Annotated in this window: 212 protein-coding genes, 2 pseudogenes and 1 riboswitch (1 of these 215 running past the window's edge); of the genes and pseudogenes, 89 read left to right on the top strand and 125 right to left on the bottom strand. The window is 63.4% G+C overall.

Annotated features, from left to right (window positions below):
* On the top strand, positions 1-1298 hold the 3' portion of the coding sequence (locus tag VC352_RS13500; RefSeq protein WP_322980065.1) for an MFS transporter. Its footprint begins 10 nt before the window's first position; only the last 1298 of its 1308 coding nucleotides appear in the window; its start codon lies off the left edge, out of view; its stop codon occupies positions 1296-1298.
* Between the two features lie 7 nt (positions 1299-1305).
* Here the strand turns inward: VC352_RS13500 and VC352_RS13495 are convergent, their stop codons facing one another.
* Genes VC352_RS13495 through VC352_RS13485 form a run of 3 tightly spaced genes read right to left on the bottom strand, consistent with a single transcriptional unit; the run spans position 1306 to position 5189 of the window.
* On the bottom strand, positions 1306-3564 hold the full coding sequence (locus VC352_RS13495) for a TonB-dependent receptor (RefSeq protein WP_322980064.1): 2259 nt from the start codon (positions 3562-3564) through the stop codon (positions 1306-1308).
* 22 nt (positions 3565-3586) lie between these two features.
* Positions 3587-4816 carry an MFS transporter gene (locus tag VC352_RS13490; RefSeq protein ID WP_322980063.1) on the bottom strand — a complete coding sequence of 410 codons (1230 nt, stop codon included), beginning with the start codon at positions 4814-4816 and terminating at the stop codon, positions 3587-3589.
* Complete coding sequence (locus tag VC352_RS13485; protein WP_322980062.1) at positions 4800-5189, bottom strand: hypothetical protein; 390 nt, start codon at positions 5187-5189, stop codon at positions 4800-4802. The genes VC352_RS13490 and VC352_RS13485 overlap by 17 nt, the downstream gene beginning before the upstream one ends.
* A 146-nt stretch (positions 5190-5335) precedes the next feature.
* Between VC352_RS13485 and VC352_RS13480 the strand changes: the two genes are divergently transcribed.
* Positions 5336-6289 carry an AraC family transcriptional regulator gene (locus VC352_RS13480; RefSeq protein ID WP_322980061.1) on the top strand — a complete coding sequence of 318 codons (954 nt, stop codon included), beginning with the start codon at positions 5336-5338 and terminating at the stop codon, positions 6287-6289.
* 50 nt (positions 6290-6339) lie between these two features.
* Here the strand turns inward: VC352_RS13480 and VC352_RS13475 are convergent, their stop codons facing one another.
* Positions 6340-6780, bottom strand: a complete 441-nt coding sequence (locus VC352_RS13475; RefSeq protein WP_322980060.1) for a helix-turn-helix domain-containing protein — start codon at positions 6778-6780, stop codon at positions 6340-6342.
* A 69-nt stretch (positions 6781-6849) separates the two neighbouring features.
* Between VC352_RS13475 and VC352_RS13470 the strand changes: the two genes are divergently transcribed.
* The 3 genes from VC352_RS13470 to VC352_RS13460 all read left to right on the top strand — a co-directional run bounded on the left by VC352_RS13470 (position 6850) and on the right by VC352_RS13460 (position 11066).
* Positions 6850-8088, top strand: coding sequence for an MFS transporter (locus VC352_RS13470; RefSeq protein WP_322980059.1), 1239 nt, complete (start codon positions 6850-6852; stop codon positions 8086-8088).
* A gap of 220 nt (positions 8089-8308) precedes the next feature.
* The gene (locus VC352_RS13465; RefSeq protein WP_322980058.1) at positions 8309-10468 is read left to right on the top strand and encodes a TonB-dependent receptor family protein; all 2160 of its coding nucleotides are present in this window, start codon (positions 8309-8311) and stop codon (positions 10466-10468) included.
* 16 nt (positions 10469-10484) lie between these two features.
* Complete coding sequence (locus VC352_RS13460; RefSeq protein WP_322980057.1) at positions 10485-11066, top strand: hypothetical protein; 582 nt, start codon at positions 10485-10487, stop codon at positions 11064-11066.
* A gap of 40 nt (positions 11067-11106) precedes the next feature.
* Here the strand turns inward: VC352_RS13460 and cobF are convergent, their stop codons facing one another.
* The 5 genes from cobF to cobW form a co-directional block, all read right to left on the bottom strand.
* A complete protein-coding gene (gene cobF, locus VC352_RS13455) occupies positions 11107-11874 on the bottom strand; it encodes a precorrin-6A synthase (deacetylating) (protein WP_322980056.1) in 768 nt (255 codons plus the stop codon).
* Positions 11871-12581 (bottom strand): vWA domain-containing protein, encoded by a 711-nt coding sequence (locus tag VC352_RS13450; protein ID WP_322980126.1) that lies wholly within the window; start codon positions 12579-12581, stop codon positions 11871-11873. The genes cobF and VC352_RS13450 overlap by 4 nt, the downstream gene beginning before the upstream one ends.
* Complete coding sequence (locus tag VC352_RS13445) at positions 12563-13564, bottom strand: ATP-binding protein (RefSeq protein ID WP_322980055.1); 1002 nt, start codon at positions 13562-13564, stop codon at positions 12563-12565. Before VC352_RS13445 ends, VC352_RS13450 begins: the two co-directional genes overlap by 19 nt.
* Positions 13565-13799: 235 nt before the next feature.
* Complete coding sequence (gene cobN / locus VC352_RS13440) at positions 13800-17546, bottom strand: cobaltochelatase subunit CobN (RefSeq protein WP_322980054.1); 3747 nt, start codon at positions 17544-17546, stop codon at positions 13800-13802.
* Between the two features lie 127 nt (positions 17547-17673).
* The gene (cobW, locus tag VC352_RS13435) at positions 17674-18723 is read right to left on the bottom strand and encodes a cobalamin biosynthesis protein CobW (RefSeq protein ID WP_322980053.1); all 1050 of its coding nucleotides are present in this window, start codon (positions 18721-18723) and stop codon (positions 17674-17676) included.
* A 94-nt stretch (positions 18724-18817) separates the two neighbouring features.
* Positions 18818-19013: riboswitch (cobalamin riboswitch) on the bottom strand.
* 86 nt (positions 19014-19099) lie between these two features.
* Here cobW and VC352_RS13430 point away from each other — a divergent pair.
* Positions 19100-19537, top strand: coding sequence for a cobalamin biosynthesis protein (locus tag VC352_RS13430; RefSeq protein WP_322980052.1), 438 nt, complete (start codon positions 19100-19102; stop codon positions 19535-19537).
* Entirely contained in the window at positions 19534-20289 is a 756-nt protein-coding gene (gene cobM, locus VC352_RS13425; RefSeq protein WP_322980051.1) for a precorrin-4 C(11)-methyltransferase, read from the top strand. Before VC352_RS13430 ends, cobM begins: the two co-directional genes overlap by 4 nt.
* A gap of 222 nt (positions 20290-20511) precedes the next feature.
* Here cobM and VC352_RS13420 read toward each other — a convergent pair whose 3' ends face one another.
* From VC352_RS13420 to VC352_RS13320, 21 genes are all read right to left on the bottom strand, one after another.
* The gene (locus VC352_RS13420; RefSeq protein WP_119692619.1) at positions 20512-20742 is read right to left on the bottom strand and encodes a hypothetical protein; all 231 of its coding nucleotides are present in this window, start codon (positions 20740-20742) and stop codon (positions 20512-20514) included.
* Positions 20739-22589: a glutamine--fructose-6-phosphate transaminase (isomerizing) gene (gene glmS, locus VC352_RS13415; RefSeq protein WP_322980050.1), complete on the bottom strand. Its 1851-nt coding sequence runs from the start codon at positions 22587-22589 to the stop codon at positions 20739-20741. The genes VC352_RS13420 and glmS overlap by 4 nt, the downstream gene beginning before the upstream one ends.
* An 11-nt stretch (positions 22590-22600) precedes the next feature.
* Complete coding sequence (locus VC352_RS13410; protein ID WP_322980049.1) at positions 22601-23371, bottom strand: DeoR/GlpR family DNA-binding transcription regulator; 771 nt, start codon at positions 23369-23371, stop codon at positions 22601-22603.
* A gap of 73 nt (positions 23372-23444) precedes the next feature.
* A complete protein-coding gene (locus VC352_RS13405) occupies positions 23445-24056 on the bottom strand; it encodes a LysE family transporter (protein ID WP_322980048.1) in 612 nt (203 codons plus the stop codon).
* Between the two features lie 50 nt (positions 24057-24106).
* Positions 24107-24616, bottom strand: coding sequence for a M23 family metallopeptidase (locus tag VC352_RS13400; protein ID WP_322980047.1), 510 nt, complete (start codon positions 24614-24616; stop codon positions 24107-24109).
* A 14-nt stretch (positions 24617-24630) separates the two neighbouring features.
* The gene (gene glmU / locus VC352_RS13395) at positions 24631-25992 is read right to left on the bottom strand and encodes a bifunctional UDP-N-acetylglucosamine diphosphorylase/glucosamine-1-phosphate N-acetyltransferase GlmU (protein WP_322980046.1); all 1362 of its coding nucleotides are present in this window, start codon (positions 25990-25992) and stop codon (positions 24631-24633) included.
* Between the two features lie 117 nt (positions 25993-26109).
* Positions 26110-26535 (bottom strand): F0F1 ATP synthase subunit epsilon, encoded by a 426-nt coding sequence (locus tag VC352_RS13390; protein WP_322980045.1) that lies wholly within the window; start codon positions 26533-26535, stop codon positions 26110-26112.
* An 80-nt stretch (positions 26536-26615) separates the two neighbouring features.
* A complete protein-coding gene (gene atpD, locus VC352_RS13385; protein ID WP_268180114.1) occupies positions 26616-27992 on the bottom strand; it encodes a F0F1 ATP synthase subunit beta in 1377 nt (458 codons plus the stop codon).
* Positions 27993-28022: 30 nt separating this feature from the next.
* Positions 28023-28883, bottom strand: coding sequence for a F0F1 ATP synthase subunit gamma (gene atpG, locus VC352_RS13380; RefSeq protein ID WP_013717978.1), 861 nt, complete (start codon positions 28881-28883; stop codon positions 28023-28025).
* Positions 28884-28933: 50 nt separating this feature from the next.
* Positions 28934-30478 (bottom strand): F0F1 ATP synthase subunit alpha, encoded by a 1545-nt coding sequence (gene atpA, locus VC352_RS13375; protein WP_322980044.1) that lies wholly within the window; start codon positions 30476-30478, stop codon positions 28934-28936.
* Between the two features lie 21 nt (positions 30479-30499).
* Positions 30500-31036, bottom strand: a complete 537-nt coding sequence (locus VC352_RS13370; protein ID WP_013717980.1) for a F0F1 ATP synthase subunit delta — start codon at positions 31034-31036, stop codon at positions 30500-30502.
* A gap of 14 nt (positions 31037-31050) precedes the next feature.
* On the bottom strand, positions 31051-31521 hold the full coding sequence (locus VC352_RS13365; RefSeq protein ID WP_322980043.1) for a F0F1 ATP synthase subunit B: 471 nt from the start codon (positions 31519-31521) through the stop codon (positions 31051-31053).
* A gap of 56 nt (positions 31522-31577) precedes the next feature.
* A complete protein-coding gene (atpE, locus tag VC352_RS13360) occupies positions 31578-31835 on the bottom strand; it encodes a F0F1 ATP synthase subunit C (protein WP_003097235.1) in 258 nt (85 codons plus the stop codon).
* Positions 31836-31986: 151 nt separating this feature from the next.
* Positions 31987-32853 carry a F0F1 ATP synthase subunit A gene (gene atpB / locus VC352_RS13355; RefSeq protein ID WP_322980042.1) on the bottom strand — a complete coding sequence of 289 codons (867 nt, stop codon included), beginning with the start codon at positions 32851-32853 and terminating at the stop codon, positions 31987-31989.
* A gap of 17 nt (positions 32854-32870) precedes the next feature.
* Positions 32871-33275: a F0F1 ATP synthase subunit I gene (locus VC352_RS13350; protein WP_416340171.1), complete on the bottom strand. Its 405-nt coding sequence runs from the start codon at positions 33273-33275 to the stop codon at positions 32871-32873.
* A 159-nt stretch (positions 33276-33434) separates the two neighbouring features.
* On the bottom strand, positions 33435-34304 hold the full coding sequence (locus VC352_RS13345) for a ParB/RepB/Spo0J family partition protein (protein ID WP_322980040.1): 870 nt from the start codon (positions 34302-34304) through the stop codon (positions 33435-33437).
* 10 nt (positions 34305-34314) lie between these two features.
* Entirely contained in the window at positions 34315-35103 is a 789-nt protein-coding gene (locus VC352_RS13340) for a ParA family protein (RefSeq protein WP_322980039.1), read from the bottom strand.
* Between the two features lie 12 nt (positions 35104-35115).
* Positions 35116-35763, bottom strand: a complete 648-nt coding sequence (rsmG, locus tag VC352_RS13335; RefSeq protein ID WP_322980125.1) for a 16S rRNA (guanine(527)-N(7))-methyltransferase RsmG — start codon at positions 35761-35763, stop codon at positions 35116-35118.
* Positions 35760-37652, bottom strand: coding sequence for a tRNA uridine-5-carboxymethylaminomethyl(34) synthesis enzyme MnmG (gene mnmG / locus VC352_RS13330; protein WP_322980038.1), 1893 nt, complete (start codon positions 37650-37652; stop codon positions 35760-35762). Before mnmG ends, rsmG begins: the two co-directional genes overlap by 4 nt.
* 761 nt (positions 37653-38413) lie before the next feature.
* Entirely contained in the window at positions 38414-39448 is a 1035-nt protein-coding gene (locus VC352_RS13325; protein WP_322980037.1) for a proline racemase family protein, read from the bottom strand.
* A 68-nt stretch (positions 39449-39516) separates the two neighbouring features.
* Positions 39517-41001 (bottom strand): aldehyde dehydrogenase family protein, encoded by a 1485-nt coding sequence (locus VC352_RS13320; protein ID WP_322980036.1) that lies wholly within the window; start codon positions 40999-41001, stop codon positions 39517-39519.
* A 433-nt stretch (positions 41002-41434) separates the two neighbouring features.
* Between VC352_RS13320 and VC352_RS13315 the strand changes: the two genes are divergently transcribed.
* A complete protein-coding gene (locus VC352_RS13315; RefSeq protein ID WP_322980035.1) occupies positions 41435-42484 on the top strand; it encodes a LacI family DNA-binding transcriptional regulator in 1050 nt (349 codons plus the stop codon).
* Positions 42485-42547: 63 nt separating this feature from the next.
* Here VC352_RS13315 and VC352_RS13310 read toward each other — a convergent pair whose 3' ends face one another.
* From VC352_RS13310 to VC352_RS13250, 13 genes are all read right to left on the bottom strand, one after another.
* Complete coding sequence (locus VC352_RS13310) at positions 42548-43918, bottom strand: purine-cytosine permease family protein (RefSeq protein ID WP_322980034.1); 1371 nt, start codon at positions 43916-43918, stop codon at positions 42548-42550.
* An 877-nt stretch (positions 43919-44795) separates the two neighbouring features.
* The gene (locus tag VC352_RS13305; protein ID WP_322980124.1) at positions 44796-45326 is read right to left on the bottom strand and encodes an amino acid permease; all 531 of its coding nucleotides are present in this window, start codon (positions 45324-45326) and stop codon (positions 44796-44798) included.
* Positions 45327-45381: 55 nt separating this feature from the next.
* A complete protein-coding gene (locus VC352_RS13300; protein ID WP_322980033.1) occupies positions 45382-45936 on the bottom strand; it encodes an NIPSNAP family protein in 555 nt (184 codons plus the stop codon).
* A 6-nt stretch (positions 45937-45942) separates the two neighbouring features.
* On the bottom strand, positions 45943-46695 hold the full coding sequence (locus VC352_RS13295) for an SDR family oxidoreductase (RefSeq protein WP_322980032.1): 753 nt from the start codon (positions 46693-46695) through the stop codon (positions 45943-45945).
* Between the two features lie 11 nt (positions 46696-46706).
* On the bottom strand, positions 46707-47519 hold the full coding sequence (locus VC352_RS13290) for an aspartate dehydrogenase (RefSeq protein WP_322980031.1): 813 nt from the start codon (positions 47517-47519) through the stop codon (positions 46707-46709).
* Positions 47516-48283, bottom strand: a complete 768-nt coding sequence (locus VC352_RS13285) for an alpha/beta hydrolase (protein WP_322980030.1) — start codon at positions 48281-48283, stop codon at positions 47516-47518. The genes VC352_RS13290 and VC352_RS13285 overlap by 4 nt, the downstream gene beginning before the upstream one ends.
* 12 nt (positions 48284-48295) lie before the next feature.
* Positions 48296-48820 (bottom strand): cupin domain-containing protein, encoded by a 525-nt coding sequence (locus VC352_RS13280; protein WP_322980029.1) that lies wholly within the window; start codon positions 48818-48820, stop codon positions 48296-48298.
* Positions 48821-48902: 82 nt separating this feature from the next.
* Positions 48903-49883: an MFS transporter gene (locus VC352_RS13275; RefSeq protein WP_322980028.1), complete on the bottom strand. Its 981-nt coding sequence runs from the start codon at positions 49881-49883 to the stop codon at positions 48903-48905.
* A 71-nt stretch (positions 49884-49954) separates the two neighbouring features.
* Entirely contained in the window at positions 49955-51610 is a 1656-nt protein-coding gene (locus VC352_RS13270; protein WP_322980027.1) for a choline dehydrogenase, read from the bottom strand.
* 160 nt (positions 51611-51770) lie between these two features.
* Positions 51771-52487, bottom strand: coding sequence for an LrgB family protein (locus tag VC352_RS13265; RefSeq protein ID WP_322980026.1), 717 nt, complete (start codon positions 52485-52487; stop codon positions 51771-51773).
* Entirely contained in the window at positions 52484-52843 is a 360-nt protein-coding gene (locus VC352_RS13260; RefSeq protein WP_322980025.1) for a CidA/LrgA family protein, read from the bottom strand. The genes VC352_RS13265 and VC352_RS13260 overlap by 4 nt, the downstream gene beginning before the upstream one ends.
* Before the next feature lie 13 nt (positions 52844-52856).
* Complete coding sequence (locus VC352_RS13255) at positions 52857-53765, bottom strand: DMT family transporter (protein WP_322980024.1); 909 nt, start codon at positions 53763-53765, stop codon at positions 52857-52859.
* On the bottom strand, positions 53762-54454 hold the full coding sequence (locus VC352_RS13250) for a dienelactone hydrolase family protein (protein WP_322980023.1): 693 nt from the start codon (positions 54452-54454) through the stop codon (positions 53762-53764). The genes VC352_RS13255 and VC352_RS13250 overlap by 4 nt, the downstream gene beginning before the upstream one ends.
* Before the next feature lie 605 nt (positions 54455-55059).
* Here VC352_RS13250 and VC352_RS25445 point away from each other — a divergent pair.
* Together VC352_RS25445 and VC352_RS25440 are read left to right on the top strand one after the other, a co-directional pair.
* Positions 55060-56316, top strand: a pseudogene (locus tag VC352_RS25445) (HAMP domain-containing protein); the annotation flags it as partial.
* 102 nt (positions 56317-56418) lie between these two features.
* Positions 56419-57174: a methyl-accepting chemotaxis protein gene (locus VC352_RS25440; protein WP_416340178.1), complete on the top strand. Its 756-nt coding sequence runs from the start codon at positions 56419-56421 to the stop codon at positions 57172-57174.
* Positions 57175-57340: 166 nt separating this feature from the next.
* Here the strand turns inward: VC352_RS25440 and VC352_RS13240 are convergent, their stop codons facing one another.
* From VC352_RS13240 to rpmH, 7 genes are all read right to left on the bottom strand, one after another.
* Entirely contained in the window at positions 57341-57523 is a 183-nt protein-coding gene (locus tag VC352_RS13240; protein ID WP_416340170.1) for a type I restriction-modification system subunit M N-terminal domain-containing protein, read from the bottom strand.
* A 281-nt stretch (positions 57524-57804) separates the two neighbouring features.
* A complete protein-coding gene (locus VC352_RS13235) occupies positions 57805-58797 on the bottom strand; it encodes a restriction endonuclease (RefSeq protein WP_322980021.1) in 993 nt (330 codons plus the stop codon).
* Between the two features lie 75 nt (positions 58798-58872).
* Positions 58873-60240 carry a tRNA uridine-5-carboxymethylaminomethyl(34) synthesis GTPase MnmE gene (mnmE, locus tag VC352_RS13230; protein ID WP_322980020.1) on the bottom strand — a complete coding sequence of 456 codons (1368 nt, stop codon included), beginning with the start codon at positions 60238-60240 and terminating at the stop codon, positions 58873-58875.
* 148 nt (positions 60241-60388) lie between these two features.
* Positions 60389-62131 carry a membrane protein insertase YidC gene (gene yidC / locus VC352_RS13225; protein ID WP_322980019.1) on the bottom strand — a complete coding sequence of 581 codons (1743 nt, stop codon included), beginning with the start codon at positions 62129-62131 and terminating at the stop codon, positions 60389-60391.
* Positions 62132-62133: 2 nt separating this feature from the next.
* Positions 62134-62379 carry a membrane protein insertion efficiency factor YidD gene (gene yidD, locus VC352_RS13220; protein ID WP_322980018.1) on the bottom strand — a complete coding sequence of 82 codons (246 nt, stop codon included), beginning with the start codon at positions 62377-62379 and terminating at the stop codon, positions 62134-62136.
* A complete protein-coding gene (gene rnpA / locus VC352_RS13215) occupies positions 62372-62776 on the bottom strand; it encodes a ribonuclease P protein component (protein ID WP_322980017.1) in 405 nt (134 codons plus the stop codon). Before rnpA ends, yidD begins: the two co-directional genes overlap by 8 nt.
* A gap of 13 nt (positions 62777-62789) precedes the next feature.
* Entirely contained in the window at positions 62790-62924 is a 135-nt protein-coding gene (gene rpmH, locus VC352_RS13210; RefSeq protein WP_003246698.1) for a 50S ribosomal protein L34, read from the bottom strand.
* A gap of 518 nt (positions 62925-63442) precedes the next feature.
* Between rpmH and dnaA the strand changes: the two genes are divergently transcribed.
* Genes dnaA through gyrB form a run of 4 tightly spaced genes read left to right on the top strand, consistent with a single transcriptional unit; the run spans position 63443 to position 69599 of the window.
* Complete coding sequence (gene dnaA / locus VC352_RS13205; protein ID WP_322980016.1) at positions 63443-64936, top strand: chromosomal replication initiator protein DnaA; 1494 nt, start codon at positions 63443-63445, stop codon at positions 64934-64936.
* A gap of 31 nt (positions 64937-64967) precedes the next feature.
* Complete coding sequence (dnaN, locus tag VC352_RS13200) at positions 64968-66071, top strand: DNA polymerase III subunit beta (protein ID WP_322980015.1); 1104 nt, start codon at positions 64968-64970, stop codon at positions 66069-66071.
* The gene (recF, locus tag VC352_RS13195; protein WP_322980014.1) at positions 66071-67174 is read left to right on the top strand and encodes a DNA replication/repair protein RecF; all 1104 of its coding nucleotides are present in this window, start codon (positions 66071-66073) and stop codon (positions 67172-67174) included. Before dnaN ends, recF begins: the two co-directional genes overlap by 1 nt.
* Positions 67175-67178: 4 nt before the next feature.
* Positions 67179-69599, top strand: a complete 2421-nt coding sequence (gyrB, locus tag VC352_RS13190) for a DNA topoisomerase (ATP-hydrolyzing) subunit B (protein ID WP_322980013.1) — start codon at positions 67179-67181, stop codon at positions 69597-69599.
* Between the two features lie 277 nt (positions 69600-69876).
* Here gyrB and VC352_RS13185 read toward each other — a convergent pair whose 3' ends face one another.
* The 11 genes from VC352_RS13185 to glyQ all read right to left on the bottom strand — a co-directional run bounded on the left by VC352_RS13185 (position 69877) and on the right by glyQ (position 82698).
* Positions 69877-71523 (bottom strand): phosphoethanolamine transferase, encoded by a 1647-nt coding sequence (locus tag VC352_RS13185; RefSeq protein WP_416340169.1) that lies wholly within the window; start codon positions 71521-71523, stop codon positions 69877-69879.
* A gap of 749 nt (positions 71524-72272) precedes the next feature.
* Positions 72273-73205, bottom strand: coding sequence for a phosphatidate cytidylyltransferase (locus VC352_RS13180; protein ID WP_322980011.1), 933 nt, complete (start codon positions 73203-73205; stop codon positions 72273-72275).
* A 1-nt stretch (position 73206) separates the two neighbouring features.
* Complete coding sequence (locus VC352_RS13175) at positions 73207-73830, bottom strand: lysophospholipid acyltransferase family protein (RefSeq protein ID WP_322980010.1); 624 nt, start codon at positions 73828-73830, stop codon at positions 73207-73209.
* Positions 73831-73840: 10 nt separating this feature from the next.
* Positions 73841-74275, bottom strand: coding sequence for a hypothetical protein (locus tag VC352_RS13170; RefSeq protein ID WP_106737940.1), 435 nt, complete (start codon positions 74273-74275; stop codon positions 73841-73843).
* Positions 74265-75602 (bottom strand): phosphatase PAP2/dual specificity phosphatase family protein, encoded by a 1338-nt coding sequence (locus VC352_RS13165; protein WP_322980009.1) that lies wholly within the window; start codon positions 75600-75602, stop codon positions 74265-74267. Before VC352_RS13165 ends, VC352_RS13170 begins: the two co-directional genes overlap by 11 nt.
* A complete protein-coding gene (locus VC352_RS13160; RefSeq protein ID WP_322980008.1) occupies positions 75602-77356 on the bottom strand; it encodes a bifunctional alpha/beta hydrolase/class I SAM-dependent methyltransferase in 1755 nt (584 codons plus the stop codon). The genes VC352_RS13165 and VC352_RS13160 overlap by 1 nt, the downstream gene beginning before the upstream one ends.
* A gap of 28 nt (positions 77357-77384) precedes the next feature.
* A complete protein-coding gene (locus tag VC352_RS13155; protein WP_322980007.1) occupies positions 77385-77990 on the bottom strand; it encodes a CDP-alcohol phosphatidyltransferase family protein in 606 nt (201 codons plus the stop codon).
* A gap of 271 nt (positions 77991-78261) precedes the next feature.
* Entirely contained in the window at positions 78262-79029 is a 768-nt protein-coding gene (locus tag VC352_RS13150; RefSeq protein ID WP_322980006.1) for a lysophospholipid acyltransferase family protein, read from the bottom strand.
* 13 nt (positions 79030-79042) lie between these two features.
* On the bottom strand, positions 79043-79573 hold the full coding sequence (gmhB, locus tag VC352_RS13145; RefSeq protein WP_322980005.1) for a D-glycero-beta-D-manno-heptose 1,7-bisphosphate 7-phosphatase: 531 nt from the start codon (positions 79571-79573) through the stop codon (positions 79043-79045).
* A gap of 81 nt (positions 79574-79654) precedes the next feature.
* Positions 79655-81709: a glycine--tRNA ligase subunit beta gene (gene glyS, locus VC352_RS13140; RefSeq protein ID WP_322980004.1), complete on the bottom strand. Its 2055-nt coding sequence runs from the start codon at positions 81707-81709 to the stop codon at positions 79655-79657.
* Entirely contained in the window at positions 81706-82698 is a 993-nt protein-coding gene (glyQ, locus tag VC352_RS13135) for a glycine--tRNA ligase subunit alpha (protein ID WP_322980003.1), read from the bottom strand. The genes glyS and glyQ overlap by 4 nt, the downstream gene beginning before the upstream one ends.
* 173 nt (positions 82699-82871) lie before the next feature.
* On the opposite strand from glyQ, the gene VC352_RS13130 reads away from it, so the two are divergent.
* From VC352_RS13130 to VC352_RS13095, 8 genes are all read left to right on the top strand, one after another.
* The gene (locus VC352_RS13130) at positions 82872-83426 is read left to right on the top strand and encodes a DNA-3-methyladenine glycosylase I (RefSeq protein ID WP_322980002.1); all 555 of its coding nucleotides are present in this window, start codon (positions 82872-82874) and stop codon (positions 83424-83426) included.
* Positions 83423-84031 (top strand): pyridoxamine 5'-phosphate oxidase family protein, encoded by a 609-nt coding sequence (locus tag VC352_RS13125; RefSeq protein WP_322980001.1) that lies wholly within the window; start codon positions 83423-83425, stop codon positions 84029-84031. The genes VC352_RS13130 and VC352_RS13125 overlap by 4 nt, the downstream gene beginning before the upstream one ends.
* Before the next feature lie 54 nt (positions 84032-84085).
* Positions 84086-84973, top strand: coding sequence for a lysophospholipid acyltransferase (locus VC352_RS13120; protein ID WP_322980000.1), 888 nt, complete (start codon positions 84086-84088; stop codon positions 84971-84973).
* A 130-nt stretch (positions 84974-85103) separates the two neighbouring features.
* Positions 85104-85370 carry a PilZ domain-containing protein gene (locus tag VC352_RS13115; RefSeq protein ID WP_322979999.1) on the top strand — a complete coding sequence of 89 codons (267 nt, stop codon included), beginning with the start codon at positions 85104-85106 and terminating at the stop codon, positions 85368-85370.
* A gap of 140 nt (positions 85371-85510) precedes the next feature.
* A complete protein-coding gene (gene mprF / locus VC352_RS13110; protein WP_322979998.1) occupies positions 85511-88153 on the top strand; it encodes a bifunctional lysylphosphatidylglycerol flippase/synthetase MprF in 2643 nt (880 codons plus the stop codon).
* A gap of 1 nt (position 88154) precedes the next feature.
* Entirely contained in the window at positions 88155-89408 is a 1254-nt protein-coding gene (locus VC352_RS13105; protein WP_416340167.1) for a virulence factor family protein, read from the top strand.
* Between the two features lie 310 nt (positions 89409-89718).
* Positions 89719-90090 (top strand): C40 family peptidase, encoded by a 372-nt coding sequence (locus VC352_RS13100; RefSeq protein ID WP_416340166.1) that lies wholly within the window; start codon positions 89719-89721, stop codon positions 90088-90090.
* A gap of 139 nt (positions 90091-90229) precedes the next feature.
* Positions 90230-90880: a 7-cyano-7-deazaguanine/7-aminomethyl-7-deazaguanine transporter gene (locus VC352_RS13095; RefSeq protein WP_322979996.1), complete on the top strand. Its 651-nt coding sequence runs from the start codon at positions 90230-90232 to the stop codon at positions 90878-90880.
* Positions 90881-90997: 117 nt separating this feature from the next.
* Here VC352_RS13095 and VC352_RS13090 read toward each other — a convergent pair whose 3' ends face one another.
* The 5 genes from VC352_RS13090 to def form a co-directional block, all read right to left on the bottom strand.
* Complete coding sequence (locus VC352_RS13090; protein WP_322979995.1) at positions 90998-91324, bottom strand: tetratricopeptide repeat protein; 327 nt, start codon at positions 91322-91324, stop codon at positions 90998-91000.
* Between the two features lie 75 nt (positions 91325-91399).
* Positions 91400-92773 (bottom strand): Trk system potassium transporter TrkA, encoded by a 1374-nt coding sequence (trkA, locus tag VC352_RS13085; protein WP_322979994.1) that lies wholly within the window; start codon positions 92771-92773, stop codon positions 91400-91402.
* Between the two features lie 11 nt (positions 92774-92784).
* Positions 92785-94098, bottom strand: coding sequence for a 16S rRNA (cytosine(967)-C(5))-methyltransferase RsmB (gene rsmB, locus VC352_RS13080; RefSeq protein WP_322979993.1), 1314 nt, complete (start codon positions 94096-94098; stop codon positions 92785-92787).
* Positions 94095-95027, bottom strand: coding sequence for a methionyl-tRNA formyltransferase (fmt, locus tag VC352_RS13075; protein WP_322979992.1), 933 nt, complete (start codon positions 95025-95027; stop codon positions 94095-94097). Before fmt ends, rsmB begins: the two co-directional genes overlap by 4 nt.
* 56 nt (positions 95028-95083) lie before the next feature.
* On the bottom strand, positions 95084-95590 hold the full coding sequence (def, locus tag VC352_RS13070) for a peptide deformylase (protein WP_322979991.1): 507 nt from the start codon (positions 95588-95590) through the stop codon (positions 95084-95086).
* A 152-nt stretch (positions 95591-95742) separates the two neighbouring features.
* Here def and VC352_RS13065 point away from each other — a divergent pair, with 152 nt between their 5' ends.
* The 3 genes from VC352_RS13065 to VC352_RS13055 all read left to right on the top strand — a co-directional run bounded on the left by VC352_RS13065 (position 95743) and on the right by VC352_RS13055 (position 98598).
* Positions 95743-96780 carry a LysM peptidoglycan-binding domain-containing protein gene (locus tag VC352_RS13065; protein ID WP_322979990.1) on the top strand — a complete coding sequence of 346 codons (1038 nt, stop codon included), beginning with the start codon at positions 95743-95745 and terminating at the stop codon, positions 96778-96780.
* Positions 96781-96862: 82 nt separating this feature from the next.
* Complete coding sequence (dprA, locus tag VC352_RS13060) at positions 96863-97966, top strand: DNA-processing protein DprA (protein ID WP_322979989.1); 1104 nt, start codon at positions 96863-96865, stop codon at positions 97964-97966.
* A 74-nt stretch (positions 97967-98040) separates the two neighbouring features.
* Positions 98041-98598 (top strand): L-threonylcarbamoyladenylate synthase, encoded by a 558-nt coding sequence (locus VC352_RS13055; RefSeq protein WP_322979988.1) that lies wholly within the window; start codon positions 98041-98043, stop codon positions 98596-98598.
* A 79-nt stretch (positions 98599-98677) separates the two neighbouring features.
* Here VC352_RS13055 and VC352_RS13050 read toward each other — a convergent pair whose 3' ends face one another.
* Positions 98678-99655 carry an NADPH:quinone reductase gene (locus tag VC352_RS13050; RefSeq protein WP_322979987.1) on the bottom strand — a complete coding sequence of 326 codons (978 nt, stop codon included), beginning with the start codon at positions 99653-99655 and terminating at the stop codon, positions 98678-98680.
* A 148-nt stretch (positions 99656-99803) separates the two neighbouring features.
* Here VC352_RS13050 and hemF point away from each other — a divergent pair, with 148 nt between their 5' ends.
* The 4 genes from hemF to VC352_RS13030 all read left to right on the top strand — a co-directional run bounded on the left by hemF (position 99804) and on the right by VC352_RS13030 (position 103601).
* Positions 99804-100718 (top strand): oxygen-dependent coproporphyrinogen oxidase, encoded by a 915-nt coding sequence (hemF, locus tag VC352_RS13045; protein ID WP_322979986.1) that lies wholly within the window; start codon positions 99804-99806, stop codon positions 100716-100718.
* Positions 100719-100810: 92 nt separating this feature from the next.
* A complete protein-coding gene (gene aroE, locus VC352_RS13040; protein WP_322979985.1) occupies positions 100811-101632 on the top strand; it encodes a shikimate dehydrogenase in 822 nt (273 codons plus the stop codon).
* Positions 101633-101641: 9 nt separating this feature from the next.
* Positions 101642-101998, top strand: coding sequence for a DOPA 4,5-dioxygenase family protein (locus VC352_RS13035; protein WP_322979984.1), 357 nt, complete (start codon positions 101642-101644; stop codon positions 101996-101998).
* A 184-nt stretch (positions 101999-102182) separates the two neighbouring features.
* Complete coding sequence (locus tag VC352_RS13030) at positions 102183-103601, top strand: DASH family cryptochrome (RefSeq protein WP_322979983.1); 1419 nt, start codon at positions 102183-102185, stop codon at positions 103599-103601.
* Here VC352_RS13030 and VC352_RS13025 read toward each other — a convergent pair.
* From VC352_RS13025 to VC352_RS13005, 5 genes are all read right to left on the bottom strand, one after another.
* Positions 103598-105436: a diguanylate cyclase gene (locus VC352_RS13025; RefSeq protein WP_322979982.1), complete on the bottom strand. Its 1839-nt coding sequence runs from the start codon at positions 105434-105436 to the stop codon at positions 103598-103600. The two genes, VC352_RS13030 and VC352_RS13025, sit on opposite strands and share 4 nt — an antisense overlap.
* A 5-nt stretch (positions 105437-105441) precedes the next feature.
* Complete coding sequence (locus tag VC352_RS13020; RefSeq protein ID WP_322979981.1) at positions 105442-106317, bottom strand: endonuclease/exonuclease/phosphatase family protein; 876 nt, start codon at positions 106315-106317, stop codon at positions 105442-105444.
* A gap of 19 nt (positions 106318-106336) precedes the next feature.
* Entirely contained in the window at positions 106337-106963 is a 627-nt protein-coding gene (locus tag VC352_RS13015; protein ID WP_322979980.1) for a thiol:disulfide interchange protein DsbA/DsbL, read from the bottom strand.
* Between the two features lie 153 nt (positions 106964-107116).
* Entirely contained in the window at positions 107117-107722 is a 606-nt protein-coding gene (locus VC352_RS13010) for a c-type cytochrome (protein WP_322979979.1), read from the bottom strand.
* A 50-nt stretch (positions 107723-107772) separates the two neighbouring features.
* On the bottom strand, positions 107773-108063 hold the full coding sequence (locus VC352_RS13005; protein ID WP_322979978.1) for a c-type cytochrome: 291 nt from the start codon (positions 108061-108063) through the stop codon (positions 107773-107775).
* A gap of 242 nt (positions 108064-108305) precedes the next feature.
* Between VC352_RS13005 and yihA the strand changes: the two genes are divergently transcribed.
* Entirely contained in the window at positions 108306-108956 is a 651-nt protein-coding gene (gene yihA / locus VC352_RS13000; RefSeq protein WP_322979977.1) for a ribosome biogenesis GTP-binding protein YihA/YsxC, read from the top strand.
* Positions 108957-109273: 317 nt separating this feature from the next.
* On the opposite strand, the gene polA is transcribed toward yihA, so the two are convergent.
* Entirely contained in the window at positions 109274-112069 is a 2796-nt protein-coding gene (gene polA / locus VC352_RS12995; protein ID WP_322979976.1) for a DNA polymerase I, read from the bottom strand.
* 216 nt (positions 112070-112285) lie between these two features.
* On the opposite strand from polA, the gene VC352_RS12990 reads away from it, so the two are divergent.
* Together VC352_RS12990 and VC352_RS12985 are read left to right on the top strand one after the other, a co-directional pair.
* Entirely contained in the window at positions 112286-112570 is a 285-nt protein-coding gene (locus tag VC352_RS12990) for a DUF2782 domain-containing protein (protein WP_322979975.1), read from the top strand.
* Positions 112571-112582: 12 nt separating this feature from the next.
* Positions 112583-113533 carry a homoserine kinase gene (locus VC352_RS12985; RefSeq protein ID WP_322979974.1) on the top strand — a complete coding sequence of 317 codons (951 nt, stop codon included), beginning with the start codon at positions 112583-112585 and terminating at the stop codon, positions 113531-113533.
* Between the two features lie 134 nt (positions 113534-113667).
* Here the strand turns inward: VC352_RS12985 and VC352_RS12980 are convergent, their stop codons facing one another.
* The 5 genes from VC352_RS12980 to VC352_RS12960 are packed head-to-tail and all read right to left on the bottom strand — an operon-like array spanning position 113668 to position 117611.
* On the bottom strand, positions 113668-114300 hold the full coding sequence (locus VC352_RS12980; protein ID WP_322979973.1) for an SCO family protein: 633 nt from the start codon (positions 114298-114300) through the stop codon (positions 113668-113670).
* An 8-nt stretch (positions 114301-114308) separates the two neighbouring features.
* Positions 114309-115208 (bottom strand): heme o synthase, encoded by a 900-nt coding sequence (gene cyoE / locus VC352_RS12975; protein ID WP_322979972.1) that lies wholly within the window; start codon positions 115206-115208, stop codon positions 114309-114311.
* A gap of 20 nt (positions 115209-115228) precedes the next feature.
* Entirely contained in the window at positions 115229-116287 is a 1059-nt protein-coding gene (locus VC352_RS12970) for a COX15/CtaA family protein (protein ID WP_322979971.1), read from the bottom strand.
* Positions 116288-116323: 36 nt separating this feature from the next.
* On the bottom strand, positions 116324-116902 hold the full coding sequence (locus VC352_RS12965; RefSeq protein WP_322979970.1) for a hypothetical protein: 579 nt from the start codon (positions 116900-116902) through the stop codon (positions 116324-116326).
* On the bottom strand, positions 116877-117611 hold the full coding sequence (locus VC352_RS12960) for an SURF1 family protein (RefSeq protein WP_322979969.1): 735 nt from the start codon (positions 117609-117611) through the stop codon (positions 116877-116879). The genes VC352_RS12965 and VC352_RS12960 overlap by 26 nt, the downstream gene beginning before the upstream one ends.
* Positions 117612-117682: 71 nt before the next feature.
* Between VC352_RS12960 and VC352_RS12955 the strand changes: the two genes are divergently transcribed.
* Positions 117683-117886, top strand: coding sequence for a twin transmembrane helix small protein (locus VC352_RS12955; RefSeq protein WP_322979968.1), 204 nt, complete (start codon positions 117683-117685; stop codon positions 117884-117886).
* A 9-nt stretch (positions 117887-117895) separates the two neighbouring features.
* Here VC352_RS12955 and VC352_RS12950 read toward each other — a convergent pair whose 3' ends face one another.
* The 5 genes from VC352_RS12950 to VC352_RS12930 are packed head-to-tail and all read right to left on the bottom strand — an operon-like array spanning position 117896 to position 122349.
* Positions 117896-118783 carry a cytochrome c oxidase subunit 3 gene (locus VC352_RS12950; protein ID WP_322979967.1) on the bottom strand — a complete coding sequence of 296 codons (888 nt, stop codon included), beginning with the start codon at positions 118781-118783 and terminating at the stop codon, positions 117896-117898.
* 11 nt (positions 118784-118794) lie between these two features.
* Positions 118795-119343 (bottom strand): cytochrome c oxidase assembly protein, encoded by a 549-nt coding sequence (locus VC352_RS12945; protein ID WP_322979966.1) that lies wholly within the window; start codon positions 119341-119343, stop codon positions 118795-118797.
* A gap of 55 nt (positions 119344-119398) precedes the next feature.
* Positions 119399-120982 carry a cytochrome c oxidase subunit I gene (ctaD, locus tag VC352_RS12940; RefSeq protein WP_322979965.1) on the bottom strand — a complete coding sequence of 528 codons (1584 nt, stop codon included), beginning with the start codon at positions 120980-120982 and terminating at the stop codon, positions 119399-119401.
* Between the two features lie 4 nt (positions 120983-120986).
* On the bottom strand, positions 120987-122111 hold the full coding sequence (coxB, locus tag VC352_RS12935; protein ID WP_322979964.1) for a cytochrome c oxidase subunit II: 1125 nt from the start codon (positions 122109-122111) through the stop codon (positions 120987-120989).
* 31 nt (positions 122112-122142) lie between these two features.
* Positions 122143-122349: a hypothetical protein gene (locus VC352_RS12930; protein ID WP_322979963.1), complete on the bottom strand. Its 207-nt coding sequence runs from the start codon at positions 122347-122349 to the stop codon at positions 122143-122145.
* A gap of 312 nt (positions 122350-122661) precedes the next feature.
* Between VC352_RS12930 and VC352_RS12925 the strand changes: the two genes are divergently transcribed.
* Positions 122662-123303 (top strand): hypothetical protein, encoded by a 642-nt coding sequence (locus VC352_RS12925; protein WP_322979962.1) that lies wholly within the window; start codon positions 122662-122664, stop codon positions 123301-123303.
* Here VC352_RS12925 and VC352_RS12920 read toward each other — a convergent pair.
* A complete protein-coding gene (locus VC352_RS12920; protein ID WP_322979961.1) occupies positions 123293-124222 on the bottom strand; it encodes an AEC family transporter in 930 nt (309 codons plus the stop codon). The two genes, VC352_RS12925 and VC352_RS12920, sit on opposite strands and share 11 nt — an antisense overlap.
* 138 nt (positions 124223-124360) lie before the next feature.
* On the opposite strand from VC352_RS12920, the gene glsB reads away from it, so the two are divergent.
* Positions 124361-125269 (top strand): glutaminase B, encoded by a 909-nt coding sequence (gene glsB, locus VC352_RS12915; RefSeq protein WP_322979960.1) that lies wholly within the window; start codon positions 124361-124363, stop codon positions 125267-125269.
* A gap of 33 nt (positions 125270-125302) precedes the next feature.
* Here glsB and VC352_RS12910 read toward each other — a convergent pair whose 3' ends face one another.
* Together VC352_RS12910 and VC352_RS12905 are read right to left on the bottom strand one after the other, a co-directional pair.
* Positions 125303-126295 carry an asparaginase gene (locus tag VC352_RS12910; protein ID WP_322979959.1) on the bottom strand — a complete coding sequence of 331 codons (993 nt, stop codon included), beginning with the start codon at positions 126293-126295 and terminating at the stop codon, positions 125303-125305.
* 66 nt (positions 126296-126361) lie between these two features.
* Positions 126362-127801 carry an alanine/glycine:cation symporter family protein gene (locus tag VC352_RS12905; protein WP_322979958.1) on the bottom strand — a complete coding sequence of 480 codons (1440 nt, stop codon included), beginning with the start codon at positions 127799-127801 and terminating at the stop codon, positions 126362-126364.
* 162 nt (positions 127802-127963) lie between these two features.
* Here VC352_RS12905 and VC352_RS12900 point away from each other — a divergent pair, with 162 nt between their 5' ends.
* From VC352_RS12900 to zapA, 3 genes are all read left to right on the top strand, one after another.
* Entirely contained in the window at positions 127964-128785 is an 822-nt protein-coding gene (locus tag VC352_RS12900) for a helix-turn-helix transcriptional regulator (RefSeq protein ID WP_322979957.1), read from the top strand.
* 169 nt (positions 128786-128954) lie between these two features.
* Positions 128955-129185, top strand: a complete 231-nt coding sequence (locus VC352_RS12895) for a hypothetical protein (protein WP_322979956.1) — start codon at positions 128955-128957, stop codon at positions 129183-129185.
* Positions 129182-129466 (top strand): cell division protein ZapA, encoded by a 285-nt coding sequence (gene zapA / locus VC352_RS12890; protein WP_322979955.1) that lies wholly within the window; start codon positions 129182-129184, stop codon positions 129464-129466. Before VC352_RS12895 ends, zapA begins: the two co-directional genes overlap by 4 nt.
* Here the strand turns inward: zapA and VC352_RS12885 are convergent.
* From VC352_RS12885 to VC352_RS12875, 3 genes and pseudogenes are all read right to left on the bottom strand, one after another.
* Positions 129463-130140: a GNAT family protein gene (locus VC352_RS12885; protein WP_322979954.1), complete on the bottom strand. Its 678-nt coding sequence runs from the start codon at positions 130138-130140 to the stop codon at positions 129463-129465. The genes zapA and VC352_RS12885 overlap by 4 nt on opposite strands.
* Positions 130140-130579: pseudogene (locus VC352_RS12880) on the bottom strand (GNAT family N-acetyltransferase). Before VC352_RS12880 ends, VC352_RS12885 begins: the two are co-directional and overlap by 1 nt.
* A gap of 19 nt (positions 130580-130598) precedes the next feature.
* Entirely contained in the window at positions 130599-131231 is a 633-nt protein-coding gene (locus VC352_RS12875; RefSeq protein WP_322979953.1) for an FMN-binding negative transcriptional regulator, read from the bottom strand.
* 97 nt (positions 131232-131328) lie between these two features.
* Between VC352_RS12875 and VC352_RS12870 the strand changes: the two genes are divergently transcribed.
* Entirely contained in the window at positions 131329-132795 is a 1467-nt protein-coding gene (locus VC352_RS12870) for a PLP-dependent aminotransferase family protein (RefSeq protein ID WP_322979952.1), read from the top strand.
* Positions 132796-132917: 122 nt separating this feature from the next.
* On the opposite strand, the gene VC352_RS12865 is transcribed toward VC352_RS12870, so the two are convergent.
* Entirely contained in the window at positions 132918-134171 is a 1254-nt protein-coding gene (locus VC352_RS12865; protein ID WP_322979951.1) for a dicarboxylate/amino acid:cation symporter, read from the bottom strand.
* A 132-nt stretch (positions 134172-134303) separates the two neighbouring features.
* Positions 134304-135728, bottom strand: coding sequence for an aspartate ammonia-lyase (locus VC352_RS12860; RefSeq protein WP_322979950.1), 1425 nt, complete (start codon positions 135726-135728; stop codon positions 134304-134306).
* 230 nt (positions 135729-135958) lie between these two features.
* On the opposite strand from VC352_RS12860, the gene VC352_RS12855 reads away from it, so the two are divergent.
* Positions 135959-136864, top strand: a complete 906-nt coding sequence (locus tag VC352_RS12855; RefSeq protein ID WP_322979949.1) for a LysR substrate-binding domain-containing protein — start codon at positions 135959-135961, stop codon at positions 136862-136864.
* A gap of 251 nt (positions 136865-137115) precedes the next feature.
* Positions 137116-137634: a hypothetical protein gene (locus VC352_RS12850; RefSeq protein ID WP_322979948.1), complete on the top strand. Its 519-nt coding sequence runs from the start codon at positions 137116-137118 to the stop codon at positions 137632-137634.
* A gap of 1621 nt (positions 137635-139255) precedes the next feature.
* Here the strand turns inward: VC352_RS12850 and VC352_RS12845 are convergent.
* Together VC352_RS12845 and VC352_RS12840 are read right to left on the bottom strand one after the other, a co-directional pair.
* Positions 139256-139690 (bottom strand): PA2169 family four-helix-bundle protein, encoded by a 435-nt coding sequence (locus tag VC352_RS12845; RefSeq protein WP_322979947.1) that lies wholly within the window; start codon positions 139688-139690, stop codon positions 139256-139258.
* 67 nt (positions 139691-139757) lie between these two features.
* On the bottom strand, positions 139758-140588 hold the full coding sequence (locus tag VC352_RS12840; RefSeq protein ID WP_322979946.1) for a BON domain-containing protein: 831 nt from the start codon (positions 140586-140588) through the stop codon (positions 139758-139760).
* Between the two features lie 211 nt (positions 140589-140799).
* Between VC352_RS12840 and algB the strand changes: the two genes are divergently transcribed.
* Positions 140800-142152 carry a sigma-54-dependent response regulator transcription factor AlgB gene (algB, locus tag VC352_RS12835; protein WP_322979945.1) on the top strand — a complete coding sequence of 451 codons (1353 nt, stop codon included), beginning with the start codon at positions 140800-140802 and terminating at the stop codon, positions 142150-142152.
* Between the two features lie 13 nt (positions 142153-142165).
* Positions 142166-143962 carry an ATP-binding protein gene (locus VC352_RS12830; protein WP_322979944.1) on the top strand — a complete coding sequence of 599 codons (1797 nt, stop codon included), beginning with the start codon at positions 142166-142168 and terminating at the stop codon, positions 143960-143962.
* Positions 143963-144029: 67 nt separating this feature from the next.
* Here VC352_RS12830 and VC352_RS12825 read toward each other — a convergent pair whose 3' ends face one another.
* The 6 genes from VC352_RS12825 to VC352_RS12800 form a co-directional block, all read right to left on the bottom strand.
* Positions 144030-144215 (bottom strand): PA3371 family protein, encoded by a 186-nt coding sequence (locus VC352_RS12825; protein WP_322979943.1) that lies wholly within the window; start codon positions 144213-144215, stop codon positions 144030-144032.
* Positions 144216-144233: 18 nt separating this feature from the next.
* Entirely contained in the window at positions 144234-144527 is a 294-nt protein-coding gene (locus VC352_RS12820; protein ID WP_322979942.1) for a hypothetical protein, read from the bottom strand.
* A 173-nt stretch (positions 144528-144700) separates the two neighbouring features.
* A complete protein-coding gene (locus VC352_RS12815) occupies positions 144701-145888 on the bottom strand; it encodes an ATP-binding protein (RefSeq protein ID WP_322979941.1) in 1188 nt (395 codons plus the stop codon).
* On the bottom strand, positions 145882-146493 hold the full coding sequence (locus VC352_RS12810) for a chemotaxis protein CheB (protein ID WP_322979940.1): 612 nt from the start codon (positions 146491-146493) through the stop codon (positions 145882-145884). Before VC352_RS12810 ends, VC352_RS12815 begins: the two co-directional genes overlap by 7 nt.
* On the bottom strand, positions 146490-147299 hold the full coding sequence (locus VC352_RS12805; RefSeq protein ID WP_322979939.1) for a protein-glutamate O-methyltransferase CheR: 810 nt from the start codon (positions 147297-147299) through the stop codon (positions 146490-146492). Before VC352_RS12805 ends, VC352_RS12810 begins: the two co-directional genes overlap by 4 nt.
* A complete protein-coding gene (locus tag VC352_RS12800; protein WP_322980122.1) occupies positions 147299-150775 on the bottom strand; it encodes a response regulator in 3477 nt (1158 codons plus the stop codon). Before VC352_RS12800 ends, VC352_RS12805 begins: the two co-directional genes overlap by 1 nt.
* 145 nt (positions 150776-150920) lie before the next feature.
* Between VC352_RS12800 and VC352_RS12795 the strand changes: the two genes are divergently transcribed.
* Entirely contained in the window at positions 150921-151313 is a 393-nt protein-coding gene (locus tag VC352_RS12795; protein WP_322979938.1) for a response regulator, read from the top strand.
* Here VC352_RS12795 and VC352_RS12790 read toward each other — a convergent pair.
* The 5 genes from VC352_RS12790 to betC all read right to left on the bottom strand — a co-directional run bounded on the left by VC352_RS12790 (position 151310) and on the right by betC (position 156963).
* Positions 151310-152089, bottom strand: a complete 780-nt coding sequence (locus VC352_RS12790; RefSeq protein ID WP_322979937.1) for an N-acetylmuramoyl-L-alanine amidase — start codon at positions 152087-152089, stop codon at positions 151310-151312. The two genes, VC352_RS12795 and VC352_RS12790, sit on opposite strands and share 4 nt — an antisense overlap.
* A complete protein-coding gene (locus VC352_RS12785) occupies positions 152086-152676 on the bottom strand; it encodes a MarC family protein (protein ID WP_322979936.1) in 591 nt (196 codons plus the stop codon). The genes VC352_RS12790 and VC352_RS12785 overlap by 4 nt, the downstream gene beginning before the upstream one ends.
* Before the next feature lie 61 nt (positions 152677-152737).
* A complete protein-coding gene (locus tag VC352_RS12780; protein ID WP_322979935.1) occupies positions 152738-154309 on the bottom strand; it encodes a SulP family inorganic anion transporter in 1572 nt (523 codons plus the stop codon).
* Between the two features lie 178 nt (positions 154310-154487).
* Positions 154488-155408 (bottom strand): choline ABC transporter substrate-binding protein, encoded by a 921-nt coding sequence (choX, locus tag VC352_RS12775; RefSeq protein WP_322979934.1) that lies wholly within the window; start codon positions 155406-155408, stop codon positions 154488-154490.
* A 46-nt stretch (positions 155409-155454) separates the two neighbouring features.
* Positions 155455-156963 (bottom strand): choline-sulfatase, encoded by a 1509-nt coding sequence (gene betC / locus VC352_RS12770; RefSeq protein ID WP_322979933.1) that lies wholly within the window; start codon positions 156961-156963, stop codon positions 155455-155457.
* A 113-nt stretch (positions 156964-157076) separates the two neighbouring features.
* Here betC and VC352_RS12765 point away from each other — a divergent pair, with 113 nt between their 5' ends.
* Both VC352_RS12765 and pbpG read left to right on the top strand, forming a co-directional pair.
* A complete protein-coding gene (locus VC352_RS12765) occupies positions 157077-157997 on the top strand; it encodes a choline sulfate utilization transcriptional regulator (RefSeq protein WP_322979932.1) in 921 nt (306 codons plus the stop codon).
* Between the two features lie 111 nt (positions 157998-158108).
* Entirely contained in the window at positions 158109-159011 is a 903-nt protein-coding gene (gene pbpG, locus VC352_RS12760) for a D-alanyl-D-alanine endopeptidase (RefSeq protein WP_322979931.1), read from the top strand.
* A 122-nt stretch (positions 159012-159133) separates the two neighbouring features.
* On the opposite strand, the gene VC352_RS12755 is transcribed toward pbpG, so the two are convergent.
* The 3 genes from VC352_RS12755 to VC352_RS12745 all read right to left on the bottom strand — a co-directional run bounded on the left by VC352_RS12755 (position 159134) and on the right by VC352_RS12745 (position 162377).
* Positions 159134-160027: a LysR substrate-binding domain-containing protein gene (locus tag VC352_RS12755; RefSeq protein ID WP_322979930.1), complete on the bottom strand. Its 894-nt coding sequence runs from the start codon at positions 160025-160027 to the stop codon at positions 159134-159136.
* Positions 160028-160112: 85 nt separating this feature from the next.
* On the bottom strand, positions 160113-160856 hold the full coding sequence (locus tag VC352_RS12750; RefSeq protein WP_322979929.1) for an SDR family oxidoreductase: 744 nt from the start codon (positions 160854-160856) through the stop codon (positions 160113-160115).
* 42 nt (positions 160857-160898) lie between these two features.
* Complete coding sequence (locus VC352_RS12745; RefSeq protein ID WP_322979928.1) at positions 160899-162377, bottom strand: DASS family sodium-coupled anion symporter; 1479 nt, start codon at positions 162375-162377, stop codon at positions 160899-160901.
* 299 nt (positions 162378-162676) lie between these two features.
* On the opposite strand from VC352_RS12745, the gene VC352_RS12740 reads away from it, so the two are divergent.
* A complete protein-coding gene (locus tag VC352_RS12740) occupies positions 162677-164134 on the top strand; it encodes a SulP family inorganic anion transporter (protein WP_322979927.1) in 1458 nt (485 codons plus the stop codon).
* Between the two features lie 35 nt (positions 164135-164169).
* Here VC352_RS12740 and VC352_RS12735 read toward each other — a convergent pair whose 3' ends face one another.
* From VC352_RS12735 to trpB, 3 genes are all read right to left on the bottom strand, one after another.
* Positions 164170-165540 carry a diguanylate cyclase gene (locus tag VC352_RS12735; protein WP_322979926.1) on the bottom strand — a complete coding sequence of 457 codons (1371 nt, stop codon included), beginning with the start codon at positions 165538-165540 and terminating at the stop codon, positions 164170-164172.
* A 250-nt stretch (positions 165541-165790) separates the two neighbouring features.
* A complete protein-coding gene (gene trpA / locus VC352_RS12730) occupies positions 165791-166600 on the bottom strand; it encodes a tryptophan synthase subunit alpha (protein ID WP_322979925.1) in 810 nt (269 codons plus the stop codon).
* A complete protein-coding gene (trpB, locus tag VC352_RS12725) occupies positions 166597-167808 on the bottom strand; it encodes a tryptophan synthase subunit beta (protein WP_322979924.1) in 1212 nt (403 codons plus the stop codon). Before trpB ends, trpA begins: the two co-directional genes overlap by 4 nt.
* 240 nt (positions 167809-168048) lie before the next feature.
* Between trpB and VC352_RS12720 the strand changes: the two genes are divergently transcribed.
* From VC352_RS12720 to VC352_RS12690, 7 genes are all read left to right on the top strand, one after another.
* Positions 168049-168546 (top strand): DUF3060 domain-containing protein, encoded by a 498-nt coding sequence (locus VC352_RS12720; RefSeq protein WP_322979923.1) that lies wholly within the window; start codon positions 168049-168051, stop codon positions 168544-168546.
* A gap of 75 nt (positions 168547-168621) precedes the next feature.
* Entirely contained in the window at positions 168622-169515 is an 894-nt protein-coding gene (locus tag VC352_RS12715; RefSeq protein ID WP_322979922.1) for a LysR family transcriptional regulator, read from the top strand.
* Positions 169516-169633: 118 nt separating this feature from the next.
* Positions 169634-170500, top strand: a complete 867-nt coding sequence (locus VC352_RS12710) for a methylenetetrahydrofolate reductase (protein WP_322979921.1) — start codon at positions 169634-169636, stop codon at positions 170498-170500.
* A gap of 102 nt (positions 170501-170602) precedes the next feature.
* Positions 170603-171109, top strand: coding sequence for a sigma-70 family RNA polymerase sigma factor (locus tag VC352_RS12705; RefSeq protein WP_322979920.1), 507 nt, complete (start codon positions 170603-170605; stop codon positions 171107-171109).
* On the top strand, positions 171106-172047 hold the full coding sequence (locus VC352_RS12700) for a FecR domain-containing protein (RefSeq protein WP_322979919.1): 942 nt from the start codon (positions 171106-171108) through the stop codon (positions 172045-172047). Before VC352_RS12705 ends, VC352_RS12700 begins: the two co-directional genes overlap by 4 nt.
* A 284-nt stretch (positions 172048-172331) precedes the next feature.
* A complete protein-coding gene (locus VC352_RS12695; RefSeq protein WP_322979918.1) occupies positions 172332-174746 on the top strand; it encodes a TonB-dependent receptor in 2415 nt (804 codons plus the stop codon).
* A 77-nt stretch (positions 174747-174823) separates the two neighbouring features.
* A complete protein-coding gene (locus tag VC352_RS12690) occupies positions 174824-175039 on the top strand; it encodes a dodecin (protein WP_322979917.1) in 216 nt (71 codons plus the stop codon).
* An 89-nt stretch (positions 175040-175128) separates the two neighbouring features.
* Here the strand turns inward: VC352_RS12690 and VC352_RS12685 are convergent, their stop codons facing one another.
* From VC352_RS12685 to VC352_RS12675, 3 genes are all read right to left on the bottom strand, one after another.
* Positions 175129-176358, bottom strand: coding sequence for a nucleoside recognition domain-containing protein (locus tag VC352_RS12685; protein ID WP_322979916.1), 1230 nt, complete (start codon positions 176356-176358; stop codon positions 175129-175131).
* A gap of 97 nt (positions 176359-176455) precedes the next feature.
* Positions 176456-176917: an inhibitor of vertebrate lysozyme family protein gene (locus VC352_RS12680; protein ID WP_322979915.1), complete on the bottom strand. Its 462-nt coding sequence runs from the start codon at positions 176915-176917 to the stop codon at positions 176456-176458.
* An 11-nt stretch (positions 176918-176928) separates the two neighbouring features.
* The gene (locus tag VC352_RS12675) at positions 176929-177093 is read right to left on the bottom strand and encodes a DUF1328 domain-containing protein (RefSeq protein WP_322979914.1); all 165 of its coding nucleotides are present in this window, start codon (positions 177091-177093) and stop codon (positions 176929-176931) included.
* 383 nt (positions 177094-177476) lie between these two features.
* Between VC352_RS12675 and VC352_RS12670 the strand changes: the two genes are divergently transcribed.
* The gene (locus tag VC352_RS12670) at positions 177477-177881 is read left to right on the top strand and encodes an acyl-CoA thioesterase (RefSeq protein WP_268180327.1); all 405 of its coding nucleotides are present in this window, start codon (positions 177477-177479) and stop codon (positions 177879-177881) included.
* A 66-nt stretch (positions 177882-177947) separates the two neighbouring features.
* Here VC352_RS12670 and VC352_RS12665 read toward each other — a convergent pair whose 3' ends face one another.
* Entirely contained in the window at positions 177948-179048 is a 1101-nt protein-coding gene (locus tag VC352_RS12665) for a TRAP transporter substrate-binding protein (protein WP_322979913.1), read from the bottom strand.
* 242 nt (positions 179049-179290) lie between these two features.
* Between VC352_RS12665 and VC352_RS12660 the strand changes: the two genes are divergently transcribed.
* The 29 genes from VC352_RS12660 (at position 179291) to VC352_RS12520 (ending at position 212799) form a co-directional block, all read left to right on the top strand.
* A complete protein-coding gene (locus VC352_RS12660; RefSeq protein ID WP_322979912.1) occupies positions 179291-179836 on the top strand; it encodes a TRAP transporter small permease subunit in 546 nt (181 codons plus the stop codon).
* A complete protein-coding gene (locus VC352_RS12655; RefSeq protein ID WP_322979911.1) occupies positions 179829-181205 on the top strand; it encodes a TRAP transporter large permease subunit in 1377 nt (458 codons plus the stop codon). The genes VC352_RS12660 and VC352_RS12655 overlap by 8 nt, the downstream gene beginning before the upstream one ends.
* Before the next feature lie 92 nt (positions 181206-181297).
* Entirely contained in the window at positions 181298-182197 is a 900-nt protein-coding gene (locus VC352_RS12650) for a D-hexose-6-phosphate mutarotase (protein WP_322979910.1), read from the top strand.
* A gap of 436 nt (positions 182198-182633) precedes the next feature.
* Positions 182634-184196, top strand: coding sequence for a type VI secretion system protein TssA (tssA, locus tag VC352_RS12645; protein ID WP_322979909.1), 1563 nt, complete (start codon positions 182634-182636; stop codon positions 184194-184196).
* Positions 184197-184251: 55 nt separating this feature from the next.
* Positions 184252-184758 (top strand): type VI secretion system contractile sheath small subunit, encoded by a 507-nt coding sequence (gene tssB / locus VC352_RS12640; RefSeq protein WP_322979908.1) that lies wholly within the window; start codon positions 184252-184254, stop codon positions 184756-184758.
* A gap of 25 nt (positions 184759-184783) precedes the next feature.
* Positions 184784-186262: a type VI secretion system contractile sheath large subunit gene (tssC, locus tag VC352_RS12635; RefSeq protein ID WP_159971586.1), complete on the top strand. Its 1479-nt coding sequence runs from the start codon at positions 184784-184786 to the stop codon at positions 186260-186262.
* 6 nt (positions 186263-186268) lie between these two features.
* A complete protein-coding gene (gene tssE, locus VC352_RS12630; protein ID WP_099524980.1) occupies positions 186269-186694 on the top strand; it encodes a type VI secretion system baseplate subunit TssE in 426 nt (141 codons plus the stop codon).
* Entirely contained in the window at positions 186684-187208 is a 525-nt protein-coding gene (locus VC352_RS12625; RefSeq protein WP_322979907.1) for a PAAR domain-containing protein, read from the top strand. Before tssE ends, VC352_RS12625 begins: the two co-directional genes overlap by 11 nt.
* A 1-nt stretch (position 187209) precedes the next feature.
* On the top strand, positions 187210-187893 hold the full coding sequence (locus tag VC352_RS12620; RefSeq protein ID WP_322979906.1) for a DUF6695 family protein: 684 nt from the start codon (positions 187210-187212) through the stop codon (positions 187891-187893).
* Complete coding sequence (locus VC352_RS12615) at positions 187890-188261, top strand: hypothetical protein (RefSeq protein WP_322979905.1); 372 nt, start codon at positions 187890-187892, stop codon at positions 188259-188261. The genes VC352_RS12620 and VC352_RS12615 overlap by 4 nt, the downstream gene beginning before the upstream one ends.
* Positions 188236-189288, top strand: a complete 1053-nt coding sequence (locus VC352_RS12610; protein ID WP_322979904.1) for a hypothetical protein — start codon at positions 188236-188238, stop codon at positions 189286-189288. The genes VC352_RS12615 and VC352_RS12610 overlap by 26 nt, the downstream gene beginning before the upstream one ends.
* Positions 189289-189302: 14 nt before the next feature.
* Positions 189303-191093 (top strand): type VI secretion system baseplate subunit TssF, encoded by a 1791-nt coding sequence (gene tssF / locus VC352_RS12605; protein ID WP_322979903.1) that lies wholly within the window; start codon positions 189303-189305, stop codon positions 191091-191093.
* 76 nt (positions 191094-191169) lie between these two features.
* Positions 191170-192207 carry a type VI secretion system baseplate subunit TssG gene (gene tssG, locus VC352_RS12600; RefSeq protein ID WP_322979902.1) on the top strand — a complete coding sequence of 346 codons (1038 nt, stop codon included), beginning with the start codon at positions 191170-191172 and terminating at the stop codon, positions 192205-192207.
* Positions 192208-192218: 11 nt separating this feature from the next.
* Positions 192219-194819, top strand: a complete 2601-nt coding sequence (gene tssH, locus VC352_RS12595) for a type VI secretion system ATPase TssH (RefSeq protein ID WP_322979901.1) — start codon at positions 192219-192221, stop codon at positions 194817-194819.
* Positions 194820-194829: 10 nt separating this feature from the next.
* Complete coding sequence (locus VC352_RS12590; protein WP_322979900.1) at positions 194830-196359, top strand: sigma 54-interacting transcriptional regulator; 1530 nt, start codon at positions 194830-194832, stop codon at positions 196357-196359.
* Between the two features lie 11 nt (positions 196360-196370).
* A complete protein-coding gene (locus VC352_RS12585) occupies positions 196371-196760 on the top strand; it encodes a DUF805 domain-containing protein (RefSeq protein WP_322979899.1) in 390 nt (129 codons plus the stop codon).
* Between the two features lie 37 nt (positions 196761-196797).
* A complete protein-coding gene (locus VC352_RS12580; protein ID WP_264146962.1) occupies positions 196798-196932 on the top strand; it encodes a type VI secretion protein in 135 nt (44 codons plus the stop codon).
* A 20-nt stretch (positions 196933-196952) separates the two neighbouring features.
* Entirely contained in the window at positions 196953-198149 is a 1197-nt protein-coding gene (gene tagH / locus VC352_RS12575; protein ID WP_322979898.1) for a type VI secretion system-associated FHA domain protein TagH, read from the top strand.
* Positions 198150-198154: 5 nt separating this feature from the next.
* On the top strand, positions 198155-198637 hold the full coding sequence (gene tssJ / locus VC352_RS12570; RefSeq protein WP_322979897.1) for a type VI secretion system lipoprotein TssJ: 483 nt from the start codon (positions 198155-198157) through the stop codon (positions 198635-198637).
* The gene (tssK, locus tag VC352_RS12565; protein ID WP_322979896.1) at positions 198634-199965 is read left to right on the top strand and encodes a type VI secretion system baseplate subunit TssK; all 1332 of its coding nucleotides are present in this window, start codon (positions 198634-198636) and stop codon (positions 199963-199965) included. Before tssJ ends, tssK begins: the two co-directional genes overlap by 4 nt.
* A 2-nt stretch (positions 199966-199967) precedes the next feature.
* Positions 199968-200849, top strand: a complete 882-nt coding sequence (gene icmH, locus VC352_RS12560) for a type IVB secretion system protein IcmH/DotU (protein ID WP_322979895.1) — start codon at positions 199968-199970, stop codon at positions 200847-200849.
* Complete coding sequence (gene tssM / locus VC352_RS12555; protein ID WP_322979894.1) at positions 200846-204385, top strand: type VI secretion system membrane subunit TssM; 3540 nt, start codon at positions 200846-200848, stop codon at positions 204383-204385. Before icmH ends, tssM begins: the two co-directional genes overlap by 4 nt.
* The gene (locus tag VC352_RS12550) at positions 204385-205113 is read left to right on the top strand and encodes a PP2C family serine/threonine-protein phosphatase (RefSeq protein ID WP_322979893.1); all 729 of its coding nucleotides are present in this window, start codon (positions 204385-204387) and stop codon (positions 205111-205113) included. Before tssM ends, VC352_RS12550 begins: the two co-directional genes overlap by 1 nt.
* Positions 205110-206081 carry a serine/threonine-protein kinase gene (locus VC352_RS12545; protein WP_322979892.1) on the top strand — a complete coding sequence of 324 codons (972 nt, stop codon included), beginning with the start codon at positions 205110-205112 and terminating at the stop codon, positions 206079-206081. Before VC352_RS12550 ends, VC352_RS12545 begins: the two co-directional genes overlap by 4 nt.
* A 39-nt stretch (positions 206082-206120) precedes the next feature.
* A complete protein-coding gene (gene tssI, locus VC352_RS12540) occupies positions 206121-208304 on the top strand; it encodes a type VI secretion system tip protein TssI/VgrG (protein WP_322979891.1) in 2184 nt (727 codons plus the stop codon).
* A 16-nt stretch (positions 208305-208320) separates the two neighbouring features.
* Positions 208321-209139: a DUF4123 domain-containing protein gene (locus VC352_RS12535; RefSeq protein WP_322979890.1), complete on the top strand. Its 819-nt coding sequence runs from the start codon at positions 208321-208323 to the stop codon at positions 209137-209139.
* On the top strand, positions 209136-209654 hold the full coding sequence (locus tag VC352_RS12530; protein ID WP_416340161.1) for a DUF3304 domain-containing protein: 519 nt from the start codon (positions 209136-209138) through the stop codon (positions 209652-209654). The genes VC352_RS12535 and VC352_RS12530 overlap by 4 nt, the downstream gene beginning before the upstream one ends.
* Before the next feature lie 98 nt (positions 209655-209752).
* Positions 209753-210196, top strand: a complete 444-nt coding sequence (locus VC352_RS12525; protein ID WP_416340160.1) for a DUF3304 domain-containing protein — start codon at positions 209753-209755, stop codon at positions 210194-210196.
* Entirely contained in the window at positions 210181-212799 is a 2619-nt protein-coding gene (locus VC352_RS12520) for a DUF2235 domain-containing protein (protein WP_322979888.1), read from the top strand. Before VC352_RS12525 ends, VC352_RS12520 begins: the two co-directional genes overlap by 16 nt.
* Before the next feature lie 45 nt (positions 212800-212844).
* On the opposite strand, the gene VC352_RS12515 is transcribed toward VC352_RS12520, so the two are convergent.
* The 6 genes from VC352_RS12515 to purE form a co-directional block, all read right to left on the bottom strand.
* Positions 212845-213312, bottom strand: coding sequence for an FAD/FMN-containing dehydrogenase (locus tag VC352_RS12515; RefSeq protein ID WP_322979887.1), 468 nt, complete (start codon positions 213310-213312; stop codon positions 212845-212847).
* A 217-nt stretch (positions 213313-213529) separates the two neighbouring features.
* Positions 213530-214063 (bottom strand): DUF3299 domain-containing protein, encoded by a 534-nt coding sequence (locus VC352_RS12510; protein ID WP_322979886.1) that lies wholly within the window; start codon positions 214061-214063, stop codon positions 213530-213532.
* A 65-nt stretch (positions 214064-214128) separates the two neighbouring features.
* Positions 214129-214374 carry a GlsB/YeaQ/YmgE family stress response membrane protein gene (locus VC352_RS12505; protein ID WP_322979885.1) on the bottom strand — a complete coding sequence of 82 codons (246 nt, stop codon included), beginning with the start codon at positions 214372-214374 and terminating at the stop codon, positions 214129-214131.
* Positions 214375-214439: 65 nt separating this feature from the next.
* On the bottom strand, positions 214440-215204 hold the full coding sequence (locus tag VC352_RS12500) for a substrate-binding periplasmic protein (protein WP_322979884.1): 765 nt from the start codon (positions 215202-215204) through the stop codon (positions 214440-214442).
* 56 nt (positions 215205-215260) lie between these two features.
* Positions 215261-216346, bottom strand: coding sequence for a 5-(carboxyamino)imidazole ribonucleotide synthase (locus VC352_RS12495; RefSeq protein WP_322979883.1), 1086 nt, complete (start codon positions 216344-216346; stop codon positions 215261-215263).
* Positions 216347-216350: 4 nt separating this feature from the next.
* Positions 216351-216842, bottom strand: a complete 492-nt coding sequence (gene purE / locus VC352_RS12490; RefSeq protein ID WP_179623333.1) for a 5-(carboxyamino)imidazole ribonucleotide mutase — start codon at positions 216840-216842, stop codon at positions 216351-216353.
* 302 nt (positions 216843-217144) lie between these two features.
* Here purE and adhP point away from each other — a divergent pair, with 302 nt between their 5' ends.
* The 3 genes from adhP (at position 217145) to VC352_RS12475 (ending at position 220152) form a co-directional block, all read left to right on the top strand.
* Entirely contained in the window at positions 217145-218167 is a 1023-nt protein-coding gene (adhP, locus tag VC352_RS12485; protein WP_322979882.1) for an alcohol dehydrogenase AdhP, read from the top strand.
* Between the two features lie 117 nt (positions 218168-218284).
* A complete protein-coding gene (locus VC352_RS12480) occupies positions 218285-219079 on the top strand; it encodes a hypothetical protein (RefSeq protein WP_322979881.1) in 795 nt (264 codons plus the stop codon).
* Between the two features lie 80 nt (positions 219080-219159).
* Positions 219160-220152: an AraC family transcriptional regulator gene (locus tag VC352_RS12475; protein WP_322979880.1), complete on the top strand. Its 993-nt coding sequence runs from the start codon at positions 219160-219162 to the stop codon at positions 220150-220152.
* Between the two features lie 304 nt (positions 220153-220456).
* Here the strand turns inward: VC352_RS12475 and VC352_RS12470 are convergent, their stop codons facing one another.
* The 5 genes from VC352_RS12470 to VC352_RS12450 are packed head-to-tail and all read right to left on the bottom strand — an operon-like array spanning position 220457 to position 224998.
* Positions 220457-222493 carry an LTA synthase family protein gene (locus VC352_RS12470; RefSeq protein WP_322979879.1) on the bottom strand — a complete coding sequence of 679 codons (2037 nt, stop codon included), beginning with the start codon at positions 222491-222493 and terminating at the stop codon, positions 220457-220459.
* Positions 222490-223089, bottom strand: a complete 600-nt coding sequence (locus VC352_RS12465; protein ID WP_322979878.1) for a hypothetical protein — start codon at positions 223087-223089, stop codon at positions 222490-222492. Before VC352_RS12465 ends, VC352_RS12470 begins: the two co-directional genes overlap by 4 nt.
* Positions 223082-224362, bottom strand: a complete 1281-nt coding sequence (locus tag VC352_RS12460) for a sialidase family protein (RefSeq protein ID WP_322979877.1) — start codon at positions 224360-224362, stop codon at positions 223082-223084. The genes VC352_RS12465 and VC352_RS12460 overlap by 8 nt, the downstream gene beginning before the upstream one ends.
* Before the next feature lie 10 nt (positions 224363-224372).
* Positions 224373-224675, bottom strand: a complete 303-nt coding sequence (locus VC352_RS12455; RefSeq protein ID WP_322979876.1) for a PepSY domain-containing protein — start codon at positions 224673-224675, stop codon at positions 224373-224375.
* Positions 224676-224728: 53 nt separating this feature from the next.
* Positions 224729-224998: a PepSY domain-containing protein gene (locus tag VC352_RS12450; RefSeq protein WP_322979875.1), complete on the bottom strand. Its 270-nt coding sequence runs from the start codon at positions 224996-224998 to the stop codon at positions 224729-224731.
* 212 nt (positions 224999-225210) lie between these two features.
* Between VC352_RS12450 and VC352_RS12445 the strand changes: the two genes are divergently transcribed.
* Together VC352_RS12445 and VC352_RS12440 are read left to right on the top strand one after the other, a co-directional pair.
* A complete protein-coding gene (locus tag VC352_RS12445; RefSeq protein ID WP_322979874.1) occupies positions 225211-226239 on the top strand; it encodes a histone deacetylase family protein in 1029 nt (342 codons plus the stop codon).
* 64 nt (positions 226240-226303) lie between these two features.
* Positions 226304-227398: a polyamine ABC transporter substrate-binding protein gene (locus tag VC352_RS12440; protein WP_322979873.1), complete on the top strand. Its 1095-nt coding sequence runs from the start codon at positions 226304-226306 to the stop codon at positions 227396-227398.
* The last annotated feature ends 235 nt before the right edge of the window (positions 227399-227633 follow it).

Here is a 227633-nt window from a genome sequence, read left to right as displayed (position 1 = left end):
CACACAGCAGTCAGCAGGTCAGCCCGGCCACCTTGCGCAAGGTGATCGCCGCCTCGGCCATCGGTAATTTCGTCGAGTGGTTCGACTTCGCCGTCTACGGTTTCCTCGCCGTGACCATCGCTTCGCTGTTCTTCCCACCGGGCAATCCGACCCTGGCGCTGCTGCAGACCTTCGCGGTGTTCGCGGTGTCGTTCGCCCTGCGCCCGCTGGGCGGCATCGTCTTCGGCATTCTCGGCGACCGCATCGGGCGCAAGCGTGTGCTGTCGATCACCGTGCTGATGATGGCTGGCGCCACCACGCTGATCGGCCTGCTGCCGACCTACGCCAGCATCGGCCTGCTCGCGCCGCTGCTGCTGGCGCTGGCGCGCTGTCTGCAAGGGTTCTCCGCCGGGGGCGAATACGCCGGCGCCTGCGCTTTCGTCATGGAGCACGCACCGACCGAACAGAAGGCCCGTTACGGCAGCTTCGTACCGGTGTCGACCTTCCTCGCCTTCGCCTCGGCAGCCGGCCTGGTATTCGGTCTCGATCAGCTGATCAGCAGCGAGCAGATGCAGGCCTGGGGCTGGCGCCTGCCGTTCCTGATCGCCGCACCGCTGGGGCTGGTGGGCCTGTACATGCGCCTGCGCCTGGATGAATCGCCGGCATTCAAGGCCATGGCGTCCGAACCAGCGCCGGAACATTCGCCATTGAAGGAAACCCTGCGCCTGCACGGCGCGACCATCGCCTGCCTGGGTGCCTTCATCTCGGCCACGGCGCTGTCGTTCTACATGTTCACCACGTACCTCACCACCTACATGCAGGTGGTCGGCGGCGCCACACGGCCGACCGCCTTGCTGGCCAGCCTGATGGCGCTGATCTTCGCCGGTTTGCTATGCCCCTTCATCGGCCGTTATTCAGACTACGTCGGCCGTCGGCGTACCATTCTCACTGCCGGGGTGGCGCTGATCGTCGCGGTGTACCCGGCCTTTACCCTGGCCACCTCCGGTGCGCTGCTTCCGTCGGCGCTGGGCGCCATGCTGCTGGCCGTGGGTGCGGTGATCTGCGGCGTGGTCACGGCGGTGCTGCTGTCCGAGCAGTTCCCTACCCGGGTGCGCTACACCGCCTCGGCCTTCACCTACAACCTGGCCTATACGCTCTTCGGTGGCACCGCGCCGCTGGTGGCCACCTGGCTGATCGAGCAAACCGGCGACCGCATGGCGCCGGCCTACTACCTGATCGTCATCGCCCTGATCGCCCTGGCGGGCGGCCTGGCGCTGCCGGAATCGTCGAAACGGCCGCTGAACTACCGCGCGGACTGAAAGCCGATCAGTACGCCACCGAGTAGCTGAGACCAAAGGTGCGTCCGGCTGCCGGCAGGCTGGAGATGGCGCCGTAGGTGGCCTCGGCCTGCTGGCCGTAGACGGTCTTGTAGTCGCGGTCGGCCAGGTTGTAGACGCCGAAGCCGACCTCGCCACCGAACCAGGGCGCATGGGCGATCAGGTCGACCACGGTGTAACCCTGGATCTTGCTCGCCGGGGTGGCACGGATGCTCGGGCTGATCGCCGCCTTCTGGGCGTCGTCGTAGGCACGGTCGCTGCCACCCACGGTCAGCGCCTGCAGGCGCACGCCATAGCCTTCCTGGAATTTCCAGTCGCTGTAGACGGTGGCCTTCAGAGGCGAGACGCGGAAGGCATTCAGCTCGCGCCAGTTGCCGGCGGCGTCCTTGTACTGGCCACGGGTGTAGGCCAGGGTGCCGCCCAGCGTCCAGCCCTCGGCGACCGGCACCTGCAGGTTGCCCTCGGCGCCCCACACGCGCTCGTCGGTATCGGCCACCGAGACGCTGAAATCGCGATTGAACTGCACCACCTTGTCGGAGGTGTTGTAGAAGGCGGTCACCCCGGCGTTGAGGCCGCTGGCCTCGCCCAGACGCCAGCCCAGTTCGTAGTTGTTGACCTTGATCGAATCGATACTGCTGCTATCGATGACGAAGCTGGCCGGCACATCACGCAGCATGCGCTGGGTATCGGGCAGGCTGAAGCCCTGGGAGAAGTTGGCGAACAGCTGTTGGCTGTCGGTCAGCTTGTATACCGCGCCGAGGTTGAACAGGGTTTCGCTGTGGCGCACGTTGCCGCCTTCCAGCGTGCGCGCCTGGTAGCCGGCAACGGTGGCGGCGGTGACTGCCTCGCCATAGGGGATGGAATCGTCCACCTCGTTGCGAATGGTTTCGCGGCGTACCCCGGCCTGCAGGCTGAGGCGCTCGGTGAGCTGGTAGTCGCCCTGCAGGAACGCGCCGGTCTTGCTCACTTCAACGTCCGGGCCCATCGAGGAGCTGTAGGTCTCGCGGTAGTTAAGGCCCTTGCTGGTGAAGAACGTGGTGAAGTCATAGAACTGACCGTCCTGACGATCCTGTTCGCGCTCGTAATCGAGGCCATAGCTCAGTTGCAGGTCGCGCCCGGCCAGATCGAAGCCTTTCTGCAAAGCGGTGCGTACACCCCAGACGTCGATGTCGGTGCTCGACTGCATCACCACGTTGGCCACGCCACCGGGTAACGCGGCATTGGCCGCACGGCTGGCGAAGGGGAACCAGCGCGACTTTTCCTTGCGGTAGTAGGCTTCGGCGGTCAGTTGCTGACCACCCAGCAAATCGCGGTTGAGGTACTGCACATTGGCGCCGTAATGACGGGTGCGCGGCTGGTCGTCGAGTTGCAGGCCATCCACGGCCTTGTGGCTGGGGGCAGCGCTGTTGAGCAGGACATTGAGATTGGGGCCGTAATCCGGGCCGTAGTCGCTGTCCTGCTCGTCGTCGTAGTAGCGCACGCCGCCGCTCAGTTGCTGGTCGTCGTCCAGATGCCAGGTCAGGCGGCCATTGAAGTCGAAGCTGGTGGTGTCCTGGCGGTCGGTCTGGGAGATTTCCGGGCCAATGCGATCACCATGGGCGTCGCGAATCTCGCCCTGCTTGGTGTAGCTCAGGCCGGCGAAACCACTGACCGCGCCCTGGTGGAAGGCAGCGGTCTGCGAGGCCTCGTAGGCCATGGCGTCACGCGCGGCCTTGCCGGGGGTGCGCAGGCCGATGCGGCTGCTGAAGTCGCTGGTCTCGTCGTCGGCATTGCGCGTGATGATGTTGATCAGGCCGCCGGTGGCACCGGCGCCGTAGATGCTGGTGGCACCGGAGATCACCTCGATGCGCTCGATCATCGCCGGGTTGATGCTGTTGAGCTGGCGCGCACCGTCGCGCGAGCCGGTCAACGGCACGCCGTCGATCATCACCTGCACGGTGCGCCCGCGCATGGTCATGCCGTAGTTACTGGTGGTGCCGCTGCTCGGCGCCAAGGAAGGCACGAGCTGGCCGAGGATGTCCGCCGTGGAGCGCCCGGCCGTGGCCTGCTCGGCAACCTGTTCGTGCTCGATGCTGTACACCGTGCCGGCGATCTCGGCGACGCTCTTGGCCGAACGGGTGGCGGTGACCACCACCGGGCCGAGCTCTTGAACCTGGCTGGTCGATGTGTCGTCGGCCTGCGCGTGGAGCGCGCCGCTCACCGCCAGGCTGAGCAAGGTGACCTGCATGGATGCCGAAAGATGCCTCATGGTTTCCCCCAGAGAAAGCGCGTCAATGATTGTCGGTGCCGGCCTGAATGCGCCGGACGATGGGTTTGCAGAGCAGGACGCTGAGCACGGAAAGCGCGCCCAGCAGCAGGTAATAGGTTTCGTAACCCAGGCCCTTGGCGAGGAAGCCCGACAGCGAACCGCCAACGAAGAACACCAGCAGCTCGAAGCACACCAGCACGGTGAAGTCGGTGCCGGCCTGCTGCCGCGAACAGAGCTGCATGAAAAGGGCGTAGAGGCTGGTCATCGCCAGGTAGCGGATGGCCAGGAGCACCAGCACCATGGCGCCGAGCCACAAGGGCGAGCCGTCGGCCAGGCCGCTGAGCAGCAGCCCGGCGACCGCCAGGTAGGCCAGGCTGCGCAGCCAGCCGGCGCGCAGCAGCAGGGTCGCCGCACGCTGGCGCTGCAACAGGCGCGCAGCCGCCACGGCGGCGAGCAGCCCGACGCTGGCGCCAGCCACCGACATCAGCAGGCCGATCTGTGTCAGCGACCACAGACGATCCACCAGCATCGGCGTGAGCATGGCCATGGCCGGCGCCTCGACCAGGCGATAGACCAGGATCAGCAGCAGTGCCCAGCGGATCTCCGGGCGCTTGAAGGTGGCGATGAAGCCCGGCCTGGCCGCCTCGGCTTGCGCCGGCAGGCGGTCATCGACCCGCACCACCGCCAGCATGGTCAAGGCACTCAGGCCGGCCAGGGTCAGCAGCGCGCTCTGCCAGCCGACCACCTGGTACAACCACAGCACGCCGGCACCGCCGAACATACTGCCCAGCGCCACGCCAATGCTCTGCGCCATGCTGCCGAGACGATGATCCTCGCTGGCCAGCGATTCCACGGTATAGCCGTCGATGGCGATGTCCTGGGTGGCGGCAAAAGTGGATATCCACAGGCTCACCAGCACGAACAGCAGCAGGCCGTGCTCCAGGCCGGTCAGCGCCAGCAGCAGGATGCCGACCACCAGCGCCGCCTGGGTCAGCCACAGCCAGGTACGACGCCGGCCGAGGCTGTGCAAGTAATGGCGGTCGACCAGCGGCGCCCAGAGAAACTTGAACGCCCAGGGGATGTACAGCAGCGAGAGCATGCCGATCCAGCGCAGGTCGACACCCTGGCTACGCAGAATGGCCGGCATCGCCACGTTGAAGAAGTACAGCGGCAGCGCGTGGGCCAGGTACAGCACCACGATCACCGCCAGCGCCAGCCGGGTCACCGGCACCTGCTCAGACGGACGCTGCATGATTCACCATGCGCTCGGCGATCCAGCGATAGCCGTGCGTCCTGTCCAGGGTGACGAAATAAGGCACGCCCCAGGCGGCATGCAGCGCCGGGGTGTCGAGCCGGGCCTGCTCGTCGGCGTCAGCGGCGATGCGCACCAGCCCCTGGCAAATCTCGCGGAACGCCACCTTGTGCTGCTTGTACCAGACGCCCTGGATGGCCCGGTAATCCTCGGCGAAGGTGCTGCCCTCGCGGGTGCTGGAAATGAAGAAGAACGGCTGACGGCCCTCGATCAGACGCTCGATTCCGTCCAGCCACTGGCGTATCTGCGCCGCGTCGACATGGTCGTGGAAGACCGCCTCGACCACCGCCGTTTGCGTGAGGAGCAAACCCATCGCTGTGTGATTCCCATGATCGTTGGTGACGCAACCAGGACGATTGCGACCTCATTGCACATGAGAATAATTCTGAACAATGTTGCGCGCTTAGGCGAAAAGAAGGAAAAATTAGCCGCAACGAAACTTCCATCGGTCACGCCACCATGACGGTCTTCACCTGCGGTCAGCTCAGCGATGTCGCCCACACCCTCGGCGGCAACCTGCGTTTCCAGCGCGAGCTGCCGGGCGAACAGCCGGTGCTCGACGGTGAACAACAGGTGCAGGTGCTGAGCGAAGGCCTGGTGCTGTACTTCAGCCACAGCCGCGATCTGGTCGACGCCAGTAGCGACAACCGCTTGGCACCAGGCATCACCGCCGCCTTCCTGCTGCAAGGCGAAGCCGAAGTCAGCCTGCCGCGCCAGCGCCTGCACTTCGACGCGCGCCCAGGTGGCCAGCGCGCCATGCTGGTCAACCTGACCGATAGCGATCAGTTCCAGCGTCACTGGCGCCGCGACCGCGAAGAAACCAAGGTGTGCCTGAGCATCACCCCGGACTGGCTGCAACAGGTCGCCCTCGGCAGCCAACTGCGCAGCGACGCCCTGCTGCGCTTCAGCCGCAGCCACTGGCACAACCTGCCCTGGCAACCCTCGCTGGACATCCTCCAGCGCGCCCACCAGTTGCTCGAACGTGACGCGACGCTGCCGCCGTTGTTGCAGCGCCTGCAACGCGAGAGCTTCGCCCTGGATCTGGCCTGCGACATCCTGCGCGGCATCGACACGCCCCAGGAGAAACGCCTCGGCAGCCACCTCGAACGCTGCCTGGCGCGCCTCAAGGAGTGGCTCGACAGCGGCGAGGCCGACACCCTGAGCATCGCCGACATGGCGCGCCAGCTCGGCACCAACCCGGTCGACCTGCAGAACGCCTTTCGCCACCGTAACGGCACCACCATTGCCGCCTACCTACGCCGCCAGCGCCTGGCCCGGGCTTATCACGCCATACGCCAGCAGGGTCTGTCGGTGGAGGACGCCGCCAGCCTGGCCGGTTATGAACACCTCAGCAGCTTCAGCGCCGCCTTCAAGCGCCAGTATGGATTTCCGCCGTCGCAGGCCCGGCGCTGATCTCGATAGCCGAGAGCGCACCCTGAACCCCACCGAGGGAATGAAGCACCTCAACCGACGCCAGGGTTGGTGTCACGCTTGCCGCTTTTGCGCTTGGCACCACGCCTGCCAGCCACCTCGACCAGACGGCGAAAGGTCGGGCATTCCAGGTGCGAGGGCGCCGGGCAGTCGGCGACATGCCGCAGCGTGTCGCGCAGCGCACTCAGCTCACGGATCTGCCGGTCGATGGCATCGGCCTGCGTGCGGATCAACTCGCGCGGCAGCTCCGGTACGCCGTTCGCGCCAAACATGCCGGCGATCTCTTCCAGCGAGAACCCCGCCGATTTGCCCATGGCGATCAGCTTGAGTTGCAGCAGCACTTCGGCTGGGAACTGGCGGCGCAAGCCGATGCGGGTCACCGAGGCGATCAGCCCGGCTTCCTCGTAGTAACGCAGGGTCGAGGGTTTGAGACCACTGCGTTGCGCGACCTCTCCGATATCCAGAAATTTCATGCTTGACCTCAAGTCGACTTGAAGTTGCAAGCTTCTCACGACCATCAATTTCGGCAAGAGGGCACAGCAATGAACGCGATCGACTCACCATCTTCGAGGCGGGCTCAGACAGGCATCACAGTGACTCTGGCGCTGTCGATGCTGCTCGCCTCGCTCGGCACCAGCATCGCCAATATCGCGCTACCGGAACTGGCAGCCGCCTTCCCAGCCCCCTTCGCCCAGGTGCAGGCCGTGGTGGTGGCCTATCTCGCCGCGCTGACGCTATCGGTCGTCAGTGCTGGCCGGCTCGCTGATCGATATGGCGCGAAGAACATCCTGGTGGCCGGCCTTGCCCTCTTCGCCAGCGCTTCATTGCTCTGCGCCCTGGCCCCGGGCCTCTGGCTACTGATCGCCTCACGGGCGCTGCAGGGCATCGGCGCCGCCTTTCTGATGACGCTCGCCATGACGTTGATGCGGCAAACCGCCAGCGCAGCGCGTATCGGGCGAGCCATGGGCCTGCTCGGCACCGTATCGGCACTCGGCACCGCACTCGGCCCGACGCTGGGCGGCCTGCTGATCCCGCTGTCCGGTTGGCGCGCCGTCTTCTGGGTACTGGTGCCACTGGCAGTGCTGGCGCTGATCCTCGCCGTCTCGCTGCTGCCGAACGGCAGCCAGCGCAAGTCGACCCAGCCCTCACGCCTCTGGACAGTGATGGATCGCGAGTTGCTGCCCAATCTCCTGATCAACTTGCTGGTGGCTGCCGTGATGATGACGACGCTGGTGGTCGGCCCCTTTTACCTCGGTGCCGCCCTCGGCCTGACGGCGACGCAGGCAGGGCTCGTCATGTCGGTCGGGCCGCTGATCTCCATTGTCAGTGGCGTGCCCAGCGGGCATTTGGTCGATACCTGGGGCAGCAGCCGCGTACTCGTCATGGGGCTCCTTCTGCTGGCTGCAGGTTCGGGGTTGCTGGCCCTGCTGCCCAATGCGATCGGCATGGCCGGCTATGTCCTGGCGATCATCGTCCTGACGCCGGGCTACCAGCTCTTCCAGGCGGCCAACAACACCGCAGCGCTCACCCAAACGCCGTCGCAACAGCAGGGTACGGTGTCCGGCCTGCTTGGCCTGTCACGCAACCTCGGCCTGATCGTTGGCGCATCGGCGATGGGCGCCGTATTCGCTGCCGCAGTGGGCACGGATGCATTCGCGCTTGCACCGGCCTCGGCCATCGCAGCAGGGATGCGACAGACCTTTCTCCTGGCCGGCGTACTGATGCTCGCGGCGCTTGCCATTGCCTCACGGCAGCAGGCAGCGGACGCACAGCCTCTGTAACGGATAAGGCGAGCGCCTTGATGGGCTCAGCCTGGCCTGGCGGCTGGGCATGTTTGTCACGTCGGCCGGGGTGTCTCGCCAGAACGGGTCGACCTGGCAAGCCCAGAGTGCAAGACTCGCCGCGCCGGTTTGCCATCCGCCCGATGCCGCCCCTGCTTCGTGACCAATCCCCCGTCGCCTCCATCAGACTCACTCGCCGCCCGCTCAATGGAGCCCTTGCATGCTGCCCCTGCCGCTTCCCCGCCACCCTGCTCGTCTTACCCTGCTGACGCTCGCCTGCCTGAGCGCTCACAGCGCCTTCGCCGAAGAGCCCGTGCAGCTCGATGCCCTGCAAGTCAGTGGCGTACGGATGAGTGAAGAGGACGCCGCACGCGAAGACCTCGAGCAGGTGCCCGGCGCCAGCAATCTGGTGGACATGAGCAAGGTCGAACAGGGCCGTGTAGCCGGCGTCGCCGACGTACTGGCTTACCAGCCCGGCGTCTACGCCCAGTCCCCGGGCAACGAAGGGGTGAAGATCAGCGTGCGTGGCTCGGGTATCAACCGCGGGCCCGGCTCGCATGCTTCCGGCACCCATATCCTGCTCGACGGCCTGCCGCTGACCGGCTCCGGTGGCACGCCCTACGAACTGCTGGAACCGCTGTGGATAAGTCGCGCCGAAGTGCTGCGCGGCGCCAATGGCTTCGAGCGGGGCTCGCTGGCCCTCGGCGGCGCCATCGACTACATCACCCACACCGGCTACACCGCGCCCAAGCTGCAACTGCGCTATGAAACCGGCAGCCATGGCTACCAGAAACGCAACATCGCCTCCGGTCAGGTGCTGGGCGATTTCGACTACTACATGGCGCTGACCGACAGCCACACCGACGGCTATCAGGATCAGGCCTCCGGCAAGGGCAAAGGCATCGCCGCCAACTTCGGTTATCGGCTCAACGAGAACCTGGAAACGCGCTTCTACCTGCGCTACCGCGAAACCGAGCACGAAACGCCCGGCCGCCTGACCAAGGCCCAGCTCAAGGACGATCCGCGCCAGGCCGCTGCCAACAACCTGCTTATCGACGCCCACCGCGACCAACCCGGCAGTACCTGGCTGGCGAACAAGACCACCTGGCAGATCGACGACGACTCGACCCTGGTGGCGGGCCTGGCTTATCACCATTACCCGATGGATATCACCGAAACCTTCTATCGAAGCGGCGCCTATCGCATCCGCGTGGACTACAGCGATATCAGCGGTACCCTGAACTACACCCGTCGGCACAGCTTGTTCGGCCTGAACAGCGTGACCACCCTTGGACTGCGCAGCACCACAAATCTGCCGAGCAGCACATCCAGGGAAACCGCAGCGCTGCCGATCAATGTGGAGTCCGGCGGCACAACTATCACCTATCCCGCCGGCACCTTGATGCGCGACTACGAACACCTGGGTTCGGACAACGTGCTGCACTTCAGCAACGACACGGAGCTGATGCCCGATCTGTGGCTGACCAGCGGCCTGGCGCTGATCTACACCCGCCGTGAAGCCGAAGTGACCTGGCCGGCCACCGACGACAGGCTCAGCGAGCACACCTGGGACTACGCCCCGCGCCTCGGCCTGCGCTATCAGCTCAACCCCGATGTGCAACTGTTCGGCAATATCAGCCGCTCGGTGGAACCGCCGCATGCCTGGTCGATGCTCTGGAGTTCGCCGCTGCGCTTCTCCAGCACCATCACAGAGCCCTATGCCGCTCGCCAACGCGCCGCCATCAGCCTGGATAACCAGACCGCCACCACCTTCGAGGTCGGCGGGCGAGGCGACTCCGCACTGGGCCAGTGGGAACTGACCTACTACTACTCGCAGGTGCGCCACGAACTGCTCACCGTGGAAATCATCCCCGGCGTAACGCCGTCTGAATCCAACGCCAGCCCCACCGTGCACCAGGGCATCGAAGCCGGCCTGAGCAGCCCGCTGTGGCAAGGCGGCGCAGCTGGCGCCCTGAGCCTGCGCCAGGCCTATACCTTCAGCGACTTCCACTACCGCGACGACGACGTATTCGGCGACAACCGCCTGCCTGGCCTGCCGCGCCATTACTACCAGGCCGAAGTCCGCTACGACCACCCGAGCGGCTTCTACGCCGGCCTCAACACCCAGTACGCCTCAAAAGTCGCCGTGGACTACGCCAACTCCTACTACGCCGATGCCTACGCCACCTTCGGCGCCACCCTCGGCTACGCCTCACCGAAAGACGACTGGCAAGCCTGGCTCGACCTGCGCAACCTGACCGACAAACGCTATGCCGCCACCGTGACGCCGGGCTATAACGACAACGGCGCTGATGTAGCGCGCTCCACGCCTGGGGAAGGGTTTGGGGTATATACGGGGGTTTCTTGGAGTTGGTTGTAAGACAGGGAGAAAAACGGTGAAGAAGCTCCTGTACGCAGCACTGGCCTTTTCTTCATTTGCGGCTGGCAATGAACTGCCAGCGGGGATTATCGAGCAGATTCCTGCCGGCTATTCGATGTGGCTTTATGAGTCTGGCGAGCTGGATGGTGACACGCTGACCGATTACCTCGTCGTTGTGCATAACCCCGAAGAAGCGACATTGGCCAAAGAACAGGAGGCACCACCCAGGCCTCTGCTGCTCTTTACCCAAACTGTGGATGGCACTTACGAGCTACGTGCTCGCAATGACCAAGTGGTGCTCAAGATCAATGAGGGTGGCCAATGCGATCCATTTGATGGCGATGCTCAAGGACTAGCCATCAAAGATCGATACTTCACCGTCGAAAACGGTGTTGCCTGCGGTCAGCACTGGACGGACTACATTACCTTCCGCTACGACCCGACCGTGAAGGACTGGGTATTTCACAAGCGAATCTTCGAGAACTGGGTTCTCAATGACAGCCAAGACCCCGATGCCGAAGCGCTGGTTCTCGACGTATACAAAGTCACGACCGCAAAACGCGAAGCGCCTGTTCGATTCGAGGCTTATCGTCCGTAGCGCGTAGGGTGGACAACGCTCTTCTTGTCCACACCCCAGCTCAGCCCTGCGCCGTACCTTCCTTGCGCAGCAAGTAACTATCCATGATCCACCCATTACGCTCACGCGCTTCGGCGCGGGTCGTGACGATGCGTTCGGCCACCTCATCCAGCGGGCCAGCGATAAGGATTTCATCGGCAGTACCGACGTAGGCGCCCCAGTAGATATGCAGCCCCTGGCCGACGTAGCGGCGGTAGGTGTCCTTGGCGTCGAGCATCACCGCCACGCTGTCCACGCCTTGCGGCCAGCCTTCGGCGAGCAGGCGGCCGGTAGTGATTTCCACGGCGCGGCCGATGCTGTTGAGCGGGATGCGATGCCGTGCGGTCAGCGCCTGCAGGCTGGTGATGCCGGGAATCACGTCATAGACGAAATCGCTACGCCGCGCGGCGATGGCCTCGATGATGCGGATGCTGCTGTCGTATAGCGATGGGTCGCCCCAGACCATAAAGGCCGCCGTCTCGCCATCGGCCATCTGCTCGTCGATCAGTTGCTCGAACACCGCCTGCTTGTCGCGGTTGAGTTCGTCGACGCTGGCGCGGTAGTCCGCCGCCTCGCGTTCGCGCTCCGGTTGCAGGCCTTCGGCGAAGCGCGGCGTGTGGCCGTCCAAAAAGCGCGCGCAGATCTCGCGGCGCAGGGCGTTGAGCTTGTGCTTGGCCGCGCCCTTGTCCATCAGGAAGATCACGTCGCTACGGCGCAGCGCCTTGATCGCCTGGTAGGTGATGTAGTCCGGGTCGCCGGCGCCGATGCCGACCAGCAGCAGGGTTTTCATGGGGTTCTCCAGGTGCGCCCCGGCACGCCGGGCGCCAGGTCGTCGATATGGTGGTAGTCGGCCTGCAGCGCCTGCGCCAACTGGCGGGCACGACCCAGGCGAATAGGCGCGCGCTCAGTGTCGAGCAGCAGGGTTGGGCACGGCAGCGGCGCCAGATTTGGCAGATCACGCAGACGGCCGTCGGTGAGGATCAGCAGGCGCTGGCGTTCGCTCGGTTTCGCCCGTTGCCGACGCGACAGCCAGTCACTCGCCTGATTGAGCGCATCGAGCAGCGGCGTGCCGCCTCCGGCGCCCAATTCTTGAAGCCATCGATGCAACTCCGCGCTGGCCTTGCGCCCCTGCCACAACCACTGCGCCTCACGACCACCGGCCTGTAGCACGGCCAGGCGTGCACGCTGGCGATAGGCGCTGTCGAACACTTCGGCGAGCACGCCTTTCGCTCGGCTCAAGGCACCGTGGCGACGGGTCGAGGCGGAGGCATCCACCAGCACCAGCCATAGCTCGTCGGCCTGCTGGCTGCGCGGGCGCAGCACCAGTTGTTCGCGGCGTTGCGGGCGGCCCTGGCGCAGGGTCGCCGGCCAATCGATACGACCAGCCACACCGCTACGTGCGGCACCACGCAGGCCGCCGCCGAGTCGTCCGGGCCGGTTACGGGCATCCGCGCCTGTGGCTGTGCGCGGGCGGATGCTCAGGACTTTTTTGGCCAGCGTGGCGGCACGCGCCGTTCGCCCATGGCCTGCGGCTGCGCCGGCAGTTCGCCCCACTGGCCTTCGCCCTGGCTCTGCTCCTGCGCCTGTTGCGGCGCCTGGCTCTGCTCGGGCGGCGTGGCAGCCGGCGGTTGTGGCTGACGGCGACGGTGACGCAGGACGAAGTCTTCCACCGCCTCGATATCCACAGGCTCGATGCCCGCCGCACCACGCCAGGCGGCATGGGCACGGGCGGCGCGCAGCCAGACCAGATCGGCACGCAGGCCATCGACGCCGGCAGCGAAACAGCGCTGGCTGATCTCGCCCAGGGCGGCGTCATCCAAAGGGATATCGGCCAGGCGCTGGCGGGCGTTCTGGCAACGGGCCGCGAGGGCAGCCTGCTCGACCTGCCAACGTTGCAGGAAGGCGGCGGGGTCAGCATCGAAGGCCAAACGGCGACGGACGATCTCGGCACGTTCGGCCGGCTGCGGCTGGCCATCGAGAGCCAGGTTGAGGCCGAAGCGGTCGAGCAGTTGCGGGCGCAGCTCGCCTTCCTCGGCGTTCATGGTGCCGATCAGCACGAAGCGCGCGGCATGCCGATGGGAGATGCCGTCGCGCTCGACATGGTTGACCCCGCTGGCAGCGGCGTCGAGCAGCAGGTCGACCAGATGATCCGGCAGCAGGTTGACCTCATCGACATACAGCACGCCGCCATCGGCACGGGCCAGCAGGCCAGGGGAAAACTGCGCCCGGCCCTCGCCAAGCGCGGCGTCCAGATCCAGGGTGCCGACGATACGCTCCTCGCTCGCCCCCAGCGGCAGGGTGACGAAGCGCCCGCCATCGAGCAGATCGGCCAGGCCACGGGCCAGGGTCGATTTGGCCATACCGCGCGGGCCTTCGATCAGCACACCGCCGATGGCCGGATCGATGGCCGCAAGGCACAGCGCCAGCTTGAGGGAGTCGGCACCGACTACTGCTGCGAGGGGGAAGTGATGTTCGGTCATGGCTCTGGCCTGTGGATAAACATGGTTCCGACGGTAGCCCGGATGAAATCCGGGAATGGCGGTGCGGGCAATTGGCGATTGCAGCGGATCAGAGGGATTCCTCCCCTCTCCCATTTATGGGAGAGGGGCCGGGGGAGAGGGTTTATCCAGCGACACCGAGCGACCTGAACCACCCTCTCCCCAGCCCTCTCCCGCAAGCGGGAGAGGGAGCACAACACCGCCGCACTCAAGCGCTTCATGACTCCTCACTATCGAGCAGCAGGTTTTCCAGCGCTTCGCGGTACTCGCCGGGATTCTCCCACAGGCCGCGCTGCTGGGCTTCCAGCAGGCGTTCAAGGATGTCGTTGAGCGCGCCAGGGTTGTGTTGCTGGATAAAGTCGCGGGTGTCCTTGTCCAGCAAATAGGCATCGGTCAGCAGCGCGTATTGATGGTCGTCGACCAGCTCGCTGGTGGCGTCGAAGGCGAACAGGTAGTCGATGGTTGCGGCCAGCTCGAAGGCGCCCTTGTAGCCGTGGCGCTTCATGCCTTCGATCCACTTGGGGTTGGCAGCACGGGCACGTACCACGCGGTTCAGCTCTTCCTTCAAGGTACGGATACGCGGCGTATCCGGCTGGCTGTTGTCGCCAAAGTAGCTGGCCACCTTGAGCCCGCGCAGGGTTTCCACCGCCGCCAGCATGCCGCCCTGGAACTGGTAGTAGTCGTTGGAGTCGAGGATGTCGTGCTCACGGTTGTCCTGGTTATGCAGCACCGCCTGCATCTGCTCCAGGCGCTCGACGAAGCGCTGCCGCGCAGGCAGCCCCTCGGCGCCGCTGCCGTAGGCGTAGCCGCCCCAGTTCAGATACACCTCGGCCAGATCCGCACGGCTTTGCCACAGGCGTTCCTCGATGGCGTTCTGCACCCCGGCGCCATAGGCGCCCGGTTTGGCGCCGAACACCCGCCAGCCGGCCTGCCGCCGCGCTTCGGCTTCGTCCAGGCCACCGTCCTTGAGCGCCAGCGACTCGCGCCAGACCCGCGCGGACAGCGGGTTCATGTCTTCCGGTTCGTCCAGCTCGATCACCGCCTGCACGGCCTCGTCGAACAGGCGAATCAGATTGCTGAAGGCATCGCGGAAAAAGCCCGACACACGCAGGGTTACGTCCACCCGGGGCCGGCCAAGCTGTTCCAGCGATAAGACCTCGAAGCGCTCGACGCGCTGGCTGCCCGGCTGCCAGACCGGGCGCACGCCAAGCAGCGCCATGGCCTGGGCGATATCGTCGCCACCGGTGCGCATGGTCGCCGTGCCCCACACCGACAGACCGAGTTGGCGCAGGTGGTCACCTTCGTCCTGCAGATGGCGCTCCAGCAGACGATCCGCGGCCTGCACGCCGAGGCGCCAGGCGGTCGGCGTGGGCAGATGGCGCACGTCGACGGTGAAGAAGTTACGCCCGGTGGGCAGCACGTCGAGGCGCCCGCGACTCGGCGCGCCGCTCGGCCCGGCAGGGACGAAACGCCCCTCAAGCGCCGCCAGCAAGCCGCCCATCTCGGCGTCGCCGCAGGCATCCAGCAGCGGTGCGATATGCTCGGCCAGGCCGTCTAGGATCAGCCCCACCCCGGCGCCGAAAGCGTCGATTTGCTCTCCGTTCAGGCGCCGTACGATCAACTCCAGTGCTAACAGCTCCAGGCGCTCACGGGTATCACCGACGGTACGCCACAGGCTGTTATCCACAGCCTGCAACGCCTGTGGACGTAGCCCTTGCCAGAGCTGGCCCATATCACAGTCCAGCGGATCGAGGCTCAGCTCCAGGCCACGGGCCAGCGCGCGCAGCAGGCTGGCATTGGCGCCCTGGCCATCGCCACGGGGGATACGCAGCAGCGCCAGCAAGGTGTCGCGACGCAGTTGTCCACTGGGCGACTCGCCAAATACGTGCAGGCCATCGCGAATCTGCGATTCCTTGAGGTCGCACAGGTAGGCGTCGAGCTGCGGCAACCAGCTATCACCGTCGTCGTTGAGTTGTAGGCCCAGTTCGCGGTCGAGGCTGGCCTCGCGCACCTTGGCCAGAATCTCGCCGCGTAGCTCGACAGCGCGGCGCTGGTCGAGCTGGCTGGCGTCGTAGTACTCGTCGGCCAGGCGCTCCAGATCGCGCAGCGGGCCGTAGCTCTCGGCGCGGGTCAACGGCGGCATCAGGTGGTCGATGATCACCGCCTGGGTGCGCCGCTTGGCCTGCGCGCCTTCGCCCGGGTCGTTGACGATAAAGGGATAGACGTTGGGTAGCGGGCCGATCAGCGCCTGCGGCCAGCAGCCTTCGGAAAGACCGACGCTCTTGCCCGGCAGCCACTCCAGGTTGCCGTGCTTGCCGACATGGATCAGCGCGTCGGCGGCGAAGGCCGTGCGCAGCCAGGCGTAGAAGGCGATATAGCCGTGCGGCGGCACCAGATCGGGGTCGTGGTACACCGCCGCCGCGTCCAGTTGATAACCGCGCGCCGGCTGGATGCCAACGAAGGTCAGGCCGAAGCGCAGGCCGGCGACCATCATCCGCCCACTGCGGAACATCGGGTCATCCTGCGGCTCGCCCCAGCGTTCGCGCACTGCCTGCTGGTTGGCAGCGGGTAGGCTGTGGAAAAACGCCAGGTAATCGTCCAGCGCCAGGCTTTGCGCACAGGGCCGCGTATCCAGGCCATCGAGATCGTTGGTGACGCCACCGAGCAGGCTGTGGACAAGTGCGGTACCGCTGTCCGGCAGGTTATCCACTGGATAACCGTGCTGCTGTAGCGCCAGCAGAATATTGAGCGCGGCGGCGGGCGTATCCAGGCCAACGCCGTTGCCAATGCGGCCATCGCGGGTCGGGTAGTTGGCCATGATCAAGCCGATTCGCTTCTGATCGTTGCTTTTGATCGCCAACTGGCACCAGTTCCTCGCCAGTTCCGCGACATAAGCCATACCCGGTTCATGCGCCTGGTAGCACACCACATCGCTCTGGCTACGCTCGCTGCGCCAGGCCAGGCCCTTGAAGCTGATAGCGGTACCGATCAGCCGGCCATCCAGCTCGGGCAGCACTACGTGCATGGCCAGGTCGCGCGAACCCAGGCCCTGGGCGCTGGCGTGCCACTGCGCCTGGTTGTCCAGCGAGCAGATGGCCTGCAGCACCGGAATATCACGACGGAACACCCGCGTCTGCGGCGCCTCGGGGTTGGACAGGGCGAAGCCGGTGGTATTGATGATCAGCGCAGCGTTGGTTTCGTCCAGCCAGGTCTGCACCTGATCCAGGCAGGCCGCCTCCTTGAGGCTGGCCACGGCAATCGGCAGTGGGTTGAGCCCCTGCGCGATAAGGTGCTGGCAGAAGGTATCGACGAAGGCGGTGTTCGCCGATTGCACATGGTTGCGGTAAAACAGCAGCGCCACCACGGGCGCCTCCGGTTGCCACTGCGCCTGCCAGTCAGCCAGCGCCGCCGGGCTGCGCTGCGGGTGATAGAGGCCGACGCGCGGCAGCGGTTGCGGCTCCTGCCACGTGTCGTCCCGGCTCAGCCAGCGGTTGCCGATGCAGCGGAACAACTGGCGGGCATTCTCCAAGCCGCCCTGGCGCAGGTACTGCCAGAGGCGCTGGCTGTCTTCTTCACCGACATTGCCGAGGGCATTCAACTCCGGGTCGGGCTTGTCGTCGCCCGGCACCATGATCACCGTGGCGCCGCGCGCGCCCAGCTCAACCAGGCGCTCCACACCGTAGCGCCAGTAGCTGACCCCTCCATGCACCGAGATCAGGATGACCTTGGCGTGCTGCAGCACCTGCTCGACGTAGTAGTCCACCGAGGCGTTGTTGCTCAGCTGCGCCGGGCTGGCCAGGCGCAGGCTGGGGTAGTCCTCAGGCAGTTGCCGGGCGGCTTCAGCCAGCAACGACAGATGCGAATCGCCCGTGCACAGGATCACCAGCTCGGCAGGCGTCTGGCCAAGGTCGGCGATGCTGTCAGCCGGCAGTTGGGCGCCGGGTTGGGTGCGCAGTAAGTGCATATTCGCTCTGTGGGAGGGGCTTTAGCCGCGATTGGTCTTAGCGCCGTAGGGTGTACTCAGTTATCCGGCGGACTGTTCGCTTCGCTCCTGAGTCCGCCCTACGATCGAGTACGCCCTACGCTCTGTATCAGGCCAGCGCCGCTTTCAGCTCGGCCTCGATGGCCGAGCGGTCAAGCTGCTGGCCGATCACCACCAGGCGGCTGACACGCGGCTCGTCAGCCAGCCAGGCGCGGTCGAAGTGACGGTCAAAGCGCTGGCCCACACCCTGCACCAGCAGGCGCATGGGTTTGCCAGGGATCGCTGCGAAACCTTTCACCCGCAGGATGCCGTACTTGGCCACAGCGTCTTTCAGTGCGGCGAGCAGGCGCGGCTCCTCTGTTTCCGGTAGTTCCACGTGGAACGAGTCGAATTCCTCGTGATCGTGGTCGTCGTCTTCATCGTCGTGATGGGTGCGGCGATTTTCGATATGCAGCTCGGTTTCGCTGTTCAGGCCCAGCAGCACGTCCAGCGGCAGCTCACCACCGTGCGCCTCGATCACCTTGACCGCTGGCGGCAACTCCTCGGCCACCTCGGCGCGCACGGCAGCGAGCGCCTCGGCGTCGAGCAGGTCGGCCTTGTTGAGGATCACCAGGTCGGCGCTGGCCAGTTGGTCGGCGAACAGCTCGTGCAGCGGCGACTCGTGGTCGAGGTTGGGGTCGAGCTTGCGCTGCTCGTCCACCTGGTCGGGGAAGGCAGCGAAGGTGCCGGCGATCACTGCAGGGCTGTCGACCACGGTAATTACCGCGTCGACCGTGCAGGCGTTGCGGATTTCCGGCCAGTTGAAGGCCTGCACCAGCGGCTTGGGCAATGCCAGACCACTGGTCTCGATGAGGATATGGTCGAGATCGCCGCGGCGCGCCACCAGCTCACGCATCACCGGGAAGAACTCTTCCTGCACGGTGCAGCACAGGCAGCCGTTGGCCAGTTCGAAAACTCGGCCATTGGCCTCCTCCTCGCTGCAGCCGATGGAGCACTGCTTGAGGATCTCGCCATCGATGCCCAGTTCACCGAACTCGTTGACGATCACCGCGATACGGCGGCCGCCGGCATTGGCCAGCAGGTGGCGCAGCAGGGTGGTTTTGCCGGCACCGAGAAAACCGGTGACGATGGTGACAGGCAGTTTGGCGAGGGTTTTCATCAAGGGCCCCGTGGCGTCGGTAGGTTCGGCGGACGGGTACGCGCAGGCGGGCACACAAGGGCGTGCTGGCCGCGTCGGATCACCCCGTCCGAGCAAATGGCTGGTCTGTCGAGGCAGGTCTCCTGGCTCACGGCGTGCGCGTTGCGCATCCTTCACCTTCCCGCCTGAGGCAGTGGTGTATCGAAGGGTTTACGACCGTTCACAGTTGCGGGGGCAGCCAGGGCATCGACCCTGTTCCCTCTTAGCTCCTCGGCGCCATGCCGGGAAGAACCTCGAAAGCGAGAAGGCTACGCAGGCCACGGCGGCCGGTCAATCGCGGTTGACCGCTGGCAGGTGCCATGATGAGCTACGCCACCGCTCAGTCCGAATGTCACTCATGTTGCCGACCACCTCCGATCATCCTTCTGCCTCATCGATCCAGGTCGTTGCCGGGCTGGGATGTCGCCGTGGCTGCAGCCTGGACGAGTTGATCGACCTGCTTATCCACAGCCTGGCCCAGCATGAGCTGACGGTGGACAACATAGTCGGCCTGGCCAGCATCGCCCACAAGCGCGACGAAGCCAGCCTGCATGAACTGGCTGAGCACCTGGCCCTTGAGTTGGTGTTTTTCGCCCCCGAGCAACTGAGCCCCTATCAGGCCTTGACCGCCGGCAATGCATTGACCCAGGCAGCCACAGGCAGTCCCGCCGTAGCGGAGCCTTGTGCCCTCGCACTGGCAGCGCGCATGGGCGCATCGCCCTGCCTGCTCGGCGAGAAAAACCGTAGTGCCAGCGCCACCTGTGCACTGGCCACCTTCGATAGAGAACCTGCATGACCGTCTACTTTATCGGTGCTGGCCCCGGCGACCCCGAACTGATCACCGTCAAGGGGCAACGCCTGATCCGCTCGTGCCCGGTGATTCTCTACGCCGGCTCGCTGGTGCCCGAGGCGGTGCTGCAGGGCCACAGCGCCGAACAGGTGGTGAACACTGCCGAGCTGAACCTGGGCGAGATCATCACGCTGCTGCACCAGGCCCATAAGCGCGGCCTGGACGTGGCCCGCGTGCACTCGGGCGACCCGTCGCTGTACGGCGCCATTGGCGAACAGATTCGCGAGCTGCGCGCGCTCGGCATCCCCTTCGAGATCATTCCCGGCGTTACCGCCACCGCTGCCTGTGCGGCGTTGCTGGAATCCGAGCTGACTCTGCCGGGCATCGCCCAGACGGTGATTCTTACCCGCTACGGCACCACTTCGCCGATGCCTGAGGGCGAGCAACTGCATGACCTGGCGCGGCACCGCGCAACCCTGGCCATCCACCTCGGTGTACGCCATCTGCCGGCCATCGTCGACAAACTGCTGCCGCACTATGGCGCCGACTGCCCCATCGCGGTTATCCACAGAGCGAGCTGGCCGGATCAGGACTGGGTGCTGGGCACACTGACCGATATCGAAGAGAGGGTCGCCGCCAAGGACTTCCGCCGCACGGCGCTGATCCTGGTCGGTCGCGTACTCGATCCAGGTGCCTTCGCGGAATCTGCGCTGTATGACGCAGCGCATCGGCACCTCTACCGTCCCGGCACTGATTGAACTCTGGCGAGAAACCGTACAAAGCGCTGAAAGCCTTGCTATGTATGGCTTTCAGCGCTTTATCAACAGGATAGGAAGCGACTTATCCAATCACCCTGTGGATAGTGGGCAAGCTGGCGAGCACTTTCTGTACAACTGGCTGTAAGGCCCTATTCGCAATGGCTTCAGCCAACTGTCACGAGGATATCCACAGCTTGATCCACGCCAACTGTGAGCAACTATTCAGAGCTGTACTTCCACCCGTTTGATGCCCAAGCCGCGCAGCTCGACCATCAACGCATCCAGACTGGTAAAGGTCTGCACCTGCTCAGCATCGTCCACCAGAAAGAAGCTGCGGCCCGCATCCTTGTTGAAGAACACGATCCATTCGCTGGTATTGGCCGGGTTGACCATGACCTGGGTGTGGAAAACCACGCCATCGGCCAACCGCTCGATCACGTCCTGGCGCTTCATTCGACTGTCACGCTCTTGGCCAGGTTACGCGGCTGGTCGACGTCGGTGCCCTTGAGCACGGCAACGTAATACGACAGCAACTGCAGCGGCACGGTGTAGAGGATGGGCGCGAGCAGGTCGTGGATATGCGGCATGGCCACCACATGGGTGCCCTCGCCGTTGCTCATGCCAGCCTGCTGGTCAGCGAAGACGATCAGCTCGCCGCCCCGGGCGCGCACTTCCTGCAGGTTGGACTTGAGCTTTTCCAGCAGCTCGTTGTTCGGCGCCACGGTAACCACCGGCATGTCGGCGTCGACCAGGGCCAGCGGGCCGTGCTTGAGCTCGCCAGCGGGATAGGCTTCGGCGTGGATATAGGAGATTTCCTTGAGCTTAAGCGCCCCTTCCATGGCTACCGGGTACTGCGCACCACGACCCAGGAACAGGCTGTGGTGCTTCTCGGCGAACAATTCGGAGATTTTCTCCACGGTCTTGTCCATGGCCAGCGCTTCGCCCAGGCGGGTCGGCAGGCGGCGCAGTTCTTCGACCACCTGTGCTTCCAGCGCTTTGTCCAGCGTACCGTGCACCTGACCGAGGGCCAGGGTCAGCAGCATCAGGCCGACCAGTTGGGTGGTGAAGGCCTTGGTCGAGGCCACGCCGATTTCCGGGCCAGCCTGGGTCAGCAGGCACAGGTCGGATTCACGCACCAGTGAGCTGGTGCCGACGTTGCAGATCACCAGGCTGGCCAGGTAGCCGCCCTGCCCCGGTGCCTTCTCCTTGGCATTACGCAGCGCGGCCAGGGTGTCGGCGGTCTCGCCTGACTGCGAGACGCTGACGAACAGGGTATCCGGCTGTACCACCACCTTGCGGTAGCGGAACTCGCTGGCCACTTCGACCTGACAGGGAATGCCAGCCAGCTCTTCCAGCCAGTAACGGGCGACCATGCCGGCGTGGTAGCTGGTGCCGCAGGCGACGATCTGCACGTTCTTGACCTTGGCGAACAGCTCGGCGGCCTGTGGGCCGAAGGCCTGCACCAGTACGTGATCACTGCCCAGGCGGCCTTCCAGGGTGCGCTGTACCACCTTGGGCTGCTCGTGGATCTCCTTGAGCATGAAGTGGCGGTACTCGCCCTTGTCGGCGGCCTCGGCGCCTTCGTGGTACTGCACGGCTTCGCGCTGCACCGGCTGGCCAGCGGCGTCCCAGATCTGCACGCTGTCGCGACAGATTTCGGCGATATCGCCTTCTTCCAGGTACATGAAGCGGTCGGTGACCTGGCGCAGAGCCAGTTGATCGGAAGCGAGGAAGTTTTCGCCCAGACCCAGACCGATCACCAGCGGGCTGCCACTGCGCGCGGCGAGCAGACGATCCGGCTGTTTGGCGCTGATCACCGCCAGGCCATAGGCGCCATGCAACTCGGGAATCGCGGCCTTGAGCGCGGCGGTCAGGTCGCCGAGCTGCTGCAACTTGTGATCGAGCAGGTGGACGATGGTTTCGGTATCGGTGTCCGAGGTGAAGACGTAGCCCAGGCCCTTGAGGCGCTCGCGCAGCTCTTCGTGGTTCTCGATGATGCCGTTGTGCACCACGGCCAGCTCGTGCCCGGAGAAATGTGGGTGGGCGTTACGCTCGCTCGGCGCGCCATGAGTGGCCCAGCGGGTATGGGCGATGCCCAGACGCCCAGCCAGCGGTTCGGCCTGCAGGGCGGCCTGCAGTTCGCTGACCTTGCCGACCCGGCGGCGACGATCCAGCGCGCCCTGTTCGGTCAGTAACGCCACGCCGGCGCTGTCATAGCCGCGATACTCCAGGCGCTTGAGCCCTTCGACCAATACCGGGGTGATGTTGCGCTCGGCGATGGCGCCTACGATTCCGCACATGGTGCTCTCCTTCAGTTTTCCAGCGGCGCGAGGATCAGCTGGATGCCGCGCGCGCGTATCTGTTCGGCGGCCTGGGCATCCAGGCGCTCGTCGGTGATCAGGGTATGGACGCTGCTCCAGGGCAGCTCCAGGTTGGGAATGCGCCGGCCGATCTTGTCGCTTTCGACCATGACGATGACTTCGCGTGCCACTTCGGCCATGACCCGCGACAAGCCCAGCAGCTCATTGAAAGTGGTGGTGCCACGCGCCAGGTCGATGCCGTCGGCGCCGATGAACAGTTGGTCGAAGTCGTAGGAGCGCAGCACCTGTTCGGCGACCTGGCCCTGGAACGACTCGGAATGCGGATCCCAGGTGCCGCCGGTCATCAGCAGCACCGGCTCGTGCTCAAGTTCGCGTAGGGCGTTGGCCACGTTGAGCGAGTTGGTCATTACCACCAGGCCGGGCTTGTGGCCAAGCTGCGGAATCATCGCTGCCGTGGTGGTGCCGCTGTCGATGATGATGCGCGCATGCTCGCGGATACGCGCCACACCGGTGCGGGCGATGGCCTGCTTATGCGGGGAAATGGGCTGCGTCGGCTCGCCGATCAGTTCCTGTGGTACGGGCACAGCGCCGCCGTAACGACGCAACAGCAGGCCGTTCTTTTCCAGGGCGGCGAGATCCTTGCGAATGGTCACTTCGCTGGTGGCAAAGTGCTGCGCCAGGGCGTCCACGGACACTTCGCCCTGCTCGGCGAGCAAGGCGAGAATGGTGTGGCGACGTTGCGGCGTGTTGCGCTTCGACATGCTTAAGTTTCGATTCGAAAGATAATGGCGCGAATCAAAACATATGATCGAAAAGCCCGCAAGCGTCCGTCGCTCAGTTCAGCGTCAGTTTGACCCCGAAACCGACCAGACAAAGCCCTGCCAGTTTCTCCAGACCTCTGGCAATTCGCGGATTGGCGCGCATGCGCTCGGCGAGAAAGTGCGTCAGCAGCACGATCAGCAGGCCATAGAGGAAGGTCAGCGCCATGATGGTCACGGCCATGAAAGCGAACGTCACCAGCCCCTGATGTCGCTCGGGGTCGATGAACAGTGGGAAGAAGGCCATGTAGAAGATGATGGCCTTGGGATTGAACACGGTGATCACCAGGGTTTGCCACAGGTAACGGCGTGGCTTGATCTCCAGCGTCGGCGCTGCACCGGGTTTGGCCAGGATCATGCGTAACCCCAGATAGACCAGGTAGGCCGCACCGAGCCACTGCACCAGATGAAAGGCCGCAGGATAGGCTTTGAGCAGGGCGGCAACGCCGGCCACCGCCAGCCACAACAGCACCTGGTCGCCGAAGATGATGCCGAAGGTCGAGGCCAGCCCACCGCGAATACCGCCCTTGCCGGTGGACAGAATCAACGCCAGGTTACCCGGCCCGGGAATCGCCAGCAGAATGATGAAGGCCACCACGAAGGCGGCGTAATCCGTCACACCGAACATGCCAAAGCTCCTGGCTACGCGAAGTTATCAACAAGCAGGCCTCGGACTCCTCAACGAATCGGCAGAATCGCGTTGGGATCGAGGTAGAACATTTTCTTCCAGCCCTGGGTCGAGTCGTCCGCGCGCCAAGGCAATGGCAGCAAGCTGACGAGCGAGTAGTGTAGATGGGCCGGTTTGCCGCGTGCGTTCCCCGTGTCGCCAACGCTACCGAGCAGACTGCCAGTCAGCAGTGGCTGGCCTGGATAGACGTCGATGCTGTGCAAATGGGCGTAATAGTGCAGACGCCACTTAGGGCCCAGCACCAGCACAACCTTGCCACCTTGCTGGATTTCTCCGCGGAACAGCACCACACCGTAGCTGGTAGCACGCACGGGTGTACCCAGCTTGGCGAATATATCGATGCCCTTGTGCACACCGGAACGGCCCCAGGGCTCGAACCAGAAGGTCTGCGGATTCCAATCTCGGGCACTGGCACCTTCCACCGGAATTCGCGGCCATTCAGGTAGCACGCCCCAGGTCAGCAACAATACGAGCACGATCCAACGTTTACGCAGTGGCATCCTTGCCGGCTCCTTCAGGCCTTCTTGGTCGGCCGCTTCCAGCCTTCGATATTGCGCTGCTTGGCGCGGCCGACGGCCAGCGTGTCGGCCGGTACATCGCTGGTCACCACCGAGCCGGCGCCCGTGGTGGCGCGGTCACCTAGCGTTACCGGAGCCACCAGCGCACTGTTGGAACCAATGAAGACGTCCTCGCCCATGACAGTGCGGAATTTGTTGGCACCGTCATAGTTGCAGGTGATGGTGCCGGCGCCGATGTTGGTGCGCGCACCGATCTCGGCATCGCCCAGGTAGCTCAGATGGCCAGCCTTGGCGCCCTCGCCCATGACCGCGTTCTTCAGTTCGACGAAGTTACCCACATGGGCCTTGGCGCCCAACTTGGTACCGGGGCGCAGACGGGCGAACGGGCCGCAATCAGCGCCCTCGCCCATCTCCGCACCTTCCAGATGGCTGTTGGCCTTAACGATGGCGCCCTTGCGCAGCACCGAGTCCTTGATCACGCAGTTCGGGCCGATCTGCACATCGTCCTCGATGATCACCTTGCCTTCGAGGATGACGTTGATGTCGATGGTCACGTCGCGGCCCACCGTCACCTCACCGCGTACATCGAAGCGCTGTGGATCGCGCAGGGTCACGCCCTGCGCCATCAGGCGACGGGCCATGCGCTGCTGGTAGTGAGATTCGAGCTGCGCGAGCTGAATACGGTCATTGGCGCCCAGCACCTCCATCTCGTCTGCGGCACGCTCGGTGGCGACGGTCAGGCCATCGGCCACGGCCATGGCGATCACGTCGGTCAGGTAGTACTCGCCCTGGGCATTGCTGTTGGACAGACGCCCCAGCCAGTCGGCCAGGCGCTTGCCCGGCACGGCGAGGATGCCGGTGTTGCCTTCGCGGATCTGTCGCTGCGCTTCGCTGGCGTCCTTGTGCTCGACGATGGCCTGCACCACACCGCTGCCATCCCGGACGATACGCCCGTAACCCGTCGGGTCAGCCAGCTCGACGGTGAGCAGGCCCAGTTGATCGTCGCTGACCAGTGCCAGCAGACGCTGCAGGGTCACGGGTTCGATCAGCGGGACATCGCCATAGAGAATCAGCACGGTCTCAGCACTGAGCTGCGGCAGGGCCTGGGCCACGGCATGGCCGGTACCGAGTTGTTCGGCCTGGATGACGAAATTCAGGTCGTCGGCCGCCAGTCGCTCGCGCACCTTGTCGGCGCCATGGCCGATCACCACCTGAATGCTGCTCGGCTGCAGGCTGCGCGCGGTGTGGATGACATGACCGAGCATGGGCTTGTCAGCCACCGGGTGCAGCACCTTGGGCAAAGCGGAACGCATGCGGGTGCCTTGGCCGGCAGCGAGGATGACGATATCGAGCGACATGAACGAAGATTCCTTGGCGACCACCGGCACGCGAGGTGCCAGCAGAATCAAACGGCAGAAAAAGAAAAAGGGTAGCCAAGGCTACCCTTTCTCAAACAGCGATTGAAGCCGGTGGTATCAACCGCCGAACTTCTTGCGCAGCTGCTGGACGGTACGCAGCTGAGCTGCGACTTCGGCCAGGTGAGCGGCGGCGGAACTGTAGTTGAACTCAGAACCCTGCTCGCTCAGCGCCTTCTCAGCGGCCTTGAGGGCCTCCTGAGCAGCGGCTTCGTCGATGTCGGCGGCGCGCTGCACGGTGTCGGCGAGAACCTTGACCATGTTCGGCTGCACTTCGAGGAAACCACCGGAGATGTAGAACACCTCGTCCTCGCCACCTTGCTTGATCAGGCGGATCGGACCCGGTTTCAGGTCAGTGATCAGCGGCGCGTGGCCCGGAGCGATACCCAGATCACCCAGGTTGCCGTGCGCAATCACCATCTCCACCAGGCCGGAGAAGATCTCCGCTTCCGCGCTGACGATATCGCAATGGACTGTCATAGCCATACGCTTGCCTCAGGTTACAGGCTGTGGACAACCTGAGTTATCCACAAACCTGACGCGCCCGTTGCCAGGCGCGTGGGTGATTACAGTTTCTTCGCTTTCTCGATGGCTTCGTCGATGCTGCCGACCATGTAGAAAGCCTGCTCCGGCAGGTGGTCGTAGTCGCCCTTGAGGATGCCGCTGAAGCCAGCGATGGTGTCCTTGAGGGAAACGTACTTGCCTGGCGAACCGGTGAAGACTTCGGCCACGAAGAACGGCTGGGACAGGAAGCGCTGGATCTTACGAGCGCGCGATACCAGCTGCTTGTCCGCTTCGGACAGCTCGTCCATACCCAGGATGGCGATGATGTCCTTCAGTTCCTTGTAACGCTGCAGCACGTACTGAACACCACGAGCGGTTTCGTAGTGCTCGTTACCGATGACGTTCGGATCCAGCTGACGGCTGGTGGAGTCCAGCGGGTCAACGGCCGGGTAGATACCCAGGGAAGCGATGTCACGGGACAGTACGACGGTGGCGTCCAAGTGGGCGAAGGTGGTCGCCGGGCTCGGGTCGGTCAGGTCGTCCGCAGGTACGTATACGGCCTGGATCGAAGTAATGGAGCCTTTCTTGGTGGAGGTAATACGCTCCTGCAGAACGCCCATCTCTTCGGCCAGAGTCGGCTGGTAACCTACTGCCGACGGCATACGGCCGAGCAGTGCGGATACTTCGGTACCGGCGAGGGTGTAACGATAGATGTTGTCGACGAACAGCAAAACGTCACGGCCTTCGTCACGGAACTTCTCGGCCATGGTCAGGCCAGTCAGTGCTACGCGCAGACGGTTGCCTGGTGGCTCGTTCATCTGACCGTAGACCAGGGCTACCTTGTCGAGAACGTTGGAGTCCTTCATCTCGTGGTAGAAGTCGTTACCCTCACGAGTACGCTCACCCACACCGGCGAACACGGAATAACCGCTGTGCTCGATGGCGATGTTACGGATCAGTTCCATCATGTTTACGGTCTTGCCGACACCGGCACCACCGAACAGACCCACTTTACCGCCCTTGGCGAACGGGCAGACCAGGTCGATAACCTTGATGCCGGTTTCCAGCAGGTCGTTACCGCCGGCTTGCTCGGCATAGCTCGGTGCAGCGCGGTGGATTTCCCACTGCTCTTCTTCACCGATGGGGCCGGCTTCGTCGATCGGGTTGCCCAGTACGTCCATGATACGGCCCAGGGTCGCTTTACCGACCGGTACCGAGATGGCCTTGTGGGTACGGGTGATGTCCAGACCGCGCTTGAGGCCTTCGGTCGAACCCATCGCAATGGTACGTACCACGCCGTCGCCCAGCTGCTGCTGAACTTCCAGGGTGGTTTCGGCGCCGACTACTTTCAGCGCCTCGTATACGGCTGGCACCTGATCACGCGGGAATTCCACGTCGATAACGGCGCCGATGATTTGAACGATACGTCCGCTACTCATCTTTGGTTCCTCTGAATATTTGAACCGTTCTTAAACCGCGGCAGCGCCGCCGACGATTTCCGAAATCTCTTGGGTGATCGCTGCCTGACGCGCCTTGTTGTAGATCAGCTGCAGGTCTTTGATGAGCTGGCCAGCGTTGTCGGTGGCGTTCTTCATCGCGATCATCCGCGCAGCCTGCTCGGCCGCACTGTTCTCGACCACTGCCTGGTAAACCTGCGATTCGACATAGCGAACCATCAGGCCATCGAGCAGTTCCTTGGCATCGGGCTCGTACAGATAGTCCCAGTGATGCTTGAGGTCTTGATCCGGATCGGCCACCAGGGGAACCAACTGCTCCACTGTAGGCTTCTGCGTCATGGTATTGATGAACTTGTTCGAGACCACGGACAGACGGTCGATACGCCCCTCGAGGTAAGCGTCGAGCATGACCTTGACACTACCGATCAGGTCATTGATCGACGGCTCTTCACCGAGGTGGCTGATCGCAGCGACGACATTGCCACCAAAGTTGCGGAAGAATGCCGCGCCTTTGGAGCCAATCACGCAGAGATCGATCTCCACGCCTTGCTCGCGATCTTTCGCCATGTCCTTGACCAGGGCCTTGAACAGGTTGGTGTTCAAGCCACCGCACAGACCACGGTCACTGCTCACCACCACATAACCGGCGCGCTTAACAGGGCGCTCGATCATGAAGGGATGGCGGTACTCCGGGTTGGCGTTGGCCAGATGACCAATCACCTGGCGGATACGCTCCGCGTAGGGACGGCTAGCTGCCATGCGCTGTTGAGCCTTGCGCATTTTGCTGACCGCCACTTTTTCCATGGCGCTGGTGATCTTCTGCGTGCTTTTGATGCTCGCAATCTTGCTGCGAATCTCTTTTGCGCCTGCCATTTCACACCTATCGGGTTAGCAGGCGGGCGTCTTGCGACGCCCGCTGCGGCTTACCAGGTTTGGGTGGCTTTGAACTTCTCGATACCGGCTTTGATGCCCGCGTCGATTTCGTCGTTGAAGTCACCTTTCACGTTGATCTTGGCCATCAGATCGGCCAGCTCACGGTTGAAGTAGCCCAGCAGGGCTGCTTCGAAGGCGCCAACTTTGTTCACTTCCACGTCGGTCAGGAAGCCGCGCTCGGCAGCGTACAGGGACACGGACATGTCGGCGATCGACATGGGCGCGTACTGCTTCTGCTTCATCAGTTCGGTAACACGTTGACCGTGCTCGAGCTGCTTGCGGGTGGCTTCGTCCAGGTCAGAGGCGAACTGAGCGAATGCTGCCAGTTCACGGTACTGAGCCAGAGCGGTACGGATACCACCGGAGAGCTTCTTGATGATCTTGGTCTGGGCTGCACCACCCACACGGGATACCGAGATACCGGCGTTGACGGCCGGACGGATACCCGAGTTGAACATGGCCGATTCCAGGAAGATCTGACCGTCGGTGATCGAGATCACGTTGGTCGGAACGAACGCGGAAACGTCGCCAGCCTGGGTTTCGATGATCGGCAGAGCGGTCAGGGAACCGGTCTTGCCAGTCACGGCGCCATTGGTGAACTTCTCGACGTACTCTTCGGAAACGCGGGAAGCGCGCTCCAGCAGACGGCTGTGGAGATAGAACACGTCGCCCGGGTAGGCTTCACGGCCTGGCGGACGGCGCAGCAGCAGGGAGATCTGGCGGTAAGCCACGGCCTGCTTGGACAGGTCGTCGTACACGATCAGAGCGTCTTCGCCGCGGTCGCGGAAGTATTCGCCCATGGTGCAACCGGCGTAAGGAGCCAGGAACTGCAGTGCAGCGGATTCGGAAGCGGAAGCGGCGACCACGATGGTGTTGGCCAGCGCACCGGATTCTTCCAGCTTGCGCACGACGTTGGCGATGGTCGATTGCTTCTGACCGATTGCCACGTAGACGCAGCGGATGCCGCTGTCTTTCTGGTTGATGATGGCGTCGACGGCCAGAGCCGTCTTACCGATCTGACGGTCACCGATGATCAGCTCACGCTGGCCACGGCCTACCGGGATCATGGCATCGACCGACTTGTAACCGGTCTGTACCGGCTGGTCGACCGACTTACGCCAGATCACGCCCGGTGCAACCTTCTCAACAGCGTCAGTAGCCTGCGCGTTGATCGGGCCTTTGCCGTCGATCGGGTTACCCAGGGCATCGACCACGCGACCCAGCAGTTCCGGACCAACCGGGACTTCCAGGATGCGGCCGGTGCACTTGGCGCTCATGCCTTCTGCAAGGCTGGTGTAAGCACCCAGCACTACAGCACCCACGGAGTCTTGCTCCAGGTTCAGCGCCATACCGTAGACGCCGTCCGGGAACTCGATCATTTCGCCGTACATGACGTCGGCCAGACCGTAGATGCGCACGATGCCGTCGGAAACGGAGACGATGGTGCCTTCGTTGCGGGCTTGGGAGGCGACGTCGAGTTTCTCGATGCGCCCCTTGATGATTTCACTAATTTCGGAAGGATTGAGTTGCTGCATAGCTCTGCTGCCCCTTCAAACTCAAGATTTCAATGCTTCGGCCAGTTTCGCGAGCTTGCCGCGAACAGAGCCATCGATTACCAGGTCGCCGGCGCGGATCAGTACACCACCGATCAGGGTGGCATCTTCCGCGGCGTGCAGACGCACTTCTCGGCCGAGCCGTGCACTGAGAACCTTGGCGAGTTTGTCTTGCTGTTCATCGCTCAATGCGAAGGCACTAGTTACATCCACGTCGATCGACTTCTCCTGCTCGGCCTTGTACAGCTCGAACAGGGCGAAGATGTCCGGCAACAGGGCCAGACGGTCGTTCTCGGCGATAACGCGGATGAAGTTCTGTGCCTGGGCGTCGAACTTGTCACCACACACCTCGTTGAAGGTGGTGGCCTTTTCTGTACTCGTCAGACGCGGGGCCTTGAGCACGCGCTGCATGGTGTCGTCGAGCGACACCGCCGCAGCCAGGCCGAGCATGGCTGACCAATTGGCCAGTTGCTGGTGGGCCTGGGCGTGCTCGAAGGCAGCCTTAGCGTAAGGTCGGGCCAGCGTGGTCAGTTCTGCCATGATCGCGCCCTCGCTTAAATTTCGGCTGCCAGTTTGTTAACCAGCTCCGCATGCGCGTTTTGGTCGATGGATACGCCCAGGATCTTCTCCGCACCGCTGACTGCCAGGCTACCCACTTGGGCACGCAGGGCGTCTTTGATGCCGTTGATTTCCTGTTCGATCTCGGCCTGAGCCTGAGCCTTCACGCGGTCAGCTTCGACACGGGCCTGATCACGGGCTTCGTCGACGATCTGAGCAGCACGCTTATTGGCTTGCTCGATGATTTCGGCAGCCTGCCCTTTGGCTTCGCGCAGTTGCTGGGCCACTTTCTCGTGGGCCAGCTCCAGATCACGAGCCGCGCGGTTGGCAGCGTCCAAGCCGTCTGCGATCTTCTTCTGACGCTCCTGCAAAGCCGTAATGACCGGAGGCCACACGTACTTCATGCAGAACAGCACGAAGATGAAGAAGGCAACGGACTGGCCTATCAGGGTTGCATTAATGTTCACGCCAACACCTCGCTCGTTCGTTGTCCGTCACACCAATTCACTCGAAAACGAGTGAATTAGCCTGCGATTTGACCAACGAAGGGGTTCGCGAAGGTGAAGAACAGTGCGATACCAACACCGATCATGGTCACGGCGTCCAGCAGACCGGCGACGATGAACATTTTGACTTGCAGCATCGGGACCATTTCCGGCTGACGCGCAGCGCCTTCCAGGAATTTGCCACCCAGCAGACCGAAACCAATGGCGGTACCCAGGGCACCCAGGCCGATCAGCAGTGCAACGGCGATAGCGGTCAAACCAACTACAGTTTCCATTTTTCCTCCCGACTTACAGTCGTATTGGTTAGGTTTTTGTTGAAGCGGTAAAGCGAAATCGTTTGTTTACAGCGCCCTCACGCCCGCAGGCAGTGGGGGGTTGTCCTGGCCGGCACCGCCTGGGCGGTGCCGAGGAACCTCACTGACAGCCTTAGTGGCTGTCTTCGTGCGCCATCGACAGATAGACGATGGTCAGCATCATGAAGATGAATGCCTGCAGCACGATGATCAGGATGTGGAAGATGGCCCAGGCCACTTGCAGCACACCACCCAGCGAGCCCAGCAGCATGCCGCCGCTGAACATGATGGCGATCAGGATGAAGATCAGCTCGCCGGCATACAGGTTGCCGAACAGTCGCAGTGCCAGGGAAACCGGCTTGGCGATCAGGGTGACGAACTCGAGCAGGAAGTTGACCGGAATCAGAACGATCTGCACGGCCATGTTCTTGCTGCTGAACGGATGCAGGGTCAGCTCACCGAGGAAGCCGCCGATGCCTTTGACCTTGACGCTGTAGAACAGCAGCAGGGCAAAGACCGACAGGGCCAGGCCCAGGGTGGCGTTCGGGTCGGTGGTCGGTACCACGCGGAAGTACAGGTGCGGGTCGCCAGCGATGGTGGCAGCCAGTTTCGGCAGCCAGTCAACCGGGATCAGGTCCATGAAGTTCATCAGGAAGACCCAGACGAAGATGGTCAGGGCCAGCGGAGCGATGAGCGGGTTACGACCGTGGAAGGTGTCCTTGACGCTGCCGTCGACGAACTCGACCAGAACTTCGACGAAGTTCTGCAGACCGCCAGGCTGATCCGAGGTGGCCTTGCGAGCCGCCAGACGGAACAGAACGATGAAGATCAGGCCGAGAACCACCGACACCGCCAGGGTGTCTACGTGGAAGGCCCAGAAGCCCATTTCTTTGGCTTCCTGTGCGGTGTGGGCGAAACTCCAGCCATTCACCGGGTGCTGACCATAGGTCAGGTTGGTGAGGTGGTGCTGGATGTAACCCGAAGCGGTTTCTGCTGCCATTATTTGCCTCGAACGCTTTAAGGTCTTGAAAATTTCGTTATCAGCAGCGGGGCGAACCAGCTGACCATCAGGGTCAGCAGGTAGACACCGAACAACATCGGTGCCTCCAGGGGTTTCACGCCCGCAAACGCCAGTGCGAAGAGCACGAACGTCAGAATCAGTTTTCCCGCTTCGCCCGCATAAAAAGAACGGACGATTTCCCTAGCAGCCCGCGCCCCGCTGTAACGGAACGCCTTGTGGGCGAAATACATATTCGGCAGCCAGGCGATCATCCCGCCGAGCAGCGCCGAATAACCGGCTACGTTGCCTCGCCATTGCCAGCACAGCGCAGCGGCCAGTAGCAGGACGATGAGTTGGGCCACCAGCACCGGAAAAACCGGTAGACGATGGAAGGGCAAGCGCTTCGGCATGCGGCGTTCCATCAACAGTTGACCTCGACTATCGACCGCTTTAAATCAATGAATTGGCATAAAAAGTGCCAACAAAATTGCGCGCAGAGTATAGGGGGCGTATGCCCCCCATTCAACTGCCAGGTAGTGTTTTCCGACCGTGCGCTACACGGCCAGGTGTGCCGAATTGTTTCAGCGGATATGGGCGAGCACGCCCTGCAATTCGTCGAGGGAGTTGTAACGGATCACCAACTGGCCTTTGCCCTTGGCACCGTGTTTTATCTGCACCGGCGAGCCCAGGCGCTCTGCCAGGCGCTGTTCCAGGCGGCTGATATCCGGATCGGCCTTGGCTTTGACGGGAGCCGGTTTGGCGGAGAGCCACTGGCGCACCAGGGCTTCGGTCTGACGCACGGTGAGGCCACGTGCGACAACGTGTCGCGCAGCTTCGATCTGCTGTTCGAGGGGCAAACCGAGCAGGGCACGGGCATGGCCCATCTCCAGATCACCATGGGCGAGCAGGGTCTTGATCTCTTCCGGCAGGGCGATCAGACGCAGCAAGTTGGTGATGGTGACGCGGGATTTACCGACGGCATCGGCGACCTGTTGCTGGGTCAGCTCGAATTCCTGCTGCAGGCGCTGCAGGGCCACGGCTTCCTCGATCGGATTGAGATCCTCGCGCTGGATGTTCTCGATCAGCGCCATGGCGATGGCGGCCTCGTCGGGCAGCTCGCGCACCATGGCCGGGATCTTGTCCTGGCCGGCCAGTTGGCTGGCTCGCCAACGGCGTTCACCGGCGACGATTTCGAAGCGACCGCCGCCGATGGGGCGCAGCACGATGGGCTGCATGACACCCTGGGCACGGATCGAAGCCGCCAGCTCTTCCAGCGCGGTCTGATCCATGTCACGACGCGGCTGATACTTGCCGCGCTGGATCAGCTCCAGGGGCACGTATTGCAGCTCGCGCGTGTCGACCTGGGCGGCCTCTTCCTGCAGTGCGCTGACGGTGTTGCCGCCAAGCAGGGCGTCCAGACCTCGACCCAGACCTCGTTTCTTCGCAGCCATGCGATATTCCTTAAGCGGTAGCGGTTTTCGCGGCGGCGCGCTGACGGCGCACCAGCTCGCCGGCCAAGGCCAGGTAGGCGATGGCGCCACGGGATTGTTTGTCATAAACCAACGCCGGCATGCCGAAACTCGGCGCCTCGGCCAGGCGCACGTTGCGCGGAATCACGGCGTCGTACAGTTTGTCGCCGAAGTGTTCCTTGAGCTGAGCCGTGACGTCGTTGGTCAGGCTGATGCGCGGGTCGTACATGGTGCGCAGCAGACCTTCGATCTGCAGCTTGGGATTGAGCAGTTCACCGATGCGCTGAATGCTGTTGACCAGATCGGAAAGCCCCTCCAGCGCGTAATACTCGCACTGCATGGGGATGATCACGCCGTCGGCGGCGACCAGGGCGTTGATGGTCAGCATGTTCAGCGACGGCGGGCAGTCGATGAGGATGTAGTCGTAGTTCTCGCGGATCGGCGCCAGGGCATAACGCAGGCGGCTTTCCTTCATCTTCATTTCCAGCAGGGCAACTTCGGCGGCGGTGAGGTCGCGGTTGGCCGGCAGCAACTGGTAGCCGCCGTGCTCGGAAAACTGCATGGCGTCGCTCAGATCGCACTCACCGATCAGCACGTCATAGATCGAATGCTCCAGGGCGTGCTTGTCGACACCACTGCCCATGGTCGCGTTGCCCTGAGGATCGAGGTCGATCAGCAGCACGCGGCGCTTGGTCGCCACCAGAGAAGCAGCCAGGTTGATGCACGTCGTGGTCTTGCCCACGCCGCCTTTCTGATTGGCGATCGCGAATACCTTGGCCATCTTCCTTCCCCCTTAGACCGAGCGACGCAGTATCAACAGATGGCGCTGGCCTTGGCAACCGGGAACCCGCAGCACATGCGTGGCACTGAGACGGAAGTCCGCCGGCAGTGCCTGCAGCTCGTCATCCGGGTGTACGCCCTTCATCGCCAGCCATTGGGTGTCGGCATTGCCGAGGTGACGCGTCCAGTTGCTGAAATCTTCCAGGCTGCTGAAAGCCCGCGAGCTGATGCCATCGAAAGGTTGCTCGGGTCGGTACGCTTCGACCCGGTTGTGGACAACCTCGAGGTTGGCGAGTTTCAGCTCCAGCTTCACCTGGACGAGAAAACGGGTCTTCTTGCCGTTGGAGTCGAGCAGGGTGAAGTGCCGTTCGGGGAACATGATCGCCAGCGGAATACCGGGCATACCGCCGCCACTGCCGACGTCCAGCCAGTTATCCCCACGCTCGGCCACGAACGGCACCACCGACAGGCTGTCGAGCAGATGGCGCGAGACCATTTCGTCGGGGTCGCGCACGGCGGTGAGGTTGTAGGCCTTGTTCCACTTGATCAGCAGCCCCAGGTAGGCGAGCAGTTGTTCCTGCTGCAAGGCGCTGAGCTCGATACCGAGCTCACGGGCGCCCTGGAGCAGTTCTTCGGCGTGACGTTGAGTGACCGACATCAGGCGCTCTGCTCCAGTTTCTGTCCGGCGCTGCGCTTCTTCAGGTGAATCAGCAGCAGGGAAATCGCCGCCGGCGTAACGCCGGGGATCCGCCCAGCCTGGCCAAGGGTGGCCGGGCGAGTGTTGCTCAGCTTGAACTGAATTTCCTTGGACAGCCCGGAAATGGTGCTGTAGTCCAGATATTCCGGCAGCTTGGTGTCCTCACTGGCACGCAGCTTGGCGATCTCATCCTGCTGGCGGTCGATATAACCGGCGTATTTGGTCTTGATCTCGACCTGTTCGGCGACCTGGTTATCCACAGCCGGGGCTTCGGTTACTTCAGCCAGGGCGGCGTAGTCGATTTCCGGGCGGGCCAGCAGGTTGAGCAGGTTGTATTCGTGAGCCAGTGGCGTACCGAAGCGCGCGGCGATGGCATCGCCCTGCGGCGTGCCCGGGCGTACCCAGGTGCTCTTCAGGCGCTGCTCTTCCTGCACGATGCCTTCGCGCTTGGCCTCGAAGGCCGCCCAACGCTCGTCGTCAACCAGACCCAGTTCGCGACCTTTCTCGGTCAGGCGCAAGTCGGCGTTGTCCTCACGCAGAATCAACCGGTATTCGGCACGCGAGGTGAACATGCGGTAGGGCTCCTGGGTGCCGAGGGTGATCAGATCGTCGACCAGCACACCGATGTAGGCCTCGTCACGACGCGGGCACCAGGCCTCTTTGCCCTGTGCACGCAGAGCGGCATTGCAGCCGGCCAGCAAGCCCTGCGCACCCGCCTCTTCATAGCCAGTGGTGCCATTGATCTGGCCGGCGAAGAACAGACCGCCGATGACCTTGGTTTCCAGGCTGTACTTGAGATCACGAGGGTCGAAGTAGTCGTACTCGATGGCGTAACCGGGACGCATGATGTGTGCGTTTTCCATGCCACGGATGCTGCGCACCACCTGCAGCTGCACATCGAACGGCAGCGAGGTGGAGATGCCATTGGGGTACAGCTCATGGGTGGTCAGGCCTTCCGGCTCGATGAACACCTGGTGGCTGTCCTTGTCGGCGAAGCGGTGGATCTTGTCCTCGATCGACGGGCAATAGCGCGGGCCGACGCCTTCGATCACACCGGAATACATCGGCGAACGGTCGAGGTTCGCCGCGATGATCTCGTGGGTACGTGCGTTGGTGTGGGTGATCCAGCAACTGATCTGCTGCGGCTGGTGCTCACGCTTGCCGAGGAAGGACATCAGCGGCGTTGGGGTATCACCTGGCTGCTCGGTCATCACCGAGAAATCCACGGAGCGGCCGTCGATACGCGGCGGCGTGCCGGTCTTCAGGCGGCCGACACGCAGCGGCAGCTCACGCAGGCGATGGGCCAGAGCGATGGAGGGTGGGTCGCCAGCACGGCCACCGGAGTAATTCTGCAGGCCAATGTGGATAAGTCCACCGAGGAAAGTGCCTGTGGTCAACACCACGGAATCCGCATGGAATCTGAGGCCCATCTGGGTAACCACGCCTTTGACCTGAGTGTTTTCCACAATCAGGTCATCGGCTGCCTGTTGAAAAATCCACAGGTTGGCCTGGTTTTCCAGAATCTCGCGTACCGCTGCTTTGTACAGCACGCGATCAGCCTGGGCGCGAGTGGCACGCACGGCTGGGCCCTTGCGGCTGTTGAGGATACGGAACTGGATGCCGCCCTTGTCGGTAGCAGTGGCCATGGCGCCACCGAGCGCATCGATTTCCTTGACCAGATGGCTCTTGCCGATCCCACCGATGGCCGGGTTGCAGCTCATTTGGCCGAGGGTCTCGACATTATGGGTGAGCAGCAGGGTCTTCACGCCCATGCGTGCTGCAGCCAGGGCTGCTTCGGTACCGGCATGACCGCCACCGATCACGATCACGTCAAAACGGGAAGGGAAATCCACCACGCACCTCGTGCCTGTTGAGAAAGGGGGTTTTCAGAAAGGCGGCAAGTATAGGGACTTAAGCCTGCTGAATGAAGCCTTCTGCACAAAAAATAGCCAATCGGTCAGTGCTGGCCTGACTCACGAGCATCACTACCTGATCACCCTCTGCCCGGTGAGAAATACGTTCAGGCTTATAAAGAATATAAAGAGAGAATTTTTATAAAGCTTGTTCTTTATGTTTATGTATAGAGCCATGCCTTTCTGTGGATAAACCGCTGTAAGCCTTACAGATTCTGCTGTACAGAGAATGATAAGCCTGTGTCGTTCCTGCTGGGTTCCACTGAGAAAGCTGCTTAACCATTGTGGATGGAAGTGCTGCTTACCCACAGGCATGGTTACGCCCAGCTTTGTCATAGGGTTATGGGCAGGGTTTATGGGAGGTTTTCCACAGGGTTTATTTGGGCCTGAATAACTCAAAAAATATGTGGTGGGCGTTGATCGACGTGAGCTTGGTACATGCTTGGAGAGCCCGCCGATTGCAGGAAGCGGGTGATCGTCAAGCACATTTGGTGGCTACGTTCGTTAGCGGGGGAAGATCGACGTCAGTCAGCGAATACATTTCGCAGTACTCATACGATCGATGCCGAAGGCGTGACAGGGGGTAGATGTAAGGCGCACCAAGCAGGTGCGTGGAAATCGACGGCAGGACGACTCGCGAGTGGCGATCTGAAAAAGCCCCCACCCAAGGCAGAAGATATGGGCGGGGGAAGATGAGAGTTTTATTGGCTCTTGCGCCAGGTATCGCTCAGTGTGAAACCGGTGGGGAAAGGATCGCTGTGATCTAGGACGTATTGGTGGAAACCCGTGATCCAGGCGTTGCCGGAGATGGTCGGACGGATGCCCGGTTGCCCACCGACAGTCAGTGTCTCGGCGATCTCGCCGGTGAACTCGGTGCCGATGATCGATTCATGCACGAAGCGTTCGCCCGGCTTGATCTGTCCACGGGAATGCATGACCGCCAAGCGAGCGCTCGTACCAGTGCCGCAGGGCGAACGATCCAGGCGGCCCGGGGAAACGATCACTCCATTGCGCGAGCGCTTGCCTTCGGGCGTGTCGCGTAGCGGACCTGCGAACAGCGTCTGGTTGATGGTGTGGATTTCCGGCTGTTCCGGGTGGACGGCCGGAATCTGCTCTGCCGCGGCGGCCTTGATCGTCTCGCCGACGCTCACCAGGGTCGCCGCTTCGTCCGGGGTGATGTCGAAGCCCAGCGCCTGGGCATCGGCCAGCACGTAGATCATACCGCCATAGGCCACGTCGACCTTGAGCGTACCCAGCCCCGGAACCTCGATGTGCTTGTCGAGCGCGAAAACGAAACAGGGGACGTTGCTGAACTTCACGCTGATGCACTTGCCTGCCTTGCAATGGGCCTCGATACGCACCAGCCCGCCGGGAGCCTCTAGGGTCAGCCGGGTTATCGGCTCCTGCATCGGGATCATGCCTGTCTCCAGCAGCGCGGTCACCGTGCAGATGGTGTTGGTGCCGGACATCGGCACGTAGTACTCGGACTCCATGATGACGAAGCCGGCGTCCGCTTCCGGATGGGAAGACGGCAGCACCAGGTTCACGCACTGTGTGACACTGCCGCGGGGCTCCTGGAGGAGAAACTTGCGGATGTCGTCCGCTTCGTTTTCCAGGTACTTCATTTTGTCGAACATGGTCTTGCCGGGAACGTCGAGCACACCGCCGGTGATGACGTCGTTTCGCTCGCCAGCCGCGTGCACGCCGACCACATTGATCATTCGTTTGAAATTCATGGCACTTCTCGCAGGTTTGCCCCACAGGGCACTGGAAGTGACGCCGCCGGAGCGGCGTCGTCCGGACCTCAGTCTACGGTGTTGGGCAGCACCGGCGTGCGCTCGCCCATGCGAATGAAGGTCGACTTCACCTCCATGAACTCCAGCAGGCCATCAACGCCATTTTCACGGCCGTAGCCACTCTGCTTGTAACCACCGAACGGCATTTGCACCGAGGTTTCCAGATAGGTATTCACGAACACGGTGCCGCTCTGCAGGCGCTTGGCCACGCCAAGCGCCTTATCCAGGTCCTTGCTCCAGACACCGTTGCCCAGGCCGTAGTCGGTGTCGTTGGCCAGTGCGACCGCTTCGTCCAGCGTCTTAAAGGTGGTCACTGCCAGCACGGGGGCGAAGATCTCCTCGCGGAAGATGCGGTGTTCCGGCTTCACATTGCAGAAGATGGTTGGGCCCACGAAGTAACCATTGGCCAGCTCCCCTTCGGTCAGGCGCTTGCCGCCGTAGACGAGGGTGGCCCCCTCCTCTTGACCGATGCGGATGTAGTTCAGGACACTGTTGAGGTGATCTTCGTGAATGAGCGCGCCAATCTGAGTCTTGGCTTCCATCGGCAGCCCCACGACGACCTTCTTGGATCGCTCCACCAGGCGAGCCACGAATTCGTCGGCAACCGATTCCTCGATGAGCAGACGGGTGCCAGCGACGCATTCTTCGCCCTGGTTGAGGATGACGCCGAACAGCACGCCATCCAGCGCGGCATCCAGGTCAGCATCGGCGAACACCACGTTGGCAGCCTTGCCACCGAGTTCGAGGGCCACGCGTGTGAGATCTTGCGAGGCGGCAGCTGCAATCTGCTTGCCGACGCGCGTGGACCCGGTGAAGGAAACCATGGAGACATTCGGGTGACGCGTCAGGCGCTCACCCACGACCGAGCCCTTGCCGGTGACCACGTTGATCAGGCCATTGGGCAGGCCGGCTTCAGCCGCTAGGCGAGCCACCTCCAGCGCGGTGCCCGAGGTCAGCTCGGAAGGCTTGATCACCACCGGGCAGCCCGCGGCAATGGCGTAGGGTAGCTTCTGGAACAGGCACACCATGGGGAAGTTCCACGGCACGATCAGCCCCACCACGCCGCGAGCTTCGCGAGTCACCAGGCCCAGGCGGTTTTCACCGACGTGGGAGTGCGCTTCACCAGGAATCTGCCACGCGAGGGAGGCAGCGAAACGGGTCAGTTCCGCTGACCAGAGGACTTCACCTTTGGCATAGACGATGGGTTTGCCGACCTCTTCCGCTTCGATCTCCGCCAGGCGGTCGGCGTCACGCTCGATCAGGTCTGCCCATTTGTTCAGCAGCTTTGCACGTTCGGATGCCGGCACGTTCGACCAACTGCCTGCCACATGCAGGTCGTGGGCGACGGCCACCGCGCGATCCACATCTTGCTCGTTACCAAAGGCGAACTCCGCCAGCAGTCCGCCATGAGCCGGAGACTTGCGCGAAATGAACTGCTCATTGGCTGGGGTCTGCTCGGCGCCGTTGATCCAGTGTTTGTATATTCGAATCATGGGAAGGACCTGCTGTTGGACTTGTTAATGTATACGTTTACAATTTAAGGTTATCGTTTCGGGTGTCAAGCCTCTTCATCACCATGCCGACCATTAGGCTTCCGCGCAGTCAGCACCTTGTCGAGTCGAGACCTTGCCGATTCGAATGAATGGATTATGCATAGTTATGTAATCGTTTACAGTTTTTTCTTCAAGGCTCTCCCTGAAACCACGCACGGAGCCAAACAGACGGCGTGATCGCTAGCGCCTCCGATGGCCCGCGTCGCCCTGCCGGAGCGCCAAGCTTGAGAAATTGATGGTCGAACCTTAGGCTTGAAGCCAGAAACCATGCCTATTTGCGGGCGTATGGCTAATACTTGATTCCGAAAAGGCGCTGCTCCAGGCAGCCTTTCCCCTTCTTCACCGCTCTGACGGCTACAGCGTCCGAGCCAGGATGCTCACCGAGGTCGTAGTGGTCAGAACGCCCAAGCAAACACCCAAGCGCGTAAACGTTATCGACGTAGCCAAGGCTGCGGGCGTGTCCGTTGCGACCGTATCGCGCAGTTTCAACCTGCCCCACCACGTACGCGACGACGTTCGCGCCAAGGTGCTGGAGGTGGCACAGAAGATGGGCTACACGCCGAACTCCGCGGCCAAGGCCCTGCGTTCACGCAAGACCAATGTTATCGGCGCCGTCATCCCGACACTCGACCACGCCATCTACGCCACGATGGTCAACAGCTTCCAGGCGTGGCTGGCCCAGTATGGCTATGTCGTGCACGTGCTTTCCTGCGGCTTCGACTCCAGCTCCATCTACGACAAGGTGCGTCTGCTCGTCGAACGCGGAGCCGAAGGCCTGCTGGTGGTAGGTGAAATCGCCGACGAGGAGCTCGAGGCCTACCTGAAGGAGTACAACATGCCGGTGATCTGCACCTACTCCTATCTGGAGGATCGTGCATTTCCCTTCATCGGCTTCGACAACTACAAGGCCACCCAGCAACTGATTCAGTACCTAATCGGCCTGGGGCATCGCCATATGGCCATGCTCACCGGGCCGATCCAGGGCAATGATCGCCAACAGGCGAGGGTCAGGGCCTTCGAAGACAGCCTCAAGCCGCTCAACGGCGAAGCCAGCCACGTCATCTACGAAAGCACCGAAGGCTACAGCATTGAGTTCGGCGACAAGACCATGCGCCGTATCTTCATGGCGCAGCCTGAAGTTACTGCCGTGATCTGTAACAGCGATGTGATCGCCTTTGGCGTGTTGTCGGCCTGCAAAAGACTTGGCATCGATGTGCCATCGAAGCTCTCAGTGGTGGGATACGACAACCTTGAATTTGCCGAGTACCTAGATCCGCCGCTCACTACCCTGGCAATCCCCGCCGAAGAGATGGGGCAACTGAGTGCCGAGTCGATGATCGCTCACCTCCGCAATGGCTCGGACATCAAGCCTGTCCTTCTCGGAACCGAACTCATCATTCGCCAATCCACTCACTCCACCTGAGCGCTTTCCCGAACATAAAAAACGACCCACTTATGCGGGTCGTTTTTTTCTCGCCTCGTTACTTTAGGCTGCGGCCTGAACTCGTGCTACCGGTGCCAAAAAACGCTTGCGGTTCCAGCAGTAGTAGAGCGTTGCCGGGACGAGCAAGGCCGGGATCCAGCTCTGATCCGAGCCGATGATCTGGGCGAAGTAGCTGTGGTAGAAGGACATGTCCATGAAGGGTACGGTCGACAGCACGCCCAGCAGGTAGATGGCCATAGTCGAGAAGTTGTACTTACTGTACTGACCATCGACGTTGTACATGTCGTCAACTACGTACTTGCCCTTGCGCACCAGGTAGAAGTCGGCCAGGTTGATCGCGCTCCACGGCACCAGGAAGTAGACCTGTGCGATCAGGATGTCGGAGAAGTAGGAGAAGAAGTTGTACTGCGTCTTCACCGCGATCCAGGTTGCCGCGATGGCCGTCAGCGCCATGGCGATGAACTTTGTGCTTCGGCTGATCCGGGTCATCCCGCGCATGCCAGTGAAGATAGTCATGCCCGACATGTAGGCGCTATAGAGATTCAGCGAGTTGATCTCGATGACGCCCAGCACCACCACTATCATCGCTATTTTCGACCACGGGCCGAAGAAGCTGCCGATGGCGCTGCCTGGATCATTGGTCACGTCCTTGAGCAGAGTCGCCAGCAGAGCTCCCAGTAGCATGACCAGGCCAGCGCCCAGCAAGTTGCCGATGTAGCTATACCAGAAGGTTTGCTTGCTCGAGATATTCGCCGGCAGGTAGCGCGAGTAGTCCGCTACATAGGGGCCGAATCCAAGGGTCCAGGAAGCTGCCTGCATCACGGTCATCGCGAAGGCGGTGGCCTTGAATGTGTCGGTCATTTCGATTGCCCCGATGGGCAGCGGCTTTTGCAGCGCCAGGACAGCAACTACCAGGAAGAGGATGCCCGACAGCGCCGACATTATGGCGCCGAAGCGGTGAATCAGCTCGTAGCCGATGAAACCCACCACGAAGGAAATGGCACCGAAGAGGATGATTGCCGTGTTATCGTCGACATCTAGGAATGCCTTGATGGAGTCCCGCATCACCACACCGTTGGCCGCAGTGAACAACACGAAAGCCAGGTAGTTGATCAGCAGCGGGAAGCCCGCACCGAGGACGCCGAACTGCGCACGGCTCTGAATCATCTGGGGGATCCCCAGGTGAGGTCCCTGGGAAGAGTGCGCCGCCATGAATATGGTGCCAATGGCACAGCCCAGGATCAGGGCAAGGCAAGTCCAGGCGAGGTTCAGCCCGGCCACGATGCCCAAGGTACCGACCACCAGAGTGGTCACTTGCATATTCGCGCTGAACCAGATCGTGAAGAGCCGTTTGGGGTGTCCGTAGCGCTCGGAGTGCGGTACGAACTCAATGCTTCTCTTCTCAATATCCATCACTAACCTCGCTTCAGCGGTGCACGTAGGCGCGAGTCCCGCTCTTGTTCTCATATAGCCCTATACCGGGCTGCCCTTTATTAGTCCAGGAATGTAATCCTTTACATTTCATGGCGATAAACTACACAGAATCCAACACCCCTCGGGCAGGCCATCCTCTCCAACCCCGAGGTTGCTACCCAATGGGTAGTATTTTCTATGTAAAGGTTTACAGGCAGATTCCATGCCATCTCCCCAAGCACCGACATCTTCCATAAAGACCTTAAGCGCAGACCAGCAAGATCGCGAATTGGCGATGACCAAAGCCGGACAATTCAAAGAGAGCGAGTAGTTTCGAGCCCTCCAGCCCGTTTAATTAAGTAACACTCGCTAATGGATGCGTTACGAAAGTACGTTTCTAGATGGTGCGTTCGGGAGGAAAACGCCCCATCGGGGAGCATCAAAAAATGACGAAAATAGGTGCCGACGGCCAACATGGTGCTGTAAAAAATGTAAACGTTATCATTGCATGCTCAGCTACGAGGGTCGTCGAATGAGCTTGATAGATGCCGTACTGGCCGTAATGCTTTGTGCACGGATTCACGACGATCCCGATGCCATTCGCAAGACGGCTTTGCGCTGCGCCAAGCGTTTGCCCAGACGCTATCGCCACTTGATGAACTCGATCGCCCCAACCTTTGCTCCAGCAATACCAACGCGATGGCTATCATGATCGGCGTGAAAGCGGCAGACCTTATCCGGCGCGCCATTTGACCTCAGGAGCCCTCACTTTGAGAGCTCCTTTGTCGCACGTACCGCACCCCGCTGAACTACCGACTTGCAGGCCGCGCAAAACGCGACCTGCAGGTTCATTTGGAGCAAACGAGTTTGCTGACTATCACTCCGCCACGGATGTCAGGGAAAGCGAGCTGGCTCCACGGTCGCGATACTGCAGCCAGACGTCCACGAGAACCAGGGCGCTAGTGAGGATCGACGAGACCAGGCTGACGATCACGAAGCTCGACCCGAAGTAAAAGATCAGCATGCGCCATACGATCGAGCGAATCGCCTTGCGAATGTTGCGGCGCGGAACTTCCGACTCGGCTGCGGCGATGGTCACGATCTCCATGCTGGTAAAGCTGAACAGCGCCAGAACCAGCGCCGAGGGGATACTCGGGATACCTGTCGGCGCAAAACCACCGTTGTTCCACAAATGCCGCACGCCGGAAACCAAACTAATGGGCAACACGCCGAAAATGGTGAAGGCGCCCAGCGCGATGAAGGTCAGGATGGTCACCACCTTGACCAGCGAGAACCAATACTCCAGCACTCCGAAGCTCTTCACGCTGAGTATGTTGGTGCAGGTAAGACCGACGATCAGGCCGAAACCCACAAGTATCGAAGAAACACCAAGCCAATGCCCGAGAATGTCGGAAGCAAAAACGCCGAAGGATTACCTTCGGCGTTCTTTATCTGGCAGTATTTCAGAAGGCTAACGGCCTGAGGCGTATTACCTCGATCGATTGCACACTTCGTCTTGCCTCTTCGGAGAACTCGATCTCGGCAGAGGCGGAAAGCGTCAGAACCTGGTTGGGGTCGGGAAACTCCATTGTCCAGAGCGACGTCTCGGCACTGCAAATATCCTCCAGCTCGCCACGCACTGCATTGGCTCGCCCTACATCACAGCCATAGCGCACCAGATGGAGGTCACCCTCCCCTGTCATCAGTTCTTCCGCTATGCGCTGCGGATTGAGTATCCGCAAGTGCTGGCGGTGGATCTGCGGCGCGGCATGGGCGAGGAAGTCCTCGCGCCAGCCTGGCTTTTCCGCCAGCGCCACCCGCAGGCGGGCGCGAGCATCCAGCGACTCGTATTCCCACAGATGAAAGAAGCGCACCTGGCGGCTGTCCTGCTCCAGCCAGGTGCCCCGCAACCGACCGTACTCGTTGCCCCGCAGTGGCATGCAGACCCGTTGGAAAAGGTCAAAGTACACGGGCCACTTTTCGGGCAGGAGTCGATACTCGCGCAGTTCATGGATCATGGCGGATCACCAGGCGGTATAGCCGCCGTCGACGGTGAACATGGCACCGGTGGCGAACTTCGAGTCGTCCGAGGCGAGGAACAGGATCATGTTGGCGATGTCAATCGGGTCACCCATCTTGTTTAGCGGCGAACGGGCCTCCAGGGCCTTGCGGAAGGCTTCCGGGTCCGGCACCTGCTGGAACATCTTGTCGTAGTAGCTGGAGTTGATCACGCCCGGCGCCACGCTGTTCACGCGGATGCCCTCGGCCGAATGGTCCAGTGCCATGGCACGGGTCAATGCAGCAACACCACCTTTAGCGGCGACATATGCGGCGCGATCCTTGATGCCGACCACGGAAATGGTCGAGGCCAGGTTCACCACCGAGCCGCCACCACGCTTAACCAGTTCGGGCAGGGCGTACTTCGAGCACAGGTACACGCCCTTGAGGTTCACGTCGATGACGCTGTCCCAGGCATCTTCCTCGAGGGTCACGACGGTGCCCAGGCAGCCGAAGCCGGCGTTATTGACCAGGATATCGAGGCCGCCGAAGTGCTCCACGGTCTTCTCGACCATCGCCTTGACTTGCTCGGCCTTGGCTACGTCCACTTCCAGCGCGAAGGCGTTGTTGCCGATGCGTTCAGCAACAGCGGCGGCTTGCGCGTAGTTGCGGTCGGCCAGAACCACCTTGGCGCCCTGCTCGGCGAAAAGGATGGCGGTGGCTTCGCCGATGCCGGCGCCGGCGCCGGTGATGAGTGCGACCTTGTTCTGCAGTTTCATGTGTGGGTTCCTCAGAAAACCAGGGATTGCAGTTGCTTGCTGACGGCCTCTTCGATGCTCAGGGCGGCCAGCCAGGAAGTACGGGGGTTGTCGGGCAGCGGGTTATTGGCCAGACGAATGCTCAGGTCGCCGAAGGAGCCGACAGCCTGCACCTCGTGAACGTTGCGATCCACGCCGGGATCGGCGACCAGTTCGACCTGGGTCGCTTCGAAGCCGACACCGGAAAGTGCCACTGCCGCAGTGACGTTGGCGTTCTTCGGAAAACGAATGGACGCCTCAGCCGCTGTGCCGCGGAAAATGGTGGTCGGCTGGCTGATTGCCGCCAGATCGAACTCCTCTTCCGCCGGCGAGCCGGCCCAGGCACGCGGAGGCTTGCGGCCAACGTAGACCACCTTGTCGAGACCGGCGGAGCGAGCCGAGCGCAGTGCGTCCAGGCCACCGATTGCGCCAGAAACGAGGATCAAATGCGCGTTCCCGGCATGGGCCGCTGCATCCAACGCATCTTTGATGGACTTGTCGGCGAGCGCACCGATGGAGGCGATCACCACGTCGATGCCAGCACGCAGCAGAGTCGGAACGGTTTCCACCACGGCCGAGTGACCGGCGCACTCGACGACGAGGTCGGGCTTCCAGGCGATCAGGTGCTGGACGTCGTTGAACACCTCCAGATGGTGTTCACTCACGAACGCTTCTGTATGCACCACATGATCGATGGCCGCATAGGCCGCTGCGGGCAGGTGATCATGCTGCAGGGCATCAAGTACCCGCTTGCCAATGGCGCCCAGGCCAATGATGCCGACACGGGAAATGGGTTGAGTGCTCATGCTTGTGTCTCCCAGAAGTTACGCAGCAGCGATGCGAACTCGGCGGTTCGCGTGACAGGTGTGAAATGACCACCACTGAGTTCCCAAAGCGTCGCGCTGGGAATGAGGCTGGCGAGCTCCTGGGCGTGGTGGTAAGGAATGACGTAGTCGTCGGCGGCGCCGATCACGAAGGTCGGACGCCGGACGTTGGCGAGCTCCGCCTTGCGGTTGTAGCCCAGCAGCATGTCGATACGTGCGGAGACCATCTTCACGTCGACCGACGAGGGTGCCTCGAAGTCCAGTGCTTCGGCGACGGCGAAGTGCTCGCCATACCATTCGGATGGGTAGGCCACCAGGCGGGTCAGCGCCGTGTAGGCCGCTCCACCCAAACGGTCGAGCAGAAGTTTGCGGTAGGCGAAGAAGTCCTCGAAACGCTTGTCCGGCTTTGCCCAGCCGCTGCTCAGCACGATGCTCTTCACCCGCTCCGGATGGTCGAGCGCGAGGCTCTGGGCGACCAGGGATCCCGTGGAATGTCCGACCACATGAACCTGCTCCAGGTCGCGCTCGTCCAGCAGGCGCAGGATCGCTGCGACGATGCCCGGAATGGTCGGCAGTTCGGACAGCGCACTGCCACCGATTCCCGGATGATCGAAGGTGATGACGCGATACCGGCTGCTCAGCTCGGCGACGGTGGGCTGCCAGAAGGTAGCCTGTCCGCCGAGTCCGGATATCAGCAGCACGGCCTCACCCGTGCCCTGATCCAGCGCGAAGACTTCGTTTGCCATTGCCGCGCTCTCTCAGTTCTTGGTGTAGGAGAACACACCGTTCTCCTTGCCTTCGATCTGCTCAATGTTGGTAGGGCGTTCGAAAGGCTCCGGGGCCGGCTCGCCGTTCTTGCGCGGACGACCGATATCGCGGAAGAAGTTCTCCAGGCCGCTAGGGGTCATGAACCAGACCCAGTGCAGGTCGACTTCGCCGTCGTTGATGAAAGTGTGGGAGTTGTGCTTGCCCAGGAAGACCGTGACGCCTGGCTCGAGGGCGTACTCTTCACCGTCGATGATCGCTTTGCCCTTGCCGGAGATGAAATGCAGGATCTCCTCGTTGGCCGGGTGGGCATGCTCGCGAACGCGGCCGCCTGGCGGTAGGGTCTGGGTGCCCATGGAGAGATCGCGCTCCATCTTGGTAAGGCTCGGCGATACGCACACGGAGACGTGGCCATTGGCGGGCTTGGGCTGCCAATAGCTGACCTCGGTATCGCGGTTGAAGTAGTAGACGACGCCCTTGTCTTCAGGGGCTTTCAGGGCATTGTTCGAGTCGGTCATTGCTGTCACCTCATGAAATGGGACTGGTTTTACTCGTAAACGTTTTCATTTCGAGCAGAAAAACAAGGAGATAGAGCTCCCCTTACAGCTGCACAGGCACGAATTTCTCAATTTCTTGTTGTTCGATCCCCTCGCTTGCGCGCCGGGTACAGATCATCAGAACCACGAAGGCGAACATCGGCAACAGCATCGCGAGCTTCAGCCCGACCGCACCCAAGGCACCCGACCCGGAGAGCACCGCCGATTGGCCGAAACGGCGCACCAGAGGATCACCGGTCAGGCGCCCAACCGCCATAGCCAGGCTGAACGCACCAAAGGCGAAGGCCGCGAAGCTGGCCGATGCTCCGGTGACATCGGTGAGATACAGGGAGCTCCAGTCGATGACCGTCCGCTCGATGAACAGGGCCAGGAACGTCAAGCCGGCTATGGCGAGCAGGGCCAGGTTTGGCATGGCGAAGGCGACCCCCTGCCCTTCGGCATCTCTCACCGCGGGCCCGAGCTTGCCCAGCCAACGGCTCGCCATCAGCGAAGTCAGCGCTACCATTGCCGAGGCGAACGAAAGACAGTGGACAGGCCCCAGGCGGTCGGCTAGCAGCGTGGCTACAGCCGAGGCTCCCACCAGGCCGCCGATGCTGAACACGGCATGGAAGGACGACATCAGGGGCTTTTCCCGACGCCCCTCGATGATGGAACCATAGGTGTTCATCGCCACGTCGAACACGCTGTTGGCCACGCCAAGCAGGAATACTGCGACGCTGTACTGCAGCGAGGTAGTTGCCAACGCCGATAACGGCAACACACAGGCCTGCAAGACACCGCCCAAGAGCAAGGTAGTGCGGCTACCCAAGCGAGTGACCAGGCCTCCCACTAGGAATAGCGTGAGCATGGTGCCCGCAGCGAATGCACTGAGCGCCATCCCCAGCTGTTGATCGGAGAGCGCCAGCGCCTCTTTCATGCCTGGAATATTGGTGGCCCAGATCGCCAGCACCATGCCGTTGACGAAGAACATGGCCGAAGTGGCTGCACGCGCCTCACCCAGGTTTTTCGAGTTCTCGTTGCTCATCACTGCATACTCGATCTTGTTCTTGTAGCGGTTACAGGCGCAGCTTCCAGTGCCCGAACACAGGACCTGATTCAGGCGACCTTGTAGTAGTCGGCATCCACGCGTTGGAGCTGCGGGCGCCCGCGCACGTGATCGGCGATCTTCTCGGCCATCATGATCACCGGCGCGTTGAGGTTGCCGCTGACGATCTCCGGCATGATCGAGGCGTCGACTACACGCACGTTGTCGAGCTCGTGTACCTGGCCCCAGGCGTTCACCACGCTCTGGTCATCGTTCCCCATGCGCAGCGAGCAGCATGGGTGGTAGTTGGTTCCAGCCAGTTGACGTAGCATCGCCAGGATCTCGGCGTCGCTCTGGGTGGCTGCACCTGGAGTCACTTCTTCGCCACGGTAGGGATCCCAGGCCGCCTGCGAGACGACATGACGGATCGCTTTTACCGCCGCGATGGCCTCGGCGCGGTCTTCCTCGGTGGAGAGGAAGTTGAAGTTGAACTTCGGCGCCTCCAACGGGTTGGCGCTGCCCAACCAGACCGAGCCGGTGCTGGTCGGACGCATTAGGCTGAAGAAGTACTGGAAGCCGTTTTCCAACTTGACGCTGCCGTGCTGGAACTCGCCGAGCATCGGGATGAACTCGAACTGAACGTTCGGCACCTTGATCGACTCATCAGTACGTATGAAGGCCCCAACCTCGAAGAAGTTGGTCGCACCCATGCCCTTCTTGAACAGCTGCCAGAGCAGGCCGAGCTTGGCCTTGCCGAGCAGGGTCAGGTCCTTGGCGATCGACACATTCTGGGTCGCGCGGTACTGCACCGGCGCGGCGATATGATCCTTCATGCCCTTGCCGACGCCCGGCAGGTCTGCGGCCACCTTGATGCCGAACTGCTCGAGGTGCTTGGCCTCGCCCACCCCGGAAAGCATCAGCAGATGCGGCGAGTGGATGGCGCCGGCGCAGAGGATGATCTCGCGGCCGATCTCGATGACCTGCGGTTCGCCGGCGGCCAGCAAATGTACACGAACCGCGCGTTTGCCGGAAAACTCGATGCGAGTGACCTGAGCACGATCGCACACATGCAGACGCTCACGGTCGTTATTGGCGTGCAGGTATGCCTGGGAAGTGCTCCAGCGAATACCGTTATGGATGTTGCGCTGGGTAATATGCACACCTTCCTGGCGATAGGCGTTGTGGTCGTCGACGTGCTTGTGTCCGGCTTGCACCCCGGCTTCTAGGAATGCGTGGTAAAGCGGGTTCTCGGCCTTGCAGGTCTGGATCTTCATGGGGCCGTCGCCACCGCGGTAGGCGCTCTCCCCTTTGTCGAAGGTTTCGGCCTTGCGGAAGTACGGCAGGCACTCGGCGTAGCTCCAGCCCTCCAGGCCCAAGGCACCCCAGTTGTCGTAGTCCCAGGGATTGCCACGTACCCAGTTCATGCCATTGATCGACGACGAACCGCCCAGGACCCGACCTCGGGCCTCGTAGATCTTGCGGTCGCGCAGGCCGGCTTCAGGCTCGGAATGCAGGTACCAGTTGAACTTGTCGTTCATCAGCGGGAAGCCCAGCGCCGCCGGCATGCGGATATAGAGACTCTGGTCGGAGGGGCCTGCCTCGAGCAGCAGTACCTTGACGCCCTTCTCTTCCGCCAGGCGGGCCGCCATCACACTGCCTGCGGAGCCCGATCCCACCACCACATAATCGTAGGCTTTCAGTGCAGCCCGACCGTAGATATCACGCACGTTTGTTCTCCCGAGAAAATTGTTGTTGGGCGAGAGCCAGCCTGAAGCCGTTGATCTCTTTGTAATCGATTACATTAAACTTTGCAAGAAAACCTTCAGACCGCTCGTCACCGGAAAACCGAGGTGATGGCGGTGCTCAGGAGGCATCCTCCGGATAACGTCAAAGCCGTGGGAACAAGGCAAACACCAGCGGCAGCAAGATCGCCGTAGCAATACCCATCAAGCTCATTGCCAGGGCGGCGAATGCTCCATGCTCACGCCCCTCCTCCAGGGCCCTTGCAGTACCCACCGCGTGGGCGGTGAGCCCGAGAGCCATCCCTACGGCAGCCGGGTGGGTCACGTTCAGGGCTTTCAGCAACGGAGGACCCACGACTGCACCAAGAATTCCGGTAATCAGCACGAACACTGCAGCCAGCGCCGCGACACCGCCAATCTGGTCAGCGACCAGCATGGCTATGGGCGAGGTCACCGACTTCGGCGCCAAGGTCATCAGAAACGCATGATCGATACCGAACAGGTGCCCCAGAACCATCGCAAGGCCGGTTGTGAAGCTTCCGGCGAGGATCAGTGTCAGCAGGATCGGCCAGAACAGTTGCCGGATACGCCTCAGATTCTGGTAGAGCGGAACGGACAGTGCGACAGTCGCAGGCCCCAGCAGCACCGAGATAATCGTCGTCGATTGGCGGTACTCGCCATAATCGATGCCCAGTAGGCTGAGCACCGCGACGATGAGTGCCGCCGAAACCAGGACGGGCTGTAGGAAGACGAGCCCAGTGCGCTGGCTGAGTTTCAGCGCCAGGCGGAAGGCGACTAGGGTCAGCCCCACTCCGAACAGCGGGTGATAAAAGCCCGACTGGAGCGTTTGTATCAGAGTCATTTCTGCTGTCGCTCCTTGCGCCGCACCAGGAACTGCATGAGCCAACCGGCGAAAATCATCGATGGCAGTAGCGACAGCACCAGCGTACCGATCAGACGCCACAGCTCCTGCTCGATGACACTGAAATAAGCCATGACACCCACTGCCGCAGGCACCAGCAGCAAGGGCATGAGCTTGAGCAGGCTGCCAGCGGCCTCTTCGAGAGCCGGCGCGACCTTCCTCCTGCCCGCCAGCATCAGCAGCATCAGCACCAGGCCGACGATGGGCCCGGGTGTGAACGGAACCAGGGCCGCACTCACCATCGTGCCCAAGATCTGAAAGACCACCAGCCAGGCGATCCCCCATAGCAGCGACATTCGAACCTCCGAACTACTTGAATCTGAACAGCGTGATCAAGCCACCCGCGCCGATCATGATCATCCCCAGGACAGCCAATCCATCGGGCATATGGCGGTAGAACAGGTAGCCCAATGCCGCAGCGAACAGGATCTGCGTGTAACTGAAAGGCGCTAGGAAAGCAGGGCTTGTCTTGCGGTACGCATGGGCGAACAGAATGTGGGCCAAGGCCCCCAGGATGCCCATGCCGACGACCCAGTACAGATCCTCGATGCGCGGGCTAGACCAGAAGAACGGCACCAGCAACGAGGAAAACACCAGGCCACTGAGCCCGACCATGAGATTAGAAATGGCCGGGGCATCAGTGCGCCCGGTGATTCGCGTCAGCAGTTGATAGACGCTGAGCAGCGCTGCCGAGCCTATCGGCAACAGAATCGCCGGCGTGAACAACCCGCCGCCCGGTCGCACTATGATAAGTACACCCAGCAGCCCCAGAAGAACAGCGCCCCATTGCAATGGCCGGATCCTCTCGCCAAAGAACACCGCGCAGAGCGCCAGGACGAACAGCGGTGACAGGAAGTTCACTGCGGTCGCCTCGCCCAGCGGAATGAAGCGCAAGCCGAAGATGAAGCAAAGGCTAAGGCCCACGAGGCAGAGCCCCCGAGCGAAGTGCAATGGCAGTACTGGCGAGATGAAGGCGCGATGCCCAGCTATGGGTAGCACGCCCACCGCCATGACCGAGAAGTGCACCAGGTAGCGGAACCAGACGACCATCACCACCGAGTATTCAGCGGAAAGTCGCTTGGCCAGCGCATCGTGTCCCGCCATGAAGAGAACGGCCACCAGAACGCAAGCGATGGCTGCTAGCTCATCGCGCCGACTACTCAACGGCATCTCAGACTCGCCAAGCCGCACCGCCGCAGCATTGCCCTCGGCGCTCATAGGTGCTGCGCCAGGAATTGCAGGGTTCTGCCTTTGGCCAATGCCGCGTCACCTTGCCCATAGGGAGGTCGGTAAGGGCAGTTGAAGCCATGTTCTCGTCCGGCATAGACAAAGTGCTCGACCGGAGTCTGCCGCGGAATCAACGCTAGCCATTCCATGGCCTCAGGCACAGGGATTAGGTGATCCTGCTCTGCGAAGTGGAATAACATCGGGCACTTCAGCGACCGCAGTTGGGTCGCGTGCTGGCCTAGGCCGCTACCGTAATAGGAAACCGCAGCCCGGATCTTCCCGGAGCTGGCGGCAAGAAACGCCAGGCGACCGCCTAAGCAATAGCCCAGCGCGGCTATACCGCCATCGACGAAAGGCAAACCGGACAGGAACGCAATGGACGCCTCTAGGTCGGCGCCTGCCTGAGCGAAATCCAGCGCACGCAGATGCTCATACGCTCGAGCAGTGCCAGCCTCGTCATAGGGCAGCTCCACCCTCGTCTTCTGTCGCCAGAACATGTCAGGCGCAAGAACCACATAACCGTCTGCCGCGTATTGCTCCGCGAGATCACGGATGTGTCCGTTCACGCCCCAGATTTCCTGGAGAAGCAACAGGCCCGGGCCGAAGCCCTTGGGAGGCATCGCCAGATACCCCGAGAAAACCTTCGAGTCTTCCTTCGAGATGCCAACCCAGAGCCCCATCGCCAACCTCCGCCCCAGCGCGCAACCGCAGAATAAAAAACCCGCCAGTGTGGGGCGGGAATGAGGTGAGCGAACGAACAAGTAATGTAAACGTTTACAAAGCTCTGCGCTAATCTCCCAAAAAACCAATGCACTGTCAAGCATTCCTGTGGAGCCTGCCTTTGCTACCCGTTTGTTCAAATTCGAGCATTATCGGGGTCACAGCATCACTAGACGGCCAATTGACTTTCGCGCTGACTGGTTGTAATTGTTGGTAAACGATTACAAATGCTTCATCTTCGTCTAGCCACGACTGCCGCCCCTTTTGTTAGTGAGGAGATCGAACGATGAAAAGACCCACCTCGAGAGCGTCCCTGCACAGGCTCATTCGCTGGATCGGCCATGGGCTGCAGCGAATTCCGGCAGAAGCCTGCACACTATCCGCATCTGTCATGGCAGATCCTGCCGCCGAGCAAAGCCGGGCACGCCTAGAACTGGCTCCGTGCCTGGATCGGAGCCGAATCCCCGCCCACCCAGCCATCAGTTGAACCCCTGATCATTCAGGACGAGCAAGAGCGCATGCGCTGTTGTTCGCCTGCACCTGATCCACGCACAGAGAAATCATCATGAATGCCCTGAGCCTGTCTCTTCGCAGCAAGACGTTGCTCGTCTCCGGCGCTTGCCTGCTGAGCGTGGTCGCAGGTCTGGTGGGTTATGCCGTCAGTAACTCGCACTCGCTTACCGAACACAGCTACGAACTGATCAGCCAGGCGATGCGTGAAGCCGCCTTGGCGCACATGGGAGAAATAGGAGCCAGCCAAGGCAAATCCATCAGCCTGCAGCTAGCAGAGGCCCAGGCATATCTCGCGACTTATGCCCAGCAATTGCTTTCTCTCAAGGCGGAACAGCAACAAGGAGCAACGTCTGCACAGACGAAGCGAAACTACCTCTATCGCACACTGCAGGAGCAAGTCGCAGCGCACCCCGAGACGCTCGGTACAGCGCTGGCCTTCGACCCGGGCCAACTCGATGGCGCCGATGCCAGTTTCGCCGGCTCAGGCCAACCATTCGGCAACGATACCGGCCGCTTCGCCGCCTACGTTTCACCTGCGGAGAGTTTCACCATTCCGGAAAAAGACCTGCTGGATACCCAGGCGTCGTCGAATGCCTGGTTCGTCTGCCCGCACCAGAGCCGCAAAACCTGCCTTATCAATCCGTACAGCTACCGCCTGAATGGCGTGGATACGCTGATGACCACGGTGTCGTACCCGTTGATCGAGCACGACCGGGTGCTTGGCGTGGTGAGCGCAGACCTCACATTGAGCAGCCTCCAAAAGTCAGCAGATGAAGCGGCCAACACCCTCTATGACGGCCTGGCCGTGCTGAGCTTCATCAGTCCAGACGGCGTCGTCGCAGCCCGGAGCCGTGCCCCCGGAGCATTGGGCAAATCCATGGCAAAGGTGGATGCCACGTTCGCCCCCATCGTCAGCGAAGGCCTGGCCAGCGGCAAGCCGAGCAGCGTCGAACGGGACGGAATAACAGCCGTGTTCGTTCCTTTCACACCGCTGACCGGCGCTATGCCCTGGGGCGTATTGATCGAAGCGCCCTCCCCCGTGATCCTCAAATCTGCCTTGCAACTGCGTGATGAGTTGACCGCCAAGGGCCAGGAGGCCGTCGTCCGGCAACTGCTGCTGGGCACCGGTGCCGTAATCTTCGGACTGCTGTTGATGATGCTCCTGGCCAATAGCATCGCCCGGCCGATCCTGTCGGTCGCGAAACGACTTGAAGACATCGCCAGTGGCGATGGTGACCTTACCCGCCGCCTGAACTACCAGCGCAAAGACGAACTGGGAATCCTGACATCCTGGTTCGACCGATTCCTCGACAAACTGCAGCCAGTCATCGCCGATGTCCGTGCCGCGGTCGATACTACCCGTGCCCAGGCTAAGCAGGCAGCAGGCATCGCTGTTACTTCGCGTGACAGCATGCAGCGGCAGTTCCAAGAGGTGGATCAGGTTGCCACTGCAGCCCAGGAGATGAGCGCAACAGCCCATGATGTGGCACGCAACACGGCCCAAGCGGCGGATGCCTCCAGGAGCGCCGACGAAGCCGCTAGTGCCTGTCGCAGGGTCATAGATACTGCAGCGGGCTCTATTCGCTCTCTGTCTGAGGAAATCAACCATGGCAAAGGCCAGGTCGAGACTCTTGCCGCCAATAGCGAGCAGATCGGTCAAGTGCTCGAAGTCATTCGCTCGGTAGCCGAGCAAACGAACCTGCTGGCGCTCAATGCGGCCATTGAAGCAGCTCGCGCTGGTGAGTCAGGTCGGGGCTTCGCAGTGGTAGCCGATGAAGTCCGGCAACTCGCCAGTCGCACCCAGGACTCGGTGCTGCAAATCCAGAGAGTCATCGAAGCGCAACAGCACGCCACTTCCCAAGTTGTACGCGCCATGCAAATCAGCTTCCAGAAGGCAAAAATCTCAGTCTCCGGCATCGAGGAAGCGTCGAATTCGCTGCGACACGTGAACAACGGCATCGAGATCATCAACGAAATGAACCTGCAGGTTGCAAGCGCCGCAGAGGAACAAAGCGCAGTCTGCGAGGAAGTGAGCCGGAATGTCGCCTCGATTCGCAACATGACGGAGTCTCTTACTGCCCGAGCTCAGGAGTCCGCGGTAGTTAGCGAAGCGCTCAACGATCTGGCGGATCAGCAGCAGCGCATGATGAGCGGCTTCAAGGCCTAGTCGCTGAGAGCTGCTAATGGAGGCTGACGATATCCAGCTCCCTCCATCACCGATTTTGAGCAAATTCTGCCGGTCCCGACCGGCAGAGAACGGCCGATTCTGTTGAAAAAGTAGCTTCCCCATGCCTTCGGCAGAATTGCCCTGTCAGCCTGGGACAGACCAGTTTTCAAATATTTATTTTTGGGACTGCTTTGAGGTTACTTCTTAACAGACGCGTCTCGAAGACGTCGGAGATGTACTTGAGGAAGATCAGGTTCAGGGCAACGTGCTTGTAATCGCTGGGCTCCATGTTGCCGCGTAGCTTGTCGGCGGTTTTCCACAGATTGTCGGCGTAGTCCAGTTCCGCCAACGGTGCGGTTTTGGCTTCTGTGCTCTGCGGTGCCGCGGCTTTGGCCGGTGCGCTGGATTTGGGCGTGGCTTCACTCAGGGCGACCGAACTGCCCCGGCCACGGCCCGTGCGGATGCGGCCCTCTTCTAGCAGGTGCTGTTTGATGCGCTGGTAGGTGTTGTCTTGCTAGCCGAGGGCTTCCTGCAGGCGCTGGTTGTCTGCGTTGCCGCCAAGCGAGGCGAGGATGGCCAGAAAGCGTTCGGTCTGTTGTTCGGTGCTGTTCACGGTACAGTTCCTTAGGCTCAAGCAGGCCAGTAGAGGCGCTTGAGCGGCACGAGACGTTTGGTTTCGGCGTCGGTAGCGTCGTAGTGCTCGATCAGGGCGCGCACCACATGTTCGAGTGTCCATAAGGCCAGGGGGATCGAGGCGCGGTCGGCTTCGTACTGGGCGTCCTTGCTGAAACCGCCGGTACTGACGTAGAGGCCGCGGTCATCCTTGTGCCGGCCACCGAGGAAGCTGCGGATTTGCTGGCTGCCCATCTTTCCGCTGCGGTGTTTGACCTCGACGACGATGCGTGGGTGCTCGAAGCCGAAACCATCGGGAGAGGCGACGATATCTTTGCCGCGATCCGGGCCATCGGGCGATACCTGAGTCTTGTAGCCCATGGCGCGGAGGATGCCGGCCACCAGCTCCTGCATTTCCTTGTCGTCGAGCTTGATGATCAGGTCTTTGATCTGTTCGCGTGCGCGTTCTTCGATATCGGCTAGCGGGTCGGCGGCCGCTTCTTCACTGTCATCTTCCATTGGCTCTGCCGGTTTACCCTTGAGTACTGCCAGTACGTCGGCGACCGCCTTTGCAGGCACTTCGAACAAGGTCAGAGTCGAGCCGAGGCTGTTCTTGGTGGTCGTACCGAGGCTGTCACGCGCCAGTTCCTGCGTTTGCCATTGCACCTTGCGTACCAGCGCCATGCCTTGTTCGGCCGTTTGCGGTTGATATTCGGCAGGGCCTGTTACCTTGCCGACGGCGTACAGGCGGTTGGCGGGCGAGTAAGTGATGATCCAGTTACCCGGCTGTATTTCATTGACGAAACGCCAGACCTGGGAGGCGCCAGAGATCACCCGGCCTTGTTTAGCCTGGGGATCCATGGATTGGTACAAAGCAATCAACTGTTTGCGGCTAACGCCAGGCTTGGCCTGTTCAGCCAGCTGGCTCCAGCCGATAGCGGCGACGCCGTGCTCGCGGAAGGCTTCATACAGGCTGCCGCCTTCACCGCGTACCATCCACATCCGTGTCACAGGAACCTCGCAGATTTCACATTCAGAGGGGAATCAGGCGCTCAACTTTACGGGAGTGCGCGGCTGCATCAAGTTTCACTTGCCAATGCAGAAGCTGGAGAAGATGCGCCCGAGCAGATCATCGGAGCTGAACGCGCCGGTAATTTCGCCCAGGGCTTGCTGGGCCATGCGCAGATCCTCGGCGAGCAGTTCGCCGGCCCCCATCAGGGTGAGCTGGTTGCGGCCGTGTTCGAGGTATTGCTCGGCCTGGTGCAACGCCTCCAGATGGCGGCGGCGGGCGCTGAAGCCGCTTTCGGCGGTCTGTTGATAACCCATGCAGGCTTTCAGGTGTTCGCGCAGCAGCTCCAGGCCTTCTGCAGATTTGGCCGAAAGGCTGAGGGTAACGTGGCCATCGGCGCTGGTTTCCAGCGCTACCGCCTCACCGGACAGGTCGGCCTTGTTGCGGATCAGGGTGACCCGCGCTGGGTCGGGGCGCTGTTCGAGAAACTCAGGCCATAGCGCGAAGGGATCGACGGCTTCCGGCGCGGTGGAGTCCACCACCAGCAGCACGCGGTCGGCTTCGCCGATGGCCTTAAGCGCACGCTCTACACCAATGCGCTCGACCTGGTCGTCGGTGTCGCGCAGGCCAGCGGTGTCGACCACATGCAGGGGCATGCCATCGATGTGGATATGTTCGCGTAGTACGTCGCGGGTAGTGCCGGCGATGTCGGTGACGATGGCCGCTTCACGCCCGGCCAGTGCATTGAGCAGGCTGGACTTGCCGGCGTTGGGGCGACCGGCGATGACCACGGTCATGCCATCGCGCAGCAAGGCGCCTTGTCCCGCTTCGCGCAGCACTGTGGATAAGTCGACGCGCACGCTGTCGAGCTGGTTGAGTACGTGGCCATCGGCGAGAAAGTCGATCTCTTCCTCGGGGAAGTCGATGGCGGCTTCGACGTAAATGCGCAACTGGATCAGCGATTCGGTCAGCGCATGCACGCGTCTGGAGAATTCTCCCTGCAGCGAGCGCAGGGCATTGCGCGCGGCCTGTTCGGAGCTGGCCTCGATCAGGTCGGCAATGGCTTCAGCCTGGGCCAGGTCGAGCTTGTCGTTGAGAAACGCACGCTCGCTGAACTCGCCTGGGCGGGCCAGGCGCGCACCCAACTCCAGGCAGCGACGCAGCAGCAGGTCGAGCACCACAGGGCCGCCATGGCCCTGCAGCTCCAGCACATCTTCGCCGGTGAAGGAGTTCGGGCCTGGAAAGTAGATGGCCAGGCCTTCGTCCAGGGTCAGTTTCTGATCGGCGTAGAACGGCCCGTGATGGGCGAAACGCGGCTTGAGTTCACGGCGACAGATGGCCTGAGCCAGTTGTCCCGCCAGTGGGCCGGACACCCGCACGATGCCCACGCCACCCCGACCCTGAGCGGTGGCGACGGCGGCGATGGTGTCTCTGGCTTGGTTCATGGCGGTTTACTCGATCTGTGCGGGGGAATATAGGTGCGCGGGATAGCGGGTCAGATTCGCGAGCAGAGCTCGCTCCTACGATAAATGCATGGATAGCAAAACGCCCCAATCATGGGGCGTTTGCTTGATGCTTGGAAGCCTTGCCGAATCAGGCGTTGGCTGCCTTGGTTGCTGCAGTGATCTTGCGCGTAATGTACCACTGCTGGGCGATGGACAGGCAGTTGTTGACCACCCAGTACAGCACCAGACCGGCAGGGAACCACAGGAAGAAGAAGGTGAAGATGATCGGCATCAGCTTCATCACACGGGCCTGCATGGGATCCGGCGGCGTCGGGTTGAGCTGCTGCTGGATGAACATGGTCGCGCCCATGATGATCGGCAGGATGAAGAACGGATCCTTGATCGACAGGTCTGTGATCCACAGTAGCCAGGGCGCCTGACGCATTTCCACGGATTCCAGCAGTACCCAGTAAAGGGACAGGAATACCGGCATCTGCACCAGGATCGGCAGGCAGCCGCCCAGCGGGTTGATCTTCTCTTTCTTGTACAGCTCCATCATCGCCTGGGACATCTTCTGGCGATCGTCACCGAACTGTTCCTTCAGCGCCTGCAGCTTCGGCGACACGGCGCGCATGCGTGCCATGGAGCGGTAGCTGGCGGCGGACAGCGGGAAGAAGATTGCCTTGATGATGATGGTCAGGAAGATGATCGACCAGCCCCAGTTACCGACCAGGCCGTGGATCACTTCCAGCAGCCAGAAGATTGGCTGGGCGAGGAACCACAGCACACCGTAGTCGACGGTCAGCTCCAGGCCCGGCGACAGGCTGCCGAGGTATTCCTGCAGTTTCGGGCCGGCATAGAGCACGGCGCCGGTTTCACCCTTGCCGCCAGCAGGAATCTGCAAGGCCGAGCTGGTGAAGCCGACGATGTAGTTACCTTGGCTGTCTTTGCGGGTCTGAATCTGGTTGCTGCTGTCTTTGGACGGCACCCAGGCGGTGACGAAGTAGTGCTGCAGCCAGGCCACCCAGCCGCCTTGTACGCTTTCCTTGAAGCTGTGCTTGTCGATGTCCTTCATCGACAGCTTCTTGTACGGCTCGTCCGGGGTCCATACGGCGGCGCCCAGGTAGGTGGCGGTACCAGTGGCGGTAGTCGAGGACGGATCACCGCTGTTGTCGCGCTTGAGCTGGGCGAACAGGTTGCCGCTCCAGGCCTGGTCGCTCTGGTTGTCGATCAGGTAACGCACGTCGACCTGGTAGGAGGACGGGCCGACGCAGCCAGGCTTCTTCAACTGTTGTTCACGCGCCGAGCACTGCGGGTTCAGACCGCGCTTGAAGCTGTAGCGCTTGATGTAGCTGACGCCGTTGTCGCTGTAGGTGAGATCGACCACCAGCTTGTCTTGACCTTCGGCCAGCTCGTAGTTCTTTTTCTCGCTCGACCACAGGGCGCGACGGCTGGAGCTGTCCGGCGCGTTCTGGCCGATCAGGCCGCTCTGCGCCAGGTAGGTGCGCTCGGTGCCGTTATCGAACAGCTGGAAGGGTACGTCTGGGCGATCCTGACGACGCGGATACTGCGGCAGACGCAGTTGCACCACATCACCACCACGCGGATCGATGGCCAGCTCGAGGACATCGGTCTTGACGCGAATCAGCTCGTCACTGCTGGCAGTGGTCGATGCCACGGCTGCAGCGCTGGGATCTGCCACGGTGCTGGGAATGTCGTCGCCGTTGCTGGCGGCTGCGCTGGAGGCATCCGGCAAACCGGGCGTGGCGGCTGGAGCGGACTGAGTCTGCGCCGGCAGAGCGGCCTGGCCGTAGTCCTGGTTCCATTGCAGGACCATCAGATAGGACACGACTGCCAGGGCGACGATCAGGATCGAACGTTGGATATCCATGATTATTCGGCCATCGAAGGGGAACGGGATGTTTTCGCGGGAGGAACCGGGTCGAAGCCGCCGGCATTCCAGGGATGGCAGCGGCCGAGCCGGCGCGCAGCCAGCCAGCCGCCACGCACGAGGCCATGTTGCTCGATGGCTTCGTAGGCATAGCAGGAACAGCTTGGGTAAAAGCGGCAGTGACTGGCCATCAGGGGGCTGATGGCGTAGCGGTAGACCTGAATGCAGGCGAGGGCCACTTTACGCATGAGGATGGTCGCTTGTCCCGGGGGACGCTTCTGCTTCGCGACTGGGGCGGTTCCGGGCCAGGCGTTTCCAGAGTTTGTCGAACTGCTTGGCAAGCTCGGCGTTTTCCAGATCACCTAGACCTTTGCGCGCGACGACCACGATATCCCAGCCGATCAGATTGTCCTGATTCTGGCGGAAGGATTCGCGGATCTGACGCTTGATGCGGTTGCGCTCGACAGCGAGCTTGACACTCTTCTTGCCGATCACCAGACCAAGGCGGGGATGATCGAGCTCGTTGTCGCGCGCCAGCAGCAGGACACTTTTGCCCGGCGCTTTACCGCTTGGGGAGTCGAAGACTGCCTTGAATTGCCGGGGGGTCAGCAGTCGCTTTTCCCGGTCGAAGCCTCGACTCACCACCTGTCCGGATGAATTAGACAGTCAGACGCTTACGGCCTTTGGCGCGACGACGCGACAGGACGGCGCGGCCGTTCTTGGTAGCCATACGGGCACGGAAACCGTGGGTGCGAGCGCGCTTGATGGTGCTGGGTTGGAAAGTGCGTTTCATGGTGCGTTACCTGGGTGATCGACTAGGGCCGGTATGGCCCCCGTTTTAAGAGACCGGCGATTGTAGAGAAAGCCGCTGGGCAGGTCAATTTCCAACCAACCTTTTGTCCGACTATTAAGAAGAAGAGAAGAAGATCTTTTTAAACCCTTTTCTCTTTTTATGATGATTAGCAGCATGCGGCTCTGTGGAAAACTACCCGCGGACGAGTGAAAGTGGCATCTGCAAGGGATGATAAGCCTGTCAACAAGGCGTGCGGGGGCTGTGCGGGTACTGGGTAAAGCTTGGGGGTAAACAGGTGGTTTACCCACAGGACGGTTTTCCCGCGAGTTATCCCTGTGCTTGTCCCGAGGGCTCAAGGGCTGTTATCCACAATGTTCCTGGCGGTTGTATAAGCCTTGTGAATGTTATTTAAGGCTTTGATTTTACTTGGCCATCTCCTCCAGGGGATGTGGATAAGTGAGTCTTTGGCCGCTACAATGGGCGCTTGTTTCGTATCGCCACCTGGTAGGGGATTGTCAGTGTCAGTGGAACTATGGCAGCAGTGCGTCGAGCTCTTGCGCGACGAATTGCCGGCCCAGCAATTCAACACCTGGATCCGTCCTCTGCAGGTAGAAGCCGAAGGCGAAGAGCTGCGCGTGTATGCGCCCAATCGCTTCGTGCTTGACTGGGTCAATGACAAGTACCTCAGTCGCTTGCTCGAGCTGCTTGCCGAGCGAGCCAATGGCCTGGTGCCCGCGCTGTCCTTGTTGATAGGGAGCAAGCGTGCGGCTACCCCACGAGTCGCGCCTACTGCCCCACGTCCGGCTGCGGCGCGTCCAGCGCAGCCCGTGCAGCCGAATCTGGCAGTGAACAAACCCGCTCCTCCACCCGTTCAGGAAGAGCCGTCGCGAGCCAGCTTCGATTCCATGGCCGGTGCTGCGCCGCAACCCCCCACGCCTGCTGTTGCGCCTCGTAGTGAGCGTAACGTCCAGGTCGAGGGCGGCCTCAAGCACACCAGTTATCTCAACCGCACCTTTACCTTCGATAACTTCGTCGAGGGCAAGTCGAACCAGTTGGCTCGCGCTGCCGCTTGGCAGGTTGCCGATAATCCCAAGCATGGTTACAACCCGCTCTTCCTTTATGGGGGCGTTGGCCTGGGTAAGACTCACTTGATGCATGCGGTGGGTAACCATCTGCTGGCGAAGAATCCCAACGCCAAGGTGGTCTATCTGCACTCCGAGCGTTTCGTTGCCGACATGGTGAAAGCGCTGCAGCTGAATGCCATCAATGAGTTCAAGCGTTTCTACCGTTCGGTGGACGCGCTGCTGATCGACGACATTCAGTTCTTTGCCAAGAAGGAGCGCTCCCAGGAGGAGTTCTTCCACACTTTCAATGCGCTGCTGGAAGGGGGTCAGCAGGTGATCCTCACCAGCGACCGCTACCCGAAGGAAATCGAAGGCCTTGAAGAGCGCCTGAAATCGCGTTTCGGCTGGGGGCTGACTGTGGCGGTCGAGCCTCCCGAGCTGGAAACCCGCGTGGCGATCCTGATGAAGAAGGCCGACCAGGCCAAGGTCGATCTGCCGCACGATGCCGCATTTTTCATCGCCCAGCGCATCCGCTCCAACGTGCGTGAGCTGGAAGGTGCGCTGAAACGCGTGATCGCGCACTCGCACTTCATGGGCCGCGACATCACCATCGAGCTGATCCGCGAATCGCTCAAGGATCTGCTGGCTCTGCAGGACAAGCTGGTCAGCATCGACAACATTCAGCGCACCACCGCCGAGTACTACAAGATCAAGATTTCCGATCTGCTGTCCAAGCGCCGTTCGCGTTCGATCGCCCGGCCGCGCCAGGTGGCCATGGCGTTGTCGAAAGAGCTGACCAACCACAGCCTGCCGGAAATCGGTGTGGCCTTCGGCGGGCGTGATCACACCACGGTATTGCACGCTTGCCGTAAGATTGCTGAACTTAGGGAATCCGACGCGGACATCCGCGAGGACTACAAGAACCTGCTGCGTACCCTTACAACCTGATCCGCAGCTCCACGAGGCAAGGGACTAGACCATGCATTTCACCATTCAACGCGAAGCCCTGTTGAAACCCCTGCAACTGGTCGCCGGTGTCGTGGAACGACGCCAGACGCTGCCGGTTCTGTCCAACGTCCTGCTGGTGGTCGAAGGCCAACAGCTGTCGCTGACCGGTACCGACCTCGAGGTCGAACTGGTTGGTCGCGTCACGCTGGAAGACGCCGCCGAGCCGGGTGAAATCACCGTGCCGGCGCGCAAGCTGATGGACATTTGCAAGAGCCTGCCAAGCGATGCAGTGATCGACATTCGGGTCGATGATCAGAAGCTGTTGGTCAAGGCGGGGCGTAGCCGCTTCACGCTGTCGACGCTGCCGGCCAATGATTTCCCCACTGTGGAAGAAGGCCCGGGCTCGCTGACCTTCAACCTGCCGCAAGCCAAGCTGCGCCGCCTGATCGAGCGCACCAGCTTCGCCATGGCTCAGCAGGACGTGCGCTACTACCTCAACGGTATGTTGCTGGAAGTGCAGAGCGGTCTGCTGCGTGCCGTCGCTACCGACGGTCACCGTTTGGCCATGTGCTCGATGGAAGCCGCGATCCAGCAGGACGGCAAGCATCAGGTGATCGTACCGCGTAAAGGTATTCTCGAACTGGCCCGCCTGCTCACCGAGCAGGACGCCGAAGTCGCCATCGTCCTGGGTCAGCACCACATCCGTGCCAACACCGGCGAGTTCACCTTTACCTCCAAGTTGGTGGATGGCAAGTTCCCGGACTATGAGCGCGTACTGCCGCGTGGCGGTGACAAGCTGGTGCTGGCGGATCGTCAGGGTCTGCGTGAGGCATTCAGCCGTACCGCGATTCTGTCCAACGAGAAGTACCGTGGCATTCGTCTGACCCTGGCCGCCGGCCTGCTGAAAATCCAGGCCAACAACCCGGAGCAGGAAGAGGCCGAGGAAGAGATCGTGGTCGACTACAACGGCGGCGGTCTTGAGATTGGCTTCAACGTCAGCTACCTGCTGGACGTGTTGGGCGTGATGGGTACTGAACAGGTGCGCCTGATCCTCTCCGACTCCAACAGCAGCGCCCTGCTGCAGGAAGCCGACAACGACGATTCTGCCTACGTTGTCATGCCGATGCGTCTTTAATGTCCCTGAGCCGTATCATGGTCACCGCGGTGCGTAACCTGCACCCGGTGACCCTCTCCCCCTCCCCCCGCATCAACATCCTTCACGGCGCCAACGGCAGCGGCAAGACCAGCGTGCTGGAGGCGATCCATCTGCTCGGCCTCGCCCGCTCGTTTCGCAGCACACGCCTGCAACCTGTCATTCACTACGAACAACCCGCCTGTACCATTTTTGGCCAGGTGCAGTTGGCCGAGGGCGGCTCTAGCAATCTCGGTATTTCGCGTGATCGCCAAGGCGAGTTGCAGATTCGTATCGATGGGCAGAATGCGCGTAGCGCTGCTCAGCTCGCAGACTTGTTGCCACTGCAGCTGATCAATCCGGACAGTTTTCGCTTGCTGGAAGGCGCTCCGAAGATTCGTCGGCAGTTTCTCGATTGGGGTGTGTTCCACGTGGAACATCGCTTCCTGGGAGCCTGGCAGCGCCTGCAGAAAGCCCTGCGGCAGCGGAACTCGTGGCTGCGCCATGGTACACTTGACGGTGCTTCGCAGGCCGCGTGGGATCGCGAATTGTGCAGTGCAAGCGAAGAAATCGACACCTACCGCAGGGCCTATATCCAGGCGTTGAAACCGGTGTTCGAAAGCACGTTAGCTGAGCTGCTGCAATTGGAAGGGCTGACCCTGAGCTATTACCGTGGCTGGGACAAGGATCGAGAGCTGAGCGAAGTGCTCGCCTCTTCCCTGCTCCGTGACCAGCAGCTCGGGCACACCCAAGCCGGACCGCAGCGCGCGGATTTGCGTCTACGTCTAGCGGGGCATAACGCGGCAGAAATCCTGTCGCGAGGGCAACAGAAACTCGTGGTGTGTGCTTTACGCATCGCCCAGGGCCACTTGGTCAATGAAGCCAAGCGTGGCCAGTGTATCTATCTGGTGGACGACCTACCGTCTGAACTGGATGAGCAGCATCGTCAGGCATTGTGCCGGTTGCTGGAAGATTTGCGCTGCCAGGTGTTCATCACCTGTGTGGATCATGAATTGTTGAGGGAAGGCTGGCAGATGGATACGCCGGTTGCCATGTTCCACGTGGAACATGGTCGTATCACCCAGACCCAAGACCATCGGGAGTGAAGGCATGAGCGAGAACCAAACGTACGACTCCTCCAGCATCAAGGTGCTGAAAGGATTGGATGCCGTACGCAAACGTCCCGGGATGTACATCGGTGACACTGACGATGGTAGTGGTCTGCACCACATGGTGTTCGAGGTGGTCGATAACTCGATCGACGAAGCGCTGGCAGGTTATTGCAGCGAAATCACCATCACCATCCACCCGGATGAGTCGATCAGCGTGCGTGACAACGGCCGTGGTATTCCGGTCGACATGCACAAGGAAGAAGGTGTATCCGCGGCCGAGGTCATCATGACCGTGTTGCACGCCGGCGGTAAGTTCGACGACAACAGTTACAAGGTGTCCGGCGGTCTGCACGGCGTGGGTGTCTCGGTGGTGAACGCCCTCTCCAAGGAGCTGGTGCTGACCATCCGCCGCAGCGGCAAGATCTGGGAACAGACCTATATCCACGGCGTTCCGCAAGCGCCGCTGGCTGCTGTTGGTGACACCGACGGTACCGGTACGCAGATCCACTTCAAACCCTCCGAAGAGACCTTCGCCAACATTCACTTCAGCTGGGACATCCTGGCCAAGCGTCTGCGCGAGCTGTCTTTCCTCAACTCTGGTGTGGGCATCCTGCTGCGTGACGAACGTACCGGCAAGGAAGAACTGTTCAAGTACGAGGGTGGTCTGAAGGCCTTCGTTGAGTATCTGAACACCAACAAGACGGTGGTCAACCAGGTATTCCACTTCAACATCCAGCGCGAAGAAGACGGCGTTGGGGTGGAAGTCGCCTTGCAGTGGAATGACAGCTTCAACGAGAACATCCTCTGCTTCACCAACAACATTCCACAGCGTGACGGTGGTACCCACCTGGCAGGCTTCCGCTCGGCCCTCACCCGCCACCTGAACAACTACATCGAGGCCGAAGGCCTGGCGAAGAAGTTCAAGATCGCCACCACCGGCGATGATGCCCGTGAAGGCCTGACTGCGATCATTTCGGTCAAGGTACCGGATCCGAAGTTCAGCTCGCAGACCAAGGACAAGCTGGTTTCCAGCGAGGTCAAAACGGCTGTCGAGCAGGAAATGGGCAAGTACTTCGCCGACTTCCTGCTGGAAAACCCGAACGAAGCCAAGGCCGTGGTCGGCAAGATGATCGACGCCGCCCGTGCCCGTGAGGCCGCGCGTAAGGCGCGTGAGATGACCCGCCGCAAGGGCGCACTGGATATCGCCGGCCTGCCCGGCAAACTGGCGGACTGCCAGGAAAAAGATCCGGCGCTGTCCGAACTCTACATCGTGGAGGGTGACTCCGCGGGCGGTTCTGCCAAGCAGGGCCGTAACCGCAAGACCCAGGCCATCCTGCCGCTCAAGGGCAAGATCCTCAACGTCGAGAAGGCGCGCTTCGACAAGATGCTCTCCTCCCAGGAAGTGGGCACCCTGATCACCGCGCTGGGCTGCGGCATCGGGCGTGAGGAGTACAACATCGACAAGCTGCGTTACCACAACATCATCATCATGACCGATGCTGACGTCGACGGTTCGCACATCCGTACCCTGCTGCTGACCTTTTTCTTCCGCCAGCTGCCGGAGCTGATCGAGCGTGGCTACGTCTACATCGCCCAGCCGCCGCTGTACAAGGTCAAGAAAGGCAAGCAGGAGCAATACATCAAGGACGACGAGGCCATGGACGAATACATGACCCAGTCGGCCCTGGAAGACGCCAGCCTGCACGTCAACGAGACTGCCCCGGGTCTGTCCGGCGGCGCACTGGAGAAGCTGGTCGGCGACTATCGCCGCGTGATGAAGACCCTGGATCGCCTGTCGCGCGTCTATCCGAAGGAGATCACCGAGCACTTCGTCTACCTGCCGAGCATCGGCCTCGAGCAGCTGGCCGACCACGCCGGCATGCAGGCCTGGCTGGAGCGCTTCAGCGCGCGCCTGAAGGCCACTGAGAAGTCCGGCCAGACCTACACCATCAGCCTGCGTGAAGACCCCGAGCGCCACGTCTGGCTGCCTGAGGTGGAGATCAAGGCGCATGGCCTGTCCAGCTACACCACCTTCAACCGCGATTTCTTCGCCAGCAACGATTACAAGACGGTCACCACCCTCGGCGACCAACTGAATAATCTGCTGGAAGAAGGTGCCTATGTGCAGCGCGGTGAGCGCAAGAAGCCGGTCAATACCTTCAAGGAAGCGCTGGATTGGCTCATGAGCGAAAGCACCAAGCGTCACAGCATCCAGCGATACAAAGGTCTCGGCGAGATGAACCCGGATCAGCTATGGGAAACCACCATGGATCCGGAAGTACGCCGCATGCTCAAGGTGACCATTGAGGACGCCATCGCTGCCGACCAGATCTTCAACACCCTGATGGGCGACGCTGTGGAGCCGCGCCGCGACTTCATCGAGTCCAACGCCCTGGCGGTGTCGAACCTGGACTTCTGATACTCCGGGCCCGGGCGCATATTCATGCGTCCGAGTTTAGAGCCGTGGGCTAAGGATTTGCTTACCAAGAAAACCCCAGCGATTAGCTGGGGTTTTTCTTTGTCTAACTGATGGGCTGCTCTTCAGCTGCACACACTGTGCACCCGTCCTCGCCTGGGCCATCGTGGCGCTACGGATTAGCCCGCCCCTCTGCGTCGCAACACCTCATCACGGCTGCGTGGCTTGTTGGCAACTACAGCTTCAGACCGAGAGCCTTTTTCCGATTCGAGCATCTGTTCTACTTCCCCTCCTTGGCCAACATGCCGCTTGGCTGCCGGCAGTTCGCGAACAGATCGAGACTGCGCTGGTACTCGCGGGTCTCGACCTGTAGCAGGCCGAGCATGGAGTGGAACAGGTTGTCCTGACTGTAGGCTTGGCCACTCGCATCACGCAGGCAGTCCTGGTCGAGACCGAACTCCTGCCTGTAGCCATCGGAGAACCACATCAGCATGGGTATATGCGTCTGTTGTGGCGGGGCCAGGGCGTAAGGCGTGCCGTGCAGGTAGAGGTTGAACTCGCCCAGCGACTCGCCATGATCGGAGAGGTAGATGAGACCGGTGTCGAGCCGATTCGACTGGGTGCGCAGAATGTCGATGGCACTGGAAAGTACATGGTCGGTGTAGCTGATGGTGTTGTCGTAGGCGTTGATGATGTCCTGTTGCGAGCAGTCATTGAGGGCGTTGCTGGCACAGATCGGCGAGAAGCGCTGGAACGCCTGCGGGTAGCGCTTGAAATAGTCGGGGCCGTGGCTGCCCATCTGATGCAGTATCAGGACGTTGTCGCCCTGCAGGTCGTTCAGATAGCGCTGCAAGCCATCGACCAAGATGGCGTCATGGCATTCGCCGTCGGAGCAGAAGCTGGAGTCTTTGGCATCGCGCAGGCTTTGGTGTTCGACGCGGTCGCAGGCGCCCTTGCAGCCGGATTGGTTGTCCAGCCAAGTGACCTTCAGGCCGCTGCGCTGGAGGATATCGAGCAGGCCGTCCTGATGCTCTGCGACAGCGGCTTTGTAATCGCTGCGGTTCATCCGCGAGAACATACAGGGCACCGACACGGCGGTTTCGGTGCCGCATGAGGTCACCTGTGGGAACGTCAGCAGGCCGGCTTCATGGGCCAATTCTGGAGTGGTGTCGCGTGGGTAACCGAGCACGCCGAAGTGGTCGGCACGGGCGCTTTCGCCGATTACCAGTACAGTCAGCGATGGACGCTGATGCTGTTGCCAGGCGCTGCTTCGATGGGCGTCTTCGCCAATCGTCTGCCAGGGTTTGGTATCACTCACCAGGCTGTCGCGTGCAAAGCCGTAAGCTGCCGAGAGGTAGTTGCTGGGCACGGCCAGCAGACGCAGTTCATGGTGGTTACGTAGTAGCGAAGCCAACCCCTGATACTGAGCCAGGGCCACGCCAAGCAGAACACTGAATGCTACGGTGGCTACACCGGCACGGCTAAGCACGGCACGTAGAGCGCTGCCATGGCGTGCCAGCGGCAGTTTGTAGAGCAGAACCGAAGGCAGAACGCCTAACAGCAGCAGGTAGGCGAAGAGTTTCCACGACAACAAATCGCGTACTTCGCTGGCATCGGTCTGTACCACGTTGCGCAGCATGTCCCGGTCGAACAATGTGCCGTATTGCTGCATGAAGTACAGGCTGGCCGCGCTGCAGAGGGACAACCCAACCAGCACAGGTTTGAGCAGTCGCGGTGTGGAGAGGGCGAGCAACACCAGGGAGAAGATTGCCCAGAGCATGGCACCAAAGCCAAGGCGTAGGGCCAAGGCATCGTTACCGCCGCCCAGGATCTCATTCAAATGCCCCCACAACGGCTGGTTGTAGAACAACACCAGGACGATTGCTGCTACTGGAGCGAGAAATTCGGGATGAATTCGAGTACGCACGCCGGACATACTGGCCCTGCCCTTTTGGATTGATCGAAAACGTCGGGGCAGGATATTGAGGTGGTTGTCGAAAAATCGTGAAGCGCCTGGCTCCTGAGATGTTACTGAGCCTTATTTGAAACGCTGTCAGGTATGAGAAAGGTTGAGTCGCTTGCAGAGCAAACCGCTAACCAGGGCATCACCCCTGAGCAAGCACTCGATCGCATAGCTCTCGCTCCCTTTGGATGAGTAGACGGGGCTGGAAAATGCGCGGCTGATCACAATTCAGCTTAGAAGCCTCCGCCTATGGCAAAAGGCTTACACGGCGAAGCGCAACGGGCCTCTGCCCTCGCCTGCGAGCCTTGGCTAATCTACACACACGTACCGGGAAATGGATAACCCGAGTCAAGGAAGACAGACCGCGCCAGGAGGGCAAACGACAGGATGTCGGAAGGTCATTAAAAAACCCGCTTCGGCGGGTTTTTTGTTGCCTGTCATCTGACCGCCACAGGGATGGCGGAAATGCCGGTTTTGCAGGAGTGAAAACCGGCCCTGGTGGCAACCCTTCGGGCCGTCGCAAGCGACGTCAAGAACCCTTCCCGACGGTTTTTTTGTTGGCTCAGAAAAAGGCGGGCCGTCAGGCTAATGCTGCTCAGATAAGGCTGCCAAAGCGGCCTTTCGTAGGAGCCACGGCCTGGGGCGAAGCTGTTCAATTGCGCATCGCCCTTGTTCGCGGCGAGGCGCCGCTCCTACACATTCGCCGCCAGACGTCAGGCCCACCAGTAGCGCACCATATGGAAGAACACCGGTGCGGCGAAGCATACGGAATCCAGGCGGTCGAGCATGCCGCCATGGCCTTCGATCATGTGGCCCCAGTCCTTCACCCCGCGGTCGCGCTTGATCGCCGACATTACCAGGCCGCCGGCGAAGCCAAGGATGCACACCAGCAGCGCGAACAGCGCGGCCTGCCAGAACGCGAACGGCGTGATCCAGCACAGCAGGGCGCCGATCAGCGTGGCCAGGGCCACGCCACCGACGAAGCCCTCCACGGTCTTCGAGGGCGACAGGTTGGGTGCGATCTTGTGTTTGCCGGCCAGCTTGCCGCAGACGTACTGCAGCACGTCGGAGAGCTGCACGACGATGATCAGCCAGGCGATCAGCAGCAGGTTGCGCCCTTCGTAGCCGGGGATATCCAGGGTCAGCAGCGCTGGCACGGAGGAGATGCAGAACACCGCGATCATCAAGCCCCACTGCACCTTGGCCGCACGCTCCAGATAGCGCGTGGTGTCACCGCCCAGTGAGGCGAGGATCGGCAGCAACAGGAACAGGTACACCGGGATGAAAATGGCGAACAGCCCGTACCAATCGAAGGCGATCAGCAGGTACTGCATCGGCAAGGCGAAATAGAAGGCGGCCACCAGCGCCGGATAGTCGCTGCGTCGGGTCGGCGTCAGCGTCATGAATTCGCGCAGCGCATAGAAGGACACGAAGTAGAACAGCAGGATCACGCCGTTGTTACCGAACAGGAAGGCGATGCCGATCACCAGCACCATCACCCACCAGGCGTTGATCCGTGCATTCAGGTTGTCGATCACCGGGTTGGGTTGATCGCCACTGCGCCGCTTGAGGATGAAACCGACCAGACTGGCTAGCAGCAGCAGGGCACCGATACCGGCGAATAACAGCAGGGTATTGCGATCCATTTCAGGCCTCCTCGGGTGCCAGTGCCAGCAGGGCGTTACGCGCGCGTTCCAGGAAGGCGTCCTTACCCTCCCCCTCGATGGGCTCCAGTGCCGCGCCGAAGCTCAGCGTGCACAGCAGTGGCAGCGGCAGCGCCCTGCCCTTGGGCATGACCCGGTTGAGGTTGGCGATCCATACCGGCACCAGCTCTACGTCCGGGCGAGCCTGGGCGAGGTGGTAAAGGCCGCTCTTGAAGGGCAGCAAGGGCTCGTCGCCGAGATTGCGCGTGCCCTCGGGGAAGATGATCAGCGAGTCGCCGCTATCCAGAGCATCGAGCATCGGTTGTAGCGGATTGACGCCCTCCTCTTTGCGCTCGCGGTCGATCAGCACGCCGTTGAATACGCGGTTGATCAAAAAGCTGCGCACACCCGGCTTCTGCCAGTAGTCAGCGCCGGCCACCGGGCGGGTGCGCTTGCGCAACTCGGGCGGTAGCGAGGCCCAGAGCAGGACGAAATCGCCATGGCTGCTGTGGTTGGCATAGTACAGGCGCTGAGTGGCCTGTGCGGTGCTGCCGAGCCACAAGGCGCGGGCACCGGTCAGCAGCCGAGCTGCCGAGGTGATGGCGAAAGCGGTCAATGCGGCGAGCATGGTGACTCCTTTAAGCGAGAACTATGAAAATTCCGAGCAGCACGATCACGGCCTGCAGTAGGAGGCAGAGTACTTGTTTGCGCAGCAGGCCCAATGCGCCCTGGCAGCGCGAGCTCCAGGAGCGATCACCCTGCTCCCCAGACTGCAGGCCCAGACGTTGCAACGCCTGATCCAGGGCCTGGGTTTGTGTCTCCAGTTGTTCCCCTGACTCGGCCAGGTGCTGGAATAACTCTGCATCGAGGGCCACGCGTAATGCCCAGTATTTTTCGGCCAGGCCCGCGATCAGCAGCAGCGCGCAGAGCGGCGCCAGGGTCAGGCTGCCTGGCGCGCCGAGCAATGGCGCCAGGCCGAAGACCACCGCGACCAGGCTAAGTGCGCTGGAGAAATGATCGAGGCTGCGGCCACGTCGTAACAGCGACGCAACCAGCAGCAGATCAGCCTGCATGAACGACCTCCAGTCTCGGTTGTGCATCGAGCATGTTTTGCAGGGCGGCCAGATGCTGCGAACCGAGCACGACCTGAGGGCGCGCCTGGCGAATCAAATCCACGGCCGCTTCCACGGTCTGGCAGCGACCGCTATGCAGCAGCCATGCCGCCACGGCAGTGGCGCTGCGCGAATAGCCGAGTGCACAGCACACCAGTAGCGAACCGTGATGACGCAGGCGCTCGATGGCCTCGGCGGCGTGTTGGCAGGTCAGCGCGTCCAGCGCGACCAGATCCAACGACGGCAGGCTGCAATAGGCTGGTGGCGTGCGTTGCAGAGGCAGTTCGGCGCAGAGGTCGATCAGCGCGGTAAACCCCTCGAGATCCTGCGGCGCAGGGAGTCGAGCCAGGTAGATACCCTCCACCACCTGGTTGGGCGCCGGCTGGCGAAACGTCCACAACCGCGAATTGATCCAGGCGCCAAGCAGATAGGGCGCGAGCAAGACCGTGGCAGCCGGACTGAGACGACCGTCGGCCTGCTTCTGGAAGCCATCAGCGCCGAATAGCAGGTAGTTGAGCGCGACCATGGCCAGGGCAATCGCCGGCCAGAACAGCCATAGCCAGGTACCACCCAGGTTGACGGCTAGCGCAGAGCACAGCAGCGCCCCGAGACTGTAGCGCAGCGCCAGGCGCCAACGCCGTGGATCGCTGCTCAGGTGCATCTGCCGCAGCGGTACATCGCCCTGCAGCGGCAGCAGCCACAGGCAGACAAAGCCGGCCAGCGCCCCGGTGGGCACATCGATGAAGTGATGCTGCCAGGTGGTCAGTACGGAAATACCGATCAATGCCATCCACAGGTGCAGCAGGTCACGCCAGAGCAGCCCGCGGGTGTGATTGGCGAACATCGCCCAGATGATCACCAGCAGGGTGATATGCAGCGACGGCGCCTGGTTGAAGGGTTTGTCGAAGCCCATCAGCACGTCGAACATCAGGCCGAAGGTGCCGTCCAGCGGTGGCCGTTCAAAGGTGAAGCGCAGCGGCCAGAGCAGGAAGCAGGCGACGCAGATGACCTGAGCGGCAAGCAGGCGCAGGGCATGCCGATCCATCTCGCGGCGGCAGGCCGGCAGCAGGAAGGACAGACCATAAAGCAGGTCGATCGACCAGTACGGCACGATGGTCCAGGGCCACAGCGGTATCTGTGGCTCCCAGGCGAAGACCAGGCTGCCGACGTCATCGCGCTGCCCGCTGATCCAGTTGGCGAAACCGTAACTGGCGAAGAACAGCGGGCCCAGCAACAGCAGCCAGAGTACGCCGCGCTTCCACAATCCCTGTTCGCGGGCACTGTCCATCACTTCACTCGCTGCGCCAGGGATACGCTGAAGATGCCCCACTGGTCGATGCGCTGCGCCACCTTGCGAAAACCTGCGGCTTCCACCAGTTGATCCATCTCCGCCTGGCTGCGCCGGCGCATGACCCAGGCCTGGCCGCCACGATGACTGGTCAGGGCGCGGGCGATCAGCTCCAGCTGCGGGTGCCAGGGCTGGCCGGTGTAGACCAGATAACCGCCCTCCTCGACCGCAGCCGCTAGCCCGGCCAACGAGTCGCCGACCATCTGGTTGCTGCCGAACAGTTCGTACAGGCCGGAGACCACCGCCAGGGTCGGCTTGGGATCCAGCGCGGCAAGATCGTCACGGTCGAAGGCATCGCCTTTGACGAAGCGGGCGATGTCACCCAGGCCTTTCTGTTGAATCAGTGCATTGCCGTCGCGCACGTTGATGTCGCTGTAATCGCGCAGCAGGATCGAGTCGGGGCGTTGGGCCTGGCCTTCCAGCGATTCGAGGATGTAGCGGCCATGGCCGGCAGCGATATCGACGATGCGCACGGCGCTGCCCGTTTCACGCAGGCGCGCCATGGCCAGGCGCAGCAGCTCTTCGGCGTGCAGCTTGCGCTGACGGATGCCACGCCAGCCGATGGAGTCCAGATAATTCTGGTCGATCAGGCGGCCCAGTGCGCCCTTGCCGGTAGGCTGATTGCGGTAGACGTAATCGAGGGTGCTGCCGGAGTCGAAACCGGTGTCGAAGCCCAGCTTCACTCCTGCCGACAGCGTGCTGCCAATGCGCATGCCGGCACGGGTGGCGCGCCAGTAAAGGTCGCGCAGCGAGTTTTTCGGCAGCGGTGCGGCCAGTTCTTCGGCTTCGGCGCAGGTGGCGCCCAGGTGGTCGGCATCGAGCAACGAGGGGCGCGATACCGGCTCCTCGAAGTTGCCCAGGATGAAGCGCCGCGCGCGGCTCAGGGCGTGGGCGCGGTCACGTTCACCCAGGGTGTCGTGGAAGAAACCCGGTAGCAGGTGCTTTTCCTTACGCAGGCTGCCAAGGCGCTCGAAGAAGTCTTCCTGCGGTTTGCGATGGACGACAAAGTCGGCGCCGGAGATCAGCAGTTGCGTCGGTACCTGAATCGCGTGGGCGTCGGCGACGACGCGATCGGCTGCTTCGTACAGGCCGAGCAGCATGGTCACCGAAATCGGCCGGGCGATCAGCGAATCATTGTCGAAGGAGGCGATGCGCTCCGGATCGTGGCTGAGGAACTTGGCCTTGACGTAGCTGTTGACGAAGAAGTTGCCACGCCAGGCATGCAGCAGCTTCAGGCCGGGACGGGCGAAGGGCACGTAGAGCTTGACCTTGAAGGCCGGCGAGGCGAGCACCAGGCAGCGCACCTTCGGCGCGTAATCGTGGGCCCAGGTGGAGACGATCACCGCACCGACGCTTTGCGCTACCACGGCCAGATTCTCTTCGGCGATGCCGTGCCGGGTGCCGATGTGCTCGATAAAGGTCTGCACGTCACGCACGCTGCTGGCGAAGCTCGGGCTGTCGCCACGCGCACCGGGCGACAGGCCATGGCCACGGGCATCCCAGGCGAAGAAGTCGCAGTGCGGCAGCTCCAGTTCGTCCACCACATGGGCCATGCGCCCGCCATGTTCGTGGCCGCGATGGAACAGCACCACCGCCTGGCGTGGGCCTTCGGCGGGCGCACTGGCCGGCCAGTGGCGATAGCTCAGGTCGACGCCATCATGGGTGGTGAAGGTGTGCAGGTTTACAGGGCGCATGGAATCTCCTTATTCCGTTGTGGTTGGGTCAGGCCGTTTCGGCCAACCCATGGCGAATGCGGTTGTAGAGGGTGTAGAGCAGCAGCACGAGGATCAGTGCCAGCAATGCATTGATCCATGTGGCCACGAGCAGGCCACTGGCGACGCCGGCACCGAGTACGCCGAAGCAGAAGGCGCGGTCGCTCTTGCCCATCGGCCCGTCGTAGCGCCGTGAGGCCCCGACCATGGGGCCAAGCACGCCGGCGTATTCGCTTATCACGGCCAGCAGCACCACGACGATCACCAACAGCGGCGAGACGCCGGCCAGCAGCGCGAAAGGCAGATACAGGGCGCTGTCGGCGATCACGTCGCACAGCTCGTTGAGGTAGGCGCCGAGCTTGGACTGCTGGCCGAACTCACGGGCGAGCATACCGTCGACGGCATTCAGCGCCATGCGCAGCAGCATCCACACCGGTATCAGCGCGAACAGCCAGGTATTCGAGGGGAACGTAGCGAGCAACGCGCCGAGCAGCAGCGAAGCGATGGCCGCAGCGAGGGTGACCTGATTGGCGGTCACCCCACGCGCGTAAAGGCGCTCGACGCCAGGGCGCAGCAGGTTCTGGAAGGCGGGTTTGAGCTGGTAGATCGATGGCATGGCAGTGAATTCCCTTTACTGGTCGGATGATCGGCCATCGCAGTGAGCGAGACTGTGCGCTTGTCGAGGTAAAAGCGGATTTGTCGACGGTCATACGTAGGGCGGGTGCAACCCGCCAGAGCGCTGATGGCGGGTTGCACCCGCCCTACTGAGGTGACAACTTATACCCCGCTGCAGGATTTTCCTAGCGTTGGCGATTCGCCAGGAAAATCAGGTAGATACAAACAGTGATGGCGCTTTGCTTGTATTTGACGCACAGCTTATCCACAGATCAGGCGGTTTCGCCCAGTCGGCTCAGCTGCGGCTCTTCGCCGCGCATCTCGGTCTGTTGTTGCCGCACCCACTGGAACGCGCGCTCGTTGAGTTCGGCGATGGCGCGCGGGCCTTCGCCCTCGGCATGCATCGGCGCGCCGATGACGACCTGGATGGTGCCGGAGCGTTTGCCCCAGCCGGCCTTGGGCCAGAACTCACCGGCGTTATGGGCAATCGGCAGCACCGGCAGACCGGCATTGACTGCCAGGGCGGCACCGCCACGGGAGAACTTGCCAATCTGGCCAGGCGGGATGCGCGTGCCTTCGGGGAACACCAATACCCAGGCGCCCTGCTTGAGGCGCTCGTCGCCCTGCTTGGCCACTTGCTTGAGCGCCGCCTTGGGGTTGCTGCGGTCGATAGCGATGGGCTTGAGCAGTGCCATGCCCCAGCCGAAGAACGGCACGCGCAGCAGCTCACGCTTGACCACCTGCGACAGTGGCTCGAAGAAACCACAGAGGAAGAAGGTTTCCCAGGTGCTCTGGTGATTGGCGAGGATCACGCAGGGGCGCGCGGGGATGTTCTCCAGGCCGCGCACTTCATAGCGAATGCCGACGATGACCTTGGCCAGCCACACACCGCAGTTGCACCAGGCCTGGACGACGAAGCGATAGCGCTGGCGGAACGGCAGCAAGGGCGCCACTACCAGGCTGATCAGACACCAGAAGAACGAGCTGGACGACAGCAGCAGGTAGAAAAGCGTGACTCTGAGGGCCTGCAGGATCGCCATGTACCTTCACACCTTATGAGAGCAGTTGATCGGCGACAGCCGCCAGATCATCGAAAACCAGGGTTCCTGGCGGCAGGGGCTTGGCCAGGGTTCGTTCGCCCTTGCCGGTTTTCACCAACACGGGCTGACAATCGACGGCGAGCGCCGCCTGCAGGTCACCGCCGGTATCGCCAACGAACCAGGTTCCTGCCAGATCCGTGGCGTAGTGTGCGGCAATCTGTTTGAGCATGCCCGGTTTCGGCTTGCGGCACTCGCAGCCGTCATCCGGCCCGTGCGGGCAATGGACGATCAGGCCGACCTCACCGCCCTGCTCGGCCACCAACTCGCGCAGGCGTGCGTGCATCGACTCCAGGGTCGCCAGGTCATAGTAGCCACGGGCGATGCCGGATTGGTTGGTGGCCACCGCTACCGTCCAGCCGGCTTTCGACAGGCGGGCGATGGCGGCGATCGACGAGGCAATCGGGAGCCACTCGTCGAGCGTCTTGATATAGGCGTCGGAGTCTTCGTTGATGACACCGTCGCGGTCGAGGATCAGTAGTTTCATTCAGTCGTTTCAGAGTCTGCCGTAGGAGCGAGCTCTGCTCGCGAACGCTTTCACGCGCGGAGCTTGCTCCTACAGAAGGGGTCAGCCCAGCACCGAAATATCCGCCACGCCGAGGAACAGCCCGCGCAGGCGGGCCAGCAGGGCGTAACGGTTGGCGCGTACGCGCGCGTCTTCGGCATTGACCAGCACCGCCTCGAAGAAGGCGTCGACCGGCTCACGCAGGCTGGCCAGCTTGGCCAGGGCTTCGTTGTACTGGCGGTCGGCAGCCAGCGGCTGGACGGCCTGGTCGGCTTGCTGGATGGCAGCGTGCAGGGCGAACTCGCTGGGGTTGTCGAAGTAGTGCGCCTCGACCTGGGCGGCGACGCCACCTTCGGCCTTGCTCAGCAGGTTCGACACGCGCTTGTTGGCGGCAGCCAGGGCAGCGGCCTGCGGCAGCTTGCGGAAGGCCTGCACGGCCTGCACACGCTGGTCGAAGTCCAGCGGCGAGGTCGGGTTGACCGCACGCACCGCCTGGTACACCGCCACTTCGATGCCTTCGTCCTCGTAGCGCGCACGCAGGCGGTCGAAGATGAATTCCAGCACCTGGGCGGACAAGCCCGCGGCCTTGATCTTGCCGGCGTACTGGGCGACGGCGAAGTCGACCGCAGCGGCCAGATCCAGATCCAGACCCTTCTCGATCAGGATGCGCAGCACGCCGAGGGCGGCGCGACGCAGGGCGTAGGGATCCTTCGAGCCGGTCGGCAGCATGCCGATGCCGAAGATGCCGACCAGGGTGTCGAGCTTGTCGGCCACGGCCACCGCTGCACCGGTCAGGGTACTCGGCAGTTCGGCGCCGGCACCGCGCGGCATGTATTGCTCGTTCAGGGCCAGGGCGACGTCCTGCGGCTCACCGTCGTTGAGCGCGTAGTAGTAGCCGGCGATGCCCTGCATCTCGGGGAACTCGCCGACCATCTCGGTGGCCAGGTCGCACTTGCTCAGCAGGCCGGCGCGGGCGGCGCGCTTGGCGTCACCACCGACTTCGCGGGCGATGAAGCCGGCCAGGGCAGAAACGCGCTGGGCCTTGTCGAACACCGAACCGAGCTGGGCCTGGAACACCACGTTAGCCAGGCGCTGGTTGAAGCCTTCGAGCTTCTGCTTCTTGTCCTGCTTGAAGAAGAACTCGGCGTCGGTCAGGCGCGGGCGCACCACTTTCTCGTTACCCGAGACGATCTGCGCCGGATCCTTGGACTCGATATTGGCCACGGTGATGAAACGCGGCAGCAGCTTGCCGTTGCCATCGAGCAGGCAGAAGTACTTCTGGTTGTCCTGCATGGTGGTAATCAGGGCTTCCTGCGGCACGTCGAGGAAACGCTCCTCGAACGAGCAGACCAGCGGCACTGGCCATTCGACCAGAGCGGTCACTTCGTCCAGCAGCGCTGGCGGCACGATGGCCTTGCCCTGCTCGGCGGTAGCCAGCTCGTCGACGCGGCGGCTGATGATCTCGCGACGCTCGTCGAAGTCAGCCAGTACGAAGGCGCTGCGCAGGTCTTCGGCGTAGCTCGCCGGGCTGCTGATGCGCACGTCGCGGTTGGCGTGGAAGCGATGACCACGGGAGATGCGCCCGGCTTTCTGGGTGAGGATCTCGCAATCGACCACGCTGTCGCCGAAGAGCATCACCAGCCACTGGGTCGGACGCACGAATTCGTCGCGACGGGCGGCCCAGCGCATGCGTTTGGGGATCGGCAGGTCGTTCAGCGAGTCGGCCACGATGGTCGGCAGCAGGTTCACTGCCGGCTGGCCGGGGATGTGCTGGGCGAAGCGCAGTTTTGCGCCGCTGCGGTCAATTTCCGAGATATCCACACCGCACTTGCGGGCGAAGCCCAGGGCGGCCTGGGTCGGGTTGCCGTCGGCGTCGAAGGCGGCCTGGATGGGCGGGCCGTCGAGGTTCATGCTGCGGTCGGCCTGCTGCTCTTCGAGCTGCCCGACCAGCACCGCCAGGCGGCGCGGCGCGGCGTACACGCGCGTGCTGGTGTAATTCAGGCCGGCGGCCTTGAGGCCTTTTTCGATGCCGGCCAGGAAGGCTTCACCGAGGCTTTTCAGCGCTTTCGGTGGCAGCTCTTCGGTGCCCAGTTCGACCAGGAAATCTTGTGCACTCATGCTTGTGCCTCCGCGTTGTTGCCTTGCCCTTCGTCTTCCAGCAGACCCGACTCCCTGAGCTTGGTCAGCACTTCGTCACGCAGCTCGGGCGTGGCCATCGGGAAGCCGAGGCGGGCACGTGCCTTGAGGTAGCTCTGCGCCACGTCGCGGGCCAGCGTGCGCACACGCAGGATGTACTGCTGACGCGCGGTCACCGAGATGGCGCGGCGGGCATCGAGCAGGTTGAAGGTGTGCGAGGCCTTGAGCACCATTTCGTAGGTTGGCAGCGGCAGGTCGAGTGCGATCAGGCGGTTGGCCTCGCTCTCGTAGAAATCGAACAGCTCGAACAGCTTCTCGACGTTGGCGTGCTCGAAGTTGTAAGTGGACTGCTCCACCTCGTTCTGGTGGAACACGTCGCCGTAGGTCACGGTGCCGAACGGGCCATCGGTCCAGATCAGGTCGTAGACCGAGTCGACGCCCTGCAGGTACATGGCCAGGCGCTCCAGGCCGTAGGTGATCTCGCCGGTTACCGGATAGCACTCGATGCCACCGGCCTGCTGGAAGTAGGTGAACTGGGTGACTTCCATGCCGTTGAGCCAGATTTCCCAGCCCAGGCCCCAGGCGCCGAGTGTGGGCGATTCCCAGTTGTCTTCGACGAAGCGCACGTCATGCACTTCCGGGTCGAGGCCGATGGCTTTCAGCGAGCCCAGGTACAGCTCCTGGAAGTTTTCCGGGTTGGGCTTCAAGACCACCTGGAACTGGTAGTAGTGCTGCAGGCGGTTGGGGTTTTCGCCGTAGCGGCCATCGGTCGGGCGACGCGAAGGCTGCACGTAGGCGGCATTCCAGGTCTCCGGGCCGACGGCACGCAGGAAGGTAGCGGTGTGGAAGGTGCCGGCGCCCACTTCCATGTCATAGGGTTGCAGCACCACGCAGCCCTGCTCGGCCCAGTAGTTCTGCAGGGCCAGGATCAGATCCTGGAAGGTGCGCACGGCAGGCTTGTTCTGGCTCACGAAAAAATCACCTGTGGAGGCTTGCGAGGGAAAGCCGGGGAGTATATCGAAACTCGACGCAGGCCGCAGGGTACGGCACATCGGCATCATTCGCAGTTGGCGCTAACTGTATTTATATCCAGTTATTTTGCCGCTATAGTCAGCGCTTCGACCCCTGACCGAGGCCTACGACCATGCCGCGCTGCTTCTGGTGTACCGACGATCCGTTGTACCAGGCCTACCACGACGAAGAATGGGGCGTGCCGCAGCGCGATGCCCTGCATCTGTTCGAGATGCTGCTGCTCGAAGGGGCGCAGGCCGGCCTGTCATGGATCACCGTGCTGAAGAAGCGCGAGCGCTATCGCCAGGTGCTGCACGGTTTCGATCCCGAGCGCCTGGCCCGTCTCAGTGACGATGAGATCGAGGTGCTGATGCAGGATCCCGGCATCATCCGCAATCGCCTCAAGCTCAAGGCCGTGCGGCAGAACGCTCAGGCCTGGCTGAAGCTGGAAGACCCGGTGACGCTGCTCTGGTCGTTCGTCGGTGGCGTGCCGAAGATCAACCACTTCAGTGATCGCAGCCTGATGCCGGCGGTGACGCCCGAGGCCGAGGCGATGAGCAAGGCGCTGAAGAAGGCCGGCTTCACCTTCGTCGGCCCGACCATCTGCTATGCCTTCATGCAGGCCACGGGTATGGTGATGGATCACACCACCGACTGCGACCGCTACCCGCATTTGAAGGGCTCATGACCACCATCACCACCCTGGACGAACTGCAGGCCCTGTATGGCGACAGCCACGAGCGTTCACGACGCAAGGAGCTGCCGCATCTGATCGAACCCTACCGCGCGTTGATCCAGGCCTCGCCCTTCGTGGTGCTGGCCAGTGCCGGCCCGGATGGGCTGGACTGTTCGCCGCGTGGCGATGCACCGGGCTTCGTGCATATCCTCGACGACCACACCCTGCTGCTGCCGGATCGCCCGGGTAACAACCGCATCGACAGCCTGCGCAACATCGTGCACAACCCGCAGGTGGCGCTGCTGTTCCTGATTCCGGGCGTCGGCGAGAGCCTGCGGGTCAATGGCCGGGCGGAGATTTCCCTCGATCCCGAACTGCTGGAATTGGGCCGCGCGCAGGGCAAATTGCCGCGCAGCGCGCTGCGCATCCAGGTGCAGAGCTGCTACTTCCAGTGCTCCAAGGCCGCAGTGCGCTCGGGCCTATGGGATGCCGCGCGTCAGGTCGAACGCGCCAGCCTGCCCAGTGCTGGCGATATCTTCCGCTGCATCTATGAGGAGTTCGACGTCGAGGCTTATGAGCGCGACCTGCAGCAGCGGCTTCGGACGAGCCTGTACTGACTGCATCGGCCCACGTCGCTACACTTGGCGCTTTTCTGAGCGGTGGAGTCTGTCGTGGATAAACTCAAGGGCGCCCTGGTGGTGGGTTTCCTGCGCCTGTTCGCGCTGCTGCCCTGGCGTGCCGTGCAGGCGGTGGGTAGCGCCATCGGCTGGCTGATGTGGAAATTGCCGAACGGCTCGCGCGATGTGGTGCGCATCAACCTGGCCAAGTGCTTCCCGGAGCTGAGCGAGGCCGAGCGCGAGAAGCTGGTCGGGCAGAGCCTCAGGGACATCGGCAAGACCCTGACCGAAAGCGCCTGCGCCTGGATCTGGCCGGCGCACAAGTCGCTCAAGCTGGTGCGCGAAGTCGAAGGCCTGGACGTGCTGCAGCAGGCGCTGGCCTCGGGTAAGGGCGTGGTCGGCATCACCAGCCACCTGGGCAACTGGGAAGTGCTCAACCACTTCTACTGCAACCAGTGCAAACCGATCATTTTCTACCGCCCGCCCAAGCTCAAGGCAGTCGACGAGCTTTTGCAGAAGCAGCGTGTGCAGATGGGCAACCGCGTTGCGCCCTCGACCAAGGAAGGCATCCTCAGTGTCATCAAGGAAGTGCGCAAGGGGGGCGCGGTGGGCATCCCGGCCGATCCGGAGCCGAGCCGCTCGTCGGGTGTGTTCGTGCCCTTCCTCGGCACCACAGCGCTGACCAGCAAGTTCGTGCCCGGCATGCTCACCGGCGGCAAGGCGGTTGGTGTGTTTCTGCATGCGCTGCGCCTGCCGGATGGCAGTGGCTACAAGGTAATACTCGAAGCCGCCCCCGAGGGCATGTACAGCGACAGCGTGGAGGAAGGCGTGGCGGCCATGAGCGAGGTGGTATCGCGCTACGTACGCAACTATCCGAGCCAGTACATGTGGAGCATGAAACGCTTCAAGAAGCGCCCGGACGGCGAGGCCAAGTGGTACTGATGTACCGCCCGTGTACGCGATGATGAAGGAAGGCGCCTCGATGGCGCCTTTTTTCCGTCACCCGCTGGGCCTCTTCACGGGAATGAGCTATTAAAGGCAAGGTCACCGTTCGCCCATTCTTGGAGCCGTCATGCCGAATCAGCGTCAGCAGGTACGAACCCCGATGAAGTGCCGGATCAAGATCAGCCATCCGAGCTTCGGTGAGTTGCTGGCGCAGACCCGTGACCTGTCCGACAGCGGCGTGTACGTGAAGCACCCCGACATGAGCGTCCTGACGGTGGGCACCGAAGTCACCGGCCAGGTGCAGGATCTGCCCTTCCCCGCTCCGGTTCTGCGCATGGAAGTGATGCGGGTGGATGGTGAAGGCGCCGGCCTGCGCTTTCTCGGTGAAGCCTGACGCCTGCGGGCGCGTCGTGGGGAGCATGCTTTACTGGGAAGGGCATGTACTAATTTTCCGGATTAATGGAACATTTGGTTACATCTGAACTCTGACCAACACCTCAATCCGAGGTTGCGTCCACCCGAGGCGTTTTCGACATGAGTCGAGCGGTACCCGAAGTTCCCCTGGACAGCGCTCAGGCGCAGGCTCCCATTCCCTCCGTTTCTTCCTCTTCCAGCTGGCTGCAACGTAATCGCCAACTTCTTGGCCTCAGTGTGTCGCTGCTGCTGTTCGGTCTGGCGTTGGTGGCCTGCTGGCATCTGGTGCGCGAGATCAACCCGGATCAGGTGCGCGATTCGCTGGCGGCCGTGCCGCCGCAGGCGCTGTTTGGCGCGCTGTTGGCCACGGTTCTTGGCTTCATGGTGATGCTGGCGTATGAGTGGTCGGCCAGTCGCTATGCCAATGTCAGCCTGCCGGCGCCGATGCTGGCGCTCGGCGGCTTCTGCGCCTTCGCCATCGGCAATGCCGTGGGCTTGTCGGCTCTTTCTGGTGGTTCGGTGCGTTATCGCCTTTACGGACGTAATGGCCTGGGCGCCGGTGACGTCGCGCGCATGAGCCTGTTCGCCAGTCTCTCGCTCGGCGTCAGCTTGCCGATCCTGGCCGCGTTGGCGGCGCTGTTCGACCTGCAGGATGCTTCCGCTGCGCTGCGCCTGCCCGAACCGGTGCTCAGGGTGCTGGCGCTTGCCGTGCTGGCTGCGGCACTGGTCGTGGTGGTGCTGGTCAGCCGCAAGCGCCTGCCCGAACGTCCGGCGCCCGGCTGCTGGCAGGTGGATCTGGGGCGTTTCAGCCTGCGTCTGCCTGGCCTGCGCATGAGCCTGACGCAATTGCTGATCAGCAGCCTCGATGTGCTGATCGCGGGCAGCGTGCTCTACCTGCTGCTGCCGGAAGCGCCGCCTTTCTCCAGCTTCATCCTGGTGTACATGCTGGCGCTGGCCGCCGGTGTGCTGAGCCATGTGCCGGGCGGTGTCGGGGTGTTCGAAGCGGTGCTGCTGGCGGCGTTCTCGTCGCGCATCGATCCGGCTGCGCTGGTCGCGGCGATGCTGCTCTACCGGTTGCTGTACGTGCTGTTGCCGCTGGTGGCCGCCGGTTTGCTGCTGTTGGCTGCCGAGGCTCGACGCTTGTGGTTCCCGCGCCAGGTCGCGCGGATGGCCAGTGGCATGGCCGTACCGTTGCTGGCCATGCTGGTATTCGGTGCTGGCGCCGTGCTGCTGTTCTCCGGGGTTACGCCGATCATGGACGAGCGCCTTGAGGCGCTGGGTTTTCTCATGCCGCCGCAGCTGATTGCGGCCTCCCACCTGGCGGCCAGCCTGGTCGGTACCTTGTGCCTGCTGTTGGCGCAGGGGTTGCGGCGGCGCCTGTCGGCAGCCTGGGCGCTGACGCTGGTGCTGCTGTGCCTGGGCGTGGTGCTGGCGCTGCTCAAGGGCTTCGACTGGCCGGAATCGCTGGCTCTGGCGACCATTGCCGGCCTGCTGGCGCTGTTTCGCCGTGAGTTCTACCGTCGCAGTCGGTTGATGGATGTCCCCGCCTCCGGCCTGGGCCTGGCGGCCACGGTCGGGGTGATCGCCGCTTCGGTCTGGCTGCTGCTGTTCGCCTATCAGGACGTCGCCTACAGCCACCAGCTGTGGTGGCAGTTCGAGTTGGATGACAACGCCCCGCGCGGACTGCGTGCGGCATTGGGTAGCGCCCTGGTGCTCCTGGCGGTTGGCCTGACCTGGCTGCTACGTGCGACGCCGCCGAGCATCCTTCTGCCGGACAGCGAGGCACTGCTGCGTGCGCGTGCCATCGTCCAGGCTTCGCGCCAGCCCGAAGGCGGCCTGGCTCTCAGTGGAGACAAGGCGCTGCTGTTCCACCCCGACGGCGAGGCCTTCCTCATGTACGCGCGGCGCGGGCGTAGCCTGGTGGCGCTGTTCGATCCGATCGGGCCGGCAGCCGCGCGTGCCGAGCTGATCTGGCAATTCCGCGACCTGTGCGACCGCCACCATGCGCGGCCGGTGTTCTACCAGGTGCGTGCCGAGAACCTGCCCGGCTACATCGACATCGGCCTGACCGCGCTGAAGCTCGGCGAAGAGGCCCTGGTGGATCTGAAAACCTTCGACCTGGCCAGCAACGGCAAGGAAATGAAAGCCCTGCGCTACACCTGGAACCGTGGCCAGCGCGATGGCCTGAGCCTGGAGTTCCATGCCCCCGGCCAGGTGCCGATGGAGGAGCTGCACGCCATTTCCGATGCCTGGCTACAGGGCAAGAGCGTGCGCGAGAAGGGCTTTTCCCTCGGCCGTTTCAGCCCCGAGTACCTGGCGCATTTTCGCGTCGTGGTGGTGCGCTTCGAGGGTCGCGCGGTCGCTTTCGCCAACCTGCTGGAATGTGAGACGCGCGCGGTGGCCAGCCTCGACCTGATGCGCGTGCTGCCGGATGCGCCGAAGTCGACCATGGAATTCCTCATGCTCGGCCTGATCCAGCAGTTCCAGAGCGAGGGCTATGCGCGCTTCAGCCTGGGCATGGTGCCGCTGGCCGGCCTGCAGACGCGCAAGGGCGCGCCGCTGCCGCTGCGCCTGGGTGCGCTGGTGTTCGACCGTGGTGAAAGCTTCTATAACTTCCAGGGTCTGCGTCGCTTCAAGGACAAGTTCCTGCCACAGTGGGAGCCGCGCTACCTGGCCGTGCCAGCTGGGCTCGATCCCTGGGTGGCATTGGCCGACACCGCGGCGCTGATCGCTGGCGGGTTGGGTGGATTGGTGAGGCGTTGAGATGAGCAGGATGAAAAGAACGCTGGGTGGTGTCGTGCTGGTCGCGGCACTGGCCGGCGGTGCGGCAACCTGGTGGTGGTCGATGCGCGCGGTACCGCATCTGGAAACGGTGCAGGTGCAAGGCGCGCCAGCGCAGTTGCTGAGTCAGGGTGAGGCACGTCAGCGCGTGCTGCTGATCGCCCCGGCCGATCAGGCGCTGGATGGTGCGACGCTGCGGCGCTTGGCCGAGGTGGGCGATCTGCGCCTGCTGCAGGTGCCGTTCATGGCCGGTGACTGCGCCGCTCAGCAACGCCTGATCGACCAGGCGCGCGAGCAGTTGGACGGCGAGCCGACCCTGGTCGCCGGCATCGGCCCGGCGGCTGCAAGCGCCTGGCGCTGGTTGGCGACGCAGACGGACGATCAGGCGCAGGCGCTGTCGGTGGGCTTCGATCTGGCCACCCCCGACTGCCCCAATCCGCTGCCGCAAAAGGCCGCGCATGGTCACTGGGTCGCCCTGTGGAATGACAATCCGGGTGATGACAACGCACGCTTCCTGCGCGAGCAGGCCAATGGCGAGCCGCGCATCGGCACCTTGGAGGCGCCCTTGCAGAGCCTGCTGGCCGATCAGTTGCAGCACATGCTGGCCGGCCAGGGCAGCACCATGCCGGTGATCGAGCATCCGGCGGCGCAACCGGCTGACACCCTGACCCTGTTCTATTCCGGTGACGGCGGCTGGCGCGATCTGGATCGCGCCTCGGCCGAGCACATGGCGACTGCCGGCTATCCGGTGGTGGGCATCGACACCCTGCGCTACTACTGGCAGCACAAGAGCCCGGAGCAGAGCGCCGCCGACCTGTCGCGGCTGATGCAGCAGTACCGCGACAAATGGCATGTGAAGCGTTTCGTGCTGGCCGGCTACTCCTTCGGCGCGGACGTCTTGCCCGCCATCTACAACCGCCTGCCGGCCAGCGACCAGCAACAGGTTGACGCCATCCTGCTGCTGGCCTTCGCTCGCAGTGGCAGCTTCGAAATCGCCGTCAGTGGCTGGCTCGGCAAGGATGGCGCGGAGGCGCCGACCGGCCCGGAAATGCAGCGCCTGCCGCCGGCCAAGGTGCTGTGCATCTACGGCAGCGAAGAGGCGCCAGACAGTGGCTGCACGGCACCGGGCGCCGTGGGCGAGCGCCTGGAAATTACGGGCGGCCATCACTTCGACGAAGACTACGACGCGCTGGCGCAGAAGATGCTGGCGGCGATCAAGGCGCGGCAGACGCCCTGAAATCCACCGCGAACGGCACCAGAGAGGGTGCCGTTCGTCGGTCAAGCGCTACCCAAAATGAACCCTGAGCCTGCATCGGCAGTCCGTGATCCGGATGGGTTGGATGCCATTTTCGATGCAACGCCATGATTTGGAAGGGAATCCGAGCATAGGCCGCTAACCAGGGTTACTGGGTTTGAATAAGATTTTCATGTCATTTTGTCTTGGAGGCGCTCTTTTATTCGGGATTTGTGCCGAAGCCTCCGCCACCTTTCGCATACAGACCATTCCGGCTCCCAGCCAACAGGCTGACCCTGCACCGACCCGTGAGGTGATCAATCGCGCCCTCGCGGCCCTGGGCAAGCCCTATCGCTGGGGCGGTGCCAGCCCCAAGCAGGGGTTCGATTGCAGCGGTCTGGTGCAGTACGCCTTCAAACCCCTCGACGACCTCGATCTGCCGCGCACCTCGCATGAGCTGTCGCGCGTCGATGCGCCCTCGGTCGAGCGGCACGATCTGCAGCCGGGGGATCTGCTGTTCTTCCGTATTCGCAGCCGCTCGGTGGATCACGTCGCCATCTATCTGGGTGAGGGACGTTTCATCCACGCGCCGCGGCGCGGCGCCAACGTGCGCATTGATCGGCTCAACACGCCGTACTGGAAGCGCCACTTCCAACTGGCCAAACGCGTGGTGCCTGAGGCATGAACAACGGATGAGCGGTGCGCCGATGGCCGCCGCAAACCTATCTCCAGGGTCAAGATCGCGTTAGAATGCGCGCCGCTCGCGGCCATGTCGGCTGCGGCAGTGGGTTCCCTCACCCCACTCTACGAAAAAGGACATCGACATGACCCTGATTCCCGCGTCGGTCAGTCGGCCCGTGCTGGCCGGCCTGATCGCCTTCCACATCCTCATCATCATCGCCAGCAACTACCTGGTGCAGCTGCCGATCACCCTGTTCGGCTGGCATACCACCTGGGGCGCGTTCAGCTTTCCATTCATCTTCCTGGCCACCGACCTCACCGTGCGCCTGATCGGCAAGCATTCCGCGCGCGTGGTGATCGCCCGCGTGATGCTGCCGGCGCTGGTCGCTTCCTACGTGGTTTCTGTACTGTTCCACGAGGGCGCGTTCGGCGGCCTGGCGACGCTGGGTGAGTTCAACCTGTTCGTGTTCCGTATCGCCGTGGCCAGCTTCCTTGCCTACGCCTTCGGCCAGTTGCTCGACATTCAGGTGTTCGACCGCCTGCGCAGGATGCGCCAGTGGTGGATTGCGCCGACCGCTTCGACCATTCTCGGTAACCTGCTCGATACCTTCCTGTTCTTCTCGGTGGCCTTCTGGCACAGCGACGATCCCTTCATGGCGGCCAACTGGGTGGAGATCGCCACGGTGGACTACGTGATCAAGCTGAGCATCAGCCTGATGCTGTTCGTGCCGCTTTACGGCATGCTGCTCAGCGCCATCGTGCGTGCCCTGCCGCAGCGTGCCGCTACCGCCTGAGTCGCGTCGCGCCTACCGTAGCCCGGATGTAATCCAGGCTACGCTGCTGAGTCGGCCGTAAAAAACTCGCCGCTAAAGCGCCTCCCACGGGGTATTAGAGCGCTTGTGGGAGGGGCTTTAGCCGCGATTGCTCGCGGACTTGTCCAGCTTGCGCAAAAACACGCCCATTTCCTTCTCGGCCTGTTTGTCGCCCTTGGCCTGGGCGGCGGCGATGCCCTGTTGCCAGGCTTGGCGCGCGCCATCCTCATCGCCTGCGGCCTGCAGCGCCTTACCCAGCAGTTTCCAGGCGGCGGAATAGCTCGGGTCGAAGGCGACGCAGCGCTGCAGGTGCTCGGCGGCCTGGGCGGTATCGCCGGCATCCAGATGGCCTTTACCCAGGCCGAAGCGCAGCAGGGCGTTGTCCATGCCCTTGGCCAGCATCTTTTCCAGTGCTTCGGTGCTCATGAAGCTTCTCCGCTGATGTAGCCCGGATGTAATCCGGGGACGAACCGTGCCGGTGCATCCGGGCGACGGTTTGGCTCAGAAGAACGTCAGGCCCGCCTGGAACAGGCGCTCGACGTCACGGATGTACTTCTTGTCGACCAGGAACAGGATGACGTGGTCGCCGGACTCGATCACCGTGTCGTCGTGAGCGATCAGCACTTCCTCGTCACGGATGATGGCGCCGATGGTGGTGCTGGGCGGCAGAGCGATATCGCCGATCATGCGGCCGATCACCTTGCTCGACTTGGCGTCACCGTGGGCGATCACCTCCAGCGCTTCTGCTGCGCCCCGGCGCAGGCTGTGCACGCTCTCGATATCGCCACGGCGCACATGAGTCAGCAGGGTGCCGATGGTGGCCAGCTGCGGGCTGATGGCGATGTCGATCTCTCCGCCCTGCACCAGGTCGACGTAGGCCGGGTTGTTGATGATGGTCATCACCTTGCGCGCGCCCAGGCGCTTGGCTAGCAACGAGGACATGATGTTGGCCTCGTCATCGTTGGTCAGGGCGAGGAAGATGTCGGCGTCGCTGATGTTCTCTTCCACCAGCAGATCCCGATCCGAGGCGCTGCCTTGCAGCACGATGGTGCTTTCCAGGTGCTCCGACAGGTAGCGGCAGCGCGCCGGGCTCATCTCGATGATCTTCACCTGATAGCGGCTCTCGATGGCTTCGGCCAGGCGTTCGCCGATATGCCCGCCACCGGCGATGACCACGCGCTTGTAGCTGTCCTCGAGGCGTCGCATCTCGCTCATCACCGCGCGGATGTGCGCCTTGGCGGCGATGAAGAAGACTTCGTCGTCCGCTTCGATGATGGTGTCGCCCTGCGGCATGATCGGCCGGTTGCGGCGGAAAATCGCGGCGACGCGGGTGTCCACGGTGGGCATGTGCGCGCGCAGCTGGCGCAGTTGCTGGCCCACCAGCGGGCCGCCGTAGTAGGCCTTGACCGCCACCAGTTGCGCCTTGCCTTCGGCGAAGTCGATCACCTGCAGGGCGCCGGGGTATTCGATCAGGCGCTTGATGTAGTTGGTCACCACCTGCTCGGGGCTGATCAGCACGTCGACCGGGATCGCCTCGTTGTCGAACAGCGCCTCGCGGGTCAGGTAGGCCGACTCGCGCACGCGGGCGATGCGTGTGGGGGTGTGGAACAGGGTGTAGGCGACCTGGCAGGCGATCATGTTGACTTCGTCGCTGTTGGTCACCGCCACCAGCATGTCGGCGTCGTCGGCACCGGCCTGGCGCAGCACGGTGGGGAAGGAACCCTTGCCCTGCACGGTGCGGATGTCCAGGCGGTCGCCGAGGTCGCGCAGGCGGTCGCCGTCGGTGTCGACCACGGTGATGTCGTTGGCTTCGCTGGCCAGGTGTTCGGCCAGGGTGCCGCCTACCTGGCCGGCGCCGAGAATGATGATTTTCACTGATCGCTCCGTTAGCTGTGGTCGGTCACAGCGGTCTTGAACAGCTTGGCATAGTAGAAGCCATCGTGGCCGTCTTGCTGCGGCAGCAGCTGGCGGCCGTGCGCCGGCTGCAAGCCGAACTCACCGGCGATGGGCAGTTCCTGGGCATCCGGGGTGCGGGCGAGGAAGTTGGCGATGCTCTCGCTGTTTTCCGTCGGCAGCACCGAGCAGGTGGCGTAGAGCAGGATGCCGCCGGGGGCCAGGGTCGGCCACAGGGCATCGAGCAGCTCGCCCTGCAATTGCGCCAAGGCGGGAATGTCCTCGGGCTGCCGGGTCAGCTTGATGTCCGGGTGGCGGCGGATCACGCCGGTGGCCGAACAGGGCGCGTCGAGCAGAATGCGCTGGAACGGCTGACCATCCCACCAGGCGGCGGTATCGCGGCCATCGGCGGCGATCAGCACCGCGTCCAGGTGCAGGCGGTCGAGGTTCTCGCGCACGCGCGCCAGGCGCTTGGCCTCCAGATCGACGGCGACCACTTCGGCCAGCGCCGGTTCGACTTCCAGCAGGTGGCAGGTCTTGCCGCCCGGTGCGGCGCAGGCGTCCAGTACGCGTTGGTCCGGCGCCAGTTCGAGCAGGTCGGCGGCCAGTTGCGCAGCTTCGTCCTGCACGCTGACGCGGCCGTCCTTGAAGCCTGGCAGGGTGGTCACGTCGCAGGGTTGCAGCAGGCGCATACCGTCACGGCTGAAGATGCAGGGCTCGGCAGCGATGCCGGCACTGCGCAATTCTTCGAGGTAGGCGTCGCGGCTGCCATGGCGGCGATTGACCCGCAGGATCAGCGGCGGATGCGCGTTGTTGGCGGCGCAGATGGCTTGCCAGTGCTCGGGCCAGTGCGCCTTGAGCGCCTTCTGCAGCCAGCGCGGGTGCGCGGTGTGCAGCACTGGGTCGCGATCGAGTTCGGCGAAAATCGCTTCATGTTCGCGCTGGGCGCGGCGCAGCACGGCGTTGAGCAGGCCCTTGGCCCAGGGCTTTTTCAGCGCGCCGGCGCAGCCGACCGTTTCGCCGATGGCGGCGTGCTCGGGGATGCGGCTGTGCAGCAACTGGTAGAGGCCAATCAGCAGCAGCGCTTCCACATCCTTGTCGGCGGCCTTGAAGGGTTTTTCCAGCAGCTTCTCGGCCAGCAGCTGCAGGCGTGGCTGCCAGCGCGCGGCGCCGAAGGCCAGATCCTGGGCCAGGGCGCGATCATGATGCTCGACCTTGTCCAACTGTGGCGGCAGGCTGCTGCCCAGCGAGGCCTTGCCGGAGAGCACGGCGGTCAGGGCGCGGGCGGCAGCCAGACGCGGGGTCATTGACCGAGCACCAGGCCGGGGGCGAACTGCTCGCGGCGGCTGTTATAGAGGTCGGCGAAAGCCAGCGGCTTGCCGCCGGGCAACTGCAGGCGAGTCAGGCGTAGCGCGCCTTCGCCGCAGGCCACGGTCAGGCCGTATTTATCGGCAGCGAGAATGCTGCCTGGGGTGCCTTTGCCCTCGCCGATTTCGGCGGCATGCACCTTGAGTGCATCACTGCCCAGCGTGGTGTGGCAGATCGGCCAGGGATGGAAGGCGCGCACCAGGCGCTCCAGTTCAACGGCCGGCCGGCTGAAGTCCAGGCGCGCTTCGTCCTTGTTCAGCTTGTGGGCGTAGTTGGCCATGGCATCGTCCTGCACTTCGCCCTTCAGCGTGCCGCTGGCCAGACCATCGATGGCCTGCAGTACGGCCGGCGGGCCGAGCCGGGCGAGGCGGTCGTGCAGGCTGCCGCCCGTGTCGCTGGCGCTGATCGGAGTGCTGACTTTGAGCAGCATCGGCCCGGTGTCGAGGCCGGCTTCCATCTGCATCACGGTGACACCGCTTTCGGCATCGCCAGCCTGCACTGCGCGCTGGATAGGCGCGGCACCACGCCAGCGCGGCAGCAAGGAGGCGTGGCTGTTGATGCAGCCCAGACGCGGAGTGTCGAGCACCACCTGCGGCAGGATCAGGCCATAGGCGACCACCACCATCAGATCCGGCTGCAGTGCGGCCAGCTCGGCCTGAGCCTCTTCGTTGCGCAGGCTGGCCGGTTGGTAGACCGGGATGCCGTGCTCGACGGCGAGCTGCTTGACCGGGCTGGGCATCAGCTTCTGGCCACGGCCGGCCGGACGATCCGGCTGGGTGTAGACGGCGATGATGTCGTGCGGGCTGGCCAGCAGGGCCTTGAGGTGTTCGGCGGCGAATTCCGGAGTGCCGGCAAAGATGATACGCATGGGGCAGTCACCAAAGAAAAAGGCTTGCCGTGGCAAGCCTTTGAATAAAACGAGGGTCAGGCGCGCTGGCGATGCTGTTTTTCCAGCTTCTTCTTGATGCGGTCGCGCTTGAGGCTGGAAAGGTAGTCGACGAACAGCTTGCCGTTGAGGTGATCGCACTCGTGCTGGATGCACACGGCGAGCAGGCCTTCGGCGATCAGCTCATAGGGCTGGCCATCGCGATCCAGCGCCTTGATCTTGACCTTCTGTGGGCGGTCGACGTTCTCGTAGAAGCCGGGCACCGACAGGCAGCCTTCCTGGTACTGATCCATCTCGTCGGTCAACGACTCGAACTCGGGGTTGATGAATACCCGTGGCTCGGACTTGTCCTCGGACAAATCCATGACCACCACGCGCTTGTGCACGTTGACCTGCGTCGCGGCCAGGCCGATACCGGGAGCGTCATACATGGTCTCGAACATGTCGTCGACCAGTTGACGGATGGAGTCGTCCACGACGTCCACCGGTTTGGCGATGGTACGCAGGCGTGGATCAGGAAATTCGAGGATATTCAGGATCGCCATATGCGTTTGTGATGCACTTGTGGAATAAAGTCAAAATCCGCTGCTAAGATGATGAACAGCATTGAAAAACGGCTTCACGCCGCGGATTCAGCGGGTTTGGACGCGGCGCTAGGGCGCTACACGTGAAGGCACATAATAAAGGGATTCACCGTATGAGGAAAACACTACTCGCCCTGCTCCTGGCAGCTGGCGGATTGGCCCTGGCCGGTTTGGCTCAGGCCGCAGTGCAACTCAAGGATGGTCATCCGGATCGTTATACCGTGGTCAAGGGCGATACGCTCTGGGATATTTCCGGCAAGTTCCTCAGCCAACCGTGGAAGTGGCCGGAAATCTGGCACGCCAACCCGCAAGTGGCCAACCCGCACCTGATCTACCCCGGTGATACCCTCAACCTCGTCTATATCGACGGTGAGCCACGGCTGATGCTCAATCGTGGCGAGTCGCGCGGCACCATCAAGCTGTCGCCGCAGGTGCGCACCACGCCGATGGCCGAAGCCATTCCGACCATCCCGCTGCAAGCGATCAACAGCTTCCTGCTGAGCAACCGCATCGTCAACTCGCCGGAAGAGTTCAACGGCAAGCCCTACATCGTCGCCGGTAATGCCGAGCGTGTGGTCAGCGGCGCCGGCGACCGCATCTACGCGCGTGGCAAGTTCGACGAGCAGCATCCGGTGTACGGCATCTTCCGTCAGGGCAAGACCTACCTGGATCCGGAAACCAAGGAATTCCTTGGTATCAACGCCGATGACATCGGTACTGGCGAGATCGTCGCCGAAGAAGGCGATGTCGGCACCCTGTTGCTGAGTCGTTCGACTCAGGAGGTGCGTCTCGGTGATCGCCTGTTCCCTACCGAAGAGCGCGCCATCAACTCGACCTTTATGCCCAGCGAACCGACCAGCGAGATCAATGGCCTGATCCTCGATGTGCCGCGTGGCGTGACGCAGATCGGCCAGTTCGACGTGGTGACCGTGAACAAGGGCGCAAATGACGGCCTGGAAATCGGCAACGTACTGGCAGTGTACAAGACCGGCGAGACCGTACGTGATCGCGTAACCGGCGAAAGCGTGAAGATTCCGGACGAGCGCTCTGGCCTGCTGATGATCTTCCGCACCTACGACAAGCTCAGCTACGGCCTGGTGCTGCAGGCTAGCCGGCAGTTGGCAGTGATGGACAAGATCCGCAACCCGTAATACCCAACGAGCCCCGCCCAGTGCGGGGCTCGTGCTTTCAGGTCGCCAGGATGGCGGCAGCACTTATCAGGGACGAATTGCCATGCCTGCAGCCTCCTCGCTTTCCCCCGCCGAACTCGAAGCCCGCCTGCGCTTGCACCTGCTGCCTGAGCTGGGGCCGCGTCGTTTCCGCAAACTGCTCAGCGCTTTCGACAGCGCCTCGGCCGCCCTCAGTGCGCCTGCCAGTGCCTGGCGGGCGCTGGGGTTGCCAGCAGCCTGTGCCGAACCCCGACGCAGCGAGTCGATACGCGAGCGGGCGGCCGCTGCCTTGGCCTGGCTCGAACAGCCGGGCCAGCATCTGCTGATGTGGGACGACCCCAATTACCCGGCTTTGCTGGCCGAGTTGAACGATGCGCCGCCACTGCTGTTCGTTGCCGGCGATCCACAACTGTTGGAAGCGCCGCAGCTGGCCATGGTCGGCAGCCGCCGAGCATCTGGCCCGGGTCTGGATAATGCACGCGCCTTCGCCCGTAGTCTGGCGGCCGGTGGTTTCGTCATCACCAGTGGCCTGGCGCTGGGCATCGACGGAGCCGCGCACCAGGGTGCGCTGGAAGGTGGCGGCAAGACCATCGCCGTACTCGGTACAGGTCTCAAGTGCCTGTATCCGGCGCGGCACAAGCGGCTGGCTGCGCAGATCATCGAGCAGGGCAGTGCGCTGGTTTCCGAGCTGCCGCTGGATTGCATGCCACAGGCCAGCAACTTTCCCCGGCGCAATCGCATCATCAGCGGCCTGTCACTCGGTGTGCTGGTGGTCGAGGCCAGCCCGTCCAGCGGTTCGCTGATCACCGCACGACTGGCGGCCGAGCAGGGCCGCGAGGTCTACGCCATTCCCGGTTCGATCCATCATCCCGGCGCGCGCGGCTGTCATCAGCTGATCCGCGACGGTGCCACCCTGGTGGAGAGCGTGGAGCACATCCTGGAGGCGTTACGTGGCTGGCAGGTGCCGATGGCGCCAGGCAAATCCCAAGCGCCCGCGGCAGTGGAACATCCTCTGCTGGCGCTGCTGCATGCCGCGCCGCATAGCAGCGAGGCCCTGGTGCAGGCCAGTGGCTGGGCGCTGTCCGATGTACTGGCGGCGCTGACCGAGCTGGAACTCGACGGCCTGGTGTGCAACGAGTCCGGGCGCTGGCTGGCACGCAGCCGCTAGCCGGATCGCCTGCGGGTTAGAGTCCTGGGGCCGGCTTGGATAGACTGCCGCTCATTCCCTAGCGAGAGACAGCCATGACCAGTAACTGGCAGGTGCAGCAAACGGCGCGCGTGGTTCATGCCGGCGGGGTGATTGCCTACCCGACCGAGGCGGTCTGGGGCCTGGGTTGCGATCCGTGGAACGAGTTGGCGGTCGACCGCCTGCTGGCGCTTAAAAACAGGCCGCTGCACAAGGGCCTGATCCTGGTGGCCGATGAGATCGAACAGTTCGACTTTCTCCTCGCTGATCTGCCTGACGTCTGGCAGGAACGGCTGGCTGGTAGCTGGCCTGGGCCCAATACCTGGCTGGTGCCACATCAGGGGCGTTTGCCCGAGTGGGTGACGGGTGAGCACGATAGCGTGGCGTTGCGTGTCAGTGCTCACCCTGTGGTGCGTGCGCTTTGCCGCCTGAGCGGGCCGCTGATTTCCACCTCGGCCAACCCGGCCGGTCGACCCGCTGCGCGTGCGCGCCTGCGCGTCGAGCAGTATTTCGCGGGGGAGCTGGACAAGGTGCTCGGCGGCGCGCTGGGTGGGCGCAAGAATCCCAGTCTGATCCGCGACCTGCGCACGGGCGATGTGATTCGGCCGTCGTGACCACCACACCTTGTAGGAGCGAGCCCTGCTCGCGAAGCGTTTGCAGGGCCGGGTTCGCGAGCAGAGCTCGCTCCTACGCTTATGGCAGCAGAATGGTCGAGCCGGTGGTCTGCCTCGAACTCAGCGCGTCCTGCGCGGCGGCGGCGTCCTTCAGCGCGTAGCGGTTGCTGATTTCCACCTGCAGCTTGCCGCTGGCGATCATGCCGAACAGCTCGTCAGCCATGGCCTGCAGGCGCTGCGCACTGGTGGCGTAGCCGGCCAGGGTCGGACGGGTGACGTACAGCGAACCCTTCTGCGCCAGGATGCCCAGGTTGACTCCGGTGACCGCGCCGGAGGCGTTGCCGAAGCTGACCAGCAAGCCGCGCGGCGCCACACAGTCCAGCGAAGTTTCCCAGGTGTCCTTGCCGACGCCGTCGTAGACCACCGGGCACTTGGCGCCATCGGTTAGCTCCAGCACGCGCTGCACGACGTTCTCATGGCTGTAATCGATGGTCGCCCAGGCGCCCTGCTCTTTCGCTCGCGCCGCCTTCTCCGCCGAACTGACGGTGCCGATCAGCTTCACGCCCAACGCCTTTGCCCATTGGCAGGCGAAGGAGCCGACACCGCCGGCTGCGGCGTGGAAGAGGATGGTCTCGCCGCCTTTGAGTTCGTAGGTCTGGCGCAGCAGGTACTGCACGGTCAGGCCCTTGAGCATGACGGCGGCGGCCTGTTCGAAGCTGATGCTGTCCGGCAGTTTCACCAGCTTGTCGGCGGGCAACACATGCAGCTCGCTGTAGGCTCCGAGCGGGCCGGTGGCGTAGGCGACGCGGTCACCCACGGCAAAGCCTTCAACTTCGCTGCCGACGGCCTCGACTACACCGGCCCCTTCGGTGCCCAGGCTCGAGGGCAGCGCGGGCGGTTGGTACAGGCCGCTGCGGAAATAGGTGTCGATGAAGTTCAGGCCGATGGCCCGGTTGGCCACCCGCACCTCGCGTGGCCCGGGGGCTGCCGGCTGATAGTCGCGGTACTCCAGCACGTCGCTGCCGCCGTGCTGGCTGAACTGAATGCGCTTGGCCATCTCGGATTCCTTGTCTGCAATGAGCCACCTGCTGGCGGCGAAAGGGTCTATCCAATCCTCCCGATTGACCGACGTCAACTGCGGATCAGTCGCCACGAATGCTATGCTGCCCGCCGATTTCGACCCGCTCCCCGCTCAAGGTGCCGCCGTGACTGACCGTACCGAGGCCGTGAAGGCCTACATGCTCGACCTGCAAGACCGCATCTGCTCCGCCCTGCAAGCCGAGGACGGCCAGGCCGTGTTCGCCGAAGACGCCTGGCAGCGTCCGGCTGGTGGTGGCGGGCGCACGCGGGTGATCGAGAACGGCGCGCTGATCGAAAAAGGCGGGGTGAATTTCTCCCACGTGTTCGGCGACAGCCTGCCGCCTTCGGCCAGTGCCCACCGTCCCGAGCTGGCCGGTCGTGGCTTCCAGGCGCTCGGCGTGTCGCTGGTGATCCACCCGGAAAACCCCTACGTGCCGACCTCGCATGCCAACGTGCGCTTCTTCAGCGCCGAAAAGGCGGGCGAGGAGCCGGTGTGGTGGTTCGGCGGTGGTTTCGATCTGACGCCCTACTACGCCAACGAAGAGGATTGCGTGTTCTGGCACCAGGTCGCCCATGACGCCTGTGCACCGTTCGGCGCCGAGGTCTATCCCAAGTTCAAGGCCTGGTGTGACCGCTACTTCCACCTCAAGCATCGCGGCGAGCCGCGCGGTATCGGCGGGCTGTTCTTCGACGACCTGAACGAGTGGGATTTCGACACCTGCTTCGCCTTCATGCGCGCCATTGGCGATGCCTACATCCAGGCTTACCTGCCCATCGTTCAGCGCCGCAAGGCCATGCCGTTTGGCGAGCGTGAGCGTGAATTCCAGGCCTTCCGCCGTGGTCGTTACGTCGAGTTCAACCTGGTGTTCGACCGTGGCACCCTGTTCGGCCTGCAATCGGGTGGGCGTACCGAGTCGATCCTCATGTCGCTGCCGCCGCACGTGCGCTGGGGCTACGACTGGAAACCCGAGCCGGGCAGCGAAGAAGCGCGCCTGACCGAGTATTTCCTGACCGATCGCGATTGGTTGGCGCGGGCTTAGCTTCCATTCTCTTCTGTAGGAGCTTCGCCCCGCGGCGTTGCTCCTACAGGACGGTGTCAGTTTCGTAGATGTCTACTGTTACAGGACTTTCCATGGATCGTTACTGCGTCTTCGGCAATCCCATCGGCCACAGCAAATCACCGCTGATCCATCGCCTGTTCGCCGAACAGACTGGCCAGGTGCTCGATTACCAGGCGCGGCTGGCGCCGTTGGACGACTTCGCCGGCAATGCCCGCGCCTTTTTCGCCGAAGGCCTGGGCGGCAACGTGACCGTGCCGTTCAAGGAAGAGGCCTTTCGCCTCTGCGACACGCTCACCGAGCGCGCGCGCCGGGCGGGGGCAGTGAACACCCTGAAGAAACTCGAAGACGGCCGCTTGCTGGGTGACAACACCGATGGCGCCGGCCTGACCCGTGACCTGCAGGACAACGCCGGTTTCAGCCTGACCGGCAAGCGCATCCTCATCCTTGGCGCAGGGGGTGCCGTGCGTGGCGTGCTGGAGCCCTTCCTGGCGCAGCGCCCGGCGAGCCTGGTGGTGGCCAACCGCACGCTGTGCAAGGCCGACAAGCTGGCGATGGAGTTCAAGGATCTTGGCCCGTTGCGTGCCGTCGGCTTCGACTGGGTCGATGCGCCGATAGATCTGATCGTCAACGGCACCTCGGCCAGTCTGGGCGGAGAGCTGCCGCCCATCGCCCCGAGCCTGATCCAGCCTGGCCATACGCTCTGCTACGACATGATGTACGCCAAGGAGCCGACCGCCTTCAATCGCTGGGCGGCCGAGCAGGGCGCCGCGCGCTGCCTGGATGGCCTGGGCATGCTCGTCGAGCAGGCGGCCGAGGCGTTCGAGTTGTGGCGCGGCGTGCGTCCCGACACAGCGCCAGTGCTTGCCGAGTTGCGGCGGCAACTGGCGGGCTGAGGCGTCCCGATGACTGACGCCGCGCCTCCGAGGATCAAGGGCTACCACGCCCACGTCTATTACGACGCCGCTACGCTGCCGCAGGCACGTGCCCTGTGCGAAGCGGCGGCGCAGCGCTTTTCGCTGAAAATGGGCCGCCTGCATCAGCAACTCGTCGGGCCACACCCGTGCTGGAGCTGCCAGTTGGCCTTCCGTCCCGAGCTGTTCGCCGAGCTATTGCCCTGGCTGATGCAGCACCGCGAAGGACTCGACGTACTGGTGCACCCCATCACCGGCTTCGAGCTGCGCGATCATCGCGACTGGGCTCTGTGGCTGGGGCACTCGCATCCTCTCGACCTCAGCATGCTGGATGCCGACGAGGCCTGACGCCGTTGTTTTGCCGATTGTGTCGTCGCCTTGTCCTGCCACCTCATGGCAGCCGCTTGTCAGCGCGCCCTGGAGAAGCAGGAACCGCCGCAGGGGCGAACAGTCTGGATGAAAGAGTCGCTCGCGGTCTTGCATCCGCCCACGATTCGGATATACCAAGGACACGTCCCTGAAGGAGTGAAGCATGCAGACCTCGCTGCTATGGCTCAAACAGGATCTTCGTCTCGACGATAACCCGGCGCTGCAGGCAGGGCTCAAGAGCGAGCGCCTGTTACCGCTGTACGTTTTCGACCCCCGCACATTGAGCATGGGGCCCCTCGGCACTCGGCGCCAGGGTGTGCATCGCACCCGCCTGCTGCTGGAGAGCCTCACCGCGTTGGATGGCGCCTTGCGTCAGCGTGGCTCGCGCCTGTTGGTGCTGCAAGGCGAGCCCGAGCGGGTGATCGCGCAACTGGTGGAGCGTCTGGGCGTGCAGGAAGTGCTGACTCACGCCGAGATCGCGCCCGAAGAGCGCGCCCTGCAGAGCCGCGTGTGTGACGCCCTGGGGTTGGTGCCGATGCGAGAATTTCCCGCCAATGGGCTGCTGCGTGAGGCGGAGCTGCCCTGCCCGCCCGAGGAACTGCCACAAGTTTTCACGCGCTTTCGCGAGCTGTGCGAACAGCGCTTGCTGGTGTTCCAGCCACAAGCCGCGCCGGAGGCCCTGCCCGCGCTGCCCGATGCTGCGCTCGACCTGCTGCAGCCATTGCCGACACTCTCTCAGCTCGGCCTTGGCGAGCCGCTCAATGTGCCTGCCAGCGCCTTCCCTTTTTCCGGTGGCGAGGCCGCCGCACAGGCGCGTCTGCGTGATTACCTGTGGAACAGCCAGGGCGTGCGGGAGTACAAGGACACCCGCAACGGCCTGGTCGGCACCGAGTATTCCTCCAAGTTTTCCCCCTGGCTGGCCAATGGCTGCCTCTCTGCCCGGCGCGTGATGGCCGAGCTGCGGCGTCACGAGTCACAGTACGGGCGCAACGATTCCACGCACTGGTTATGGGTGGAGTTGCTCTGGCGTGATTTCTTCCGCTGGACGCTGGTGCGCCATGGCAGCGCCTTGTTCAAGGCCGGCGGGTTGAAGGCCACCGCGCGCGCGCCGCGCAACCTCGATGAGCGTTTCCAGCGCTGGTGTACCGGGCGTACCGGTATGCCCTTCGTCGATGCCAACATGCGCGAGCTGGCTGCTACCGGCTTCATGTCCAATCGTGGTCGGCAGGTGGTGGCCAGCTATCTGGTGCACGACCTGCAACAGGATTGGCGGCATGGCGCCGCGTGGTTCGAGGAGCACCTGCTCGACTACGACCCGGCGAGCAACTGGGGTAACTGGGCCTATCTGGCCGGCGTGGGCAGCGATCCTCGGCAGAACCGCGTGTTCAACGTGTTGCGCCAGGCGCGCCAGTACGACCCGGATGCGAGCTACGTGAGCCTGTGGATGCCGGAGCTGCATACGGTGGCCGCGCACCTGCGGCATACGCCATTTTTGCTCCCGGCGTTGCAGCTGGAGGCCATGCGCTATCCACGCCTGGAGCAGATGCCGGAGACCTGGCGGCCCTATCTGCCGGCCGCCTAACCCAGTTCGATCCGATTGCGGCCCTCGCCCTTGGCGCGGTAGAGCGCCTTGTCGGCGCGTTCGAAGACCGCGTCGCTGCTTTCGTTGCCACGGAACTCGGTCAGGCCGGCCGAGCAGGTGATCGTCAGCGGTTCGCCCTTGAAATGGAACGGACAGGCAGCCACGGCGTTGCGTAGCGTTTCCAGCAATTGCTGGCCGCCCTCTATGGGCGTGGCGGGAATCAGCAGGACGAATTCCTCACCGCCGAAGCGGGCCATGAAGTCGGTCTTGCGCAGGCGTTTCTGCAGCTCGCTGGCAATGATCTTCAGGACGCGGTCGCCGGCTAGGTGGCCGTAGTTGTCGTTGACGCGTTTGAAGTGATCGATGTCCAGCACCGCCAGTAGCAGCTCACCGCCGTAGCGTTGGCGACGGGCCACTTCCAGCTCCAGACGCTCGCTCCAGGCGGCCCGATTGGGCAGGCCGGTCAGTGGGTCGAGCAGCGACTTCTGCCGTTGCTCCTCGAGATGATCGCGGAACTGCTGTGCTTCCTGTTCCATCTCCGCAACGCGCTGCACCAGTCCCTGCAGGCGCTCGGCAACCGCTTCCTCGCGCTCGTTGCGCTGGTGCTGATGGGTGGCGACCGTTTGCAGAAGTGCGTCCAGGCGTTGTTCCAGCGCACTTTTCAGTGAGTCCAGATCCACGGCTTCCTGCACGCTGTTCTGCAGCTCATTGACCTGCTCACGCAGTTCCTGATCGAAGCTGCGGGCCTGTTCGACCGAGCCGCTGTAGCCTTCGTGCGCCTCGTTGAGGGTGCCGATGAAGACCGCCAGGCGCTCGTTGAGCTGCTTGAGGTAGACGGCAAATTCGCGCTGACCGTTGCCGCTGACCGCTAGCACCAGCACCGACAGATCGTCGAGTACGGGCACCAGTTCGTACCAGTTCAACGGCCCAAGCAGACGCTCCAGCAGCGCTTCGCCCTGCGGCTGATGGCGGGGCGGCAGTTCCAGTTCGGCGAGCAGCTTGCGCAGGCTTTCGGCGATATGAGGCGCTACGGTGCTGTAGCCCGGCTCGTTACTCGGCAGGGCAAATTCGGCATCACCCTCAGACCGTTCGACGGACACCAGGCCGGGAGGTAGAGGCAGGCTGTCGAGCGTTGCCGCTGGCGGCGAAGAGGCGGCGACGAGCGGCGGGCGTTCGCTCTCGACCGGCTTGCTCTCACTGGCTGGTTGAGCCTGAGGTGTGATTGCGGCGGGTTGCGCCGCAGGCACGTCAGCGCTCGGGCTGATCGGCGCGGCGGCTTCACTGGCCTCGCCCGGTTCGGCGGCGGTAATGTCGCCGCGGCCGCCGAACAGGCGTTGCAGCAGGCCCGGCTGTTCCGACTGGCTGCTGCGCAGTTGCTCCAGTGCCTGGCTCTGTAACTGGCTCAGTTGGCTCAGCAGCGCTGGCAGCTTGTAGCTGTGGCTGGTGGCGTCCTCCATCTGCCGGCTGAGTGATTTCAGCGCCTTGCGCACCTCGCGTGGAGGATCGAGCTTCTGCAACTGTTCGATCACCTGCTGCAGGGCGGTGAGGGCTTCGTCGGAGCGCTGCTGGCGACGTTGCTCGGATTCCAGCACGGCCTTTTCCAGGCGCGGGATCAGGCTGCTGAGCGGAGCGTCCATATCGTCGCGGCGGAGGATCTCGCGCATCTCCTTCATGCACTGATCCACGGCCTTGTCGGTACCCTCAGCCGCCAGGCTGCTGCGCACCAGGCCGCGGCGCAGCAGGTCGAGGCGCGCGTCCCAGCGTCTTTCGAGCTTCTCCTGCTGCTCGAGGCTGCTCAGGTACTTGTCTTTCCAGCGCTGGGCGTCATCGCTCATTTGGCTTATTCCAGGGATGGCGGGTTCGTTATAGGCGTTTGGCCACTACTCTGAGCCTTTGGCAGGCGGATTTCCACAGCGACCGGCAGGTGATCCGAGATCGGCTGCTCAAGAACGTTAACTCGCCCCAGTTCGAGGGTCGGGCTGAGCAGGATGTGATCAAGGCAGCGCTGCGGTCGCCAACTCGGAAAGGTTGCCTGCGCCTGGGGGGCGAGCAGGCCGAGGTCGCGTAGCGGCGAGTTTTCCAGCAAGTCGAGGGCATGGGTGTTCATGTCGCCCATCAGCACCAGATGGCGGTAAGGGGTGACGCGTTCGCGGATGTAGGCGAGCTGGCGCGCACGGGTTTTCGAGCCGAGGGCCAGGTGCATCATTACCACCAGCAGGGCCTGCTCGCCTCCGCCCAGTTGCAGGAATATCGCGCCGCGCCCGGGCGGACCTGGCAGGGGGTGATCCTCGAGCAGCTGCGGGCGCAGACGGCTGAGCACGCCATTGCTGTGCTGGGCGAAGCGCCCCAGGTTGCGGTTGAGCTGCTGGTACCAGTAAGGGAAGGCGCCCAGCTGGGCCAGGTACTCGACCTGATTGACGTAGCCCGAGCGCAAGCTGCCGCCGTCCACTTCCTGGAGGGCGACGAGGTCGAAGTCGGCCAGCAGATCACCGATGCGCTGCAGATTGCCGGCGCGGCCGGCATGGGGCAGCAGGTGTTGCCAGCTGCGGGTCAGGTAGTGATGGTAGTGCTGGGTATTGATGCCGACTTGGACGTTGAAACTGAGCAGGCGCAACAGGCCGTCGGCCGGCCAGTCGCGTTCCACAGAGGTGCAGTGCGGGTTAACCTGTGGATCGCACAGGCCAACCGCGCGGGTCTTTCGCCAACGGCGCAGCATCGCGAGCGCCTATGACCGGTCAGAGCGCTTCGCGCTCCTTGGCGATCAGGTAATCGGCGACTTCCAGTGCCTGCTGCGGGCCACCGGCCGAACCGATGTCGAAGCGGTACTTACCGCCGACGATCATTACCGGTACGCCAGTGATCTGGTAAGCCATGGCGAGCTTCTTGGCTTTTTCCATCTGGCCTTTGACGGCGAAGGAGTTGAAGGTCTTGAGGAAGGCATCGCGATCCACGCCCTGGGTCGCGACGAAATCGGCGAACTCTTCGGGTGTACCCAGCTTCTTCTTCTCTTGGTGAATGGCATTGAACACGGCGTCATGCACCTTGTGCTCGACCTTCATCATGTCCAGGGTGATGAATGCCTGGCCATGGACGTTCCACAGGCCACCGAACAGCGCCGGGATACGAACGAAGTTGACGTCATCCGGCAGTTGTTTGATCCAGGGGTTGAGCGTCGACTCGAACTGATAGCAGTGCGGGCAGCCGTACCAGAACAGTTCGACCACTTCGATCTTGCCCGGCTTGGATACCGGAACGGGGCTGCTGAGCTCGACATACTGCTGGCCGGCGACCGGTTCGGCATGGGCGGTGAGGCCGAACAGGCTGCTGATCGCCAGAGCGGCGCCGAAAATCAGGTTACGCATGGGGGAACTCCTTGGCTGGAAAAGCATCGCCCTGATGGCGATTCGGAACTATGACTCGCTATCGTTGAGCCGGTTCCGCCATTGTAGCCATGGCGCATACGAAAAAGGGTGGCCGTAGCCACCCTTTGTCTCGCCAAGTGCAGCGACGGTCTGTCAGTGCAGGCCTTGGATGTAGCTGGAAACCGCTTCGATGTCCTTGTTGCTCAGCTTGGCAGCGATGGAGCGCATGATCATCGCGTCGCCATCGTTGGTGCGGTTGCCTTCGCGGAAATCTGTCAGCTGCTTCGCCACGTACTGGGCATGCTGGCCACCCAGGTGCGGGAAGCCGGCAGCGGCGATGCCGGCGCCGTTGGGCGAATGGCAACCGGTGCAGGCCGGCATGCCTTCTTCCAGCTTGCCGCCGCGGAACAGCGCTTCACCACGCTTGACCAGCTTGGGATCGGCAGCGCCAACGCTCATCTTCTGGCTGGAGAAGTAGGCGGCGATGTCGGCCATGTCCTGGTCGCTGAGGTTGTCCAGCAGGCCGGTCATTTCCACGACCTGGCGATTGCCAGACTTGATGTCGTGCAGCTGCTTGAGCAGGTAGCGCTCGCCTTGGCCGGCCAGCTTGGGAAAGTTTGGTGCAGGGCTGTTGCCATCAACGCCGTGGCAGGCGCCACAGACAGCGACTTTACCCTGACCGGCTTGAGCATCACCGGCAGCCTGTGCCACACCGGTGAGGCCCAGGGTCAACAGCAGACTCACGAGTACTTTGTTCATCAGCTAATCCAATTACGGCTAAGAGAGAAAGGGTTATCGGGCGGTACTGCTCATTCGGTCATCAACTTGATGACCGCCTGGTAGTCCTCTGCCGTGCAGTCCATGCACAGCCCACGGGGCGGCATGGCATTCAAACCATTGGTGACACTCTGCACCAGCGCGTCCATGCCTTTGGCCAGCCGTGGTTCCCATGCAGCTTTGTCACCTTTCTTCGGTGCCATGGGAAGCTGGCCGTTGTGGCAAGCGCCACAGGCGCGGTCGAATACCGCTTGCGGATCTTGTGCGGCATGACCGTTCAAGGACAGCAGGGTTACGGCAGCCGCGAGCAGCATTTTCTTCATCAAATCGACCTCATCAGGGTGGGAACATCCAGCCTCTATCGGGCGGTATGAAATGGTCGTTCCCTATTGCTACGGTTCCTGCGGGTGGGACAAAGCGCACACAAAATCTGCGGCATTATATACTGGCAATGCTGAAACGGAAACGACGCCACCTGCCACACGCCTCTGCGTATGGCAGGTGCGCGGAAATGTCGCAAGTCCCCGATCCCTGTGCCGGATCTGGGCACCCACCGGATATCCCCATGCTCGCGAAGAACCCCATTATCGGTCTGTGTCAGCAGGCCAGCTTCCTCATCAGTGCCGCCAAGGTCGATCAATGCCCCGAGGACAGTGGCCTGGAGGTGGCGTTTGCCGGGCGTTCCAACGCCGGCAAGTCGAGCGCGCTCAACACCCTCACCCACGCCAGCCTGGCGCGCACCTCGAAGACCCCGGGACGCACGCAGTTGCTCAACTTCTTCCGCCTGGATGACGAGCGTCGCCTGGTCGACCTGCCCGGCTATGGTTATGCCAAGGTGCCGATCCCGCTCAAGCAGCACTGGCAGAAGCACCTGGAGGCCTATCTGGGCAGCCGCGAGAGCCTGTGCGGCCTGGTGTTGATGATGGATATCCGTCATCCGCTGACCGAGTTCGACTGCATGATGCTCGACTGGTCGAAAGCCAGCGGCATGCCGCTGCACATCCTGCTGACCAAGGCCGACAAACTGGCTTTCGGCGCGGCGAAGAACGCTCTGCTTAAGGTGCGTCAGGAGATTCGCAAGCAATGGGGCGATGGCATCGGCATCCAGCTGTTCTCGGCGCCTAAGCGCATGGGCGTGGAAGAGGCGCAGATGGTGCTAGCCGGCTGGTTGGATCTGTTGCCGGAAGAAAGTGACGACGCCTCTGAGGAGGCCTGATGTATCGGGTGCGCTATACGCGCCCGTCGACATCGCTGTCTGGCACTTTTTTCCAGGCAAAAAAAACCCCGAGCTTCGTATGGGGAGGGAGAAGTTCGGGGTTCAAGGTCTGAACCGCTAGGGCGGGGTTCAGATGTCTGCCAACACTTAACACAACAAAGGAGCATTGAAGGGCTTAACGGCCATTCACGAACTCTGACCCGGGCCAAATGCGGAAAGTTCAGCGGTTTTAAAAACTATTTGCCATAACGAATGACAGAGTCTGCTCTGAAATCCATAAGCTAGAGCGGCCGCGGCTTGGCGCCGCGGCGTGAGGGTCAGTGGGCTTCGTCCCAGTTGCTGCCGATGCCGACTTCCACCAACAGCGGCACGTCCAGGTCGGCGGCGCCGCTCATCAGGTGCTTGAGCTTGGTGCTGACTTCATCGACCAGATCCTCGCGCACCTCCAGCACCAGTTCGTCGTGCACCTGCAGGATGATGCGCGCGTCGATGCCACTGTCCTGCAGCCAGCCGTCCACTTTGATCATCGCGCGCTTGATGATGTCCGCCGCAGTACCCTGCATCGGCGCGTTGATCGCTGCGCGCTCGGCACCCTTGCGCATGGCCTGGTTCTGCGCGTGGATTTCCGGCAGGTACAGGCGACGACCGTAAACCGTCTCCACATAACCCTGCTCGGCAGCCTGGGCGCGGGTGCTTTCCATGTAGGTCAGCACGCCGGGGTAACGGGCGAAGTAACGGTCGATGTAGGCCTGGGCCTCCTTGCGTTCGACGTCGATCTGTTTGGCCAGACCGAAGGCACTCATGCCGTAGATCAGGCCGAAGTTGATCGCCTTGGCCTTGCGCCGCTGATCGCTGGTCACCTCGTCCAGGGCCACGCCGAACACTTCCGCCGCGGTGGCCTTGTGCACGTCCAGGTCATGGCGGAATGCGTCCAGCAGGCCTTCGTCCTTGGCCAGGTGAGCCATGATGCGCAGCTCGATCTGCGAGTAGTCCGCCGCCATCAGCTTGTAGCCCTTGGGCGCGACGAAGGCCTGGCGGATGCGCCGGCCTTCGGCAGTGCGGATCGGGATGTTCTGCAGGTTTGGGTCGCTGGAGGACAGGCGGCCAGTGGCGGCCACCGCCTGGTGGTAGCTGGTGTGGATGCGCCCGGTGCGCGGGTTGATCTGCTCCGGCAGCTTGTCGGTGTAGGTGCTCTTGAGCTTGCTCAGGGAGCGGTACTGCATCAGCACCTTGGGCAGCTCGAAGTCCTGCTCGGCCAGCTCGGCCAGTACCGCCTCGGCGGTGGAAGGTTGGCCCTTGGCGGTCTTGCTGATCACCGGGTAGCCGAGCTTTTCATAGAGGATCACGCCCAGTTGCTTGGGCGAGGCCAGGTTGAATTCCTCGCCGGCGATCTCGAACGCCTTGCGCTCCAGCTCCACCAGTTTCTCGCCCAGCTCGACGCTCTGCTCGCCGAGCAGCTTGGCATCGACCAGCGCGCCGTTGCGCTCGATGCGCGCCAGTACCGGCACCAGCGGGATTTCGATGTCGCGCAGCACCTTGGCCAGGGACGGCACGGCTTCGAGTCGGCGCCACAGCTCCTGGTGCAGGCGCAGGGTCACGTCGGCGTCTTCGGCAGCGTAGGGGCCGGCCTGCTCCAGGGCGATCTGGTCGAAGGTCAGTTGCTTGGCGCCCTTACCGGCGATGTCCTCGAAGCGGATGGTGCTGTGATTCAGGTACTTCAGCGCCAGGCTGTCCATGTCGTGACGAGTGGCGGTGGAGTCCAGCACGTAGGATTCAAGCATGGTGTCGAAGGCCACGCCCTGCACCGTGATCGGCGTGCTGGCGTTGGCCAGGACGTTGATGTCGTACTTGGCGTGCTGGCCAACCTTGGCTTTGGCCGGGTCTTCGAGGATCGGCTTGAGCGCCCTGAGCACCGCATCGCGATCCAACTGTTGCGGCACGCCCATGTAGGAATGCGCCAACGGGACATAAGCCGCTTCGCCAGCCTTGACCGCAAAGGACAGACCGACCAGTTGCGCCTGTTGGGCGTCGATGCTGGTGGTTTCGCTGTCGAAGGCGATCAGTTCGGCCTGTTCCAGCTTCTTCAGCCAGGCCTCGAACTGCGCCTGTTCCAGCACCAACTGATAATCACCGGCGCTGGCTGGCGCTGGCGCGGCTGCCTCTTCGGTGGCTTCGCCAGTCGGTTCGGCGAACAGGTCGCCAGCCGGCGCAGCAGCCTTTGCAGCCAGCGCCTTGTTCTGGCGCAGCAGATCGTCCAGCCAGTTCTTGAATTCCAGCTCGCCGTACAGCTCGACCAGGGCAGCCTGATCCGGCTCGCCGGGATGCAGCGAGTCGATCTCGATATTCAGCGGCACATCGGTCTTGATGGTTGCCAGCTGATAAGACAGGTAGGCCATCTCGCGGTGTTCCTCGAGCTTGGCCGGCAGGCCCTTGGCACCGCGAATCGGCAACGCCGGCACCTTGTCGAGGTTGGCGTAGATCACGTCGAGGCCGCCACCGACACCGACCAGCAGGCCGAGCGCGGTTTTCTCACCCACACCGGGCACGCCGGGAATGTTGTCGACCTTGTCGCCCATCAGCGCCAGGTAATCGATGATCAGCTCAGGCCCGACACCGAATTTCTCTTTCACGCCATCGGCGTCGTAGACGCTTCCGGTCATGGTGTTGACCAGCGTAACGTGCGGGCAGACCAGCTGCGCCATGTCCTTGTCGCCGGTGGAGATGACCACATCGCGCTTTTCCCCGGCGGCCTGACGGGCCAGGGTGCCGATCACGTCATCGGCTTCGACGCCTTCGACGCACAGCAGCGGCAGGCCGAGGGCTCGCACGCTGGCGTGCAGCGGCTCGACCTGCACGCGCAACTCGTCCGGCATGGACGGGCGGTTGGCCTTGTACTCAGCGAACAGCTCATCGCGGAAGGTGCCGCCCTTGGCGTCGAAGACCACGGCAAACGGGCTGTTCGGGTACTGCTTGCGCAGGCTCTTGAGCATGTTCAACACGCCCTTCACCGCTCCGGTGGGCATGCCCTTGGAGGTGGTCAATGGCGGCAGGGCATGGAAGGCGCGGTACAGGTACGAGGAACCGTCGACCAGAACGAGGGGGGCTTGGCTCATGCGCGGGATCAACCTTTTCGGCGGGTGCAGCTAACAGGTAGTTGAAAAACGTAGGCGAGGCAGCCAGTGCAAGGCATAAAGCAGGCGAGGAAGCGCAGTCTACGAACTGTAAATGAGCATTCCGAGCCTGCTTTTAACGCAGCAATGGCAACGCAGGTAGTTTTTCAGCGGCCTGTTAGAATGGCTGCATCGGTGAACAATAGGAGCAAGGTTATCATGGGTACGCTGAATCGCCTGTTGCTGGTCGGCCTTATGGCCTGTCTTCCGCTTGCTGCTCATGCCGAGGATCCGGTTTCTGCCGATCCTGACGTCACCATTCGCCAGGATGGCGATCGCACCATTCAGGAATACCGCGTCAATGGCTTCCTCTATGCCATCAAGGTCATTCCGAAGAATGGCAAACCCTATTTCCTCGTTCGCGCCGATGGCAGCGACGGCAACTTCATCCGCTCGGACGACCCGGACATGCTGATCCCGTCCTGGGAAATCTTCAGCTGGTAACAAGGCAACGAAATGTCGGTATTCACCCCCCTGGAGCGTCACGAGCTCGAAGTATTCCTGGCGCCCTACGGGCTGGGTCGGCTGAAGAGCTTTCAAGGCATCGCCGCTGGTAGCGAGAACAGCAACTTTTTCGTCAACCTGGAGCAGGGCGAATTCGTTCTGACTCTGGTAGAACGTGGCCCGGTCGATGAGATGCCATTCTTCATCGAACTGCTCGACGTGCTGCACGATGCCGGCTTGCCGGTGCCCTACGCCCTGCGCACGCAGGATGGCGAGGCGCTGCGCACCCTGGCCGAGAAGCCGGCGCTGCTGCAACCACGTCTGGCTGGTAAGCACCTGCATGAGCCCAATGCCCATCACTGCCAGGAGGTGGGGCGTCTGCTGGCGAACATTCACCTGGCGACGCGTGCACAGCCCATCGAGCGCCGCAGTGATCGCGGATTGGACTGGATGCTGCGCGAAGGTGCGGCCCAGGCCGGCAAGCTGCCGGAAGGGGCGCAGGCGCTGCTGGGGGATGCGCTGGGTGAGATCGAAGGGCTCAAGCCTCGCCTGCTCGCCCTGCCCCGTGCCAACCTGCACGCCGATCTGTTCCGTGACAACGCCCTGTTCGACGGTAACCATCTGGCCGGGGTGATCGATTTCTACAACGCCTGTTCGGGGCCGATGCTCTACGACCTGGCGATCACCCTCAATGACTGGTGCTCGCACGAAGACGGCAGCCTCGACAGCGCTCGTGCTCGCGCGTTGCTCGGCGCCTACGCGGCGCTGCGGCCTTTCACCGCTGCCGAGGCCGAGCTGTGGCCGACCATGCTGCGCGTGGCTTGCGTGCGTTTCTGGCTGTCACGCCTGATCGCAGCCGAGTCCTTCGCGGGGCAGGATGTGTTGATTCACGACCCGGCCGAGTTCGAGCGCCGCCTGGCGCAGCGTCAACGGGTCGACCTGCCGCTGCCGTTCGCGCTGTAACACGAAGCGAAACGCCGGCTATTTGTGTGGGGTAGTGGCGTAGGGCGGACCGGGACGCCGGCCTACGCCCCTGCCTTTCGCCCTGCGGTGGATGAAACGAGCGTCATCCACCCTGCGTCGGCATCCGCGTCGTATCAGCTACCGCTGACCAACCCCGGCAGTTGCTCGGCCAGCTTGGCGTTGTTGATCGGCGCGCGGATGAAGCCGCGTTGGGTGCCATCCGGGCCGAGGATCACCAGGTTGCCGCTGTGATCGACGGTGTAGTTTTCCTTGCTGGTATCAGCCGGGATGTAGGGGATGCTCACTGCGTTGGCCAGCTTCTGCAGGCTGGCTTCCTCGCCGGTCAGGCCCTGGAAGTTGGCATCGAAGTAACCCAGGTATTTCTTCAGTTGCTCGGGTGTGTCGCGGTTGGGATCGACGCTGACCAACACGATGCGCAGGCGCTCGCGGGTCGCTTCGGGTAGCTGGCTCTTGAGCTGGCGCAATTGGGCTAGGGTTGCCGGGCAGATGTCCGGGCAGAAGGTGTAGCCGAAGAACAGCAGCGTCCAGTCACCCTTGAATTCGTTCACCGGTGTTGCCTGGCCATCCTGATTGGTCATGCTCAGTGCCGGCAGGGTGCGCGGTTGCGGCAGCAGGACGATCCCGGCATCGAGTAGAGCAGCCGGGTCGCCCTGGCCCTTGCTGCTCAGCACCTTGTTGACGGTCAGGCCCAGTACCAGGGCAACGACGGCGACGAGAACGAAAACGGTGGTATGGGTGCGGGTCATAAGAGCCTTTACAGATTGAGCAGCAGGTAATGGTCTAGCAACAGGGCGATGAACAGCAGGAAAAGGTACCAGATGCTGTACTTGAAAGTGTTGATCGCCGCGTGCGGCCGGCTGTCACGGTACAGCACCCAGGCCCAGTACAGAAAGCGCCCGCCCAGTAGCACCGCACAGGCGAGGTAGAGCGGCCCGCTCATGTGAATGGCGTAGGGCAGCAGGGTCACGGCGAACATCGCCAGGGTGTAGAGCAGGATATGCACCTTGGTGTAATGCTCGCCATGGGTGACCGGCAGCATGGGGATGTCGGCCTTGGCGTATTCCTCCTTGCGGTGGATGGCCAGCGCCCAGAAGTGTGGGGGTGTCCAGGCGAAGATGATCAGCACCAGCAGCAACGGCTCGGCGCTCAGATGACCGGTGGCGGCGACCCAGCCCAGCAGCGGTGGCGCGGCGCCGGCCAAGCCGCCGATGACGATGTTCTGCGGCGTGGCGCGCTTGAGAAAGCCGGTGTAGATCACCGCGTAGCCGAGCAACGAGGCCAGGGTCAGCCAGGCCGTCAGCTCGTTGGTGAAGGCCAGCAGCAAGGCCTGGCCGGCCAGCGCCAGAAGCAGGGCGAAGGTCAGCGCGGAGGTTGGCGAGACGCGCCCTGCCGTGACCGGGCGCTTGTGCGTGCGTGCCATGATCGAATCGATGCGCCGATCCACCACATGGTTGACCGCCGCTGCTGCGCCCGCGCACAGGCCGATGCCGAGGTTGCCGAACACCAGTACCGTCCAGGGCACCCCGGCACGGGTGGCGAGGAACATGCCGACCAGCGAGGTGATGAGCATCAGCAGCACCACCTTGGGCTTGGTCAGTTCCAGGTAGTCGCGCCAGGTGGCGTGTGCGGCGTGGGCACGCAGGGTGGTGGCCATGACGACTCTCCTTTGCTTGGTTATTTACCGACCTGAACCAGGCCGACAGGCGCCAGCGTGTGCTTGGTAACGCGCCTTTCATTCGTGCTACGCGTGGCCGTGGCCACCTTGCGCAGGCGGTAGTTGACCAGCACCAGTGTGAGCAACAGGGCAGCGCCGCCAGCGTTGTGAGCGACCGCAACCAGCAGCGGCAGGTGGAAGATCACGTTGCTGATGCCCAGGCTGACCTGCGCGGCGAGTGCCAGCAGCACCAGGCCGGCCAGGCGCGACAGTTTCGCCGCGTGCAGGCGCCAGGCCAGCAGCAACAGCGCCAGGCTGACGAACAGTGCGCCAAGGCGATGGCTCATGTGGATGGCCGTGCGCGCATCGCTGTCGAGCTGGCCGCCCAGGTAGTTGGGGCCGATGTGCTGGGTCAGGTGAAAGCCCTTGCCGAAGTCCATCGCCGGCCACCACTGGCCGTGGCAGGTCGGCAGATCCACGCAGGCCACGGCGGCGTAGTTGGAGCTGACCCAGCCGCCGAGGGCGATCTGCCCGATCACCAGCAGCAGGCAGGCGGCGGCCAGTGTGCGTAGCCGTGCTGAAACCTCCAGCATGGCGAAGCGTCCGGACAGGCGCAGTGTGAGCAGCGCCAGCAGGCTCAGGGTGGCGAAACCGCCGAGCAGGTGCGCGGTGACCACCTGCGGCCACAGCTTGAGGGTGACCGTCCACATGCCGAAAGCCGCCTGCACGATCACCAGGGCGAGGATGGCCAGCGGCAGCTTCAGCGGTTGCTGCGGCTGATGGCGCAGGCGCACGGCTTTCATTGCCAGGGCGAGGATGACCATGCCGAGGGCGCCGGCGAAATAGCGGTGGATCATCTCGGCCCAGCCCTTGGCCACCTCGACCGGTATCTCGGGAAAGCGGCTCTCGGCGATGGCCTGTTTGTGCTCGCTCATCGGTACGCCGAGAAAGCCATAGCAACCTGGCCAGTCAGGGCAACCGAGGCCGGCGTGGGTCAGGCGGGTGTAGGCGCCGAGCAGCACCACCACGGCAGCGAGCAGGGTGGCGAACAGGGCGAGTCGGTATCCGGGTTTGCTCATGTGCTGTCCTCTTCAAAGGTGGGACACAGGGCTTGCTCAACCGATCAGGGAAATTTTCAGCAGGTAGCGCAGGTCATCGAGAATTGCCTTGCCCTGGCTGCTGCTGTCGTAGCGCAGCACCAGGTTGCCGTGTGGGTCGACCAGCCATAGCTGGGCTCCGGGCTGGGCGTCGCTGGCCTGCTGATAGGTACGGCTGTCGAGGCGATAGCGGCCGAGCTGGGGATACTCGCGTTGCAGGGTGGCGCTATAGTCGGCGCTCAATGGTTCGCCACTGGCCAGGCTGTGGCTGGCGCGTGATGTCTCGCGGTTGAGGCCGATCTGGATCTGCCGCGCCAGGTACACCAGGCGTTGGCAGTCGGCTTCGCAGGCGCCAGGCGTTGTGACCAGGATCTGCCAGCGTGGCGCCAGTTCGCCCTGCACGCCGAGATCCTGCAGGGTGCGCCCATCACCGATCAGCGTGCCGTGATAGGTACGGGTTTCCGGCACCCAGAACTGCCAGCGATACATGGCGCTGGCCAGCAACATGGGGCCGAAGACGATGGCCAGCAGAAGCAGCAATTGCAGGCGCCCACGCCCTTTGCGTGGGGTTTCAGGCAGGGTGATGGCTGGGTGCATGGCGTTTCTCCCGTGCGTTGTGCACACCTAGGTAGATGAACAGGCCGAGCAGCGCCACCGCCATGGCGAACCACTGCACGGTATAGCCCTGATGCTTGGCCGGGCTCATGGCCACCACCGGCCAGTCGACCCGGTAGCTGGCCAGGCCACTTTCCAGGCGTAGCTCCAGCGGCAGGCCGCCACGACCGAGCCGGCGCCACAGCGCCGCGCTGTCGACCTCGCTGATCAGCTGTGGCCAGTCCTTTCCAGCCGTTGCCTTGCCTTGCAGATGCAGGCCGCCGGGCGGGGCGACATAGACCCAGGCATCAAGCTGGATCGGCCCGTCGGGGGTGCTGTATTGCGGTGCCAGGCGGCGATCCGGCCAGGGCAGCCAGCCGCGGTTGAGCAACACCCAGAGGCCGCTGGGTTGGTCGTAGAAGGGTTGCAGCAGCTCCACGCCGGCGTGGCCATCGCGGATACGGTTGTCCAGCAGCAGGCTGTGCTCGCCATCGAAATGGCCCTGCAGGTGGACGCGGCGATAGGCAGGGTCTGTGCCCTGCTCGAGTTCCATCAGTCCGACCGGGGCGGCTTGCCGACGCGCCTCGAAGCTGGCCAGCAGCACGCGCTTTTCTTCGGCGCGTTGCAGCTGCCAGACGCCCAGGCCGCAGAACAGCGGCAACAGCAGGGCGACCAGGATGCTGGGCAGCCAGCCGGGGCGGAAGGCGCTCATTGGGCGCCTCCGTTTGGCATGAGCTGGCTGGCTATACTGCAAGGCATCGCCCAATCCCCCCGGAGTCTCGCATGCTCAAGGCCGCGATCGTCCTCATGCTGCTGGCGACCATCGCCAGCCTGTTCAGTGGCCTGTTCTTCCTGGTCAAGGACGAAGGCCGTGGCTCTCGTGTGGTCAATGCCCTGAGCGTCCGCGTCGGGCTGACCGCCATCACCCTGGCCCTGGTCGCCTGGGGCTTCTACTCAGGGCAACTGGTGTCGCATGTCACCTGGTAGCGACATGCCTCACAGCACGTAAACGAAGACGAACAAGCCCAGCCAGACCACGTCGACGAAGTGCCAGTACCAGGACGCGGCTTCGAAACCGAAGTGTTTTTCGGCGTCGAAGTGGCCCTTGTGGATGCGCACCAGCATCACCGTGAGGATCAGCGCGCCGAGGGTGACGTGGGCACCGTGGAAGCCGGTGAGCATGAAGAAGGTTGCCCCATAGATGCCCGAGCCCAGGGTCAGGCCCAGCTCGGTGTAGGCCTCGATGTATTCCTCCACCTGCAGGAACAGGAAGCAGGCGCCGAGCAGAATGGTCGCGGCCAGCCAGGCTTTCAGGGCGCCCCTGTTGTTCTTCTTCAGCGCGTGGTGGGCGAAGGTCACGGTGACGCTGGAGGACACCAGCAGCAGGGTATTGATCAGCGGCAGGTGCCAGGGATCGATTACCGCCGTGGGCGGCGGGAACAGCTTGGAGTCGGGGTTCTGCAGCAGCGGCCAGCTGTATTCGAAACCCTCCCAGAGCATGTTGGCCACACCCTTGTCGCCTTCGCCGCCGAGCCAGGGACCGGCCCAGGTGCGGATGTAGAACAGCGCACCGAAGAAGGCAGCGAAGAACATCACCTCGGAGAAGATGAACCAGGTCATGCCCCAGCGGAACGAGCGATCCATCTGCGCGCTGTACAGGCCGCCGCGGCTTTCCCGGATCACATTGCCGAACCAGCCGAACAGCATGTAGGCCAGGATCAGCCCGCCGACGAAGAAGATCAGCGGGCCGTTGGAGGCCTCGCGCCCGGCGGACAGGTCATTGAACCAGGTGCCGACACCGGCGACGCTGGTCAGCAGCCCCAGCGTGGCGATGATCGGCCACTTGCTCTGGGCCGGGACGTAGTAGTTTTCGTGACTCGACATAGCCTATCTCCCTATGGAGCCGCCTGTGCCACGGGCGGTTTGCGCGCGGTGATATCGAACAGGGTGTAACTCAAGGTCAGATGCCTGACGTCCTTGGGCAGGTCGCGGTCGACGATGAAGCGCACCGGCATCTCGATGCGCTCACCCGGCTGCAGCACCTGCTGGGTGAAGCAGAAGCACTCGGTCTTGTGAAAGAAGGCCGCGGCCTTAGACGGCGATACGCTGGGAATGGCCTGCGCCGTCATCGGCTTGTCAGTCGGGTTGTAGGCGACGAACAGCATGTCGCTCGACTGGCCCGGGTGAACCCGCAGCTCATCGGCCTTGGGTGCGAATTCCCAGACCATGCCGGCTGCGTTGGTGGCGAGGAACTGCACCCGCACCTCGCGGCCGATGTCGCTCTGCTGGGTACCTTCATAGACCCCGGCCGTCTTGCCATTGATGCCGAAGGCGCGGCACATGGCGTCGTAGAACGGCGGCAGGACGAACACGCCGAAGCAGAACATGACCACCACCACGGCCAGCAGACGGATGACCAGGCGCGGTGTGCTCATGGCGTTCATGAGACGCACCCACCTGCAAGAAGTTGGCGGGTTGCACCCGCCCTACCTGGACGTTTCATTTCACCTCCGGCGGCGTGCTGAAGGTGTGGTAAGGCGCCGGTGACGGCACCGTCCATTCCAGGCCGTCGGCGCCGTCCCAGGGCTTGGCCGGGGCCGGCTTGCCGCCCCGGATGCACTTGATGACGATGAACAGGAACAGCAACTGCGTGGTGCCGAACAGGAAGGCGCCGATGCTCGACACCATGTTGAAGTTGGCGAACATCAGGTTGTAGTCGGGGATGCGTCGCGGCATGCCGGCCAAACCGACGAAGTGCATGGGGAAGAACGCCAGGTTCATGCCGACGAAGCTCAGCCAGAAGTGCAGCTTGGCCAGCACTTCGTCGTACATGTGGCCGGTCCATTTCGGCAGCCAGTAGTAGGCCGAGGCGAAGATGCCGAAGATCGCTCCCGGTACCAGCACGTAATGGAAGTGCGCCACCACGAAGTAGGTGTCGTGGTACTGGAAGTCCGCCGGGGCGATGGCCAGCATTAGCCCGGAGAAGCCGCCGATGGTGAAGAGGATGACGAAGGCCACGGCGAACAGCATCGGCGCTTCGAAGGTCAGCGAGCCCTGCCACATGGTGCTCACCCAGTTGAACACCTTCACCCCGGTAGGCACGGCGATCAGCATGGTGGCGTACATGAAGAACAGCTCGCCGGTCAGCGGGATGCCCACGGTGAACATGTGGTGCGCCCAGACGATGAACGAGAGGAAGGCGATGCTCGCCGTGGCGTAGACCATCGAGGTGTAGCCGAACAGCGGCTTGCGCGAGAAGGCCGGAATGATCGAGCTGACCGCGCCGAAGGCCGGCAGGATCATGATGTACACCTCGGGGTGGCCGAAGAACCAGAACACGTGCTGGAACAGCACCGGGTCGCCGCCGCCGGCGGCATTGAAGAAGCTGGTGCCGAAGTGGATGTCCATCAGCATCATGGTCACGCAACCGGCCAGCACCGGCATCACCGCGATCAGCAGGAAGGCGGTGATCAGCCAGGTCCAGACGAACAGCGGCATCTTCATCAGGGTCATGCCCGGGGCGCGCAGGTTGAGGATGGTGGCGATCACGTTGATCGCGCCCATGATCGAGCTGATGCCCATGAGGTGGATGGCGAAGATGAAGAAGGTCACCGACTCCGGTGCGTAGGTGGTCGACAGCGGTGCGTAGAAGGTCCAACCGAAGTTCGGCCCGCCGCCTTCCATGAACAGCGTGCTGACCAGCAGACCGAAGGCCGCCGGCAGCAGCCAGAAGCTGAAGTTGTTCATCCGTGGCAGGGCCATGTCCGGCGCGCCGATCATCAGCGGGATCATCCAGTTGGCCAGACCGACGAAGGCGGGCATCACCGCGCCGAAGACCATGATCAGGCCGTGCATGGTGGTCATCTGGTTGAAAAATTCCGGCTGCACGATCTGCAGGCCCGGCTGGAACAGCTCGGCGCGAATCACCATCGCCATCGAGCCGCCGAGTAGGAACATGCAGAAGCTGAACCACAGGTACATCGTGCCGATGTCCTTGTGGTTGGTGGTCAGCACCCAGCGCATCAGGCCCTTGGCCGGGCCATGGTGGTGGTCAGTATGACCGTGGTCGATCACTGCACTCATGTCCTTACTCCTGCGCCTTGGCGAAGTCGAGAATGTCCTTGGGCGTGACCATGTCACCGACATTGTTGCCCCAGGCATTGCGCTCGTAGGTGATGATGGCAGCCAGGTCGACCGGCGACAGTTGCTTGCCGAAGGCGGCCATGGCGGTGCCCTGCTTGCCGTGATAGACGATGTCGATATGGCCCTTGGCCGGGCCGGTGGCGATGGCCGAGCCCTTGAGCGCCGGGAACATCGGCGGCAGGCCTTCGCCGGTGGGCTGGTGGCAGGCGGCACAGGTGGTGTTGTACGCCTTCTCGCCGCGCGCCATCAGTTCTTCCATCGTCCATTCCTTGCTGGTCAGCTCACGCTCGGCCAGTGCGGCCTGCTTGCGTTCGCCCAGCCAGGCGGCGAAGTCGTCCTTGCTCTTGACCTCGACCACGATCGGCATGAAGCCGTGATCCTTGCCGCACAGCTCGGTGCACTGGCCGCGGTAGGTGCCGGGCGCCTCCAGGCGCGTCCAGGATTCGTTGATGAAGCCGGGAATGGCGTCCTTCTTCACCGCCAGCGCCGGCACCCACCAGGAGTGGATCACGTCGGCCGAGGTGATCAGGAAGCGCACCTTGGCCCCCACCGGCAGCACCAGCGGCTCGTCCACTTCCAGCAGGTAGTGTTCGCCCTTGGCTTCACGGTTGTTGATCTGCGTGCGCGGGGTGGCCAGGTTGCTGAAGAACTCCACATCCTGGCCCAGGTACTTGTAGTGCCACTTCCACTGGTAGCCGGTGATCTGGATATCCAGATCCGACTCGGAGGTGTCGTAGATGTCGATCAGGGTCTTGGTCGCGGGGATCGCCATGACCACCAGGATCGCCAGCGGCACCACGGTCCAGAGGATTTCCACCGTGGTGCTTTCGTGGAAGTGCGCGGGTTCCTGGCCGGTGGAGCGGCGGTGGATGATCATCGACCAGAACATCGCGCCGAAGACGATCACGCCGATCACGACGCAGATCCAGAAGATGGTCATGTGCAGATCGAAGACGGAGCGGCTGACCTCGGTGACACCGGGCGCCATGTTCACCGTCCACTGGGCGTGCGCCGAGCTCAATATCAGCCACAGCAAGAGGCCCATCCAGACTCGTGGATGTCGCATCATCGCGGGTTCCCCTCGATATTGTTCTTGTTATCTATCCCGCCGGCTGAGCCGTTTGGGCATCTCTAAAAACTATCTGCGTTGCCATCGCTGCGTTAAAAACACGCTCAAAATGCTCATTTACAACACGTAAACTGCGCTTTTTCGCCTGTTTTTGCCTTGCGCTGGCTGCCTCGATTACGTTTTTAGAGGTGCCCTTATGGGTGGGGTCGACTGCCACGTGACGGGCCTGGGCCTTCATGTGCCCTGCTCCGCCTCTACTGCTGGCAACTGCTGCCGAAACCTCGTGCCTGAGCCCGTCCGGTTCCATCAGGTACTGCCTTTCGAGTTGGAGTATAGACAGCGACCTTGAGGCCGCAATGTGCCCGCCTGGCCGCCCCGCTGGCGGCGAACGAAGCGGTGGACACCGCATCTGACGCGGGCTGGAGCGAAAATCGAGGCGCCGGATATAGCGCGCTCGCATAAGTATGAAAAAGTTATGACAATCGCGTCTTAGCCGGCCCAAGCCGCCAGCTAAGGTTCACGTCCATGTTCTGAGTTCATCGGAGTCGTCATGAACACTGCTGCCATCCGCCAGTTCATCGCCCAGGCGCGCGAGCATGAAACCGCCAGCCAGGCGCTCAGCCAAACCCTGCAGGCCCGCTTCGCCGGGCTGCACCCTGCCATTCGCTTGCCGGACGAGGATGCCCCCGGAGTGCTGACCGGCTTCGTCATTGCCTATATCGAGGAAGTGCCGGATGTGCTCGACGCGGCGGCCGAAGTGGCGCGCGAAGCCGGCATCGAGGAAGCGATCAAGCCGGTGCTGAAGATCGCCGAGCAGTTCTTTCTCCAGCCCCCCGCGCTAATGGCCGGGCACGAAGGGCTCGATGGCCTGCTCGACGAAGCCTACCTGGCGCATCGCCTGGTGGAAGAGGTCAACGACCGCTATATCGCGCATCTGGGGCGCCCGCTGATCCCGCTGGACACCACCCGCGCCAACCTGATCGCGCACCAGTTGATCGGCGAGCCGTTCGCCAACCAGCTCGACGAGGCGGTGCACCACGCCCTCACCGGTATGCTCGATGACGCCAGTTTCGACCAGCCTTCGGTACAGGCTTACCGTGAACGCCTGGCTGCGCCGGATACCGAATCGGCCTGGCTGCGCTGGCCCTGCCTGTCGCGCCAGTTGGGCGTGGATCTGCAGCTTACGGCGTGATCGCCAGGAGAATCAGCGACAGCGTCAGCAGCGAGCCGAGGGTGGAAAACAGGATCGCCCGTGACACCAGCGCTGCCTGGCGCTGGTAATACTCGGCGAGCATGAACGGCCCGGTGCCGGTTGGCAGCGCACTGAGCAGCAGCGCGGCGTGCGCCCAGAACGGTGGCAGGTCGAGCAGCACGAAGGCGATGAACCAGGTCACCAGCGGTTGCAGCACCAGCTTCAGCGCCACCAGCGGCCAGGCGCCCTTGGCCGGGCCGCTCTGCCGCTGTGCCAGGAATAGCCCCAGCGACACCAGCGCGCAAGGCACGGTCGCCGCGCCGAGCAGGCGCAGGAACTCATCCAGCGCTGGCGCCAACTGCAGCCCGCCGAGCGACCAAAGGGCGCCGAGCAGCGGCGCTACCACCAGCGGGTTCTTCAACAGGGCCAGGCTCACCTGAGCAATAGCCCCGCCCAGCCCCTTCTGGCTTTGCAAGCCGACCTCGATGCACACCACGGCCAGGGCGAACAGCACGCAGACCACGATCAGCGAGGCGATCAGCGCCGGCGTCATGCCGTCCTCGCCGAGCACCAGCACGCACAGTGGAATGCCGATGTAGCCGGTATTGGCATAGCCGGCGCTGAGCCCGTCGATACTGGCGTCGACCAGACTGCCGGTGCGCTTCCAGCGGTACGCCAGGGTGACCAGGAACACCGCCAGGGTGCCGCCGCTGAAGGCCAGCAGGAAGCCGGGCTGCCAGATGTGCGCCCAATCGGCCTTGGCCGTGAGGCTGAACAGCAGCGCCGGCAGGCCGAGCCAGACCACGAAGCGGTTCATCTCCGAGGCGGCGGTCGGCCCCAGGCGGTTGGTGCGTCGGCACAGATAACCGACCAGGATCAGGCCGAAGATCGGCAACAGCACATTGAGAACGGTGGACATCGGCACAGCCATTGGCGCAAAGAGGCCGAGCCTAGGGGCGCTGGCCGTCGAGGGCAAGCCGTGGCTGTGATTCCGCTGCCGCGATGGGCGTCTAGCATTGACCTGCCGGGTCAACCCGGCGCTGTCGCGAGCCCGAGCATGCAAGCGCTGTTGAACGAAATCCTCGATGAAGTCCGCCCGCTGATCGGCCAGGGCAAGGTGGCCGACTACATCCCCGCGCTGGCCAGCGTGGTGCCCGACCAACTGGGCATCGCCGTGTACGGCAACGACGGTCAGTTGCATGTCGCCGGTGATGCGCGCACGCCCTTCTCGATCCAGAGCATTTCCAAGGTATTCAGCCTGGTGCAGGCCATCGGTCACAGCGGTGAGGCGATCTGGCAGCGCCTGGGCCACGAGCCCTCCGGGCAGCCGTTCAACTCGCTGGTGCAGCTCGAGTTCGAGCGTGGCAAACCGCGCAACCCGTTCATCAATGCTGGCGCGCTGGTGATCTGCGACATCAACCAGTCACGCTATGCCGCGCCGGCGCTGTCGATGCGCGATTTCGCTCGGCGTCTGTCGGGCAACCCGGAAGTGACGGTGGACAACCATGTCGCCGAGTCCGAATACCAGCACCGTGCACGCAACGCCGCAGCGGCTTACCTGATGCAGGCCTTCGGCAATTTCCACAACGATGTCGAGGCGGTGCTGCGCAGCTATTTCAGTTGCTGCGCGCTGCGCATGAGTTGCGTCGACCTGGCGCGCGCCTTCGGCTTCCTGGCCAACCAGGGCTTCTGCCAACACAGCGGCGAGCAGGTGCTGTCGCCGCGGCAGAGCAAGCAGGTCAACGCCATCATGGCCACCAGCGGGCTGTACGACGAGGCCGGCAACTTCGCCTACCGCGTCGGCCTGCCGGGCAAGAGTGGTGTCGGCGGCGGCATCGTCGCCGTGGTGCCGGGGCGCTTCAGCGTTTGCGTGTGGTCGCCGGAGCTCAATGCTGCCGGCAACTCGCTGGCGGGTATCCGGGCGTTGGAACTGCTCAGCGAGCGCATTGGCTGGTCGGTGTTCTGAATACGGGGCTGGATGCGCCAGCCCCGGGCCGACTCAGTCGGCCATTTCCCCACATAGATCCAGCGCCAGCCAGCGCTCGACCTCGTCCTGCGCCAGGCCGGCGCCAAGCAGGGCGAACAGCTTGCCCAGCGCCGCTTCACGGGTCATGCCACCGCAGGACACCAGGCCGGCTTCGGCCAGGCGGCTGCCGGCGGCATACACGCCGAACTCGACATGGCCCTGCATGCACTGGCTGATGGCCGCCAGCACCACGCCCTGCTCATGCGCTTCGCGCAGCGCGGTAATGAACTCGGCATCGCCGGCCGGGCCGGTGCCGCTGCCATAGCATTCCAGCAGCAGAGCTTGAGCGCCGCTGGCCACCAGCGCGCGCACCTGGACGGCCTGCACGCCGGGGTAGAGCGGCAGTACGGCGAGGCTGACCGGCTGGCGCACCTGACGGTATTCAATGGCTGCATCGATGCTGGCAGCTCGCTCGGCCTGGCGGCTGCGCTGCAGCACCTGGAAGGCGTCGAAGGCATCGCTGCGCAGCTTGGCGCAGCGCGCGCCATGCATCAGCTGGCCGTTGAAGTACAGGTGCACGCCCGGCGCCACGCCCTGGTGCAGCGCACGCAGCGCGCCGAACAGATTGGGCCAGGCGTCGCCGTTCGGTACGCCTGCCGGCTGCATGGAGCCGGTGAACACCACCGGCACATTCAGGCCCAGCAGCAGGAAGCTCATCGCTGCCGCGCTATAGGCCAGGGTATCGGTGCCGTGCAGCACCAGCACGGCGTCGCAGCCGTCGGCTTCGACTGCCTCGACGATGGTCTCGCGAATGGCCAGCCAGTGCGTCTGGGTCATGTTGGCGCTGTCGATCAGCGGCAGCAGCTCGCGGAAGATCCAGTTCGGCAGCTCGGCCGGGTTTTCCTCGGCCTGCTGAGCACGCATGCGAGCTTCGAAACCGGAGGCCGGAGCCAGGCCAGCTTCGCTCATCTGCATGCCGATGGTGCCGCCGGTGTACAGCACCAGGAGTTTTTCAGGGGTCGCCATGGGCTCTCCTCGGTAAACGTCAGGCAAGAAAAAGGGGGGCAGCGCCCCCCTTGTTTCACGCGGGCATCAACGCTGGTAGACGCGATCGCCAAGTTCGGCATGCGCAGCCGGGGCATCCGCCGGAGCGTGCCAGGCCTTGGGATCGAGATCCAGATCGGCGTACTGCTTCGGATCGAACACCGGCGACTCGACACCGGCCTTGATCTGCGCGTCGTAGTCACGCATCAGGCGCAGGCCGACCTTGAACAGCAGCGCCAGGGCGATCAGGTTGCAGATGGCCAGCAGACCCATGGTCACGTCGGCGAAGGCGAATACTGTGCCCAGATCCTGCACCGAACCCCACAGCACCAGGATCACCACCAGCACGCGGTAAACCATCACCGGCATGCGCTTCTCGGTGAAGAAGCCCAGAGCGTTCTCACCCAGGTAGTAGTTGTAGATCAGGGTGGTGAAGACGAACAGCAGCAGCGCCAGGCTGACGAACACGCGGCCCCACTCACCGACCACGGCCGCCACGGCGGTTTGCGTCAGTACCACACCGGCCATGTCCGCGCCCGGCTGATAGACGCCGGACAGCAGGATGATCAGCGCGGTGCAGGTGCACAGGATCAGGGTGTCGATGAACACGCTCAGCGACTGCACGATGCCCTGCGCGGCCGGGTGCTTGACCTCGGCGACAGCGGCTACGTTCGGTGCGCTGCCCAGACCGGCTTCGTTGGAGAACAGGCCACGCTTGACGCCCATGATGATGGCCGCGCCAATGCCACCGGCAAATGCCGGTTCCAGGCCGAAAGCACTTTTGAAGATCATCGCGAAGGTGGCCGGGATGTGTTCGGCGTTCATGCCGATCACCACCAGCGCCATGGCGATATAGGAGAAGGCCATGACCGGCACCAGCACGTCGGCCATGCTGGCGATGCGCTTGATGCCGCCGAAGATGATCAGGCCAATCACCACGGTCAGGGCAATGCCGCTGGCCAGGGTCGGAACGCCGAAGGTGTCATGCAGCGAGCTGGCCACGGTGAAGGACTGCACGGCATTGAAGCCGAAGCCGAAGGTCACCAGCAGCAGCAGCGAAACCACGATACCCAGCCAACGCTGACCGAGGCCATGCTGAATGTAGAACGCCGGGCCGCCACGGTAGGTGCCATCGGCCTCGCGACGCTTGTACAGCTGCGCCAGGGAGCATTCGAAGTAGCTGGTGGCCATGCCGACCAGTGCCACGACCCACATCCAGAAGATGGCGCCTGGGCCACCGAGCATGATCGCCACGGATACACCGGCGATATTGCCGGCACCGACGCGGCCCGCCACCGAGAGCATCAGCGCCTGGAACGAGCTGAGCTGACCGGGCTTGCGCTCGAACGCTTCGGCGAAGATGCGGAACATGCTGCCGAAGTAGCGGAACTGGACGAAACGTGAGGCGATGGTGAAGAACAGGCCGAGACCGATCAGCATCACGATCAGCAGCTTGCTCCAGATGAGGTCATTGAGAAGATCGAGCATGGAGGCTTTCTCTCTTGTTGTTCTGAATGGGAAATACGCCTCTCTGGGCGGATTGCGGAATGGTTCGTGATAGAGGCCTCACTGGGCAATTTCGCAGGTCGCGGCGAACTGACGCGAGTTGATGCTAGAATCGCGTCACTCGCATCACCTCAGGGCGGCCGTATGTCCGATTCCTTCGGCACCAATCTCAAACTCCTTTGCAGCCACTACCGCTCGATTGCCGAGGTCTGCCGCAAGCTGTCGATCAATCGCGCGCAGTTCAATCGCTACCTGGCCGGGCAGAGCCGGCCGACCGCGCACAACCTCAAGCGCATCTGCGATTTCTTCGGAGTCGAGGCTCATGAGCTGGCGCTGCCGGGCGAGGCGTTCGCTCGTCTGATGGGCACCCGCCATGGCGAGCTGCAGCCGCGTGCCGGCGGTGATCCGTTGCTGGAGCTGTTCGAGCCGTTGCGCGGCCATGCCAGTTCGCTGGCGCGTTATTGCGGCTACTACTTCGAGTATTCCAACTGCATGTCGGTGCCGGGGCAGATCCTGCTGTCGCTGGTGCATCTGCGCGAAGAGCGCGGCAGCTACGTGTTCGAGCGCCAGGAACGGCAGGAACGGCAGGAGCGCGCACGCGGCGGCGTCGCCGAGGACTGGGTGCGCTGCCGTTATCTGGGCGCCGCCTTCTACCTGCAGGATCGGCTGTTTCTCATCGACTACGAGTCGCTGACCGGCAACGAGATGAGCCAGACCATTCTCATCCCCAGCTTCAAGAGCCACATCACCCGCCTCAATGGCCTGAAGACCGGCGTCTCCAGCGGCGACCGGCGCACCCCGGCCTGCACCCGCGTGGTCTGGCAATACCTGGGCAGCGAGATCAACCGGGTCAACGCCTACCGCCAGGTGATGCTCTACGCCCCGGATGATCCGCGCATCGACGATGACATCCGCCAACGCCTGGGCGGCGCGCAGTTGCGTGAAGGACTGTTCGAGATCGAATAGCCAGTCTGCAACTAACTCATTGAGACAAAAGGAATATTTTCCTGTCACAGGTGGCTGTGCCGGGCGCATTTCTTTATCGTGCGCGGCCTTCGAACCGGTTCCCCTCGTTCAGGTGGTCTGCCTCGCAGTCCTCGAACCGGCTCCATCCCTCTTGTCCAGGACGTATTGCATGCTCGATAGCACCCTCGCACAACTTGAAAACCTGGTGGCCGAACTGCTGCAGCAGAACCGACAGCTCACCAGCGACAACCAGCAACTGCGCGCTGAGCTGAACAAGGCCAGCGAAGACAACGACGCCCTGCAACTGCAATTGCTGGAGCACGAAGAACAGCAGAACCACGCCGTCGCCCGTCTGCAGGCGCTGGTACAGCGCGTCGGTGAAGGTCGCGCCGAGGCATGAGCCGCGAGGGCGTGCGCGTCCTGCACCTGTTCGGCCGTGATTACTCGATCAAGACGCCGGAAGCCGGCGCAAATCTGCTGCACGAAGCCATTGGTCTGTTGCAGACGGAAATCGCCAGTAACGAGCAACGCTACCCCAAGGCCGCCGGTCAGGAGTTGCTCCTGCTCAGTGCGCTCAATCTGCTTGCCCGGCAGTTGGCGCAGGCTTCGGCGAGCGATGTCGAGCCACGTTTGCAGGCGCTCAATCAACTGATCCAGGCGCAGTTGCAGGATCGCGCCTAGGCCGACTCGCGCAGCGCCTGCAGACGTTGGCGCTGCTGCCCCTGCTGATCGAAATTCTCTGTCGCCAGCCAGCACTGGAAGGCGTCACGACAGCGCGGCCACTCGCCATCGATGATGGAGAACCAGGCCGTGTCGCGGTTCTTGCCCTTGTTTACCCTGTGCTGGCGAAACAGGCCCTCATGGACGAAGCCGAAACGTTCAGCCGCTCGCCTGGAACGCGTGTTTGCCGCGTCGCACTTCCACTCCAGGCGGCGATAACCGAGGTCATCGAAGGCGTGCCGCGCCAGCAGATAAATGGCCTCGGTCGCACCTGCCGTGCGCTGCATGGGCGCACCAAAGGCCACGTGGCCAATCTCGATGCAGCCATCTTGCGCGACGATATTCAGGTAGCTGAATACGCCCAGAGCGCGGCTGCTGGCTTGGTCGATCACGGCATAGAACAGTGGGTCGCGGCGCTCGGTATTGTTCGTCAGCCAGGCATCGAAGTGGCTGCGCTCGCTGAACGGGCCGTAGGGCAGGTAATCCCACAGCGCCGGATCCGGGCCCTGCAAGGCACGCCAGAGATCATCGCCATGACGCGCGACTGCGAGTGCCTCGAGACGCACGAAACGGCCCTGAAGCACGCGCTGATCGGGTGTCGGGCGGGGTTGCCAGCTCGAAAGGTCGTTGGCCATCAGAAAAGCTTCCTGTACTGGATGAATCCGGAACGGTCGCCGATACGGTCGTAGAGCATACGGCCCTGGTAGTTGGTTTCCTGGGTCAGCCAATGCACGCGGCTGGCGCCGGCGGCGCGTGCCTCGGCGTAGACGTGCTCGATCAGCGCACGCCCCACGCCGCCGCCGCGAATGTGCTCGGCCACGAACAGATCCTGCAGGTAGCAGTAGTCACCGGTCGTCCAGCAACTGCGGTGGTAGATGAAATGCACCAGGCCGACCGCTTCGCCGTCCTGCCAGGCCAGCGCGGCATGCATCGGCTCGGCCCCGTCGAGGAAGCGCTGCCAGGTGATAGCGCTGGTTTCAGCGGGTATCTCGCCTGGTAGAAGCGCTGGTAGCCCTGCCAGAGCGGCAGCCAGGCAGCGTGATCGGCAGCGGTGATGGGGCGGATGTCGAGCATGGGTGCATTCCTTTCGAGGTCAGTCACTGGGGTTCATCTGCGCGGCCAGTTCGCGCTCGCGCGGGTTGGCTGACGCGGCCAGGCCGGCGCGCACGCCAGCCTGATCCTTCGGCGAGCGGTTCTGGCTGAGTTTCCATTTGCCCTCGAGCCGGCGGATCGGCAGGGCGAAGCCGACGATGGCGCGCAGCATGGCGTCGAGGTATTCGCGCGGCGCATCGCTGACCGCCCAGGGCTGCGGGCGGCCCTGTTCGTGGTGGTCGCTGAGGCGGCTGACCAGTTGCAGCAGGCGCTCGGGCTCGTCGAACACCTCGGCCTGGCCCCAGGCATGCACGGCGATGTAGTTCCAGGTCGGCACCACCTTGCCGTGCTCGGCCTTGGCCGGGTACCAACCCGGATGCACATAGGCGTCCGGGCCGCTGAACACCGCCAGTACCTCGGTGCCGTCCGCCAGGTCGCGCCAGTGCGGGTTGGCGCGGGCGAAGTGGCCATACAGGGTGCCGAACTCGCCTTCGCCGGCTGCCAGCAGCAACGGCAGGTGGCTGGCCTGCAGCCCCTGCTGGCCGGCGCTGCTGAGCAGGGCCAGGCCGCTGGCGCGAATCTGCGCGTGCAGCGCTGTCAGGTCGTCCTGGCGAAAGGCGGTGGGGCAGTACATGGCAGCTTCTCCTGGCGTGATGAACCCATGCTAGGCAGGATATTGGTCTGACGTAAGATCCATTACCGATAACTTCGATGGAGCCAATTCCGCTGCCATGGCCAACACACTCGCCCTGCCCTTCGATCTTTCCGGCATTCGCCTGCAGCCTGGTCAGGGCCTGGCGCGCCAGCTCTACCAGGCGCTGCGCGAGCGCATTCTCGATGGCCGTCTGGCGGGTGGGACGCGCCTGCCGGCCAGCCGAGAGCTGGCGGAGTTGCTCGGCATTTCGCGCAACACCGTGACACGCGCCCTCGATCAGCTCTATGCCGAGGGCTATGTCGCCGGCCGCGTAGGCGACGGCACCTATGTCGCCGAACTGACGCGCCAGCGGCCACAGCCCGCTCCGCCGCCAAGCGATGCGCTCGGCAGCCCGGCCCTGCAACGTCTGCAGCAGCATCATCTGGCATTGCCGCCGGTGGATGCGCCGCGCGCGTTCCGCATTGGCGTGCCGGCCTTCGACCTGTTTCCCTTCGAGACCTGGGCACGCTTGCAGGCGCGGTTCTGGCGACGGCCGTCACTGGCGCGTCTGGGCTATGGCGATCCGGCGGGGGACTGGCAGCTGCGTGAGCTGATCGCGGCCTATCTGCGTAACGGTCGCGGCCTGGAATGCGACCCCAGCCAGATCGTCATCACCTGCGGTGCGCAGCAAGCCATCAGCCTGTGCGCGCAGTTGCTGATCCAGCCCGGTGATCGCGTGGCGGTGGAGAACCCGGGCTACCGCGCCGCCGGGCATGCCTTCGCCGTGGCCGGCGCGCAATTGCAGGGCGTGCCGGTGGATGCCGATGGCTTGCAGGTCGAGGCGTTGCAGCGGATAGGTGGCTGCCGGCTGGTCTACCTGACGCCGTCGCACCAGTACCCGACCGGTGTGACCCTGTCGTTGCCACGGCGCCTGGCGCTGCTGGCGTGGGCCAAGCGCGAGGGCGGCTGGATCGTCGAAGACGACTACGATGGCGAGTACCGCTACAGCGGAACGCCTCTGGCGCCGCTGGCCGCGCTGGATCGCCAGCAGCGGGTGATCTATGTCGGCACCTTCGGCAAGCTGGCCTTCCCTGCCCTGCGCCTCGGCTACCTGGTGTTGCCGCCAGCCTTGGCCGAGGCTTTCGCCCAACGGCGGGCGCTGGACATGCGCCATTCCGAGGTCGGCACCCAGGCGGTGATGGCTGAGTTCATCGCCGCCGGACATTTCCAGCGGCATATCCGGCGCATGCGCCAGGCGGCACGGTCGCGGCGCGACACCCTGCTGCGTGAATGGCCACAGGCGATCCCGGGGTGCGCGCCGTTGCCGATGGTGGAAGCCGGCCTGCACCTGTGTCTGCGCGTCGACAGCCTGGCCCGCGAGCAGGCGCTGGTCAGCGCTGCGCGTAACGCCGGAGTCGAGATGAACGGCTTGAGCGGCTACTGGCTGCCCGATAGCCAGGCACCGGAAGACGCGCGTGCCGGACTGGTGCTGGGTTTTGCCGCCGTGCCCGAGGCAAAGATCGTCGACGCCGTGCAGCGGCTCCGGCAGGCCTGGAAGCTCTAGGGGCGTGTTTGCAGGAGCGGTTTCAGCCGCGATCTGCACGGCCGAATTTCGGGCAAAAAAAGGGATGGCCGAAGCCATCCCGAAGTGGAGAGGCTGGTGAGGCCTCCTATGAAAGTCGTTGCTCAGGCAGCGTTGTCGCTGTTGTAGATCTCGCGATCCAGCTCGTTCTCGCTGCGCGCGACCAGGGTGGTGGTCATCAGGTCACCGGCGACGTTCACTGTGGTGCGCGCCATGTCGAGGATGCGGTCGATACCGGCGATCAGCGCCACGCCTTCCAGCGGCAGACCCACCGAGCTCAGCACCAGGCCAAGCATGATCAGCCCGGCGCCGGGGATGCCGGCGGTGCCGATGGAGGCCAGCGTGGCGGTGAGGATGATCATCAGGTACTGGCCGGCATTCAGGTCGATGCCGAAAGCCTGGGCGATGAACAGCGCCAGTACGCCCTGATAGATCGCGGTGCCATCCATGTTGATGGTGGCGCCCACCGGCAGCACGAAGCCGGCCACGCCCTGCGATACGCCGAGGTTTTTGCGCGCGCACTCGATGGACACCGGCAGGGTGCCGGAGCTGCTCGAAGTACTGAAGGCCACCGCCAGCGCCGGGGCGATGCCGCGGAAGAAACGCAGCGGGCTGAGGCGCGCCAGGCCACCGATCAGACCGCCGTAGATCAGCAGCAGATGGGCCAGGCTGGCCAGGTAGATCACGCCGATCACACCGGCCAGGGGCAGCAGCACCTCAATGCCGTGGGAGGCGACCACCCCGGCGATCAGCGCGAACACGCCGATGGGAGCGAAGCGCATCACCAGGTCGGTGAGCTTGTAGAGCACCTCGGCCAGGCTGTCGAACAGGCGAATCGCTGGCGTGGCCTTTTCCCCGACCAGGTTCATGCTCACGCCCAGGGCGATGGCGAAGACGATGATCTGCAGGATGTTGCCTTCGGCGAAGGCGGTCACCGGATTGGTCGGCACCAGACCTACCAGGATCTGCACCAGCGACGGCGCCTGCTTGGCCTCTTCGCTGCCGCTGGCAACCATGTGCATGCCTTCACCGGGGCTGAATAGGGTGCCGAAGGCCAGGCCGATGCTCACCGCGAAGGCAGTGGTGATCAGGTAGATGGCGATGGTCTTGACGCTGATGCGGCCGAGCTTGGCGCTGTCGCTCATGGCCGTGATGCCCGCCACCAGGGAAATGAACACCAGCGGCACGATCAGCATCTTGATTGCATTGAGGAACAACGCACCGACCGGAACCAGCGCCTGGGCCGTGCTCTTGAACAGCATGCCGACGGCCACGCCGAGCACCAGGCCGACGAGGATCTGTTGCCACAGCGGCACGCGGGCCAGGAAGGATTGGGAAGGGGGATTGCTTTGACTCATGTGGTTATCACCCGGATTGTCATTGTCGTGGGGCCGTCTGTACGGCCTTGAGCGGTGTCGCCCACCGGTTGAGCGAGTTCGGGGGCATAAATGAACACGCCGCCCGGAGGGCGGCGTGGGTCATGCGAGCGATCAGCCCTGCAGCGGAACCAGGCGCGGGGCGATCATGTTTTCGGGGCGCAGGATGTCGGCCAGGGTGGCGTCGTCCAGCAGCTTCTCCTCGCGCACCAGCTCCAGTACACCGCGACCGCTTTCCAGGGCGACCTTGGCGATACGGGTGGCGTTCTCGTAGCCGATGTAGGGGTTGAGCGCGGTGATCAGGCCGATGGAGTTCTCCATCAGGGCGCGGCAATGCGCTTCGTTGGCGGTGATGCCGTCGATGCACAGCTCGCGCAGCATATCCATGGCGCGGGTCAGCAGGCGGATCGAGTCGAAGATCTTGTAGGCGATCAGCGGCTCCATCACGTTCAGCTGCAGCTGGCCGCCTTCGGCCGCCATGGTCAGCGCCAGGTCATTGCCGATCACTTCGAAGGCCACCTGGTTGACCGCTTCCGGGATCACCGGGTTGACCTTGCCCGGCATGATCGAGCTGCCCGGCTGACGCGCCGGCAGGTTGATCTCGTTGATACCGGTACGCGGGCCGCTGGACAGCAGGCGCAGGTCGTTACAGATCTTCGACAGCTTGACTGCGGTGCGCTTGAGCATGCCGGAGAACAGCACGAAGGCGCCCATGTCGCTGGTGGCTTCGACCAGGTCAGCCGCCGGCTTGACCGGATGGCCGCTGATCACGCCCAGGCGCTTGACGGCCAGGGCCTGATATTTCGGGTCGGCGTTGATGCCGGTGCCGATCGCGGTACCGCCCAGGTTGACCTCGGTGAGCAGTGCCGGGGCGAGCATCTTCAGGTGCTGCAGGTCTTCGCCGAGGGTGGTGGCGAAGGCGTGGAATTCCTGGCCGAGGGTCATCGGCACGGCGTCCTGCAGCTGGGTGCGGCCCATCTTCAGCACGTGGCCGAACTCCAGGCCCTTGGCAGCGAGCGACTGGATCAGCTTGTCCAGCGCGGTGAGCAGGCTGTCGTGGCCGAGCAGCAGGCCCAGGCGGATGGCGGTCGGGTAGGCGTCGTTGGTCGACTGCGCCATGTTCACGTCGTTGTTCGGGTGCAGGTACTGGTACTCGCCCTTTTCATGACCCATGGCTTCCAGGGCGATGTTGGCGATCACCTCGTTGGCGTTCATGTTGGTCGAGGTGCCGGCGCCGCCCTGGATCATGTCGACCACGAACTGCTCGTGGAACTCGCCCTGGATGATGCGTGCGCAGGCCGTGCTGATCGCCGTGTGCTTGGCGGCGGACAGGTGGCCCAGCTCGCGGTTGGCGTCCGCCGAGGCCTGTTTGACCATGGCCAGGCCGATCACCAGTTTCGGGTAATGCGACAGCGGCACACCGGACAGGCGGAAGTTCTGCACGGCGCGCAGGGTCTGGACGCCGTAATAGGCATCGGCCGGGACTTCGAGGGTGCCAAGCAGGTCTTTTTCGACGCGGAAGGATGCAGCAGCGGACATGATGAGACAGGCTCTCTGGGAGATGCGGCAAGTGCCGCGATGCCCATAGATTAGGTGTCCTGCCGAGGTTTTCGCCAATGCCGTTGCTTGCTGCCCTATGCACAATCGGCATAATGCCGATGTGACGCTGAGCGCCGTTACGGCGTACATGACCGTTGTAGGAAGGGCTTCAGTAGTGCCTGCTCCACGGTTCGCGTCCTACCCATCGGGTCGATCCTCGGGAGCCTGCAATGAACCTGGAAACCAAATGGCTGGAAGACTTCGTCACCCTGGCCGCCACGCGCAGCTTCTCCCAGGCCGCCGAGAAGCGCTTCGTCACCCAGCCAGCGTTCAGCCGGCGCATCCGCAGCCTGGAGGGCATGCTCGGTCTGACTCTGGTCGACCGTTCCTGCACGCCCATCGAGCTGACCGAGTCCGGCAAGCTGTTTCTCGTCACCGCGCGCAGCCTGGTCGAGCAACTTGGCGAGGTGGTGCGCCACCTGCACCACCTCGAAGGCCAGCAGGGCGAAGTGCTGCAGATCGCTGCCGCGCACTCGCTGACCCTCGGCTTCTTCCCGCAATGGATCGCCGGCCTACGCCGCGACGGCCTGCCGCTCAACACGCGCCTGGTGGCGACCAACGTCGGCGAGGCAGTGCACTCCCTGCGCGAGGGCGCCTGCGACCTGATCCTCGCCTACTACGACCCGGATGCCGCGCTGCAGATGGATCCGCAGATCTTCCCCTCGCTGCACCTGGGCACCACCGCCATGCTGCCGGTGTGCGCCACCGGCGAGGATGGCACGCCGCTGTTCGACCTCGACAGCGGCCAGGCCATCCCGCTGCTGGCCTACAGCGCCGGGGCCTTCCTCGGTCGCTCGGTGAACCTGCTGCTGCGCCAGCGCGTGCTGCGTTCGACCACGGTGTACGAAACCGCCATGGCCGACAGCCTTAAGAGCATGGCGCTGCAGGGCATGGGCGTGGCGTGGGTGCCGCGCCTGTCGGTCACCGCCGAACTGGCACGGGGCGAACTGGCCATCTGCGGCGGCGAGCACTGGCAGATCCCGCTGGAAATCCGCCTGTACCGTTGCGCGCTGGTGCGCAAGGCAGCGGTGCGTTTGCTCTGGCGTAAGTTGGAGGCAGGGGCGGTTGGGGGGTGAGTGTTGGCTGTTGGTGAGTTGCTCCAACGGGGAGTGCTTCGGTGGTGTTTTGACTGGGCTTACTATGCATTCCTGATCGAGAGGGCGAACGACGCGGTCAAGCGAGTACGCTCAGATATCAGCGGCTAGTAGATAACGCTTGGATTTGATGGAGATTTTTCATGGTGGTTATGATGTAGGTGCGGAGTTATGTGGAAGGCTCTATTATCGGATTATTGTCGCCTTCTATCTAATAAATTTTAGATTTCACCATGCCTATGAACGAAGACCTGCACCACAAAGAAGTTTACGCTTATTTCGGGCTGGCAATATACCAAGCCCAAGTCTTAGAGCATGGAATAGTTAATGCCTTGGTTTACTGCGATCTAATTCCAAACAAGGTAAGAACGATAAGATCAAAAGAAGAGTGGGCGGCGCTTTTTGACACGTTCATGGACGGCCATTTTGAGAAGACACTGGGGAAAATGATCAGAACCCTGAAGGCCACATTCCCAATTACCACCGAGCTTGAATCCAAGCTTGCAGAAAGCCTAAAGCTTCGTAACTTCTTAGCGCATCACTACTTCAAAGATCGCATTCATCTCTTTCTCTCCTGTAAAGGAAGAGAACAAATGATTGGTGAGCTTTCTCGTGCGCGCGAGCAGTTTGAGAGCACGGACTCCGAACTGGAATTTTTAATCAAGCCAATTCGAGAGAAACACGGATTTACGGACGAAGTCCTGCAGATGGCGTACAACGACTTCCTTAATGAAAATTCGCCAATAATCTAACTATTCAAATCGCTTGCTCACTGGGACGGTATAAAATTCGGTCTCTAATCAAACGGTTATAGGAATTAGCCTTACCACTATGAATGCCACGTTGAAAAAGATTCTACCTATACTGTGCATTAGTGTTGCATTCGCTGTCGGGGTTAATTACCTCTCATACCAGGCATTAATCCTAATTTCTCAAGCACAGCTTGGGTCAATCCCCGCAAAGCTGATTGCAGAGATTTTTCTCAAAGTCGTATTCCATATGTTCTTGCTATGTGCAGTGCCTGTGTTTCTATCGGTACGAAATAAACATCTATCTAGCTATTTGGCTTTATCCATTATCTCTTCCTTGTATCTCTCATTGATGACTGGCGTGAACGCTATTGGGCCAGTCATAACTTTAGTCATGATTGGCGTTCTGGCCTTTTACGGCTATAAAAAGGCACAAGACCTCTATCGTTACTTCAGAGCCAAATAGGGAGCGCTTTCGGTTTTATGGCACGCAGACTGTTTATCGGTGTTCTGCTGATAGCTCCCGTTTCGCCTCCCGGCGACTTTCTTTTGTCAAACGCCACAAAAGAAAGCAAAAAGTCTTTGCCCCATCATCCGGCTCCGGCTGCGCCGGAGTTCGTTCGCTCCATCGTTGCTCCGAGGGCACGCTGCGAAGGGCCATCCCTGGCCCATCGCAGCTCTCGCGGCATCCATGCCGCTCAACCCTCTCCACAACGACTCCACTCACCCTCCTGAAGGGGGCCATTCGCGCGCCTGAACGGACAGGTATGCCATGGGTGCCTGCCGTGTTCTGTCGACTGTGAAGTATTCGTGGCGTACCGGGACGCCGGCCGCTCGGAAGCAGTACTCCGTTGGGAGTGCTGGATGTAGGTTGTGGTTCCAAGGTTGGCATTGCCCGGCGGACTGTTCGTTGGCGCTCCTGAGTCCAGCCCTACGGCCGCCTCCTATTCGAGCCAGAGTCTCAGGGAATAACCGTGGGTTCAGGCGCGTGCAGAGCCCGCCTAGGAGGGCGAACGGAATCGTCGTGGAAGAGGTTGAGCGACATGGATGTCGCGACGACTGCATGGACGCAGGAGGTAGAGCGACGCAGGATGCCAAAGCCGAGAGCCGCGATGGGCCAGGGATGGCCCACCGTCGGTGGGCCGCATCCGGTCGGGCCTCTGGAACGGCGATGGAGTGAGCGAACCCTGGCGCAGCCAGGGCCGGATGATCGGGCGGAGGGTTTTGGTGACTTTTGCCCGCAAAAGTTACTCGCCCGGGAGGGCGAAACCAAAGACATCAACAAAAACGCGGCAAGCCAGAACGAGCACCGGAGCAACCGACATACAAACTTGCCAGTACGTAGCCTGGGTAGAGCGCAGCGAAGCCCGGGCTGCCGGATGATGGGTTTCGCGCTGCTCTACCCATCCGACGGTCTTGTAGAGCTGCCACGCGGCGCAAACATCCAAGTGCCTCGCTAGGCAGGGACTGTCGCGGCTAAAGCCCCTCCCACAACCCCCATGCAGACACCGTAGGAGGGGCTTTAGCCGCGAGCTTTTGCATGTGAAGCCACCGCTCGTGCTGACCTGCGGCCACAAAAAAGCCCGCTACGCCAGGCGCAGCGGGCTCGGTACTGGCCGATGGCTCAGTTCATTTCCTGCTTCAGCGCGCGCATGCGGTCATGGCAGGCGCGTACCTTGGGCATTTCCACTGCCAGCAGTACGCGCACATCTTCCTCGGCGCTTTCCAGGGCGTCTTCGAAAGCGTGCAGGATGCGGTCTTCGGCTTCCTCCAGCTGGGCGACGTAGGTGGCGTCTTCATCCTTGGCCAGGGTCGCGCGGGTGTCGGCGTAGACCTGGCGCAGCTTGCCCATCAGGGTACCGCCGCTGGCCGGTTCAGTCTGGTTGGCGGCGACCTTGACGGTCAGGGCGTCGATCACTTCGGTCTTGGCGCGCACCATGTCGCGAAACAGCGCCTGCAGGCGGATGTCCTGCACTTCCTCGTGGGCATGCTGGTAGAAGCGCTTGCCGTCACGGGTGATTTCGATGAGTTCGTTGAGTTGTGCGGTCTTGCTGCTCATGGAGGTTCTCCTTGGCTATGGGACTTGCAGGAAAGGTGGCCGCGAAGGTCGCCGCCACCGGGGGGGATCAGCTGTTGACCAGCAGGGCGTCGGCGTCCACACCGCGTACGCCACGGATGTTGCGGGCGATGTCCATGGCCAGGCGTTTCTCGGCGTTGCTCAACACCTTGCCGCGCAGGGTGACCAGGCCGTCCTGGGTATTGACCTCGATGTTCAGGCCGTCGAGGTTGCGGCTGTAGAGGAAGCTGGCCTTGACCTTGCTGGTGATCCAGCCATCGCTGATGTTCTCGCGCGCCTCCTCGACGGCGGTCTGCACTTCGCTACTGCTGCTGTCGGCGCTGCTGATGCTCAGGTGGTTGAAGACCTGGCTCACGCCTTCGGTGTTTTCCGCGAGCTGCCCGGCCAGCTCCTTGGCCGCTGAGGTCTGGGCGTTGCCGCTGAGGGTGATGGCGCCGTTCTCGCTGCGCACCTGGATGTCCAGGCCGCGGGTGTTGCTGTTCCACAGCAGCTTGGATTTCACCGTGGCAGCCAGGGTGGCGTCTTCCAGGTGTTGCACCAGGCCCGGGGGATTGCCTTCGGCAATGGCGGAGTCGACCTCGATGCGGTTATCCACCGAGTCGATGCCCTCGACGCTCAGCGCCACCTGTTCGGCCAGATCCTTCTGCACGTCGCTCTCGACGCGACCGTTGAGGGTGGCGCGACCATCCTTCACATCGATCGACAGCTTGAATGGGTTGAGGTGGCGGTTGAGGGCAAAGGCCGTCCAGATCGAACCTTCCTGGCGGGCGGACACCAGTTGCTGCTCCAGCTCGGTTTCCGCGGCGTGAGCGACCAGCGGCGTGCCGCCGATCAGCATGGCCAGAGTGAGGGCCGACAGCAGAGAAGGGACGCGGGGCATGGACTGGCTCCTGTGCGAGAAAGATATTTTTCCTAACGCAACCGCCATGCCAGACGAAAAATAAGATAAAAACCCTTAAAAAACAGAAAGATAGAGTTTTGAGAGGCAATCTGCCTGCATGCAGCCTGCAGGATCAATTTCTACCTGTATTGCAACTTGCACGGTTTTTCCCTAACTAAGCTGCATCACACCTATAAGACGGAGCATGACCATGGCAGATTCAGCACAGATCGGCGGGCGCATCCTGCTGGTGGACGATGAGGCCGCGATCCTGCGCACGTTCCGCTACTGCCTGGAAGATGAAGGCTATGAAGTGGCCGGCGCCAGCAGCGCGGCCCAGGCCGAGGCGCTGCTGCAGCGTCAGGTCTTCGACCTGTGCTTCCTCGACCTGCGCCTGGGCGACGACAGCGGCCTGGACGTGCTGGCGCAGATGCGCGCGCAGGCGCCTTGGATGCGCGTGGTGATCGTCACCGCCTATTCCGCCGTGGATACCGCCGTGGACGCCATGCAGGCTGGCGCCGCCGATTACCTGGTCAAGCCCTGCAGTCCGGAACAACTGCGCATGGCCGCCGCCAAGCAGTTGGAGGTGCGCCAACTGGCGGCGCGCCTGGAGGCGCTGGAAGGCGAAGTCCGTGAAAAAGGCGCGCAGCTCGACAGCCACAGCCCGGTGTTGATGAGCGTGCTGGAGACCGCGCGGCAGGTGGCGGCGACCGACGCCAACATCCTCATTCTCGGTGAGTCCGGCACCGGCAAGGGTGAGCTGGCGCGCGCCATCCATGGCTGGAGCCGCCGCGCCAAGCGCACCTGCGTGACCATCAACTGCCCGTCGCTGACCGCCGAGCTGATGGAGAGCGAGCTGTTCGGCCATGCCAAGGGCTCCTTCACCGGCGCCAGCGAGAGCACCCAGGGCCGGGTCAGCCAGGCCGATGGCGGCACCCTGTTCCTCGACGAGATCGGTGACTTCCCGCTCGCCCTGCAGCCCAAGCTGCTGCGCTTCATTCAGGACAAGGAATACGAGCGCGTGGGCGACCCGGTCACCCGCCGCGCCGACGTGCGCATCGTCGCCGCCACCAACCTGGATCTCGACGAGATGGTGCGTGAGGGGCGTTTCCGCGAAGACCTGCTTTACCGCCTCAACGTCATCACTCTCAAGCTGCCGCCGCTGCGCGAGCGTCACGAGGATGTGATGTCGCTGGCCGAGCGCTTTCTCGCCCGTTTCGTCAGCGACTACGGCCGTCCGGCCTGCGCCTTCAGCGCCGAGGCCGTGGCTGCGCTGCAGGCCTACCACTGGCCGGGCAACATCCGCGAACTGCGCAACGTCATCGAGCGCGCCAGCATCATCTGCCAGCAGGAGACGGTGGAAGTCGCCCACCTGGGCCTCGGTGGTGGCACGGAAGCACCGAGCAGCGCCGTGCGCGTGGGCGCGCCGATGAGCCTGGAGGAGCTGGAGAAGGCACACATCGCCGCCGTGCTGGCCAGCAGCAACACCCTGGACATGGCTGCCAAGACCCTGGGCATCGACGCTTCGACCCTCTATCGCAAGCGTAAGCAGTACAACCTTTGAGCGTGGGGTTTCCATGAAGCTGTCGATGAAGCTTCGCACCCGCTTGTTCCTCAGCATCTCCGCGCTGATCACCGTGGCGCTGCTGGGACTGCTGGTCGGGCTGTTGAGCGTCACGCAGATGGCGCGCAGCCAGAGCGAGCTGATCCAGCGTGGTTTCAGTGCCGTGCAACTTGGCCAGCAACTGCGCCAGCACCTGGGCGACGAACTGTTGCTGCTGATCGCGCAGAACCCGGATGCGCAGCGTCTGGCCGAGGTGCGCCAGGCCTTCCGTGCGGCGCTGGCCAAGGGCAGCGAAGCGGAGCTGGGCGAACGTTACGTGAGCGGGCTGGAGGAGGCGCAGAAGCTCCATGACGCCATGGAGAGCGCCGCCGCCCAGGGCACGCCTGCCGGCCAGACACCGCACAATCTTGGGGCTTACCAGCCTTTTACCGATGCCTTCGTGAAGCTGCGCAATCACCTGCTGGACGAGCAGAACCGGGTCGTAAACACGATCAGCGGAGCCGAACAACAGGCCGGTGAGCGCTCGCAACTGATCGCTGCCCTGCTGGCTTTCATCGGCCTGTCGGTCTTGGCCATCGGCGTGCTCACCGCCAACGGCATCGCGCGGCGTTTCGGTGCGCCCATCGACCTGCTGGCGCGCGCCGCCGACCGGGTCGGCCAGGGGCGCTACGACGTGGTGCTGCCGGTGTCGCCGGTGTTCGAGCTGGCGGTACTGAGCCGCCGCTTCGGCCTGATGACCGAAGCCTTGCGCCAGTACCATTCGAGCAACCTCAACCAGTTGCTCAGCAGCGAAGGACGCCTGAAAGCGGTGCTCGACAGCATCGACGATGGCCTGGTCATCCTCGATGCCCAGGGCCGCATCGAACACGCCAACCCGGTGGCGCAGCGTCAGCTGTCCTGGAACGATGCGGTGCTCGCGCAACCTATTGGCCTACTGTTGCCCAACCACGCGGTGGACGAGGCGCTGCACCAGGTGCTGGCCGGCGAACTGCTGTGCGAGCAGCCGGCCGACCTGCGTATCGAGGGCGATGGCGAGGTGCGTCTGCTGGCCTGGGCGCTGACCCCGGTGCAACTGCGCGAAGGCGGCAGCGTGGGCGCGGTGATGGTGCTGCGCGACGTCACCGAACAGCGCACCTTCGAGCGCGTGCGCAACGAATTCGTCCTGCGCGCCTCGCATGAGCTGCGCACGCCGATTACCGGCATGCACATGGCCTTCAGCCTCTTGCGTGAGCGTCTGTCGTTGCCGGAGGGGGGCCGCGAGCAGGATCTGATGCGCACCGTCGACGAGGAAATGCACCGGCTGGTTCGCCTGATCGATGACCTGCTGGATTTCTCCCGCTACCAGAACGGCCTGAAGACCCTGCAACGCAACCCGTGCGACCTGGCGGCGATGATCGAGCAGACCCGCGAACGCTTCGCCGATGAGGCCGGCGAGCGCGAGGTGACCCTGGCCTGCGCGATCCAGGCGCCGCTGCCGCCGCTCAATCTCGACGCCGGCCAGGTGCAGCGCCTGCTCGATAACCTGGTCAGCAACGCCCTGCGCCACAGCGACGGGGGCGGCCAGGTCGAGCTGCAGGCCTGTCGCCAGGGCGAGCAGGTCATCGTCACCGTGCAGGATCAAGGCGAGGGCATCCCCTTCGGCCAGCAGGCGCGCATTTTCGAGCCCTTCGTGCAGGTCAGCCGGCGCAAGGGCGGCGTTGGCCTCGGCCTGGCGCTGGCGCGGGAGATCGCCGAGCTGCATGGCGGCCGGCTGGAGGTGCAGTCGCGGCCAGGTGAAGGCGCCCGCTTCTGCTGCAGTTTGCCGGTGTGAATGCGGCGGGCAGCAAAACGCCGCGATTTTCGCGGCGTTTTGCAGGGTACGACTGACCAGGCTGGGCCTAGCGCAGCACCGGGTCGAACTTGAAACGCCGGCCCGCCATCAGCGCACCGAGGAATCCCACGCCGAACACCGCGCTGGCGCATTTCAGGGTCAGGGCGAGCGGTGCGTGCAGGCCGGGATTCAGCCACAGCACGGCCAGGCTGGCGAGGGTCATGAGCAGCAGGACGATGGCACTTCGAGACATGTCGGGACTCCTTGTCGGTCAGAACACCCAGCGTGGGCTCTTGTCGGCGAGGCGCGCTTCGCGACTGGCATAGCCGCTTTGGCCCTGGCTCGAGACACGTACCCAGCGGCTGTCGTCGAGGTTGGCCGGTTGACGACGCTCAGCGACAGCCTGCGGCTGAGCGCTGACGCGAGCACCGTTGTCCAGGGTGGGGGAAAGGATGAGGTCGGCGGTCTTGGCACTAGCGCCTGCCGAATCGCTGAAGTCGCTGGCGTAAACCCCGCTGGTCAGCAATGCAGCGGCGCAGAACAGGCTCAGTCCAATCGTGTGCATGACGCTTCTCCATCAGTCGCTCAGTCGGGGCTTACGGGACTGATATTGCAGCGCTCATACCAACTTTTTATTTCTATGAAATCCTTATAAATCAATAACTTAAACTTTCATCGCGCAGCCGCGATCATGCGCTTTGCAAGATGCATGAATTGCGACACGTGCAATTTGCACGATCACTCATGCCGGGGCAGCACGACGCTGAAGCAGGAGCCCTCACCGAGCTGGCTGCTCAGCTCGATGCGCCCGCCATGGGCCTGGACGATCTGTTCGCTGATGAACAGGCCCAGGCCCAGGCCCTGCGGAGCGTTGGCCGTAGAGACACGCTCGAACTGTTCGAACACCCGCTGCTGATCCGTTGCGGAAATGCCCAGGCCCTGATCGCGTACATCTACGCGCACGCCATCAGCGTCGCTGGATACGCGCACCCCGACGGGTTTGCCCTCGCCATAGCGCAGCGCGTTGGTCAGCAGGTTGGCCAGTACCTGCTCGATACGGAACTCGTCCATCAGTACCGGGGCGGGGCCATCGACCTGCAAGTCGATCTGGTTGCCGCTGCTGGTGAACTGCGCGCTGAGGTTTTCCACGACGTTGCCGGCGAGCACGCCGAGGTCGCCCGGCTGCGGGCGCACCGAGAGCTTGCCGGTACGGATGCGCGAGACATCCAGCATGTCGTCGATCAGGCGGCTGAGGCTGCGAATCTGCCGTTCGTCACGGGCGATCATCTCGGCCAGCTTGTCAGGGGTGAAGGCGTCTTCGCGGCCTTGCTCCAGGCGCATCTTGCGCAACTGGGCGTCGAGAATCAGGCCGTTGAGCGGTGTGCGCAGCTCGTGAGAGACGATGGACATGAAGGTGTCGCGCATCTGCACGGCCTTCTGCAGCTCGGCCTGGGTTTCGCGCAGTTCGCCGAGCAGCGCCTCCTGCTCGCGACGTGCCGCCTCGACCGCCTCCAACTGCTGGCTCAGCGCCTTACGGTGGCGGTACAGCTCGACGAACATCGCCACCTTGCTGCGCACCTCGAAGGGCGACAGCGGCTTGTGCAGGAAGTCCACCGCGCCGCTTTCGTAGCCACGGAAGGCGTAGTCCATGTCACGGCCGACGGCGCTGACGAAGATGATCGGAATGCGCTTGGTCTTTGCCGTACCGCGCATCAGCTCGGCCAGCTCGAAGCCGTTCATGCCCGGCATCTTCACGTCGAGGATGGCCAGGGCGAATTCATGTTCGAGCAGCAGCGACAGCGCTTCGTCGGCGCTGCTGGCCTGGAAGATGCTGCGATCCTCGGTCTGGATCAGCGAGCGCAGGGCCAGCAGGTTTTCCGGCAGGTCGTCGACCAGCAGCACCTTGGCTTCGATCTTTCTCAGCATGGCGGTGTATCCAGTTCGGCCAGCAGCACGCGCAGGCTGGCAAGGGGCAGGAGAAAGTCCGGTTGAAGCAACGCCAGCGCGGCCTCCGGCATGGTGGGTACCTGGGCGTCGCCGGGCTCTTGCACCAGGGTCAGGCCACCGGCCTGCTGGATGGCCAGCAAACCGGCGGCGCCGTCCTCGTTGGCACCGGTGAGCAGGGCGGCGGCCAGGGCTGCGCCATAGGCATCGGCGGCGGATTCGAAAAGAATGTCGATCGACGGCCGGGAGAAATGCCGAGGCTCCTCGCGGCTGAGGGAAAAACTGTGGTCGCCCTCGATGGACAGGTGATAACCGGCGGGCGCCACGTAGACCACGCCGCCGCGCAGGTATTCCTTGTCCTCGGCTTCCTTGACCGGCAGCCGCAGGCGCCGACCGAGCAGGTCAGCCAGCAGGCTGTCGTTGCGATCCGGCACGTGCAGCAGGCACACCACCGGCAGCCGATAGCCCTGCGGCAGGTCTTCGAGCAGCTGCAGCAGCGCTTCCACGCCACCGGCCGAGGCACCGATCAGCAGTGCCTGCAGCGCCGGTCGGTTCAGGCCGCGCAGTTGCATGCGTGGGCCGCTCATCGCTTGCGGAAGATCCGTTCGGGGCGCGACACCGCCTCGAACTGCTGTGCATAAGCGGAGAAATCCAGACTCTCCTTGCTGCCCAGGCCGAGGAAGCCACGGTGGCAGAGCGATTCGTGGAACAGGCCGAGGGCGCGATCCTGCAGATCGCGGTTGAAGTAGATCAGCACGTTGCGGCACGACACCAGGTGGGTTTCGGCGAACACGCTGTCGGTGGCCAGGCTGTGGTCGGCGAAGGTCACGTTGGCGCGTAGCGACTTGTCGAACAACACGCGGTCATAGGCCGCCGAGTAATAGTCGGAAAACGCCCGCTTGCCGCCCGAGAGCTGGTAGTTCTCGGTGTAGGCACGCAGATGGTCGAGGGCGAAGATGCCCTGCTCGGCCTTCTCCAGTGAGTGCGGGTTGATGTCGGTGGCATAGATCATGGTGCGCTCCAGCAGGCCTTCCTCGTGCAGCAGAATGGCCAGGGAATACACCTCTTCGCCGGTGCTGCAGCCGGCCACCCAGATCTTCAGCGACGGGTAGGTGTGCAGCAGTGGCACCACCTGTTCGCGCAGAGCGAGGAAATAGCTGGGGTCGCGGAACATCTCGCTGACGGGGATGGTGAGGAACTGCAGCAACTGCATGAAGGCCTGCGGCTCGTGCAGGATGCGCTCCTGCAGCGCCGAGATGGTCGGGCAGTCCAGTTGTGCCTGGGCCTGGCGCACGCGGCGTTTCAGCGAGGCCTTGGAGTAGTCGCGAAAGTCGTAGCTGTAGCGCAGGTAGATCGCTTCGATCAGCAGGCGCAGCTCGATCTCGTCCGGCATCACAGACGCTCCAGTTTGGGCATCCACACGCGGATCAGGGAGAACAGGCGATCCAGGTCGATGGGCTTGGCCAGGTAGTCGTTGGCGCCAGCCTCGCGGCAGCGCTCCTGGTCGTCCTTCATCGCCTTGGCGGTCACGGCGATGATCGGCAGGTTCTTCCAGCGTGCCTGCTGGCGGATCTGCCGGGTGGCTTCGTAGCCGTCCATTTCCGGCATCATCACGTCCATCAGCACCAGGTCGATGTCGTCATGCTCGCGCAGCTTGGCCAGCGCCTCATGACCATTACGCGCAACTTCCACCGACGCGCCCTTCTGCTCCAGCGCGCTGGACAGGGCGAAGATGTTGCGCACGTCATCGTCCACCAGCAGCAGGCGCCGCCCCTCGAACAGCTTGTCGCGGCTGCGCGCGGTCTTGAGCATCTTCTGGTGCTCGCTGGACAGCTCGGCCTCGACCTTGTGCAGGAACAGGGTGACTTCGTCGAGCAGGCGTTCCGGTGAGCGCGCGCCCTTGATGATGATCGAGCGCGAATACTTGAGCAGCTCGGCTTCCTCGTCGCGAGTCAGGTTGCGCCCGGTGTAGACGATCACCGGCGGGAAGGAGCAGATGTCCTCCTCGGCCATGCGCCGCAGCAGCTCGTTGCCCTGCATGTCGGGCAGCTTGAGGTCGATGATCATGCAGTCGAAGACGGTGGTGCGCAGCTTCTCCAGCGCTTCGCCGGCCAGGGCCACGGCGGTGATCTCGATGTCTTCGTCGCCGATCAGGCGGGCCACGCTGTCGCGCTGCAGCGGATCATCCTCGACCAGCAGCACGCGTTTGACCTGCTGGTTGAGCTTGGCTTCGAGCTTGCCGAACACCTCCTTGAGCTGGTCGCGGCTGGTGGGCTTGAGCGCGTAGCCGACTGCGCCCAGGTGCAGGGCCGCTTCGCTCTGGTCTTCCACCGACACCACGTGCACCGGGATATGCCGGGTCTGCGCGTCGTCCTTGAGGCGCTGCAGCACGCTGAGGCCGGAGCCATCCGGCAGGCGCATGTCGAGCAGGATGGCGTCCGGGCGGTACTGCCGCGCCAGCTCCAGGCCTTCGTCGGCGCAGGTGGCGACCAGGCAGGCATAGCCCAGTTCATGGGCCAGATCGAAGAGGATGCGCGCGAAGCGCACCTCGTCCTCGATCACCAGCACGCGGCGACCACTGCGCTCGCTGAGCTGCTCGCGATCATCGGCGAACGGCGCCGGCTGGCGGGGTGCTGCTGGCAAGGTGGGCGCGGCGGCTGGCGCAATCGGCGCGGCTGCGGGGCTGGGTGCCTGCGCTGCCGGTTTGGGCGCGCTGCCGCCTTCGACCAGCCGTTCGGGCAGCAGCAGGGTGAAGGTGCTGCCCTCGCCCGGTACGCTGTGCAGGCTGATGGAACCGCCGAGCAGCCCGGCCAGATCACGCGAGATGGACAGGCCCAGGCCGGTGCCGCCGTAGCGGCGGTTGGTGGTGCCGTCGGCCTGGCGGAAGGCCTGGAAGATCGCTTCCTGCTGATCCGGGGCGATGCCGATGCCGCTGTCGCGCACGGCGAAGGCTAGGGTCTGCTCATCGTGACGCGACACGCTGAGGGTCACCCCGCCACGGTCGGTGAACTTGAAGGCGTTGGACAGCAGGTTGCGCAGGATCTGTTCAGCGCGCTGGCGGTCGGTGAACAGCACCGCGGGCAGGTCGTCCTGCTCTTCGATCACGAAGCTCAGGCCGCGCTCGCGCGACAGCGGCGCGAACACATCGCGCAGGCTTTCGAGCATGCTCGCCAGCGGGGTGCGTTCGGGGCGCACCTCCAGCTTGCCAGCCTCGACCTTGGCGATGTCGAGGATGTCGTTGATCAGGTTGAGCAGGTCATTGCCGGCCGAGTAGATCGACTCGGCGAACTTGATCTGTTCCTCGTCGAGGTTGCCCTTGCCGTTCTCCGCCAGCAGCTTGGCCAGGATCAGCGAGCTGTTGAGCGGCGTGCGCAGCTCGTGGCTCATGTTGGCGAGGAATTCCGACTTGTAGCGGCTGGCGCGCTGCAGTTCCTCGGCGCGCTCTTCCAGTTGCGTCTGGATGCGGCCCAGGGTGGTGTTGCGCTGATCCAGCTCGTCGCGCTGGTCGGCGAGAGTCTGTGCCTGCTCGGCGAGTTTCTCGTTGGTCTGTTCCAGTTCGGCCTGCTGGGTTTCCAGATGGGCCTGGGATTCCTTGAGCACGCGAGCTTGTTGTTCCAGCTCCTCGTTGGCGGCGCGCAGCTCTTCCTGCTGGGTCTGCAGCTCCTCGTTGAGCTGCTGGGTTTCGCCCAGCACTTCCTGCAGACGCTGGCGATAGCGTGCCGCCTCCAGGGCCATGCCGACGTTGCTGGCGATGGCCTCGAGAAACTCGCGCTCGCGCGGCGTCAGCGGGCGAAGGAAGGCCAGCTCGATCACGCCGTTGACCCGTTCCTCGGACTGCAGCGGAACCAGCGCGACGCTGGTCGGCTGCCCGTCGCCGAGGCTCGATGCAACCTTGATGTAGTCGGCCGGCAGGTCGTCCAGATAGACCACTCGGCGGCCGCGCGCGGCTTGCCCGACCAGCCCTTCGCCACGGTAGAAATGCGCCTTGACGCCAGCCTCCTCGCTGAAGCCGTAGCCGGCCACGCGCTGCAGGTCGCCGGTCTGGGCATCGCGTAGATACAGCGCCGCCACCACGCAGCCCAGGTAGTCGGCGAGAAATTCCAGCGAGCGGTCGGCCAGTTCCCGAACCTGGGGTTGGCCGAGCAGACGCTCCGCCAACTGGGTCTGGCCATCGCCGAGCCAGGCGCGTCGGCGCTGCTCTTCGGCGTATTCGCCCTGCACGCTCATGGCACGCGAATAGGTCTGGGAGAGATTGAGCAGCTCGCGCCGGCCGAACAGCGCCAGCAGGCCGCTGAACAGGATGCTGATCACCAGATAGACGCCCGCTCCCCAGGTGCTGGTATCACGTACCTCGGTATTGCGCAGTTGGCGCAGCTCACGCTCGCTGTTGATGAAGGTGTCCAGCTCGCGGCGTATGCCATCCATGAGGTTCTTGCCACGCCCGCCGCTGACCTCGCCGATGAAGCTGGTGCCGGCGCGGCGACTGCCGATCACTTCCTGGGCGAACGACTCCCACTGCTCCTGCAGGGCGCGCACGCGCTCGAGGCGCTGCACCTGCGTGGGGTTGTCGATAACGATCTCGCTGAGCTGCTCGCTCAAGGGTTTGAACTTGCCCCGTGCCTGTTCGTAGGGCGCTAGGTAGTCATCCTTGCCACTGAGCAGGAAACCGCGCATGCCGGTTTCCATGTCCAGCGTCAGCTTGTAGATCTCGCCGGCGCGATTGAGCACCTCATCCGAGTGCTCGACCCAGCGAATCGCGTTGAGCAGGTAGCCGACCACCAGGGCGAAGAACAGTGCACCGACCAGCCCCAGGCCGAGCGGCAGGCTGACGTTGCGATTGAGGATGCGGCGAAAACCGGCCTCGTCCATGGCGGACTCATTCGACACTGGGACGTCCATTCGATGATTGTCTCGCTGCTTATCGTGAGGGGGAGGCCTGTGGCACACTGACCGCTTGCAGACGCCGAAGTTTGCCAAACATTTAGCCATCTTGCGCGCATAATCCGAGAACCTCATGACTCAGACCGACTCCGCCGCCATGAAGACCATCGTGCTGGTCGAGGACGACGACGTCGTTCGTACCTTGACTGCGGAGGTGCTGCAGGCGTTCGGCTACCGTGTGCAGGCGCTGCGCGATGGCACCGCCGCGCTGCAGGTGCTGCGCAGCGATCAGCCGGTCGATCTGCTGATGAGCGACATCGGCCTGCCCGGCATGGACGGCCGCGAACTGGTCGAGGCCGCACGCCAGCTGCGGCCGAGCCTGCCGGTGTTGTTCGCCAGCGGTTATGACGAGCGTGAATTGCTCGAAGAGGTGCGCGCCCGCGACAGCGCGGCCACCGCCAGCATCGTCAAACCCTACGACCTGAAACTGCTGGCCGCGCGGCTGAGCGAGCTGACTGGCGCCTAACCGGCTGCCTGCTGGTTGAGCACCAGCAGGCGCGCGGCGGTTTCCGCATCCGGCTGGCCGTCGTAGTTGGCGGGGCGGTATTTCATCTGGAAGGCGGCGATGACATTGCGCGTGGCTTCGTCCAGCTCGCCGTTGCGCGGCACCGTGTAGCCCTGACGCGCCAGTTGCTCCTGGAACCACTCGACGCTAGGCAGGCTGACGGCGAACAGTGCCTGCTGGCGCGCCACCTGTGCTTCGTCCGGCCAGGGAATCAGGCCCTCGTCGGCCAGGCGCTTCCAGGGGAACAGCGGGCCCGGATCGACCTTGCGCTGTGGCGCGATATCGCTGTGGCCGATGATCGAGCCCAACGGTAGTTGGTGACGGCGCACGATGTCCTTGAGCAGGGCCACCAGCACGTCGATCTGCTGCGGTGCGAAGGGCTGCCAATAGCGGCCCTTGGGCGTGTCGTAATAGCCCTGGTTGACCAGCTCGATGCCGATGGTCGAGGCATTCAGCCAGGTGCGCCCCTGCCACTCGCTGACCCCGGCATGCCAGGCGCGGCGGTTTTCATCGACCAGGCGATAGAGCGTCGCCGGCCGGTCGCCGATCAGGTAGTGGCTGCTGACGTCGGTGGTGGTCAGCAGATCCAGCGAGCGCGCCAGATCGGCGGAGGTGTAGTGCAGCACCACGTACTGCACGCGGCTGTTCTGGCCGACGGCGGTGTGGCTGTCGTCGATGCGCAGGCCGCCGCAGCCGGCGAGCAGAAAGAAACACAGGGCAAGGCAGAAAAACTTCATAGGTGACTGAATACGCTTTGCAGGTTGTCCAGCAGCATGTCGACGCTGAGCATGATCAGCAGCATGCCCATCAGTCGCTCCACCGCCATCAACCCGCGGTTACCGAGAAAACGCTGCAGGAACGAAGCCTGCAACAGGATGAATGCCGTCGCCGCCCAGGCCAGGATCAGGGCCAGGTACAGCTCCCAGATCGGCCCGGTGTGGGTGTTGCGCAAGGTCATCAGCACCGCGAGTGCCGAAGGCCCGGCCACCGCCGGCGTGGCCAGCGGCACCAGCATCGGCTCGCCGTCCGGCACGTCGCCGAGCAGGCCCTGCGGGCTGGGGAAGATCAGGCGCATGGCGATGACGAATAGGATGATACCGCCGGCAATCGCGGTCGCCTCCCGCGACAGGCCAAGCCCGGTGAGGAATTTGTCACCAAAGGTGAGAAACAGCAGCAACAGGCCGAGGGCGAACAGCAGCTCGCGGGCGGCGACCCACAGCCGGCGGCGCGGCTCGACGTTCTTCAGCGCGGCGATGTAGATGGCGATGTTGCCGAACGGGTCGGTGACCAGAAAGATCAGTACGGCGATGCTGAAGATGTCCATGGCGGCCTCCGGTGAACGAGGCTGCGTAGTCTAGAGGTGGCCAAGGCTTGAAGCGAGGGGCTCAGTCCTCGAAGACCAGTGGGCAGCGCTCGGCGCCTTCGAGCTTGAGGATTTCCTCCACCACTTGCGGCCGCGCCTGACGCAGTACCAGCTGGCGTTGCAGCACCTGCAGGCGCCGCGCTTCCTGGTGCAGCATCTCGACGCCGGCATAGTCGATGAAGTTGATGTGCCGGGCATCGATCACCACACGCGGGGCGTGGCTGTTCTGCAGCAGTTGCTGGATGTAGTGGCAGGCGCCGAAGAAGATCGAGCCTTCGACGCGCAGCACCTCGTCGTCGCCGTCCTGCCACAGGCGCACGCGCGGCTGCGAGGTGCGCTTGAGGTAGAAGAACAGCGAGGCCAGCACGCCGGCATAGATCGCCGTTTGCAGCTCCAGCACCAGGGTGGCGGCAAAGGTCAGCAGCATCACCACGAACTCGGCGTGGCTGACCCGGCGCAGCGCACGGATCGCTGGCAGATCCACCAGCCCCCAGCAGATCAGCAGGATGCCGGCGGCCATCACCGGCAGCGGGATATGCGCCAGCAACGCCGCGCCGAACAGGGCGAACAGGGCCACCAGCAGCGCCGAGAACATCCCGGCCAGCGGTGTACGCGCGCCGGCTTGCAGGTTCAGCGCCGAGCGTGTGAAGGAGCCGGCCGACAGCGAGCCGGAAAACCACGGGCCGATGATGTTGGACAGGCCCTGGGCGCGCACTTCCTGATTGGCGTCGAGGAACTGGTGCGACTTCACCGCCAGGGCGCGGGCGATGGACAGGCTGGTGACCAGCCCGAGCATGCCGCAGGCCACCGCTGCGGGCAGCAGGCGCAGCACGTCATCGAGGTCGAAATGCAGTGCGGTCAGTGGCGGCAGGTTGCCGGCGAAGGACGCTACCAGGGCGATCTGCTCGGCGTAACGCGCCGGCAGCAGCCAGGCCAGCAGGCTGCCACCGACCAGGCCGATCAGCAGCGCCGGTGCCTTCGGCCAGAGCCGGCGCACGGCCAGGCTCAGCAGCAGGGTGAAGGCGGCAAGTGCCAGGCTCGGCCAGTGTGTCTCCGGCAGATGACGACCGATCTGCAACAGGCTGCTCAGCGCCGTGGCCTGGCTCGGCACCTCGACGCCGAGCAGGTTGGGCACCTGGCCGATGGCGATGACCAGCGCCGCACCGAGGGTGAAACCGAGCACCACCGACTGCGAGACGAAGTTCACCAGGGCGCCGAAGCGCAGCAGGCCGAGCAGCCACTGGAACAGTCCGGCGAGGAAGGTCAGCAGCAGCACCAGGGCGATGAACTCTTCGCTGCCGACCTTGGCCATGGGGCTGACGCTGGTGAACAGGACGATGGAAATGGCCGCCGTCGGCCCACAGATCAGGTGCCAGGACGAACCCCACAGGCAGGCGATGATCACCGGCACGATGGCCGCGTACAGACCGTATTCGGCCGGCAATCCGGCGATCAGCGCATAGGCCAGCGATTGTGGCAGGGCCAGGATGGCGCCGGTCAGACCCACCAGCAGGTCGTTGCCGAGGGTGCTGCGGCGAATACCGGGCAGCCAGCGCAGGAAAGGCAACAGGGTCTGAAGGTCGGGTAGCGGCATCGTTGGCGAGTTGGTTTCGTCCAGAAGCGTGAAGTGTAAACGACATGGCCAGGCCGCCGCTGGCGCTCTGCCTGCGGTCGTCACTGGCCACGCCTGGTAGGAGCGGTTCAGCCACGATCAGGGTCAGGCTCTGCGCCGGCCTCGGATCGCAGCTGAGTTAGTGCCTACAGAGGCGTCGTCACAGCCGCGCCTTCACCGCTGCCAGGCCGTCGCCGCCATCACGGGTGGTCACGCCCTGCAACCAGCCATCGAGCACCTGCGGGTTGGCTTTGAGCCAGGCCTTGATCGCCGCGTCGTTGCTGGCCTGCTTGCTCAGCACCTGATCCATGATGCTGTTCTCCATGTCCTGGGTGAACCGCAGGTTGCTCAGCAGCTTGCCGACGTTCGGGCACTGCGCGGCATAGCCCTTGCGCGCCAGGGTGTTGACCTGGCCGCTGGCGCCGAAATACTTCTCGCCGCCCTTGAGGTACTTCATGTCGTACTGCACGTTCATCGGGTGCGGCGTCCAGCCGAGGAACACCACGAACTGATCGCGCTTCACCGCACGGCCGACCTGCACCAGCATCGCCTGCTCGCTGGACTCCACCAGTTTCCAGTCACCCAGGCCGAACTCGTCGGCGGCGATCATCTGCTTGATCGACTCGTTGGCCGGCGAGCCGGAGGCGATGCCGTAGAGTTTCTTGCCGAACTGGTCGGCGTGCTTGTCGAGGTCGGCGAAGGTCTTCACCCCGGCTTCATAGGCATAGGTCGGCACGGCCAGGGTGTACTCGGTGCCCTCGAGATTCTGCGTGACCTTGTCCACCTCGCCGCTGGCGACGAACTTGTCGTAGTTGCTCTGCTGCGCTGGCATCCAGTTGCCGAGGAATACGTCGACCTGGCCCTTCTGCAGCCCGGCGAAGATGATCGGCACGGCCAGGGTCTGGCTCTGCGCCTCGTAGCCCAGGCCATCGAGCAGGAAGCTGGCGATGCCGTTGGTCACGGCGATGTCGCTCCAGCCCGGATCACCCAGCTTGACCGTGCCACAGGCTGCGTCCTCGGCCCAGACATTGCCGGCGCTGGCGAGCGCGGTGGTGAGTAACAGCACATTGAATCGGTTCATGGCGTCTCTCCTTTTTTCTTCTGTTATGGCGGCAGTGGGTAAAGGTTCACACCTGAGGGAAGCGCGCGCGGCGTTCCAGGTCATCCAGGTCGATATGGTTACGCATGTATTGCTGGCTGGCGTCGACCCAGGGGTGGTGATCCCAGCTGGTCAGCTTGCCCTGGCTCAGTGCTTCGGCCACCAGGCGCCGGCGGCGCTGGCTGGCCAGGGTGGCGGCGTGGATCGCCGGGATGTCCCAGCGCTCGCGGGCCTCGGCGAGGAAGCCGGCGAGGATGCCCTTGTGCTCGCTGGATTCGGCCAGGTTGTGCAGCTCCTGCGGGTCGCTGTCGAGGTTGAACAGCAGCAGCGGATCCTGCTCGGAGTAGACGAACTTCCACGGGCCGCGACGAATCATCATCAGCGGGCCGACGGTGCCTTCGGCCATGTATTCGCCGAGCACTTCGTCATGCCCGCCCTCACCCTTGAGGTGCGACAGCAGCGAGTGGCCTTCCAGCTCCAGGCCGGCATCGACCTGGCCACCGGCAAGCTCCACCAGGGTTGGCAGCAGATCGAGGGTGGAGACCGACTGGCTGACCCGGTGCGCGGCGAAGCGCTTCGGCGCATGCACCAGCAGCGGTACGCGGGCGGCCATCTCGAACCAGTGCATCTTGTACCAGAGGCCACGCTCACCCAGCATGTCGCCGTGGTCGCCGGAGAAGACGATCAGGGTGTCCTCGGCCAGGCCGCATTCCTCCAGGGTCTTCAGCAGCTTGCCGATGTTGTCGTCGATGTAGCTGCAGGCGCCGAAATAGGCGCGGCGGGCGTCGCGGATCTTGTCCTCGGGTAGCGGCTTGTCCCACAGGTCGATGACCTTGAGCAGGCGCTGCGCGTGCGGATCCTGCTCGGCCTGGTCGATATGCTGGCGCGGCATGGGGATGTCCACGCCTTCGTAGCGATCCCAGTATTCGCGCGGGATGGTGTAGGGGTCGTGCGGGTGGGTCATCGACACGGTCAGGCAGAACGGCTGTTCGGGCGTCAGGCGCACGTGGTCGTAGAGATACTGACGCGCCTTGAACACCACCTCCTCGTCGAAATCCAGCTGGTTGCTGCGTACGCAGGGGCCGGCCTGCAGCACCGAGGACATGTTGTGGTACCAGCTGGCGCGCACGTCCGGCTCGTCCCAGTTCACCGCCCAACCGTAGTCGGCCGGGTAGATGTCGCTGGTCAGACGCTCCTCGTAGCCGTGCAACTGATCCGGGCCGCAGAAGTGCATCTTGCCCGACAGCGCCGTGCGGTAGCCGAGGCGGCGCAGGTAGTGGGCGTAGGTGGGCACGTCGGCGGGAAAGTCCGCGGCGTTGTCATAGGCGCCGATCTTCGACGGCAGCCGGCCGCTGACCATGGTGAAGCGCGACGGCGCGCAAAGCGGGCTGTTGCAGTAGGCCGAGTCGAACACCACGGCCTGCTCGGCCAGCTTCATCAGGTGGGGCATCTGCACCGGCGAGGCGGCATCGTGCAGCGGCAGGATCGGCGCGGCCATCTGGTCGGCCATGATGAAGAGGATGTTCGGGCGCTTCATGGTGGCGGCTATTCCATACTGTGGGTTTATGCGACAGTGCGGGCACCATGATTCCGGTAGAACGGCAGCAGGGTAAACCCGGTTGCGACACATGCCTCGGATAAGTAGAGCTTATGTTTAAAGCCATCAATGGGCTGTCGCTCGACGCGCTGCGGGTGTTCGAGTCGGCGGCGCGCCAGCTTAGTTTCACCGCCGCCGCCAGCGAGCTGGGCAGCAGCCAGCCGGCCATCAGCCAGCAGATCAAGCGCCTGGAGCAGCAACTGGCCACGCGCCTGTTCGACCGGGTCTATCGCGGCATCGTGCTGACCGAGGCCGGTGAGCTGTTGCTGACCCATGTGCAGGAGGGGCTGGCGGCGCTCGACGCTGGCCTGGTGGCGGTCACGGCGCGGCAGCAGCATGAAGTGCTGCAGGTGGCCACCGACTTCGCCTTTGCCGCCTATTGGCTGATGCCGCGTCTGCAGCGCTTCAACCGCCTGTACCCGGAAGTGGACGTCAGTCTGATCACCAGCGAGCGCGATACCGCCACGCTGCCCAGTGAGATCGATGTGGCGATCCACTTCGGTGACGGTCGTTTCAAGCACGGCGAAGCGCATCTGCTGTTTCGCGAGGAGGTATTCCCGGTGTGCAGCCCGCGCCTGCTCGGCGAGCGTCAGCTGCCACTGCCGACCAGGGTGCTGACCGAGTTGCCGCTGTTGCACCTGCGCCCGGAACACCGTTCGCGCTGGTTCGATTGGGAGGGACTGTTTCGCGCCCTGGGCATTGCCAGCCTGCCGACACCCGGCGCGCTGCGCTTCGACAACTACACCCTGCTGATCCAGGCCGCGATTGCCGGGCAAGGCGTGGCCATCGGCTGGCGCCATCTGGTGGATGAACTTCTCGCGCAGGGGCTGCTCTGTCGTCTGGGTGACGCCGAAGCGCATTCGGCGCTCGGCTATTACCTGGTGCTGCCCGAACGCAAACGCCGCCAGCGCCTGACCGCGCGCTTCGTCGACTGGCTGCAGGCCGAGCTGGATGCCTCGGCAGCGAGCGTTTGATCGGGCCATACTGCAATAGCCCGTGCCGAATCCCTATACTGAGCGCCGCCGCACACCGCCATCGCGCGAAACGTGCTTGCGGCCCCTCCACTCCAACCGGTGAGCTGAACCGTGAAACTCCGTCATTCGATTTTGGGCCTGCTGCTCTGTGGCAGCCTTGTAGTTTCGAACCTCCAGGCCGCTCCGGCCCAACCCAAGCAGGAATTGGCCGCCGGTAGCGCGTTGCTGATCGACCTGAATACCGGCAAGGAGCTGTATTCCAGCAACCCCGACCTGCGTCTGCCGATTGCCTCGGTGACCAAGCTGATGACGGCCATGGTCACCCTCGACGCCAAGCTGCCGCTGGATGAAGTGCTGCCGGTCAACATCCGCGACACCAAGGAAATGCAGGGCGTGTTCTCCCGCGTGCGTGTCGGCAGTGAGCTGAGCCGCCGCGACATGCTGCACCTGGCGCTGATGTCCTCGGAAAACCGCGCCGCCGCCAGCCTCGCCCACCACTATCCGGGCGGCCAGGCGGCCTTCATCAAGGCGATGAACGCCAAGGCCAAGGCACTGGGCATGACCCACAGCCGCTTCGTCGAGCCGACCGGCCTGTCCGAGGAGAACGTGTCCACTGCTCGCGACCTGGCGCTGATGGTCAAGGCTGCCCGTCAGTACCCGCTGATCCACGAGTTCACCACCGACTCTGAAACCACCATGGCCTTCCGCAAGCCCAACTACACCCTGGGCTTTCGCAACACCAATGCCCTGGTGCGCAAGGCCGACTGGAACATCTACCTGAGCAAGACCGGCTTCACCAACGCTGCCGGCCGCTGCCTGGTGATGGCCACCACCATGGCCAACCGCCCGGTGGCGTTCGTCGTGCTCGGTGCGTTCGGCAAGTACACCCACATGGCCGACGCCAACCGCCTCAAGCGCTGGCTGGAAACCGGAAAGGTGTCGCCAGTGCCGGCTGCCGCGCTCAGCTACAAGCAGCAGAAGCTGGCCGAGTGGAGCCTGCAGGCCAAGCAGTGATCTGGCATTGATGCGAAAAAGGGCGACTCGATGAGTCGCCCTTTTTCGTTGTGCCTCTGTCGCGTAGCCCGGATGCAATCCGAGGAAACAGATGCACGGCTCCCGGATTGCATCCGGTCACGTCAATTCGGGTTGCCCAGGTGCTCGCTGAGAAAATCGAGAAAGCAGGTGATGCGCGAGGCCAGCGCGGTATTGCGGTAGTACACCGCATGCACCGGCTGACGCACCTCGACGCGCTGCTCGGCCAGCACCTCTACCAGCGCACCGCTGGTGCGGGCAGCATCGGTCATGAAATCCGACAGGCACACCAGCCCCTCGCCAGCCAGCGCCAGGGTCAGCAGCGTATCGCCACTGGAAGCGCGCAGGCTCGGGGTGATGCGCCAGCGCTCGCCCAGGGCGTGGCGCAGTGGCCACTCGTTGAGACCGTCGGGCTCGGTGAAGCCGAGCAGACTGTGCCCGGTCAGATCCTCGGTGCGCGCCGGGCTGCCGTGCCGACGCAGGTAATCGGGGCTGGCCAGCACGCGCCGGCGGCTATGGCACAGCGGCCGGGCATGCAGGCTGGAGTCCGGCAGGTGGCCGATGCGGATGGCCAGGTCGGTACGCCGCTCCAGCAGATCGATGATGCGGTCGTCGCTGTTCAGCTCCAGTTCGATCTGTGGATAACGCGCGCGAAACTCGCCGATCAGCGGCACGATCACGTGCAACATGAAGGGTGAGGCAGTGTTGATGCGCAAACGACCGGCCGGCGCCTGGCGCCGCAGGGCCATCTGCTCCTCGGCTTCTTCGACGCTGGCCAGGATGCGCCGTGCCTGGGCCAGGAACAGCTCGCCCTCCTCGGTCAGCTCCAGGCGCCGTGTGGTACGCCGCAGCAGGGTGACGGCGAGCTTGTCTTCCAGGCGACTCAGCGCCCGGCTCACCCCCGAGGCCGTTTGTTCGAGCCGTTCGGCGGCGGCGCTGATCGAGCCGCTGTCGACCACGCTGACGAACGCGAGCATTTCTTCCAGGCTGGTCTTCATCGTTGCGCTTGAGTCACGGACGCTAGCGGATTTGCTGGCGTTTCGCGCAAGAGTCTGCCGATCAGGCCGCCTCCCGGCAACTCGCTCAACGGCCTCCGGCGACGTCGAGCAGCGCGCCGGTGGTGTAGCTGGCCTTGTCATCAAGCAGCCAGACAATCGCCTCGGCGACCTCTTCGACACGACCAGCGCGGCCCAGCGGAGTTGCCTTGCCCAGAAGCTCGGCGCGATCCGGCTGGCCGCCGCTGGCATGGATTTCGGTATCGATCAGCCCCGGCCGTACGGCGTTGACCCGTACGCCCTCGCCGCCCAGCTCCTTGGCCAGGCCGCGGGTCAGCACGTCCATGGCACCCTTGGCCCCGGCATAGTCGACGTACTCGAAAGGTGAACCGAGGCTGGCGGCCACCGACGACACCAGCACCATCGAGCCACCTTCGCCGCCCCGGCTGCGCGCCATGCGCCGGGCACCCTCGCGGGCGGTCAGATAGCTGCCCAGCACGTTGACCTCGAACATCCGCCGCAGGCGCTCGCCGCTCATGTCCAGCAATGGCATGGGCGGGGCGACGATGCCGGCATTGATCACCAGGCCGTGCAGCGGGCCGAACGTGTCCATGGCCTCGAACAGGCGCAGGACATCGGCCTCATCGGCCACGTCACCCTGCAGCGCGACGGCCTCGCCGCCTGCAGCAAGAATCTGCGCAACGACCTCATCGGCGGCGGCGCGGTCGCTGCGGTAGTTGATGCCCACCGTCCAGCCCTGAGCGGCTGCCAGCAGGGCAGTGGCGCGGCCGATGCCGCGACTGGCACCGGTTATCAGCAGGTTCTTGCTCATGGGCAGGCTCCGCGTCAGGTTCCCGCTCAGACTACTCGCTCGTCACATCCAGCCCAACCAGCGCCACCAGGTCAGGGCAAACACTAACATCAGCCCGTAGCCAATCAGCGTCAGCCAGATACCGGTACGCAGGAACTGCCGGGCGTCGAAGGTTTCGGTGCCGATGCAGACCATGTTCTGCGGCGCGTTGATTGGCAACAGGAAGCCGAAGCTGACCACGTAGCCGAGCAGCATGCTCATGCCCAGCGGATTGATGTCGCCGCCAAGCTGCAACAGCAGGGCAATCATGATCGGCAGCATGGCCGAGGTCAGCGCCGTGGCGCTGGCGAAACCGAGGTGAATCAAGATCAGAAAGGCACCGAGCACGGCGAACACCCAGAACGGTGACAACCCTTCCATACCAAGATTCGCCACCAGCAGCTTGGCCAGCCAGGTGCCTGCACCGGTGGCCAGCACGGCGCCGCCGAGGCTGATACCAACGCCGAAGACGATCACCGTACCCCATGGAATACGCGACTGCGCTTGCTTCCAGCTCATCACACCAAGCCCGGGCATCAGCAAGGCCGCCAGGCCGACCAGCGTCGTGGAGGCCGTGTCGAAGGTATGCAGCTTGCCCTCGGTGGCCCAGAACCCGAGCAGGGTGAGGACGATTGCCAGCAGTTTGCGCTCATCGCCAGTCATCGGGCCAAGCGCACCGAGTGCCTTGCGCACCGCCTCCTTGCCGCCCTCGATGCGGTCGGTTTCCGGCGGCATCACACGCAGGATCACCCAGTACAGCACTGCCGACATCAGTAGGCTCCAAGGCGCCCCGGCGATCAGCCAATCGGTCCAGGTTACCGACTGGCCGAGCAGTTTCTGCATGAAGCCGGCGGTGAGCAGGTTCTGCGCCGCCGAGGTCTGGATGCCGACGTTCCAGATACTGGTGGCCTGGGCGACCAGTATCATGATGCCGCCGGCGAAGGACGAGCGCTTGTCGACACCGAAGGCGGCGATCACGCCCATCATGATCGGCACCACGCAGGCCACCCGCGCCGTGGCGCTGGGCACGATGAAGCTGAGCAGGATAGTCACCACGATGGCACCCAGCAGCACGCGATGCGTGCTGGCGCCGACTTTCGACAGGGTCAGCAGGGCGATGCGCTTGTCCAGCCCGGTCTGGGTCATCGCCGCAGCGATGAACAACGCCGCCGCCACCAGCGCCAGTGCAGAGTTGGCGAAACCGGCCAAGGCCATGCTCAGCGCATCCTTGGTGCCGATCAGTTTGTCCGGGGCGGCCAGGCTCGGCGCACTGCCGAGCAGGAAGGCCATCAACGCCAGAATCATGATGGCGCTGACCTCGTAACTCACCGTCTCGCTGATCCAGACGATCACTGCGAAGGCGAGGATCGCCAGCATGCGCTGGCCGGCAATCGGGAGCCCGACCTGTTGTGGCAGAAGGATGATGCTCAGCCCGACGAGCACGGCCAGAAGCAGTCCCCAGGGCAAGCGAAAGGGTGATTGGGACACAGTGGTTGCAGACATGAGCGCAAGACTCCGGCAAATGACTCAGGCGCACTATGAGCCTCTAGCACGGGCCATACATTGCTTCGTGTCAGTGTTGCGCAGAACTTGAGGGCACCTGACGAGACTGTCTGCGCAACACCGTTATCTGCTTCGGGTTCGTCGTCGAGATGAAAGCGTGCACAAGCGTGCGGCATCGGTTGCGCAAGCCTCGGATTTCGCACGGCCACCCGGTCGATGGGTAGCAAGCAGCCCCTGCGCATGACGGCAAATACCTTAGGGGTTACCATGCGCGCCCATTCGCTTGTCCACAGCCGCTTATGAAACCCGCCTCCCTGCGCGCCGACCTGCTGGCCGGCCTGACCTCGTCCTTCGCCCTGGTGCCCGAATGCATCGCCTTCGCCCTGGTGGCCCAGCTCAACCCGCTGATGGGCCTGTACGGCGCCTTCATCATCTGCACCCTCACGGCCCTGTTCGGTGGTCGGCCAGGCATGATCTCCGGTGCGGCCGGTTCTATGGCGGTGGTGATCGTCGCCCTGGTGGTGCAGCACGGCGTGCAGTACCTGCTGGCTACGGTGCTGCTCGGCGGCGTGTTGATGATCCTGTTTGGTCTGTTGCGCCTGGGCAAGCTGATTCGCATGGTGCCGCACCCGGTGATGCTGGGCTTCGTCAACGGCCTGGCGATCGTCATCGCGATGTCGCAACTGGAGCACTTCCATACCGACAGTGGCTGGCTGCAGGGCGCCGCGCTGTCCTGGATGCTCGGGCTGGTGGCGCTGACCATGGCGGTGGTCTACCTGCTGCCTAAGCTGACCCGTGCGGTGCCACCGGCGCTGGTGGCGATTCTCGGCGTCGGCTTGCTGGTGTACCTGCTCGATCTGCCCACGCGCACCCTTGGCGACATGGCCCATATCGCCGGCGGCTTGCCGCAGTTCGCCCTGCCGGATATCCCATGGAATCTGGAAACGCTGCAAATCATCGCGCCCTACGCGGTGCTGATGGCGTTGGTCGGCCTGCTGGAAACCCTGCTGACCCTCAGCCTCACCGACGAGATTACCCAGAGCCGCGGCATGACCAACCGTGAGTGCGTGGCACTTGGTGCGGCCAACATGGTCTCCGGTGCGTTCGGCGGCATGGGCGGCTGCGCGATGATCGGCCAGACCGTGATCAACCTCAGCTCCGGTGGGCGCGGGCGGCTGTCCGGTGTGGTCGCCGGGGTGATGATCCTGCTCTTCGTATTGTTCCTCTCGCCGCTGATCGAGCGCATTCCGCTGGCGGCGCTGGTGGGCGTGATGTTCGTGGTGGCGCAGCAGACCTTCGCCTGGGGCTCGCTGCGCGTGGCCGGCAAGGTGCCGGCCAATGACGTGCTGGTGATCGTCGCGGTGACCGCCATCACCGTGGCCACCGATCTGGCCACCGCCGTGCTCTGCGGCATCGTCATCGCCGCGCTCAACTTCGCCTGGCAGCACGCCCGCGAACTGTACGCCGACAGCGATATGCAGGCCGACGGCAGCAAGCTGTACCGCGCCCACGGCACGCTGTTCTTCGCCTCCTGCACCACCTTCCTGGCGCAGTTCGAGCCGGCCGACGACCCGCAGCAGGTGACCCTGGACTGCCGCCATCTGAGCTTCGTCGACTACTCGGCCATCGCTGCGCTGAAGACCCTGCGTGAGCGCTACGAACGCGCTGGCAAGCACCTGCGCGTGGTACACCTGTCCTTGCGTTGCAAGCAGTTGCTACGGCGGGCCGGAGTCAGCGACATCGTGCCTGCTCCCTGAACATGACGGTTTAGGCGCACAACCGGGCCATCGCGTTACGTGCTATCGGCCAGTACGACTCGGTTACGCCCGCTGCGCTTGGCTTGGTAAAGCGCGTCGTCGGCGAGCTTGAGAGCCTGATCCAGCGGCTGGTCGTGGTCACTGGCCAAGGTGCTGACGCCGATGCTTACGGTGACGTGCAAAGGCGCTGACAGGCCAAGGCGAAAAGGCGTTCGCTCGACCTCGCCGCGCAACCGTTCAGCCAGTTGTCGAGCCGCCGCCTGTTCCAGCCCTGGCAGTACGACGACGAACTCCTCGCCACCGAAGCGGCTCACCAGATCGTCATGTCGAACCTGGCGTTCGAGCACCTGGGCGAAGGTCTTCAGCACCTCGTCACCCATGGCATGACTGTGCTGGTCGTTGATGGACTTGAAGTGGTCTATATCCAGGAGCAAGAGGCTGGCGCGGCTCACATCCTGCTGCCGACGCCCGTTGAGCAGGGCATTGACACGACGGCTCAGAGCAGCACGGTTGAGCACGCCCGTCAGGGCGTCATGATCGGCGCGGTAGGTGAGACGGCGCCGCAGCTTGCGATTGGCGTTGTAGGCGGCGGCGACGCCCAGCGGGCCGAGGGCGAGAATGGCAATCCCCAAGCGGGCCGATGCCAGCGAATCGAGCCCGGTGTTGGCAAGCCCGAAATGGGCGATATCGCGGGCGATGACGATGATTTCCAGGCCACCACTGAGGCTGCACAGCAGCGCAATCTGGAACGGTCGGTAGCGCACGGCGCACCACAACAAGGGCAATAACGGGAACACTATCGCGCCGGGGCCGCCCCCCACCAGCATGAAGTACAACGACAACACCCAGACCAGCAGAATCACCATATCGCGTGCGCCCATACGCGCCTGAAACGCCCGTATTAGGCGCCAGGGCTTGTTCGGCGCGCAGAGCATGATCGGCGTCAGCAGCAGACCGGCGCAGAACTCTTCGGCGAACCAGTTGAGGTCGATACCCAGGCGTCCGGACAGCAGGCTGAACAGCGTGGCGCCGACCAAGGCACCACCGCTGATGGCCAAGAACAGTGGAATAAGTCCGTTCGGATGCTTCAGTTGCAGGTGCTGGCGAGGAACCCGCCGCAGGATCAACCAGCCAGTCAGCAATTGCGCCAGGTTACTCAGGTTCATCGCCAGGCTGCTGATCCAGGGCGTTGCCCGCCAGAGATCGATCAGCAGCATGCCGCAGAGAATCAACAACCAGCTCCACAGGCTGACGGACTGGCTGCGGCGTACCAATAGCCCCAGCAGCAGCGCATTGGTCGGCCAGAACAACGAGATCCCATCGAAGCTGCGTGTGAGGACACCCAGTATCGACATCACGACTGTGAGCACGAACAGGCTCAGCAGTTGAAGCGGATTGGCGGGCATATGGCAAGCCTGTGCAGTGCAGGGAAGGACGAGCGCTGCTCTTGAGACAGCGCCGCACGCGATTGCCGCTATCGTAACGGTATGCGGGTGGATTTGGACAAGGCCGAGCATTGGCCAACGCAGGTCTTGGACAACGTCATCCACGTCATTCGCGGTTATCGCGACGCTCAATCCTGGTCAACGTGCCACGCACGAAAAAGCCGCTGACGGATCACGCCGTCAGCGGCTTTTTCGTCGACCTGAGAGGGTGTCAGCGGCGCGCGCCTCGTACCCCTTCGGCCAGCTCGCGGCACAGGCCGAGCACACCATCGATGGCCTGCTGCGGGCTTTGCGCCTCTGCAATCTTGTCGATCAGTGCCGAGCCGACTACCGCGCCCTCGGCACGCTTGGCCACTTCGGCGGCGTGCTCCGGGGTGCGGATGCCGAAGCCGATGCACACGGGCAGGTCGGTGTGGCGACGCAGACGCGCCACGGCTTCCTCGACGTGATCCATGGTCGCCGCGCCGGCACCGGTCACACCCGCCACCGACACGTAATAGACGAAGCCGGAGCTGCCGGCCAACACGGTGGGCAGGCGCTCGTCGTCGGTGGTTGGGGTGGTCAGACGGATGAAGTCGATGCCCGCGCTTTGCGCCGGCTCGCACAGTTCGTCGTTATGCTCCGGCGGCAGGTCGACCACGATCAGGCCGTCGACGCCGGCCTCCTTGGCGTCACTGATGAAGCGCTCGACGCCGTAGACGAAGATCGGGTTGTAGTAGCCCATCAGTACCAGCGGCGTGCTCTGGTTGCCTTCGCGGAATTCGCGAACCATCTGCAGCGTCTGCTGCATGCCCTGCTTGCCAGCCAGCGCGCGGATATTGGCGAGCTGGATGGCCGGGCCGTCGGCCATCGGGTCGGTGAATGGCATGCCCAGCTCGATCACGTCGGCACCGGCGTCCGGCAGGCCCTTGAGGATGCTCAGCGAGGTGGCGTAGTCGGGGTCACCGGCGGTGATGAAGGTCACCAGCGCGGCGCGGTTTTCCGCTTTCAGTTCGGCGAAACGGTTCTGCAGGCGGCTCATGCGTGTTTCTCCTGTTCGCCCATGTGGTGCATCACGGTTTGCATGTCCTTGTCGCCACGACCGGACAGGTTGATCACCATCAGGTGATCCTTGGGCAGCTTCGGCGCGCGTTTGAAGGCTTCGGCCAGCGCGTGGGCGCTTTCCAGGGCCGGGATGATGCCCTCCAGGCGGCAGCACTGGTGGAAGGCGGTGAGCGCTTCGTCATCGCTGATCGACACATATTCGACGCGCTTGATCTCGTGCAACCAGGCGTGTTCCGGGCCGACGCCGGGGTAGTCGAGGCCGGCGGAAATCGAGTGGGCATCGGTGATCTGGCCGTCGTCGTCCTGCAGCAGGAAGGTGCGGTTGCCGTGCAGCACGCCCGGCGCGCCACCGGCCATGCTGGCGGCATGCTTGCCAGTGTCGATGCCGTGACCGGCGGCTTCGACGCCGACGATCTGCACGCCTTCATCATCGAGGAAGGGGTGGAACAGGCCGATGGCGTTGGAGCCACCGCCGATGCAGGCTACCAGCGAGTCGGGCAGGCGCCCTTCCTTCTCGAGGATCTGCTCGCGCACTTCGTTGCCGATCACCGACTGGAAGTCGCGCACCATGGCCGGATACGGATGTGGGCCGGCGGCGGTGCCGATCAGGTAGAAGGTGTTGTGGACGTTGGTCACCCAGTCGCGCAGGGCTTCGTTCATGGCGTCCTTGAGGGTGCCGGTGCCGGCGGTAACAGGGATCACCTCGGCGCCGAGCAGCTTCATGCGGAAGACGTTGGCCTGCTGGCGGTCGATGTCGGTGGTGCCCATGTAGACCACGCACTGCATACCGAAGCGTGCGGCCACGGTGGCGGTGGCTACGCCGTGCATGCCGGCGCCGGTCTCGGCGATGATGCGCTGCTTGCCCATGCGCTTGGCCAGGAGGATCTGGCCAATGCAGTTGTTGATCTTGTGCGCGCCGGTGTGGTTCAGGTCTTCGCGCTTGAGGTAGATCTTCGCGCCGCCGAAGTGCTCGCTCAGGCGCTCGGCGTAGTACAGCGGGCTGGCGCGGCCGATGTAATCGCGCTGGAAGTAGGCCAGTTCTTCGAGGAAGGCCGGATCAGTCTTGGCCTTCTCGTATTCAGCGGCCAGCGAGTTGATCAGCGGCATCAGGGTTTCGGCGACGAACTGACCACCGAAGCGGCCGAACAGGCCGCGGGCGTCGGGGCCGGTGCGAAATGAGGTCATGGCGTGCTCCTTGTCGACAGCGCTTGGCTGGCAGGGCGAGTGAGTGATGGGGCTCATTCTATCCCCATGAGGCGCGGCGAAAAGCGATTTGATTGAGCTGACATGTCAGAAAATCTCACAGGTCATGTCTGTGCGCTACGCCTCATTTCCAGACTCGCCGCTGGGCGGTAGAGAACTCGGCCGCGCCTGATCAGTCCCAGCAGCTACGGCCAGGGGGCCGTTCTTCCGGGGAGAAAGCGAATGCACAAGGTATTGGCGGTGGGCGGCATGGTGGCGGCGTGTCTGGGTACGGCCCAGGCGCAAACACTGGATCTGCATGGCATCGGCGTATCGCGCGACGTGCCGTGCAAGGGGCTCGACGTGATCGTCACCGGCAATGGCAACCGGTTCCGCCTCACCGGTGACTGTGGCCAGGTCGAGGTCAATGGCTCCGAGCAGCAGGTAAGTTTCGGCAAGGCTGCCGGCCTGGTGGTGACTGGCGTGAAGAACCGCATCGAGGGCGACCGTGTCACCGGCCTCGAAGTCAGTGGCAGTGAGCACCAGGTTGAAACCGAGGTGCGCGGCGGTGACCAGCAACCGGCGCAGATCGCCATTTACGGTGATAGCAACGTGCTCAAGCTCGCTCTCGATGGCCCGACGCAGATCGAGGTCAACGGCCTCAACCAGCAACTGACCTGGCGTGGCGACGAGCCGCAGATCGAGACCACCGGCGTCGAACACCACATCCAGCAGGACTGATCTGCGCGGCAGGTTGGCGCTCGGCGGTGAACGTGGTTAGATGCCCCTGACTCGTCAGAAAAAATCACCTCTCCCATGAGCCGCGACCTGCCCCCACTCAATGCCCTGCGCGCCTTCGAGGCGGCCGCCCGCCTGCAAAGCGTCAGCCGTGCCGCCGAGGAGCTGCACGTCACGCACGGTGCGGTCAGCCGGCAGATTCGTGTGCTCGAAGAGCAACTCGGCCTCGGCCTGTTCGACAAGGACGGCCGTGGCGTCAAGCTCACCGCCGCCGGCGTACGGCTGCGCGATGCCACTTCGGAAGCCTTCGAGCGCCTGCGCGATACCTGCGCCACGCTGCGCCGTGAAACCGAAGAACGCCCCTTCGTGCTCGGCTGCTCGGGTAGCCTGCTGGCACGCTGGTTCATTCCACGCCTGGATCGTCTGCAGCGTGAGCTGCCGGAGCTGCGCCTGCAACTCTCGGCCAGTCAGGGTGAGCTGGATCCGCGCAGCGCCGAGGTGGACGCCACCCTGCTGTTCGCCGAGCCGCCGTGGCCGGCCGATATGCAGGTATTCGAGCTGGCGCCCGAACGCATCGGCCCGGTGCTCAGCCCGCGCTATGTCAATCATGCGCAACTGAGCGCCGTCAGTGCCGACGCGCTGTATGTCGAGCCGCTGCTGCACACCACCTCGCGCCCGCAGGCCTGGCCGCAGTGGGCGCAGGCCCAGGGGCTGGCAGCCGAGCGCCTGCAGCAAGGCCAGGGTTTCGAGCATCTCTACTATCTACTGGAGGCTGCCGCGGCTGGGCTGGGTGTGGCCATCGCGCCGCAGACGCTGGTCGCCGACGACCTGCGCGCCGGGCGCCTGGTCGCGCCCTGGGGCTTCGTCGCAACCAGCGGCTGCCTGGCGCTGTGGACGCGTCGCACCGACCCGCGCAGCGAGCGCCTGGCGCACTGGTTACGCAAAGAGCTGGCAGAGCACGACGACGCCTGATCAGGTCGTCTACGCCGCAACGCGCGACGTTACCAGCGAGGTGGCGCACGAAGCCGATTGCTAGCATCGCCGGACTTTCCTTTCCCTCAGCGGCCTGGCCGGTTCAGACGAGGCATCGATGTCCAACCCTTGCAGCAATTTCATCCCCTATACGCTGGAAGTGACCGGCAAGGGCATCCACGAAGTCGAGCAGGCGCGGGCGGCGATACCGGCCGGCACACCGATCAACATTGCCTTTCTGGGCAACGAAGATCACGCCCAGCGCATCCAGGCGGCGAAGGTCATTCGGGCCTGTGGCGCCGAGCCGGTGCCGATCATTTCCTCGCGCCGGCTGCGCTCCGAGGCTGATCGTGACGAGCTGATCGGCGCTCTGGTGGCCCAGGCGGCGCCGAAACGCTTCATGTTCGTCGGCGGTGATCCGGCCACGCCGGCCGGGCCTTATCAGGATTCCCTGGCGTTGCTGGCCAGTGGCGTGCTGGAGCGCCATGGCATCGAGCAGGTGGTGATCACCGGCTACCCAGAGGGGCACCCGAAGATCGACAGAAACGAACTGATGCGCGCGCTGAAGTGGAAGCTGGACTTTCTCCGTGAAGCCGGCTGCGCCGTGGAGATCACCACGCAGTTCGGCTTCGATGCCGAGGCGGTGGTGCGTTGGATCGAGCAACTGCGCCAGCAGGGCATCGACACGCCTGTGCGCATCGGCGTGCCCGGGCCAGCCGATGTCGGCAAGCTGCTGCGCTTTGCCCGCCAGTTCGGCGTGGCGACCTCGGCTTCCATCCTGCGGCGCTACGGGTTGTCGATGACCAACCTGATGCAGCGCGTGGGCGCCGAGCGTTACTGGGATCAGTTGCAGGCCGGGCTCGGCGACCGGCAACTGGGCCGCATTGGCTGGCACCTGTATCCCTTCGGTGGAATCGAGGATGGCGTTACCTGGATCAATGCGCGTCTGAGTGCTGACACCGCGTACCAGGCATCGCCGCGTTAGCGCGCCAGTGTGCAAAGGGTGGGGATGGCGTCGGCGATATTGCCAAGTCGACCCGGCAAAGATGACAATGCAATTCATTGTCATTTGATACGAAATCGCGCCATGCCCGCCGACGCCCAGGTGCTGCATACCCTTTACCGTGACCATCACAGCTGGCTGCAAGGCTGGCTGCGGCGGCGCCTGGGCAACGGTTGCGATGCTGCCGATCTGGCGCAGGACACCTTCGTGCGCCTGCTACGTGCCGGCAATGCGGCGAGCATCCGTGAGCCGCGTGACTACCTGGCCACCGTGGCGCGCGGGCTGATGGTCGACTTCCTGCGCCGGCGCTCGCTGGAGCAGGCCTACCTCGAAGCGCTGGCCAATCAGCCGCAGGCCGAGCAGCCCAGTGCCGAGCAGCAAGCCCTGTTGCTGGAAGCGCTGATGGAGGTCGACCGCATGCTCGCCGGCCTTGGCCGCAAGGTGCGCGAGGTGTTCATCCTGTCCCAACTCGACGGCCTTACCTACGCGCAGATCGCCGCCCGCCTGGGCATTTCCCTGCGCAGCGTGAACAACTACATGGCCCGCGCCGTGGAGCATTGCTGCCTGCTGCAGGCGGGCTGGCAGTCATGACCGAGGCGCAGCGCGCCGCGCTCAAGGCGGCCAGTGGTTGGTACGCGCGGCTGTGCTCCGGCAGCGTCGAGGCCGACGAGCAGCAGGCCTGGCAACGCTGGTACGACGCTGACGAGCTTCATCGCCAGGCCTGGCAACAGATCGAGAAGCTACGCGAGCAACTGGGGCTGTTGCCCGGCCCTGTCGCCTCGTCGACTCTGCGTGGTGTCGATCATGGTCGCCGGCGTCTACTCGGCAGCCTGGCTCTGGTCGCCATGGCGTTGCCGCTGGGCTGGTTTGCCTGGCAAAGCGATACCCGCCGCTACTGGTTGGCCGACTTGCGCAGTGGTGTGGGTGAGCGCCGCGAATGGAAACTGAGCGACGGTAGCCGGCTGATGCTCGGCACGGCCAGCGCGGCGCAATGGCATGCCGACGGTCAACGCCGTGTGCTGCGCCTGCTTGCTGGCGAGGCAATGATCGACAGCGCCGACGAGGCGCGTCCGCTACTGGTGGAGACCCAGTATGGCGTGATCCGTAGCCAGGGCGCGCGTTTCTGCGTACGCAGCGATGATCAGGATTGCCAGGTCGCGGTGTTGGCGCAGCGCGTGGAAGTCGCGCCATTGCACCATCTGCCCGATATGCGCGGGCTGGTCGCCGGGCAGCAGGTACGCTTCGATGCCGAGCGAATCGGGCCACAACGCGCCAATGATGCGGCGACCGCCGCCTGGACGCAGGGCAGCCTGATCGCCCTCGACCAGCCGTTGGGCGAGCTGATCGCTGAGCTGGCGCGCTATCGCCACGGTGTGCTGCGTCTCGACCCGGCGCTGGCCGGGTTGAAGGTTTCCGGCAGCTTTCCGCTGACGGATACCGATCGTGCGCTGGCGGCGCTGGAGCATAGCTTGCCGGTGCGTGTGGTGCGGCGCAGTGACTATTGGGTGACGCTGGTACCGAAGGTCTAGGCTCTGTACGAAAAGTGCCTGCGCTCGGTGATGCTTCGTTAAAAACGGGCTGGAACGCCAGCCCGGTCGAATGCTCATTTACAGCTCGTAAACTCGAATGCGAGCCCAGTCCGTTCCTTACCCATTTTTGCGGGGCCGCCATCGGTATCGCCTGACCTTCGCTCGGCGACTTTTCGTACAGGCCCTGGCCAATAAAAATATTCATTGCTGTTTGCACTTTTTTCTCGAATGGCTCGGCCCTCCTGAAATATCGCCTACCGGGCTTTCATTCTCAGGGGAAACTCATGCGTCAACCTCGCTGCAACCTGCATACGCTGACCGCCGCCATTCAGGCCACGTTGCTCTGTTCCGCCCTGGCGCTGGCCGCGCCGATGGTCGTTGCCGCACCCACGGAGTCTGCCGCGCAGGTTCAATCCTTCGACATCCCGGCGGGCTCGTTGGCCGATGTACTCAACCGCTATGCCAGTGCGGCCGGCGTCGCCCTGTCCTTCGATGCCGCACTGTTGCAGGGGCTGCGCAGCGAGGGGCTGCAGGGTAGTTACGCCGTAGAGGACGGTTTCGCGCAGTTGCTGCAGGACAGCGGCTTGCGCGCGGTACGCCTGGGTGACGGCATCTATGGCCTGGAAGCCCTGCCACGGCAGGTTTCACAAGCTGACAACATGGTGGAGCTGAGCCCGGCCGAGATCACCGTCAGCACCCTGCGCAGCGACACCGCCGTCGGCCAGACCAGCCAGCGCGTGACGGTCATCGACCGCCAGCAGATCGAGCAGCAGCTGGCGCTGAGCAGCGATCCGGGGCAGGTGCTGAGCAACCTGATTCCGTCTTACTCGCCGAGCCGGCAGAAGATGTCCAACGCCGGCGAAACGCTGCGTGGCCGTACCCCGCAATTCCTCGTCGATGGCGTGCCGCAGGCCAGTTCGATCCGCAACGATGGGCGCAGCAGCTACACAATCGACCTGGCGCAGATCGAGCGCATCGAGGTGATCCATGGCGCCTCGGCCGAGCACGGCGGTGGCGCCACTGGCGGTATCGTCAACTTCATCAGCCGCCGCCCTGACAGCGATGGGGTCAGCCAGCACGCCGGTGTCAGCCTGGAAAGCGACGACCGCTTCAGCAAGGATGGCCTGAGCTACAAGATGAACTACCGGGTCAGCGCCCAGCAGGGCGACTGGGAAACCCTGTTCGGCGCCACCTGGCAAGAGCGTGGAGCCTTCTACGACGCCAACGACGAGCTGATCGGCGTCGCCTACCCCGGCGAGATTCAGGACACCCGCGACCACGACCTGATGTTCAAGCTCGGTTACTGGCTCGACGACGTGCAGCACCTGCAGTTCAGTGCCAACCATTACGAGCTCAGGGGCAACAACGACTACGTCCCGGTACTCGGCGACCGCGCAGCGGGTATTCCTACCACCGCGCGCAAAGGGCATCCCGAGGGTGATCCGGCGTTCAACGAGAACCGCCAGTACACCTTCAGCTACAGCAACCAGGATCTGTACGGCAACGTGCTCGACGTGCAGCTCTACCACCAGCGCTATCGGGGCCAGTTCGGTGCGTTGCTCTCGGGCTCGTTCCAGGATCCCAACATCGCCCCGATCGGCACCCTGTGGGAGCAGAGCCGCAGCGACTCGGAGAAATGGGGCGGCAAGCTGACCCTGCGGCGCAGCGGCCTGTTCGATGGCCTGCTCGACCTGACCGGGGGTGTCGACCTGATGCGCGACAAGGGCGAGCAGGTGCTGGTGCAGACCGATCGCAGCTACGTGCCGCCCTCCACGTACGACAACCAGGCCGGCTTCCTCCAGGGCGACCTGCACCTGACCGACAGGCTGACCCTGATGGCCGGCGTGCGCCGCGAGCATTCCGAGTTGGATGTGGATGACTTTCACACCGTATGGGGCACCAACAATGCCGGTGGGGTGAGCGTGACCGGTGGCAAGGTGTCGTTCGGCAAGACCCTGAGCAACTACGGCTTCACCTACCAGGCCACCGACTGGGCGCAGCTCTACGGGGGTTATTCCGAAGGTTTCGGCATGCCCGACATCGGCCGCGTGCTGCGCGGGCTCGACGAGCCAGGGCTGGATGTGGAAAGCCTGCTGGAGCTGGAGCCGATCGTTACCCGTTCGCGTGAAGTGGGCCTGCGCCTGAACTTCGAGCGGGTGGACATGGAGCTGAGCTACTACGAGTCCTTCTCCAACCTCGGCGAGCGGCTGTCGGTCAACGACGATGGCAACTACATCGCCAACCGCGAGCGGGTGGAGATCCAGGGCTATGAGCTGACCGGCAATTGGCACCTGAACGATCACCACAGTCTGCGCGGCAGCTATGCCCACAGCCAGGGCAAGTCCGACACCGATGGCGATGGCAAGGTGGACACGCGCCTGACCGGCCTGAACATCTCGCCGGATCAGTACAGCCTGGGCTGGCAGGCCAACTGGAACGACGACTGGTCGAGCTACCTGCAATACAACTACTACGTCAGCCGCAGCTTCGACGACCCGCGCCTGGACTTCGACGGCTACGCCCTGCTCTCGGCCAGTGTCAGCCGCCGCCTGCCGGTGGGCAGCCTGTCGCTGGGCATCGACAACCTCCTCGACGAGGATTACTTCACCTATTACTCGCAGTCGGCGCGCATCGCCGATGACTACAACTTCAAGGGCCGTGGCCGCACCTTCACGTTGGGTTATCAGGTGGAGTTCTAGGGGCTGGGTGGCGGTAACTGACACTTATGCGCTGCGGGCTAGTCTGAAGAAGACACCCCAAAAGGCAGGAGTCCATCATGACCGACCACCACACCTACAAGATGATCGAGCTTGTCGGCTCGTCGCGCAGCAGCATCGAAGATGCCATCGACAACGCCCTGGCCGAATGTGCCAAGAGTGTGCGCAACATGGACTGGTTCGAGGTGGTGAGCACCCGTGGCCATATCGAGAATGGCAAGGTCGGTCACTATCAGGTGACGCTCAAGGTCGGCTTCCGCCTCGGCGACAGCTGACCGGCCTCGTGGCGGCCAGTGCCTGGCGTGGGCACTGGCCAGGGCGCCCAGGTTCCAGCCTGCGCGCCCGACGCCTTAACCCCATTCCCTCAGCCGAAGAACCAGTAGGTCACCGAAATCGCTGCGATCACCCCGGCCAGTTCGGCCAGCAGCGCGCACCCCACGGCATGCCGTGCACGCTGGATGCCCACCGCGCCGAAGTACACGGCCAGCACGTAGAAGGTGGTTTCCGTGCTGCCCTGGATGGTCGCGGCAGCCAGCGCAGCGAAGCTGTCGACGCCCTGCGCCTGCATGGTTTCGATCAGCATGGCGCGTGCCGCGCTGCCGGAGAACGGCTTGACCAATGCAGTGGGCAGCGCATCGACGAAGCGCGTGTCCCAGCCCAGCGCGTCCACCAGCCAGCGGATGCCGTCGAGGCCGAACTCCAGCGCGCCGGATGCCCGCAGCACACCGATGGCGCAGAGCATGGCCACCAGGTATGGCAGCAGGCTCTTGGCGATGTCGAACCCTTCGCGCGCACCTTCGATGAACTGCTCGTAAACCGCCACGCGGCGCAGTGCGCCGACCAGGACGAAGGCGAGGATCACGCAGAACAGGGTCAGGTTGCCCAGCAGCGACGACAGCGCGGCCAGCGCCGTGGCGCTGAGCCCGCCCAGCAGTGCCATGAAGCCGCCGAGCAGCAGCGCGCCCGGCACCAGATAGGCCAGCACCACCGGATCCCACAGGCGCAGGCGCTGCATGAACGCCACCGACAGCAGGCCGACCAGGCTGGAGGCGCTGGTGGCCAGGAGGATCGGCAGGAACACCAGGGTGGGATCCTGTGCGCCCTGCTGCACCCGGTACATGAAGATCGACACCGGCAGCAGGGTCAGCGACGAGGCATTGAGCACCAGAAAGAGAATCTGCGCGTTGCTCGCCACCAGCTTGTTCGGGTTCAGCTCCTGCAGGCTGCGCATGGCCTTGAGGCCAATGGGCGTGGCGGCGTTATCCAGGCCCAGACCGTTGGCGGCGAAGTTCATGGTGATCAGCCCCAGCGCCGGATGGCCGCGTGGCACTTCCGGCATCAGGCGGGCGAACAGCGGGCCAAGCAGGCGCGCCAGCGAGTCGACCAGACCGGCCTTCTCGGCGATGCGCAGCAGGCCGAGCCATAGCGTCATGGTGCCGAACAGCAGCACCATCACTTCGACCGACAGTTTGGCCATGGCGAACAGCGCTTCGACCATGGCGGCGAACACGCTCGGATCGTCGCCAATCAGCCAGCGGGAAAAGCCCGCCACCGCTGCTATCAGAAAAAAGCTCAGCCACAGGCCGTTGAGCATGCCTCACCCCCTCATTGCACTGGCTGGGGATGATAGCGCGACGGCCGTGCTGATGGGGTGAGGCAGAGTCCCCGCATGCGTGAAGCATGCGGTTGGCTCAGAACCAGTTGGGGTCGCTGCGCAGTTGTTCTTCCAGCAGCTTGCGCATGTCTTCATCCGGCTCGCCCAGCCAGCGCAGGCTGGCATGCTCACTCGGCGCGCGATCTTCCGGCAGGCCATCGGGTATCTGCACGTAGAGCGCGTAGGCATCGTCCTTGTCCCAGTCGAAGGCCACGTAGACCCGCTGGTTGAAGCAGTTGTGCGCCTCGCACACCTGGCCGACGAGGAAGCGACCGTCCTCGCCCTCCACGGCCTGCAGCGGAGTGGAAGGGCCGCTGAGGTTCATCAGCCAGTCCGGCAGGCGCTTTTCATCTTCGATCATGTCCTGCCAGGCTTCGCGGTATTCGCTGTTGCTGCTGAGCAACTCGCCTGGCTGGAACATGGCGTCACGGTCGGCGGCCTGAGCCGCCAGGGCGCCGCCCAGAAGCAGGGCGGCAGCGATGGCGTGAAGCGATTGCATCATGGGCTCCTTCAAATACGCGGGCGGCGACCCACGAAGAACGAGATGACGAACAGCACCAGGAAGACTACGAACAGGATCTTGGCGATGCCTGCAGCGGTGCCGGCGATACCCCCGAAGCCCAGTACGGCGGCGACGATGGCGATGATCAGGAAAGTCAGTGCCCAGCTCAACATGGCGTTTCTCCTCGATTATTTCGGTTCTCGCGGCCCCAACGGGGGCATGCGCTGCGTATTGCTCGGCGTTATCGGCATGCCCTGAGTGTCGAAACCCTCCTGCATCCGTACGCTTGATAGAGGTATTGCACCACCCGTGCCAGACCCTGGTTTTAAATAAAATCCTTATTAGTCAATAAGATAGAAAACTCGCGAAACGATCGTGCAGGGCATCCTGCCCGATGAGCGCTGAAAGGCTCGTGCGTTTTGCCCGAGCGCGCGTGGCCTGTGGGGCGCGTCACGCCAGGGTGGTCGCCCGTAGCCCGCTCAGTCGGTATACTCGCCTGGCCTTTGCCCGCCAGGGTTCGCGCCCAGAACAACAATCGCGCCGTGAGTTTCGAGCCATGAATGACTACGAACAGGAAGATCCGATCCCTCAGGGCGACCTGGCCCTGCAGATCACCGCGTTGCCGCGCGAAACCAACGGTTTCGGCGATATCTACGGCGGCTGGCTGGTGTCGCAGATGGATCTCGCCGGCACGGCCATGGCCAGCAAGGTCGCCGGTGGCCGCGTAGCGACCGTGGCCATCGACCGCATGGCCTTCCTGGTGCCGGTGGCGGTGGGCGCGCAGCTCTCCTTCTACACCCAGACGCTGGAAGTGGGGCGCAGCTCGATTCAGATGATGGTCGAGGTGTGGAGCGACGATCCGCTGTCCAACGAGTGGCGCAAGGTCACCGAGGCAGTGTTCGTCTTCGTCGCCATCGATGGTAGCGGGCGTACCCGCCCGGTACCGCCACGCCGCGGCTGACAGAACCAGCGTCGCACACACGAAAACGCCGGCTGAGAAGCCGGCGTTTTGTTGTGCGGTGCGGTTTTAGCCGCGGATGTTGTAGATGTCCTTGTCGGCCACTTCCGCATAGGCATACAGACGCTTAAGGTAAGCCTTCTGGTGTTCCCAGACCTTGGTGGCGGCCGGGTCGGCAGCGGCGCTGGCCTCGACCACTTCGGCGGCCACTTCCTTGAGGCGTGCCAGCACGGCGTCCGGCAGGCGGCGAACTTCCACGCCGTCGGCCTTGAGCTGCTCCAGGGCCTCCATGTTCTTCGCGTTGTAGTCGTCGAGCATGTCGCCGTTGACGTCACGCGCGGCAGCGCGAACGATGGCTTTCAGATCCGCCGGCAGGGTTTCCCAGGCCTTGAGGTTGACGTCCAGCTCGAACAGCACGCTCGGCTCCTGCCAGCCCGGGGTGTAGTAGTACTTGGCGGCCTTGTGCAGGCCCAGCGCCAGGTCGTTGTACGGGCCGATCCATTCGGTGGCGTCGATGGCGCCGGTCTGCATCGCGGTGAAGATCTCGCCGGCCGGCATGTTGACCACAGTGCCGCCCATCTTGGTCAGCACTTCGCCGCCCAGACCCGGGGTGCGCATCTTCAGGCCCTTGAAGTCGTCGACCGAGTTCATTTCCTTGTTGAACCAGCCAGCGGTCTGTACGCCGGTGTTGCCGCAGGCCATCGGCAGCACGCCGAACGGCTTGTAGACCTCTTCCCAGAGGGCCTGGCCGCCACCGTAGCTAAGCCAGGCGTTCATTTCCTGGGCGTTAGGGCCGAACGGCAGGGCGCAGAAGAATTGCGCGGCCGGTACCTTGCCTTTCCAGTAGTAAGGGGCGCCATGGCCCATTTCGGCGGTGCCGCGCGATACCGCGTCGAACACTTCCAGTGCCGGCACCAGTTCGCCGGCGGCGTAGACCTTGACCTTCAGCCGGCCGTTGCTCATCTCATCGACCAGCTTGGCGAAGCGCTCGGCCCCCACGCCGACGCCGGGGAAGTTCTTCGGCCAGGAGGTGACCATTTTCCAGGTGAAGGTCTGGGAACTCGAACCCTCTTGGGGCGTTGCGGCGCTCTTCGCCTCTTCTTTGCAGCCTGCCAGCGCGGTTGCTGCAAGGCCTACGCCCGCTGCGGCGAGTATGTCGCGACGTTTCATGCAATGCTCCTTCTTGTTGTATTGGTCTGACCACGGGATCGCCGAAGGTAGACCGGGCTTGAGTAACATAGGGCGAAGTGACTCACAAGCCTAGTCGCTACGACTAAAGTTGCATGGGCATTGCTGCCTGGTAGGCAGCCTGCCTAGAATCGCCGGCCCGCGTCCCACAAGCTCGCGGGTGGCGTGGTCGCCAGTCAATCGGGCTGGCCCGCTCTCATCCTCATAACGATAAAGGACTCACTATGTCCGACAAGCCATCACTTCCCCTCGCTCTTGCGTCCCTGATCGACAGTCTCAACGCCAATTTCGGCAAGGCCTGCGCCTGGCTGACCCTGTTCCTGGTGCTTGGCACCGCGATCGTCGTGGTGCTGCGCTACGGCTTCGGCATCGGCGCCACTGCCCTGCAGGAGTCGGTGCTGTACGCCCACGCGCTGGTGTTCATGGGCGCTGCATCCTGGGTTCTGCAGCGTAACGGCCACGTGCGCGTGGACATCTTCTACCAGAAGTTCAGCGGTCGCCGTCAGGCCCTGGTCGATCTGTTCGGTACCCTGCTGTTCCTGCTGCCGGTGTGCCTGTTCCTCGGCTGGGCCAGTTGGGACTACGTGAGCAACTCCTGGGCAACCCGCGAGGCTTCCAGCGAGTCGGGCGGTCTGCACTTCGTCTACCTGCAGAAGAGCATCATCCTGGTGCTGGTGGTCAGTCTGGTACTGCAGGGCCTGTCCAACGCCATCAAGGCACTCTACGTTGTCAGCGGTCGCCTGCCGGCCCCGGAGGTGAAACATGGCTGAGTTGATGGCGATTCTGCTGTTCGTCAGCATCTGTGTGGCCCTGATGGCCGGTTTCCCGGTGGCCTTTACTCTGGCCGGTGTTTCCCTGCTGTTCGCCGGTATCGGCGCGCTGACCGGTACCTTCGATGCCGGCTACCTGAGCGCCCTGCCGAACCGCCTGTTCGGCATCATGAACAACCAGACCATGCTGGCCGTGCCGCTGTTCGTGTTCATGGGCGTGATGCTGGAGCGCTCGCGAGTGGCCGAGGATCTGCTCGAGTCCATGTCGCGCCTGTTCGGCACCTTGCGTGGCGGCCTGGCGATTTCCGTGTGCGTGGTGGGCGCCCTGCTCGCTGCCTCTACTGGCATCGTCGGTGCCACCGTGGTGACCATGGGCCTGCTGGCGCTGCCAACCATGCTCAAGCGTGGCTACGACCCGGCGATCTCCACCGGCACCCTGGCCGCCACCGGTACGCTGGGGCAGATCATTCCGCCGTCGATCGTGCTGGTGCTGCTGGGTGACGTGATGTCCAGCGCCTATCAGCAGGCGCAACTGAAGATGGGCATCTTCTCGCCGAAGACCGTCTCGGTCGGCGACCTGTTCGTCGGTGCGCTGCTGCCGGGCCTGCTGCTGGTTGGCCTGTACATCGCCTACATCATCTTCGTGGCGATCTTCCAGCCGAAGAAGCTGCCGGCGCTGCCGCAGGAAGAGCTCGGCCCGATCGAATGGGGCAAGCTGGCCAAGGCCCTGATTCCGCCGCTGATCCTGATCGGCGCGGTGCTTGGCTCGATCCTCGCCGGTTATGCCACGCCCACCGAAGCCGCTGCGCTGGGTGCCGTTGGTGCCATGCTGCTGGCGCTGAGCAAGAACAAGCTGAATTTCTCTCAGCTCAGGGAAGTGGCGTATGGCACTACCGAGATCAGTGCCATGGTCTTCATGATCCTGATCGGCGCCTCGCTGTTCTCCCTGGTGTTCCGTGGTTTCGGTGGTGAAGTGCTGATCGAGGACGTGTTCGCCCAGTTGCCGGGCGGCGTGCTCGGTGCGTTCTTCGTGGTGATGCTGGTGATCTTCCTGCTCGGCTTCATCCTCGACTTCATCGAGATCACCTTCGTGGTGGTGCCGATCGTCGGCCCGGTGCTGCTGGCCATGGGCCTGGATCCGATCTGGCTGGGCGTGATGATCGCGCTGAACCTGCAAACCTCCTTCCTCACGCCACCCTTCGGCTTCGCGCTGTTCTACCTGCGTGGCGTGACCCCGGCGAGCATTCCCACCAGCACCATCTACAAGGGTGTGGTGCCGTTCATCCTGATCCAGATCCTGCTGCTGGTGATTGCCTACATCTTCCCGGGCCTGATCACCTGGCTGCCGGAACAGGTGTACGGTCAGTAGGTCATACAGGCTGCAAGCCGCTCGAAACGCCCGTCTTAGCGACGGGCGTTTTGTTTTATGCCGCTATTTTCTTCATCGAAGCGAGACTCGCCATGAGCACCCAAGTCGAACGCGTTGAACTCGATCAACTGACCTGCTGGCGCATTCGCGTCGCCGGCAGCGAACTGCTGTTGGCGCAGCAGGGCGCGCAGATCCTCAGCTATCGCCATAACGACCAGCCGCCGTTGATCTGGCTCAGCCCCGAGGCGGCCTACCGACGCGGGCAGAGCGTGCGCGGCGGCGTGCCGATCTGCTGGCCCTGGTTTGGCGACCTGCGCCGCAACCCCGAGGCCGTGCAAGCCCATTACCAGCAGGCCGAAGCGCCCGCGCACGGGCTGGTACGCGCCGAGGATTGGCAACTGCTGGGCATCGACGAAGAGGACGACGCGGTGTCTCTGCACCTGGCCTGCGACACCCGGCAGACGCCTCTGGCGGGCTGGCCGCACGATGCGCGGCTGACCTTCACCGTGCGTGTGGCGCAGGATCTGTCGATGCGCCTGGAAACCCTCAATCGTGCGGATGCACCACTCACCATCAGCCAGGCGTTGCACACTTACTTCGCGGTCAGCGACGTGCGCCAGGTGAGCGTCGAGGGGATGCACGGCTGTCGTTATCTGGACACCCTGCAGGACTGGCGCGAGCTGCGCCAGGCGGGCGAGCCGACCTTCACGGGGGAGACCGATCGTATCTACCTCGACACCCCTGCGCGCATGAGCATCCTCGACCCGGGTTGGGGGCGTCGCATTCATCTGGATGCATGCGGTTCACGCTCGGCGGTGTTGTGGAATCCCAGGGTGGAGAAGGCCATGCGCCTGTCGCAATTCCCCGACGATGCCTGGCAGAACATGCTGTGCATCGAGACGGCCAACGTGCTCGACGACGTCGTTGAGCTGAAAACTGACGAACGGCACCTGCTTGAGCTTCGCCTCTCCAGTACGTCTTTGGCCCGCTGAAGGCTCCTGCCCCTGCCGACCGTTCCTGGCACAAAGCCAGCCTGATAAACAGCGGTCGGCATCACAAAAAACAATATCAATAAGCCATCAATTGTGATGCGCCACTAATTTGCCAGTAAGTTATTTCCTACAACTATCCAATAACTTATCTGAAGGCCAAAACATCGATAACAACTTGCTGTGGATGCCTGGCAAATACTCTTTACAGACGGCGCCGTAATAATTTGAAAGATGTCTGCGAATGTTAGGCATTTCACACTTCGAGAGGTTGCCCACCTCCGGTCATGGGGCTAGGATGCCCGACCTATAAGGATCTTGCGCAAGTTGTTGCACAAACAATTGCGCAAAAAGTTGCGCACTGCGGTGTTTTGGTGGTGGTCTGATGGCCATTTGCGATGCCGTGGAAGTTGCCCACTTTTAATAGTCGAGTCATGGAATGACATACTCCAGCAAGCTCACCGCGCATTATCTCAATTTGGCCAAGACGCCTATTAATGAGGGCAACTTTGCCGGTGAGGATGTGCGTTATTCCAGCGAATACGAAATGCTGGAAACCGAGCTGGGCAAGGCCGCTTCCCTGCATGAAACAGGCGGTATCGACTGGCAGAAAGTGCGTGAGGGCAGCGAGAACCTGCTCACCACCCAATCCAAGGATTTGCGTGCCGCCACCTGGCTGACCTGGGGGCTGTTCCAGCGTGAATCCTTCGCCGGCCTGCAGGCTGGTCTGAACCTGCTGCATTACCTCTGCGAACACCACTGGCACGAATTGCACCCGCGCAAGCCGCGCACCCGTGCAGCGGCCCTCAACTGGCTGCTGCCGCGTCTGGAACAGGCGCTGGCCGAGCACGTGCCGATCAGCGAGCAACTGCCGCTGTTCCGTCGCCTGGCCGAGCACCTGCACGGTCTCGAAGCCAGCCTGTCGATCCACCTCGGCGAAGAATCGCCGCTGCTGTTGCCGCTGTGCCGTCGCCTCGACGAGCAGATCAAGCGCGCCAGTCAGGGCCAGACCGAGCCGGGTGCAGTCGGTGCGGCCATCGCTCAGGTCAAGCAGGTCGCCACCCAGATCATCACCGGCACCGGCCCCATCGAGAACGAGAAGGACGCGCACAAGGCCCTGCGTACCCAGCAGGATGCGGCTCGCCCGCTGTGCGCCTGGTGGCTGAAGAACAAGGCCACCGACCTCAAGCCGCTGCGCCTGGCGCGCACCCTGCTGTGGCTACCCATCGAGTCGCTACCCGAGCGCAACGCCGAACAGATCACCGCCCTTCGCGGCCTGCCGGCCGACAAGCTGGCCTCGTACAAGGAGCGCTTCGCTCAGGCTGCCTACGCCGACCTGCTCGCCGACCTCGAAGCCAGCATCGCCCGCGCGCCCTTCTGGCTCGACGGCCAGCGCCTGGTCTGGGAGTGCCTGCAGGAGCTCAAGGCCGACCAGGCCATGCGCGAGGTGGAAATCCAGCTCGCCCTGTTTCTGCAGCGCGTTCCGGGCCTGGACGAGCTGCGCTTTCACGACGGTGTGCCTTTCGCCGACGCCGAAACCCGTGCCTGGATCGGTGCCCACGTGCTGCCGCACCTGCAGGCGCCGGAAATCGAGAAGAAGCCTGCCGCCAGCGAGATGGGCGCCACGCCGCCCTGGGAAGAAGCCTTGCAGAAGGTGCTGCCAGGCCTGCGCAAGGACGGCCTGAAAGCCGCCGTGCAACAACTCAAGGAAGGCATGTCGCGCGCCCGTGGCGGCCGCGAGCGCTTCTTCTGGCAACTGACCCTGGCCCGCCTGTGCTTCGCCGCGAAGAAGTACGACCTGGCCAAGACCCAACTCGAATCGCTCGACCAGACGCTGCAGGCCTCCGGCCTCGGCGAGTGGGAACCCGATCTCGCCCTGGATGTGCTGCGCCTGCTGCACAACTGCTGCGAGCTCCTGCCGCAGAACCATGCGGTGCGCGACAGCAAGGACGAGATCTATCGCAGGTTGTGCCACCTCGACCTCGAGGTGGTGCTGGAGTAAGGCGCCAACACGCCCAACCAAGGCCTCCGGGCCATCAACGCAAAGGAGAACACCCATGGCCAAAGAAGGCTCGGTAGCCCCCAAGGAACGCATCAACGTCACCTTCAAACCCGCCACCGGCGGTGCCCAGGAAGAAATCGAACTGCCCCTGAAGCTCATGGTGCTCGGCGATTTCACCCAGCGTGCCGACGATCGCAAGATCGAAGACCGCAAGCCCATCAGCATCGACAAGAACAGCTTCGATGAAGTGCTGGCCAAGCAGGAACTGAACCTGACCTTCGCCGTGCCGAACCGTCTGCAGGACGAAGAGACCGACGACGAGCTGGCCGTGCAGCTGAAGATCAACTCCATGAAGGACTTCAACCCGGCCAACCTGGTCGAGCAGGTACCGGAGCTGAAGAAGCTGATGGAACTGCGCGACGCCCTGGTCGCCCTGAAAGGCCCGCTGGGCAACGCCCCGGCTTTCCGCAAGGCCATCGAGAGCGTGCTCTCCGACGACGACTCGCGTGACCGCGTGCTCGGCGAACTGGGCCTGGCCGCCAAAGACAAGCTCGATTCCTGATTCTCACTGACAAGGACGCATATACATGAGCACGACTAGCGCAGCCGTAGAAAGCAGCCACAGCGCCGCTGATCTCGGCATCCTCGACCGCATCATCGCGGAAACCAAGCTGACTCCGGACGACGAAGCCTACGACATCGCCAAGCGCGGTGTTTCGGCCTTCATCGAAGAGCTGCTCAAACCGCAGAACGAAAACGAGCCGGTGAAGAAGGCCATGGTCGACCGCATGATCGCGGAGATCGACGCCAAGCTCAGCCGGCAGATGGACGAAATCCTCCACCACCAGCAGTTCCAGGCCCTGGAATCCTCCTGGCGCGGCCTCAAGCTGCTGGTGGATCGCACCAACTTCCGCGAGAACATCAAGCTGGAGATCCTCAACGCCTCCAAGCAGGATCTGCTCGATGACTTCGAAGACAGCCCGGAAATCGTTCAGTCCGGCCTGTACAAGCACATCTACACCGCCGAGTACGGCCAGTTCGGTGGCCAGCCGGTCGGCGCCCTGATCGCCAACTACTTCTTCGACCCGAGCGCCCCGGACGTCAAGACTCTGCAGTACGTCGCCTCGGTGGCCTGCATGTCCCACGCTCCGTTCATTGCCGCCGCCGGCCCGAAATTCTTCGGCCTGGAGACCTTCACCGGCCTGCCGGATCTGAAGGATCTGAAAGACCACTTCGAAGGCCCGCAATTCACCAAGTGGCAGAGCTTCCGCGAGCAGGAAGATGCCCGCTACGTTGGCCTGACCGTACCGCGCTTCCTCCTGCGCAACCCGTACGACCCGGAAGACAACCCGGTCAAGACCTTCGTCTACAAGGAAAACGTGGCCAACAGCCACGAGCACTACCTGTGGGGCAACACCGCGTACGCCTTCGCCAGCCGTCTGACCGACAGCTTCGCCAAGTTCCGCTGGTGCCCGAACATCATCGGCCCGCAGAGCGGTGGCGCGGTGGAAGACCTGCCGCTGCACCACTTCGAGAGCATGGGCGAGATCGAGACCAAGATCCCGACCGAAGTGCTGGTCTCCGACCGCCGCGAGTACGAGCTGGCCGAAGAAGGCTTCATCGCCCTGACCATGCGCAAGGGCAGCGACAACGCCGCGTTCTTCTCCGCCAACTCCGCGCAGAAGCCGAAATTCTTCGGCATCAGTGAAGAAGGCAAGACCGCCGAGCTGAACTACAAGCTGGGCACCCAGCTGCCGTACATGTTCATCATCAACCGTCTGGCTCACTACCTGAAAGTGCTGCAGCGCGAGCAGATCGGCGCCTGGAAAGAGCGCACCGACCTCGAGCTGGAACTCAACAAGTGGATCCGCCAGTACGTCGCCGACCAGGAGAACCCGAGCTCCGAAGTGCGTAGCCGTCGTCCGCTGCGCGCCGCCCAGGTCATCGTCAGCGATGTCGAAGGCGAGCCGGGCTGGTACCGCGTCAGCCTGAACGTGCGCCCGCACTTCAAGTACATGGGTGCCGACTTCACCCTGTCGCTGGTCGGCAAGCTGGACAAGGAATAAGCAGCCATGGCCTACGGCAGCCTGTTCGAGCGCCTCGGTGGTGAGGCTGGCCAACGTGCCGGCTGGAGCCGCGAGGTCGCCGCCATGGCCTCGGTGGCTGCCCATCTGGCCAAGATGCTCAGCACCCGTGCGGGCAGCGTGCAAACGCTGCCCGACTACGGGTTGCCCGATTTGAACGATATGCGCCTGTCGCTGCATGACTCGCTGCAGCAGGCGCGTATCGCCATCGAACGCTTTATCGAAGCGTACGAACCACGACTGACCCAGGTGCGGGTGATTTCCCTACCGCGTACCCATGACCCATTGCGTCAGGCCTTCGCCATCGACGCCATGCTGGAAATGGACGGCATCAAGCGCCAGGTCAGTTTCTCCGCGAGCCTGGATGGCAGCGGTCAGGTCAACGTCAACCCAGGAGCCTCACATGTCCGGTAAACCCGCCGCCCGCCTGAGCGATCCCACCGCCTGCCCGATTCCCGGGCACGGCACCAACCCGATCGCCGCCGGCTCGCCCGACGTGTTGTTCGACAGCCTGCCTGCTGCACGCATGGGCGATCCCTCCGCCTGCGGCGGCGCCATGGCTGGCGCGGTAATTCCTACCGTGCTGATCAACGGCAAGCCGGCGGCGGTGGTGGGGAGTGTGGGGAGCCATGGGAATGTGGTGGTTAGTGGGTCGGGCACCGTGTTGATCGGCACGAGTGGGGGTGGGGCGGCGTTTATTGCTCCTCTGCCATTGCTCATGAAGGGCTTCGACATCTGCGTTCAGTTGCTGGACCAGGCAAGCGGCGCACCGATGAAAAACATGGCTTACACCGCCACCTTGGAGGACGGCAGCCAAGTGCACGGCACGACGGACGCAAATGGTTTAACGCGGCCCTTGGGCAACAAGGACATACCGCAATCGGTTGCCTTCTCCGTAAAGCCGAGCTGGATATTGCGAGGCGAATGATATGACTGAAGCAGCGATTCCACTCGGCACGGTAAAAACGACCCCGGCTCAGGATCAAAGCCCTGCCCAGCTATACCTTGTTGGTACAGAGGATTTTCTAATTCCGCTAGTCTTTCCCGACTATCTAATCCAAGTAATAGATAACACCGAAGTTAATGTTTTTGGTCGAAAGATTCTAATCCCTGCTCAGAAATTACCTCAGCTTGGGCATGCCGGAGTGCTCCTTGTAAATGGGAAAACCGGCCTGACAAAATACTACGAATATGGACGTTACCCAGGCCCCGGCCCGGCAGGGCGTACGCGTTCTGGGCAAATACCCGACGTTGCATTGAAGGGGGGAATGGTCGTCGAATCTTCGCTGAAAAAAACGTTGCGTGTCATTTCTAGTAAATACGGGCAAAGCGGACGTATCTCAGGTGTTGTCTTGAGGGGCATAGTATTTGAACAGGCAATCGCTTGGCTAAAGGCAAAAGAAGCAGAGAATAACGATCCAAAGCGCAAGGAATATGATTTGGGTAATCACAACTGTATGACATTCGTTGCCGACCTAGTCGAGCATGTGGGCTTGGAAAGTCCGTTTCGTATGCGTGTGGTTATGCCTAAAGCCTATATGACGCAGTTCCAGTTAAGCGAGGTCGATATCGATTACGACTACGCCAATGATGTACTGGAGATTTCCGAGTGAAAATCATCAAGTGGGCGGCCCTCATATTAATCGCGCTGATATTGACCGTAGGTGTGGTGATCTACTCATTTTTAGTACCTGTGGACGAGGTGACCCCCATATTAAAGAACCATCCCAACGCTCACTGGAGTGGGGCTCAGGATGGTGGGGTTTTTTTTGAAATAACCCAAGCTAAGCCGCCTCGGTATTTCGTGGAAATACGTCATGAGAATGGCGATATCTGGGCCAAGGGTTGGGTTTCCGAGCAAGGCCAACAGCTCAGAAACAGTGACTTCTGGGGCTACGACGGCGGAACTGTGGTCTATTTGATAAATGAAAAACAGCTTCAGTTAGAGAATGAAGATGGCACTCCAATTGACATGGAATAAGGAGTATCCGGCCCACAGTTTTTTTCAGCTGGCACTCTGGACGCCTGCGGCTCTCTTATTATCGCTACCTTTTCTTGAGGTATTGAGTCGCAGCAAGATAAGTTTTGAGAACATGCTCGTAAGTTATGGGCTTTGGTTCGGAACCTTGGCTTATTTGATTTTTGCAGCATGGGCCACTTGGTTCATCAAGGAAAGAGCAGAATCCGCCGTTGTTCGGCTTGTTTGGTGGGCGCCTCTCATATTTATTCCGTTCTATGGGATTCCCTGGATTGCGTATGGGTTGTTTCATGTCGCAATGGGTGATATGTCGGGTTTCGCCATGGTTATCCTATGGGTTGCCTTCTCGCCTTATATAATCGCAATCGGTTATGTGTTTGTGGTGCTGATAATCCTTGTCTATAGAGTATTTTTTAAATCGACTGATGCAATCCATACGGCTTCTTTTATACCGTCAAATTCAGGCATGAAGATAGATAGGTATGCCGAGCTATTCGGCAAGATAGCTGAGTTCGGCATAGATGCTGGCAACGAAGAGCGCTTTGCTTTTTATCCTCGAAAGACTTTTCTCGGGCAGCAAGGATTATTTGCTTATCACGTAATCGTGATGACTGCCGAGAGTGAGTTTGAAGAATTTTGCGGCCTTGTGAATCGGCTATTCGAATACTCAAAAATAACTCTAGATCAAGAGTCCACTCATTCGAGCGGTGATGGTGGCAGTCTGAAACTTAACATCCGCCGAGAGTTCAACGGCCTGATCATAGAGTTAATTACTAATTCGAGGACATTTCTTGAACAGCTTGATGCGACCTTCAAGGCGCCTCCGGCGCCATGGTTTGCCTTTCCCGACATGGCGCCCATCGAAGCGGTCATGAGCAAGCAGGGCAGCCTCGAATACTGGTGGGACTGGATCTGGAATCCCTTTTGGCATCACGCCTCCGATGAAGTCCGCATGGCTTACCTCAAGCAACACGGGGCCAGTGATGAATGGATCGAGTATTTGGCTGAACCCGCCAATGGCTCTGACTGATCAAGGATAGATAGATGTCTTTCAACCACTACTACCAAAGCGAACTCACTGCCCTGCGCCAACTGGGCAAGCGTTTCGCCGAGCGCAGCCCAGCGCTGGCGCCGTTCCTCGGCCAGGCGGGGCGCGACCCGGACGTCGAGCGTTTGCTTGAAGGTTTCGCCTTCCTGTCCGGGCGCCTGCGGCAGAAGCTCGACGACGAGTTGCCGGAGCTGACCCATTCGCTGATGCACCTGCTGTGGCCGAATTACATGCGTCCGCTGCCGGCCTTCAGCATGCTCCAGTTCGACCCGCTGACCCGCCCCGGCCCGGCGCTGCCGGTCAATCGCGGTACGCCGGTGGAAGCCAAGGCCATCGAGGGTGTCACTTGCCGTTTTCGCACCTGCTTCCCTACCGAGGTGCTGCCGCTGGCATTGAGCGGTCTGGATTACTCGGTCAAGGGCGATGGTGCACTGCTCAGCCTGCGCCTGAGCATGACCGCCGACGGCCATATCGGCGAGATTGGCCTGAACAAGCTGCGCCTGCACCTGGCCGGTGAGCGGTATATCGGTCAGATGCTTTACCTGGCGCTGCTGCGCAACCTCGGCAGCATCCAGGTGGTGCCGCTCGATGCCGCCGGCAAGCCGATGCAGGATGCCTTCGGCCAGACCCTCGGTACGCTGCAGCTCAAGCCCGAGCTGGTGCAGCCGGTCGGCTTCGCCGAAGACGAGGCGCTGATTCCGTACCCGCTGAATACCTTCCGGGGTTACCGCTACCTGCAGGAGTATTTTTCCTTCCAGGAGAAATTCCTCTTCGTCGATCTGCTCGGCCTGGATGCGGTCAACGGCTTGCCCGAGGATCTGCTCAAGCAGGCGCGTGGCCTGGAGCTGCGCTTCGATATCCACAAGGCCGGCGTGCAACGCATCCGCCCGACACTGGAAAACGTGCGCCTGTACTGCACGCCGGTGGTCAACCTGTTCCAGCACGACGCCATCCCGATCCGCCTCGATGGCAAGCAGGATCAGTACCTATTGCTGCCGGCCGAATTCGACGCCCAGCACTGCGGCGTGTTCTCGGTCGACCGGGTCACTGGCTGGAAGCCGGGTGGCATGGGCTACGAGGAGTACGTGCCGTTCGAGTCGTTCGAGCACGATCCCAGCTTCGACGTGCCGGTGGCGCGCCCGCACTACAGCGTGCGCCAGCAGCCATCGATGCTTGGCGACGGCCTGGAAACCTGGCTCAGCTTTGGCCTGCGCAACCTGGAGCAGCACGAGACGCTGTCCATCGAGCTGACCTGCACCAACCAGAATCTGCCGCGCCAGCTCAGCCTGGGCGACATCTGCCTGCCTAGCGAGGACACCCCGGACTTCCTCAGCTTCCGCAACATCAGCGCGGTCACGCCGAGCTACGCACCGCCGCTGCACCGCGACTTCCTGTGGAAGCTGATTTCCAACATGTCGCTGAACTACCTGTCGCTGGCCAACGTCGAGGCGCTCAAGGTGATCCTCGAGACCTACGACCTGCCGCGCTACTACGACCAGCACGCCGAGCGCGTCAGCAAGCGCCTGCTCGGCGGCCTGAAGAAGATCGGCCATCGCCATGTCGACCGCCTGCATCGCGGGCTGCCGGTACGCGGTGTACGCACCGAACTGACCATGAACCCGGAAGGCTACCTGGGCGAGGGCGACCTGTTCCTCTTCGCTTCGGTACTCAATGAATTTTTCGCCCTCTACGCCAGCCTCAACAGCTACCACGAGCTGCACGTACAGAGCACACAGGGAGAGTTGTACAAATGGACGCCACGCATGGGGCAACAGCCCCTGCTCTAAGACCAGGCCCAAAGGCTTGCGAGCTAGAGCCAGGCAAGGCGAAGACGAACGAAGAAGCGCAGTTTACGAGGTGTAAATGAGCATTCTGAGTTCGTCTTCAACGCAGCCTGGCCGACGCGCAGCTGACTTTGAGCCTGGTCTTAACCGGCTCAGCCAGGGCATCCGCGAATACAGCCTGTTCCAGGCCGTACAGCTGGTGCTGGAGCGCCTCGGCGCGGCTCATCCGCATCTGGATGAGGAACGCCTCTACGAATACCTAGAGTTCCAGGCCAACCCGAGCCTGGGTTTCCCTGGCAGCGACATCGATCGCGTGCAGTTCTTCGAGGAGCACGGCGAGCTGCGTGCGCGCATGCGCGTCAACCTGGTCGGCCTGTTTGGCGGCGGCTCGCCGCTGCCAGCGTTCTACAGCGAGCAGGCGCTGGGCGACAGCGAGGACGGCAACCCGACCCGTGATTTCCTCGACCTGTTCAATAACCGCCTGCAGCGTCTGCTGCTGCCGATCTGGAAGAAGTACCGCTACCGCGCCTGCTTCCAGAGCGGCGCGCTGGATGCCTTCTCGGCGCACCTGTTCGCTCTGATCGGCCTCGGCGGCGAGCAGATCCGTCAGGCTCAGGAGCTGAACTGGAAGCGCCTGCTGCCCTATCTCGGCCTGCTCAGCCTGCGCGCCCACTCGGCGGCGCTGATCGAGTCGGTGCTGCGTTACTACTTCAAGCACGCCGAGCTGTTCATCGAGCAGTGCCTGGAACGCCAGGTGATCGTGCTCGACGAGCAGCGCAATCGTCTCGGCTTCGCCAACAGCCGCCTCGGCGAGGACACCGTGCTCGGCGAGCGCGTGCGCGACCGTGGCGGCAAGTTCCGCATCCATGTGCGCCAGCTGGGCTGGATGCGCTTTCACGAGTTCCTGCCGATCGGCACGGGGTACCAGCCGCTGTGCGCGCTGGTGCGCTTCACCCTGCGCGATCCGCTGGACTACGACATCCGCCTGGAGCTGCGTCAGGACGAAATCCGCGACCTGCGCATCGGCGAAGGCAACCCCTGCCTGCTGGGCTGGACCACCTGGCTTGGGCGTGAAAACGCCGATGGCCTGGTCACCCTCGGCAGCAAGATTCATTAAGGACAGATGAAATGATCAACGTCGACCTGCAACAACTGGTTCAAGCCCTGGACGCCGCGAGCAAGCGTGACCTGGAGATGGCCGCCGAACGCTGCGTGGTGCGTGGCGGTAACAAGATCCTCGTCGAAGACCTGCTGCTGGGCCTGCTGGAGCGCCCGGAAAGCCTGCTGGCGCGTGCCCTGCAGGATGCCGAGATCGATGCCGGCGAGCTGGCCCAGGCGCTGCAACCGCGTGGCGAACACAGCGAGTCGCGCAACCCGGTGTTTTCTGCCGAGCTGGTGCAGTGGCTGCAGGATGCGCTGCTGGTGGCCAACCTGGAGCTGGGCGCCAGCCAGATCGACCAGGCCGCGCTGATCCTTGCCCTGCTGCGCAATCCCATGCGCTATGCCGGCAGCCGCTACCAGGCGCTGCTGGGCAAGCTCAACGCCGAGCGCCTGCGTGACTTCGCCCTCAGCCAGCAGCCGCAGACTGCAGGCGGCAAGCCGGCGGCCGGTGGCGAATCGAACCTGGCGCGTTTCACCCACAACTTCACCCAGCAGGCCCGCGACGGTAAGCTCGACCCGGTGCTGTGCCGCGATGGCGCGATCCGTCAGATGGTCGACATCCTCGCCCGCCGCCGCAAGAACAACCCCATCGTGGTTGGCGAGGCCGGCGTCGGCAAGACCGCCATCGTCGAAGGCCTGGCCCTGCGCATCGCCACCGGCGAGGTGCCACAGGTGCTCAAGGGCGTCGAGCTGCTGTGCCTGGATCTCGGCCTGCTGCAGGCCGGCGCCAGCGTCAAGGGCGAGTTCGAGCGCCGTTTGCAGGGTGTGATCGACGAAGTGAAGGCCTCGCCCAAGCCGATCATCCTGTTCATCGACGAAGCCCACACCCTGATCGGCGCCGGTGGCCAGGCTGGCAGCGGCGATGCCGCCAACCTGCTCAAGCCGGCGCTGGCGCGTGGCGAGTTGCGCACCATCGCCGCTACCACCTGGAGCGAATACAAGAAGTACTTCGAGAAGGATCCGGCCCTGGCCCGTCGCTTCCAGCCGGTGCAACTGCACGAGCCCACTGTCGACGAAGCCGTGACCATCCTCCGTGGCCTGGCGCCGGTGTACGAGAAGAGCCACGGCATCTACCTGCGTGACGACGCCGTGGTCGCCGCCGCCGAACTGTCGGCACGCTACCTGGCCGGTCGGCAGTTGCCGGACAAGGCCGTGGACGTACTCGACACCGCCTGTGCCCGTGTACGTATCAGCCTGGCCGCCGCGCCTGAAGCGCTGGAGCGTCTGCGCGGCGAGATCGCCGAGGGCGAGCGTCAGGGTGAAGCCATGCGCCGTGATCTGGACGCCGGCCTGGCTATCGACCACGAAGCCCTGGATGCGCTGGAAAGCCGCCTGGTCGCCGCCCGCGCCGAACTGGAGCAGGTGGAAACCCGCTGGGCGGTGCAGCGCGAGCTGGCCGAACGCCTGCTGGAACAGCGCAAGCAATGCGCCGCCGCGCGCCTGGGCGGTGACGATGACACTAGCGACGAGCCGCGCCCCAGCCTGGAAGAACTGGAAGCCGAACTGCGCGCGCTGCAGGCCGAACTGGCCGCAGCCCAGGCCAGCGAGCGCCTGGTCAGCTTCGAGGTCTGCCCGCGCCTGGTGGCCGAAGTGATCAGCCACTGGACGGGCGTGCCGCTGAGCCAGCTGGCCCGTGAGCACAACACCAAGGTCATCACCTTCGCCGACGACCTGCGCCAGCGCGTGCGCGGCCAGGAGCAGGCGATCCAGGCGCTGGACAAGGCCATGCGCGCCACCGCCGCCGGCCTCAACAAGCCCGATGCACCGGTGGGCGTATTCCTCCTGGTCGGCCCCAGCGGCGTCGGCAAGACCGAAACCGCCCTGGCCCTGGCCGACCTGCTGTACGGCGGCGAGCGCTTCCTCACCGTGATCAACATGTCCGAATTCCAGGAGAAGCACACCGTTTCCCGACTGATCGGCGCGCCGCCCGGCTACGTCGGCTACGGCGAAGGCGGCATGCTCACCGAAGCGGTACGGCAGAAGCCCTACTCGGTAATCCTCCTCGACGAAGTGGAGAAGGCCGACCCGGACGTGATGAACGTCTTCTACCAGATCTTCGACAAGGGCGTGGCCAACGACGGCGAAGGGCGCGAGATCAACTTCCGCAACACCCTGATCCTTATGACCAGCAACCTGGCCAGCGAGCGCATCGCCAGCCTTTGTGCCGGTGGCGAACGCCCGGCCGCTGAGGATCTGGAACTGGCCATTCGCCCGCAACTGTCGCAGCACTTCAAGCCGGCCCTGCTTGGCCGTATGCGTGTGGTGCCTTACTACCCCATGGATGGCGACCTGCTGCGCCAACTGGTCGGTCTCAAGCTGGCCCGTTTCGGCGAGCGCCTGGCCCGTCGCCAGCTTGCTTTCAGCCATTGCGACGGTCTGGTCGAGCACCTGGCCGAGCGTTGCACCCATGGTGAAAGCGGTGCGCGTCTGATCGATCACCTGATCGACCAGCACCTGCAGCCGCTGGTGGTCGATCGCCTGCTCGACGCCATGGCCGCTGGCGAAAGCCTGCAACGCGTGCATGCCACCCTGGACGCCGATTCGGCGGTGACCTGCGAGTTCGCCTGAGGTGCTGCCGATGTTCGCCGAAGTCCCGCAACCGCTGCGCTACGCCGAAGCCCTGCTCGGCCGCTACGCCGAACTGGCGGGCGCGGCCAGCGCCGAGCGCCTGCTCGCCGATCTGGTGCGTGCGGCTGCCGAGCTGGCCGACTGTGCGCTGGGCCAGCTGTACCTGCTGGATCACACCAACACCCGCCTGACCCTGTCCGCCGAATGGCTCGACGGCCTGCTGCAACCGCGCGAGGCCGCTAGCCTGCCCAGCGACTACGATGGCGAGCAACTGCTGCAGTACTGCCTGTGCCAGAACCAGGTGCTGTGCATCGATGAGCTTGACCGTGGCCTGCACAGCATCGCCTGCCTGCCGGAAACCGGTCGCGGCTGGCGCAGCCTGCTGTGCCTGCCGCTGCACGATGGCGCCGGTCACACACGCGGCCTGCTGCTGGTGGCCAGCCACGAGCGGCGCATCCTGCAGGGCTTCGCCGCCTCCTTCGCCCAGCTCGGCAGTTTCGCCCTGGCTCAGTTGCAGCTGCTGCAGCGCCTGCGTGCTCCGGCTGGTGAGGGTGATGAGCGGGCCGAAATGGCAGCCTCTGCCCCCGGCACGCCCTGCGCCAGCGGTTACGGCCTGCTCGGCCAGAGCCAGGCCATGCGCCGCGTCTACCAGTTGATCAGCAAGGTGCTGCACAGCCCGGTCAGCGTGCTGCTGACCGGCGAAACCGGCACCGGCAAGGAGCTGGTTGCTCGCGCCATTCACGATTGCGGTGCGCGGCGTAGCAAGGCGTTCATCGTGCAGAACTGTGCGGCGCTGCCGGAGAATCTGCTGGAGAGCGAGCTGTTCGGTTACCGCAAGGGCGCCTTCACCGGGGCCGACCGCGACAAGCCGGGCCTGTTCGATGCGGCTGATGGCGGCACGCTGTTCCTCGACGAGATCGGCGACATGCCGCTGGCCCTGCAGGCCAAGCTGCTGCGTGTGCTGCAGGAGGGCGAAGTGCGCCCGCTGGGCAGCAGCGAGACGCACAAGGTCGACGTGCGCATCGTCGCCGCGACTCACCAGGAGCTGCGCAAGCGCGTCGAGGACGGGCGCTTCCGCGAGGATCTGTTCTATCGCCTGTCGCACTTCCCCATCGAGCTGCCGGCCCTGCGTGAACGCGACGAAGACATCCTGCTGCTCGCCCGCCATTTCGCCAGCACCGCCAGCGGCCTGCTGCAACGTGATGCCTGCCGCTGGAGCGACGCCGCCCTGGAGCGCCTGGCCGGCTACGCCTTCCCCGGCAACGTGCGCGAGCTCAAGGGCCTGGTCGAGCGCGCCGTACTGCTCTGCGAGGGCGGTGAGTTGCTGCCCGAGCACTTCAACCTGGAGCAGACCCACAGCGAAGGCAGCGCCCCGCTGAGCCTGCGCGAGCGCATGGATCGCCTCGAGCGCAACCTGCTGCTCGACTGCCTGCGCAAGAACCGTGGCAACCAGACCAATGCCGCCAACGAGCTGGGCCTGCCCCGGCGCACCCTGCTGTACCGCATGCAGCGGCTGAAGATCAGCCCGAGTGAAGTGTGATGGAAGCGTTCATGAAGAATTTACCGGGCCGTGTTGCCTCGTTCGTACTGGAGCCAATGATCTCCAGTGGGCGCATTGGGCGGGTCAAATATCTGCTGCTCCACGTATGGAGCGCCTGGCCCATCGTCCTGCTCGTTGCCATCAGTGGCGAGAACTATCCGATGTGGCTGCAGTACGTGCTCTCGTTTTTTGCTCTTTTCGCTTTCACCTATTGGTGGGTTGCCATGCTAACTGCAGGCGTTCGGCGCCTCCATGATCTGGGGCGAAGCGGCTACTGGGTGCTGCTGATCAATCTGATCTGGCCGCTACTGCTGATCTGGCCCGGTCAACGCCAGAGCAATCGCTATGGCCCTCCCGCACCTAAGCGTTTTGCTGCCAAACAGTTAAACGGGGCCATCTGACATGTTCACTTTCACCTCTCTCAAAGGAGCGCATTCCATGCTGCAACGCTATCGGACCGCCGCCCTGCTGGCGCTGGCCATCGCCCTGGCCGGCTGCACGGGCAATTACAAGTTCAGTGACGACCAATACCGCCCGCTGGGCGATCCGCAAGCCGAGAAACGCGGCCACTGACCGCAAGGAGTAGGTTCACCATGGAACTGGTATTCGATGTGGTCAGCGCACAGCAGTTCGTGCCAGGTCTAACGACCACCAAGACCTTCAAGCAGGCCGGTGGTGTGATCGGGCGTGCCGAGGAGTGCGACTGGGTGATCCCGGATCGCAAGCGCGTGCTCTCCAGCCGGCATGCGGAAGTCAGCTATCGCGATGGCGCCTTCTACCTGACCGACACCAGCAGCAACGGCATTCAGCTCAAGGACAGCGGCGCTAGCCTGGCCAAGGGCAGCCCGCAGCGTATCGAGCATGGCAGCGTGTATTGCCTGGGTGACTTCGAGATCCGTGCGCGCCTGGTGCGCGACCCTGCCATGTTCGAGGGCGATATCGGCCTGCCGCAGGCGGCTGGCAGCATCATCCCCGACGACGCCTTCCTCGACCTCGACCCGCTCAATGCGCTGGAGCAGCAGGAGCGCGTGTACGCCGAAGTCGACGACCTGACCGCCGTGCTGCGCCCCAGCACCGCCCAGGCGCAGCAGCGCGACTATGCGCAGATCGACGAGGAAAACCTGCTGGTGCCCGAGCTGGTAATGCCGAAACCGGCTCCGCAGCCCAAGCCGGCACCCGAGCCCGAGCGTCTGCCGCCGACCTTCTGGGAGAAGTTCTCCGATGCCCTCGGCGTACGCCTCGATGACCTCGATGAAGAGGCACGTCAGGCTCTGGCGCTGAACGCGGCCAAGCTGCTCAAGCAGAGCGTCGGCAGCCTGCAACAGGCGCTGCGCACCCGCAGCGAGCTGAAGAACGAGCTGCGCCTGGCCCTGACCACGGTGCAGAGCGCCGGCAACAACCCGATCAAGCACGGCCTGGACACCAGCGAAACCCTCAGCACCCTGCTGCGTGGCGGCAAGGCCGGGCAGTTGCCGGCCGAACAGGCCGTCAGCCGCAGCTTCCGCGACCTGCAGGCGCATCAGGTGGCGCTGCTTGCTGCCAGCCGCGCGGCGGTCAAGGGCATGTTCGAACAATTCGCCCCCGAGCAACTGACCCTGCGCTTCGAGCGCAACGGTCGCAAGCCGCTGCTGGCCACCGATGGCAGCCGCTGGCGCGCCTATCGCCGCCTGCACGCGGCGCTGGAACAGAACGACGACTGGAGCGATCGCCTGTTCGCCCGTGATTTCGCCAGTGCCTACGAAGAGCAGGTTCGCCTGATCGCCACCCTCAACACCGACCTTCAAGGATGATGCCCATGCCTCGCCTGTTCTCCCTGGCGCTGTGCGCCCTGCTCTTCACCCTGAGCGGCTGCTCGGCGCTGTCGCCCTACTCGCACATGACCAAGCTGGATCTGAGCCTGGCCGGCAGCGACCAGCTCAACCCGGATCTCAACGGCCGCCCGTCGCCCATCGTCATCCGCCTGATGGAGCTCAAGCACCCGGTGGCCTTCGAGAACGCCGATTTCTTCTCCCTCTATCAGCGCCCCAAGGAAGCCCTGGCGCCGGATCTGGTGGCCTTCGAGGAGCTGGAACTGCGCCCGGGTGAAACCCGTGAACTGAAGCTCTCGGTGCAGGACGGCAGCCGCTACGTCGGCGTGCTCGCCGCCTACCGCGACCTGCCGGAAGCCAGCTGGCGCTATGTCATCCCGGTCGAGGCGGTGCAGCGCAACCAGGCGCGTCTGGCCCTGAACGAGCGCGGCATCCGCAACCTCGATGACGCCCAGGAGCAGGATCAATGAGCCAGCACAAAGTCATCTGGCAGGAAGGCATGCTGCTGCGCCCGCAGCACTTCCAGCAGAACGATCGCTACTTCGATCAGCAGCTCAAGGTGCGTACGCAGAAGCTGGCCAGCTATGCCTGGGGTTTCTTCGAGCTGGAGATCGACCGGCAATTCCTCAACATGGGCAAGCTGGTGGTGAGCAAGGCCAGCGGCGTGTTGCCCGACGGCAGCCTCTTCGACCTCGGCGCCGAGCGCGAACCGCTGGGCCTGGACGTGCCGCCGAACACCGGCAACATGCCGGTGTACCTGGCGCTGCCGCTGGTCACCGGCAACCACATCGAGAGCCGTCGCCTGGAGCAGAAGGACGTGCTGGCGCGCTACGTCGCCTTCGACGAGGAAGTCGCCGACTCCAACGCCGGCGACAGCAGCGTCAGCCAGGTCAGCACCGGCCGTCCGGACTTCCGCCTGCTGCTCGGTGAGCAGCAGAACGACCAGGGCTACGTGAAGATCAAGCTGTGCGAGGTGCTCGACACCACGCCGGACGGGGTGATCAGCCTCGACCCGGAATTCAGCCCGACCTACGTCAACTTCCAGGCCTCCGGCTACCTGCTCTCCTGCCTCAAGGAAGTGATCAGCATGCTCGCCCACCGTGGCGACATCCTCGCCGAACGTATCCGCGCCACCGGCAAGGTGGGCGGCGCCGAGGTCGGCGACTTCATGATGCTGCAGCTGATCAACCGCTACGAACCCATCCTGCGTCACCACCTGGGCGTCGAGCAGGTGCACCCGGAGCAGATCTACCGCGAGCTGGTCGGCCTGCTCGGTGAGCTGGCCACCTTCTCCAGCGAGACCAAGCGCCCGCGCCTGGAAGGCCGCTACCTGCACAGCGACCAGGGCATGAGCTTCCGCAAGCTGATGGACGCCATCCGCCAGGTGCTGTCGATGGTGCTCGAACAGCATGCCATCGAGATGCTTCTGCAGCAGCGCCAGTACGGCATCCAGGTGTCGCCGTTGCACGACCACAAGCTGCTCGGCACCTCCAGCTTCGTGCTCGCCGCCAGCGCCCAGTGCGACTCCGAGGAGCTGCGTCAGCGCCTGCCGGCGCACCTCAAGGTCGGCCCGGTGGAGCGCATCCGCCAACTGGTCAACCTGCACCTGCCGGGGATCAAGGTCAAACCGCTGCCGGTGGCACCACGGCAGATCCCCTTCCACTCGGGCAAGACCTACTTCGCCTTGGAGCTCAGCTCCGAGGAACTGGCGCAGCTGGAACGCTCCGGCGGCTTCGCCTTCCACGTGTCCGGCGAGTTCTCCGGGCTTGAGCTGAAATTCTGGGCGATCAGGAACTGACCATGACAACCAAGGAAATGGAATACGGCCAGGATGACAAGACCGTCATCCTCAACCGCAAGGGCGAAGCCCGTGCCGAAAGCCCGCTGACCGATTTCAGCGCGCCACCGAAATTCGAGCAGCTCGAAGAGCGCATGATCTTCGCCGCGCGCCTGCGCCCGGCGGAGAGCTTCAACATCAGCCTCAACCCGCTGGTGGCCGCAGCCTCCTCGCTGCTTTCGGAAGTGGTGCGTCTCAAGCACAGCTTCGAGAGCGAGGATCTGGACGCCCTCAACCAGCGCCTGAGCCGCGAGATCAAGGTGTTCGAGCACCGTGCCCTGCACGAAGGTGCCGAGAGCAGCCAGGTGATGGCCGCGCGTTACGTGCTGTGCACCGTGGTCGACGAGGCCGTGGTGACCACGCCCTGGGGCAACGAGAGCCAGTGGTCGCAGATGAGCCTGCTGTCCTCGTTCCACAACGAGACCTTCGGCGGCGAGAAGTTCTTCCAGCTGCTCGAGCGCCTGTCGCGCAACCCGGTCAAGCACCTGCCGATGCTGGAGCTGATGTACCTGTGCCTGTCGCTCGGCTTCGAGGGCAAGTACCGCGTGCTGCAGCGCGGCATGCTCGAGCTGGAAGCGGTACGCGACAGCCTGTACCGGCAGATCCGCCAACTGCGTGGCGACGTGCCGCGGGAAATCTCGCCGCACTGGCAGGGTTTGAAGGACACCCGCCGGCGCCTGGTGCGCATCGTGCCGTGGTGGCTGGTGGCGCTGTTCACCCTGATGTGCCTGGTGATGATGTACGCCGGTTTCGCCTGGGTGCTCGGCGAGCAGCGCGACACCATCCTCAAGCCGTATCAGCAACTCGACCCGGCCTCGGGTGTCAGCATGGATGACGTGAAATGAAGACCTTCTTCGCCAAACTTGGCGCCTTTTTCCGCAAGACTTGGGTCTGGAGCCTGTGCCTGGTTCTGATCCTCGCGCTGCTGGTGTGGTTCGTCGGCCCGCTGCTGGCGGTGGACGACTACAAATTCTGGGAGTCGGCCACCAGCCGCCTGCTGACCATCAGCCTGATCTTCCTGCTCTGGGGCCTGGCCATGGTCTTCGCCAGCTGGCGCGCCACCGCGCGCAAGAAGGCCGAAGAGAATGACGCCGATGCCCAGGAGCGCCTGCGCCGCGAGGATCAGATCAGCGAAGAGCAGAACGAACTGCGTCATCGCTTCAAGGACGCTCTGCGCACCCTCAAGCGCTCCAGCCTGTATCGCGGGCGCAGCGAGAAATGGCGCAACGACCTGCCCTGGTACCTGCTGCTCGGCCCGCAGGGCGGCGGCAAGACCAGCCTGCTGGATTTCTCCGGCCTGGACTTCCCGCTTAACCGTGGCGACAACCAGCGTCTGACCAAGGACGTGTCCGGCACCCGTTACGCCGACTGGTACTTCGCCGATCACGCCGTGCTGATCGACACCGCCGGCCGTTACCTGACCCAGCCTGACGCTCAGGTCGATGGCCGCGCCTGGAACACCCTGCTCGGCCTGCTGCGCCAGCGCCGTGCGCGCCCGCTCAATGGCGTGCTGGTGAGCATCCCGGTCGAGCAACTGCAGGGCGGCAGCGAAGTGGAGCTGGAAACCCTGGCCCGCCAGACCCGCCAGCGCCTGCAGGAAATTCACCAGCGCCTGGGCGCCGACGTGCCGGTCTATCTGGTGCTGAGCAAGGCCGACAAGGTGCTGGGCTTCGACGAGTTCTTCGACCAGCTGTCGCGTGAGGAAAGTGAGCAGGTGCTCGGCGCCAGCTTCCGCAAGGATCAGAACGCCACCGACGTGGCCGTGGTGCGCCAGGAGTTCGAAGAGCTGCTGCGCCGCCTCAACAGCCAGGTGATCCTGCGCATGCACCAGGAGCGCGACACCCAGCGCCGTGGTCGCATCCTCGACTTCCCGCACCAGCTCGGCCAGATCGGCGAGCGCCTGTGCCTGTTCGTCGAACTGGCCTTCGCCGGCAACCGCTACCAGCGCGCCAGCAAGCTGCGCGGTTTCTACCTGACCAGCGCGCCGCAACTGAACGAACAGCTCGACCCGCTGACTGCCGGTATCGGGCGCAACCTCGGCCTGGCGGGTAATGCGCTGCCGACCTTCCGCAGTGGCCGTGCGCGCTTCATCAACCACCTGCTCAGCCGGGTGATCTTCCCCGAGTCCGAACTGGCGGGCCTGGATCAGAAGGAAGTGCGCCGTATCGACTGGGGCCAGCGTGCCATGTACGCCAGCGCCTTCGCCGTGCTGGCGCTGTTCGGCATGCTCTGGGCCAGCGGCTTCTCGGCCAACCACGGGCGCCTGGAAGAGCTGCGCGACATCGCCCAGAAGCTCACCCGCGAGCATGGCGCAATCAACCCGCAGGACGATGCCCAGCAGGTGCTCAAGGCACTGGATAGCAGCTACGCCGCGACCCAGGTATTCCCGCCCAAGGGCGATGTCTCCTACCTGCAGCGCACCGGCCTGTTCCAGGGCGAGGCGGTCAACCCGGCCGTTTATTCGACCTACCGCGCCGAGCTGGAAAACCTGTTGTTGCCGCGCGTGGCGCGTCAGCTGGAGGCGCAGATCCGCGCCAACCTCAGCGACCGCGAGCGTCTGCTCGGCAGCCTGCGCGCCTACCTGATGCTCAATCTGGAGGAGCGCCGCGACCCGGAATTCCTCAAGGAATGGATCGGCACCGACTGGTCGGTGCGTTATACCGGCAACAGCCCGGTGCAGCATGGTCTGAACACCCACTTCGCCCGTCTGCTGGATGAGCCGTTCGCGCCCTACGCGCTCAATGCCCAGCTGGTCGCCCAGGCGCGCCAGGTACTGCGCAGCGAGTCGCTGGCCAATGTCGTCTACCGCATGCTGCGGGAACAGGCGCGCAGCCTGCCGGACTACCGCCTGAGCCAGAAGCTTGGCCCGCAGGCCGGTCTGATCAATGGCAGCGACTACGTCATCCCCGGCTTCTACACCCAGAGCGGCTACAGCAAGACCTTCACCGCGCAGGGCGCCAGCCTGGTGCGTGAGCTGCTGCGCGACAACTGGGTGTTGGGCGAGGGCGAAACCCTCAGCGCCGGCGACCTCAGTCGCCTGATGGTGGAGCTGGAGCAACTGTATTTCCGCGACTACGGCAACTACTGGGGCGAAGCCATCGCCCAGCTCGGCCTGGAGCCGATCGGCAGTGCCGGCCGAGGTGCCGCCCTGCTCAACGGCCTGACCGCCGCCAACTCGCCGCTGCTGCAACTGCTGGTGGAGGTTCGCGACAACACCCGCTTCAAGGGGCTGGCTGACGCCGCCGATGATGCCGGTGCCGCCGCCGATGCACTGGGCGATGCCAAGGGCAAGCTGGGCAAGGCCGCCAAGCTGGCCAGCGCTGCCGCCGAACAGGCGCAGCAGGCCTTGGCCAAGAACACCCCGGACACCGCGCGCAAGACGCTGGAGCGTCGCTTCGAAAGCCTGCACAAGCTGCTCGACGACAACGGCGGTGCCGGTGTCGATCTGGCCGCCGCGATACAGGCCCTCGACGAGTTGCAGCGTCAGTTGGCCAGCCTGGCCAATGCCGGTGCCAGCGACCAGGCCGCGTTCGAGATGGCCAAGGCACGCATGGCCGGCAAGCGTGATGCGATCAACCAGGTGCGCAGCGCTGCGGCTCGTCTGCCGCAACCCGTGGGCAACTGGCTGGCGCTGCTGGCCGAGGACAGCTGGGGCCTGGTGCTCAACGACGCCTATCAGTTTCTCAACCAGCGTTATCAGAGCGAGCTGTACGCCGCCTACGACAATTCGCTGAAGCAGCGTTACCCGTTCAGCGCGCACAGCGAGAGCGACGTGGCGGTGGCCGACTTCCGCGAGTTCTTCAAGTCTCAAGGCATCGCCGAGCGCTTCTTCGACCAGTACCTGCGTCCCTTCGTCAGCGGCAGCGCCGACGAATACCGTCTGCGCCGTGTCGATGGCCGTGGCCTGCCGCTGTCGCGCGAGTTCCTCCTGCAGATGAGCCGCGCCCAGGTGATCCGCCGCAGCTTCTTCGCCGAGAACCCGGCCGAGCCGCAGGTGCTGTTCAAGCTCGAGCCCTACTCGCTGGATTCCAGCCTGAGCCGCGCCGACTTCCGCTTCGGCAATCAGGAGCTGGAATACCGCCACGGCCCGATCGTCGCCACCGCCTTCCGCTGGCCAGCCGCGAGCGACGAAGACCGCACCAGCCTGGTGGTCGAGGAACTGGGTGGGCGCCGCGTCGGCATCGAGAAGAACACCGGCCCCTGGTCGCTGTTCCGCCTGCTCGACCTGATGGATGTGGACTACCACAGCGGCCGTGACGTGCTGATCCTCAAGGCCAACCTCGGTGGTCTGCACGCCAACTACCTGCTGCACAGCCAGCGCTCGCCGAACCCGTTCGACATCGGCCTGCTGCGCAGCTTCAAGCTGCCGGCGACGCTCTGATGACGGCAGTCGCCAACGCTTGGCGCAGCGCCGCGCGCACCGACACCGGCAAGGTGCGCGCGCGCAACGAGGACGCCTTCCTGGCCCTGCCCGAGCAGGGTCTGTGGGTGGTGGCCGACGGCATGGGCGGGCACCAGAACGGCGCCCTCGCCAGCCGCCTGATCGTCGAACAACTGGCCGAGCTGCCCGAAGGCAGCCTCGACCAGCGCCTGGTCGAACTGCGCCAGTGCCTGCACCGGCTCAACCATCGCCTCGGCCAGGAGCTGACAGTCACGGCTGATCGCACCGACACGGTGATCGGCAGCACCGTGGTCGCCCTGTTGCTCGAGGGTGATCGCGCCGCCTGTGTCTGGGCCGGCGACAGTCGCTGCTACCTGTGGCGTGGCGCGCGGCTGTACCAACTGAGCCGCGACCATTCGCTGGTGCAACAACTGATCGATGAACAGGGCCTGGCGCCGCAGGAGGCCGCGCGCCATCCGGCGGCGCATGCCCTGACCCGCGCCATCGGCGCCAGCGAAACCCTGCAACTGGACATCCTCGAACTCGACGTGCTGCCCGGTGATGTCTTCCTGCTGTGCAGCGACGGCCTCTACCAGGGCGTTTCCGCCGACGAGCTGGGCGCCTGCCTCAACCTGCCTTCACCGCACCTGGCCGTGGAGCGCCTGTTCCAGCGCGTGCTCGATGGCCCGGCCCGTGACAACCTCAGCGCCGTGGTGATCCGCCGATGACCGAATCTGCTGAAGCCAGCGACCTCACCTACTTCGCCCTGGCCGCCACCGCGGCCAAGGAGCCTGTGCGCGAAACCCCGCGCCAGGCGCCGGGCGAGCTGCCGGATGTGCTCGGCGGGCGCTACAAGATCGAGCGCCTGCTCGGCGTCGGCGGCATGGGCGCGGTGTATCGCGCCCGTGACCTGCTGCGCGAACAGTTCGGCGACCCCGAGCCCTATGTGGCGCTGAAGACCCTCAGCGACGACTTCGCCGAATACCCGGACGCCAACGCCCTGCTCTACAGCGAGTTCGCCCTCACCTCGCGGCTCAACCACCGGCATGTGGTGCGCCTGTTCGGTTTCGAGGTCGACACCGCCTGCCAGCGCGCCTTCATCACCTTGGAGCTGATGCGCGGCCTGACCCTCGATCAGTTGCTCTGCGAGCGCCCGGAAGGGCTGAGCTGGAACGAGCTGCGCGATATCGCCATCCCCCTGCTCGATGCCCTCGCCTATTCCCATGAACTGGGTGTGCTGCACGGTGATCTGAAGCCCAGCAATGTGATGTTGGCCGACGACGGCCTGCGTCTGTTCGATTATGGTCTGGGCCAACCCGTGGAAGGTCTGCTGCCCGGCCTACCACGCCTGTGCCGCAACCGCATCGCCGCCTGGACGCCGCGTTACGCCGCGCTGGAATTGCTCGAAGGTGCCGCGCTGTCGGCCGCCGCTGATGTCTATGCGGTGGCCTGCGTGTTGGTCGAGCTGGCCAGCGGGCAACACCCGTTCCGTCGGCTCAGCGCCAAGCAGGCCAAGAGCATGGAGCTGGACAAGCAGTTGCAACGCCCGGCGCACGTGCCGCTGCACTGCTGGCAGGCCCTGCACACCGCGCTGGCCTTCGATGAAAGCCAGCGGCAGATCGGCTGCAGCGAGCTGTTCGAAGCGTTTCGCCGGCCACCGGCTTCGCGTCTGCAGCGCTGGCTGGGCAAGGCATAAACAGGTTGTTGAAAAGGACTCTTTCGAAAGGATACGCACATGTTCAACCCGGCCAATGAAACCCATTTCAGCCTGACCCTCGAAGGCGTCGAGCATGACCTGCAGGTGCTCGAATTCAATGGCCGCGAGGCCATCAGCCAGCCTTACCGCTTCGATGTGGAACTGATCAGCGAACGCGCCGATCTCGACCTGGCCAGCCTGCTGCACCAGCGCGCGTTCCTCGCCTTCAGCCCCAACGGCGACGGCATCCACGGCATCGTCCACCGCGCCGAACAGGGCGAGTCCGGTAAGCGCATGACCCGCTACCGCCTGGCCATCGTGCCGCAGCTCGCCTACCTCACGCACCGCACCAACCAGCGCATCTTTCAGAACCTGACCGTGCCGCAGATCGTTGCCCAGGTGCTGGAAGAACACGGCATCGTCCAGGGCGGCTACCAGTTCCAGCTCGGCCCCACCGTCTACCCCGAACGCACCTACTGCGTGCAGTACGACGAGACGGATCTGCACTTCGTCCAGCGCCTTTGCGAAGAGGAAGGCATTCACTACCACTTCCAGCACAGCGAAAGTGGCCATGTGCTGATCTTCGGCGACGACCAGACCGCCTTCGCCAAGCTCGGCCAGCCCACGCCCTACATCCAGGACAGCGGCATGACCGCCGATGACCCGGTGATCAAGCGCCTGGCTCTGCGCCTGGAAACCCGCACGCGCAACACCACCCGCCGCGACTACGACTTCGAACAGCCGCGCCTGCTGCTCGAAGCCACCTACCAGGGCGAAAAGGCCGGTGAAAACGATAGCCTGCCGGCCCTGGAAGACTACGACTACCCCGGTCGCTACACCGACCGCACGCGCGGCAAGCACCTGGCCAAACGCGCCCTGGAACGCCACCGCGCCGACTACCAGCAACTCGAAGGCAAGAGCGACCAGCCGCGCCTGGTCAGCGGCCACCTGCTGGAAATCTCTGAACACCCGCAAAGCGAATGGAACGACCTCTGGCTACTCACCGAAGTGCTGCACGAAGGCAAACAGCCGCAGGTGCTGGAAGAGTCGATCACCAGTGATTCAGTCCTGCGCCGAACAGCTCCCTCGCCCCTTCGGGGAGAGGGCTGGGGAGACGACTACAGGGATGTAGGAGGTAGAGCGACGCAGGATGCCAAAGCCGAGGGGGATAAGAGCGACGAGGACTTCACCCAGGGCTACCGCAACCGCTTCCTCGCCACGCCATGGGCCGTGCCCTACCGCCCGCCGCTGGAACATCCCAAACCCAGGGTACTGGGCAGCCAGACCGCCGTGGTCACCGGCCCGGCCGGCGAAGAAATCCACTGCGACCAATACGGCCGAGTCAAGGTGCAATTCTTCTGGGATCGCGAAGGTCAGGCCGACGAGAAAACCAGTTGCTGGCTACGCGTCAGCTCCAGCTGGGCGGGTGATCGCTACGGCGCCATCACCATCCCGCGCATCGGCATGGAAGTACTGGTCACCTTCCTCGAAGGCGACCCCGACCAACCGCTGGTCACCGGCTGCCTGTACCACGCCGAACACGTCGTGCCCTACGACCTGCCCGCGAACAAAACCCGCAGCGTCTTCAAAACCCTCAGCAGCCCCGGCGGTGGCGGCTACAACGAACTGCGCATCGAAGACCGCAAGGGTGCCGAACAGATCTACCTGCACGCCCAGCGCGACTGGGACGAAAACATCGAACACGACCAGAAGATTCGCATCGGCAACGAACGCCACGACATCGTGGAGAAGAACAGCTACACCGAACTGCTGGCCGAAGAACACCTCACCGTCACCGCCGACCGCAAGGTCGAAGTCAAACCGCAGGATCACCTGACGGTGGGCACCGACCAACACATCCAGCTCGGCACCGCACAACTGACCAAGGCCGGCCGCGAGATCCACCTCAAGGCCGGACAGAAAATGGTCATCGAAGCCGGCATCGAACTGACCATCAAAGCCGGCGGCAGCTTCATCAAACTCGACCCCGGCGGTATCACCATCAGCGGCCCGTTGGCCAGGCTCAACGCTGGCGGCTCACCGGGCAAGGGCTCGGGCATCGGCATCAAACCGCCCGTGCTGCCGGGCGCGGCGGATAGCGACAAGGCGGGGAGTTTGTTGGAGCAGGCCATCAGCAACTGCGTGGACAAGCCGCAGAAGGCTGTCTGTGAAGAGTGCTTGCTCCGCGCACAAAGCAAAGCCCAAGCGCTAGTCGCACGTTGAGAGGTCCGGAAACACCATGAAAACCATGACTCATGCCTGGTTAACCCATCTTGGCGAGCAGGCAGAACATGAGCGTTTGCAGCATCTTGATCTTCTGGTCGATGTCAGCAATCTGGACTATCCGCTGCTTGCGCACCTCGATGAATCAGATCAGCGCCCAGATGTCGCCAAGTTGCTTGACGGTACGCCGGAGGAAGCTATTGCAGCCAAGGGGCCTCTGCTGATTCGCGTGAGCCTCGACCAACTTGAACATCAGGCTTGGTTAGACGGGCTGCTCGCCAGCAAGAATGCCCATCAGCATCTTCTGGCGTTGCTCAGCCCTTGGCCTTTCACGCAACTGGCCAGTCATCTGAGGCACTGCACCCAGGCCGAGTGGAACGACGGAAGGGGCAGCGGTCTGCTGCGTTTTTATGACCCGCGTATGCTGGTGCCCACTAGCGAAGCCCTAGATCCACATCAGATATGGTTCCATGCCCCGATCATCGCCTGGCACTGGCGGGATCGTGATCGGCAGCCACGTAGTTTGCCTGGCAATCTTATGCGTCCAGCGGAATTACCTTCACCGCTACCGGTCTTGCAACTGACGCGAGCACAGATGGCCAGCCTGCTGGCCTGGAGTGCTGCCGAGGACTATCGGCGCAGTTGGGGTGTGCAGCCTCAGGACTATGGTATGGCCCAGCAGGAACCCTTGATGCGCCACCTGATGCATGGGCAATTGGCGGCTAACCGCGAGGGGCTATATGACCTCGATCAGCGTGACACTTTCATCCGTGCCTGGTTGGCCAAGAATTCTCCTGTTGCGCCGCCTGAAGAGACTGCTGAGGTGTGGGCATGACTCCCAGGGCCTTGGCCTGTCTTCTGGTGGTTCTATCGCTGAGTGGCTGTCTGGCCAAGGAGTCCGAGATGCTCGGTGCTCCGGTGGAGGGCTATAACCATACCTCCGCTGCCATCAACCGTTTCACTGTCAACGGCGCTGGAGGCCCTAACCTAGGCCCTTATGCTGGCGGGGGCGGGCAGGTTTGTTGTGGCTCTGTGCCGCGCCATTGGCGACCAGGGCTTAGAGCCATTGTGGAGTGGGAAAAAGATCCTGATCCTCGTCCAGCAATTCCGCTTAAGCGAAATAAATATGGGACTCTTGATCCTGAGGACTACAAGAAACACGCAGCCAATTACACCCGCCACCGGGTAGTGGTGGAGATACCTCAATACCAAGAAGCCGGAACCTTGAAAGTGCACTTTTTGCCCTGCGATCAGGTGAGAGTATCGGCGGACAATATTTTTTATGGGGTTGCCGGCTACCCCTATAACTTTCCCCGCAAGATGGAGGATACGGAATGTCCCACTCCTTGAGCCCTTGGTTAGCTCGCAATCTGATAGGTCGATACCTATTCGCGGGTTTATCACTGGTGCTATTACTGGTCAGCGGTTGCATGGCCAAGGAGCCCGAAATGCTCGGTGCTCCGGTGGAGGGCTATAACCATACCTCCGCTGCCATCAACCGTTTCACTGTCAACGGCGCTGGAGGTCCGAATATTGGCCCATATCAGGGCGGTGGAAAGCAAGTTTGCTGTGGAGTGCTTCCTCGCCATTGGCGACCAGGGCTTAGAGCCATTGTAGAGTGGGAAAAAGATCCTGACCCAAGGGCTTATGTGAATTGGCCGCCATTGGGTACCGATGCTTACAGAGAGGCATATAAGAAACACGCAGCCAATTACACCCGCCACCGTGTAGTGGTGGAGATACCTCAATACCAAGAAGCCGGAACCTTGAAAGTGCACTTTTTGCCCTGCGATCAGGTGAGAGTTTCGGCGGACAATATTTTTTATGGGGTTTCCGGCTACCCCTATAACTTTCCCCGCAAGATGGAGGATACGGAATGTCCCAAACCTTGAGCCCACCACCTGCCATTGTGTTGATTGCACGTCCTTTCGAACGTACGGGTTTGCCAATCGATTCATCAGAGGTCGCTAGAAATATCCGTAGCCAGAATCGTGATGAGAAGAAGGCCTGGGGTAAGACAGTTGACGCTGCAGCTAAACAAGGGGACGAAGCCCCCGAACCTTGCTGCAAGACGCTGCATATTAGCCTTTGCTTCGATGGCACCAATAATCACGAGCCTTCGGACTCCATTGCCGACCCGATATGCACGAGTAATGTGGCGCGCTTATTTCACGCTAGCTTAGGTCAGGTGCCAGAGGCGATGGCGCAAGGTTTTTTTGCCTACTACAGCCCCGGCGTGGGCACTGTTTTCGAGGAAATCAAAGAGTATCTGCCTAGCCAGACTGGCCTGATCGGGGCGAGTGGTGGTGAAGACCGAATCAATTGGGGGCTTACGCGCTTAATCGCGGCGCTCAAGGAAACCCTCAAGGAGGCAGGGCAGGAGCCGCTTTCGATTGCACAGACCCAAGCCTTGGTCGAGGCCATGGCCACCAACTGGACTGCTTCCGTATTGAGCGGAGGCATATTGGAAAATGGCGCCCGCAAGCGCAAGGCAGCGATGCAACCTTATGAGGATGAACTAGCCAATTTGCTGGAGCAGCGGAGAAACAGTGGTGAAAAACCGGAAATCCTCGCCTTGCGCCTCTATGTCTACGGCTTTTCCCGTGGGGCGGCCCAGGCCCGCGCTTTCGCTAACTGGTTGATGGAGCTGACGCGCCAGCAAAACGGCGAGACCAGCGAATACCGGTTCGCCGGATTGCCCATCTCCATCGAGTTCCTCGGCCTGTTCGATACCGTGGCCGCAGTGGGCCTGGCTGACAGTGTGCCTTTCGCTGCTGGTCATATGGATTGGGCCAGTGGCACCATGCGCTTGCCGGACGAAACCCCGGCGCAGGCCTGCATGCCAACTGAGCTGCCTGAAGATTGCCTCTTTCTCAAGCGCTGCGTGCATCTGGTTTCCGCCCATGAGCAACGTGCCAGCTTCCCGCTGGACTCCATTCGCCGCCGAGAGAAAAAAGCCGATGGGACACGTGATGATTCAAGCTCCTCCACCTATCGCAAGGACACCTGGGAATACGTCTATCCGGGTATGCACTCCGATGTGGGTGGCGGCTATCCCCCTGGCGATCAGGGCAAGGCCCGTGGTGGCCTGGGTGAGTTGCTGTCGCAGATTCCTTTGCACCATATGTACCGCTCAGCCTTTGCGGCAGGCGCACCATTGCAAGTACCTGCGGACATTCCTGAAGTGATAGAAGATTGGCGGAAGATGGATGGTAAGACACGGGACGAATTCGACTTCACCCCACAACTTGTCTCCCGCTTCAACGCCTGGCAAAAACAGGCCAAGGCCGGCCCTCTCGAGGCGGTGATCGAGCGTGAACAGGCCCTGATCACGGCCTGGCGTATCGACCGCTATGCCGGTGGCATCGACAAGCAGGGCTTTTACAGCCATGTGAAGGGTCAGGACATGACCGAGGAGCAGCAGGACGCTCTGAAACGCCTGCATGCCCAGAAGCTGGCGGAAAATTCCGCAGCGGCTCAAGGCAAGGAACCGCCGGTGCTCAGTGCGAAAGAGCAGCAACAACGCGCGGCCGATCTCGAGTTGGTTGGCGGAAGCGAGGCTTATGCGCGCATCAATACCAGCAAGACATTCGAGCCAGCGTTGGATGACCGACAACTACGCCGTGCCGCCGCCGAGTTCAAGCGTGATTACGAGCGTAGCTGGGGTGTAGACGAAGACACCTTCAGTCTCGGTGGCATCATCAACATGCTGCTGGGTGGCACCGTCTACCTGATCAACGAAGAAGACGAGGCTCAGGAGTACGCTGAGCTTTACCAGAATGGCACGCAGCGCCATGGCCAGCTGTTTGCCAGGTCGGGGGGCATTGCGAGTGGGCAACAGGACTTGGTCGCGCTTTTCGATGATCACGTACACGATTCTCGGGCCTGGTTCACCAACTCTTCTGGTCTTGGCGAGCGCGAGCCTTTCACCGATTATTTCCGTTACCGCCTAGTACATTTCGACAATGAATCGAACAAGAGCCTGTCGGTACTGGCCAATGCGGGCCGCGTGGTTGGAATGGGTATCGCCTTGGCCAGTATCGGGCTCTCGATCAAGAAGCGTAATCCACGCTACTTGCTCGGTCTTTTCTTGCCCTCGTTGGCGACGCCTGTACTGACGGGCAGGCCGGGACTACCGGCTTTCCCGGAAATCAGCGCCTTCGATCCTTTGACCGGTATCGCATTGCCGATGATGGAGGGTATGGAAGCCGTACGAGCCTTTACTCAAAAACCTGGTGACGTGGTGGCCATGCTTAATACCATGCCGTTGCCCGTACCGCTTACCGAGCAAACTGCTACTACACCCGAGCTGCAAGCAGTCTTTAAAGCCGCTGAAACGGCGAAGGCTATCAAGGCGGCCAATGACTCTGGTGATATGAGCGGCTTGCTGGGGCAGGCGATGGATATGGTGGGCAAGAGCGATCCCAAGCCGTGGCTGCAATCTCCCGGTTGGCTGGATCAGGCCAAAGGCATGGCCAAGGATTTCACTGGTTAGGAGTAAAGGGCAGCAGCGCAAACCTGCGCTGCTGCCCCTTCCGGTTTACGGCTCTACCGCCTCCAGCGCACTCTTCAGCGCCCCCGCCTCCTTGAACTCCTTCTGCTCCGCCAACTTCCCATCCTCCAACTGCAACCACAGCACTTCGCCCTCGCCAGCCTGATAACGCGGGGCGATGCGGGCGTCGCGGTCGAGGAGGATGCGGTAGTTGTAGTCGCGCATCTTCGGCAGGGCGAAGAGGGTGGCGATGACGCTGGGCATGCGGCTGATGTCGGCGAGGAACACCGCCTGACGCTCGTCCAGGTAGCCCTTGGGTTTGCCTTCCAGTGCAGCGTTGACCAGCTTGGCGCCGTCCATGTCACGGGCGACCAGCAGGATCTGGGTTTTATCGTTGAGGGTGTAGGGGGCGTCGAACTGATCCAGCAGCGTCCAGGGCGCCAGGCGGTCGCCTGGCTCCAGGGCCAGTGCAGCGGTGGACAGCAGGCACAGCAACATCAAGAAAACAGCTTTCATGCTGGAACTCCTAGGCTTTGTACGAAGAGTGTCTGCACTCGGTGATGCTTCGTTAAAAACGGGCTGGAACGCCAGCCCGGTCGAATGTTCATTTACAGCTCGTAAACTCGAATGCGAGCCCAGTCCGTTCCTCACCTGTTTTTGCGGGGCCGCCATCGGTATCGCCTGACCTTCGCTCGACGACTTTTCGTTCAGAGCCGCGCAGGGATGGCAGGGATCAAAGGTCTTCGTCGGTTACCAGGCGTACTTCGCTGGCATCCAGGGCATAGGCAGCGTCGGCCAGGTCATTGCTGATCTTTTCCACCTTGAGTTTGCCGCTGACCCAGATGGGCGCGTAGATGTCGTCAAGCGCGATGCCCTTGGGGTAGCGCACCAGTACCAGTTGGTTGGGCGGCGGTGGCGGCACGTGGATGCAGGCACCGGGGTAGGGCACGAGGAAGAACAGGGTGCTTTTGCCTTTGGCGTCGTTCTCCAGCGGTACCGGGTAGCCGCCCAGGCGGATGGCTTTGCCATTCAGCGCGGCGACGGTCTTGGCCGAGTACATCACGGCAGGCAGGTTCTTGTCCTGCTGGCGCAGGCCGCCCTTGCCGTAGAAGGTGCTGTCGCCTTCGGGGCTGTCGTGGCTGATGTCGGGCATTTCCTCGAGGGCCTTGCGGTCGTCGGGGGGCATGAGGTCGAGCCAGTCGGTTTCCGGCAGTTCGGCGTGGGCCAGGCCGGAGAGCAGCAGCAGAGCGAACAGCAGGTGGCGCATGGTGTGGGGATCTCGTGGCGGCGGTAAGCGAGAGCCGGCATACCGGCTCTCGCGCAGGAGGGCGCTTAGCCCTTCTTGATCGCGCCATAGATTACCAGCAGAACGATGGCGCCGATCACCGCGCCGATAAAACCGGCTGCCTGCCCGGCTTGGTAGATGCCCAGTGCCTGGCCACCATAGGTGGCGGCGATGGAGCCGCCGATGCCGAGCAGGATGGTCATGATCCAGCCCATGCTGTCGTCGCCAGGTTTGAGCAGGCGTGCGAGCAGCCCGACAATCAGGCCGATGAAAAGGGTGCCGATGATGCCCATGAAATTGTTCCCCGCAAGTGATGGCCGCATCTGCGGCCGGCGCTGCATCGGACACGCCATATGCCTCAAGGGTTCGCGGCGTCCGGTGCGGCTACGCCATGGCGGCGGTAGATCAGGGCGACTTCGCCGTTCTCGCGCATTTGCTCGAGTTCCTTCGCCAGGCGGTCATAGAGGGCCTGGTGACCGCCCCGGTAGCGTTTGAGCGAGGCGCCGAAATGGTTGCCGAGCACCTGCCGATGGACGTAGTGGGCGTAGACGAAGTCCCGAAAGTCGAGCGCCGCGAACTGCGCTTCCATCGGCTGCTGGTCGAGTATGGCAATGGTGTCGAGGCGACCGGCGCGGAACATCGCGGCCAGTTGTGCGTCATCGCTGGCATAGACGCGATTGAGCTTGCGGTCGCTGTCGAAGGGCTCGAAGTAGGCCGTGCCTCGCTTGACGCCGACGGCCAGTCGATAGAGATCCTCGTAACGGCCGAGGTCGGTTTCATGACCGGGGTGGACGGCAAAATGGATATCCAGCGCCTGATTGCCGATGCTGGGGAGAAAGTGCACGTAGGCCTGGCGCTCTTCGGTCATGAGCACTCTGGGCACCAGATCGATACGGCCCGAACGCAGGTCGGCGAGGCTGCGCAGGAAGGGCGCTTCGCGCCACAACAGGCGAACGCCGAGGCGTTGTGCCGCCGTTTCCAGTACGACGACCAGCGGCCCGCCTGGCGCCCCATCGACGCGGTACATCTCCGGCGGGCGCTCGCGGAAATCCACCCGGAGCGTTTCCTGCGCGAGTGCAGGCAACGCCAGGGTGAGCAGAAGGAGGCAGAAAAGATGCTTCATCGGTCGGGCTCTTGGATGCTGGCCGTCATCCAAGAGCGTAGCTGAGCGGTGGAGGGTCAGCGTTTGCCGATCAAGGTTTCGACTTCAGCGATGCGCGCTTTCAGGGTGGCGAGATCGGCGCTGCGCAGGGTGGCGTGGCCGACCTTGCGGCCGGCCTTGAAGGCCTTGCCGTAGTGGTGCAGATGGCAGTCGGCGATGCTGATCACCTTGTCCACCGGCGGCACTTCACCGATGAAGTTGAGCATGGCGCTCTCGCCCAGCTTGGCGGTGGAACCCAACGGCAAGCCGGCGACGGCGCGCAGGTGGTTCTCGAACTGGCTGCACTCGGCGCCCTCAATGGTCCAGTGCCCGGAGTTGTGTACGCGCGGGGCGATCTCGTTGGCCTTGAGGCCGCCGTCCACCTCGAAGAATTCGAAGGCCAGCACGCCGACGTAGTCGAGCTTGTCCAGCACGCGGCCGACGTAATCCTCGGCCAGCGCCTGCAGCGGGTGCTCGGTGCTGGCGATGGACAGGGCAAGGATGCCGCTGTCATGGGTGTTGTGCACCAGCGGGTAGAAGCGGGTTTCGCCATCGCGGGCGCGCACGGCGATCAGCGACACCTCGCCGGTGAAGGGCACGAAGCCCTCGAGGATGCAAGGCACGCTGCCCAGCTCGGCGAAGGCGCCGGTGACGTCTTCCGGCTTGCGCAGGACTTTCTGGCCCTTGCCGTCGTAGCCCAGGGTGCGGGTCTTCATCACCGCCGGCAGGCCGATGCTGGCCACCGCGGCGTCGAGGTCGGCCTGCGACTGGATATCGGCGAACTCGGGGGTGGGGATGCCCAGCTCGCGGAACATGGACTTCTCGAACCAGCGATCACGGGCGATACGCAGCGCTTCTGCGCTCGGGTAGACCGGTACGAACTGCGAGAGGAAAGCGACGGTTTCCGCCGGTACGCTCTCGAACTCGAAGGTCACCAGATCGACCTCGTCGGCCAACTGGCGCAGGTGATCCTGATCACCATAGTCCGCGCGGATATGCTCGCCGAGCGCCTGGGCGCAGGCGTCTGGCGCCGGGTCGAGGAAAGCGAAATGCATGCCCAGCGGAGTACCCGCCAGGGCCATCATGCGGCCCAACTGGCCGCCACCGATCACACCGATTTTCATCGAATCAGGCCTCGCGCGGGTCCGGGTTGTTCAGCACGGTCTCGGTCTGTTCCTCGCGGAACTGCTTCAGCGCCGCGTGGAACTGCGGGTGCTGGTGGCCAAGGATGCTGGCAGCCAGCAGGGCCGCGTTGACCGCGCCGGCCTTGCCGATGGCCAGGGTGGCGACCGGAACGCCAGCCGGCATCTGCACGATCGACAGCAGCGAGTCGACGCCCGAGAGCATGGACGACTGCACCGGCACGCCGAGCACCGGCAGGTGGGTCTTGGCCGCGCACATGCCCGGCAGGTGGGCGGCGCCACCGGCACCGGCGATGATCACCTGGATGCCACGGGCTTCGGCTTCTTCGGCGTACTGGAACAGCAGATCCGGGGTGCGGTGGGCGGAAACCACCTTGACCTCGTGGGGGATGCCCAGCTTGTCCAGCATCTCGGCGGTGTGGCTAAGGGTGGACCAATCGGACTTGGAGCCCATGATCACGCCAACCAGTGCGCTCATCGTCGTGCCTCTTTTCTCGGGCGCCTCACGGCGCGTCATAAGTGTGCCCCGCAGGGCGCGTCAAAAACCAACAAGCCACGCGGGCAGGCCAGCGTGGCTTGTGAATGTTCGGGTGGCCGGGCGCTGCCGGCCGAAGGCCGCGCAGTATAACGCAAAGCCACGGCTGGCGGGCACTGCACGCGACCGTTTGTCATGCCACCGGCCGGCTGGGCGAAAACTGCCGCAAACCTTGCTCTGGAGCAATGTCGGCGAGCGCCAGGCGCGCACACTGGTTTTCCACTCGCATGGAAGAGGAACCGCGCATGAACCAGACCATGAAAGCTGCAGTTGTCCACGCCTTCGGGCAGCCGCTGCGGATCGAGGAGGTGAAAACCCCGCTGCCTGGCCCTGGGCAGATTCTGGTGAAGATTGAGGCGTCAGGCGTATGCCATACCGACCTGCACGCTGCCGAGGGCGACTGGCCGGTGAAGCCGAGCCTACCGTTCATTCCCGGCCACGAGGGCGTTGGCTACGTGGCGGCGGTCGGCAGTGGCGTGACCCGGGTGAAGGAAGGCGACCGTGTCGGCGTGCCCTGGCTGTACACCGCCTGTGGCTGCTGCGAGCACTGCCTGACCGGCTGGGAGACGCTCTGCGAAAGCCAGCAGAACACCGGCTACTCGATCAACGGTGGTTACGCCGAATACGTGCTGGCTGATCCGAACTACGTCGGCATACTGCCGAAATCCGTCGATTTTCTGGAAATCGCCCCGATCCTTTGCGCTGGCGTGACGGTGTACAAGGGCCTCAAGGAAACCCAGGCGCGCCCCGGTCAGTGGGTGGCGATCTCCGGCATCGGCGGCCTCGGTCACGTGGCCGTGCAGTACGCCCGCGCCATGGGCCTGCACGTGATCGCGGTGGATGTCGACGACGCCAAGCTGGATCTGGCGCGCAAGCTCGGCGCCAGCCTGACCATCAACGCGCGCAAGGAGAACCCGGCCGAGGTGGTGCAGCGCGATATCGGCGGCGCCCATGGCGTGCTGGTCACCGCAGTGTCCAACGCCGCCTTTGGCCAGGCCATCGGCATGGCACGTCGACGCGGCACGGTGGCGCTGGTTGGCCTACCGCCGGGTGACTTCCCGACGCCAATCTTCGACGTGGTGCTCAAGGCCATCCACATCACCGGCTCCATCGTCGGCACCCGCGCCGATCTGCAGGAGGCGCTGGACTTCGCGGGCGAGGGCCTGGTCAAGGCCACGGTGCACAGCGACAGCTTGGACAACATCAACGGCATCTTCGATCAGATGCGCGGTGGGCAGATCGAGGGGCGAGTGGTGTTGCAGTTTTAAGGAGTGAAGCGCCACGGATAGGCAATTTTCCTACAGGGCGGACGCGGAAGGGCGCACAGATTGCTGCTGGACGGCTGGCTATACTGTGCGCCCTTCATCCGTACAAGGACGTGCCCAATGAAACGTTGCCTTCCGTTCTTCGCCCTTTCCCTGCTGTCCCTCCAGGTCTCGGCCATCGAGCTGGCCAAACACCCGCAAGTATTCGATGCCGGCCAGGGCGTCAGCCTGGCAATCGCGCCTTCGGCTGATGGCAAGCAGGCGCTGGTGCAGGTGCGTGGCGTCAATCACCCGCTCGACGAGGTGGTCTTTCTCACCGATATCCACGAGCTGGGTAACGAGCAACGCGACTATGGCATTCGCCTCGATGGCCGCGACTACAACCTGCTGAACAAACGCCGTGCCTGGAGCGGTGAGAGCTACCAGCTCAATCTGCCCAATACTCAGGGCTTCGAACTCAGCTACGACGAAGACAAGACCAAGGCGCTCAAGCCTGCCGATCTGCTCGCAGTGTATGAAAAGCAGGAGAAGGATGGTGTACAGGCCCGTCTCGCCGCCTTCGACCGCAAGAAGCGCGTGGCCGACTACAGCGCCAGCCTGCAGGAAATGGACAGCGAAGCCAGCAAGGTCTGCGGCACCCCGCTGGCGACCCAGGTGGACTGGAGCGCCATCAGCGATGAACAACTGATCGGCCTCAGCGTGCCGAGCTTCTGCGGCGAGGTGGTCAACCAGATGGCCTACCTGTGCGGCAAGGACGACCGCTACAAGGCCCAGGCCAAGACCCTCAAGGGCGTCGACTGCCGCTTCGGCGAAGGCCTGAAGCTGAACGAAAAAGACGGCCGCTTGCAGTTCACCACCCACCCAGATGAAGCCAACCAGGGCGACTTCATCAACGCCATCCTGCGTAACCGCTGACCTGCGTTGGCGGGCTGCGGCCCGCCACCTGCGGCATATTTCTTGCGTTCTTTTCCGCGTCTGTACACACGGAACGCATCATGCTGCACGCCTCGCTGACCACCCTGCACGTGGTTTCCCTGATCCTGCAACGCTTCGCTGACCATCCCGAGCTGCGCCCGCAATTGCTGGCTGGGAGCGGGATTGGTGCGGCTGACCTAGACAATGCCGATGCGCGCATCACTCGGGTGCAGGAGCTGCAGGTATGTGCCAATGCCCTGGCCCTGCGTGCCGACCTGGGCCTCGAGTTGGGGCGCAGCTTGCATGTTTCCTCTTATGGGCTGTTGGGTTACGCCGCACTCTCGGCTGCCACCTTTGGTGACGCCTGGCGCCTGCTGTTGCAGTACCCGGCGTTGCTCGGCACCTATTTCCGTCTCGATCTGCAGGTGGAAGGCGAGTTGGCCTGGATCTGCGCCAGCGGCTACCGCGATGCCGAGGCCTTGGAAGTATTCAACGTGGAGATGTGCCTGGCTTCGCTGAAGCTGATCGGCGACGAACTGCTGCGCCAGCCGATGCCACTGGAGGGTGCCGAGTTCACCTATGCCCAGCCGCGCTATATGAAGCGCTATGCAAAGAGTTTTCCCTGCCCGTTGCGCTTCGAGGCGCAGCGCAATGCTTTCGCCTTTCCCGCCGCACTGTTGGAGCGTCGCCTGCCACTGGCCGACAGCGTCACCCATGGCGACATGGTCGAGCGCTGCCGGCGCCTGAACGCTGAATTCAGCAGCCGCCAGGCCTGGCTGGAGCGCGTGCGCCAGTTGCTCGCCGCACAACTGGCTGAGCCGCCGGGGCTGGAGAACCTGGCGCAGCAGATGCACTGCTCGCCGCGCACCCTGCGCCGTCACCTGCAGGAGCTGGGCACCAGCTACCAGGGCCTGCTCGACGAGCTGCGCTTCGAGCGCGCCAAGGCGCTGCTCAGCGAGGAGCAATGGCCGGTATATCGCATCGCCGAGGTGCTCGGCTTCAGCGAGACCGCCAGCTTCCGCCATGCCTTCCAGCGTTGGAGCGGTGTGCCGCCGAGTCGCTTTCGCGCCTGAGACGAGCAACGACATTCGCGGCTGAAGCGGCATGCCGCCCAGCCGCTCCTACAAAAGCAGCAGTTCACACTCCCCGTGGGAGCTGCTTCAGCCGCGATAAAAGTTCGCCGCTAAAGCGCCTCCCACGGGTGCGCTCATTCCTCTGCTTGCACGTTGCGATACATCTGCTGCGCGTAGCCCGGATGTAATCCGGGAATATCTGGCACTTCTTCCCCGGATTGCATCCGGGCTACAGGTGATCACCGTGGGAGCGGCTTCAGCCGCGATAAAGGCTCGCCGCTAAAGCGCCTCCCACAGGTGACGCTCACTCCTCTGCTTGCACGTTACGGTACATCTGCAACCGCGCCGCCTCGTGCAGGCCGCGGCTCAGCGCCAGCAGGCGCTGGAATTCTTGCGGATGCTGCTCGGCGACGTTGTCGCGCGGTGTCGGCGAGTGCAGGTCGTGCAGGGTCGGCGAGCTGCCGTCGTGCTGCATCTGCACGAGGAAATCACGGGTCACCGCACCGATCACCGGGAAGGTGCCTTCCTGCAGCACCAGCGGCACCACGCGCTCGCCTTCCGGCGCTGGCAGTTGCAGGTCGCGACCGAGGCCGCCGTTGTCGAAGGGCACGCCGACCAGCCCGGCCACCGTCGGCAGCAGGTCGGCCAGGCCCACGGCTGCGTCGAACTCGCGCGGCGCTAGCCATTTCGGCGCGTGAATCAGCAGCGGCACGTTGTTGCTCTCCAGCCCCAGTTGCTCGAAGGCTGGCGCCATGTGCGGGATCTGGCTGATGCGGGTGTTGTGGTCGCCGAAGAAGACGAAAATGGTGTCGTCGTAGAAGCCCTGCTCCTTGGCCAGCTCCATCAGGCGGCCGATATTGAAGTCCAGCAGGCGCACGGCGTTGTACTGCTCAACGCTGCGCGAGCCGGCCTGCTGCACCTGTTCCAGCGGCAGGTCGAGCGCCTCGAAGCCGTCGTTGTCCTTGGGGATGGTGAAGGGGCGGTGGTTGCCAGAGGTTTGCAGGTAGGCGAAGAACGGCTTGTCCTTCGGCAGGGCGCCGAGAATCTGCGAACTCTCCTTGAAGAAATCCAGGTCGGAGATACCCCACACGTCCACCTGTGGCGACTGCCAGTGGCGTTCCTCATAGAGCTGCACGCCATCGATGCTCTGGCGGATCAGCGCATTGATGTTGGCCCAGCCGGCGTTGCCGCCGATCATGTAGAACTTCTCATAGCCGTCGAGCGCGTTGATCAGCGTGCGCTGGCGAGCGATCAGCGGGTTGCGCGTCGCCGTCTCCTGTCTCGATACGTCAGGGATGCCGGTGATGCTCGCCCACACCGTCTTGGCGGTGCCGGTGACCGGCACGTAGAAGTGGCGGAAGAACCAGCTTTGCTGGGCCAGACGATCCAGGTTCGGCGTCGGGTTCAGCGGGTTGCCGTAGGCACCCACGGCACTGGTGCCGAGGGATTCGAGCATGACGAAGATCACGTTGGGCTGGCGCTCGGCCTGGATGCGGTGGGGCTGCAGCGGCTGCTGGCGGAAGAAGTTCAGCCCCTGCGCATCACGCTCGCTGACGCCCAGGTAATCGGCCACCACCTGGTAATGCTCGCGCGTTGCGGCCTCGTCGAAGGCGGCGGGTTCGAGCTTGAGGGTGTCGAAGAGAAACAGCGCCGGGTTGAGGCCGAGCGCGCCGATCTGGCTGTTGCCGCTGTAGAAGGCATCGCTCCAGCGCAGCGGCACCGGGTTCTCCAGATTCAGCGCGCTGGCGCGGCCGAGCAGGCCGAAGAACACCAGTACGCTCACCACTGCCGCACCGCCAAGGGCCGGCAGCACACCAACCTTGTCGCTGGCAGGGCGATCCAGGGTGGCGCGCTCCAGGCGCAGAAGCGCCCACGCCCACAGTGCCACACCGGCCAGCCAGGCCAAGGTTATCCACAGCACCGGGTAGGTCTGCCAGAGCATGCCGGCGGAAATCTGCGCATCACCGGCAAAGCGCAGCACCGTGGCGTTGAGGCGCACGCCCAGGTAGGCGTAGTGGCCGAAGTCGATGATGTAGAGCAGGCCCAGCGCGGCCACGGCCAACACCAGGTAACCCCGCAGCAGCCAGCGCACGGCGCGAAAACGCGCCAGGCGCAGCTTGGGCAGCGCCAGCAGGAGGCCCACCGGCAACATCAGCAGCAGGGCCAGGCGCAGGTCGAAACGCAGGCCGATGCCTAGGGTGCGCAGCACGTCCGGGTCGCCGATGCTGTCGACGGCGGAGAAGCCCAGCAGAAACAGCCCGCGCAGGGCCGCGAAGAGCACGAACAGCAGCGCCGTCAGGCCTGCCAGGTAATGCAGGCGGCGGGATTTCAGCCAGCTCATGCGAGGTTCCTTGTTCGAGTCGAGAGTCGAATCAGCAGCCAGCGTCCGCCTGCGATCAGCAGGGCGCCGAGGCTATAGAGGGCCAGGTAGGGGTCGATCAAGTAGTCCCAGTAGTTTTCCGAGGCGCCCAGGCGCAGGGCGAAGGCCAGGGTCGCGAGCACCAGCGCCAGGGCGCCGAGCCAGCTGCGCTGGATGATCAGCACCGCGCACAGCAGGCCCAGCACCAGCAACATCGGCCGCGGTTCGAAGCCGAGCTGGTAGGGGTCGGCATAGCTCAGGCCCAGCGCCGCCGGGTAGAGCAGCACGGCCAGGCCGGCGAACAGCGCCAGGCTGGCCAGGCGATCACCGGCGCTGGCAGGTGGCAGGCCGAAGCTGCTCAAGGTCGCCCAGCCCAGTAGCACCAGGCTGGCCACCGACAGGTCGCCGCTATAGGTGCGCAGCTGCAGCGCCAGGCTGATGCCCTGCACCGGTACCAGGCTGAGCAGCAGGCTGCCTGCCAGCAGGATGCCGCGTTGGGTCGTATTGCGCGTCAGTCGCGTGAGGATCAGGAAAACCACCAGGGCGAAGGCCAGGTGCGGCAGCCAGAAGTCAGTCATGCGGGCGGCGCTCCGATAGCCAGGCCTCGTTGAAGGCCAGGTGCTTGATGAACATGTCGTTCCACGAATAGACGAGGTGGTAGGTGCCCTCGCGGTCGCTGGTGAAGTAGGGGTACTCGTAGTCGAAGGTGCAGCCGTCGGCGCTGCACATGCGCGCGCTTACCTGTTCGAGAAAGCGCGTCTGCTGCTCGGGCTTGCCGCCGCTGGCGCGGTATTTCGCGCTGACCACGGCGGGGAATTCATCGCGTGGAATCGGCTCGCCCCAGGGGTTGGGCGTCTCGTCCAGCTCGCCCAGGGTGCGCCAGTTGCCCAGCTTGGCGTCGGTTGCATAGAGCGTCAGACGGAAACGGCCGTCTTCCAGGTCATTCATCGCCACCAGCAGGCTGCCGTCGGGGCGACCGACCGCCGCCAGGGACGAGTTGGGGTTGCTCGGCTCCAGCGGCGCTGGCCGGCTCCAGCTACGCCCGGCGTCTTCGCTGTAGCTGGCCAGCACGCGGTGATGTTCCTCACCGGCGTAGCGCAGCAGGGCGACGGCACGGCGCTCGTCCAGCGCCACGACGGTCGGTTGCAGGGAATAGCGGCCCTTGCCGATACGGTACTTGCCCAGCACCTCGCCGTTCGCGCTCAGGTGCAGGTACTCGGGAAACTTGCCGAGGAACTCGTGGTACACCGGCAGGCCGATGCTGCCATCGGCATGGAACACCGGCGCGGCGCGCACCAGGGTGCTGATATTGAGGAAGGGGCTGGTGACCAGCTGGCGTGGCGCCGACCAGGTTTCCCCGAGGTCGTCGGAGACCATGGCGTTGACCGCGCTGCCGGCCCAGCCGCCCAGCGATACCGAGACGTAGAACAGCCACAGGCGATTGTCCGGCGCCAGGCTGATCACCGGGTTGCCGAGCTTGCGGATGTGCTTGCCGACCGCGCGCTGGGTAGCCTCACGGGTGGCCAGCACACGCTCGGCGCTCCACTGGCCGCTGGCGGCATCGAAGCGCGCAGCGCGAATCTGTACGTCGGCGGCGCCTTCACGGGTGCCGGCGAACCAGGCAGCCATCAGGTCGCCGCCGGGCAGGCCGGTTATGGAGGCGGAGTGAACGAAATCCTCCAGGTCAGAGGAGGCGAAGTGTGCGGCCAGGGCCGGTGTCGCATCGGCCGCGGGTGGCGTCGACTGGCTGGCGAAGGGTGCCAGCGCATGGGGCGCGGCGCCGAGCCAGGCGCAGGCGAACACCGTGGCCGCACCCAGCAGCAGGGCGCAGGTATTGAAGGTCGGGGTCATGGTCGGTGGCTCAGGGATGGCTGGGCTTTCGCAGGCTGGAGCTGGCCACTTCCGCCACCGGGCGGGCGTCGACCGGGTCGTAGTAGACCTCCAGCTTATGACCGTCACGGTCGAAGCCATAGATCTCGTAGCAGTGGCCGGGGGTGATGCGGAACTTGGTGATCTGCACGCCCTGGCGCTTCATCTGCTCGCGGAACTGCGATTCGGGCATCCAGGCACTGCGATCAGGGCGGGCGCAGTCTGTGTCGGCCAGTAGCGGCGTGGCGCCGAGCAGCAGCAGGCCGCCCAGAGCGGTGCGGGCGAAAAGGGGCATGGCGGGGCTCTCGTCACGAGGCGCCGGCCGCCAGGGCCGGCGCCGGGCTGTGATCAGTCTTCGATCTCGGTCTTCACGGCCTTGCCGCTGACCGGGTCGTGGTAGATCTCCACCTTGCGGCCTTCCTTGTCGAAGCCGTAGATCTCGTAGCAGTTGCCGTCAGTGACCTTGAACTTGTTGATCTTGTAGCCATCGGCCACCAACTTGGCCTGGAACTGCTCGGGGTCTTGCCAGGTGGCGCGGTCGGCGCTGGTGCATTCGGTCTTGGCGAAGGCCGGCGCGGCGCAAGCGAGCAGGGCGGAAACGAGCAGTAGACGGCGCATGGTGAGGCTCCAGGTAAGGTTCGGAGCCGTCACCTTCGACGCGCTGGCTTAACGAAAACTTAAGGCTCACACCCCGTTACATCTTGCCGGCGAGCATCCGGGTGGCAGCGCAATTTGGCCATTTCGATCCCCTTTTGGCCGTTGCAAGCGTTCTCCCACAAGGCGAGGCGAGCGAACAATGCAGGCACAACAACGAGCCTGGAGCGCTTTGCATGCTCACCTACTACAGCGACGACCACCACCTGCATCACGGCAAATGCGAGCTGATCGACGGGCAACTGATGCCCTGCTTCGAGAAGCCGCAGCGCGCCGACCATATCCTCGCCCGTGTGAACAATCGCCAGCTCGGCGAGGTTCGCGCACCCAAGGACTTTGGCCTGGCGCCCATCGAGCGCATTCACAGCAAGGCCTATCTGGAGTTTTTCCAGGGTGCCTGGGCGCGCTGGCAGGAGCAGGGTGGCAAGGGCGACCTGCTGCCCTTCACCTGGCCGGCGCGCACGCTGCGGCGGATGATCCCCAATGACCTGCATGGTCAGCTCGGCTACTACAGCTTCGACGGCGGCGCGCCGATCACCGCCGGTACCTGGCAGGCCGCCTACAGCGCCGCGCAGGTGGCGCTCAGCGCCCAGCAGGAGATCGCCAACGGTGCCCACAGCGCCTTCGCCCTGTGCCGTCCGCCAGGCCACCACGCCGCAGGCGACGTGATGGGCGGCTACTGCTACCTGAACAACGCTGCCATCGCCGCTCAGGCCTTCCTCGACCAGGGCCGCAAGAAAGTCGCCATCCTCGATGTCGACTACCACCACGGCAACGGTACTCAGGACATCTTCTACCAGCGCAGCGACGTGCTGTTCGCCTCGATCCACGGCGACCCGGCCGAGGAGTTCCCGTTCTTCCTCGGCTATGCCGACGAACTGGGCGAGGGCGCCGGCGAGGGCTACAACTTCAATTACCCGTTGCCCATGGGCAGCTCCTGGGAAACCTGGAGCGCAGCGCTGGAGCAGGCCTGCCAGCGCATCGCCGAGTACGGCGCGGAAGTCGTGGTGGTATCGCTGGGCGTGGACACCTACATGGAAGACCCGATTTCGCAGTTCAAGCTCGACAGCCCGGACTACCTGGCCATGGGCCGGCGCATCGCTGCACTGGGCCTGCCGACGCTGTTCATCATGGAAGGCGGCTACGCGGTGGAGGCCATCGGCGTCAACGCGGTCAACGTACTGGAAGGGTTCGAAGGCGCCTGAGAGGCGCCTCTTCAGCAATCAGAAATCTGCCAAACAAGAGCAATATTTCAGGGGTGCTAGAACGATGAAAGCCATCAAACAGATGCTCGGCGCTGCCCTGTGCGGCGCCACCCTGCTCAGCGGTGCGGTACAGGCCAAGGAGCTGCGCGTGTACAACTGGGCGGACTACATCCTGCCGTCCGTGCCCAAGGACTTCCAGAAAGAGTCCGGTATCCAGATCACCTGGGACACCTTCGAGACCAACGAGGCGCTGGAGGCCAAGCTGCTCACTGGCAACTCCGGCTATGACCTGGTGATCCCGTCCAACCAGTTCCTCGAAACCCAGATCAAGGCCGGCGTGTTCGCCAAGCTGGACAAGTCGAAGATCCCCAACTGGAAGAACCTCGACCCGGCGCTGCTCAAGCTGCTGGAGAAGAACGATCCGGGCAACCAGTACGGAGTGCCCTACATGTACGGCACCGTGCTGATCGGCTACAACCCGGACAAGGTCAAGGCCGCGCTCGGTGACGATGCGCCGGTCAACAGCTGGGATCTGGTGTTCAAGCCCGAGTACATGGAGAAGCTGAAATCCTGCGGTGTGGCCATGCTCGACTCGCCCACCGAGATCATCCCCATCGCCCTGCACTACCTGGGCCTCGACCCGAACAGCACCAACCCGGCCGACTATGACAAGGTCACCGAGCTGCTGCTGAAAGTGCGTCCGTACGTGGCCTACTTCCACTCCGCCAAGTACATGACCGATATCGCCAACGGCGACATCTGTGTGGCCATTGGCTATTCGGGCAGCTTCTACCAGTTCGCCAACCGCGCCAAGGAAGCCGGCAACGGCGTGACGATCAACTGGCGTCTGCCGAAAGAAGGTGCGCCGATCTGGTTCGATACCTGGGCCATCCCCAAGAGCGCGCAGAACGTCGACGAAGCCCATGCCTTCATCAACCACCTGCTCGAACCCAAGGTGATCGCGCCGATCAGCGATTTCCTCGGCTACCCCAACCCCAACGTGCCGGGCATGAAACTGGTGGGCAAGGACATTGCCGACGATCATGACCTGACGCCGACGCCGGAGCTGCAGAAGTCGCTGTACGTGGTGCAGCCGCTGCCGCAGAAGATCGAGCGGGTAAGGACGCGGGCGTGGACTTCGATCAAGTCGGGTAAGTGAGCTGTCCTGACACCGGACTGGCAATTCGGGATTGGTTGTTCAGGGCTCAGTTCCGAATTGCCGCGTTTTTGTTGATGTCTCTGGTTTCGCCCTCCCGGGCGAGTGACTTTTGTCTTGGCAAAAGTAACCAAAACCGTCCGCCCGTTCATCCGGCCCTGGCTGCGCCAGGGTTCGCTCACTCCATCGCCGTTCCAGAGGCCCGCCGCGAAGGGCCATCCCTGGCCCATCGCGGCTC

The sequence above is a fragment of the Pseudomonas sp. C11 genome (assembly GCF_034683865.1).
In the GTDB taxonomy this organism is placed as follows: Bacteria; Pseudomonadota; Gammaproteobacteria; order Pseudomonadales; family Pseudomonadaceae; genus Aquipseudomonas.
Note: the sequence above shows the minus strand (reverse complement) of the source record. Positions and strands in the feature narration are given on the sequence as shown.

Coding starts and splice junctions, on each gene's coding strand:
- VC352_RS13495 (WP_322980064.1), bottom strand. CDS start 3,564: ATGAGGCATCTTTCGGCATCCATGCAGGTCACCTTGCTCAGCCTGGCG.
- VC352_RS13490 (WP_322980063.1), bottom strand. CDS start 4,816: ATGCAGCGTCCGTCTGAGCAGGTGCCGGTGACCCGGCTGGCGCTGGCG.
- VC352_RS13485 (WP_322980062.1), bottom strand. CDS start 5,189: ATGGGTTTGCTCCTCACGCAAACGGCGGTGGTCGAGGCGGTCTTCCAC.
- VC352_RS13480 (WP_322980061.1), top strand. CDS start 5,336: ATGACGGTCTTCACCTGCGGTCAGCTCAGCGATGTCGCCCACACCCTC.
- VC352_RS13475 (WP_322980060.1), bottom strand. CDS start 6,780: ATGAAATTTCTGGATATCGGAGAGGTCGCGCAACGCAGTGGTCTCAAA.
- VC352_RS13470 (WP_322980059.1), top strand. CDS start 6,850: ATGAACGCGATCGACTCACCATCTTCGAGGCGGGCTCAGACAGGCATC.
- VC352_RS13465 (WP_322980058.1), top strand. CDS start 8,309: ATGCTGCCCCTGCCGCTTCCCCGCCACCCTGCTCGTCTTACCCTGCTG.
- cobF (WP_322980056.1), bottom strand. CDS start 11,874: ATGAAAACCCTGCTGCTGGTCGGCATCGGCGCCGGCGACCCGGACTAC.
- VC352_RS13445 (WP_322980055.1), bottom strand. CDS start 13,564: ATGACCGAACATCACTTCCCCCTCGCAGCAGTAGTCGGTGCCGACTCC.
- cobN (WP_322980054.1), bottom strand. CDS start 17,546: ATGCACTTACTGCGCACCCAACCCGGCGCCCAACTGCCGGCTGACAGC.
- cobW (WP_322980053.1), bottom strand. CDS start 18,723: ATGAAAACCCTCGCCAAACTGCCTGTCACCATCGTCACCGGTTTTCTC.
- VC352_RS13430 (WP_322980052.1), top strand. CDS start 19,100: ATGTTGCCGACCACCTCCGATCATCCTTCTGCCTCATCGATCCAGGTC.
- cobM (WP_322980051.1), top strand. CDS start 19,534: ATGACCGTCTACTTTATCGGTGCTGGCCCCGGCGACCCCGAACTGATC.
- VC352_RS13420 (WP_119692619.1), bottom strand. CDS start 20,742: ATGAAGCGCCAGGACGTGATCGAGCGGTTGGCCGATGGCGTGGTTTTC.
- glmS (WP_322980050.1), bottom strand. CDS start 22,589: ATGTGCGGAATCGTAGGCGCCATCGCCGAGCGCAACATCACCCCGGTA.
- VC352_RS13410 (WP_322980049.1), bottom strand. CDS start 23,371: ATGTCGAAGCGCAACACGCCGCAACGTCGCCACACCATTCTCGCCTTG.
- VC352_RS13405 (WP_322980048.1), bottom strand. CDS start 24,056: ATGTTCGGTGTGACGGATTACGCCGCCTTCGTGGTGGCCTTCATCATT.
- VC352_RS13400 (WP_322980047.1), bottom strand. CDS start 24,616: ATGCCACTGCGTAAACGTTGGATCGTGCTCGTATTGTTGCTGACCTGG.
- glmU (WP_322980046.1), bottom strand. CDS start 25,992: ATGTCGCTCGATATCGTCATCCTCGCTGCCGGCCAAGGCACCCGCATG.
- VC352_RS13390 (WP_322980045.1), bottom strand. CDS start 26,535: ATGGCTATGACAGTCCATTGCGATATCGTCAGCGCGGAAGCGGAGATC.
- atpD (WP_268180114.1), bottom strand. CDS start 27,992: ATGAGTAGCGGACGTATCGTTCAAATCATCGGCGCCGTTATCGACGTG.
- atpG (WP_013717978.1), bottom strand. CDS start 28,883: ATGGCAGGCGCAAAAGAGATTCGCAGCAAGATTGCGAGCATCAAAAGC.
- atpA (WP_322980044.1), bottom strand. CDS start 30,478: ATGCAGCAACTCAATCCTTCCGAAATTAGTGAAATCATCAAGGGGCGC.
- VC352_RS13370 (WP_013717980.1), bottom strand. CDS start 31,036: ATGGCAGAACTGACCACGCTGGCCCGACCTTACGCTAAGGCTGCCTTC.
- atpE (WP_003097235.1), bottom strand. CDS start 31,835: ATGGAAACTGTAGTTGGTTTGACCGCTATCGCCGTTGCACTGCTGATC.
- atpB (WP_322980042.1), bottom strand. CDS start 32,853: ATGGCAGCAGAAACCGCTTCGGGTTACATCCAGCACCACCTCACCAAC.
- VC352_RS13350 (WP_416340171.1), bottom strand. CDS start 33,275: ATGGAACGCCGCATGCCGAAGCGCTTGCCCTTCCATCGTCTACCGGTT.
- VC352_RS13345 (WP_322980040.1), bottom strand. CDS start 34,304: ATGGCTGCGAAGAAACGAGGTCTGGGTCGAGGTCTGGACGCCCTGCTT.
- VC352_RS13340 (WP_322980039.1), bottom strand. CDS start 35,103: ATGGCCAAGGTATTCGCGATCGCCAATCAGAAAGGCGGCGTGGGCAAG.
- VC352_RS13325 (WP_322980037.1), bottom strand. CDS start 39,448: ATGAATTTCAAACGAATGATCAATGTGGTCGGCGTGCACGCGGCTGGC.
- VC352_RS13320 (WP_322980036.1), bottom strand. CDS start 41,001: ATGATTCGAATATACAAACACTGGATCAACGGCGCCGAGCAGACCCCA.
- VC352_RS13315 (WP_322980035.1), top strand. CDS start 41,435: ATGCTCACCGAGGTCGTAGTGGTCAGAACGCCCAAGCAAACACCCAAG.
- VC352_RS13310 (WP_322980034.1), bottom strand. CDS start 43,918: ATGGATATTGAGAAGAGAAGCATTGAGTTCGTACCGCACTCCGAGCGC.
- VC352_RS13300 (WP_322980033.1), bottom strand. CDS start 45,936: ATGATCCATGAACTGCGCGAGTATCGACTCCTGCCCGAAAAGTGGCCC.
- VC352_RS13295 (WP_322980032.1), bottom strand. CDS start 46,695: ATGAAACTGCAGAACAAGGTCGCACTCATCACCGGCGCCGGCGCCGGC.
- VC352_RS13290 (WP_322980031.1), bottom strand. CDS start 47,519: ATGAGCACTCAACCCATTTCCCGTGTCGGCATCATTGGCCTGGGCGCC.
- VC352_RS13285 (WP_322980030.1), bottom strand. CDS start 48,283: ATGGCAAACGAAGTCTTCGCGCTGGATCAGGGCACGGGTGAGGCCGTG.
- VC352_RS13280 (WP_322980029.1), bottom strand. CDS start 48,820: ATGACCGACTCGAACAATGCCCTGAAAGCCCCTGAAGACAAGGGCGTC.
- VC352_RS13275 (WP_322980028.1), bottom strand. CDS start 49,883: ATGAGCAACGAGAACTCGAAAAACCTGGGTGAGGCGCGTGCAGCCACT.
- VC352_RS13265 (WP_322980026.1), bottom strand. CDS start 52,487: ATGACTCTGATACAAACGCTCCAGTCGGGCTTTTATCACCCGCTGTTC.
- VC352_RS13260 (WP_322980025.1), bottom strand. CDS start 52,843: ATGTCGCTGCTATGGGGGATCGCCTGGCTGGTGGTCTTTCAGATCTTG.
- VC352_RS13255 (WP_322980024.1), bottom strand. CDS start 53,765: ATGAGCGCCGAGGGCAATGCTGCGGCGGTGCGGCTTGGCGAGTCTGAG.
- VC352_RS13250 (WP_322980023.1), bottom strand. CDS start 54,454: ATGGGGCTCTGGGTTGGCATCTCGAAGGAAGACTCGAAGGTTTTCTCG.
- VC352_RS25440 (WP_416340178.1), top strand. CDS start 56,419: ATGCAGCGGCAGTTCCAAGAGGTGGATCAGGTTGCCACTGCAGCCCAG.
- mnmE (WP_322980020.1), bottom strand. CDS start 60,240: ATGAACCAAGCCAGAGACACCATCGCCGCCGTCGCCACCGCTCAGGGT.
- yidC (WP_322980019.1), bottom strand. CDS start 62,131: ATGGATATCCAACGTTCGATCCTGATCGTCGCCCTGGCAGTCGTGTCC.
- yidD (WP_322980018.1), bottom strand. CDS start 62,379: ATGCGTAAAGTGGCCCTCGCCTGCATTCAGGTCTACCGCTACGCCATC.
- rpmH (WP_003246698.1), bottom strand. CDS start 62,924: ATGAAACGCACTTTCCAACCCAGCACCATCAAGCGCGCTCGCACCCAC.
- dnaN (WP_322980015.1), top strand. CDS start 64,968: ATGCATTTCACCATTCAACGCGAAGCCCTGTTGAAACCCCTGCAACTG.
- recF (WP_322980014.1), top strand. CDS start 66,071: ATGTCCCTGAGCCGTATCATGGTCACCGCGGTGCGTAACCTGCACCCG.
- gyrB (WP_322980013.1), top strand. CDS start 67,179: ATGAGCGAGAACCAAACGTACGACTCCTCCAGCATCAAGGTGCTGAAA.
- VC352_RS13180 (WP_322980011.1), bottom strand. CDS start 73,205: ATGGATCGCAATACCCTGCTGTTATTCGCCGGTATCGGTGCCCTGCTG.
- VC352_RS13175 (WP_322980010.1), bottom strand. CDS start 73,830: ATGCTCGCCGCATTGACCGCTTTCGCCATCACCTCGGCAGCTCGGCTG.
- VC352_RS13170 (WP_106737940.1), bottom strand. CDS start 74,275: ATGCAGGCTGATCTGCTGCTGGTTGCGTCGCTGTTACGACGTGGCCGC.
- VC352_RS13165 (WP_322980009.1), bottom strand. CDS start 75,602: ATGGACAGTGCCCGCGAACAGGGATTGTGGAAGCGCGGCGTACTCTGG.
- VC352_RS13160 (WP_322980008.1), bottom strand. CDS start 77,356: ATGCGCCCTGTAAACCTGCACACCTTCACCACCCATGATGGCGTCGAC.
- VC352_RS13155 (WP_322980007.1), bottom strand. CDS start 77,990: ATGCCATCGATCTACCAGCTCAAACCCGCCTTCCAGAACCTGCTGCGC.
- VC352_RS13150 (WP_322980006.1), bottom strand. CDS start 79,029: ATGGCGATCCTGCAGGCCCTCAGAGTCACGCTTTTCTACCTGCTGCTG.
- gmhB (WP_322980005.1), bottom strand. CDS start 79,573: ATGAAACTACTGATCCTCGACCGCGACGGTGTCATCAACGAAGACTCC.
- glyS (WP_322980004.1), bottom strand. CDS start 81,709: ATGAGTGCACAAGATTTCCTGGTCGAACTGGGCACCGAAGAGCTGCCA.
- VC352_RS13130 (WP_322980002.1), top strand. CDS start 82,872: ATGCCGCGCTGCTTCTGGTGTACCGACGATCCGTTGTACCAGGCCTAC.
- VC352_RS13125 (WP_322980001.1), top strand. CDS start 83,423: ATGACCACCATCACCACCCTGGACGAACTGCAGGCCCTGTATGGCGAC.
- VC352_RS13115 (WP_322979999.1), top strand. CDS start 85,104: ATGCCGAATCAGCGTCAGCAGGTACGAACCCCGATGAAGTGCCGGATC.
- mprF (WP_322979998.1), top strand. CDS start 85,511: ATGAGTCGAGCGGTACCCGAAGTTCCCCTGGACAGCGCTCAGGCGCAG.
- VC352_RS13105 (WP_416340167.1), top strand. CDS start 88,155: ATGAGCAGGATGAAAAGAACGCTGGGTGGTGTCGTGCTGGTCGCGGCA.
- VC352_RS13095 (WP_322979996.1), top strand. CDS start 90,230: ATGACCCTGATTCCCGCGTCGGTCAGTCGGCCCGTGCTGGCCGGCCTG.
- VC352_RS13090 (WP_322979995.1), bottom strand. CDS start 91,324: ATGAGCACCGAAGCACTGGAAAAGATGCTGGCCAAGGGCATGGACAAC.
- rsmB (WP_322979993.1), bottom strand. CDS start 94,098: ATGACCCCGCGTCTGGCTGCCGCCCGCGCCCTGACCGCCGTGCTCTCC.
- fmt (WP_322979992.1), bottom strand. CDS start 95,027: ATGCGTATCATCTTTGCCGGCACTCCGGAATTCGCCGCCGAACACCTC.
- def (WP_322979991.1), bottom strand. CDS start 95,590: ATGGCGATCCTGAATATCCTCGAATTTCCTGATCCACGCCTGCGTACC.
- VC352_RS13065 (WP_322979990.1), top strand. CDS start 95,743: ATGAGGAAAACACTACTCGCCCTGCTCCTGGCAGCTGGCGGATTGGCC.
- dprA (WP_322979989.1), top strand. CDS start 96,863: ATGCCTGCAGCCTCCTCGCTTTCCCCCGCCGAACTCGAAGCCCGCCTG.
- VC352_RS13055 (WP_322979988.1), top strand. CDS start 98,041: ATGACCAGTAACTGGCAGGTGCAGCAAACGGCGCGCGTGGTTCATGCC.
- VC352_RS13050 (WP_322979987.1), bottom strand. CDS start 99,655: ATGGCCAAGCGCATTCAGTTCAGCCAGCACGGCGGCAGCGACGTGCTG.
- aroE (WP_322979985.1), top strand. CDS start 100,811: ATGGATCGTTACTGCGTCTTCGGCAATCCCATCGGCCACAGCAAATCA.
- VC352_RS13035 (WP_322979984.1), top strand. CDS start 101,642: ATGACTGACGCCGCGCCTCCGAGGATCAAGGGCTACCACGCCCACGTC.
- VC352_RS13030 (WP_322979983.1), top strand. CDS start 102,183: ATGCAGACCTCGCTGCTATGGCTCAAACAGGATCTTCGTCTCGACGAT.
- VC352_RS13025 (WP_322979982.1), bottom strand. CDS start 105,436: ATGAGCGATGACGCCCAGCGCTGGAAAGACAAGTACCTGAGCAGCCTC.
- VC352_RS13020 (WP_322979981.1), bottom strand. CDS start 106,317: ATGCTGCGCCGTTGGCGAAAGACCCGCGCGGTTGGCCTGTGCGATCCA.
- VC352_RS13015 (WP_322979980.1), bottom strand. CDS start 106,963: ATGCGTAACCTGATTTTCGGCGCCGCTCTGGCGATCAGCAGCCTGTTC.
- VC352_RS13010 (WP_322979979.1), bottom strand. CDS start 107,722: ATGAACAAAGTACTCGTGAGTCTGCTGTTGACCCTGGGCCTCACCGGT.
- VC352_RS13005 (WP_322979978.1), bottom strand. CDS start 108,063: ATGAAGAAAATGCTGCTCGCGGCTGCCGTAACCCTGCTGTCCTTGAAC.
- yihA (WP_322979977.1), top strand. CDS start 108,306: ATGCTCGCGAAGAACCCCATTATCGGTCTGTGTCAGCAGGCCAGCTTC.
- polA (WP_322979976.1), bottom strand. CDS start 112,069: ATGAGCCAAGCCCCCCTCGTTCTGGTCGACGGTTCCTCGTACCTGTAC.
- VC352_RS12990 (WP_322979975.1), top strand. CDS start 112,286: ATGGGTACGCTGAATCGCCTGTTGCTGGTCGGCCTTATGGCCTGTCTT.
- VC352_RS12985 (WP_322979974.1), top strand. CDS start 112,583: ATGTCGGTATTCACCCCCCTGGAGCGTCACGAGCTCGAAGTATTCCTG.
- VC352_RS12980 (WP_322979973.1), bottom strand. CDS start 114,300: ATGACCCGCACCCATACCACCGTTTTCGTTCTCGTCGCCGTCGTTGCC.
- cyoE (WP_322979972.1), bottom strand. CDS start 115,208: ATGGCCACCACCCTGCGTGCCCACGCCGCACACGCCACCTGGCGCGAC.
- VC352_RS12970 (WP_322979971.1), bottom strand. CDS start 116,287: ATGAGCAAACCCGGATACCGACTCGCCCTGTTCGCCACCCTGCTCGCT.
- VC352_RS12965 (WP_322979970.1), bottom strand. CDS start 116,902: ATGCACCCAGCCATCACCCTGCCTGAAACCCCACGCAAAGGGCGTGGG.
- VC352_RS12960 (WP_322979969.1), bottom strand. CDS start 117,611: ATGAGCGCCTTCCGCCCCGGCTGGCTGCCCAGCATCCTGGTCGCCCTG.
- VC352_RS12955 (WP_322979968.1), top strand. CDS start 117,683: ATGCTCAAGGCCGCGATCGTCCTCATGCTGCTGGCGACCATCGCCAGC.
- VC352_RS12950 (WP_322979967.1), bottom strand. CDS start 118,783: ATGTCGAGTCACGAAAACTACTACGTCCCGGCCCAGAGCAAGTGGCCG.
- VC352_RS12945 (WP_322979966.1), bottom strand. CDS start 119,343: ATGAACGCCATGAGCACACCGCGCCTGGTCATCCGTCTGCTGGCCGTG.
- ctaD (WP_322979965.1), bottom strand. CDS start 120,982: ATGAGTGCAGTGATCGACCACGGTCATACTGACCACCACCATGGCCCG.
- coxB (WP_322979964.1), bottom strand. CDS start 122,111: ATGATGCGACATCCACGAGTCTGGATGGGCCTCTTGCTGTGGCTGATA.
- VC352_RS12930 (WP_322979963.1), bottom strand. CDS start 122,349: ATGAAGGCCCAGGCCCGTCACGTGGCAGTCGACCCCACCCATAAGGGC.
- VC352_RS12925 (WP_322979962.1), top strand. CDS start 122,662: ATGAACACTGCTGCCATCCGCCAGTTCATCGCCCAGGCGCGCGAGCAT.
- VC352_RS12920 (WP_322979961.1), bottom strand. CDS start 124,222: ATGTCCACCGTTCTCAATGTGCTGTTGCCGATCTTCGGCCTGATCCTG.
- glsB (WP_322979960.1), top strand. CDS start 124,361: ATGCAAGCGCTGTTGAACGAAATCCTCGATGAAGTCCGCCCGCTGATC.
- VC352_RS12910 (WP_322979959.1), bottom strand. CDS start 126,295: ATGGCGACCCCTGAAAAACTCCTGGTGCTGTACACCGGCGGCACCATC.
- VC352_RS12905 (WP_322979958.1), bottom strand. CDS start 127,801: ATGCTCGATCTTCTCAATGACCTCATCTGGAGCAAGCTGCTGATCGTG.
- VC352_RS12900 (WP_322979957.1), top strand. CDS start 127,964: ATGTCCGATTCCTTCGGCACCAATCTCAAACTCCTTTGCAGCCACTAC.
- VC352_RS12895 (WP_322979956.1), top strand. CDS start 128,955: ATGCTCGATAGCACCCTCGCACAACTTGAAAACCTGGTGGCCGAACTG.
- zapA (WP_322979955.1), top strand. CDS start 129,182: ATGAGCCGCGAGGGCGTGCGCGTCCTGCACCTGTTCGGCCGTGATTAC.
- VC352_RS12885 (WP_322979954.1), bottom strand. CDS start 130,140: ATGGCCAACGACCTTTCGAGCTGGCAACCCCGCCCGACACCCGATCAG.
- VC352_RS12875 (WP_322979953.1), bottom strand. CDS start 131,231: ATGTACTGCCCCACCGCCTTTCGCCAGGACGACCTGACAGCGCTGCAC.
- VC352_RS12870 (WP_322979952.1), top strand. CDS start 131,329: ATGGCCAACACACTCGCCCTGCCCTTCGATCTTTCCGGCATTCGCCTG.
- VC352_RS12865 (WP_322979951.1), bottom strand. CDS start 134,171: ATGAGTCAAAGCAATCCCCCTTCCCAATCCTTCCTGGCCCGCGTGCCG.
- VC352_RS12860 (WP_322979950.1), bottom strand. CDS start 135,728: ATGTCCGCTGCTGCATCCTTCCGCGTCGAAAAAGACCTGCTTGGCACC.
- VC352_RS12855 (WP_322979949.1), top strand. CDS start 135,959: ATGAACCTGGAAACCAAATGGCTGGAAGACTTCGTCACCCTGGCCGCC.
- VC352_RS12850 (WP_322979948.1), top strand. CDS start 137,116: ATGCCTATGAACGAAGACCTGCACCACAAAGAAGTTTACGCTTATTTC.
- VC352_RS12845 (WP_322979947.1), bottom strand. CDS start 139,690: ATGAGCAGCAAGACCGCACAACTCAACGAACTCATCGAAATCACCCGT.
- VC352_RS12840 (WP_322979946.1), bottom strand. CDS start 140,588: ATGCCCCGCGTCCCTTCTCTGCTGTCGGCCCTCACTCTGGCCATGCTG.
- algB (WP_322979945.1), top strand. CDS start 140,800: ATGGCAGATTCAGCACAGATCGGCGGGCGCATCCTGCTGGTGGACGAT.
- VC352_RS12830 (WP_322979944.1), top strand. CDS start 142,166: ATGAAGCTGTCGATGAAGCTTCGCACCCGCTTGTTCCTCAGCATCTCC.
- VC352_RS12825 (WP_322979943.1), bottom strand. CDS start 144,215: ATGTCTCGAAGTGCCATCGTCCTGCTGCTCATGACCCTCGCCAGCCTG.
- VC352_RS12820 (WP_322979942.1), bottom strand. CDS start 144,527: ATGCACACGATTGGACTGAGCCTGTTCTGCGCCGCTGCATTGCTGACC.
- VC352_RS12815 (WP_322979941.1), bottom strand. CDS start 145,888: ATGCTGAGAAAGATCGAAGCCAAGGTGCTGCTGGTCGACGACCTGCCG.
- VC352_RS12810 (WP_322979940.1), bottom strand. CDS start 146,493: ATGAGCGGCCCACGCATGCAACTGCGCGGCCTGAACCGACCGGCGCTG.
- VC352_RS12805 (WP_322979939.1), bottom strand. CDS start 147,299: ATGCCGGACGAGATCGAGCTGCGCCTGCTGATCGAAGCGATCTACCTG.
- VC352_RS12800 (WP_322980122.1), bottom strand. CDS start 150,775: ATGGACGAGGCCGGTTTTCGCCGCATCCTCAATCGCAACGTCAGCCTG.
- VC352_RS12795 (WP_322979938.1), top strand. CDS start 150,921: ATGACTCAGACCGACTCCGCCGCCATGAAGACCATCGTGCTGGTCGAG.
- VC352_RS12790 (WP_322979937.1), bottom strand. CDS start 152,089: ATGAAGTTTTTCTGCCTTGCCCTGTGTTTCTTTCTGCTCGCCGGCTGC.
- VC352_RS12785 (WP_322979936.1), bottom strand. CDS start 152,676: ATGGACATCTTCAGCATCGCCGTACTGATCTTTCTGGTCACCGACCCG.
- VC352_RS12780 (WP_322979935.1), bottom strand. CDS start 154,309: ATGCCGCTACCCGACCTTCAGACCCTGTTGCCTTTCCTGCGCTGGCTG.
- choX (WP_322979934.1), bottom strand. CDS start 155,408: ATGAACCGATTCAATGTGCTGTTACTCACCACCGCGCTCGCCAGCGCC.
- betC (WP_322979933.1), bottom strand. CDS start 156,963: ATGAAGCGCCCGAACATCCTCTTCATCATGGCCGACCAGATGGCCGCG.
- VC352_RS12765 (WP_322979932.1), top strand. CDS start 157,077: ATGTTTAAAGCCATCAATGGGCTGTCGCTCGACGCGCTGCGGGTGTTC.
- VC352_RS12755 (WP_322979930.1), bottom strand. CDS start 160,027: ATGAAGACCAGCCTGGAAGAAATGCTCGCGTTCGTCAGCGTGGTCGAC.
- VC352_RS12750 (WP_322979929.1), bottom strand. CDS start 160,856: ATGAGCAAGAACCTGCTGATAACCGGTGCCAGTCGCGGCATCGGCCGC.
- VC352_RS12745 (WP_322979928.1), bottom strand. CDS start 162,377: ATGTCTGCAACCACTGTGTCCCAATCACCCTTTCGCTTGCCCTGGGGA.
- VC352_RS12740 (WP_322979927.1), top strand. CDS start 162,677: ATGAAACCCGCCTCCCTGCGCGCCGACCTGCTGGCCGGCCTGACCTCG.
- VC352_RS12735 (WP_322979926.1), bottom strand. CDS start 165,540: ATGCCCGCCAATCCGCTTCAACTGCTGAGCCTGTTCGTGCTCACAGTC.
- trpA (WP_322979925.1), bottom strand. CDS start 166,600: ATGAGCCGCCTGCAGAACCGTTTCGCCGAACTGAAAGCGGAAAACCGC.
- trpB (WP_322979924.1), bottom strand. CDS start 167,808: ATGACCTCATTTCGCACCGGCCCCGACGCCCGCGGCCTGTTCGGCCGC.
- VC352_RS12720 (WP_322979923.1), top strand. CDS start 168,049: ATGCACAAGGTATTGGCGGTGGGCGGCATGGTGGCGGCGTGTCTGGGT.
- VC352_RS12715 (WP_322979922.1), top strand. CDS start 168,622: ATGAGCCGCGACCTGCCCCCACTCAATGCCCTGCGCGCCTTCGAGGCG.
- VC352_RS12710 (WP_322979921.1), top strand. CDS start 169,634: ATGTCCAACCCTTGCAGCAATTTCATCCCCTATACGCTGGAAGTGACC.
- VC352_RS12705 (WP_322979920.1), top strand. CDS start 170,603: ATGCCCGCCGACGCCCAGGTGCTGCATACCCTTTACCGTGACCATCAC.
- VC352_RS12700 (WP_322979919.1), top strand. CDS start 171,106: ATGACCGAGGCGCAGCGCGCCGCGCTCAAGGCGGCCAGTGGTTGGTAC.
- VC352_RS12695 (WP_322979918.1), top strand. CDS start 172,332: ATGCGTCAACCTCGCTGCAACCTGCATACGCTGACCGCCGCCATTCAG.
- VC352_RS12690 (WP_322979917.1), top strand. CDS start 174,824: ATGACCGACCACCACACCTACAAGATGATCGAGCTTGTCGGCTCGTCG.
- VC352_RS12685 (WP_322979916.1), bottom strand. CDS start 176,358: ATGCTCAACGGCCTGTGGCTGAGCTTTTTTCTGATAGCAGCGGTGGCG.
- VC352_RS12680 (WP_322979915.1), bottom strand. CDS start 176,917: ATGCAATCGCTTCACGCCATCGCTGCCGCCCTGCTTCTGGGCGGCGCC.
- VC352_RS12675 (WP_322979914.1), bottom strand. CDS start 177,093: ATGTTGAGCTGGGCACTGACTTTCCTGATCATCGCCATCGTCGCCGCC.
- VC352_RS12670 (WP_268180327.1), top strand. CDS start 177,477: ATGAATGACTACGAACAGGAAGATCCGATCCCTCAGGGCGACCTGGCC.
- VC352_RS12665 (WP_322979913.1), bottom strand. CDS start 179,048: ATGAAACGTCGCGACATACTCGCCGCAGCGGGCGTAGGCCTTGCAGCA.
- VC352_RS12660 (WP_322979912.1), top strand. CDS start 179,291: ATGTCCGACAAGCCATCACTTCCCCTCGCTCTTGCGTCCCTGATCGAC.
- VC352_RS12655 (WP_322979911.1), top strand. CDS start 179,829: ATGGCTGAGTTGATGGCGATTCTGCTGTTCGTCAGCATCTGTGTGGCC.
- VC352_RS12650 (WP_322979910.1), top strand. CDS start 181,298: ATGAGCACCCAAGTCGAACGCGTTGAACTCGATCAACTGACCTGCTGG.
- tssA (WP_322979909.1), top strand. CDS start 182,634: ATGACATACTCCAGCAAGCTCACCGCGCATTATCTCAATTTGGCCAAG.
- tssB (WP_322979908.1), top strand. CDS start 184,252: ATGGCCAAAGAAGGCTCGGTAGCCCCCAAGGAACGCATCAACGTCACC.
- tssC (WP_159971586.1), top strand. CDS start 184,784: ATGAGCACGACTAGCGCAGCCGTAGAAAGCAGCCACAGCGCCGCTGAT.
- tssE (WP_099524980.1), top strand. CDS start 186,269: ATGGCCTACGGCAGCCTGTTCGAGCGCCTCGGTGGTGAGGCTGGCCAA.
- VC352_RS12625 (WP_322979907.1), top strand. CDS start 186,684: ATGTCCGGTAAACCCGCCGCCCGCCTGAGCGATCCCACCGCCTGCCCG.
- VC352_RS12620 (WP_322979906.1), top strand. CDS start 187,210: ATGACTGAAGCAGCGATTCCACTCGGCACGGTAAAAACGACCCCGGCT.
- VC352_RS12610 (WP_322979904.1), top strand. CDS start 188,236: ATGGCACTCCAATTGACATGGAATAAGGAGTATCCGGCCCACAGTTTT.
- tssF (WP_322979903.1), top strand. CDS start 189,303: ATGTCTTTCAACCACTACTACCAAAGCGAACTCACTGCCCTGCGCCAA.
- tssG (WP_322979902.1), top strand. CDS start 191,170: ATGAGCATTCTGAGTTCGTCTTCAACGCAGCCTGGCCGACGCGCAGCT.
- tssH (WP_322979901.1), top strand. CDS start 192,219: ATGATCAACGTCGACCTGCAACAACTGGTTCAAGCCCTGGACGCCGCG.
- VC352_RS12590 (WP_322979900.1), top strand. CDS start 194,830: ATGTTCGCCGAAGTCCCGCAACCGCTGCGCTACGCCGAAGCCCTGCTC.
- VC352_RS12585 (WP_322979899.1), top strand. CDS start 196,371: ATGAAGAATTTACCGGGCCGTGTTGCCTCGTTCGTACTGGAGCCAATG.
- VC352_RS12580 (WP_264146962.1), top strand. CDS start 196,798: ATGCTGCAACGCTATCGGACCGCCGCCCTGCTGGCGCTGGCCATCGCC.
- tagH (WP_322979898.1), top strand. CDS start 196,953: ATGGAACTGGTATTCGATGTGGTCAGCGCACAGCAGTTCGTGCCAGGT.
- tssJ (WP_322979897.1), top strand. CDS start 198,155: ATGCCTCGCCTGTTCTCCCTGGCGCTGTGCGCCCTGCTCTTCACCCTG.
- tssK (WP_322979896.1), top strand. CDS start 198,634: ATGAGCCAGCACAAAGTCATCTGGCAGGAAGGCATGCTGCTGCGCCCG.
- icmH (WP_322979895.1), top strand. CDS start 199,968: ATGACAACCAAGGAAATGGAATACGGCCAGGATGACAAGACCGTCATC.
- tssM (WP_322979894.1), top strand. CDS start 200,846: ATGAAGACCTTCTTCGCCAAACTTGGCGCCTTTTTCCGCAAGACTTGG.
- VC352_RS12550 (WP_322979893.1), top strand. CDS start 204,385: ATGACGGCAGTCGCCAACGCTTGGCGCAGCGCCGCGCGCACCGACACC.
- VC352_RS12545 (WP_322979892.1), top strand. CDS start 205,110: ATGACCGAATCTGCTGAAGCCAGCGACCTCACCTACTTCGCCCTGGCC.
- tssI (WP_322979891.1), top strand. CDS start 206,121: ATGTTCAACCCGGCCAATGAAACCCATTTCAGCCTGACCCTCGAAGGC.
- VC352_RS12535 (WP_322979890.1), top strand. CDS start 208,321: ATGAAAACCATGACTCATGCCTGGTTAACCCATCTTGGCGAGCAGGCA.
- VC352_RS12530 (WP_416340161.1), top strand. CDS start 209,136: ATGACTCCCAGGGCCTTGGCCTGTCTTCTGGTGGTTCTATCGCTGAGT.
- VC352_RS12525 (WP_416340160.1), top strand. CDS start 209,753: ATGCTCGGTGCTCCGGTGGAGGGCTATAACCATACCTCCGCTGCCATC.
- VC352_RS12520 (WP_322979888.1), top strand. CDS start 210,181: ATGTCCCAAACCTTGAGCCCACCACCTGCCATTGTGTTGATTGCACGT.
- VC352_RS12515 (WP_322979887.1), bottom strand. CDS start 213,312: ATGAAAGCTGTTTTCTTGATGTTGCTGTGCCTGCTGTCCACCGCTGCA.
- VC352_RS12510 (WP_322979886.1), bottom strand. CDS start 214,063: ATGCGCCACCTGCTGTTCGCTCTGCTGCTGCTCTCCGGCCTGGCCCAC.
- VC352_RS12505 (WP_322979885.1), bottom strand. CDS start 214,374: ATGGGCATCATCGGCACCCTTTTCATCGGCCTGATTGTCGGGCTGCTC.
- VC352_RS12500 (WP_322979884.1), bottom strand. CDS start 215,204: ATGAAGCATCTTTTCTGCCTCCTTCTGCTCACCCTGGCGTTGCCTGCA.
- VC352_RS12495 (WP_322979883.1), bottom strand. CDS start 216,346: ATGAAAATCGGTGTGATCGGTGGCGGCCAGTTGGGCCGCATGATGGCC.
- purE (WP_179623333.1), bottom strand. CDS start 216,842: ATGAGCGCACTGGTTGGCGTGATCATGGGCTCCAAGTCCGATTGGTCC.
- adhP (WP_322979882.1), top strand. CDS start 217,145: ATGAACCAGACCATGAAAGCTGCAGTTGTCCACGCCTTCGGGCAGCCG.
- VC352_RS12480 (WP_322979881.1), top strand. CDS start 218,285: ATGAAACGTTGCCTTCCGTTCTTCGCCCTTTCCCTGCTGTCCCTCCAG.
- VC352_RS12475 (WP_322979880.1), top strand. CDS start 219,160: ATGCTGCACGCCTCGCTGACCACCCTGCACGTGGTTTCCCTGATCCTG.
- VC352_RS12470 (WP_322979879.1), bottom strand. CDS start 222,493: ATGAGCTGGCTGAAATCCCGCCGCCTGCATTACCTGGCAGGCCTGACG.
- VC352_RS12465 (WP_322979878.1), bottom strand. CDS start 223,089: ATGACTGACTTCTGGCTGCCGCACCTGGCCTTCGCCCTGGTGGTTTTC.
- VC352_RS12460 (WP_322979877.1), bottom strand. CDS start 224,362: ATGACCCCGACCTTCAATACCTGCGCCCTGCTGCTGGGTGCGGCCACG.
- VC352_RS12455 (WP_322979876.1), bottom strand. CDS start 224,675: ATGCCCCTTTTCGCCCGCACCGCTCTGGGCGGCCTGCTGCTGCTCGGC.
- VC352_RS12450 (WP_322979875.1), bottom strand. CDS start 224,998: ATGCGCCGTCTACTGCTCGTTTCCGCCCTGCTCGCTTGCGCCGCGCCG.
- VC352_RS12445 (WP_322979874.1), top strand. CDS start 225,211: ATGCTCACCTACTACAGCGACGACCACCACCTGCATCACGGCAAATGC.
- VC352_RS12440 (WP_322979873.1), top strand. CDS start 226,304: ATGAAAGCCATCAAACAGATGCTCGGCGCTGCCCTGTGCGGCGCCACC.